Genomic DNA, 227,218 nt, shown 5'->3' on the forward strand with positions numbered 1-227,218 from the left:
GGTCGGCGTCGGCCCGCCGCAGTGCGGTCCCGGCCGCCGACGCGGCCATCTCCGGCCCCGACTCCCCGTCGGAGACCGCGACCGACAGCAGGTCGCTGGAGCGCACGGACTGCGGATCGCACTCCCCGCGCTCCAGCGCCTGCGCGACGGTGACGCGGGGCGGCAGATGAGCCGCCGCCCCCGTGATGTACAGGTCGTCGAACCTCATGGCTCCTTGCCCTCTCGGGTCGGTGGTGGAAGCGGATCGGCGGTGGCAGCGAGCAGCCGCCGGACGCGCTGCGGTGTGCGCGTCCGGCGGCTGCGTGCGGTCCGCCGTGACCTCCGGGTGGATCTCACCCTTCCGGCCGCTGCGGTCATCGTCGGAACCGGCACTGGAAGGGAAATCCAGAGCCGATGGAAGAACGGCCCCGAATCCCGCGTGGACGTGCCCTTGAGTCGGCGGTGCGACAGTTCGGCAACCAACTGCCTGATCAGGAGCCTTCGATGGACAATCGCGCAGATATCCGACCGGCCCGCGATGTGGCGCTGCTCTTCCCCGGACAGGGCGCCCAGCAGCGGCACATGGCCCGAGGCCTCTACCGCCGCCGGGCCGACTTCCGCGACCGGATGGACGAGGTGTTCGACGCCTGGGGTCCCGGGGCCGCGGAACTGCGCGACGACTGGCTCGCCGAGCACCCGGGCGTCGACCTGGACGCGCTGGAGCACGCCCAGCCCCTGCTGTTCGCCGTCGACTGGGCCCTGGGCCGAACCGTCCTGGACTGGGGCGTGCGGCCGGTCGCGCTGCTGGGGCACAGCGTCGGCGAGGTCGCCGCCGCCGCACTGGCCGGGGTCTTCACCCTCCAGGAGGCCGCCGGCCTGATGGCCGACCGGGTGGCCCAGCTGGCCGACACCCCGGCCGGCGGCATGCTGGCGGTGCACGCCTCCGCCGAGCAACTCAGCGGCTACCTCGGCGCGGACGTGGTGGTGGGCGCCGTCAACGGGCCGCGCCAGGTGCTGCTGGCAGGGCCGCAGGAACCGCTGGACGCCGCCGAACGGCGGCTGCGCGCGGACGGGTTCACCTGCCGCCGGGCCCGCGCCGGCAAGCCGTTCCACAGTCCGGCCCTGGCGGCCGCCGCGGAGCTGGCGCTGCCCGGCCTGGTCGGCCTCCCGCTCCGGCCGCCGCAGCTCCCGCTCCACTCCGCCTATCGCCCCGGCCCGATGAGCGCCAGAACGGCCACCGATCCGTGCTTCTGGGCCCGCCAACCGGCAGCACCGGTGCTCTTCGGCCCCGCCCTGGACGGGCTGCTGGCCGCCCGGGACGTCCTGCTGCTGGAGGCCGGCCCCGGGCAGGGGCTCACCGGCCTGGCCCGCCGCCACCCGGCCGTGACCTCCGGCCGGTCGGCCGTGCTCCCGCTGTCGCCGGTCCGCTCGGGGGACGACGCGAGCGACCTCGAAACCCTCCGGGCCGCGGCGGAACTCCTTGCCGATGCAGGGCACTTGACGTAGATGGCGGCTCCATCGGAGTTCCAGATCGCGATGACAGCGTCAGCAGCGGGGCCGGACTGCCGGACCCTGTGGACTGCGAGTGAGGATGTCATGGAACGTCGCGTCGTCATCACGGGAATCGGCGCGGTTGCGCCGGGCGGAACCGGGGTGAAGAAGTACTGGGACCTGATCTCGACCGGCCGCACGGCCACCCGGACCATCTCCCTCTTCGACCCCTCGCCCTACCGGTCGCAAGTCGCGGCGGAGTGCGACTTCGACCCCGTCGAAGCCGGGCTCAGCCCGCAGGAGATCCGCCGGATGGACCGGGCGACCCGGTTCGCCGTCACCGCGGCCCGCGAGGCGCTCGCCGACAGCGGCCTGGACCTCGCCGCCGAGGACGCCCGGGAGATCGGGGTGGCGCTGGGCTGCGCGGTGGGGTGCACCACGTCGATGGAGGCCGAGTACACCGTCCTCAGTGACGGGGGCCGGCACTGGCTGGTCGACCCGGGATACGTCGTGCCGCATCTGTACGACCAGTTCGTCCCCAGCTCCATCGCGGTCGAACTGGCCCGGCTGGTCGGCGCGCAGGGCCCGGTGGCGCTGGTCTCGGACGGCTGCACGTCGGGCCTGGACGCGGTCGGCCACGCCTGCGACCTGATCCGCGAGGGCAGCGCCGACATCGTGGTCAGCGGGGGCACGGACGCGCCGATCTCCCCGATCACGCTGGCCTGCTTCGACGCCATCAAGGCCACCACGCCCCGCAACGACGACCCGGCGCGGGCCTCCCGCCCGTTCGACGCCACCCGCAACGGGCTGGTCCTCGGTGAGGGCGCCGCGGTGCTGGTGCTGGAGGAGTTGGAGCACGCCAGGCGGCGCGGCGCCCAGATCTACGCCGAGGTCGCGGGCTTCGGCACCCGGTGCAACGCCTACCACATGACGGGGCTGCGCTCCGACGGCACCGAGATGGCCGAGGCCGTCCGACTAGCCCTGACCGAGGCCCGGTTGGACCCCGCGGCCATCGACTACGTGAACGCCCACGGGTCCAGCACCAAGCAGAACGACCGGCACGAGACCGCTGCCTTCAAGACGGCACTCGGCGACCACGCCTACCGGGTGCCGGTGAGTTCGGTGAAGTCGATGATCGGCCACTCGCTGGGAGCCATCGGCGCGTTGGAGCTGGTGGCCTGCGTCCTGGCGATGCGCTACAGCCTGATCCCGCCGACGGCCAACCTGCACGAGCCCGATCCGCTGTGCGACCTGGACTACGTGCCGATCACGGCCCGGGAGGCACGCGTGGACAGCGTGCTCAGCGTCGGCAGCGGCTTCGGCGGCTTCCAGAGCGCCGTCGTACTGGCCCGGCCCGAGCGGAGCGGCGTGTGAGCGCGGCACCGGTGGTCACCGGCATCGGGGTCGCGGCGCCCAACGGCCTTGGCACCGAGGAGTACTGGCAGGCCACCCTGGAGGGGCGCGGCGGGATCGCGCCGATCAGCCGGTTCGACCCGTCCGGCTACCCCGTCCGACTGGCGGGCGAGGTCCCCGGGTTCGACGCCGCCGCGTACATCCCGAGCAGACTGCTGCCGCAGACCGACCACATGACCAGGCTGGCGCTCTACGCGGCCGACGCCGCCATGCGCGACAGCGGGGCCGACACCGCGCAGCTGCCCGAGTACGGCGCGGGGGTGTCCAGCGCCTCCTCGATGGGCGGATTCGAGTTCGGCCAGCGCGAGTTGCAGAACCTGTGGAGCAAGGGCGGCCGGTTCGTCAGTGCCTACCAGTCCTTCGCCTGGTTCTACGCCGTCAACACCGGACAGATCTCCATCCGGCACGGTCTGCGCGGGCCCGGCAGCGCCCTGGTGACCGACCAGGCCGGCGGTCTCGACGCGGTCGGCAACGCCCGCCGGCAGATCCGCAAGGGCACCGCGCTGATGCTGGCCGGCGGCGTCGACGGCGCGCTGTGCCCACTGGGCCTGGCCGGGCAGCTCAGCTCCGGCCGGTTGAGCACCGAGGAGCGGCCGGACCACGCCTACCTCCCCTTCGCCACCGAGGCCCGCGGTCACGTCCCCGGCGAGGGCGGGGCCTACCTCGTCCTGGAGGACCGCGACTCGGCGCGCCGGCGCGGCGCCCGGGTCTACGGCGAGATCGCCGGTTACGCCGCCACCTTCGACCCGGCGCAGGAGACACCCGGGGCCGACGGCCTCGCCCACGCGATCCGCCGCGCCCTGCGGGAGGCCGGCACCGACCCGCAGCAGGTGGACGCGGTCTTCGCCGACGCCGCGGGCGTTCCGGAGCTGGACCGAACCGAAGCCCAGGCGGTGACCGCCGTCTTCGGAGCGCGAGCCGTCCCGGTCACCGCCCCCAAGAGCCTGACCGGCCGGCTCTACGCCGGCGGCGCGGCACTCGACCTGGCCGCCGCGCTGCTGAGCATCCGCGACGGCGTGCTCCCGCACACCGCCAACGTGGCGGCGCCCGCACCCGGCCTCGGCATCGACCTGGTGGTGGGCTCGCCCAGGACCGTCACGGTCGACTGCGCCCTGGTCCTGGCCCGCGGCCACGGCGGCTTCAACGCGGCGGCCGTCGTCCGCCGCGCGCACTGACCGGCTCCGGCAACCCTCGGAAGGGGACCTCACTCGTGAACACCAACCACACGACGCAGTTCACCATCGACGACCTCCGGCGCATCATGCGCGAGTCCGCGGGGCAGGACGAGGCGGTGGATCTGGAGGGCGACATCCTGGACACGCACTTCCAGGAACTCGGCTACGACTCCCTGGCGCTGCTGGAGACCACCAGCCGGATCGCCCGCGAGTACGGCATCGCGATCGCCGACGAGGACCTCGACGGCGCGGAGTCGCCGGGGGCTCTGCTCCAGTTGGTCAACCAGGCGCTGACGCGGGTCTGACCTGCCGACGGCAACACGACGGGGTCCCGGGCCGCCCTGGCCCGGGACCCCGTCGGCACCGACCTCAGCCCGTGCTGCGGGCCGCCTCGGTCAGCTTCTTGGCCAGCAGCAGGGTCGCGGTGCTGTTGGCCCCCAGCGAACGGCGCACCAGGTCACGGGCGGTGTCCAGGGTGGCCTGCGGCCCGAGCAGGTCCCGCACCCGCTCCGGCCGCAGGACCACGGTGTGCCGGGAGGTGGCCCGGACCCCGTGCGCGGTCGGCACCAGCGTCCACCGACCGGTGTGCGCAGCCATCAACTCCGGTACCTTGACCTGCTTGTAGACGATCCGGTCGGGCGGGAAGCAGACCCGGACGGACTCGGTCGTGTGAACCGTCCCGTCGGTCGCCCGGGTGTCCATCCGCACGGTCTGCACGTTCGGCTGCTCCTCGGTGAGGTCCAGCCGGGAGACGTGCGGCAGCCGCTGCGGCCAGAGGTCGGCCCGGTGGAGGAAGTCGTAGACCTCCTGGGCCGGCGCCTCGATGTCGACCGAGTCCTCGAAGGACAGCAGCGTGCCGGGGCGCTCCGCGCGCAGCTCGGCCGCCTCCTTCAGCGCGCCGAGTTCGGCCCTGCTGTTGCCGTCGACGGCCCGGTTCACCCAGTCCGCCGCCTCGGGCGCGTCGTCCAGCACGGTGAAGTCGTGCAGCAGCACCACCCTGGTGCGACCGTCCCCGAGCGCCTCGACCAGCCACTCCCCGCGCATCGAGGCGACCGGCGGGGAGGAGACCTCCTGCTGGAAGGCGACCCGCAGGGCCGTGCCGTCCAGCACCCGGCGCGAGGTCCAGCTGCGCACCTCACCGTTGGCGAACGCCCAGAGCCTGAGCCGCTCCTGCTCCGCGTCCCCGCCCACCCGCTCGACGTGCACGTTCGGCGGGAAGGTGTACGACCAGCCGCCGACGTCGGCGATCAGCCCGTAGAGCGTCCGCGGGTCGGCCTCGACCACGATGCTGTGCTCCGTGCGGTGTACCACCGGTTCCGCTGCCATGTCAGTGGGTCCTCTCCTAGACCGAACAAGCCAGGAGCACCATGGACGCGGCGGATCCAGCCGAAATGGAGCCGGGCTCTAGCTAACAGCTTCGTACCATGGAGGCATGAGCACGGGGATCGAACGGAGCTTCACCATCGGGGCGCTCGCCGAGGCCGCCGGGGTGAGCGTGAAGACCGTCCGCCACTACTCCGACGGCGGCCTGCTGCCGGCGCCCGCGCGCAGCAGCGGCGGCCATCGGCGCTACGGTGAGGCCGCGTTGGAGACGCTGCTGACGATCCGCCGGCTGCGGGCGCTGGGGCTGCCGCTGCCGCTGGCCGGTGCGGTGGTCCGGGCGGAGCTGTCGCTGGAGGACGCGCTGGCCTCCCAGCAGGACGAGGTGGAACGGCAGTTGACGGAGCTGCGGTGGCGCTCGGCCGGCCTGCGGGCGCTGCGGTTGGCGGCCGGCGATCCGGCCGGGCTGGAGCTGCTGGGCGAGGCGATGCGGCATGCTCCCGGCCGGGACGCCTTCGCCGACTTCTGGCGCCGGGTGCTGCCGCTGCGGATGCCCGCCAAGCTCCGCTCGGCGATCGTCGACGCCGCGCTGCCCGAGCTCCCGGACGAGCCGACGGCCCGTCAGGCGCTGGCCTACGCACAGCTGCACGCGCTCACGGCCGACCGCGCCGAGGCCGCGGCGGTGCGCGGCCGGAGCCCGATGGACTGCGAGGACGCGCCGGAGTTCTTCCACGGCCTCGGCGAGGCGTACGCGCTGGCCGGCGCGGAGTTGGCGCGCTCCGCCGCTCCGCAGCCGGGCCAGGCGCTGGACTGCTTCGTCGCGGTGCACGCCCGCGCGGAGCGCAGCGTCGACTCCGCCGACTTCCGGATCGCGCTGGGCCAGCAGCTGATCGCCACCGCCGACCCGGCGATGACCCGCTACTGGACCCTGGCCGGCGAACTCACCCCGGAGCCGACGATGGGCGAGGCCCACGTCTGGCTGACCGAGGCGCTGGGCGTGTGGCGGCGCGCGGCTTAGACCCGCTGGCCGGTGGTGACCCAGTGCCCGCGCACCGCGTCGGTGGGCCGCTGCTCGCCGAGCGCGTCCAGGCCCCACGCCCCCAGCGCCGCGACCACCTCGCGCAGCGCGGTGCCGCGCTCGGTCAGTTCGTACACCGTGGCGTTGGCCGGGCGCTCCAGCCTGCGGCGCATCAGCAGGCCCTCGCCCTCCAGCTGCTTGAGCCGGGTGGCCAGGATGTCGGTGCTGACGCCGGGCAGGTCGGCGTGCAGATCCGTGTACCGGCGGGGGCCGCCGAGGAGTTCACGGACGATCAGGAGGCTCCAGCGCTCCCCGACCGCGTCCAGGGCGCGGGCGACAGCGCAGTACTGGTCGTAGCTTCGGCGTGACATGGGGATCAGCATAGCCAAAAGGTTGGACTTTCCAAGTGGTTACTTGGTAGAACAAAGCAACCAGCATGGTGATGGTCGGGAGGCCCCCAGTGGAGTATCGGCAGTCCAGCAAGCTATCGGGCGTGTGCTACGAGATCCGCGGCCCGGTGGTCGACCAGGCGAACGCCCTGGAGGAGGCCGGACACAGCGTGCTGCGCCTCAACACGGGCAACCCGGCGCCCTTCGGCTTCGAGGCGCCCGAGGAGATCCTGCAGGACATCATCCGCAACCTCCCCAACGCGCACGGCTACAGCGACTCGCGCGGCATCCTGCCCGCCCGCCGCGCGGTCGTGCAGTACTACCAGCAGCGCGGTGTCACCGGAGTCGACGTCAACGACGTCTACCTCGGCAACGGCGCCTCCGAGCTGATCCAGATGTCGATCACCGCGCTGGTCGACGACGGCGACGAGGTGCTCGTCCCGGCCCCCGACTTCCCGCTCTGGACGGCCGTCGTGCGCCTCGCCGGCGGCAAGGCCGTGCACTACCTCTGCGACGAGCAGGCCGAGTGGTACCCGGACCTGGACGACATCGCCGCGAAGATCACCCACCGCACCAAGGCCATCGTGGTGATCAACCCCAACAACCCCACCGGCGCGGTCTACCCGAAGGAGCTCCTGGAGGGCATCCTGGACCTCGCCCGCCGGCACGGCCTGATCGTGCTGGCCGACGAGATCTACGACAAGATCCTCTACGACGGGGTCGAGCACCACTGCCTGGCCGCGCTCTCCGAGGACGTCCTCACCCTCACCTTCAACGGCCTCTCCAAGGCCTACCGGGTGGCCGGCTTCCGCAGCGGCTGGCTGGTGGTCTCCGGCCCCAAGGAGCACGCCAGGGACTACCTGGAGGGCCTGACCATGCTGGCCGGCATGCGGCTGTGCCCCAACGTCCCGGCCCAGTACGCGGTGCAGGCCGCGCTGGGCGGCCACCAGTCCATCCACGACCTCACGCTGCCGAACGGCCGGCTCACCGAGCAGCGCGACGTCACCTGGCGCGCGCTCAACGAGCTGCCCGGCGTCAGCTGCGTCAAGCCCAAGGGTGCGCTGTACGCCTTCGCCAAGCTCGACCCGGCCGTCCACAGGATCCACGACGACGAGCGGTTCGTGCTGGACCTGCTGCTCCGCGAGAAGATCCACATCGTCCAGGGCACCGGCTTCAACTGGCCGCGGCCGGACCACTTCCGGTTCGTCACACTGCCGCGGGCCGACGACCTGGAGACCGCGATCAGCCGGATCGGGCGCTTCCTGACCACCTATCGTCAATAATCCGCTGCTGCAACCGGTCTGACGGTTCTTCACTCCAAAGATCACTTGCGCCCCCACCCGCACGCCTCCCGGCGCTACCGTACGCGTCTTACGGGCCGTCGATCGACTACCGAGACTGAGGTCCTAGACGATCGGCGGCCGAGCGCGGCCTGCCCAGGCCCGTCCCGGTGGGGGGAACAGTGACTCAGCCCTTTGAACTGCCAGACTTCTACACTCCGTACCCGGCCCGGCTCAACCCGCATCTCGAGCACGCGCGCGAGCACACCTCGAAGTGGGCCCGCGGCATGGGCATGCTGGAGGGCTCCGGCATCTGGGAGCAGCGCGACCTCGACGACCACGACTACGCCCTGCTCTGCTCGTACGCCCACCCGGACTGCGACAGCGACGCGCTGGACCTGGTCACCGACTGGTACGTCTGGGTGTTCTTCTTCGACGACCACTTCCTGGAGACCTTCAAGCGCACCCGGGACCGGGCCGGCGGCAAGGCCTACCTGGACCGGCTGCCCGCCTTCATGCCGATGGACCTCTCCGACGGCTTCCCCGAGCCCACCAATCCGGTCGAGGCGGGCCTCGCCGACCTCTGGGCGCGCACCGTCCCCAGCATGTCGGTCGACTGGCGGGCCCGGTTCCGCAGGAACACCGAGCACCTGCTGAACGAGTCCGACTGGGAAATCGCCAACATGAACATCCAGCGGATCCCCAATCCGGTGGAGTACATCGAGATGCGCCGCAAGGTCGGCGGCGCGCCCTGGTCGGCCGGCCTGATCGAGTACGCCGCGAACGCGGAGGTGCCGGCCGCGATCGCGGAGAGCCGCCCGCTGCGGGTCCTGCGCGAGACCTTCTCGGACGCCGTCCACCTGCGCAACGACCTGTTCTCCTACGAGCGGGAGACCCAGGACGAGGGCGAACTCTCCAACGGCGTCCTGGTGCTGGAGAAGTTCCTCGACCTCGGCACCCAGGAGGCCGCCGAGGCGGTCAACGACATGCTGACCTCGCGGCTCCACCAGTTCGAGAACACCGCTCTCACCGAGCTCCAGCCGCTCTTCGCCAAGCACGCGGTCGCCCCGGACGAGATCGCCCGGGTGCTGGCCTACGTCAAGGGCCTCCAGGACTGGCAGTCCGGCGGCCACGAGTGGCACATGCGCTCCAGCCGCTACATGAACAAGCGCGCCGTGCTGGGCACCGAGGGCAGCCGCTTCTCGGTGCTGCCGATCGGGCTGGGCACCTCGGCGGCGGACCTGCGCCGCACCCTGGACCTGCCGAACGTACTGCGCAGCTTCACCCACGTCCCGTACCAGCAGGTCGGCCCGCTGCCGCTGCCGGACTTCTACCTGCCCTTCACCCCCCGGCTCAGCCCGCATCTGGGCTCGGCCCGCGCCCACTCCACCCAGTGGGCCCGCTCGATGGGCTACCTGAACGCCGTACCGGGCGTGCCCGACTCCGGCGTCTGGGACGAGCACAAGATCAAGTCCTACGACCTCGCGCTCTGCTCGGCCGGCCTGGGCCCCGACTCCACCCCCGAGGCACTCGACCTCTCCGCCGACTGGCTGATCTGGGGCACCTACGCGGACGACTGGTTCCCGCTGGCCTTCTGCCACCCGGCCAACCCGGTCGGCGCGCGGGCCTGCGTCGAGGATCTCGCCCGCTACATGCCGCTCGACGCGCCCGACGCCGCCCCCGTCCCGACCACCGCCCTGCAACGCGGGCTGGCCGACCTCTGGGCGCGCACCGCCGGTCCGATGCCGCTGCCCGCCCGGCAGGGCTTCCGAGCCTCGGTAATGGCGATGCTGGAGAGCTGGATCTGGGAGGTCGACAACGTCGCCCTGCACCGGATCCCCGACCCGATCGACTACATCGAGATGCGCCGCCTCACCTTCGGATCGGGCCTGACGATGAACCTCATGCGGTTCTCGCACGGCCGCGGCGTGCCGGCCGCGGTCTTCGAGTCCGGCCCGATGAAGGCGCTGGAGAACGCCGTCAGCGACTACGGGTACCTGATCAACGACTTCTTCTCCTACCAGAAGGAGATCCAGTTCGAGGGCGAGATCCACAACGCCATCCTGGTCGTGCAGAACTTCCTCAACTGCGACCTGCCGCACGCGGCGGCCGTGGTCAACGACCTGATGACCTCGCGGATGCAGCAGATCGAGCACCTGATCGCCCATGAACTCCCGGTCATCTTCGACGACTTCGGCCTCGACGCGGTCCAGCGCGCGGAGCTTGCGGAGTACGTCGAGGACCTGCGGAACTGGATCACCGGCATCTACGTCTGGCACCGGGGCATCGGCCGCTACCAGGAGTCCGAGCTGGAGTACCAGCCGGCCTCGCACCACCGCCGCCAGGCCACCACTCCCCCAGGTGTCAGGCTCCCCCTGGTCCCCGGCCCGACCGGCCTTGGCACCTCGGCCGCCCGGCTCCCGACCCTGACCCGCTGACCTGGGCCTTCCCACTCGCAGACGGTCGTGGCGGCCGCGGAACCTGACCTACGCTGGCCGCCATGACCGTTCTGCGTTCCGTCGCCCTCTTCGCCGTCGCCGCCCTCGCCGAGATCGGCGGCTGCTGGCTGATCTGGCAGAGCGTGCGCGAGTCCCGGCCGTGGTGGCTGGCCGGGATCGGCGTGCTGGTGCTGGGCTGCTACGGCTTCGTCGCCGCCTTCCAGCCGGACAGCCACTTCGGCCGGGTGCTGGCCGCCTACGGCGGGATCTTCGTGGCCGGCTCGCTGGCCTGGGGCGTCGTGGTGGACGGCTTCCGGCCGACCCGCTACGACCTGGTGGGCGCGGCGATCTGCCTGGCCGGCGTCGCCGTGATCATGTACGGTCCGCGCCACTGACCAGCTCGCGCACCGCGCGCTCCAGCGAGCGCGCCACCCCCGCCGGGTCACCGAGCGCCGCGCCCACCATCGCGCCGTCCCGCAGCAGCATCAGCAGGTCAGCTCTGGCGGACGGCTCCGGTACACCCGCCTCCTCCAGCAGCCGCACGACCAGCCCGCGGAACCAGCGCCGGTGCTCGGCGATCGCCAGCGCGACCGGGTCCTGCGGATCGGGGTACTCCGCCGCCGCGTTGATGAACGGACAACCGCGGAACCCCGGCCCGCACATCTCCTGCCCCAGCCGCGCGACCAGCACCGGCAGGAACTCCCGCGGCGTCAACTCCGCGAGCCCGGCCGCCGCTTCGGCCCGGATCCGGGCGTCCCACTCCTGGACGTAGGAGCGGACCAGATCCTCCTTGCCGGGGAAGTGCCGGTAGAAGGTCGCCCGGGTGACGCCGGCCTCCGTGACGATCCGGTCGACGCCCACCGTGTGGATGCCCTCGGCGTAGAAGAGCCGAGTGGCGGCGTCGAGGACCCGGGTGCGGGCGGCGGAGGCGGCGGGGGCCGGGGCGTACGTACTCACCCCACCGACGGTACTGCACGCGCGCGCGGCCACGCCGACCTGCGGTGCTGGCGCGGGCATCCCCGCAGGGCTACCATCGCGAGAGACAGAACGAACGTTCTATCTCCCCAGTCCCTGCCTAGCGAGGTCCCTCATGGCCAAGACACCCGAAGTCGGCACCCCCGCACCGGACTTCACCCTCCCCGGCCTCCTGCTGGACGGGACCGCCGACGCCGAGCGCCGCGACTACCGCCTCGCCGAGGCCAAGGGCCACCCCCTCGTCCTGGTCTTCTACCCCGGCGACGACACCGCCGTCTGCACAAAGCAGCTCTGCTCCTACACCTCGGACCTCGACCGCTTCAAGGACCTCGGCGCCACCGTCTGGGGCATCAGCCCCCAGGACCTGGACAGCCACGAGCGCTTCGCCCGCAAGCACAAGCTGGCCTTCCCCCTCCTCGCCGACACCGACCGCACCGTCGCCAAGGCCTTCGGCATCGCCGTCCCCGGCCTCGGCCTGCGCCGCTCGGTCTTCATCCTGGACGCCGAGGGATCCATCCACTGGAAGCACGTCGCCCTCGCCGGCCTGACCTTCCAACACAGCGACACCCTCACCGCCCAACTCGCGGCACTCTGAACAGAAGCAGGCGCCGCTCGCACCCGCGACCATCCTCTGATCAACGCACCGGCATTGACTGGCTCACAACAAGTTGATGAACTGGCGGTCGGCGCTGGCCGATTGGGTGCCGGCGTCGCCAGGTTGTCTACGCGTAGGGAGCGTTCATGGTTCGCCCGTTCCGGTTCGGCGTCAATCTGATCACCCCGGCGGAGCGCGGTCAGTGGCGCGAGAAGTGCCGCAGGGCGGAGGCGCTCGGGTATGACGTGATCGCGGTGCCCGATCATCTGGGGATGCCCGCGCCGTTCCCCGCGCTGGTGGCCGCGGCCGAGGCCACCGAGCGGCCCCGGTTGGGGACGTTCGTGCTCGATGCCGGGTTCTGGAATCCGACGCTGCTCGCCCGTGAGGTCGCCACCACGGACCAGCTCACCGGCGGACGCCTTGAGCTGGGGCTCGGTACCGGCTATGTGAAGGCGGAGCACGATGCGGCGGGCCTGCCGTTCGGCACGCCCGGCGAGCGCGTGACCCATCTCCAGCGCACGATCGAGGAGTTGGACCGGCTGTACGGCTCGGACGACTTCGTGCCGCAGCCGTTGCAACGGCCTCGCCCGCCGCTCATGATCGGCGGCAACGGTGACCGCGTCCTGGGGCTGGCCGCCCGGCACGCCGAGATCGCCGCGTTCAGCGGCGGGCGCGCGGACGGGGACGGCACTCCGACCGTGATCACTGCCGCGCAGCTGGACGAACGCGTCGCCGCGTACCAGCGGTTCGCCGCCGACCGCGCCGAGCCGGCCGAGTTGAACCTGCTGATCTACCTGGTCGCGGTCACCGACGACCGCCGGGCCACCCTGCGGCCGTCCCTCGAAAGGATCCCGCACCTCACCGAGGACGAGGCCCTGGACCTGCCGACCCTCCTGGTCGGCACGGTCAAGCAGATGGCCGAGCAGCTGCGCGCGCAGCGGGAGCGGTACGGATTCACGTACATCACCGTCCTGGAGCCCTCCATGGAGGCCTTCGCCCCGGTCATCGAGGAGCTGCACGGCGAGTGAGCGAGCGCCAGAGCTGAGCATTGAGTAGACGACGGCCCCGGCACAGCGACGCCCTCACCGCCCAACTCACGGCACTCTGAACGAAATCCGCAGTTAGAACCGAACGAGCACCGGGATGCCCAGAGCATTGAGGTCCCGGGCGAAGTCCTCCACGCCGGTGTACAGCGCGGCCTGGAGACCCGCGTGGCGGGCAGCCGTGACGTACTCCGCCTTGTCGTCGGTGAACCAGATCCGGCGGGGAACGAGGTTCATGCGTTCGGCAGCCCGCTGATAGGCCAGCGGGCTGGGCTTCTGCACCTCCAGGTCGGATGAGGACAGGACGAGATCGAAGGCTTCGCTGAGACCGTGGGCTGCGAAGTCGGAGTGCAGCTCGTCAGTGAAGTTGGACAGTACGGCGACCGGCACGTGCCTTCGGGCCTGCGCCACCAGGTCGACCATGACCCAGTCGACGTCTCCGCGATCGGCGCACCAGGGGGCGATGGCAGCTGCGGCCTGCGGCCCGCAGTCGGCGGTGAGGCGGTCCCGGACGCCCTGCACCCACTCACGATTGCTGATCACTCCGACCTTGGCGAGGTCGTAGGAGGGGTGCTGGTAGGCGTAGTTGGCGAGGGTTCCGGCGGGCAGGCCGGCGGCTCGCTCTCCCTCGGCTTCGCCGGTGTTGTGGAAGCGTTGGATGAGGCCGTGGCAGTCGAGCAGCAGGCCGTCGACGAGCGGTTTCATGGTGTCCCCTGGGGCTGGTGGCGTGGTGGTGGGTCAGACGGCGGCGGTGTCGAGCGCCTGCGCGTACTGCTCCTCGTACCGGTCGGCGACACTGGCCCAGCGGTAGGTGGACAGGGTGTGCCTGCGGCCGTTGGCCGCGCGTCGTTCCCGCTCGGCCGGGTCGGCGACCGCACGCACGATCGCCTCGGCGAGGTCGCTGGGGTCGTGGGGGCGCACGAGCCAGCCGGTGGCGTGGTCGCCGTCGGGAATGATCGTGTGGGCTGGGCCGCCGGTGGCAGTGCAGATCGGCGGGGTGGCGCAGGCCATCGCCTCCAGGTAGACCATGCCGAAAGGCTCGTTCACAGCCGGGGCCACCATCAGGTCAGCGACATTGAGGCCGGTCGGCAGCTCGTCGTGACCGCGCCAGCCGACGAAGTAGACATCGTCCTGGATACCGAGGTCGGTGGCGATCTCCATCGGGTGCATTCCCTCGCACTCGCCCGGGTAGCCGCCCCACAGCACGAGTGCGGGTGCCGGGTCCAGCTGAGCGCGCGCGATGGCGAAGGCTTTCAGCAGGTCGGGCACCGCCTTGAACTCCAGGTACCTGCCAACCCAGAGGAGGATCGGGCGTAGCTTGCCGTCGCGGTCCCAGAGGCGGTTAAGGGCTTCGTCGCCGTACCGGATGCTTCCCGAAGGCTGGCCCGGTGCCCATCCCTGCGGGTCCGTGATGAGCCAGTGCCTCAGCTGCGCCATTCGGTCGGAGTCCTGCATTCGCCTCGGAGTGAAGACCTCGGTGTCAACGCCATTGGTGATGACAGGGACCTCGCGCCCGTCGAGGGGCAAAAGGCGGTGGGCGAGGCTGCGATCGTGCTCGGAGACGGTGACAATGCGGCCTGCGTTGGCGACGGCGGTGCGCAGCGCCTGAAGTCCGGTGCGGGCGTACTTCCACTTCTCCCACGGCGTGTTCAGCAACATGGCGGTGTCGGCATCGTTCAAGCCGGCCCGGTGGGCGATGATCAACGCCCTGCCAGTACGTCTCGGATTGGCACTGTGCAGCTGATCGGCCAGATTGAGAAGAGAGACTTCGGCGCGGTCGGCCAGGGCGATATGCCGGGCCATGCCCTCCATCTGCTTCAGTTCGGTGCCGTGCAGAGTGGTGAGGGTGGGGATGCCAGAGTAGGCGGCGCCGGCAGCGGCCTGCAGATAGCTGAGGTGGTGCAGGTGAACGAGCTGGGTGTCGGTGGTGCGGTTCGCGAGGAGGTGGCGCGTCCAGGCGCGCGTCAGATTCTCCACGGCGGCGGGTGATACGGCGCTGAACATCTGGTCGGGCACATCGCCCCGGTCCTCGTAGGACGGGTGGAACGGGAGTTCGGGGTGGTATTGCCCGCTCTCCCCGTTCTGGAACCCGGCGGCGGCCGGGTTGTAGTCGTAGGCGGCAACGTCGAGGCCGCCGTAGAAGGTGGGAGCGTGGCCCGGGTCGCCCGGCCGGCCGAGCGACCCGGCGTGAAGTCGAGTGGTGAAGCCGCGGCGCTCCAACTCGCCCAGGAGGTAGCGGTTCATCGGGGCGGAGCCACCCCGCGGGAAGAAGATGTGCGCGGAGTCGAGCGTGAGGGCCATGTGCGGGCGTCCTTACGTCAGGCCTCGGGTCGGACCACCGTGATCGTGATCCGACCCGAGGGCGGCTCAGATGGTGGCTTCCGGGTCGGCGTGGGCGCCGAGGTCGAAGGCGAACCGGCGGAGCTCGGGGCCGAACTCACGGTGCGCGAACGCGGCGGCGATCTGCGCCTTGAGGTAGTCCAGCCGGGAGCCGGTGTCCCACCAGGTCCCCTCCAGGACCTGCCCGAACACGGGGCTCGTCGCCGCGTAGGCGTTGATGGCGTCCGTCAGGTAGACCTCGCCGTTGCGGTGCTCGTGCCAGCGGTGCGTCTGGCGTTCCAGTTCCGCGATGATCGGCGGGGTGATGACGTAGCCGCCGATCGCGGCGTAGGCCGACGGCGCGTCCTCCACCTTCGGCTTCTCCACCAGGCCGGAGACAAGCAGGCGGCCGCCTCCCTGGTCCTCCTTCACGATCGGGACACCGTAGCGAGGCGCGTCGGCCGGGTTCATGGGCATCAGCGCGAGGACGGGCGCCCCGGTGATCGCGTACGCATCCACGAGCTGCTGCGCCCGGGGGACCTTCGACACGAAGACGTCGTCGGGCCACAGGACCATGACCGGCTCGTCGCCAAAGCGGCTGGCGGCGTTGACGATGGGCGTGCCGTTGCCGTACGGGCCGTCCTGGTACACCCAGCTGATCCGGGCGTTGAGGTCGACCACCGCACGGACGGCGGCAGCCAGCTCGTCCTTGCCGGCCGTGGTGAGCTGGAGGAGCAGGTCCTCGTCCGGCCGGAAGTGCTGCTGGACCAGGTCCTTGCGGCCGGAGACGACGATGATGATGTCGGTGATACCGGAGGCGACGAGCTCTCGCACCGTGTGCTCGATCACCGGCATGTCGCCGATGGGCAGCATCTCCTTCGGAACAGCCTTCGTGAACGGGAGGATGCGGGTGCCGAGGCCGGCGGCCGGGATGACGGCCGTTCGGATCGGGGTGGTGCTCATGCTGGGGTGTCCTTCGATTCGGGTTCCTGCCAAGCGGATTGGGGCAGGCCGAAGACGCTACCAATAGCAGCCGGGTGATCACTCACGGTGCCGACCAGGCGTAGGGGTCGGGAGCCACGCCCCACTTCGTGCCCCGGTACTTGTCCGGGAACTCCTGGCTCACGGGGATGAGGCCGGCGGAGTCGCCCCGTTGGATGACCACCCCGATGTCGGGGGCGTAATCCAGGAGAAGCTCGCGGCAGGCACCGCAGGGAGCGACGATCCGCGCCGGGCCCTCTTCCGAAGGCTTCGGGTATCGGACGGCGGCGATGGCGACGGGCGAGGCGCCGCACAGGATGGCGGACGACAGAGCTGCCGTCTCCGCGCAGACGGAGAAGCGGCCGACCATCGCCTCGGAATGAAGGCCGACGATGATTCGACCGTCCGCCGCCAGGATCGCGGAAGCGATCTGATGACGCTCCACCACATACCGCTGCCGGATGAGGTCGAAGGCGACGCTCACCAGACGCCGAGCCTCGAATTCGGTGCACAGGTGGGCCGGGTTCATCTCGAACTCTGGGGACTTCGTCAGCGGCGAGGTCATGCTGCCACCCCCAGCTGGTCTCGATGGATCAGCGACGGCTGCGGCCCCTGGCTGCCCTGGTACTTGCCGCTGTAGAGCAGCGGCCTTCCGAAGGTCCGCCAGAAGGTGATCTGCGCCAGGCGGTCACCGGCATAGATGCGCAGCGGCTGGACTGCGTGGAACTGAAACGTCGTCTGGCCCAGGCTGCCCTGGTCGATCAGGTCGGCGGTGACGTGGACGAAGGCGCCGAGGCGGGCGGCACCGGAGCGGGAGCGGATGATCGGGACGTAGAAGTCGCTGCCGACCACCTCCACCGAGGCGCCGAGGTAGATCCGGTTCGGCTGCAGAACGTAGCCGTCCGGCGGAATCTCCACCGTGGTGAAGGAGTTGGCGCGCCGTGTGTCCAGCACCTCGTCGGTGTAGTACAGGAGAGTGGGCCCGACCGCCAGGTTGTAGCTGTTCGGATTGAGGTGCTGCTCGTCGAACGGATCGAGGGTGAGACGCCTGTGGACCAGCTGATTCTGGATCTCCGGTCCGGTGAGGATCGACATGGTGTCGCCTCCAATCTGGTGATGGATGCTCAGGCCGCCGTAAGGAGGCCGGGAGGTGGTGTGGTCGCCACGTCGATGGCACCGAAGTAACCGCTGTAGAGGCGCTGCGCACCATGGATCGTCCAGAAGGACACCTGGCCGGCCTTCATCCCCGGGTAGATCCGCGTCGGATGCACGACCTTGATCTCCAGCGTCCAGCAGTGGCAGGCGCCGAGGTTGCCGAGATCGGCGGAGTACTGGAGCCACACACCCAGCCGGCCAAGGGAGGAGCGACCGATGAGGGACGGCACGAACTCCGTACTCCCGAACGCCTCCACCGTGGTGCCGAGATAGATCCGCCCGGGTCGCAGCACGAAGCCGTCGTCCGGGATCGTGATCTCGTCCAGAGCGTGACTCTGCGCGCGCACATCGATCACGCCGCCTCGGTGGGTGCGCAAGGTCGGGCCGAGGCGGTAGTTGTAGCTGTTGGGATTGACTTGGTCGACGGTGAAGGGCTCAATGGTGAGGGCGCCAAGGTCCTTCTGCCGCACGATCTCGTGACCAGTGAGGATCACCGGATCACCGCCTCGGCGAACACGCCCGCACGGTCCCTCAGATCACTCAGGGTGCCGGCGTTCCCGATCCGGTGGTCCGGGACGATGCCCGGCTCCGCCTCCGTCGCGTGGTTCTCGTCGCCGGGGGAAAGGTCGCCGCGGCTCGCCTTTCGTACCCGGCGCAGCGACTCCGGCGCCACCACCTGAACGAACGAGAAGCCGAGGACGTGAAGGGCGTCGACGTCCGGCGCCCGCACGTCGTCGCAGAGGATCACGGCGTTGGGGCTGGCGGCCATCGCCCGCTTCACCTGGAGTGCGAAGTCATCCACGAGAGCGGTGGGGTTGATCCGGCGCACGTGGGCGCCGAGGGTGTTGAGGAGCTGACCGTCCTGCCGGCCCGGCGGCGGCGCGGGCAGTCCGCTCTCGACGTACACACTCTCCTGGAGCCGGTAGAGCAGGGCGCCCACCTTGAGCGTGACCACGACGCGGCCTCGCTCGGTGAGTGCCTCGGCCAGCAGGGAGGTGAACGTGCTCTTCCCCACTCCGGGCCTGCCGTACAGCGCAAGTCTGGTCAACTGCGGTACCTCCTGACGTTTTTGCTTCGGGGGTGGCGAGGCCAACCCCTGATTACTTCTCGCTCGGGCATGCCAGGTCGGATGGAGTCTCCGCAGCAATCAAGGCCCACGTGCGTTTTCCGACCCCGCCCCGGCGGACGACACCCCAGCGCAGGCTCAGCGCCTGGACGATGAGAAGCCCACGTCCGCCTTCTGCTTCACAGTCCGTCTGACGTCGGGTCGGCAACATCGCGCTTGCGTCATGCACCTCAACCGTCAGGCCGTACGGCCCCGGAGCGAGTGCGACCTTGACGCCCGCCTCACAGCACGACTGGCCATGGATGACGGCGTTGCTCGCCAGCTCTGCCGCGACCAGCTCAAGGTCGTCGATCAGACCGGTGTGATATCCCCACTGCCGAGCTGCTCGCCGAACGTGCGCACGGACGATGGGTACGAAACCCAGGTCGCTGGCGAAGGCCATATGCCAACTCGGCCCTGGTGCGGGGTCGGTCAGGCTGCGCATGCCTTCCTCCCCTTCGCCTCAAATCCGGGCGGCAGAGCGACAGCGGGCAGCGGTATCCCGAGTGCTCGATGGAGTCGCCGCAAGCCGGTGAAAGCGCGACGGGCGTGCAGCCATCGATGGTTGTCGATCAGGAACGCCTCACCGGAGGCGAGTCGCAACTCGCCGCGATGCCGCTCAATCGCGGCGCGTAGCGTTGACACATGGGGGGATGCCTCGGGAGAGAACCGAGCAAGGGCGTCCTGCCGGAAGCGCAAGGCCACCCGCCCGTTGCCAACCTCGGAGAAGACGGACCCAAGGTGCCCGTCGCCGCCACCGAAGAACGCCGACCGACGGGCGGACAGGGCATCGAGCGCTTCGCGATTGTGTGCGGCCAGATCAGCGTGAACCGCCTGGCCATCTACCAGAACGCACTCGCCGCCCGTATCCGCCGGACGCGCGCAGGCGAGCAGCATCAGCCGCGGCGGACGCGCGACGCCGGACCGTTCGGTGTGCGGAAGAATCTCGCCGTTGCCGAAGCCGGCGAAGCCCACCTGCCCAGCGTGTCGACCGGTATCCCGGATGACGGTCAACCCGTCGGGGTCGCTGTCGCATTGGGGCAAGATCGTCATCAGCATCCGCACGAGATCCAGTACCTGAGCCCGTGCCTTCAGGCCGTCAAGGGTCACCACCCCACTCCCCCTGAGACGCTCGCCTATCCGTCCCGCAAGGTCCGGAAGGTGGATGTCCTCGAAGTGCTGCTCGAAGATCTCATCGGCGCGTGCGGACATGGCGACGTCCCTTCGTGTCGGGGCAAGTGGGTGCTGCTGGTCTCTCACTGTCGGGCTCTGCCGCGCCACCAGTAAAGTGACTGACTGTCAACTCGCGATCTCACTCTGTGCGACAAGATCCCGTCCGGCTGACTGCTAGGTTCGGCCCGTCACTGACCGCCTGCTCACTGCGAGGAAGCAAATGACTGACACCCCGGACTTCATCCCCCGCGCCTTCCCGATCTCCGTGAAGGGCGTCGTACTCGACCACCAGAGCAGGGTGCTGCTGCGCAGGAATGAACGCGAGGAATGGGAACTGCCGGGCGGGAAACTTGAACTCGGAGAAGAACCCGCCGCCTGCGTCGTACGGAGGACCGAGGCGGAGAGCGGCTGGAAGGTCAACGTCGGCCCACTGCTCGACGTCTGGATGTACGAGCCGATCCCCGGTCGCTACGTCTTCATGGTCACGTACGGCTGTGCTCTCCTGGACGCGGCGGCGCCGGTGGTGAGCGGCGAGCGCAGGGAGATCGGACTGTTCGGCGAAGAAGAGATCGCGGGCCTGGTCATGCCCCAGGGCTACAAGGAGTCCATCACGCGCTGGTACTCCCTCCTGCGGTCGACTGACTCCAAGAAGGGTGAGGTGCCGTAATGATCACTGAGCGAGCGACTACTGTCGGACTCTGGCGCTGGGCCACTCCGCCTGCACAGGCGATCTTGGCGAAGCGGGAGCTGGGGGCGATCCTGCGCTACCACCGTCAGCTCCACGGCCTCTCGCAGACCGTCCTCGGCACCCAGCTCGGCTACGACAAGACCTACATCTCGCTGCTGGAGAACGGCCGCAGAACCATTCCAGACGTAGCTTCCCGCCGGCGGATCGCTGAAATCCTGGGACTTCCGGCCCATGTCCTCGGCGTTACCGACGCGGCCGACACTGACTTCGCTGCCATGCTCCAGTTCGGCGATTCCACGGTCCGCCTGGCTGAAATCGCCTGCCAGAGTGGGCACGCGACCGACGCCGTCAACGAGCTGTGGCCCTTGGCGGCCCGACTGGAAGCCCGAATCGCGGATGGTCACACCGAGCGAGAAGTGCTGGCCCTGCTTGCCCGCGCCTGGGTCGGTCTGGGCGTCGCGCTCGGCCATATCCTGCCTGAGGAACGGCTCGCCACAGCGGCACGGTGGACAGGTAAGGGCCTCGCCATCGCCCGTCGTCTCGACGATGGTGGCTTCCACGTCCATGCTCTGCGGGCGCATGGAAACGAGCTTCGCAAAGCCGGCCTGCACACGGTCGCGATCGATCGCCTGCGCCGAGCCCACTCGCTGGCAAGTGCCCCTGCGGATCGCGCCGCGGCTCTCGCACTGCTGGCACGAGCAGCTGGCGCCGCCGATCGCCAGGAACTGTTCGACCAGGCGGTGGCCCACAACCGCCGACTGCTCGATGAAGCCCCGCAGACACCGCTCTTCAATCCACTCGCGCTCCACGAGATTCACCTCCGTGGTCTCGTCGGCACCGGTCGGCCGGCGGAAGCGGCTCGGCTGCTCGACAACTCGCCAAGCCCCGGAATGCAGACCACTCCGCTGTGGCTCATCATCAAGCGCATCACCGTGGGCCACGTACTGCTGATTCAAGGTGACCGTGCCGCCGCGCAGGAACACCTCCAAGAGGCGGTGTCCGGCGCCGGAGCCCACCGACTCCCGCACCAACTCCAGCGAGTCCTCCGCATTTCCTCGGACTTGCCCGACATCCACGAGCAGGCAGCCGCGTGCCTCCAAAGCCTGCGCGAACAGTTGGCGGCATAGCGCACTGAGACGCCGTTCGGCGATAGCTGACATAGCGTCGTCTTCTCCCTTCACGCTGAGCGGACTGCGAGCTACGCCAGAGTTGCGGGCGCGGAACATCACGACAACCGGGAGAAGTCACGGACCTGGTGGAACACGGCAGGCGTCTCGGTCCCGCTCATCCGGATCCGTGAGAACTCACGGATCCGTGTCACGGAGCGTCCACCAGATGACTACGCTCGGGATCCAACGAGGTGTGAGGAGGTGGGCTCGTGCCGGGCCAGCATCGTCCGTCCTGCGCGAAGCAGTGGCGAGAGCACAGCAAGTCGGAACAGTGGACCCTTGAGCGGACGGCTGAGACGATCTGCCGCTGCTGCGGCGTCGGCCGGCTGCGGGCGCACCGCCTCGCTCGGGGCTGGACCCTCCAGGAGGCAGCCAGCGAGTTCCGCGCGATGTGTTTGGCAGGGGAACTCATTGCCCCGCGGCTGGATGAGGATCAGTTAGGGCTGTGGGAGACCCGTCCAGAACGTCGGCCTCGGGCCGCGACGGTGGATCTCTTGTGCCGGCTCTACCGGACCGATGCCCAGGGGCTCGGCCTGGCCGGGGACTACCGGGAGGTGCCGGCCTCGGCAACGCTGGCGCTGAACCAAGGAGGGCCACCGAGTTCGAGCCCCAGAGAGGTGGCCTCCGCCCACGCCGCCTCGCTGGACCAGTGGGTCGACTCCGCCAGGCAATCCGTGGACCGCACACTCGCTTCCGCAAGCGTGACCGCCAACCAGCTCGATCATCTCGACGAGCGGGCGCTGTGGCTCCGTCAGCAGTACGTCTTCACTGCGCCGACTCTGATGCTGACACTGCTGCTCGCGGACCTGGAGGAGGTCCGGGTGCTCTCCTCCGATCGGCAGCCGGCTGCTGTGCAGGTAAGACTGTCGGAGATGACCGCTCTGCTTGCTACGCTCGTGGCCGACGCGCTCATGAAGTTGGGGAGCCTTCGGCAGTCACGCGCCTGGTTCGCGACGGCACGCACGGCGGCGGACGACAGCGGAAACGTGGATCTACGGGCCCGGGTGCGAGCACAAGCAGCGATGCTGCCGTACTACTACGGGCCGTTGGAGTCCGCAGTCACGCTCGCACGCGAAGCCCGCCTGATGTCGCGCACCCGGCCGTCCGCAACCGGCGCCTTCGCGGCGGCTGCCGAAGCCCGTGCGCTCGCGCGGCAGGGGGATGCGCAGGAAGCGGACAAGGCCGTTCGGTACGCCCGTGCGACATTCGAGCAGTGCGACCACGGACTGGCCGACGACGCGTTCGCCTTTCCGTACCGGCGGTTGTTGCTCTACCTCAGCGGCGCGTACACCTTCCTGGGGCAAGTCCAGCAGGCCAGAAGCGTCCAGCAGGAGGCCCTACAGCTGTACCCGGACCAGGGCGGCATCGACCCGGCGCTGCTGCGACTGGAAGAGGCAATCTGCCTGGCGCGAACTCACAGCCTGACTGAGGCTTGCCAGCTCGCGGGCACCATCTATCTGCAGGTTCCGCCAGACCATCGAACACCGATCCTCGGAGCCCGTGCCCAGCACGTCATCGACGTGCTCCCACCTGCGATGCGAGCCGCTCGGGCGGCGCGGGAACTGGGCGAGGTCCTGGCGCTGCCGGCAGGGGCGACGTGACAGGCGAGCCAACGATCAGTCAGCCTTAGCCACATGACTGCACCGGCGCCGGTTCACGGCGGCTTCGCCGAGTCCGAACTGCACGAGATCCTCGAACGATCCTGCTCCTTGTCCGGCCTGGACGCGACGGACGCGACACTCCTGCGCGGCCACACCAATGCTGTGTTCCGTCTGTCCCAGCAGCCCGTCGTCGTCAAGATCGCCAGGCGCGGGTCACGCCTGGCCGATGTCCAGCGGACCGTGGAGTTCGTCCGCTGGTTGATGGACCGAGGCTTCCCCACCGTCCCGTTGCACAAAGCCGCCGAGCAACCACTCAATGTCGACGGCCACCCGGTGACCTTCTGGGACTACCTTCCCCAGCCCGACAACCCTGTCTCCGCAGCACAGATCGCCGGGCCTCTGCACGCCCTGCACAGCCTGCCCACCCCGCCGTTCGCTCTGCGGCCGATGAATACCGTCGCAGCCATCCGGTCGTCCCTCTCGGTGACCACCTGGCTGCCGACTCAATCGCTGACCTTCCTCTCCCGGCGAGTGGACCAGCTGGAGAACGAACTCGCCGATGTCACTTACGCCTTGCCTCCAGCCGTCCTTCAGGGAGACCCGCAGCACCGCAACGCTCTCCACCATGACCACAGTCGAGCGGTGTTGTGCGACTGGGACACGGTCACTTTCGGTCAGCCCGAGTGGGATCTGACGACCGTAGAGATCCACTGCCGCCGATTCGGCTACGGGCCAGCGCACTACCGGGCCTTCTCGGACGCCTACGGATTCGACGTGACGGCATGGCCCGGCTATCCCACCCTCCGCGACCTCCGTGAGCTCAGGATGATCACGACTAACGCGAAGAAGGCGCCCCTCACGCCGGCGACCATGCCTGAACTGCTGCACCGCATAGACGGCTTTCAGCAGCTGGACCAGAATCTCCTGTGGCACATCCTATGAGCGCGGACCTGGGCGCACAGCAAATCTCTGTGGCCGCCCTAGCCGACTCGGCCCCGCTTGCCAGTGGGGCCCGCCAAGGTTTCACTGGACGATGCCGTTTCGGGATCGAAGCTAGTGAAGTACGCGTTGTTACGAGCATTCAAGTTCAACCTCGGATGCAGGCAGATGCCGATCGTCGACCTAACCAGAATGCCAGGCCGGACACTGCTGTCGTGAATCTTAGCAATCAATCTATATTGGGACGAGCATGAGGTTTCGCGAGATCGATTTCCAGAACTTCCTCCTCTCACTGCTTCAGCGACTTGAGATCGGCGAGGTTGCCTCAGAGGTGAGGATCGCCAAATCGGCAATACTGGACCTCACCCTGCGGACGGAAAATCGTCTATACATCATCGAATGCAAGAGCGACGCTCCACAAACACAAGTACGGCTAGATAGTGTCGCGGCACAGCTTCTTAGATATCGCGACCTGAGCGCTAAGGCATCTCCCGCCCATACACCGGAACTTGTGCTTGCAACGCCAGGTGCTCTATCCAAGAGGAACACGGAGTTCCTTCAGGAGAACGGTATCAGCGTATGGGATGCGGCGTGGATCGCCGACAAGGCCGCCAGTGCAGGAATGTCAGCTGAGGCCCGGGAGTATATCGAACCGCCCGGCCGTGACCCTAGGCCTCTGGAGGTCCGAAGCAAGTCCACGCGGCTCGCGCAGCGCTTGAAGGACATTCAGCCAGGGAAAGCAGAGTGGTCCCATTATCAGAAGCTCTGCCAGGAAATTTTCGAATATCTTTTCTGCCCAGATCTAAATAGGCCGCTCGGCGAAAGCAAAAACGTCACCGGAGTCAATCGACGGGACTTCGTGATGCCAAACTATTCGCAGAGAAATTTTTGGTCTTTTATGCGCTCAGAATACAGTGCAGACTATGTCGTTGTCGATCCGAAGAACTATTCAGGAAAGGTTGGCAAGGAGCGAGTCCTGCAAGTTGCAAACTATCTTCAGCGTCACGGCCTTGGGCTCTTCGGAATAATCGTCTGTCGTTCCGGAATCAATCAAGCAGCCAAGCTCACCATACGAGAGCAGTGGATTCTACACGACAAGATGATCATCTGGCTGACAGATGATGACGTGCTGCAGATGCTGACGGACGCCGAATTTGGCGGCGATGCGACAGTGATGATTCGCCAGAAGATCGAGGACTTTCGACTGGGAATCTAGAGCACCGTCCGCCACGTATCGGGGCCCTGCAGGTTGTCAAGACGCACCGCTGAAGCGACACTCAGCACCCGCTCAGGGCTGAGCAGAGACGACGGCCCCGGCGGGAGGGGAACCCGCCGGGGCCGGAATACCGCGCGGATCAGTGGCCGCGGGCGATCCACTCGTCCAGCTGGGGTGCCTCGTCCGCGATCGTCGTGGTCGGGCCGTGGCCGGTGTAGACCACTGTCTCGGGCGGGAGGACCAGCAGGCGCTCCTCGATGGAGCGGATGATGGTCGGGAAGTCGGAGAACGACCGACCGGTCGCGCCGGGGCCGCCCTGGAAGAGGGTGTCGCCGGTGAAGACCGCGTCCAGCGCCGGCACGTAGAGGCTCACGCTGCCGGGGCTGTGGCCCGGGGTGTGGCGGACGTGCAGGTAGATGCCGCCGACGGTGATCCGCTGGCCGTCGCGCAGCTCCTCGTCGGGGCTGTCGCCGGGGTGCGCCTGCTTCCAGAGCGGCAGGTCGTCGGCGTGCAGCAGGATCGGCGCGCCGGTCAGCGCGGCCAGCGCGGGGGCGCCGTTGACGTGGTCGTTGTGGGCGTGGGTGCAGATGATCGCCATCACCCGGCGGTCGCCGACCTGGGCCGCGATCGCCTCGGCGTCGTGCGCGGGGTCGATGACCACGGCCTCGCGGTCGTTGGCGATGATCCAGACGTTGTTCTCCACCTCCCAACTGCCGCCGTCCAGCTCGAAGGTGCCGGAGGTGGTGAGGTGCTCGATCTCGGGTTCGACAGGCATCTGGTGCATCAGAACACCACCACGGAACGCAGCACGTCGCCGCCGTGCATCCGGGCGAAGGCTTCCTCGACCTGGTCCAGCGCGATGGTCTCGCTGACGAAGGCGTCGAGGTCGAGCCGGTCCTGGAGGTAGAGGTCGATCAGCATCGGGAAGTCGCGCGAGGGCAGGCAGTCGCCGTACCAGGAGGACTTCAGCGCACCGCCCCGCCCGAAGACGTCCAGCAAGGGGAGCTCCAGTTTCATCTCGGGCGTCGGAACGCCCACCAGCACCACGGTGCCGGCCAGGTCGCGGGCGTAGAACGCCTGCTGGTACGTCTCGGGGCGGCCGACCGCCTCGATCACCACGTCGGCGCCGTTGCCACCGGTCAGCGCGCGGATCGCCTCGACGGCGTCCTCGGCCTTCGAGTTGACGGTGTGGGTGGCGCCGAGGCGCAGCGCGGTGGCGAGCTTGCGGTCGTCGATGTCCACCGCGATGATCTTCGCCGCGCCGGCGAGGCGCGCGCCCATCACGGCGGCGTTGCCGACCCCGCCGCAGCCGATCACCGCGACGCTGTCGCCGCGGCCCACGTTGCCGGTGTTGACGGCGGCGCCGAGGCCCGCCATCACTCCGCAGCCCAGCAGGCCCGCGGCGGCCGGCGAGGCGGCCGGGTCGACCTTGGTGCACTGGCCGGCGGCGACCAGGGTCTTCTCGGCGAACGCGCCGATCCCCAGCGCCGGGGAGAGCGGGGTGCCGTCCAGCAGGGTCATCGGCTGCTTGGCGTTGTGCGTGGCGAAGCAGTACTGCGGCCGACCGCGCCGACAGGAGCGGCACTGCCCGCAGACCGCACGCCAGTTGAGGATCACGAAGTCACCGGGGGCGACCTCGGTCACGCCGTCGCCGACGCTCTCCACCACGCCGGCGGCCTCGTGCCCGAGCAGGAACGGGAAGTCGTCGTTGATCCCGCCCTCCCGGTAGTGCAGGTCGGTGTGGCAGACCCCGCACGCCTGGACCTTGACCACCGCCTCCCCCGGTCCGGGATCGGGTACGACGATGGTCTCGACCTGCACCGGTTCGCCCTTGCCCCGGGCGATGACGCCCTTGACCTGCTGTGACATACGGCCCTGACCTTTCCTTGCAGAACGGCGGAGCCGAACGGCCCCTCGGGACGATTGTCTCCCGAGGGGCCGTTCAATAAAGCCAGCTGCGCTGTTACCAGCCCCAGCCGCCGCCCTGGCCGTCGTCGTCGGTGCTGCTGTCCCAGCCCTCGCCGACCTTGCGCACGATGGTGTAGTGGTCGATCTGCTGGCCGGTCTCGGTCAGCGCGGTGACCTTCATCGTGGACTTCTGGCCCAGGTGCGCCGGGGTCACGTCGACCTTGATGAAGGAGTAGCCGAGGTAGCGGACCCGGGACCACTCGACGGTCTCGGTGACCTTCGTCTGGCCCTTGGCGTTGTAGAAGGTGGCGACCTCGTCGACCCGGTTCTCGTGGCCCTCGTAGGTCTGCGGCGCGCCGAAGGAGTACAGGCTGCGGCCGGCGGCGCCCGCGGTCACGTAGACCACGCCGTCCTTCTCGGGGTCCAGGGTGGCGCCGCTGGGGATCGCCTTGGAGACCTTGTTGCCGAGGATCGCGTCGGTGCGCTCGTAGACGTGGTTGTGGCCGTTGACCACCAGGTCGACGCGGTACTTCTCGAACAGCGGCACCCAGGCCTCGCGGACCCCGCCCTCGGAGGCGTGCGAGGTGGTGGTGGAGAAGGCGCAGTGGTGGAAGAACACCACGACGAAGTCGATGGTCTCGTCGTTGCGGAAGTCCTTGAGCGTACGGTCCAGCCACTTGGTCTGGCGGCCCGCGGTGATGCCCAGGTTGGCCGGGATCTCGTAGCTGACGTCGTTGGCGTCCAGCGAGATGACACCGACGTTGCTGTAGCGGAACGAGTAGACGCCGGGGGCGGTGCGCGGGTCCGGGCCGTTGTCCGGCAGGAACCAGCGGGCGTCCTCGCCGCCGTAGCCGTTGTGCGAGTACCAGGCCTCCATGTCGTGGTTGCCGTAGGCGACCATCCACGGGATCTTCGCGGCGACGGCCTCGGTCTGCACCAGGAAGGCGTCCCAGGTGGTGGCCTTGAAGTCGGCCTTGTCGGCGTCCAGGCCCTGGCCGTCCGGGTCGGCGTAGCAGATGTCGCCGGCGTGCAGGTGGAAGGACGGCTTCTGGGCCAGGATCACGTTGTCGTTGTTGACCGCGTGCGCGCTGACACCCTGGTCGCCGAAGGCGGTGAAGGTGAACGGCTCGTACACCTTGCCCCAGCGGTGGTCGCGCGAGGCGGCGGTGCGGAAGGTGCCGAGCGCCGAGATCGCCTGCTGGGTGGCCGGGTCGAAGCCCTGGTGGCCGACGCCGTAGTAGTACGTGGTGTCGGGGGTGAGGTCCTCAAGCGCCACGTGCAGGTAGTACTGGTCGACCGGGGTCTGACCCGGGACCAGGGCCGGCGTGTGCAGCGAGCGCAGCTCCGCCTCGACCTTGTGGCTGAGGTCCCACGGGGTCTTGCCGAAGCGCAGGAACGGCTTCTTCACCGGGACCGGGACCTGCCAGGAGACCCGGAACTGGGTGTCCGGCTCGGCACCGAACTGCAGGTGGCGGCCGACCGGGATGACCTTCGAGCCGTCGACCGCCGAGGCCGCGTCGGAGATCAGGGTCGGCGAGGCGGTGGCGGCGAACGCGCTGCCGCTGCTCAGCACACCGCCGACGGCCAGCGCGCCCACGCTGATCGCGCTGGAGCGCAGGACCCTGCGCCGGGAGAGCCGGTTGCGCAGGTACTCGTGCTGCTCGGCCATGCTCATGCGGTCGGCGAGCCCCTCGAAGGAGGCGTACGGGCGGGGGATATCCATGCGGGGGACTATCGCAGCGACGGATGGCCATCGCCCGCAGATTCGGTGAACGCGCGTAGAAGGGCCGGTTTCCGCTGCCCCGTCAGCTTCCGCTGTCCAGGCTCTCCCTCACACGCCGTGAGACGGCGAACTCCTGCAGGTCCAGCGTGCCAGGCGGCTCGGCGACCCCGGGCCCGCCGGCCCGCACCCAGTCGACTATCTCCTCGACCATGTCCTCCTGGACGACCCAGCCCAGCCAGACCGGACGCCCGCCGGCCCTGCGGCCCTCGCTGGACGGGTTGACCACCACCACGTTGGAGTGCGCGCAGACGTCCAGGCAGGGCACCGCCCGTACCCGGCCGGCATCCCCGACGCCCTCCTTGAGCCGGCTGAACTGGCCGAGGTGGTCCACGCCCGGGTGCTTGGCCTCGGTGCCGCAGCAGCAGCCGCGGCAGACCGTGACGGTGCAGGGCGAGGCGGGAGCCCCGGCGGACGCCTCGCGGCGGGTACGACGACTCATCAGCTTCCTCAGGTGGACGGGCCCGTGGGATCTGGAACTTGACGTGAACCAGTCAGTAGCATTTTACTCTGCCTCTCACCCCCACGCGTCGAGAGGCACCCCATGCCCGACCGCACTGACACCCGGCGCACCGCCATGCGCACCCTACTGGCCGGCAGCGCCGTGGCCGCCATGGCCGGCTCGGCCGCCCTCGGCGTCTCGGCTGCCGCGCAGGCCGACCCCGCCTCGGCCGCCGACTTCGACCCGTTCACCGCCGACGCCCTGCCGGCCGGCGGCCGGGTCCGGGAGTACTGGGTCCAGGCCGAGTCCTTCGAGCACAACGCCGTCCCCAACGGCTACGACGCCATGATGGGCACCCGCTTCACCGCCGCCCAGACCACCTTCTGGGCGATCGGGTACCGCGCCTACACGCCGCACTTCGGCGCCCCGCTCCCCGCCGACACCAGCCCGAACGGCGTCGGCACCAACAGCGGCATACCCGGCCCAGTGCTGCGCGCCGAGGTCGGCGACACCCTCGTGGTGCACTTCCGCAACAACGACACCCACTACCAGTGGCCGCACAGCATGCACCCGCACGGCGTGCGATACGACCGCGACAACGACGGCGGCTGGCTGGCCGAGGACCCCACCCGCCCCGGCACCGCTGTCCCGTACGGCGCCACCCACACCTACACCTGGACGGCGCTGCCCAGTTCGGTCGGCACCTGGCCCTACCACGACCACTCCGTACCGCAGACGATCCCCGGCCCGCAGCCGGCGCCGGCCGCCTCGGGCGCCCCCAAGGCGATGGCCATGGGCGCCGGCGGGGGCGTGATGGAGATCGGCGCCGAGCTCGGCCTGTTCGGCATCATCGCCGTCACCGACCGCCACACCCCGGCCGTGGACCGGGAGTTCGTCCTCTTCTTCCACGACGCCTACGCCGCCGACATCCCCTCGCTGGCCCAGGACACCGACATGTTCAACGGCGGCGCCTTCCTGGACAACACCCCGACCTTCACCGCCAGGAACGGCGACCGGGTGCGCTGGCGGATCGCCGCCCTGGGCAAGGAGTTCCACGTCTTCCACCTGCACGGCCACCGCTGGCGCCGCGGCGGCGGCTGGGTCGACTCCGAACTCCTGGGCCCCTCCACCTCGCTGACCGTGGAGTACACCGAGGACAACCCCGGCGACTGGATCTACCACTGCCACGTCACCGACCACATGATGGGCGGCATGGTCGGCCGCTACCGGGTCAGCGGCTGACCCTGGGGCCCACGCGCCGCACGGCGGGTCAGGCGGTGGCAGCCGCTGCCGCCCGGCCCGCCGTGCGGCCCGAGAAGAGGCAGCCCCCGAGGAAGGTGCCCTCCAGCGACCGGTAGCCGTGCATCCCGCCGCCGCCGAAGCCGGCCGCCTCGCCCGCCGCGTAGACGCCCTCCAGGACGCCGCCGCCCGGGCGCAGCACCCGCGAGGAGAGGTCCGTCTCCAGCCCGCCGAGCGACTTGCGGGTCAGGATGTTCAGCCGCACCGCGATCAGCGGGCCCGCCTTGGGGTCGAGCAGCCGGTGCGGAGCCGCGGTGCGGATCAGCTTGTCGCCCAGGTAGCGCCGGGCCTCGTGGATCGCCGCCAGCTGCGCGTCCTTGCCGTACGGGTTGGCCACCTCGCGGTCGCGCGCCTCGATCTCGCGGCGCAGCTCGGCCTCGTCGATCAGCGGTTCCACAGTCTTCTCGTTCATCCCGCGCACCAGGTCCGCCAGCCGGTCGGCGACCACGAAGTCCACGCCGTTCCGCTTGAACGCCTCCACCGGCCCGGTCGCCCCGGGCAGCGCCCGTCCCAGCACCTGGCGGATGCTGCGGCCGGTCAGGTCCGGGTTCTGCTCGGAGCCGGAGAGCGTGAACTCCTTCTCGATGATCCGCTGGTTGAGGACGAACCAGGTGTACTCGTGACCGGTCCGCATGATGTGCTCCAGGGTCCCGAGCGTGTCGAAGCCGGGGAACAGCGGCGCGGGCAGCCGGCGGCCGCGGGCGTCCAGCCAGAGCGAGGACGGGCCGGGCAGGATGCGGATGCCGTGCCGGGCCCAGATCGGGTTCCAGTTCTCGATGCCCTCGGTGTAGTGCCACATCCGGTCGCCGTTGATCAGGTTGCCGCCGGCCGCGCCGGCGACGTCCAGCATCAGCCCGTCCACGTGCGCGGGGACTCCGGAGAGCAGCTTCTCGGGCGGAGTGCCGAGCCGGGCCGGCCAGGCCTTGCGGACCAGCTCGTGGTTGCCGCCGATGCCGCCGGAGGTGACGATCACCGCCTGCGCCCGCAGCTCGAACCCGAAGACCGCGTCGCGCGAACTGGCCACCCCGCGCTCGACGTCGCTGTCCGCCAGCACCTCGCCGGTGACCGTGTCCACCGCCCCGCCGGTCGCCGACAGGCCGGTCACCCGGTGCCGGAAGAGCACCTCGACCTGGCCCTTGGCGACCGCCGCACGGACCCGTCGGGCGAAGGGCTCGACGATGCCGGGGCCGGTCCCCCAGGTGATGTGGAAGCGCGGCACCGAGTTGCCGGGACCGCTCGCCGACATCCCGCCGCGCTCGGCCCAGCCCACCACCGGGAAGAACCGCACGCCCTGCGCCCGCAGCCAGGCCCGCTTCTCGCCCGCTGCGAAGTCGACGTACGCCTGCGCCCACTGCCGCGGCCAGTGGTCCTCGGTGCGGTCGAAGCCGGCCGTGCCGAGCCAGTCCTGCCAGGCCAGCTCGTGCGAGTCGCGGATCCGCATCCGGCGCTGCTCGGGCGAATCGACCAGAAAGAGGCCGCCGAACGACCAGTGGGCCTGCCCGCCGAACGACGCGGCCGGCTCCTGCTCCAGCAGGATCACCCTCCGCCCCGCGTCGGCCAGTTCCGCGGTGGCGGCCAGCCCGGCGAGGCCGGCCCCGATCACGATGACGTCGGCGTTCAGTGCCATGCGGTGAGTCCTCCGGTCAGAGCGGGTCGCTCGAATCCTGCGGCCTACCACCGCCCTCGTCAACCAGCCGGTAACAAGGACCGGTGGCAAAGAAAGGTACGGTGTTCTGTTGCCCACCACAGAGGAAATCCCGATGAACCACGAACTCCCGATGATCGGCCATCTGCTGGTCGCCTTCGCCCTCACCTACGCCATCGGCTTCGAGCGCAACCTGCGCGGGGCCGCGGCCGGCGACCGGACATTCTCGCTGATCGGGGTGGGCGCGGCGCTGGTGGCGGCGATGGCGCAGCACGGCGCGCCCAACGCGCTGACCGGGGTGATCACCGGGGTCGGCTTCATCGGCGGCGGGCTGACCTTCCGCGAGAGCCGGGACGGCGGGGACGTGGTGCGCGGCATCACCACGGCCGCCACGATCTTCACCGCGGCCGCGATCGGCGCGGCCGCCGGAGAGGGGCTGCTGCTGCTCGCCACCACCGGCACGGTGCTCTCGCTGCTGTCGCTGGAGATCCGGCACATACCGGTGCTGCGCCTGCTGGACGGCCGGCGCTGGGCGCGCCGCTTCGGCGAGGAGGAGAACTGCGAGGTCGTCGACTGTGCACCCTCGCGGCTGGACCCGGCCGACGAGAAGCTCCTGGACGAGACGCCCCCTGCGCTGGCCACACGCTGACACAGCGTCATCATCTGGCGTAAACCGTTGACAGCTGTGGCCTCCTGCGCTCTTATGTGTGCTGCGTCGTTTGATTCTGTCTGAACCTGGTGGTTCATTCCGTCACTCCGCTTCACTCCCCCACCCAGGCGCCCGTGACGCCGGGCGCTTCGCCGCCGACCACCCAAACGGAGCCACGGTGCGCATTCCCCCTGCACTGGCAAGGAAGTTCGTCAGACCGACGCTCGCTCTCGCGCTCATCGCCGCAGCCGCCCCGGCCGCCCTGCTGGCGGCCGCCCCCGCACAGGCACAGGCCAACGGCGCGGCGCTCACCCCGCCGATGGGGTGGAGCAGTTGGAGCTTCCTTCGGCGAGATCCGACAGAAGCGAACATCGAGGCGCAGGCCAAGGCGATGTCCACCACCGGCCTGGTCTCGCACGGCTACCAGTACGTCAACATCGACGACTTCTGGTACCTCAACCCGGCCAACACCGTGGACGCGTACGGCCGCTGGGCCACCGACCCGAGCCGCTTCCCCGACGGCATGGGCTCGGTCGGCTCCTACGTGCACAACCTCGGCGAGAAGTTCGGGATGTACCTGACGCCCGGCATCCCGGTCGCCGCGTACAACCAGAACACCCCGATCCAGGGCACCTCCTTCCACGCCCGGGACATCGTCTCCAGCACCACGAGCTACGAGACCAACTACAACTTCGGCTCCGGCTCGATGTACTACATCGACTACGCCAAGAACCCGGCCGCCGCCCAGGCCTACCTCAACTCCTGGGCCGACCAGCTGGCTTCGTACGGCGTCGACTACCTGAAGATCGACGGCGTGGGCGACTGGGACATCCCCGACATCCAGCACTGGTCGCAGGCGCTCAACCAGAGCGGGCGCACCATCCACCTGGAGCTGTCCAACTCGCTGGACGTCAAGAACGCCCCGACCTGGCAGCAGAGCGCCAACGGCTGGCGGATCGACGGCGACGTGGAGTGCTACTGCAGCGCCTCCTCCTATCCGCTGACCGACTGGACCAACGTCGCCTACCGCTTCGGCGACGTTCCGCAGTGGGCGGACTACGCGGGCGCCGGCGGCTGGAACGACCTGGACTCCGTCGAGGTCGGCAACGGCTCGAACGACGGCCTGACGCCCGACGAGCGGCAGTCCCAGGTGACCCTGTGGGCCATCTCGGGCGCGCCGCTGCTGCTCGGCACCGACCTGACGCACATGGACAGCGCCGACCTCGGCCTGCTCACCAACGACGAGGTGCTCGGCGTCGACCAGGCCGGCCACCCGGCCCGCCCGGTGGACCGGTTGACGCAGCAGCAGGTCTGGTCCGCGCCGAACGCCGACGGCAGCTACACCGTCGCGCTCTTCAACCTCACCGGCTCCACCGCCCCGGTCACCGCCCGCTGGTCGGACATCGGCTTCAGCGGTTCGGCCTCGGTCCGCGACCTCTGGAACCACACCGAACTGGGCACCGCCAACGGCACGTTCAGCGCCACGATCCCGGCGCACGGCACCCGGCTGCTCAGGGTCACCCCGGCCGCCGCCGCATCCTCCACCGCGCTGCACTACAACCTGGTCAACGCCTCCAGCGGCCAGTACCTGGACGTCAACGGCGCCTCCACCGCGGACTACGCCACCGTCGTCCAGCAGCCGGCCAACGGCGCGGACGACCAGCAGTGGCAGCTGGTGGCGACCGGTGACGGCTACTACAAGATCAAGAACGTCCACAGCGGCCTGCTGGTCAACATCCCCGGCGCGAGCTCCACCAGCGGCCTCCCGCTGATCCAGTACCACGACGACAACGCCGCCAACTCGCAGTGGAAGCTCACCGCGAACGGCAGCGGCGGCTACGCCGTGGCCGGCCGCTCGGACGGCCTGGACCTCGACCTCGCCGCCACCGGAAACGGCGCCGTGCAGTCCACCGCCGCCGGGTCCGCGACCCAGCAGTGGAAGCTGGTGCCGGTCCCCACCCCCGGGGCGCAGTACAAGCTGGTCAACGGCGCGAGCGGCGGCCGGATGGACGTCAACCTCGACTCCACCGCCGACAGTGCGTTGATCGTGGAGTGGTTCGACAACCAGGCCGCCGACCAGCTCTGGACCTTCACCCCGCAGGTCGGCGGCGCCTACACGGTGGCCAACGCCAACAGCGGCAAGCTGCTGAACATCCCCGGCCCGACGACCGGCCAGGGAACCCAGCTGATCCAGTACCACGACGACGGCAACAGCAACTCGCGCTGGACACTGGTCGACGCCGGACCCAACAAGGTCCAGCTGAAGAGCGTCTACGACGGCCAGTTGATCGACCTCGACAACAGCTCGCTCTACCCGGGCGGCCGGGTGCTGCAGTGGCCCGCCGACGGCGGCGCCAACCAGACCTGGACGCTGGTCCCGCCCTCCTGACTTGCACCGCTCCCACTCCGGCCCGACGCGCACCACGCGTCGGGCCGGACGCGTTTCACCCCGCACGGAATTCCGCTCCACCTCGTAGTGGAATAGCAATTCGCTCCACCCAGGAGCGAAATAGCAAGAAGGCACAAAAGGGCATTCCTGGAAATAGGAGCGCGCATTCTGTGGACGGCCACGAAACCTGACGGTAACTTACTTGCCAGTAGCAGCCGCGGCTCAGCACACCCCACCCCCACCCGTTCCCTGTTTCTCTCCCCCCAGGAGGAACCGTGCTCAGCCCTGCCCGCAAGCTCGTCCCAGCCCTCTTGGGCACCCTCGCCCTGACCGCCTCACTGGTCGCGCTGTCCGCCCCGAGCGCCGGTGCCGCCACCCCGGCCGCGAACATCAACGGCGCGTACGTGGCACTCGGCGACTCCTACGCCGCCGGCGCCGGCGTCCCCGGCCAGTCGGACGGGCTCTGCCTTCGTTCGGACCACAACTACGGCCACCTGGTGGCCGCCGCGCTGAACAGCAGCTCGTACACGGACGTCACCTGCTCGGCCGCCAAGATCAAGGACATCACCAGCGCGCAGGTCGACGTCCTCATCAAGGTGAACGACCCGCAGATCAACGCGCTCTCCAGCGACACCCAGCTGGTCACCCTCGGCATCGGCGGCAACGACCTGGGCACCTCGACGCTCGGCATCGGCGACGTCATCGCCACCTGCATCGCGGGCGCCGTGGTCAACCCGTTCGGCACCCCCTGCCACGACGTCTACGCCGACGGGCACTGGGTCTGGTCCTGGAGCACCCTGTCCTGGAGCTGGCAGTACGGCGAGGACACCCTCGTCGACAAGATCAACGGCGAGGCGCCCGCACTGGCCGCCACCCTCCAGCAGATCCACGCCAAGGCCCCCAACGCCAAGGTCATGCTGGTCGGCTACCCCTCGGTGCTGCCCGACGACGCCTCCACCTGCGCCGGCCGCCAGCCGATCACCGTCGGGGACGTCTCCTACCTGCACGGCATCCTCGGGCAGATGAACGACATGCTGGCGAACACCGCGGCGGCCAACGGCGCCACCTACGTGGACACCGCGACCCCGACCAAGGGGCACGACGTCTGCTCGGACGACCGCTGGATCGAGGGCGCACTGCCCGGTTCCCCGGCCGTCCCCTTCCACCCCAACGCCACCGGCGAGCAGGCCATGGCGAACGCCGTCCTGGCCACGCTCCACCAGTAGAGGACTCCGGCGGGGCGTGGCCGGCACTGGCCACGCCCCGCCGGTTCGCGTACTGCTACGGCTTGATCCGCACCACCTGCGGCTCGTGGTCGCTCACCTGGGTCGCGAACTCGCTGTTGATGTGCACCACGTCGTACTTGGCCGAGTCGATCCCGGGGCTGACCAGGATGTGGTCCAGCACCTCGGAGTTGCCCTCGTAGTCGTAGGTGTACTGCGAGGTCTCCGGCAGCTCGTTCACCAGGTCGCGCAGCACGCCGCCCTTGGTGAGCGCGGCCATCGCGGGCGAGAACTGGAAGTCGTTGTAGTCGCCGAGCGAGACCACCTCGGCCTGCGGGTCGGCGGCCAGCAGCTGGTCCATGAAGCCGTTCTCGACGGTCGCCTGCTGGAGGCGCTGCACCTCGGAGCTGCGCACCGGCGGCTGGAAGCGGCTGTCGATGCTCTGGTCGCCGAGCTTGGCGACCAGGTGGTTGGCGATGATGAAGAGCTTCTTGCCGCGGAAGCTGAACTGGCCCACCAGCGGCTTGCGGCTGGCGGTCCAGGCCGTGTTGGCCGGGTCGATCCGGCCGGGCGAGGCGGTCAGCGAGGTGTCGTCGCCGGTGCCGGTGACGCCGACCGCGGTGGTGGAGGTGCCGCCGGGGATGTCGGTGAAGCTGATCCGCTGCGGGTTGAAGAGGAACACCTGGCGGATGTTGCCGCCGGGCTGGCCGCCGTCCTGGCCGTCCACCGGGTTGATCGAGCGCCACTGGTAGGCCGGGCCGCCGGCCGCCTGGATGGCGGCGATGAGCTTGCCCACCGTGACACCGGCGTCCACCGTGCCGTCGTTGACCGCGCCGCTGTTGTCCTGGATCTCCTCCAGGGCCACCACGTCGGGCGAGCGGAGGTTGCTGACGATGCCCTGGGCCAGGCCGCTGAACTTGGTCGCCGGGTCGGTGGGCGCCAGGTTCTCGACGTTGTAGGTGGCGATGCTGGCCTGGTCGTCCCGGGCCGGCGGGGCGACCTCGCGCTTCAGGCCGTTGTCCTTGAGGGCGCCGAGCTGGGTGGCGACCAGGGTGTAGCCGCCGTACTGGTTGTAGTCCAGCGGGCCGGTGGTGGTGCCGGTCAGCACGTCGCCCACGTTGGCCTTCGGGAAGGCCTGCTGGGCCAGGGGTATCAGCGACTGGATCTGCAGGCGGCCCGAGTTGGGCTCCTGGTACGACTCGTAGAGCGCTCCGCCGCGCTTGCTCTTCTGGTCGCCCTTGTCGGTCTCCACCCACAGCTCGCTGTAGGCGTCGGTGGGGCCGACCACCCGGGCGTCCTTGACCTCGACCCGCATGCCCTGCAACGAGGCGTAGAAGTCCAGCGCGTACCGGTCCGGGTGCAGGGTCAGGCCCTCGATCGAACCGCCGCTGCTCGGCGGGGCGTAGCGGCCGGGGACGTCGGAGCCGCTGATCACCACGGGGGCGGGCAGCGCGTTGCCGGAGGAGACCACCGTGATGCCGGGCTTGGTCAGCTCGGTGATCGACTGCGAGCCGCCCGCGTAGTCCGGGTAGTACTGCGACACCGTGCCGGTGACCAGCACCGAGTCGCCCACCGCCACGGTCGGGGTGGAGCCGGTGTAGACGAAGATGCCCTCGCTGGTGGCGGGGTTGCGGTCCGGCTTCGGGTCCTGCATCCAGAAGCCCTTGGACGAGCCGTAGGTCCGGGTCCCGATGACGATGCCGGGTACGCCCGCGACGGTCTTGCCGGTGAACGGTGAGAGCCGGGTGGTCCCGCGGATGTCGTGGATCCGAACCGTCCAGGGCTGGGTCGGCGGCGGGGTGGACGCCGCCACGGCCGGCAGCGCGGCCAGCAGGAGCGAGGCCACGACGGCGCTGGGCAGCACGGCGGCGCGCAGCAGCGAGTTGCGGGAACGGCGGGGTGCGGCGGGGGTGTTCACCGGGGCGGGGCTCCTTCGCGGGTAGCGGACGCCGAAGTGCACCCGCGGGAAGGCGGCCCGCGGGTGCTTCGGCGCGCTCAAGATACGCGCGTAGAAAACGACGGGACAAGAGTGCGTCGGTTAACTCTTGACCCGTCGTCAGCCCCAACGCCCCGGCGCCGCGGGGCAGTCGATCACTCGGTGTCGGCCGCCGCCAGCTCCGTTGCCAACTCCGGCTCGGCGACCCGCAGCCCGGCCGACCACTTCTGCTCGACCTTGCCGAACTTCCAGAACGCCAGCGCCCCCAGCCAGGTCAGCACGAAGAGCACCACGATCGCGTAGCCGACCAGGTTGAGGTCCAGCGTGCCGATCCAGCCGATCGGGCCGCTGGTGATGTGGTACCGGTCGGCCAGCAGCCCGACCAGCTCGATCACGCCGATCACCAGCGCGACCAGCACCGAGAGGCCGGTCACCGTGAGGTTGTAGTAGATCTTGCGGACCGGCTTGGAGAAGGCCCACTCGTAGGCGAAGTTCATGAACGAGCCGTCGATGGTGTCCAGCAGGCTCATCCCGGCCGCGAAGAGCACCGGCAGCACCAGCAGCGCGTACCAGGGCAGCGAGAAGGCCGCCGCGCCACCGGCCAGCACCAGCAGCGACACCTCGGTGGCGGTGTCGAAGCCGAGGCCGAAGAGCAGGCCGACCGGGTACATGTGCCAGGACTTGGTGACCGCCCGGGTGACCCGGCCCAGGATCCGGTTGAGGAAGCCGCGCTTGTCGAGCTGGCGCTCCAGCTCCGCCTCGTCGAACTCGCCGGTGCGCATGGTGCGGAAGACCTTCAGGATGCCGTTGAAGGCTCCGAGGTTGACCAGGCCGATCAGCAACAGGAAGACACCGGAGACCGAGGTGCCGATCAGACTGGTGGTGCGGTGCAGCGAGGAGTCGTCCGACTCGACCGCGCCGGCCAGCGAGCGGATCCCGAAGGCCAGCAGCGCGCAGAGCCCGAAGACGATGGACGAGTGGCCGAGCGAGAACCAGAAGCCCACCGAGAGCGGCCGCTTGCCCTGGCCCATCAGCTTGCGGGTGGTGTTGTCGATGGCGGCGATGTGGTCGGCGTCGAAGGCGTGCCGCATGCCCAGGGTGTAGGCGGTCAGGCCCATCCCGGCGCCGAAGACCTGGCCGCCCATCGCGTAGTGCTTGGGGGCGATCACCGCGAGCAGGGTGACCCAGCCCACCACGTGCAGCGCCAGCACGAACGCACCCATGCCGGCCAGCCGGACCCACTCCTCACGGGTGAGCCGGGCGGTCCACCGGGTCGGGACGGCGGTGGATATCGGCGGCGTGCTGCTCATCGGCGGCGACCTCTTCTCGGGACGGACGAACTTGATCATCCTTGCGCCTCACGACAGGCAACTGCAACCAGTATGCAGATACCTACTTGGCGCGGTCAGCCGACCCGGCCTTCGCCTCTCACGGTCCATCATGGAATCGGAGGAAATTTCCACTATTGTCCGGACCGCGGAATCCGCGCGCCCCGTCACCGCCCCGGAGGCCATCGTGCAGCAGCCGACCTCATTCCTTCCCTCGGCCTCCGGCCCGGGAAATCCCCAGCGCACCGCCCGCGAGGAGCTGCGGATCCCGCTGCCGGACGGCACCGAGCTGGCCGCGCGGATCTGGCGGCCCGTCACCGAGGCCCCGGTTCCGGTCCTGCTGGAGTACCTGGCGGACCGGCTGAGCGACGCGACCGCGCAGCGCGATGCCCAGCGCCACCCCTGGTACGCCGCACACGGCTACGCGAGCGTGCGGGTCGACGCCCGCGGCCACGGCAACTCGGGCGGGCTGCCCGGCGAGCAGTCCGGCGAACAGGAGCTCGCCGACGGCGCGGCGGTCGTGCGATGGCTGACCGCGCAGCCCTGGTGCAGCGGCGCGGCCGGCCTCTTCGGCCTCGGCCCCGGCGGCGCAGCCGCCCTGCGGATCGCCGCGCTGGCCCCCGCGCAGGTGCGGGCCGTGGTCGCGGTCTGCGCCGACGACGGCGGCGCTGCGCAGGGCGGCACATCGGCGGCTGCCGAGCTGCCTGCCCGCTCGGCAGCCCTGCTGGCCGCCGCCGCGAGCCCGCCGGACCCGAAGTACGTCGGCGACGACTGGCGGCGCGGCTGGCTGGAACGGCTGGCCGCCGTCGAGCCGGTGCTGCACCGCGCGCTGGCGCGGCAGAGCAGCGGCGAGGCCGCTGCCGTCGAGGACGACCACGCCGCGCTCCAGGCCGCCGTCCTGGCCGTCGGCGGCTGGGCCGACCCCGGCCGGGACACCGTGCTGCGGCTGGTCGAGCGGCTGAAGGCGCCGGTGCGCGGGGTGATCGGCCCCTGGCCGCGGCAGTACCCGGACGCCGGCCTGCCGCCCGGTCCGGCGATCGGCTTCCTCCAGGAGACGCTGCGCTGGTGGGACCAGTGGCTGAAGGGGATCGACACCGGGGTGCTGCGCGAGCCCGCGCTGCGCTCCTGGATGAACTGCTCGGTGCCGCCCGCCACCGGCTACGCCAACCGCCCCGGCCGCTGGATCGGCGAGGACTGCTGGCCCTCGGACGACGTCCGGGAGATCCACTACGACCTGGCGGACAGCCTGCGCACCGCCGGCACGCCGGCCGGCGAGCGCTTCGTGGAGGTCCGCTCGCCGCAGCACACCGGGATCGACGCCGGGCGGGTGCGCCCGCTCGGCCACCCCGCCGACCTGCCGCCCGACCAGCGCGAGGAGGACGGCCGCGCGGTCTGCTTCGACAGCGCGCCGCTGCCCGAGCGGCTGGAGCTGCTGGGCCGGCCCGCCGTCCGGCTGCGGCTGCGCAGCGACGCGGCGCGCGGCCGGCTGGCCGCCCGGCTCTGCGACGTCGCCCCCGACGGATCGTCGACGCTGGTCACCCGCGGGGTCCTGGACCTCGCCTTCCGCGGGGTAGCCGACCTGGAGGTCGAACTGTCCGCCATCGCGCACGCCTTCCCGCCCGGGCACCGGATCCGGCTGGCGCTCTCCTCGGCGTACTGGCCGTGGGTCTGGCCGCAGCCGGAGGCCGCCGGGTTCGGCGTGGACCCGGGGCACAGCGCCCTGACGCTGCCGGTGCGCCACCTGGCAGCCGACGTCGGCCGGGCCGCGATCACCTTCGAGGAGCCCGAGCAGGCCGCCGCACCCGCCGTGCACCGGGCCGCGCCGGACGGCACCCGGCCCGAGTGCCAGGTGGTCCGGGACGTCGCGGCCGGCGTCTGGCACCTGGAGGTCGACCCGGCCCCAGGCGGACCGGAGAGCCACCCCGACGGCCTGGTCCGCACCGAGCAGGCCTCGGAGACGTACCGGATCCAGCAGGACGACCCGCTCAGCGCCACGGCCCGGGCCGAGCGCACGATCCGCTTCCAGCGCCCCGACCAGGGCTGGGACGCCACCGTCCGGACCAGCAGCGAACTCTCCTGCGACGCCCACGAGTTCACCGCCGTCAGCCGGCTGACGGCCTGGGAGGGCGGCGCGGTACTGGTGGAGCGCGCCTGGGAGCACCGGATCCCGCGGTAGCGCCTCTGCTACGGCACCGGGAAGGAGCCCTCGGGGATGTCGGTGGTGCTCGCGTTGCCTCCCGCCACCGGCTGGAGGGTGAGCTTCCAGGTCGAGTAGGTGGAGTCGGTGGTGTTGAAGTTCAGGCCGTCGTCGAACTTGGTGAACGCGCAGCTCTGGGTGAAGCGCTTGCTGGCCGCGTCCCAGTCGAAGCCGCCGGCGAAGTAGACGTCGTACTGGCCGTCCCGGATGCCGGTGACCTTCGCCGTCTGCCCCTTCAGCACGTAGAACGAGTAGACGGCGTCGGTGCCGTGGGTGAGCGTGAGCACGGCGTCGGCGTCGCCGCCGTTCTCCACCGTCAACTCGCCGAGGCCGTCCCGCTCGCCCTCGCGGACGAAGCTGCCGTTGTCCAGCGCCCGGTGCTGCGGTGCACCGGTCGGCGGGACGGTGAGGGTGGCCGGGTAGCCGGCCGTGGAGAGCGTCGCCAGCGCCGCCGGGACGTCCTTGAGCCCCTGCGACTGGCCCGCCTCGGCGAGCGCGGAGGAGGTCGCGCAGACCTTGTTGTCGGTGATGTCGGTCTGCACCTGGCCCAGGTCGGTGGCCAGTTGGTCCAGGCCCACGTAGAGCTGGCGGTGCGCGTCGGCGACGGCGGCCGGCGCGTCGGCGTTCTGCAGTCCGGTGGCCGCGGCGGAGGCGGCGCTCTGCACGTCGGTCATCGCGCCGGCCAGCGCGTCCAGGCTGCCCGCGCCGGCGATCTCGGCCATCGCGGTGTTCACCGGGGCGATCAGCTGGACCAGCGTCGTCCCGTACGGCACGGCGGTCGGGCTCGGCGCCGCACTGCTCGCCGCCGCACCACTGGTACGGGCCGGCGGCGGATGGTAGCCGGGCAGCCCGGAGCTGCAACCGGAGAGCAGCAGCACGGCGCCCGCCAGGGCGGCTGCCGAGTGCCACGAGCTGCGACTGGAGTAGGACGAACCGCCGACATCGTGCAAGACAAGCCCCCCAGGCCGCTTCCGCGCTGAGGGGCCAGGGTCCCGCGGCCCACCGGCCCGGTCAACGGGGCGTGCGGGGAGCCTGTCGGAGCGTGCGGGGGGCGCACGGGGCTCGGGGCCGCCCGAAGTGGAGATGAGAATGTCCCTTAGGATCGGCCAATGCTCGCGCTGACCGGACTTCCGCTCCAGATCGTGGCCAGCCTGCTGGCCGTCGCCGCCTTCGTGGCCACCATGTGGCTCTGGCCCAGGCTCGGCTCCAAGTCCTGGAAGGCGCTGCTGGGCCGGATCGGCGCGTTCTTCGCCACCCAGTTCATGGTGATCGTCGCGATGGCGCTGATCGCCAACTCGTACTTCGGCTTCTACTCCACCTGGACCGACCTGCTCGGCACGGCCGGCGGCAACGGCACCGTGGTGGACCACAACCCGAGCAACGCCATCTCGGTCACCGGGACGCAGAAGGTCTACTCCTCGCAGGGCTCCGCCCAGGACCGCTCCGGCGTGATCCAGAACGTCGTGGTGGCCGGCGCGCACTCCGGACTGCGCAGCGACGCGTTCGTCTACCTCCCCCCGCAGTACTTCCAGCCCGAGTACGCCAAGCACCAGTTCCCGATGGCCCTGGTGCTCTCCGGCTACCCCGGCACCGCCGAGAAGCTGATCACGCTGATGCAGTGGCCGACCACCACGCTGAAGGCGATCGACGCCAAGGAACTCCAGCCCACCGTCCTGGTGATGATGCGTCCCTCGCCGATCGCCAACCGCGACACCGAGTGCATGGACGTCCCCGGCGGCCCGCAGGTGGAGACCTTCTTCACCGACGACCTGCCGAAGGCGATGTCCACCGGCTACCGGGTCGCCCCGCAGGCCTCGGCGCACGCCGCGATGGGTGACTCGACGGGCGGCTACTGCGCGCTGAAGTTCGCACTGCGCAAGCCGAACGCCTACGGCGCGGCGGTCGCGCTCTCCGCCGACTACGCGGTCTCCAACGACCCGACCACCGGAGACCTGTTCGGCGGCAGCGAGCAGCTCAAGCAGGAGAACGACCTGCTCTGGCGACTGCGCACGCAGCCCGCCGCGCCGGTCTCGCTGCTGCTGGCCACCAGCTACAACGAGGACAACTACAAGGCCACCCAGGACATGGTCGGCGCCTTCAAGGCACCGACGAAGCTCTCCACCATCACGCTGGACAGCGGCGGCCACAACTTCCACACCTGGAACCGCGAGATCCCGCCCGCGCTGGCCTGGCTCAACCGTCAACTGGTGGTACCCCAGAGCGCCTGAGATGGTGGAGGGGTCCGGTATCCGTAAGGAGGACCCAACCCATGTCCATGCTCGACAAGCTCAAGGGCCTGCTCAAGGGCCACGAGGACGAGGCCAGCAAGGGAATCGACAAGGCGGGTGACGCCTTCGACGCGAAGACCGGGGACAGGTACCAGGGCCAGACCGACACCATGCAGCAGAAGATGAAGGACCAGATGGGCAACCAGCCGCCCACCGACGGCCAGTAGCCGACGCACAGCCGAGGGGGCGGGCCGCAATCGCTGCGGCCCGCCCCCTCGACTGTGTTCCCTTAGTTACTCGCGCAGTGCGTCCCCGCCGCCGGCAGCGTGCCGTCCAGCAGGAAGGTGTCCACGTCGGCCTTGATGCAGCTGCTCTTGCCGTAGCCGGTGTGCCCGTCGCCGTCCCGGGTCAGCAGCGTCCCGTTCGCCAGGCCTGAGGCGAGCTTCTGCGCCCACGCATACGGCGTGGCGTCGTCCCCGGTGGAGCCGACCACCAGGATCGGCGCGCTGCCGGCCGCCTTGATCACGTGCGGCGGCACGGGCGAGTGGTAGGGCCAGCTGCGGCAGTCCGGGTCGAACAGGTCGTCCGTGGTGAAGTGCTTGGTCAGCAGCCCAGCCTTGTCGTGCTCCTGCTGCTGCGCCTGCTGGAGCTGCGCGTCGGTCGGCGCGACGGGCCCGCTGTCCGCGCACTCGATGGCCGCGTAGGCGTCGCCCTCGTTGCTGTAGTGGCCGTTGGCGTCCCGGCCGTTGTAGGAGTCCGCGAACCCCAGCAGGTAGTCCGCCTTGTGGCCGTTCATCGCCCAGTCGAGCCCGTCCCGCAGGTACTCCCAGGACTTGGCGTCGCCGTAGAGCATGGTCAGCGCGCCGGTCCAGCCCTGCGCGGCGGTCAGCTTGCGGCCGTCGGAGGCCGTCATCGGATTGACGTCCAGGCCGTCCAGGAAGTCCGCGGCCTTCTTCGCGGCGGTATCCGGGTCGGTGCCGAGCGGGCAGCGGGTCTGCTTGACGCAGTCGGCGGCGAAGCGCTCGAAGACGCCCTCGAAGCCGATCATCTGCTGAACGTCCAGGTCCAGCAGGTCCTGCGTCGGGTCCACCGCGCCGTCCAGCACCAGCCGTCCGGTGCGCTGCGGGAACTCCTCGGCGTAGAGGCTGCCGAGGTACGTGCCGTAGGAGAACCCCAGGTAGTTGAGCTTCGGATCGCCGAGCGCCCCGCGCAGCACGTCCATGTCGCGCGCCGCGTTCGCCGTGCCGACGAACGGGAGCAGCTTGCCGGACTTCGCCTGGCAGGCGTCCGCGAGCGTCTTGCCCTTGCTCTGCGCCGGGTGGTCCACGGTCTCCCAGGCGTCCCGGGCCTGATCGTCCAGGCAGTGCACGGCGGTGCTCTTGCCGACCCCGCGCGGGTCGAAGCCCACCAGGTCGTAGCGGTCGGTGAGCCCGCCGGTGAACTGCTTCCCGTTCTGGGTGATCTCCTCGATCCCCGACCCGCCCGGTCCGCCGGGATTGATCAGCAGCGAGCCGAGCCGCTGGTCCGGCTTGGCCGCCGGCTTGCGGGCCAGCGCGATGTCGACGGTGTCGGTGGCCGGGTTGGCGTAGTCGAGGGGCACGTGCAGCGTCCCGCACTGGAAGTCGGCCTCGTTGACGTTCTTCGTCGCGGGATCGTCCGGGCAGGGCGCCCACGCGATCTGCTGCGCGTAGAACGCCTTCAACGCCGGGTCGTCGGCCCCGGTCGGCTTCACCGTGGGACTCACGCTGGGCACCGCCACCGGGGTGGACACCGCCGCCGGCTTCGCCGCCCCACCCTGACACCCGGCGACCGCCGAAACTATGAGTACTACAGGCAGCATGTGACGCGTCAACCGCGCCATCGTGATCTTCACTGCCCTAGAACTATCATCAAATCTCACCCCCCGATGGCGGACATCGGGCGGTCGGGCTGGCGGAAGTCGGCGGAGTTGATGTCGTGGCCCGGGCCCTTGCGGGCGATGGTGTTGCGCCAGGCGCGCTCGATGGCGTCGTCGTCCGCGCCGCCGCGCAGCAGGGCGCGCAGGTCGGACTCCTCGGTGGCGAAGAGGCAGTTGCGCAGCTGGCCGTCGGCGGTCAGCCGGACCCGGTCGCAGCCGCCGCAGAACGGGCGGGTGACCGAGGCGATCACGCCGACCACGGTGTCCGTCCCGGCGATCCGCCACTCCTCCGCAGGTGGCGTGCCACGGCGCGCTGACCCGTCACCATCGGCGCCGTCCCGTTCGACGGGGAGCAGGTCCCAGCGGGTGGCGAGGATGGCGAGCAGCTCGTCCGCGGTGATCATCTTGGTCCGGTCCCAGGCGCCCTGGGCGTCCAGCGGCATGGACTCGATGAACCGCATCCGGTAGCCGTGCTCGGCGGCGAAGTCGACCAGGTCGAGGATCTCGTCGTCGTTGACGCCGCGGACCGGGACGGCGTTGATCTTGACCGGCGCGAGTCCGGCGGCCCGGGCGGCGGCGAGGCCCTCGAAGACGTCCTTGATCCGGTCACGGCGGGTGATCTCGACGTAGCGCTCGGGACGCAGCGTGTCGAGGCTGACGTTGACCCGGTTCAGGCCCGCCTCCTTGAGCGCGACGGCCGTGCGGGCCAGGCCGATGCCGTTGGTGGTCAGCGAGAGCTCGACGCCGAGCGCGGTGAGCCGGGCCACCAGCGCGGGCAGGCCGCGGCGCAGCAGCGGCTCGCCGCCGGTCAGCCGCAGCGAGGCGATGCCCAGCCGCCGGACGCCGATCCGGGCCAGCCGGACGATCTCGTCGTCGGTGAGCACCTCCGCCTTGGGAAGCCAGTTCAAACCCTCGGCGGGCATGCAGTACGTGCACCGCAGGTTGCAGCGGTCGGTCAGGGAGACCCGCAGATCGGTGTGGACCCGGCCGAAGCGGTCGACCAGCGGGGCAGGTGCGCTGTACATAACTGCCAGTAGAAGCCGATGCGCCGCGAAGATCCAGAGGCGGAAGCCCCGGGCTCCGCCCAAGCTCACCAGGGCAGCCTTGTGCATTCGTCCAAGCACATCGCCCGCTCCGGCGGGACAGAATGCTGCCGTGGCAGACCTCTCACCCCAGAGCCCCAGTGTCGCCGGACTGGTGCTGGCCGCCGGAGGCGGGCGCCGGCTGGGCGGCCGACCCAAGGCGCTGCTGACCTTCCGCGGCCGACCGCTGGTCGAACACGCGGTCGGCGTGCTGCGCGACGGAGGGTGCGGCCCGCTGCTCGTGGTGCTCGGCGCCGCCCGCGAACAGGTGCTCGCCTCGGCCGTCCTGGACGGCTGCACCACGGTCGCCAACCCGGACTGGGCCGAGGGGATGGGCGGTTCGCTGCGGGCCGGACTGGCCGCGCTGCCGGCCGACTGCTCGGCGGTGCTCGTCTCGCTGGTGGACACCCCCGGCGTCACCCCGGCCGCCGTCGCCCGGCTGCTGGCCGCCCACCGCGACGGCGCCGCGCTGGCCGCCGCGGCCTACGACGGCAAGCGCGGCCACCCGGTGCTGATCGGCGCCGAGCACTTCGCCGAGGCGGCCGCCGGTGCCCGCGGCGACGCGGGCGCGCGGGCCCTGCTGGCCGCCCACCGGGAGGGGCTGCGGTTGGTCGAGTGCGGCGACGTGGCGGTGCCCGACGATCTCGACACTCCGGCCGATCTGGCCCGCTGGACGGCGGGTTGACGGGCGGCCCGACATCGGCAAGGGAGTGTCCTCCAGGTGTCCAACCCCTGAGAAACCCCTGATCATTAGGCCAATCGGCGGCATCGGAGCCCCCGATCGGGGAGCATGGCACCTGACCCGCCCTCTCCTTCCGAACGGACGGTGCGCGCCTTGTCAGGACACCCGCTGCCCGACGACTTCACCGGCCGTGGGCCGTACGAATCCGAGCCCGGAGCGGACGCCGCCGGTCTGCGCCGGCCGATCCGCTGCCCCGCCTGCCGCCGCGAACACCTGTACGAGCCACCGGCGTTCCCCTGCCCCTGCGGCGCCTCGCTGAAGGTGCCGCTGCTGCGCGGCGGGGTGCCGGTCCAGATCCGGTTCCGGTCCTGGGAGGACTCCTGGCTGAACATGCGCTGCCCGCACTGCGGCCGGTCCGACCAGTGGCCGCAGCCGGAGTTCACCTGCAACTGCGGGGCGACGGTGCGGCTGCCCGTCGACCGCTCCCCGCGCGGCGGCGCTGCGGGACCGCAGGGGGCGCGCCCGCTCGGCGGGCGCCCGTACACCGATCCACTGCGCCCCGACCCGATCCACCCCGGCCCGCCGCAGCACGACCCCTCACACCACAACCAGCCGCACCACAACCAGCCGCACCACAACCAGCCGCACCACGACCCGCTGCACCACGACCCGTCCGCCCCGGGCCCGCTGCACCCGATGCCGCCCCGGCCCGTCCCGCAGGGCGGCCGCTGGCAGAACCGCCCGCCGTTCCGCCCGCAGCCGCTGCACACCTCGCAGGACGCGGTCCTCACCGCCGCCCGCTACCTGGAGTGGCTGGGCTTCGACGAGTTGGAGCTCTCCGAGGCCGAGGAGCGCGAGGCGGTGACCCTGCTCGGGGACCGGCTGGTCGCCCAGGTGGACACCTGGTCCGAGCCGGCCGACGTCCGGGTCGTCGAGTGCCTGTGGTTGCAGACCCTGCACGCCGAGGAGATGGCGGCGGCGATGTTCACCCTGGCCGGCTACTCCCACCAAGCCACCGTGCGCGGCGAGCAGTTGCTGGTGGCCCTCTTCACGCTGGACCAGGCCGGGCTGCCGCAGCCGGCCAACGGCGCCGCGGAGGCCCTGCTGGAAACCGGCTGGACTTCCTGACCCTCCTGACCCTCCTTCACCTCAGTTCACTCCAGCCCCCGGAAGGCGGAAATACGTCGCGCTCGTGATCTGGTGCACAAGCTCGCCCCCGTGTTGAATTGCGGCCACGGCAGCCATGGCCGTGGGACATCGCACACAAGGAGGTGGCGTTGTCGGAGCACGGAACGGCCCCGCTGAGCGGGGGGACACATGGCCGGCGGGGGAACGCCGACCGCGGCAGCGGCGGCCCGCCGGGCGTGCCGCCACACGGCGGGGGGCTGCATCCGGGTACCGACGGCCGGTTCGACGAGATCACCAGCGGGACGGTCTGGCGGCTGCGCTCGCGCGCCTGCTGGCAGGAGGCCGCCGAACTGCTCTTACCCGCCGCCGAACGGGACCCCCGAGCGGCCCTCTGCCGAGCCGAACTACTCATCGAGCAATGCCTGTTCACCGCCGACCACTGGGAGGACGCGGAAACCGCGCTACGGCTCGCCGAAGCCGGCGTGACCAGCACCGAGCAGCGCGCCGGGGCCTCCTGCGCCCGGGGCTTCCTGGCCTACCTGGGCAGCGTACTGGGACCGCGCGACCGGCTGGACGAGGCGCAGGCCGCGCTCGGCCGGACGTCCGCCCTGCTGCCGCCGGACGCGGCGGGCCGACCACTGCTGGACTTCCGACGCGGGCTGGTCGCGGAGAACCTGCTGCGCGACCAGACGGCCGCCTGGATCGCCTACCGCCGGTCCCACGACGGCGCGTTGGCGCGGGGGGACACCCTGCTCTCGTCCTACACCTGGCGCCATCTGGCCGCGCTGGCACTCGCCGGCGGGGACCGACTGCGGGCCCGCGAGGGCTTCGTCCACTCCCTGCGGCTGCGCGAGGAGTTGGGGTTCACGGTGGGCGTGGCACCGGCACTGGCCGCACTGGCCGAGGTGTCCGAGCCGGAGGAGGCCGCCCAGCTGCGGGCCGAGGCCGGCCGCCTGGTGCAGGCCCTGGGGGGCGTGCCGGTCTGGCTGGCCGGGCGGCTCGGTGAACCGGCCTGCCAGACCGCCGGCGCGCCCGGCGGTCCGCCCGGCGCACCGCGCGGCGCACCACCGAGCGCCCGCCCGGGAGTGCCGGTGGCACGCCGGCAGCCTCCCCCGGACGGCCGCGTCGGGCGGGACGATCGAGGTGCCGTCAGATAAGGTGAGGCTAACCTGATGGTGGGAGGACAGGCTCTGCCGCGCCCTCCCGCCGCCGGGATCCGCCGCACCGGACTCGCGCGAGCCCCGGTCGACCCGACGGGGCCTCCCATGACCGCGAGCAGCGTCGCGCCGCACCCGACCGCCGATCCCGCCGCACCCTGCGCCGCCGCCTACGCGCGGTTCGCCGCGGTCTTCCCCGCCCTGCGCGTCCACCTCGCCCCGCCGCGCAGCGGCAGCGGCTGGGTGCCGGTCGACCGGCTGCTCGCCGACCCCGCCGTCCGCACCCGGCTGCTCGCCGCCGAGGCCGACCGCGGCCTCGCCCGCCACGGCCGTCCGCTGCGCCCGGACGTCGCGGCCGGCTTCTGGCTGCACCACTACGCCTGGCCGGTCTGCCTGCTGTTCACGCTGCCCTGGTTCCTGGAGGACCGGGTGCCGCGACTCCCGGTGGAGCGGGTCTCGGTGCGCCGCACCGGACCGGTCGGCCTGGGCGAACTGACCGCCCGGCCCGACGGGTTCGCCTGCCTGCCCGGCGATCCGCTGGCCGGCCGGCCCGGCGCCCGGGTGGTCGCCGACCGCGCGGCGCTCGATCACGAACTGCGAACGGCGGTCGCCGAGCACCTGGGGCCGGTCCTGGACGCGTTCCGCCCCGCGCTGCGCCGCGGCCCGCGCACCCTCTGGGGCCTGGCCACCGACGAGTTGGTCGAGGGACTCTGGTACGCGGGCGGCCTGCTGGGCGAGGAGCGGCGGGCGGTGCGGGCGCTGGCCGGGCTGCTCCCGGGCGGCACCGCGCCGTTCACCGGCGGCGCCGACTTCCACCCGCCGCAGCCGCCGACCGCCCGGACCAGGGTGAGCTGCTGCCTCCACTACACCGTACGGCCCGCCGAGACCTGCTTCGGCTGTCCGCGCTCCCGTACCTGCGGTGCGCGGTGAGACCATAGCATCATCAGCCTGACGTAGCGTCAGAAACCACCCTACTCGCTGTATTTGACGCCAAAGCAGTCATCCCGGCGCCCCGGATCGGCCATGATGAACGCCCATGGTGGCCACCGTCATCACGACTGCAGGAGAGCGAGGCTGGTTCAGGACATGAGACTGTCGGACATACCACTGGGCTGGGCCGTCGCGGGCGTCGTCGCGCTCATTCTGACCGCCATCCTGGTGACCTTCCTGCGCACAAGGGGCGCGGCCGCCGCCCACGGCGCGGACACCTGGGAGCGCACCGAGGAGCGCCGACGCCGCAAGGAGTCGCTGTACGGCGCGGCCTCCTACACGCTGCTGTTCTGCTGCGCGGCCGTCGCGGCCGCCCTCTCCTTCCACGGCCTGGTCGGTTTCGGAGTGCAGAACCTCAGCCTCTCCGGCGGCTGGGAGTACCTGGTCCCGTTCGGGCTCGACGGCGCGGCGATGTTCTGCTCGGTGCTGGCCGTCCGGGAGGCCAGCCACGGGGACGCGGCGCTCGGCTCGCGCCTGCTGGTCTGGGTCTTCGCCGGCGCCTCCGCCTGGTTCAACTGGGTGCACGCGCCCCGGGGGTTCGGGCACGCCGGCTCCCCGCAGTTCTTCGCCGGGATGTCCCTCTCGGCCGCCGTGCTCTTCGACCGGGCGCTCAAGCAGACCCGCCGGGCAGCGCTGCGCGAACAGGGCCTGGTCGCCCGCCCGTTGCCGCAGATCCGGATCGTCCGCTGGCTGCGCGCGCCGTTCGAGACGTACGCGGCCTGGTCGCTGATGCTGCTCGAAGGCGTCCGCAGCCTGGACGAGGCGGTCGAGGAGGTCCGCGACACCAAGCGCGAGGCGCTGGTCACCCGCGAGCGCCAGCGGCTGGCCAGTCGGCGCGAACGGGCCGAGATCCGGGCGATCAACCGCCAGCACAGCGGCTGGGGCCGGGCCCGCGGCGCCACCGCCGCCCGCCAGTTGGAGTCGGGCGGCGCGGAGCCTGCGATAGCCGACGACGAGTCCGCACCGCCGCCCGGCCTGCCGGCCAGACCCGCGACGCGGACGATCGACCTGACCGCCGACGACGACACCATGACCATGACCCTGCCCCGGCTCGACTCGCTGGAGCAGAAGCTCAAGGACCTGGAGAAGCAGTTCGGCTGACCCGGACCTACTGGTCCTCGGCCCCGCCCGCCGTCAGCTCGAACCACATCCGCTTGCCCGAACCGCGCGGCTCGACGCCCCAGGCGTCGGCCAGCGCCTCGACCAGCATCAGCCCGCGCCCCGAGGAGGCCTGCTCACCCGGGGTGCGGCGCTGCGGCCAGAGGTCCGACTCGTCCTCCACCTCGATCCGCAGCCGGGGCTCCCGGCCGTCCTCGCGGTAGAGCCGGGCGGTGAACATCGCGTCCCGGTCGGTGTGCCGGATCGCGTTGGTGACCAGCTCCGAGGCGAGCAGCTCGGCGGTGTCGATCAGCTCCGCGACGCCCCAGCGGCGCAGCGCGTCCCGCAGCTCGCCGCGCAGCTCGGAGACCCGGGCCAGGTCGGCCTGCCCGATCCGGCGCCGCAGCTGCTGGGCGGCCAGGCCGCCCTCCGGGCCGTCCCAGCGGAGCAGCAGCAGCGCGATGTCGTCCTCGCGCTCGGAGGAGTCCGCCGCCTGCGAGGCGATCTTGTCCGCCAGATCCTCCAGCGGGTCCTGGCCGCCGTCGCCGCCCGGCGCGGACTCGCCCGCGACGGCTTCGCAGAGTCTGGCCATGCCGGTGTCCAGGTCCATCGTCCGGGACTCCACCAGGCCGTCCGTGCAGAGCACCACGGTCTCGCCCGGGTCGAGGCTGAAGCGGGTGACCTGGTACTCCTGGTCCGGCGAGACGCCCAGCGGCAGGCCGCCGACCACCGACTGCACGGCGCTGCTGCCGTCGCCCCGGCGCACCACCGGGTCCAGGTGGCCGGCCCGGACGGCGTAGACCACGCCGTAGTCGACGTTCACCTCGGCGTAGGTGCAGGTGGCGAAGTGGTCGGTGTCGAGGTCGGCCAGGAAGCGTGAGGCGCGGGCCATCACGGCGGCCGGCGGGTGTCCCTCGGCGGCGTAGGCGCGCAGCGCGATCCGCAGCTGGCCCATAATCCCGGCCGCGTGGACGTCGTGGCCCTGGACGTCGCCGATCACCAGCCCGACGTGCCCGCCGGGCAGCGGGACGACGTCGTACCAGTCGCCGCCGATCTGCAGCCCGGAGCCGGCCGGCAGGTAGCGAACCGCGGTGGTCACCCCGGGCACCGCCGGGACGGTCCGCGGCAGCATCACGCGCTGCAGGCCGGCCGCCAGCTCGTGCTCGGCGTCGTGCAGCCGGGCCCGGGCCAGCGACTGGGCGACCAGGCCGCCCAGTGTGGTGAGCAGCGTGCGTTCGTCGGCGTCCAGCGTGCGCTCGTCGTCGAAGCTGACCACGCAGACGCCGGAGGCCCGGCCGCTGGCGACCAGCGGCAGGAAGACCCAGGCGCCGCGGCCGGTGCTCTCCGCGCGCGGCCACGCCAGCGGGTAGCGCTCCTCGTACTCGGCCCGGCTGGCCAGGAAGACCGGGACCCGGTTGCGGACCGCCTCGGCGGCCGGGTGGTGCGGGTTCATCGGAGTGCGGTCGTAGCCGACCATGTCCGACTCGCGGTAGCCGCTGGCGCCCAGGAGCTTCAGCCGACCGGTCTCCAGCGAGGCCAGCACCAGGCCGTCCGGCGGCAGGCCCGGCAGCGGCAGCTCGGTGAAGACCCGGGCCACGTCACGCACCGTGACGGCCTCGGAGAGCGCGCGGGCGGCCTCCTTGATGAAGCGCGAGCGCTCCTCGCGCAGGGCGGCCTGCCGGCCGGCGTCCGCGCGTTTGTGCAGCTCGGCGGTGGCGTCCCAGACGAAGCCGACCATCCGGGACGGGCGACCGAAGGCGTCGGCCAGCACCCGGCCGCGGAACCGCACCGCGTGCAGCCCGCCGCCGGGCGTCACCGTGCGGTAGTACGCGCCGCACTGGCCCAGCTCGGCCACCGCGCGCTCGATCCGGCGGCGCACCACCGGGGCGTCCTCGGGGTGCAGCAGGGCCAGGAAGCCGGCCGAGGTGCGGTCGAAGCCGCTGCCGTCGAAGCCGCCGCCGGCCAGGCCGAGGATCGTGCAGGCCCGCTGGTCGCCCTCGACCACGTCGCGGCGGATGTCCCAGTCGAACGAGCCGATGCCGTTGGCGGCCATCGCGGGTTCGAGCCAGTCCGGCGTGGACTCGCCGGTCCGGGTGGGCAGGCCGGGGTTCGGCGGGACGGGCGTCGCGGTGGCGGCGACCCGGCCCATCGGCACGCCGGGCCCGCGCCGCCCGGCCCGGCGGCCGCCCTGTGTGGGCGGCGCGGGTGGGACGGTCGATGTGGCCGTGGTCGACGTGGCCGCGGTCGACGTGGTCGACGCGATGGGCCCCTGCGGCTCGGGCTCAGTCGCCATGGCTCTCCTGCCGGTCCCGTTCATTCGGTGGGTGTGCTACCTCGGACGGCCCTCGATCGGGAGGCGCCAGGTCCGGACACACATTCTCACTATCCTGTCGAATGTTCGGCAAAGCGGCAATGCCGCCGAGTCACCGCGTCAGCGCGTCACCGCCGGACACTCCTGGTCACGGGCCCCCGGGGCTCAGGCCGCGGTGAGCTCGAACCAGGTGATCTTGCCGTCCCCCCGCAGCGAGACGCCCCAGTCGTCCGCGAGTGCCTCGACCAGCACCAGGCCCCGCCCCGAGGTCGCGGTGTCCGCGGCCCGACGCGGACGGGGCAGCTGCACGCTGTCGTCGCGGACCTCCACCCGCAGCCGCCCGCCGACGTCGAGCAGCACCTCGATCCTGGCGCCGTACGGCGTGTACAGCAGCGCGTTGGTGACCAGCTCGGACACCAGCAGCTCGGCGGTGTCGGCGAGTTCGGGAACCCCCCACCGGACGAGCGCGGCTCGCAGCCGGTGGCGCAGCGCCCCGATCGCGCCGAGCTCGCTCGACGCCAGCGCGGCGTGCAGCCGGTGCTCCTCGCGAATCCTGGACGACCCTGACAGGTACCGTGGTTGACTGTCCATCAGATCAGACCCCCGCCCTCGACCGGTCCGCCGCCCGGACTCCCCCCGCAGCGCGCCGACCGCTGCCTCTATGGTCGGTCCCGGTCATCGAACATCGCAACAGTGCCGTGTCCTTCCGCAGAGGTGGTCAGTCGGCGAAGCCGACCGCCCCGGTGTCGAGCGAGTAGTACGCGCCCTGCACCAGCAGCCGCCCCTGCGCGACCAGCGGCGCCAGCAGCCGGTCGGCCCGCAGCCGGGCCGCCACCTGCCGGGTCTGCTCGCGGACCACCGCCTCCACCAGCTCCTGCGGGGCCGCCTCGTACGCGACCGCCTCGTACGGCGCCCGCAGATCCTCGGCCACGTCCGCGAGGTGCCCCGGCAGCGGCTCGCCGGTTCGGAACGCCTGGACGGCGGCGGTGACGGCGCCGCAGCGCTGGTGGCCGAGCACCACCAGCAGCGGGGTGGCCAGCTCGGCGGGGCCGTACTCCAGGCTGCCGGCGACCAGCCGGTCCAGCGTGTGCGCGGCGGTGCGGACCACCAGCAGGTCGCCGAGCCCCTGGTCGAAGACCAGCTCGGGCGGGACCCGCGAGTCGATGCAGGAGAAGACCACGGCGAACGGCGCCTGCCCGCCGGCCAGATCCTGGCGGCGCGGCAGCGAGGCATCCGGATGCCGGACCCGGTTGCCCACCCAGTTCCCGTTGCCGTCGCGCAGCCGGCGCAGCGCCTCCCCCGCGCTGCCGGGCCGTCCCGCCTCGGCGACCCGGGGCGCCGGCACATCGCCGCGGCGGGCTGCGGGCAGCACCCCCAGCGCCCCGGCACCCAGCACCGCACGCCGACTCACCATCGCGCTCTCCTCACCACTCACCTGGGCAAACGAGTGACACTCGCACCGGTCACCCCAACGCGCAGAACTCCGCAACCCGGGCAAGGCTGGACACCGCGAGCCGATCCAGGTTCAATGGCCAGCAGATGTTTGAACGCCGTTCTAACTTCCTTCCGACTTCCCTCCCCCACCCGTGGCGACCGCGAGCGAGGCACCGTGCGACTCACCCCCACCGAACGGGACCGGCTGCTGATCTTCACAGCCGCCGAGCTGGCCCGCGCCCGCCGCGCCCGGGGCGTCCGGCTGAACGTCCCCGAGGCCACCGCGCTGATCGCGGACACCGTCTGCGAGGCCGCCCGTGACGGCCGCCGACTGGCCGAGGCGATCGAGGCCGGCCGCAGCGTGCTGAGCGCCGACGACGTGCTGCCCGGCGTGCCCGACGTGGTCACCGTCATCCAGGTCGAGGCCGTGTTCGACGACGGCACCCGGCTCGCCGTGGTCAACGACCCCTTCCGCGGCGCCGGTTCACTCGGCGACGGCGGTCCGGGTGCGGCCCTGCCCGGCACCGGCGCGGGCTACGACCCGACCGAGGAGACCGTGGTCCTCTCCGTCCACAACACCTCGGCGGTGCCGATCTCGGTCACCTCGCACTTCCACTTCTTCGAGTCCAACCCCCGGCTCGCCTTCGACCGCGCGGCCGCCTACGGCACCCGCCTCGCCGTCCCGGCCGGTTCGTCCGTCCGCTTCGACCCCGGCGCGGTGGTCGAGGTCGGACTCGTCCCGATCGGCGGCGCCCGCGTCGCGATCGGCTTCGCCGGCCTGGTGGACGGCCCGCTGGACGCGCCCGGCGCCCGGGAGGCGGCCCTGGAGAAGGCCCGCGCGACCGGCTACCTGACCAGCTTCGACAACCCGGAGGTCGCGGAATGACCGCCATCGGCCCGCACGACTACATCTCCGTCCACGGCCCGCGGGCCGGCGACCGGGTGCGGCTCGGCGACTCCGGCCTGATCGTCCGCGTCGAGTCCGACTCCCAGGCGCCCGGCGACGAGTTCCTGGCCGGCTTCGGCAAGACCGCCCGCGACGGCATGGCGCTCAAGGCCGCCGCCGTGCGCGACACCTGCGACGTGGTGATCAGCAACGTGCTGGTGATCGACGCGATCCAGGGCATCCGGAAGACCTCGATCGGCCTGATCGACGGCCGGATCGCCTCGATCGGGCGGGCCGGCAACCCGGACACCCTGGACGGCGTGGACGTGGTGGTCGGCACCGGCACCACGATCGTCTCCGGCGAGGGCCTGATCGCCACCGCGGGCTCGATCGACACCCACGTCCACCTGCTCTCGCCGCGGATCATGGAGGCCTCGCTCGCCTCCGGCGTCACCACCATCATCGGCCAGGAGTTCGGCCCGGTCTGGGGTGTCGGCGTCAACTCGCCCTGGGCGCTGCGGCACGCGTTCAACGCCTTCGACGCCTGGCCGGTCAACATCGGCTTCCTGGGCCGCGGTTCGTCCTCCGACCCCGGCCCGCTGGTGGAGGCACTGGCCGAGGGCGGCGCCTCCGGCTTCAAGGTGCACGAGGACATGGGCGCGCACACCCGGGCTCTCGACACCGCACTGCGGGTCGCCGAGGAGTACGACGTCCAAGTCGCCCTGCACACCGACGGGTTGAACGAGTGCCTCTCCGTCGAGGACACCCTCTCCGTCCTGGAGGGCCGCACCATCCACGCCTTCCACATCGAGGGCTGCGGCGGCGGACACGTCCCCAACGTGCTCAAGATGGCCGGCGTCGCCAACGTCATCGGCTCCTCCACCAACCCCACCCTGCCGTTCGGCCGCGACGCGCTCGCCGAGGCCTCCGGCATGATCGTGTCGGCGCACGACCTCAAGCTCGACCTGCCCGGCGACGCGGCGATGGCCCGCGACCGGATCCGGGCCGGCACGATGGGCGCCGAGGGCGTCCTGCACGACCTCGGCATGATCGGCATCACCTCCTCCGACGCCCAGGGCATGGGCCGGGCCGGCGAGACCGTCCGCCGCACCTTCGCGATGGCCGGCAAGATGAAGGCCGAACTCGGCCCGCTGGACGGCACCGGCTCCTACGGCACCACCGAGAGCGGCGACGACAACGAGCGCGTGCTGCGCTACATCGCCAAGCTCACCATCAACCCGGCCATCGCGCACGGGCTTTCGCACGAGGTCGGCTCGATCGAGGTCGGCAAACTCGCCGACATCGTGCTCTGGCGACCCGACCACTTCGGTGCCAAGCCGCAGTTGGTGCTCAAGGCCGGCTTCCCGGCCTACGGAGTCGTCGGCGACCCGAACGCCTCCACCGACCGGTGCGAACCCCTGGTCCTGGGACCGCAGTTCGGCGCCCACGGCGCCACCGCCGCCGACCTGTCGGTGGCGTTCGTCTCGCAGGCCGCCGCCGGCGCCTCGTACCTGGACCAGGCCGGCGACCAACTCCCCACCCGGCGACGGCGGGTGGGCGTACGCGGCACCCGCGGCATCGGCCCGCGCGACATGGTGCGCAACGCCCGCACCGGCGACGTGAAGGTGGAGGCGGCCACCGGACTGGTCTCCCTGGACGGCACGCCGATCCGCTCGGAGCCCGCCGAGAGCGTCTCGCTCAGCCGCCTGTACTTCCTCTGACCCGCCTCTCCCTCCCCCCAGACCTGAGGACTTCCACCCCATGACCACCCCCGCCACCCCCGCCTCGCTCGGCTACTCGATGCCCGCCGAATGGCACCCGCACGAGCGCACCTGGATGGCCTTCCCCACCGACAACCAGACCTTCGACAGCCCCGAGCACCTGCACGCCGCGCGGCTCGCCTGGGCGAAGGTGGCCAACACGATCGTCCGCTACGAGCCGGTCACGATGATCGTCAACATCGGCGAGTCCGACGCGGTGCGCGGTTACGTCTCGGCGGAGATCGAGCTCGTCGAACGCCCGCTGGACGACGCCTGGATGCGCGACATCGGCCCCACCTTCCTCACCGACCCCGACGGACAACTCGCCGCCGCCGACTGGGTGTTCAACGGCTGGGGCGCGCAGTCCTGGGCCAGCTGGGAGAACGACCAGCACATCGCCGAGGCGATCACCGGCCTGACCGGCGTGCAGCGCTTCGCCTCCCGCCTGATCAACGAGGGCGGCGGCATCCACGTCGACGGCGAGGGCACCGTACTGCTCACCGAGACCGTCCAGTTGGGCGAGGGCCGCAACTCCGACTGGACGAAGGAGCAGGTCGAGGCCGAACTCCACGCCCACCTCGGCACCACCAAGGCGATCTGGCTCCCGCGCGGACTGACCCGCGACTACGACGAGTTCGGCACCCGCGGCCACATCGACATCGTCGCCTCCTTCGTCCGCCCCGGCGTCGTCCTGGCCCACGTCCAGCCCGACCCCTCCCACCCCGACCACGCCGTCTGCCAGGAACTGGTCGCCATCCTGCGTGCCTCCACCGACGCTGCCGGCCGCCGCCTCCAGGTCATCGAGGTCCCCGCCCCCACCGTCCTGCACGACGAGGACGGCGAACCGGTCGACTACTCCTACATCAACCACTACGTCGCCAACGGCGCCGTCATCCTCTGCGCCTTCGACGACCCGCGCGACGAGGAAGCCGCCGCCATCCTCGCCGAGGCCTTCCCCGACCGCACCGTCGAACTCGTCGACGCCCGCGAGATCTTCGCCAACGGGGGCGGCATCCACTGCATCACCCAGCAGCAGCCGAAGGCCTGATCCGCTGAAGGTCGAACCGGGCGGCGGGCGCGTACCGGGCACTGCCCGCCGCCCACTCGGCCAGCGCCACCCGGAAGTGCTGCGGTGATGTCCCCAGGTTCCCCGCTGACCTGGTCACTCTCCAGTGCGACCGCCGCCGTGACACTCTGCCGAAACGTCGGACCGGCCGACTTCCCAGATCCGGACAACAAGCTCTGCCGGTTCCGCGTCGTCGCCGCCGTCGCGGCGGGTTGAGCCGCGACGGCGAGGAGGATCAAGACGCGACGGCCTCCAGCGGCACCTGGATCTCGGTCACCCAGGAGTCCTGCGGGCCGCAGGACTCCAGGTAGAGCTCCCGCCCCAAGGCGGCGGCCCGGAGCCCGGAGGACTCGATCCAACGTGCGAGGGTCTGGACGGTGGGCAGCACCGCGCCCATGGAACCCCGGTGGACGATGGTCGCCGCCTGTTCGACGGCGGGCAGGTCGATGATCGCGAAGTTCTGCGCGGAGCTGGTGTCGGCCGCGCTCGGATCGACGGACACCGACGCGCCCGCGTGGAGCGTGATCGTGTTCGAGCCCGAGTCCTCGCCGTCACCGTCCCCGACAGGTTCGTACCAGGCGAGGTCCGGGCCGGTTACGGCGACGCCGGCCGCCTCCAGTTGGGCGTGCAGCTGCTGGTAGAGCGGCTGGATGACCGGCCCGATGTGTCGGGGGTCGAAGCTCTCGGCGGTGGCCGAGAGCACGGCCACCCGGATAGCGGGCAGGGACTTGAGTACGACCTCGTCGGTGGGCATGGCGCCCTCACTTTCGATGATGCGGAGCCTTCGCTCGACCCGTGCCAGCCGATCCGCGGTCTGCGCGGCGACGTCGGCCAACTCGGCCCGCCGCAGCCGCAGCATGCCGCGCAGCTGCTCGGTGTCGATCTTCGCGTCCAGTACCTCGCCCACTTGCTGCAGGCTGAGGCCGAGGTCCTTGAGCGCGATGATCCGGTTGAGCCGCGACAACTGGGCCGCGTCGTAGTAGCGGTAGCCACTGGACGGGTCCACCTGGGCAGGCGGCAGCAGACCGAGTGCGTCGTAGTGACGCAACATTCGGACCGAAACCTGGCCGTAGGCGGCGAAGTCTCCGATGGTGAACATGACTCCTCCAGTACAAGGTCTCCCACAGTGTGAGGGTCAAATGCCCGAGGGGTCAGGTCGGGTTGGGGACCCGGGCCCTGCTTGGCGGGGAAGCGGCCAGGGTGCGGGCGAGGAGGGGGGATGTGCTCGGGAAGTTCGATCACCGGTGCCGGGCGCGGGCCAGGGTGGTGAGTTGGTCGAAGGTGCGGACCAGGATCTCGCGGCGGGCGGTTCGGTGCTCGGGCTTGGGGTCGAGTTCGTCGATGCTGCGTTCCCAGATCGGCAGGTAGCTCGCCTTCCAGCCTTCGATCACGTCCGCTTTCGGGAGCTCGGCGCCGACGTAGCCCTGCTGGTTGAGGAGGTACAGCAGCTCCAGGTTGCACGGCACCGCGACTCCCCAGTACTCGTCGGCCTCGATGCGGACGGGGTCGCCGGCCATCGCCTCCGCGACCTCGGCGATCAGCCGGTCGGTGACGATCGACAGGTGGTCCGCGGCCGTGTCGTCGTCGAAGTTGCCGCTGCCCCAGGTGCCCATGGTGGTGTTCCCTCCGCTGTCCCGTGCTGTGCGCGCCACGGTAGGGGGTGCTGCTGACAGGGCCGCCTGAGTGGCCGAACCCGGCGGGCGGGGGGCGGTCCGCCGGGTTGTGATGGGGGTATGGCACAGCACTGGCTGATCAGGTGGACGGACGAGTTGATGCGCCTCACCCAGGACCTGACGCAGGAGCAGGCGGCCGACTTCGTGCGGCGCGTCTATGCGGCGGGGCACGAGGCCGGGATCGCCGAGGCGGCTGCGGAGGCGCGCCGGGAGCGGGAGTAGGAGCGGGAGTAGGAGGGCAGCGAGCGGGGCTACTCGGCGGGCGGCGGGCGGCGGGCAGCGGGCAGCGTGCCGACCGCGCCGACGGCGGCGCGCAGGGCGGGCGTGGTCTCGGCGACCCACTCGAAGGCTTCCGGGATCCTGAGCTCGCGCTGCCGGGCCCGGACCGCGGCCACGTCGGCGGCGGTCACCAGTCCCGTCCAGCCGGGGGGTGGGACGGGCGTAGAACGGCCGACCCGCGCCCTCCCGGACGAAGAGCGCCGGCGGGCCGAATTCCTCGGCCTGGGCGGCGCGGCGGGGCACCGCGTCGTAGTACTTCTCCAGCCGGTGTCCGCCGGTGTCATCCCATTGGTCGAGCGTGCGGCGGGTAGTGTGCGAGCCGGCGGGTGGAGGTCACCTCGGAGCTGCCCTACCAGACGTGTCCCGGTCCCGCCCCGGTTCTGCTGTAGCCGTGTAACGACTGCCCTGGCAGGGTTGGTTGGGCGAGTAGGGTCCGCAGCAGCGGGGATCACAGAGAGTGGATGGATCCGGTGCTGGGATCGGCTCGACGGAGGAGAAACCGCCATGCGTTCAAGGCTCGCTCGACTGATGATGCCGGCCGTCGTCCTGACCTCGGCGGCGCTGACCATGGCGGCCTGCTCGTCCGGCGGCGGCTCGTCCACCACGGCGGGCGCCACCCCGTCCACGCAGCCGACCCCGGCCTCGACGAGCCCGGCCGCCCCGGGGACCTCGTCAGCGGGAGCCGCGACCGGCAGCGGCAGCGGCAGCAGCTCCTCGAAGCCCGCGCCGACCACGCACCCGGCGCAGCCCGTCACCCAGGGCGGCGGAACGCCGGCCTGCAGTAGCAGCCAGCTCACCGCGGCGCTGACCAACTCCGGTGTCGGTGCAGGCCAGTACTACGCCGACCTGGTGTTCACCAACACCTCCGCCACCACCTGCACGCTCACCGGCTACCCGGGCGTCTCCTATGTGACGGCCAACGGCGTCCAGTCCGGCAACCCGGCCGCGCGCAGCGCCGGCAACCCGCAGACCGTGGTCACCCTCAAGCCGCACGGCACCGCGACCGCCCAACTGCACGACAGCAACGGCATCAGCGGCTACAGCCCCTCGCAGTGCGACCTGTCGCCGGCCGACGGCCTGCGCGTCTACCCGCCCGGCCAGACCGCGGCGCTGTTCGTCCCGTGGAAGACCCAGCACTGCGCCGGCCTGAGCATCACGCCGCTGAACATCGGTCCGGTGCAGTAGAACTGACGTCTCCTCAGATGTGCAGTTCAGGCGGGAATCCGGTCCAGCGCAGGTCGGCCGGCAGGTGCCGGGTGTCGTTGAGGCAGAGTACGGAGGACGGGCGGCCCGGCGCGTAACGGATCACCGTCAGCGCGGCGTTGGCGTGGTTGAGGCCGAGCCAGCGCCAGGCGGGCGCGTCGGTGGCGTGCCGAACCAGCCACGCCACCAGGAAGTTGTGCGTGACGACCAGTTCGCGGCAGGCCGCCGCCGATCCTTCCGCGGCCTGCGCCGGGCCGGCGAAACGTTCGACCGCACGGCGGGCCAGCTCCGGGCCCCACGAGCGCTCCTCGGCAGAGGAGTTCAGGAACGTGAGCAGGAAGTCGGCTGCTTCCGGCGGCAGTTCGTCCCGCTCCGGCCAGTACGGCACGTAGTCTCCGGCGAGTTCCGAGACCCGCAGCGGGACGCCGCCGAGCTGCTCGCCGATCAGTCGCGCGGTCTGCGTCGCGCGCGGCAGCGGTCCGTGGTGGACTGCGGCGAAGGGCACCTCCCGCAGCCGGCGGCCGAGCAGGACGGCCTGGCGGCGGCCGTTCTCGGTCAGCCCTCCGCCGGTCGGCTCGCACTCGTCCGACAGGGCCTCGCCGTGCCGGACCAGGTAGAGGTAGCGCGTAACCGTTCCCGTCACCGTCATCCCCGAGGTTTCCTTTGCGCCCGTCGCGATCTCGACCCTGCGTCGCCCGCTGCTTCGGGGACGCCGCCCCTCACTCCCCCGGTTCCTGACCAGGCCGGGGCGTCGGCAGCACGGGCGGGCCACCGCGACGCCTTAGGGTGAGAACGAACGCCAGGAAACGAACCGCGAGGAGCCGAAGATGCCGGAGGTCCGCCCACGACGCCCGGCGCGGCCCCGCGAGGAGGTGCTGGCGGCGGCGATGGCGGCGATCGCCGAGCACGGCCTGGCCAAGCTGACGATGGCCGGCCTCGGCAAGCAGCTCCAGATGAGCGCGGGCCACCTCCTCTACTACTTCGGCAGCAAGGACCAACTGCTGCTGGAGACCCTGCGCTGGAGCGAGGAGCAACTCGGCGAGCGGCGCCGCACGATGCTCGGCCGGCCGGGGCTCACCGCCTGGGAGCGGTTCACGGCGTACGCGGACCTCTACCTCGCGGACGGCCCGGGCGATCCGCGCTGGATCCTCTGGGTCGAGGTCTGGGGCCGCTCCCCCGCGAGCGAGGAGATCCGGCAGGGACAGCTGGCGATCGAGGCGCCCTGGCAGGCCGACCTGGAAGCCCTGATCCGGGACGGTTCGTCGGCGGGCGAGTTCACCCCCGGCCCGGCCGGTGAACGCGCCGTCCAGCTCCGGGCGGTGCTGGACGGGTTCTCGGTGCCGCTCGCCGTCGGCCTGCCCGGCGTACGGCGCGCCGAGTCCGCCGCCCGGGTGGCGGCGGTGGCGGCGGCACTGCTGGGCGCGAACGTCGACTAGTCTGGATCACCGCTGAGGAGTCCGCCATGAGAGGGAATCAGGGCGCGAATCGGGTAGGGAGTCGGTCGGCTAATCGGTCCAGAGGGCGACGGCCGTGCGGTCGTCGGCGTAGCCCTTGGCGCGGACCTGGACCTGGCGTAGGAAGTCGACGGAGCCCGGCGGGTGCGGGTGGGCCCAGTGGGTGGCCAGGAAGTGGGCGACGGCCGGCTCCTCGGCGATCGGCTCCGCAAGCCCCGGGGTGCTGAGCAGCAGGATGTCGCCGGGCGTCGCGGGGACGAGCCGGAAGCGGAACGGGCGGGGTTCGGGGACGGCTGCCGGACCGTCCGGGTGGTGCAGCAGCCGGGCCGCGTAGGCGTCGATCCAGTGGCCGGCGCGCAGCAGGTAGAGGCCGCCCGGGCCGACTCCGAAGGCCGCGCGGTGGCTGGACTCCGGGTCGAGCGAAACGAGTACGCAGTGCAGCGAACCGGCTTCTGCGGCGACGGCCCGCAGTGCGGCGGACGCCCGTACGGTGAGGCGCTGGAGGCCGTAGCGGAGTCGGTCGCGGGCGCCCTCGCGCAGGTCGGCGGCCAGCTCGGCGCGGCTGCGGCCGATCGCCTCGGCGAGCTGGGCGCAGGCCTGGCGGACGGTGTCGCCGAGCTCCTCCGGGGCCGGCGCTTCGGTGCCGGCGGGGTCGGCGGCGGCCGGGTCGGCGGTGGCGGCGCTTCGCGAGCGGCCGGCCAGGACGGCGAGCAGGAGTCCGTCGGATCCCTCGCCGAAGCGGGTCACCAGCAGGGCGTCGCTGCGGGATTCACCGCGGTAGCGGGCGGAGTCGCCGCGGACCGAGGCGGCGCGCAGCGTGAAGCCCGGGTACTGGGCGCCTTCGAGGACGGTGTCGGGGACGACGGCCGCCAGGCGCTCGGGGTGGGCGGCGGGGACGGCGGTGGGCTCGGGGCCATACGTCGGCGGCCGGCCCCCGACGTACGGCGCCGGGCGGGGCGCGGGCACCGGACGGGTGGCGGCGGCTGGGGGCGGGAGAACCGGCGCCGGCTCGGGCTCAGGTTCCGGCTCGGGTTCTGGCTCAGGCTCGGGTTCTGGCTCAGGCTCGGGTTCTGGCTCAGGCTCAAGCGCGACCGGGCCCACGATCGAGGCCACCGAGTCGAACCAGTCGTCCACCGTCACGTCCCCGGCATCCGCCGCCGGGGTGTCCGGCAGGCTGCCGGCCGGTCCCTCGTACACCTGGCCCCACCAGCCGTCCCCGGACGGGACGGCTTCCGGCGATCCGTCGTCCGGGCGCCGTTGCGCGGGCGCACCCTGGTTGGTCATGCCGGCTCCTCGTCCGTGATTCGTTCGGGTCGCTCTGGTCGGATCGAATGGGGTCGGACCGTGTCGAATGGGGTCGCATCGGGTCGGGAAGATCGGTAGGGACAGCTCCTTCCGTCATTCTGCCCATCGCGGTTCGCCGCTGTCCGGACTTTCGGAACGAAGGTCACCGATCGGGTCAGGTCGGTCGGCACGCACGAATCAGGGGACGAATCGGCATGCCGAGCGGCGGATTAATCCGAAAGTGAGGACCCAGGAGGGGGACCGCTTCCCCCGTTCAGCCCATTAATATGTGCGCATGACCGCGCCAGGACCTCTGCGACCGACCCCGGGGAGCGCCGCATTCGTCGGCCGCCCGGCGGGCGCGCTCTGGGTCCTGCTGCTGATCGGCTTCCTGGTCGGCCTGCCCTGTACGGGCTCCGCGCACGCCGCCACCCCGCCGACCGCGCCGCCGGCCGCCACCAAGGCGGCCCCACCGCACGCCCGGCACGCCGCACCGCACACCGCGCAGGCCGCGTCCCGGTCGGTCGCGACGCCGCCCGCCGAACCGCTGAGCGAGCCGCCGTCCCGCCCGATGACGCTGTGCACGGCCGACGGCCCGGCTCCGCGCCCGAGCGACGGCTGCTCCAGCCACCCGTTCAGCACCCAGGACGCACAACTGCCGAACGCTCCCCCGCACCCCGTGCCGGCCGCGCTCCCGCAGCTCGTCACGCTCCGGGCGACGCCCGCGGCCAGGACGACGGCCGGCACCCCCGGCCCGGCGCCCTCCCCCGATCTCCACCTGCTCCAGGTCAACCGGACCTAGGCGGAACCCGCCGCCGCGCCTCTCCCGCCTGCCCGACTCGGCAGAACGGGAGGACCGGCGGTCTCTCCTCCCCTGCCTCACCTCATTCCGCCGCGCGCCGAGCGCTCGGCGGGGACAAGGAAGATCCCCGTGGGTTCCGCCTCCAAGCAGTCCAACAAGAAGTCACTCGGCGGCAAGGCGGCGACCGCCGACCGCCGCGAGCGGATCGCGCAGCTGCGCGCCGAGGAAGAGCGCCGCGAGCGCCGCAACAAGATCGTCGCGTTCTCGATAGCCGGCGTGGTGCTGCTCGGCGCCGTCGGCACCGGCGTCTTCGTCGTCAAGAACGCCGCCGACAAGAAGGCCGCGCAGACGGCCGCCGCCAAGGCCCCGATCGAGGGCGTGAAGACGTACAGCAACCTGACCCGCAACCACGTGACCACGCCGGTCACCTACCCGCAGACCCCGCCGGTCGGCGGCGACCACAACCCGGTCTGGCTGAACTGCATGGGCACCGTCTACGACAAGCCGGTGCAGAACGAGAACGCGGTGCACTCGCTGGAGCACGGCGCCGTCTGGGTCACCTACAACGGCAAGGCCAGCGCGGCCGACATCAAGACGCTCTCCGACAAGGTCAAGGGCACCCCGTACTCGCTGATGAGCCCGTACCCGACCGAGACGGGCACCATCACGCTGACGGCCTGGGGCACCCAGCTCGTGGTGGACAGCGCGAGCGACCCGCGGGTGGAGAAGTTCTTCACCAAGTACGTCCAGGGTCCGCAGACCCAGGAGCCGGGCGCGTCCTGCAGCACGGCCCAGTGAGCGCCGCCATGACGGACGAAGCGGACGAGACGAACGGAAGGCGCCGCCGGACGGTCTGGTGGCCCGCCGCGCTGGCTGCCGCGATCGCGCTCTGCCTGGGCGTCCCGGCGCTGCTCGCGGGCGGTTCGGCGGCCTCCGGCACGGCCGTGACCGCGCCGGCCACCACGTCGCCCGAGGCCGGGTTCGCCCGCGACATGTCGACGCACCATCAGCAGGCGATCGACATGTCGTTCATCATCCGGGACCGGACCGACAACGCCGAGGTCCGCAACCTGGCCTTCGACATCATCAACACCCAGGCCAACCAGCGCGGCATGATGATGGGCTGGCTCGACCAGTGGGGGCTCACCCAGAGCTCCCCGGCCGCACCGATGGCCTGGATGCAGATGGCCCCCTACCAGGCGCACGACGGCTCGCTGATGCCCGGCATGGCGACCAACGCGCAGCTGGACCAGCTGCGCGGTCTCAGCGGCCAGGCGGCGGAGATCTTCTACCTCCAGCTGATGATGCAGCACCACACGGGCGGCATCGCGATGGCGCAGGGGTACGTCGAGCTCGCGAAGAACCCCGCCGAGAAGAGCCTGGCCGAGTCGATGGTGGCCGGGCAGACCGGGGAGCTCCAGCTGATGACGACGATGCTCGCCGAGCGCGGGGCCAAGCCGCTCTCCTGAGCTGCCCACCCCGAGAAGGGGGCCTGCCCGACAGACCGGGCAGGCCCCCTTCTCGGTGCCCGATCCAATCGTTGCCGGAAGTACTCCCGTACAGATCTGGTCGGCGACAGAGCCTTGTGCTAGGAACCGCTACGCTGTCGCCCATGCCGCCGCAGCCCCACCCCGGTACGACCGGGCCGAGTTCCGCGCACCCCGCCCCACCCGCGACCACGTCCGGGCTGGAGGAGGCGCTGGCCATCGAGCGCGCCCAGCGGCTGACCGACGTGGTCACCAGGCTGCGCCGGGCACTGCGCAGCAGCATCCGCACGGACTACCCGTGGGAGTCGCTGCCGATGGCCCAGGTCGAGCTGCTTCAGACGCTCGCCGCCGCGCCACTGCGGGTCGGCGAGCTGGCGGCGCGCCAGCGGCTGGCCCCCAACACCGTCAGCGGGCTGGTGGGGAAGCTGTTGGACGCCGGCTTCGTGGACCGCCAGGCCGACCCGGGCGACCGCCGTACGGCGCGGATCGCCCTCACCGCGGCGGGCCACCAGCAGTTGCTGGACTGGCAGCAGGCCCACGAACGGCGCATCGCCAACGCCCTGGGCACGCTCTCCGCCGCCGACCACGACGCGGTGATGGCCGCCCTGCCCGGCCTGGACCGGCTCGCCCAGGCACTGGCCGGCGCCGGCGGACCGGCCGCGTCGGCGCCGACGGCCGGGGCTGACGGAATCAAGGGCTGACGGCCGCCAGCACCCACAGGTGGTGCACCGCGTACGACCGCCACGGCGCCCAGGGGGCCGACTGCCGTTCGGCGGACTTCGGGTCCCCCGCCAGGCCCAGCCGCAGCAGCCCGTGCCGCACCCCGGCGTCGCCGGGCAGGAAGACGTCCGGGTCGGCCATCGCCCGCATCCGCAGGTAGCCGACCGTCCAGGGCCCGATCCCGCGCAGCGCCAGCAGCTCGGCCGCCGCCTGCGCGCGGTCCACGCCGCCGTCCAGCCGTACGGTCCCGTAGGCGAGCGCCGCGCAGAGGCCGCGCAGCGCCTGCTGCCGGGCGGCCGGCATCGCCAGGTCGGCCGGGTCGGCCCCGGCCAGCGCCTCGGCCGTGGGGAAGAGCAGGCTGAGCCCGCCGCTGGGCTCGGGCAGCGGGACGCCGTAGCGCACCGCGAGCCTGCCGGCCAGTGTGCGCGCCGCGGCGACCGTGACCTGCTGGCCGAGCACCGCGCGCACCGCCAGCTCGTGCGGGTCCACGTGCCCGGGTGAGCGCAGTCCGGGACGGCGGGCCACGGCCGAGCCGAGCACCGGGTCCGCGCCCAGCTGCTCGGCCACCGTCTCCGGGTCGGCGTCGAGGTCGAAGAGCGCGCGCAGCCGGTGCACGGCGGTGGTCAGGTCCCGCAGGTCGGCCAGTTGCAGCCGGCAGTCCAGCCACCCCCGGTCCGCCGGGACGCCGGGGCCCAGCGAGTCCACCTCGGCGATGCCGTGCCCGTGCGGGAGTGCCAGCGTCCGCCGGTACGTCCGTACAGCTGAGCCCGCCGGGACGACCTCCTCGACGCCCGGCACCGCACGCAGCGCCAGGAAGTCCATCAGGTGCTCGCTGTCGATCGGCCCGCGGTAGGCCAGCCGCAGGCTCAGCGTGCCCACCGGCGCCACCGCCCGCACCCCGCCGCCGCTCTCCTCGCGCAGGCCGCTCGGCGTGCGGTCGTAGACGGCCCGGACGGTGTCGTTGAACTGCCGGACCGAGGCGAAGCCCGCCGCGAACGCCACCTCGGTCACCGGCAGCCCGGTCGTCTGCAGCAACAGCCGTGCGGCCTGCGCGCGTTGGGCGCGGGCGAGGGCAATCGGGCCGGCGCCGAGTTCGGCGGTCAGCTGGCGCTGGAGCTGGCGCGCGCTGTAGCCCAGGCGGTCGGCGAGCCCGGCGACGCCCTCGCGGTCCACCACACCGTCGCCGATCAGCCGCACGGCCCGGCCGACCAGGTCGGCCCGGTGGTTCCATTCGGGCGAGCCGGGCACCGAGTCCGGCCGGCAGCGGCGGCAGGCGCGGAAGCCGGCGCCCTGCGCGGCGGCCGCCGTGGGGTAGAAGGAGCAGTTGACGCGCTTGGGCGTCATGGCCGGGCAGCTGGGGCGGCAGTAGATACCGGTGCTCGTCACCGCGGTGAAGAAGACCCCGTCGAAGCGGGCGTCCCGGCTGTCCACGGCCCGGTAGCGGGTCTCGTCGTCGATCACGCGGTCCAGTGTGCTCCTTCGGCGGCGCCGGAACTAGCGGGATTCGGACACCGCCGTCGCCCCGAGGGCAGGGTCGGACCTGACAGACGATCAGGGGCGGATCGGGGCTCGCTCAGGGTTGATCCCGATACCCGGTGGATCACCGACCGAGCAAGCTGATCACAGCAGCAACCAGCCACCGACCAGCCACTCCACGGAGAATCCGATGAACCCGCTCGTGCGCCGTATCGCGACCCTCGGCCTCGCCGGCACCGCCCTGCTGAGCACCACCGCCGCGACCGGCACCCAGGCGTTCGCCGCGGACGCCGCTGCGAGCCCGGCCGCCGCAGCGCTCTTCCCGCCCCTCGACCCCGCCGCACTCCAGGCCGCCATCCAGACCCGGCCCACCGACGGGGCCTCCGGCGCGATCGCCCGGATCGGCGAGCCCGGCCAGCTCTGGACCGGCTCCACGGTGGACAGCCAGACCGGCCGCCCGATCCCGGACAACGCGCACTTCCACATCGGCAGCATCTCCAAGACCTTCGAGACCGCCGTCGTCCTGCAACTGGCCGCCGAGGGCACGATCGACCTCGATCAGACCGTCCAGAACTACCTACCCGGCCTGCTCCCGGCGAACTTCGAGCCGATCACCGTCCGCGAGCTGATCAACTTCACCAGCGGGCTGCCGAACGTGGACGAGGGCCTGCCCCCGCAGAGCGCCGACGAGGTGATCGCCGACCGCTACAACTACCGCACCTTCGACCAGATCATCCAGCAGACCCTGCGCCCCGCCGACCGCCCGCATCCCGGCCCGCACTTCACCCCCGGCACCGAACAGGAGTACAACTCGCTCGGCTTCCGCATCGCCGGCGAGCTCATCGAGCAGCGGACCGGCCACTCGTTCAAGGACGAGGTCACCGCGCGCATCCTCAACCCCCTGCACCTGAACCAGACTTCGGTGCCCGAGGACGACCCCGTCATGCCGCGGCCCTACCTGCACGGCTACATGACGAACAGTCAGGGCACGGCAGTGGACGTCAGCGAGCAGGGCGGCGACCCGTCCAACATGATCTCCACCCCCGCCGACCTGGACCACTTCATCACCGCCCTGTTCCAGGGCCGCGTCGTGCCCGCCGGGCAGCTGAACGAGATGTTCACGCTGCCGACCGACGGCACCGGCAAGCCCGTCCCGTACATCGGCGGCGACTGCGACCCGGGGAGCGGCAAGCCGGCCACCGCCTGCTTCGGCGCCGGCCTGATGTCCACCCCGCTGCCCGGCGGCAATCTGCTCTGGGGCAAGACCGGCCACGACGACGGCTACGCCAACGGCGTGTTCGCCACCCGCGACCTCTCCCTGCGCGCGGTCTTCTCGGTGTCCAACATGAGCTCCGACTTCGGCCCGCCGACCGCGCTCTCCAGCCGACTGCTGACGGCGGTACTCATGCCGTCAGCAGCCAAGAGCTGAAGCTCCCTCACGGCCGCACGCGGCCCCGGACCGCCTTGGTGCGCGCCTTCCACAGCTTGGTCCGCTCGCCGGCGAGCCTGGCGTCCGAGCGTGAGGCGATCCACTCGTTCTCGCGCTGGAGCTTGAGGTAGCTCTCCATCCGGCGCTCGTGCAGCGAGCCGTCCGCCAGCGCCGCCAGTACGGCGCAGCCGGGCTCGGAGCGGTGCGAGCAGTCGTGGAAACGGCAGTCCTCGGCCAGCCCCTCGATGTCCGAGAAGGCCTGCGCGAGGCCCTCGCCGCCGTACAGGCCGACCTCGCGCAGGCCGGGCGTGTCGATCAGCACGCCGCCGCCCGGCAGCGCGAACAGCTCGCGCGTGGTGGTGGTGTGCCGGCCCTTGCCGTCACTGTCGCGGGTCTGCTGGACGATCATCCGGTCGGCCCCCGTCAGCGCGTTGGTGAGGGTGGACTTGCCCGCGCCGGACTGCCCGATCAGCACCGTGGTGCCGGGCGTGCAGGCCCGCAGGACGTCCAGGCCCTCGCCCGTCTCGGCGCTGACCACCAGCACGGTGACGCCCGGCGCCGCGCGCTCGACGTCCTCGCGGATGAAGTCCGCGTCGTCGACCAGGTCGGCCTTGGTGAGTGCCACCATCGGCTGCGCGCCGCTCTCCCAGGCGAGCGCCAGGAAGCGCTCGACCCGGCCGAGGTCGGGGTCGGACGCCAGCGAGACGGCGATCAGGACGGTGTCGACGTTGGCCGCCAGCACCTGGCCGTCCGAGCGCATGCCGGCGCCCTTGCGGATGATCGCGGTGCTGCGCGGGAGCAGCGCCGAGACCGCGGGCATCGGGGTGGCCGCGAGATCGACGGCCGCCCAGTCACCGGTACAGGGGTTGTCCTTGGTCTCCGCGCTGCCGACCGGCCGGGTGTCGGCGCGGACGGTGCGCAGTTCGCCGCTCTCGGGATCGAGGACGGCGACGTCGGCCTGCCCCCGGTCGACCCGGACGAGCCGGCCGGGAGTGAGCCCCGCCTCGGCGAGGGGGGCGAAGAGCTCGTCGAGCTCGGCGGTCCAGCCGTAACCGGACAGCCCGGACGAGGGTGCAGCAAAGTCAGAAGTCGCGTTGAACAACGCAGTGCCCTTCGGGAGGAATGCGATTCCCGGGGGCTGAGCGAACGTCAGCCGGCAGCCGGGAGGGTGAGGAGGACGAGGTCGCTGCGCTGGGCAGCGGTGACGACGGTGACAGCCACGAGGCCCACCTCCCGCTTCTTCTCCGGTTCCGATGCGCCGGCCACTCGGTCGGCGCGCGGTCGGCAGCCTACGACAGCTGCTGCCGACCGCGCACTCCGATTTCCGGCTACTCGTGCGGAGCGTCCCAGGGCGGGCGCGGCGGGTAGCTCGGCAGCGCGGAGTCCACCGGGCCCAGGCCGCCCGGGAACCGGCCGTCCGAACCCCAGGGCTCGGCGGGGTGCTCCACCGGGCCGGGGACGGGCGACGCGCCGTGTCCGCCGGGGACCGGTCGTGCGGCGTGGTGCGGGGACGGCCGGGGTCCGGGCCGGTCGCTGTCCGGCGGGGGCGGCGGCGTCCGGCGGGAGCGGCGCGAGCCCAGCCGGCCGCGCACGTTGCCGGGCGGCAGGAAGTCCGCCCAGCGCTCCGGGTACTCGGACGGCACGTCGTCGCCCTCGTCCTCGTCCTCGTCCTCGACGCCGTCGCCGAGCCCCAACTCGCGGGCCAGCCGCGCCCGCTCGGCGGCCCGCCGGGTGCCGGCCGCGCGGACCAGCGCCTCGGCGGCCTGCTCGCTGGCGCGCTCGTTCTCGGCCCGCGCGTCGGCGGACTCCACGCTGGGCCAGCGGCGGTCTATGGCGGCGTTCATGGCGGCGCCGATCAGCACCGCGATCGCCACCACGAAGATCCAGAGCAGCACCGCGATGGGCGCCGCCAGCTTGCCGTAGACGGTCGGGCCCTCGACCGAGTGGATCAGGTAGACCCGCAGCACCACGCTGCAGATCACCAGCACCCCGAGCGCCACCAGCGCGCCCGGCAGGTCCTCCCGCCAGGGCGTGCTGACGGGCACTGCCAGGTGGTACAGCGTGGTGAGGAAGACCACCAGCAGCAGTATCGCCACCGGCCAGTAGAGCGCGCTGATCACGCCGGTGCTGTTCGGCAGCGCGTTCATCACGAGCCCGGGCCCGGCCACCAGCAGCGGCAGCACCAGCGAGCCGATCACCAGCGCGCCCAGGTACAGGCCGAGCGACATCGCCCGGGTCTTGACGATGCCCCGCTTGCCGTCCAGCCCGTACATCACGGTGATGGTGTCGATGAAGATGTAGAGCGCGCGCGAGCCGGACCAGAACGAGAACAGGAAGCCGATCGAGATCAGGTCCGGTCGGCCGCCCGCGAACACGCTGTTCAGCAGCGGCTTGACGATCTGGTCGATCGACGAGGTCGAGAGCACGGTGCCGGCCGCCGTGATGATGTCCTGCTGGAGCTTCTGGATGGTGCCGGCGCCGAGCAGGTCGTCCAGGTAGCCGAGCGTCCCGGCCAGGCAGAGCAGCAGCGGCGGAATCGACAGCAGGGTGAAGAACGCCGCCTCCGCCGCGAGCCCGGTGACCCGGTACTCGACACAGGTGTTCGCGGTGTCCTTGAGCAGCGCCCACACGGTGCTCCGCCAGCTGGAGCGCCTGGCCGCCCGCCGCGCGCCCTTGCCGCGCCGTCGCGACGGCCGCTCCGCGTCCGCTCTGCTCATCTCACCTGGTGGCTGCACGTACCTACGGTATCGGGACCGGTATCGCCCGATCACCCACCCGGGCGCCGGCGGACCGGGCGCTCACCGGGACACCGCGAGCCGGTCCCGCGAGCCGACCAGCTCACCGGCGGCGAGAAGCGCCACCAGGTCGGTCTCCAGCGCATCGCGGATGTCGGCGCCCAGCCGCTTCCACCCGAAGACCTCCCGCACCTGGCGGACCAGCTCCTCCTGGCTCATCCCCGGGGATTCCGCCACCAGTTCCCGGATCGCCAGGCGCCGCTCCCTCGGGTCCACCTGGGCCACCCGACGGGTACAGCGTTCCACCGGAGTGCGGGCCCGCAGCTCGCGCCGGTCCGCACCGGACGCGAACTCACCGTCCCAGCGGACCAGCCCGGCGCGGGTCAGTCCGTCCAGCACGGTGCTGATGTTGTCCCGGATGCGGCTCCCCGCCCGGTCGAGGTGCCACGCCTCCCTGGCCCGCTGCACCAGCAGGTCCTGGTGGATCGGTCCCTCGATCTCGACGATCTGCGCCAGCACCGATCGCAGCTGGGTCCGGGCCTCGGGCGTGTGCAGTTCGGCCGAGACGACGACGCGCAGGCTCGCCACGCGATAGGGCTCGGTCCAGGTCCGGGCCGGTTCCTGCGGGACGGGTACGCGTACGGGCTCGGGCTTGGCCTCGGGCTCGGGCTCCGCCGGGGCCTCGGCCGCCTGGACCGGTGCCGCAGGCTCGGTGTGCAGAGGGCGCTCGACGGCCTTCTCGACGGCGTTCTCGACGGCCTCGCGCAGCCTGCGCTCCGCCTCCGGTCGGTTGCGGTACCAGTCGGTGCCCCAGATCCGGTGCAGGGTCCACCCCAGGCCGGTCAGGACCTGCTCACGCAGCCGATCGCGATCCCGGGCCGCCCGGGAGGAGTGGTACATCGCGCCGTCGCACTCGATCCCCAGCGCGAACGAGCCCTCCGCCGCCGGGTGCCGCACGCCCAGGTCGATGCGAAACCCCGCGACGCCCACCTGCGGTTGGACCAGGTACCCCCAGTCGCGCAGCACGCCGAGAACCGCCACCTCGAACGGGCTGTCGGGCTCGCGCTCCTCCTGGACGAGGTCCTGGCTGAGCACCGAGGGACCGTGCTCCGCGTACTCCAGGTAGCGCTTGAGGTGCTGGACGCTCGGGTTGGTGCTGTCCTTGAGCTGACCGCCCGTGAACGAGGAGACCACCTCGACCCGGTAGCGGGCGCGGGTGACCGCGACATTGAGCCGCCGCCAGCCGCCCTCCCGGTTGATCGGCCCGAAGTTCAGACCGAGCTTGCCGTGCTCGTCGGGTCCGTAGCCGATCGACATGATCATCACGTCCCGCTCGTCACCCTGCACCGACTCCAGGTTCTTCACGAAGAAGCCGTCCAGACGGCCCTCGGTGAAGCAGTGCTCCAGATCGGGCCGGGCGATCCGCGCCTGCTGGACGGCGAGTTCGATCGCCGCGGCCTGAGCCTGCGAGAGCGCCACCACGCCGAGGCTCCGTCCCGGCCTGGTGTCGAAGTGGTGCACGACCCGCCGGGCGACCGCCTGGGCCTCGATCCAGTTGTCCCGCCGCCCGCCGCGGTCGTACGAACCGTCGGCCGGCACCAACTCGACGCCGACATCCGGGCCGTGCTCCTGAGCCCCGGGGAAGGTGATCATCGAGTTGTCGTAGAACGACCGGTTGCTGAAGGTGATCAGATCCTCGTGCCGGCTGCGGTAGTGCCACCGCAGCGGCAGGGCCCGCATCGCACCGGCCTTGCAGGCGTCCAGCAGCGACTCGAAGGAGTCGGGTACGTCCTCGTCGTACTCCTCCGATTCGTCCTCGGCGCTGGAGCCGAAGAACGAGGTGGGCGGGAGCTGCTTCTCGTCGCCCGCCACGATCAGGGCGGCCGCCCGGTAGACGCAGTTGATCGCGTCACTGGGCCGGACCTGGGACGCCTCGTCGAAGATCACGACGTCGAAGTCGTAGTCCGGAGGCAGGAACTGACTGACCGTCAAGGGGCTCATCATGAAGCAGGGTTTGACCGATCGCACCACGTCGCGGGTGCGGCCGAGCAACTCGCGCACCGGCAGGTGCCGAGTCTTCTTCTCGGCCTCGCGGACGATCAGCCCGCCGGCCCCGATGCTGGGGTTGCGCGGCCTGCGCGCGTTGCACGCGGCGGCCACGGTGCCGCCCGCCGCGGTGACCAGACGCTGGTCGGCCTGGCGGAACGCCTCCACGCGGGCGTCGAGATCAGCCGCACGCGCCGTCCGCAGACGCGGATCCGACTCCAGGAGCCGATCCACCCAGTAGGCGCAGACCGCGAGTTCGACCGTCTCGGCGAACTGTCCGGCGCCAATGCCGCGTTCGGCCACCCGCACCGGCAGATCGTCCAGCCCCGAGCGCCCCAGGACAGTGCGCCCGTCCCGGAACGCCTGCCACTCCTGCGGCCCGTCGGCATCGTCGCGCAGTGACCGCAGCTCCCCCTCGGCCAGTGCGAGTGAGCCGAGCAGCTGAGGCAGCAGCTCGGCGGAGCGGGCCTCGTCGAAGAGCTGGAGCAGCTCACGCACACCGGTCGACCAGCGGGCCGAACGCTCCTCGGCCACCGCGCACCAGTCACTCAACGCCAGCCGGACGGACCGTACTTGGGCTCGGGTGAGCTGGTCGGGCGGGACCCCGTCGGCCAGCCGCCCGGCGAGCCGGGGCAGGTTCAGCTCGCGGCTGTCACCGGTGGCCGCACCTCGGGCGAGCAGGCTGATCCGTCGGCCGACCTGAAGGGCCTGATCCAGCGGCGCCAGAGCCTGCGCCGCCGAGGCCGCGTCGGTCGGCGCATAGCGCTCCAGCAGAGCTGCGCTGTCGGCGACCAGCCTGCGGAGCGCGCGGTCGGCATGCTGCCAGGCGACCGCATCCCGCAGACGCCCCTGGACGGCCTTCGGCCGGACGCCCGCGCGTGCGAGAGCCGCGACGGCCTTCTTGTCCGTCCGGTGCCGGCGACTCATCCGGGTCGCCAGACTGCCCTGCGCCTCGGCGAACCGCCGTTCGAGGTCGACCAGTTCATCGCACCCGAGGACCTCCTCGGTGAAGACGTCCGCGGCCGCGCCGGCCCTGGCCGCCAGTTCGGCCACCGCCGCTCGCAACTCTTCGGCGAGGGCCGCGACTTGTTCGAACACCTCGGGCACGAACCAACCCGCCGCCGGACGGTGCGGCGCGTCGGCGAGGTCGGCCAGCCCGCAGAGGGCCAGCGCCGCGTCGACGCCGTCCGGCTCGGTCACCCCGAAGCTGTCGGCGATGACGGCGAGCGTCGACGACTGGTCACCGCGGAGCACCGGCTCGCCGACCGGAGCACCGTCCGTGCGGGGCAGCCCGGCCCGCACGACGGCGGCGGCCTGCGCGATCCCGTCCGAGGTCTGCGGCGCGGGACGCGCCGTGCGCAGCGGGAACTGGTCGACGGCGGACCTCAGCTCGGCGAGCGCGTCCTCGGCCTCGGCCAGCGCGGCGAGCGGCGAGCGGCCGTACTCGGTCCGATCCCGCAGCCCGCGCCAGACGAACCGGTCCGTCTCCAGCACCGGACGCCAGGCCCGGGCCACCGCGTCGCACGCGCTCTGCAGCTCCTGAAGCCCCTGAGCACTCAGCTCGCGGACCGCCCTCGAAGCCGCGGGGCGAAGGGTGAGCCGCTGGATGCCGGCGGCCTCCAGCGCCACGACCCGCCCGATCACCGCGTGAAGGCTGCGGCCCAGCGGCTGGCGGGTCTCGTTCATCGCCGCCGCGTGCGCGGACAGCTCCTCGCGCAGCTGCCGCGCGTGGGACAGCTCGTGCTCGGCCGCTCCCACGGCCGGCAGAACCGAGGTGAGCACCCGGTTGAGCTCCTGAGCCACGGCCCGCTTGGTCGTGTCACCGCTGTGCAGGGCGAGCACTAGGTCGGCGAGGCCGACGGAGGCGAGGCGATTGCGCACGACGTCGAGCGCGGCCGCCTTCTCACTGACGAACAGCACCGTACGGCCCGAGTGCATCAGGGCGGCGATCATGTTCGCGATGGTCTGGCTCTTGCCCGTGCCGGGCGGGCCGTTCATCACGAACGAGCGGCCGGCCATCGCGGCGGCGATGCACTGGCGCTGCGAGGCGTCGGCGTCCAGGACCAGCGGGGTCTGCTCGGGGATCTGGAGTTCGTCGATCCGGTCCAGGGCAGGCGGTTCGAAGCCGATCAGGTCGGCGGGGAGCCCGGAGTCCGGGCCGAGGCCGATGGCACGGATCAGCGGATGGCTCAGGATCCGCTGCTCGTTCTGCAGCAGATCCTGGTACATCGACTCGCGGTGCGAGGCGAACAGGCCCAGGACCAGCCGGTCCGCAACCTCCCAGCCGTCCTGCTGTGCGGCGACCTGGCTGGCCGCGGCCACCACCGCGGGCAGGTTCGCGCAGTCGAGCTCGGCCACGGACTGCCAGTCGACGCCGAGGCCGGCGAGTTTGACGGACAGCGCCGGATTGTGGATCGGTTCCTGATCCTCGGCCGCGTACAGGCGCGGGCGCCCGTCGCGGTCGCGCCGCAGGGTGACCGGGATCAGCACCAGCGGCGCCGCGCTGCTCTCGGTCGCGCCGGCCTCGCGCCAGTCGAGCATGCCGAAGCCGAGCCAGAGCACCCAGAGGCCGTAGTCGTTGAACATCTGCGCGGAACGCAGCCGCAGCTGGGTGAGCGAGGCGTCCAGGCCCGCCTGGGTGGTCTTCTGGGTGACGACGCGCACCGAGCGCCCGCCGATCGCCGGCCGGGCGTCGGACGGCTCCTCGGGCTCCTCGGAGGGGCTTTCGAAGTCCCAGCCGCGTGTGAGACCGGCCACCAGCGCGACGGCATCCGGTGCGATGATCTCCAGCGTGCCGGTCCGGGTGTGCCGGAAGTTCAGCAGACGATTGCGCCCGCCCATGTCCAGCAGCGAGGTCCGCCATCCGGTGAGGACGGTCCGGAGCCGGTCGAGCCCCGGGTCGGTGGTGGCAGTCGAGCGCTGGTCGTCCATGCAGATGTAACTATCACTCCAGCCGCCTCTCCGTGACCGAATGCCCAAGTCGGGGTGAGCAGGGCACAAAGCCCCGCATCTCACGATCCGAAACAAAGGCGTCCGCATTCTGGACGTTGGTGGACCGGGCCTCGCTCGGCGTGCGAATCTCTTGCCATGCCGAGCGCCGGAACCACCCTAGTAGGTCGACTTCACGTCGATCTCCTTCGCGTGTCCAGCGCCATCTGTCCGGTGACCTGAGCCCCACCCCGCCGCCGCCACCGCACTGGCGCCACTCGCAGCCCCCGTCGCGCCGCAGCCGATGGGCGGGCGCCCACCGGCCGAGGTCACTGCTTCCCACATCCTGTCGAAGATCCGCAGGTCACAGCAGCGACGAGCCCGGGAACGCCCCGAACCTCGCACCGCCACCTGCCCGAAGGACGACACATGCCCACCACTCCCGACCCGGCCGCGCCCCAGCCCGCCGACGCCCCCAAGCGTCCCGCTGCCGCCGCCCGCAAGGTGTCCCGCCACCGCGGTGAGGGCCAGTGGGGCATGGGCCACTTCACCCCGCTCAACGCCAACGAGCAGTTCAAGAAGGACGACGACGGTCTCAACGTGCGGACACGCATTGAGACGATCTACGCCAAGAACGGCTTCGACTCCATCGATCCGTCCGATCTGCGCGGCCGGATGCGCTGGTGGGGGCTGTACACCCAGCGCAAGGAGGGCATCGACGGCGGCAAGACCGCGATCCTGGACCCGCACGAGCTGGACGCCGAGTTCTTCATGCTCCGGGTCCGGATCGACGGCGGGCGCCTGACCGTCGCGCAGCTGAAGGCGATCGCCGAGGTGTCCGAGCTGTACGGACGCGGCACCGCCGACCTGACCGACCGGCAGAACATCCAGTACCACTGGATCCGGATCGAGGACATGCCCGCGATCTGGCAGAAGCTGGAGGGCGTCGGCCTGTCCACCACCGAGGCCTGCGGTGACACCCCGCGCGTGATCCTCGGCTCGCCGGTGGCCGGCATCGCCGAGGACGAGATCATCGACGGCACCTCCGCCATCGACGAGATCCAGCGGCGCTTCATCGGCAACCCGGACTTCTCCAACCTGCCGCGCAAGTTCAAGTCGGCGGTCTCCGGCTCGCCGCAGCTGGACGTGGCGCACGAGATCAACGACATCGCCTTCGTCGGCGTGAACCACCCCGAGCACGGCCCGGGCTTCGACCTCTGGGTCGGCGGCGGGCTCTCCACCAACCCCAAGCTGGGCGTGCGCCTGGGCGCCTGGGTCCCGCTGGAGGAGGTCGCGGACGTCTACGGCGGCGTGATCGGCATCTTCCGCGACTACGGCTACCGCCGGCTGCGCAACCGCGCCCGCTTGAAGTTCCTGGTCGCCGACTGGGGCGTGGAGAAGTTCCGCCAGGTGCTCCAGGACGAGTACCTCAAGTACGAGCTGATCGACGGCCCCGCGCCCGAGCAGCCCACCGGCGTCTGGCGCGACCACGTCGGCGTGCACCGGCAGAAGGACGGCCGCTTCTACGTCGGCTTCGCGCCGCGGGTCGGCCGGGTGCACGGCAAGCTGCTCGGCCAGATCGCCGAGCTGGCCGCCGCGCACGGCTCCGACCGGCTGCGCACCACCGCCGAGCAGAAGATGCTGGTGCTGGACATCGCCGAGGACCAGGTCGAGTCGCTGGTCGCGGGCCTGGAGGCGCTGGACCTGCGGGTCACCCCGTCCCCGTTCCGGCGCGGCACGATGGCCTGCACCGGCATCGAGTACTGCAAGCTCGCCATCGTCGAGACCAAGGAGCGCGGGCGCACCCTGATCGACGAGCTGGAGCAGCGGCTGCCCGAGTTCGCCGAGCCGCTCACCATCAACATCAACGGCTGCCCGAACGCCTGCGCCCGTATCCAGGTGGCGGACATCGGTCTCAAGGGGCAGCTGGTCTCGGACGAGAACGGCGAGCAGGTGGAGGGCTACCAGGTCCACCTGGGCGGCGCGCTCGGCCTGGAAGCCGGGTTCGGCCGCAAGGTCCGCGGCCTCAAGGTCACCAGCGCCGGCCTGCCGGACTACGTCGAGCGGCTGCTGACCCGCTTCCAGGCCGACCGCAGGGAGGGCGAGCGGTTCGCCCAGTGGACGGCCCGGGCCAGCGAGGAGCAGCTGTCGTGAGCGAGCGAGCGGCACCCTTCTACTGCCCGTACTGCGGCGACGAGGACCTGCGTCCCTCGGAGAGCGGCGGTCACGGCGCCTGGGAGTGCGCGTCCTGCCGGCGCGCGTTCCAGCTGAAGTTCCTCGGACTGCTGTCGGCACCGAACGGAGGTGTGAGCGATGACCAGCACTGACCTCGAAGCACTCGCCATCGCGGCGGGCCGCGACCTGGAGGAGGCCTCCGCGCAGGAGATCATGCGCTGGGCCGCCGAGACCTTCGGCAGCAAGCTCTGCGTGACCTCCTCGATGGAGGACGCGGTCGTCGCCCACCTGGCGTCGACGGCGCTCCCCGGCATCGACGTGGTCTTCCTGGACACCGGCTACCACTTCCCGGAGACCATCGGCACCCGGGACGCGGTCGCCGCGAGCATGCCGCTCAACGTCATCACGCTGACGCCGCGTCAGTCGGTGGCCGAGCAGGACGCCGAGTACGGCGCGAACCTGCACGACCGCGACCCGGACCTGTGCTGCTCGCTGCGCAAGGTCGAGCCGCTCCAGCGCGGCCTCGGAGCCTACGACGCGTGGGCCACCGGGCTGCGCCGCGACGAGTCGCCGAGCCGTGCGAACACCCCAGTGGTGGCCTGGGACAACAGGCGTCGCAAGGTGAAAATCGCCCCGATCGCACGCTGGACGCAGGACGACGTGACCGCGTACGTTCACGCCCACGGGGTTCTGCTCAACCCGCTGCTGTGGGAGGGGTACACCTCGGTCGGCTGCGCGCCGCTCTCCTGCACCCGCAAGCCCGGCGCGGACGAAGAGGGCAGGGCCGGCCGCTGGGCCGGATCCGGCAAGACCGAGTGTGGAATCCACCTCTGAGCAGCAACGCTCTTCAACGCTCAATCAAGAACCTGGAGTTGTGACGTGACGACAGCCGACACCCTGGCCGCCGGGGAAGCAGCCGCAGAGGCGGCCCCCGCGGCCGACCCCTGCGGGCGCGGCGCCACCGTGTGGCTGACCGGGCTGCCCAGCGCGGGCAAGACCACCCTCGCCTTCGCCCTGGCCGACCGGCTGCGCGCCGAGGGCCACCGGGTGGAGGTCCTGGACGGGGACGAGATCCGCGAATTCCTCTCCAAGGGACTGGGGTTCAGCAAGGAGGACCGGCACACCAACGTGACCCGGATCGGCTTCGTCGCCGAGCGGCTGGCCGCGCACGGTGTGAAGGTGCTCGCCCCGGTGATCGCCCCCTACGCCGACTCCCGGGCCGCCGTCCGCGCCCAACACGCCAAGAACGGCACCGAGTTCCTGGAGATCCACGTCGCCACCCCGGTGGACGTCTGCTCCGAGCGGGACGTCAAGGGCCTGTACGCGAAGCAGGCGGCCGGAGAAATCAAGCACCTGACCGGCGTGGACGACCCGTACGAGGCTCCCGAGAGCCCCGACCTGCGGATCCTGACGCACACCCAGTCGGTCGCCGAGTCCGCCGCCGACCTGCACGCCCTTCTGACGAACAGGGGTCTGGCATGACGACCGCAACCACGCAGAGCCTGCGCGAGGAAAGCGGCAACGCCTTCACGCTGTCCCACCTGGACGCGCTGGAGGCCGAGTCGGTGCACATCTTCCGCGAGGTGGCGGGGGAGTTCGAGCGCCCGGTGATCCTCTTCTCCGGCGGCAAGGACTCCATCGTCATGCTGCACCTGGCGCTGAAGGCCTTCTGGCCGGCGCCGGTGCCCTTCTCGCTGCTGCACGTCGACACCGGGCACAACTTCCCCGAGGTCATCGAGTACCGCGACCGCACCGTCGCCCAGCACAACCTGCGCCTGCACGTGGCGCACGTGCAGGACTTCATCGACGACGGCCGGCTGCGCGAGCGCCCGGACGGCACCCGCAACCCGCTGCAGACCGTCCCGCTGCTGGACGCGATCGAGTCGAACAAGTTCGACGCCGTCTTCGGCGGCGGCCGCCGCGACGAGGAGAAGGCCCGCGCCAAGGAGCGCGTCTTCTCCCTGCGCGACGAGTTCGGCGCCTGGGACCCGCGCCGCCAGCGCCCCGAGCTGTGGTCGCTCTACAACGGCAAGCACGCGGTCGGCGAGCACGTCCGGGTCTTCCCGCTCTCCAACTGGACCGAGCTGGACGTCTGGCAGTACATCGAGCGCGAGAACATCGAGCTCCCCGAGATCTACTACGCCCACGAGCGCGACGTCTTCGCCCGCGACGGCATGTGGCTCACCGCCGGCGCCTGGGGCGGCCCCAAGGACAGCGAGACCGTCCAGCGCCGCCTGATCCGCTACCGCACGGTCGGCGACATGTCCTGCACCGGCGCCGTCGACTCCGACGCCGTCAGCATCGCGGACGTGATCACCGAGATCGCCGCCAGCCGCCTCACCGAACGCGGGGCCACCCGGGCCGACGACAAGCTGTCCGAGGCCGCCATGGAAGACCGCAAGCGCGAGGGGTACTTCTAACCATGAGCACCACCACCACAGTTGACGCCACCGCCTCGCTGCTTCGCTTCGCCACCGCCGGCTCCGTCGACGACGGCAAGTCCACCCTGGTCGGCCGCCTGCTGCACGACTCCAAGTCGGTGCTGGCCGACCAGCTGGAGGCCGTCGAGCACGCCTCGCGCAAGCGCGGCCAGGAGGCGCCGGACCTCGCGCTGCTCACCGACGGCCTGCGCGCCGAGCGCGAGCAGGGCATCACCATCGACGTCGCGTACCGCTACTTCGCCACCCCCAAGCGGCGGTTCATCCTCGCCGACACCCCGGGTCACGTGCAGTACACCCGCAACATGGTCACCGGCGCCTCCACCGCCGAACTGGCCGTGGTGCTGGTCGACGCCCGCAACGGCGTGGTCGAGCAGACCCGCCGGCACGCCGCGGTGGCCGCCCTGCTGCGCGTGCCGCACGTCGTCCTGGCCGTGAACAAGATGGACCTGGTCGACTACGCCGAGTCCGTCTTCGCCGCCATCGCCGCCGAGTTCACCGCCTACGCGGGCTCGCTCGGGGTCGGCGACATCACGGCGATCCCGATCTCGGCGCTGGCCGGCGACAACGTCGTCGAGCCGTCCGCGCACATGGACTGGTACGGCGGCCCGACGCTGCTGGAGCACCTGGAGACCGTCCCGGTCACCGGCGCCTCGGGCGACGAGCCGGCCCGCTTCCCGGTCCAGTACGTGATCCGCCCGCAGTCCGGCGACCACCGCGACTACCGGGGCTACGCAGGCCAGTTGGCCTCCGGCGTGCTGCGCACCGGCGACGCCGTCACGGTGCTGCCGTCCGGGAGGACCACCACCGTCGCGGGCATCGACGTGCTCGGCGTCGACACCGGGATCGCCTTCGCCCCGCAGTCGGTGACCGTGCGGCTCGTCGAGGACATCGACATCTCGCGCGGCGACCTGATCGCGGCCGGCCCGGTGGCCGAGCCGACCAAGGACGTCGAGGCCACCGTCTGCCACCTGCACGAGCGCCCGCTGCGGGTCGGCGACAAGGTGCTGCTCAAGCACACCACCCGCACGGTGCGCGCGCTGGTCAAGGAGATCTCCTACCGGATCGACATCGACACCCTCGAACAGCGCAGCGGCGCCGAGGGGTTGAACGTGAACGACATCGGCCACGTGGTGCTGCGCACCGCCGAGCCGCTGGCGCTCGACGACTACACCGACAACCGTCGCACCGGATCGTTCCTGCTGATCGACCCGGCCGACGGCACCACCCTCACCGCCGCGATGGCGGGCGGCACCCTGGGCACCGCCGTACCGGCGAACGCCGAGGCGAACAAGGCGAACGAGGAGGACTGGGTCTGATGTCCAGCGAGGCGTTCTCCGGCATGGACAAGGAAGGCGGCCGCATCGGCAGCGGCGTCCTGGGCAGTGGCCAGGGCGGCATGACCCGATGTGCGTGCGGACAGGGCGTCTGACGACCTGTCACCGGACTCCCCGCCTTCCCAATTCCAGGCGGCATCCGGCTTGTTGGCACCACGACCACCCTCCCCGTCCGTTTCCAGCAGAGGACACCTCCGATGGCTTCCACCCAGGCGTTCCCGCATAGCCCCTCCCGCCCCGGCGCCGGTCGCGCCAGACGGACCGCGATAGCCGCGGTCGCCGGCCTGACCGCCGTCACCCTGCTGAGCGCCTGCAGCGGCTATGGCTCCAAGGCCCCCAAGGCGAGCAGCATCCCGTCGGCGAACGCGTCGGGGGCCAAGCTCTCCGCGGACACCGTCAAGATCGGCTACTTCGCCAACCTGACCCACGGCACCCCGCTGGTCGGCCTCCAGGAGGGCCTGTTCCAGAAGGAGTTGGGCGCCACCCAGGTCAAGACCCAGATCTTCAACGCCGGTCCGGCGGAGATCGAGGCGCTGAACGCCGGGTCCATCGACATCGGCTGGGTCGGCCCCTCCCCCGCGATCAACGGCTATGTGCAGTCCAAGAGCCAGGACCTGAAGATCATCGGCGGTTCGGCCTCCGGCGGCGTCAAGCTGGTGGTCAACCCGGCGAAGATCAGCTCCCTGGACGACCTCAAGGGCAAGAAGATCGCCACCCCGCAGCTGGGCAACACCCAGGACGTGGCACTGCTCAACTACCTTGCGGGGAAGGGATTCACCGAGGACCCGCAGTCCGGCAAGGGCGACGTCTCGGTGATCCGCACCGACAACAAGGTCACCCCGGACGCCTACTCCTCCGGTGCCATCGACGGCGCCTGGGTGCCCGAGCCCACCGCCTCGGCGCTGGTGGCCAAGGGAGCAAAGGTGCTGCTCGACGAGAGCGACATCTGGCCGAACAAGCAGTTCGTGATCACCAACATCGTCGTCTCGCAGAAGTTCCTCACGGCCCACCCGGACGTGGTGGAGGCCGTGCTGCGCGGCTCGGTGAACACCAACGCCTTCATCAAGGCCAACCCGGACAAGGCCAAGCAGGACGCCAACACCGCCATCCAGGCGGCCGGCGGCAGCTCGCTGGCCCCGGCCGTCCTCGACCCGGCCTGGTCCAGCATCCAGTTCCTGGACGACCCGCTGGCCGGCACCCTGCAGACCGAGGCCGACCACGCGGTCACCGCGGGCCTGCTGAAGAAGCCGGACATCTCCGGGATCTACGACCTGACCCTGCTCAACAAGGTGCTCAAGGCAGCCGGTCAGCCGGCCGTCTCGGCCGACGGCCTCGGCACCTCCTGACCGTCTGATCCAGGTCCCACCGACTCCGGTGGTCCACTCCCGCCTGGTCCTCGTCGATGCCCAATCACAGGACCGGGCGGGGGCGGGCCCCCGGCCCCCCTTCGCTTCTCGCCACACCACTCATGCCAGGAGGTGCCCGCAATGAGCACGGCACTGACCACCTCGAAGAACGCCCCTGCAACCGTTGACCCGACCGGCGCACCCGCCGTCCGGATCTCCCACGTGCACAAGTCCTTCGGCCGTCCCGGCACCGCCACCCCGGTGCTCGACGACATCACCCTCGACGTAGCCCCGGGCGAGTTCCTCTGCCTGCTGGGCGCCTCCGGCTGTGGCAAGTCCACCCTGCTCAACCTGATCGCCGGCCTGGACCAGCCCACCGCCGGCGAGATCGAGGTGCCCTCCGGGCGCCCCGCGCTGATGTTCCAGGAGCACGCGCTCTTCCCCTGGCTGACCGCCGGCAAGAACGTCGAGCTGGCCCTGCGCCTCAACGGCGTGGCCCGCCCCGAGCGCCGCGCCGAGGCAGAGCGCCTGCTGGAGCTGGTGCGGCTCGGCGGCGCGTACGGCAAGCGCGTGCACGAGCTGTCCGGCGGCATGCGCCAGCGCGTCGCGATGGCCCGCGCGCTCGCCCAGGGCAGCCGGGTGCTGCTGATGGACGAGCCGTTCGCCGCGCTGGACGCGATCACCCGCGACGTCCTGCACGACGAGATCACCCGGATCTGGGCCGAGCGGCAGCTCACCGTCGTGTTCGTCACGCACAACGTGCGCGAGGCGGTCCGGCTCGCGCAGCGCGTCGTCCTGCTCTCCTCGCGGCCCGGCCGGGTCGCCCGCGAGTGGCAGATCGACCTGCCGCAGCCGCGCCGCATCGAGTCGGCCGGCGTGGCCGACCTGTCCGTCGAGATCACCGAAGAACTGCGTGGGGAGATCCGCCGCCATGGCCAGCACTGAGACCACCCCCGCACCCGCCGACGACCTCACCGGGGTCGAGGCCGGCCTGGACGCCCTGGACTCCGTCCAGATCCAGCGCACCCCGATCGGCCAGCTGCTGCGCCAGAAGGCGCTGCCGCCGCTGATCGGCGTGCTGCTGGTGCTCGGCGTCTGGCAGCTCACGTACAGCCTGCACGTGACCGCCAGCTACAACCTGCCCAGCCCCGCCGACGTCTGGGGCAGCCTGACCGACCTCTGGACCGCCGGCACGCTGTTCTCGATCATCTGGACCAGCCTGTGGCGCGGCATCGTCGGCTTCCTCGCCGCCGTCGTGATCGGCACCCCGATCGGCCTGCTGGTCGCCCGGGTCAAGCCGGTCCGGGCGGCCATCGGCCCGATCCTGCAAGGCCTCCAGTCGCTGCCCTCGGTCGCCTGGGTGCCGGCCGCGGTGATCTGGCTCGGCATCAACGACTCGATGATGTACGCGGTGATCCTGCTCGGCGCCGTCCCCTCGATCGCCAACGGCCTGGTGGCCGGCATCGACCAGGTGCCGCCGCTCTTCCTGCGCGCCGGACGGACGCTGGGCGCCAGCGGCGTCTCCAACGCGCGGCACATCCTGCTGCCGGCCGCGCTGCCCGGCTACCTGGCGGGCCTCAAGCAGGGCTGGGCGTTCTCCTGGCGCTCGCTGATGGCCGCCGAACTCGTCGCCTCCTCCCCCGACCTCGGCCTCGGCCTCGGCCGGTACCTGGAGAACCAACGCGAGGGGATGAGCATGCCCGGCGTCCTGCTCGGCATCATCCTGATCCTGCTCGTCGGCGTCGCGATCGACCTGCTGGTCTTCTCCCCGATCGAGCGCCGCGTGCTGCGCAGCCGCGGCCTGCTGACCACCGGACGCTGACCCATGCCCGCCACCCTGTTGCTCATCGCACACGGCAGCCGCGACCCCCGGCACGCCGCCACCGTCGAGGAACTGGCCGTCCAGGTCCGCAGGTTGCGGCCCGAGCTGGAGGTCGCGACCGGCTACCTGGACCACTGCGCCCCGCGCATCGCCCAGGTCGCCGGACGGCTGGCGGACCGCCCGGCGGTGGCGGTCCCGCTGCTGCTCAACCGCGCCTTCCACGCCAAGCACGACATCCCCGCCGCACTGCGGGCGGCCGGCTCCACCCTGCCCGTCGCCGACGTGCTCGGCCCCTCGCCGCTGCTCCTCGACGCGCTGGACCGCCGCCTCGCCGACGCCGGCCTGGACGTCCACTCCGCCGCCGTCCGCGCCCGCACCGGCGTGGTACTGGCCGCCGCCGGCTCCTCCGACCCGGCCGCCGACGCCGCCACCCGAGCCCTCGCCGCCGACTGGCACCGCACCCGCGGCTGGGCCGCCGTCGAGGTCGCCTACGCCTCCGCCGGCGGCCCCCAGGTCCCCGACGCCCTGGCCGCCCTACGCGCCCAGGGCGCCACCCACACCGCCGTAGCCCGCTACCTGCTGGCCCCCGGCCTCCTCCCCGACCGCATCGCCACCGCCGCCACCGAAGCCGACCTGCTCGCCCCCGTCCTCGGCGCCGCCCCCGAACTGGCCCACCTCCTCCTCCACCGCTACGCCACCGCGGCAGCCGCAACGAGCACCACCACCCGCCTGGCCGCCTAGACCAGCGTGGTGAGGTCAACCGTCGCCGTCCCCGGCGCCACCACGTAGACGCCCGAGCCGGGCTCGGTCTCCTGCGATTCGCTCCTGAGCCGCGCGATGTCCACCGTCGCGGGCCACCGGGTGCCCCACTCCGACCAGCGCACACCCGTCAGATCGACGGCGGAGAGGTCGACGTCGCTCAGGTCGGCGTCGGTGAAGTCGTCCAGCGCGCCTGCCAGCAGCACGGCGCCGAGGCCCTCGGCATGCTTTAGCTCCAGCAGGTCGCCCACTTGGTGGTCCAGCGCGTGGGCAAGCACCGCCGCGAGTTCGATCTCATCACGGCTGTCAGCGGTGTAGGCGAGATCGAGAGCCAACCGCCTGGCAAAAGCTTGGGCCCCGGGCGCAGCGGGCGCACGACGGGTTCGGGGACCGGCAGGGGTGAGGAGTTTGACGATGTCGAGGGCAAGCTCACGGGCAAGGCTACGAGCATTGTCGCGGGCAACAGCGAGGGCGGGATCGCCAGCCAACGAGCGAGACAGCGCGAGGACAGCGGCGAGAGCGTGGGCGAGAGCGGGATGGCGCGAGAGGTCACGGGCGAGAGCGCGAGCTCTGCTACGAGCACGGGCTGCGGCGAGCTGGAGGTGGAGGGCAGGGCTGCCCTCCACCTCGCGGATTGCGGCTAGGTCGCTGGAAAGCTCGTAGGCAAGCTTGACGACGCGCACCACAAGGCGTCCGCGGCTGCTGGCCATGCAGATGGGGTGCCGACGCAGCCCAAGGCGTGTCGCCGGTGGGAGGTTCTCGATGAACTGGCGAGTGATCCCAAGCGCTACGGCCTCCCCGTCACTGCGGAAGTGCGTGACCCGCCCACTCGTCGACGCCACGACTGTTGGAGGCGGTAGGATCGCCGCCAGCCCGCTCTCGACGTCCAGCGCCCGGCCGAGGTCGCCGACCAGATCGTCGCGGCGGGCGTAGATCCGCACTGCGCGCAAACCAGCCTCTACGTCCAGCCGTTCGGCGAGGCCGCCGATCAGAGCCTCCCGCTGCCGGTCGAGCCAGTCGTCTACCGCTCCCTCATCGGGGATCGCCGCCGACACACCGGTCATGACTCCTCCTCACTGGACTTCATCCGCTGGGCCACACTGCGGCGGGCCTTCAGCAGGTTCGACCGCACCGCAGCCGAGTCGATCCCGAGTTCCGCCGCGATCTCCGCCGGGGTGTAGCCGTCCACGCTCCAAGCCAGGACCTGCCGTTGGCGCGGCGGCAGGACGGCGAGCAGTCCCAGGATCTCCTGGCCGCACTCCCACTGCGCCAGCGCGTCCGGCTGCGGGACCAGTGCGTCGGCTTCCGGCGCCCGCGCGGCCGGGTCCTCCTCGACCCGGCTGAGGTGGCGCACCAGCGCCCTGGACGCGACCCGCCGTGCCCAGGCCGCCGGGGACTCGATCCGCGACCAGCCCTGGTATGCCTTGATCATCGTCTCCTGGGCCAGGTCGGCGGCCAGGCAGGCGGACGCGCCCTGCCAGATCAGGAAGCCGACGAGTGTGGGGACGAACTGCCGGTAGAACGAGGCGAATTCGTCCTCGGCCGTTGATCGCGCAACGTGCCGGGCGCCGACATCAACCGACGAGGTTGCCGCCTCCACTGGTTCCTGGTCCCTCACCTGTGCTGTCCCCCACGCCGGTTCGGTAGCGGTGGAATCGTCAGGCGCAGCTCGCTGCCGTCCGGGTGGACCTCCACCAGTCGGCTCCCCCGGGGGAGCGAGCGGGCCAGCGCCTCGACGTACTCCCGGTGCGCGTGCTCCTGACGCACCCTCCACCGTAGCCGCAGGTACTGACACAGCACTGCGGCAACCCGAGCCGCCAGGCCCGTAACGGCCACCACCGCCGGAACGACGAGCGGATCCATCCCGCCCCCTCACACCCTCAGGAGCCCGCCACACGCGGGCTCTTCGAGGGTAAGAGCCCGCGCGACCGCCCACCGTGAACCCGCCCGGCGTCCTAGCGCAGATGGCGCGACGGCACGGAAGGCGGCGCCTCTCACTTCCGGTGCCGTCCGGTCCCCCGTCTGAGAAGAGCAACGGGGGTGTCAGCCTGAGGGAAGACGGGCGGTGGTCCGGCGTTGACGATCAGCCCGTAGGCACCGGCGTAGTTCTCGGCCACGCCAACGGCCTGCCAGGCGATTCCGTCCCACTCCACGACCAGGCGGGCCGTGTCCTCGAAGAGACCGGCGGCACGCCTGGCCTCGGGGTCGAGGGTGATCGCGTCACGGGTGCCGACCGGTCTGGGGAGCCCTGTGCGGTCGGTGTACCACTCGGCCACGGATTCATCGTCAGGTCCGAACACCCGTCGTGTCCTCTCACGAGACGAATGGTCTGGTGCGAGGTTAGGCGATTCCGAGCGCCGCACAGGATCAGGCGAGCAGGAAGTCGAACTCGCCGACCTTGGCGCCGTCGATCATGGCGCGGAGCTTCGTCCTGGTCGCGGTGAGCGGGCCCTGCGCGTCCACGGCGAAGCCGATGCTGTCGTCCAGCTGCTTACAAGGGCGCCGCGAGGTCGAGGGTCCAGACCAGGCCGCCGGAGTCGGGTGCGGTTCCTACGCCGGCGTCGGTGTAGTGGCAGTTGAGCATGTTCTGCTGGTGGATGGCTGCGTCCATCCAGTCGCTCACGACCTTGGCCGGCGAGTTGGTGTCGTGGTCGAGGTTCTCGCCCCACAGGCTCCACTGGTAGCCCGCGGCCGTGATCCGGGTGTCGGGCTGTCCGCCCTGCGGGTCGGTGTGGTCGAAGTAGCCGGCGGTGACCATGTCGGTGGAGTGGCCCTGGGCTGCGGCGTGCAGGCGGGGGTCGACCCGCAGGGGGCTGCAACCGGCCTTGGCCCGCTGGGCGTTGATCAGGTCGATCAACTGGCGTTCGAGGCTCTTGGGGGTGGCGGAGGGACTCGGCGAGGGCGTGGGCGCCGCGCTGGTCGCAGTCGGGCTCGGTGAAGCGGACGGCGTGGGCGTGGGAGAGGGCGTAGGCGTGGGAGTCGGCGAGGGCGTGGGGGTGGGGGCCGCCGACGAGAGGACGGGGGCGGGGGCGGCCTCGGTGGCGTGGTGGGCGCTGGGGAGGACGATCACCGCGCCGAGGACGGCCACCGCCGCCACGACCCCGCCGCCGACCAGCTTGGCCGACCGCCGTCCGATCCGGGGTCGACGGCGGCCCGGCAGCGAGGAGGGCACGGCGAAGGCGGCCGGCTGCACGCCGCTGAACACGTACCCCGCGAGGTGCTGCGGCGGGAGCAGCAGCACGAGCCCCGCGAGCAGCCCCTCCACCGGCAGCAGCTCGCGCCGGTGCCCCGAGCAGGCCGCGCACGTCCGGGCGTGCCGGGCTATCCGCTTGCGCCACAGCGCCGCCGGCCGGCCGTCCCAACCGGGCGTCAGCGCGGACAGGCCGGGGCACGGCGGCGCGGTCTCCAGTGCCCGCACCACCAGCCGGCCGACCTCCAGCTGCTCCTTCATCCGCTGCACCCGCACAGCCGCGTGCTGCGCCGGGATGCCCAGCGCCTCGACCAGCTCGGCGCGGGTCAGCTCGCCCGCCGTCTCCAGCCACCAGAGCGAGAGCAGGTCGCGCTCGCGCTCGTCCAGCCAGCGGGTCGCCTCGGCGACCTCCCTGCGCTGTCCGGACAGGCCGAGCCGCAGGATCGTCAGGTCGACGAAGTCGCCGGCCGGGTCGGAGAGCTGCTCCATCGCGTCCAGCCCGGACAGCGGCGCGCCCTGCCGCGCGGTCCAGCGCCGGCGGACCTCGTTCATGGCTATCGCCACGAGCCAGGAGCGGAAGGAGGAGGGGTCGCGGAGTCCGGGCAGGCTGCCGATGACGCGGACCATGGTCTCCTGCACGACGTCGTCCACGTCGGCGTCGCCGCTCATCGCCCGTCCGACGACGTTGTAGACCAGCGGCAGGTGGTCGGCGATCAGCCGTTCCCGGGCGTCCTCGTCACCGGCCTGCGCGGCGGCCACCAGGGCCGCAGCGCCTCCTTCGTCTACATACATCCGTGTCCCTCACTCGTCCGCCTGTCGCGGCTGCCCCGACAGTACCGGGCTACTGTGCCTGGCCGAAGTCCTCGGTCCACCACGGGCCGTCGGAGCTGAGGTTGACGCCGACGCCGGTCTCCTGGAACGCGCAGTTGAGGATGTTGTCGCGGTGCTCGGGACTGTTCATCCAGCCGGTCATGGCGGTGCTCGGGTCCTGCGGGCTCTTGTAGATGTTCTCGCCCCAACTCGACCACTGGTAGCCGCCGTTGGTCATACGGGTGCCGGGGTCGACGCCTTCCGGGGTGTCGTGCTCGTAGTAGTTGCGGGCGGCCATGTCGTCGGAGTGCTGCTGGGCGACGGCCTGCAGCTTCGCGTTCACGGTGAGCGGGCCGCAGCCCGCCTTGGCCCGTTCGGCGTTGACCATGGTGACGATCTGCTGGGCGAACTGCGCGGCCGTCCCGGTGATGGCAACCCTGGGGGTGGGCGCGGGCGCGGTCGTCGGCGCCACCGCCGGGACGCTCGGCGAGTCGGCCGGGCTCGTCGCGGCCACCGCACTCGGCGAGGCCGACGCGGACGGCGGCGCGGGAGCGACGGCAGCACCCGAGGCGGACACGGACGGGGACGCGCTCGCCGACGCGCTGGCGGAGGGTGCCGCGCTCGGGGAACCCGCACGGGAGGCGGACGGCGCCACGGACACAGCGCCGGGCCCGGAAGTCGGCAGCACCGACTTCACCGACGGCAGGACCACGTCGGCGGCGGACTGCGGACGGTTCGCGCCGCCGCCCCCCGCCAGACCCAGCGCACCGACCGCACCCCCGGTGGCGACGACGACCACGACCGCACCGGCGATGGCCGCCACTCGACCCCGACGCGGCTCAGCCCGGTGCGGACGCCGTCCCCGAACGTGCCTGCGCGCGGGACGGGCCTGCGCGGCCGGTGCGTCGAAGTCACTGCTCACGTGTCCACCTACTGTTCCGAGTCCGTCCCGGCCCGACGTCTGTCCGAGCCGACACTCAGGAGACCGCTGCACCCGGCACCGATAACAGAAACCGGGAAGACGTTCGACCCGGGCGCCTCACGTTCGCACGGTTGCTGACCTCCACTCACCTGCTCGGGCTACTGGATGAGCACACTTCCGACCGGTGCGATTGCCTAGTTGGGCGATGGCCTGATCAACGGCCTCCCCCGAGCGAGAAAGTGGATCTCGATGCACCTGAGACTGAAAGCACCGGTACGTGCCTGTTTCGGCCTGGGCCTGGCCGCCACCGTCCTGCTCTCCACCGGCACACCGGCTGTCAGCGCCACCGGGCAGAGCGCCGCACAGCACAGCTCGACAGCCGCGAGCATTCGGGTTGCCAACGACTGGCGTCAGACCTCTGTCGGGTACGCCGACACACACTGGAACTGGACCGCATGGAACGACAGCACGACCGTCAGCAACGGTTCCTCGCAATCGAACTTCGAGTGCGCGGAGTTCGTGGCACGCTCGCTTGCCGCGGCGGGCCTCATTCCCGGGCTGAAGTCGGGTGACTCCCAGGATTCCTATTTCTACTACAACGCCCCGAACGGAGTGCAGTACGACCTGCTCCTGATCTCGGACCTTGACGGCTACAACAGTCTCTACGACTTCCTGATGGACTTCGGCCTGGGCACCGATCTCGGCAATCAGCCCGCAAAGGCCCAACCGGGCGATGTCGTCGTCACGTTCAACAGCGACAGCAGCAACAAACTGCACACCGGCCTGATCGTCGAGGCCGCCAACGGCTCCTCGGAGCCGACGGTGGACGCCCACAACTACGCCCGTTTCCACTACGGGTACCACCACTACAACGCGGCCGGACCCGCCCACGTCATCCGGATCAACGCGAGCGCCACGGCAGGGATGCAGGCGGCCCCGCAGCAGCACGTCGCCGATCCGAACCGCATCCGCTCGAACTTCGACCCGGCGCCGGCGTTGAACTGATCGCCCCGAACGATCAAAGCCCTGGGTCGGTTCCCCAGGAAACCGCACCCGGCAACGCCTGAGGGCCCGTTCGCCGAAGCGAACGGGCCCTCAGGACTCAATGCTCAGCGCGCGGGACGCCGCTGGCGGCCGGTGCCGTAGTTGCCGCCGGTCTTGGAGCCGGTGCCGGGAGCGGCACCGCTGCTCGCCTTGCCGGAGAAGCCGGCCGCCTGGCGCGGCGCGCCCGAGCCGCTACCGCCGGCACCGGCGCCCATCCGCTGCTTGGGGCGGCGGCGGCGCGGGTTGCCGTTGGCGTCCACGTCCGACGGGCGGGTGGAGCGCGGGCCGGCCGGGCGCCGGTTGGCGGTGCTCGGCGCGGGAGCGTTCGGAATCACGGCGGCCAGCGTCACGGCGACGCCGGACGGCGTGCGCGCACCGGTGATCCGGCTCAGCTCGGCGTCGCCGGGCCGCACCTTGGTGGTGACCGGGCGGATGCCCGCGGTGGACATCAGCTTGGTCATGTCGCGGCGCTGCTCGGGCAGCACCAGGGTGACCACGGTGCCCGACTCGCCGGCCCGGGCGGTACGGCCGCCGCGGTGCAGGTAGTCCTTGTGGTCGATCGGCGGATCCACGTTGACGACCAGGTCCAGGCCGTCGATGTGGATGCCGCGGGCCGCGACGTTGGTGGCGATCAGCGCGGTGACGTTGCCGTCGCGGAACTGGTCCAGCGTCCGGTTGCGCTGCGGCTGGGACTTGCCGCCGTGCAGCGCGGCCGCCTTCACACCACTGGCGAGCAGCTGCTTGGCCAGCCGGTCGGCGCCGTGCTTGGTGTGCACGAACATGATCACGCCGCCCTCGCGGGAGGCGATGTGAGCGATGGCGGAGGCCTTGTCGGCCGCCTCCAGGTGGAGCACGTGGTGCTCCATGGTGGTCACCGCGCCCTGCGACGGGTCCACCGAGTGGGTGACCGGGTCGGTGAGGAAGCGCTTGACGAGCCGGTCGACGTTGCGGTCCAGGGTGGCGGAGAAGAGCATCCGCTGCCCGTTCTCCTCGACCTGCTCCAGCAGCTTGGTGACCTGCGGCAGGAAGCCCATGTCGGCCATCTGGTCGGCCTCGTCCAGGACGGTGATCGCGACCTGGTCGAGCCGGACGTCCTGGCGGTTGATCAGGTCGTCGAGCCGGCCCGGGGTGGCCACCAGGATCTCGGCGCCGCGGCGCAGCGCGTTGGCCTGCCGGGTGATCGACATGCCGCCGACGACGGTCGCGATCCGCAGGTTGACCGAGGTCGCGTACGGGGTCAGCGCGTCGGTGACCTGCTGGGCCAGCTCGCGGGTGGGCACCAGGACCAGGGCCAGCGGCTTGCGGGCGTCGGCCCGGCGGCCGTTGGTGCGGGCCAGGACGGCGAGGCCGAAGGCCAGCGTCTTGCCGGAGCCGGTACGGCCGCGGCCGAGCACGTCGCGCCCGGCGATCGCGTCCGGCAGCGTGGCGGACTGGATCGGGAACGGCTCGGTGACGCCCTCCCGGGTCAGCGCGCTGAGCAGGGCCTTGGGCATCTCCAACTCGGCGAAGGTCGCGGCCGGCGGGCGGGCCGGGGTGCCGCCGGTGACGGCGGCGAAGTCTGCGGGTGCCTCGGCGGCGCGGCTCTGGCCGGAACCGCCGCGACCGCGGCTCTGTCCCTGGCTCTGGCTGCGCAGGCCGCCGGAGCTGCGTCCGGCCCGGGCCTGGGCGTCACTGAAGCCGCCCGAGCTGGTGCGGCCGGCGCCACCGGCGCCGGTGCTGCTGCCGGTACGGGGGCGGCCACGGCCACCTGAGGAACGGCGTGCCTGATCGGTCATACGGATACTCCATCCTGAGCGGTCACCACGAGGAGTGACACAGGGGTTCGGCCGTCAGGAAGGAATGTGCGCCGCCCCGGCCGTTCGGCGGCATGGGCGAAGGCCCGCACCGTGCGGTACGGGCCTTCGCTTGCGTCGTGCGTTTTCCAGCAGTGCCGGAAAATCAGATGGCGCGAATGTTCTCGGCCTGCGGGCCCTTCTGGCCCTGCGTGACGTCGAACTCGACCTTCTGGCCCTCGAGGAGCTCGCGGAAGCCGTTGGCCTGGATGTTCGAGTAGTGGGCGAAGACGTCAGCGCCGCCACCGTCCTGCTCGATGAAGCCGAAGCCCTTTTCGCTGTTGAACCACTTCACGGTGCCGGTAGCCATAACCGTCTCCTAAATTCTGGGGCATCGAGACCCGCACCTCGCGGGCCTCAAGTAGCCGCGATCCCCATCCGGAGATAACACCGGACAAAACAAATGCGCCTGTTGGTTGGTACCAGCAGGCGCACACAAACGTTCATGGGAACCAAAACTGCAACTGACGTCGACTGTAGCACGCCTGCGGCTGGACTGATCGGATAATTTTCGCCACCGACCGGCCGGTGAGACGACCGCCACACCGAACGGCGGCCGCACCCGGGTGCGACCGCCGTTCACTGCTGGCTACAGAGGGTCAGCGCCGCCCGGCGGGCTGCGCCTCGTCCTCGCTGCGGTACTCGCCCGCCACCGAGAGGACCGGGGCACTGCCGTGGCCCGCCATCTCGCCGTGGCCCGGCCACCAGGCCTTGCGGCCCAGCAGGGCGGTGAGCGCCGGGGTGAAGAACATCGCCATCACGAAGGCCGACACCGCGATGCCGAAGGCCACCGAGAAGCCGATCTCGCTGAACAGGCTGTTCCCGGCCAGCAGCATGGTGGCGAAGGTCGCCGAGAGGATGCCACCGGCGGCGGCGACGGTCGGGCCGCCGTGCCGGATCGCGAGGCCGGCGGCCTCACGCGGGCCGTGGCCCTCCTGGGCCTCCTCGCGCAGTCGGGCGATCATCAGGATGTTGTAGTCCGTGCCGATCGCCACCACGAAGAGGTAGATGAACATCGGCAGCATGAACATGATGCCCGGCTGACTGTCCAGCTTGAGGAAGACCAGGCTGGTCGCCCCGACGGTGGCGCCGAAGCCGAGGCCGACGGCCGCCATCAGGTACCAGGGCGCGACGACGCTGCGCAGCAGCAGCCCGAGGATCAGCATGATCAGCGCCGCGGCGATCGGGAAGACCAGCGAGTAGTCGTGGGCCATCGCGGAGTTGATGTCCTTGTAGACGGCCGTGATGCCGCCGACGTACGCCTTGGAGCCCTCGGGCGCCGCGCTGTGCGCCGCGTTGCGCAGACCGCCGATGGAGTCGATGGCCGCGTTGGAGGCCGGGTCGTCCTTCAGCGTGACGGTGAAGTCTGCGGTCAGCTTGTCCTTGCTCAGGGTCGGCGTGGGCACCACCTGGGCGACACCCTTGACCTCGCCGAGCTTCTCGGCGTAGGCGGGGAAGCCGGCCGGGTCGAGCGGCGTGCCGTTGGTCGAGGTCAGGTAGACCTGCGAGGGGGCCGAGGCGCCGGCCGAGAACTCGCTCATGATCGTGTTCTGGACGATCATCGACTCCTTGGTCTTCGGCATCGAGCCGGAGGCCAGGTCGAAGGTGCCCTTGTAGCTGAAGGCGCCGAGCGCGAGGATCACCAGCAGGCCGCCGGAGACCACGGCCATCCAGCCGGGCCGGCGCTGGACGGTCCCGCCGAGCGCGGCGAAGCGGGCGTTCTTCGGCTCCACGCGCCAGCGGCCGGACGGCTGAAGGTCCTTGTTGCGGAAGACGAACTTGCGCACGGCGTAGGTCAGGCTGCGCTCCCAGAAGAGCACCCGCTCGGGGATCAGCGAGAGCACCGCCGGCACCAGGGTGATCGAGGCCAGCGCGGTCACGAAGACGGCGATGGCCAGCTCCGGGCCGAGCGCCTTGAACATGCCGAGGCTGGAGAGGATCAGCACGCTGAAGGCCACGATGACCGCGCCGGCCGCCGAGGCGATCGCCTCGCCGACCCGGCCGACCGCGTTGACCACGGCGGTCTTGCGATCGTCACCGGCCCGCAGGCGTTCGCGGTAGCGGAACATCAGGAAGAGGAAGTAGTCGGTTCCGACGCCGAAGAGCACGACGATCAGGATGGCCGAGGAGGAGCTGTCCGCGTTGAGGCCGAAGGCCTTGCTCGCGTCGGCGATCAGGCCGTTGGCGACCATCGAGTAGACGGCGATCGAGACGATCGGGAGCAGCGCGATGAGCGGGCTGCGGAAGATCAGGAACAGCGTCAGCAGGATGATGACGACCGTGCCCACGCCGATCAGCGCGTTGGCCAGCTTGGAGGAGTCCTGCTGGTCGAGCTGCTGTGCCGCCGCGCCGCCGAGCTGGACCTTGAGGTCGCTGCCGGACGCCAGCGACTTGGCGCCGTCGCGCAGGCTCTTGGCGGTGTCCGCGGTGGGCGGGCCCTGCGGAGCGCCCTTGGTGAAGCCGATCGAGGAGATCGCGTACTTGCCGTCCTTGGAGATCGAGCGCTCGCCGACCGGAAGGATGGTCTGGACGTACTTGATGTTCTCGGCCGTCAGCCCCTGGACCACCTTGTTCATGGTGGCGTGGTCGGCCGCGTCCAGCTGGCCGCCGTCGGTGCGCTCGAAGAGCAGCATCGCGGACGGCGTGAAGTTCTCCGGGAACGCCTTCGACTGGACGTCGGAGGCCTGGATCGACTCGTAGCTGCGCGGCAGGAACGAGCTCTCGTCCGTGTTGGCGGTCAGCGTCGGCGCGGTGGCGACGATGGCGATGGCCGCGACGATCCAGGCGGCTATGACCCACCAGGCCCGCCTGACGACGAATTGTCCGATGCGGTGGAACATGCTTGTGATGCCTCCTGGGCATGGCTCATCGCAGCCCTGGGGGACGGGACGCCGGGCGACGACACTGGGCGACGACTGCGATCCGGGGCAGGCGCAGCGCCTTAGCCGGTCGGCAGGTAAGTGGACGATGGGAGCATCCTACGGGTTCTTACTTGCCGCCCGGCAAGTGACCCCCGCCTCCGCTTCCCCTAGGGGGACGGCCGAGCCGTTCCCTGGACCATCCTGACCTGCCGACCCCCCTGCTGACCTCGTGCTCCGGGTGGAGATCCCTCCCCCTCAGGGTGGAGTTCGCGCCGTACCCAGGGCGGAGAACACCGGGGGAAAACCCTGGGGTAAACCCCACCCCCGTCCTGGGGGCAGGCCCAGGGCGGTCTCACCCGCTGGCCGGATTACCCCTCAAGTGGCCTTTCCCTAGTGTCGGTTGTGGCCCGGAGCACTGCCCGGCGCACCCATTCCGCTGTACCTCCTGGGGGAGACGAAACCACCGTGTCATCGAAACTGGGCCTGGCGGCCACCATGGGTGCCTGGAGCGCCCGCCATCGCAAGACAGCAGTCTTCGGGTGGATCCTCTTCGTCGTGCTCGCCGCCTTCCTCGGCGGAGTACACGGCAGCACCACCGTCACCGACTCCGAGTCCATGCCCGGCCAGGTGGCCCGCGCCGCGCAGATCCTGGACTCCGCCGGGATCAAGACCCCGGCCGGCGAGACCGTCCTGATCCAGAGCGGCACGCAGACCGCCGACGCCCCGGCCTTCCACGCCGCCGTCGACCAGGTCGTGGCCGCGGTGAACGGCAGCGGCAAGGCCACCGACGTCCGCTCCCCCTACGACAGCCGGGCGATCTCCGCCGACCGGCACTCGGCGCTGGTCCAGTTCGGCATGGCCGGCACCCAGGACGACGCCCTGAAGAACGTGCCGGCCGTGCTCGACGCGGTGGCCGGGGTACAGAAGGCCAATCCCTCGCTCACCGTGGTGGAGTTCGGCCAGGCGAGTTCGAACAAGTGGTTCCAGGACCAGTTCACGAACGACTTCGCCAGCGCCGAGTGGACCGCCGTGCCGCTGGCCCTGGGCATCCTGCTGATCGCCTTCGGCGCGCTGGTCGCCGCCATCCTGCCGGTCGGCCTGGCGCTGACCGCCTTCATCGCGGCCGGCGGGCTGGTCGCGCTGAGCAGCGGCTTCCTGCACACCAGCAACGACGCCAGTTCGGTGATGCTGCTGGTCGGCCTGGCCGTCGGGGTCGACTACTGCCTCTTCTACCTGCGCCGCGAACGCGAGGAGCGGGCCGCCGGACGCGACGCGGCGACCGCGCTGCAGATCGCCGCCGCCACCTCGGGCCGGGCCGTGCTGGTCTCCGGAGTGACCGTGGTGGTCGCCATGGCGGGCATGTTCCTCACCGGGATCGCCGACTTCCAGGCGATGTCCTACGCCACCATCGTCGTGGTGATCACCGCCGTGATCGGCTCGCTCACCGTGCTGCCCGCGCTGCTGTCGATGCTCGGCGACCGGGTCGACAAGGGCCGGGTGCCCTTCCTGCACAAGCTCAAGGCCCGCCCCGCCGCCCACGCCGCCACCGGCGGACGGGTCTGGAACACCGTGCTGACGCCCGTGCTGCGCCACCCGCTGGCAGCCGCTCTGCTGGCCGGCGGACTGCTGCTGGGTCTGGCCACCCCGCTGCTGACCATGCACACCGCCAACCTGACCTTCGAGCAGCAGCTGCCCAAGGGCAACGCCCTGGTGCTGACCTCCCAGCGGATCGAGGCCGCCTTCCCCGGCAGCCCCTCCCCCGCCACCGTGGTCGTCAAGGCCACCGACATCACCTCCCCCGCGATGCAGCGGGCCATCGCCGACTTCCAGAGCCGGGCGCTGGCCAGCGGCAGGATGCACGGCCCGATCGACGTCACCGTGCACGCCGCGCAGAACGTCGCCGTGATCGACGTCCCGCTCGACGGCAGCGGCAACGACGCCACCAGCACCGCCGCACTCCAGACGCTGCGCACCGACGTGGTGGCGAACACCCTGCTCAAGGTGCCCGGCACCGAGGCCCCGGTGACCGGCGACACGGCCGGCTCGCACGACTTCAACCAGCAGATGACCGGCAGCATGCTCCCGGTCTTCGGCTTCGTGGTCGCCTTCGCCTTCCTGCTGATGCTCGCCTCGTTCCGCTCGCTGGGGATCGCGGTCACCGCGGTCGTCCTCAACCTGCTCTCGGTGGGCGCCGCGTACGGGGTGCTCGCGCTGGTCTTCCAGCACGGCGTGGGCGCCTCGCTGATCGGCACGGACGGGGTCGGCGCGGTGGAGTCGTGGGTGCCGCTCTTCCTCTTCGTGATCCTCTTCGGACTGAGCATGGACTACCACGTCTTCGTGGTCTCCCGGATCAAGGAGGCGCACGACCGCGGCCTGACCACGCAGGCCGCCATCGGCTACGGCATCCGCTCCACCGCCGGGGTGGTCACCAGCGCGGCGGTCATCATGGTCGCGGTCTTCGCGGTCTTCGGCACGCTGTCCATGCAGTCGATGAAGCAGATGGGCGTGGGCCTGGCGGTCGCCGTGCTGGTGGACGCCACGGTGATCCGCGGCGTGCTGCTGCCCTCGGTGATGAGCCTGCTGGGCGAGCGCAACTGGTACCTGCCGAGCTGGCTGGGCTGGCTCCCGGACCTCTCGCACACCGAGGCCCCGGCACCCGCTCCCGCTCCCGCTCCCGTCTCTGACGACACCTCCTGGGTCCGTCACGTGAACGCCTGATCCCTGCCCACCTCGCGCCACCGGCCGGACTCCGCACCGCGGGGTCCGGCCGGTACGTTGGGGCGCGTGATCCTTTTCGACGAGGCCCGCGCCCGCGCCCTGCTTGCCCTCGCCTGCACCGCCGCGGGGCTGCCCGATCCGGCCGGCGCCCGGCTGATCGCGCTCGGCGAGAACGCCGTCTTCGACCTGGGCGACCCGGCGGTGGTGGCCAAGGTCGGCCGCGGCCCGGAACTGGCCGAGCGGGCGAGGCGCGAACTGGCCGTCGCGCACTGGCTCGCCGCCGAGGGCATCCCGGTGGTGCGGCCCGCCGGGGGCCTGCCCGAGCTGCCGGTGGACGCCGCCGGACACCCCGTAACCTTCTGGCAGCGGCTCAGCCCGTCCGTCCGTCCGGCGCTGCCCGCCGACCTCGGCCCGCTGCTGCGCGCGCTGCACCGGCTGCCCGCGCCGCCCGTCCCGTTGCCGCGCCGCGACCTGCTCAGCGGGGTGGAGCGCTGGCTGCGGGCCGCCGAGGGGCACATCGACCCGGCGGACGCCGACTTCCTGCGACGGCGCCGCGACGGCTTCGGCGCCGCCCTCGCCGAACTGACTCCCCACCTGACGCCCGGCGTGATCCACGGCGACGCGCTGCCGCGCAACGTCCACCTGGGCCCGGACGGCCCGATCCTGCTCGACCTGGAGACCGTCTCGGACGACCTGCGCGAACACGACCTGGTGGTGCTCGCGCTCAGCCACGACCGGTACGGCGTCCCGACCGCCGACTACCGCGCCTTCACCGACGCCTACGGCTGGGACGTACGGGACTGGCCCGGCTGCGCCGTCCTGCGCGGGGCCCGGGAGACGGCCAGCGCCTCCTGGGTGGCGCAGCAGGTGCCGGGCAACGCGGCGGCGCTGGCGGAGTTCCGACGCCGGGTCGCCTCGCTGCGCGAGGGGGACACGACCGTGCGGTGGCACGCTTTCTGACCTTCTCGACGTACCCTCACGTTGTCTGAGAATTGTCTGAAGAACCTATGGACGTATCGGAACTGTCGGCCTGAGGGTGGCGTCGTAGAGGTAAGTCGCACCCACCCCGGGCGGCTCGAACCACCCTCAGGAGCCGCCGCCATGCCGACCCAGGGCACCCACCGCCGACTGCTCCGCCGCGCTGCCGCAGGCTGCGCCGCGGTACTCTCCCTCGCCCTCGTCTGCGCCTGCGGGACAACCCACGCGGGCAGCAGCGCGGCGAGTGCGGTCCGCCCCTCGGCCTCGGCCTCGGCCTCTTCTTCGCCCTCTGCTTCCGACTCCCCCAGCGCACACCCCACGGCCCACCCTGCCCCTGCACCGGCCACCACCGCCGCCGCCCCGCCGCTGGCCGCGGGCGCCCCCGAGAGCAGCATCGTCTACAGCACCGCCACCGGCGGGCGCACGGTCGCCCTCAGCTTCGACGACGGCCCGGGGCCGGCCACCCCGAAGATCCTCGACCTGCTCGCGCAGTACCACGCCAAGGCGACCTTCTGCGAGATCGGCCCGCAGGCCGCCGCCGACCCGGCGATCGTCCAGCGCATCCGCGCGGCCGGCCACCGCCTCTGCGACCACACCGTGCACCACCCGCAGCCGATGCACACCCTGTCGCACGACAAGCAGACGTACGAGATCGACGCGGCCAAGGACATGATCGTCAAGGCCGGCGGCCCCGGCACCGAGGTCAGCTGGTTCCGCGCCCCCGGCGGCGACTTCAGCGCCGACAACCGCCAGATCGCCGTACAGGACGACCTGCGCCCGCTCGGCTGGACCGTCGACACCCGCGACTGGGCCCGCCCCGGCGTCGACAAGATCCTCGCCACCGCCCAGCGCCAGCTCCACCCCGGCGGCGTCATCCTGATGCACGACGGCGGCGGCGACCGCAGCCAGACCGTCGCCGCGCTCGCGGAGCTGCTCCCCTGGCTCGTCCAGCAGGGCTACACCTTCGACTTCCCCGCGAGCTAGCTCTCCGGGACGTACTCGCACCAGGTCACCTTGCCGACGCCACCGGCTCTGGGACAGCACCCCCAGCGCTGCGACAGCGCCTGCACCAGCAGCAACCCCCGCCCTGACTCCGCCAGTTCGCCCACCTGCCGCGGCACCGGCCGCTCACCGCTCGCGTCGTGCACCTCGATGCGCAGCACCGCCGCGTCCACCGCGAACCGCACCCAGAGCCTGCGCCCGGCCGGGACCCTCGCGTGCACGACCGCGTTGGTCACCAGCTCGGAGACCAGCAGCTGACCGCCGTCACGGAACCGCTCACCATCCGCGCGCTGCGCCAGCAGCTTGCGCAGCAGCCGCCGCGCCACCAACGGCGACTTCGGGCCGCGCTTCAGCCAGGCATGCACCTCGGAGCGCAACTCGCCTGACAGCGGCGGTGGTTCTGACGCCAGAAGGTCAAGCAGCCAGGTGGGACCGGTCGTCTGTTCGCTCATCGTGCCGCCGTTCTCTCCGCCCCGCCCCTCACTGAGAGCGAGGGAATCCCTACGTTTTGTACTCCTAGCGTCGGCATCCCGGGCTACGCTCACCAGGGGGAACCCGGCGACAACGGCTCTGTCAGGCGGAGGAGTTCACAGGTGACTAAAAAAGGCGGTTCCAAGGGCTTCAGTCAGCCCAGGTTCGGGTGGGACTTCTTCGGATCCGAGCTGAAGCGGTGCCGCGAGGCCGCCGGTCTGTCGCAGCAGGAGCTCGGTGACCTGGTCTACTGCTCGGGCTCGTACATCGGCCTCTTCGAGGCGGCCATCCGAAAGCCCCAACTCGACCTGGCTCGGCGGTTCGACGTGGCGCTTCAGACGGACGGCATCTTCGGCCGGATGTGCAAGGAACTGATCGACGGCTCACTCGATGCCGACTACTTCGCAGCTGTCGCGGAGCTTCAGAAGGTCGCCTTGACGATCAGCGAGTTCGGGGCACTCCTGATCCCTGGGCTGCTGCAGACCGAGGCCTACACCCATGCCATCTTCCGAGCGGCTCAGCCGTTCATGCCGCAGGACGAGATCGACGGCTACGTGCGGAACCGGATGCAGCGCGCACGTCTCCTGGACAGTCCAACAGCCCCGGAGTTGTGGACGATCCTGGACGAGAACGTCCTCCGCCGCCCGGTCGGCACCGACGCCGAGATGGCCGAACAGCTACGGCACCTCGTTGAGAGGGTGGAGCGCGGACGGGCCGTGATCCAGGTGCTTCCCTTCTCGTCCCGCGCACACTCGATGATGGAGGGCAGCCTCACCCTGATGACCTTCGCGGACGCCCCGCCGGTGGCCTACTCGGAAGGTGTGTTCAGCGGGCAACTGCTGGACGATCCAGCGACGGTGATGCGCTGCCAGGCCTTGTACGATCGGGCGCGGGCCGCCGCGCTGCCGCCGGAGGCGTCCCTGACCCTGATCCGCTCGGTGGCAGAGGAGTTCGGCGATGAGTGACAGGCACAGTCTGGCCGCCACCCACTGGCGCAAGTCCAGCTACAGCGGACAGAGCAGCGGCAACTGCATCGAGGTCGCCGACGGACACCCCGGCGTCATGCCCGTGCGCGACTCCAAGGACCCGCACGGCCCGGCCCTCCTCATCCCCGCCCCCGCCTGGCAGGCCTTCATCACCGCCATCCGCAACGGAGACCTCCCCACCGACTGCTGAACGCCTGACGCAAGGCGCAACCCCGGCCACGGCGACCGGGGTTGCGCCTCGCGCTGTCAGGCCTTCGGCAGCGCCGGGACGCACGCCGTGACGGCGGCGGCGGTGGCCGCGGCGGCGGTGCCTTCGGCCGCGACAGCGGCGGCGGTGGCCGTGCTGGAAGCCGCGAGGGCCGCGACGGCGTTGGCTACGTCGGTGGCGATGACGGTCGGAGCGGCCGGCGGAGTCGCGGCGAGGTCCCCGGCGAGCGTCTTGGCAGCGGCGGCGGCGGTGGCCGCGGCGGCCTGGGCGGCGGCAGCAGCCGTAGCCGCCTGGGCGACAGCAGCAGAAGCCGCCGCCTCCGCGGCCGTGCAGGCGGCCGCGTCGCGGTGCGTGGACGTCGAACTCGCAGTGGGTGCACCGGCGCTGGCCGGTACGGCGGACAGCACGGCGCCGCCGACCATGAGGGCGCTGGTGGCCAGGGACATGGCGGCGATGTAGCGGAGCTTCACGAGGGTTTTCCTGTCACGAGAAGGGCGGAACCGGGCGAAAGCGAACCGGCTCACACCAGAAGGCAAACACCGAATGTCCGGTATGTCCCTCCGAGTACGCCCGCCGGTCAGCAGATGGCCGAGCCAGCTCGCCCCGGGCAGTTGGCCCAAGCGACGTCAAGTCGCCCTCCCCAGAGGACCGGTAGGAGGCGCGCAGCCAAATCGCCAGCTCGAACCGACTTTTGAGGGCCTTCACCAAGGATGAAATCGGCGCCAGAAGTCGGTTGCCCATGGATGTGACCACGTTACGGCGAACACCTCCGCACTCCCCCGTCGTCCGGACGATGGCGCTGGCCATCCTGGTCAACACCCTCGGCAGCGGGCTGTTCCTGCCGCTCAGCGCGCTCTACTTCACCCAGGTGGTCGGGCTGAGAGCGGGGCAGGTCGCACTGGGGCTGGGCATCGCCTCTGTCGCGGGCGTCGTCTCCGGGATCCCGCTCGGCCGGCTCGCGGATCGCCAGGGCGCCCGTCAGGTGCAAGTGGCCCTGCTGGCGGCGATGGGCGTGCTGACCTTCGGCTACGTCTTCGTCGCCACGGCCTGGCAGTTCACCGCGCTGGCCACCCTGATCACCGCCCTCGACCGAGGTGTGTCGGGGGTCGCGGCCGCGCTGGTGGCGGACAGCGTGCCCCCGTCCGAGCGGGTGGCCGCCCGCGCCTACACCCGGTCCGTGGTCTTCTTCGGACTCGCGCTCGGCTCCTCCCTCTCGGCCGTGGCGCTGCGCCTGGGAACCCCACTCGCCTACCGGTGGGCCATAGCGCTGGACGCCGCGACGTTCCTGGCGGCCGCCGCCCTTTACCTACGGCTGCCGCGCGCACTCCCGCGGCCGGCCGCGCTGCGGCCGTCGCCCTGGCAGGCGCTTCGGGACCGCCCGTACGTCACGGTCACCGGCCTGTTCAGCGTCCTGGGGATGTACAACACGACGGTCACCTTCGCCCTGCCGCTCTGGGTGCTCCACCGCACGTCGATTCCCGGGGAGTTCATCTCACTGGCCTTCGCGGTCAACACGATCGGGCACGTCCTGCTCCAGGTCCCCGTCTCACGTCGGGTGCGCAGCTGGCGCTCCGCCCGCCGCACGGCCGGGATCGGCGGCATCAGCCTCCTGCTGGCCTGCTGCTGCTTCGCCGCGACGGCCCGCACCGCGCCCTGGCCGGGCGCGGCCCTGCTGACGGCAGGGGTGCTGCTCAACCTGACCGGCGGACTGTGCGCAGCCTCCGCCCAGTTCTACATCGCCTTCGGGCTTGCCCCGGAGGGGGCTCAGGGGCAGTACCAGGGACTCGTCAGCAGCGGTGCCTCGGTCTCCGCCATGCTGGCCCCCACCCTGAGTACCCTGCTGCCGCTGGGCCTGGGGGAACCGGGCTGGGCGCTGCTCGGCGCGCTGTTCGTCGGCGCGTCACTCGGCGTCGGCCCGGTCGTGAACGCCGGCATCCGTCGGCTGCGGACGGCGCAGCTCCAGCCGTGACCCTGTCAGCGCATCGGCCAGCGGGAGTCGACCACGGCCAGGGGGTCGCGGCCCTTGCGGAGCCACGCCTGGAGGCCCTCGGCCCACTCGCGGTACCAGTGGACCTGCTGCTCGTGCAAAGCGGCCAGCGTCAACTCGCCCAGTTCGCGGGGGTAGCGCTCGCCCAGGGCCACGGCGACGCGGACGGCGGCCAGGGCGTCGGCGGCCGCTTCGTGCGCGTCGGCCAGCTCCACGCCGTATATCTCGCAGACGCGTTGCAGCGTGCGCGAGCCCTTGCGGTAGCGGTCCACCGCGCGGTCGATCACCAGTGCGTCCAGTACCGGGACCACCTGGCGACCGACCAGCCGCTCGGCCAGGCCAGGGCGCCCGTACCGGCGCAGCTCGGCGTCCAGCAGCGAGAGGTCGAACGGCGCGTTGAACGCCACTACCGGGCTGCCGTCGGCCAGCCGGGCGCAGAGCGCCGCGGCTATCTCCTCGACCGCCTCGGCCGCCGGTCTGCCCCTGGTGCGCGCCTGGTCGTCGCTGATCCCGTGGATCGCCTGCGCCTCGGCCGGGATCGGTATCCCGGGGTCGAGCAGCCAGCACGTGGTCCGCACCGGCTCCCCGCCGACGGCCTCGACCAGCGCCGCCGTGACGATCCGCGACTCGGCCGGATCGGTCCCCGTGGTCTCCAGGTCGAAGCCGACCAGCGGCTCGTGCCACCAGTTCGTCCGCCCGCTCAGCTCACCCATCACCCGGGTCCTTCCGTCCAACAAGTTCGACGGGACCCATCATCGCCCCCACCTGTGACACTCCCGGACGCGGTGCGGCCCTGGCCCCTCAGGCGGCGGCGAAGAGGCCGCTGCCGAGCCAGTCGGAGCCGTTCTTCACGCCCGGCAGGACGAAGAAGTAGCCGCCGCCGGTCGGCGAGATGTAGTCGACCAGCGGCTCGTCGATCAGGCGGGTCTGGGTCGCCTCGAACTGGCGGGTGACGTCCTGCTGGTAGCAGCAGAAGGCCAGGCCCATGTCGAGGTTGCCGACCGAGTCCAGGCCGCGGTCGTAGTTGAAGCCGCGGCGCAGGATGCGCGAGTCGTCGGTCTTGTCGGTGCGCGGGTTGGCGAGGCGGATGTGGGCGTCCAGCGGGATCGCGTTGCCCTGCGGGTCCTTGGCGTAGTCGGGCGCGTCGGTCTCCTTGGCGCCGTCCAGCGGGGCGCCGGTGTCCTTGCGGCGGCCGAACATCTTCTCCTGCTCGGCGAGCGAGACCCGGTCCCAGAACTCGACCAGCATCCGGATGATCCGGATGACCTGGTAGCTGCCGCCGGTGGCCCAGGAGGGCTCGCCCATACCGTCCTTGACCCAGACCAGCTTGTCCATCTCGCGGCCCGAGGTGACGTCCGGGTTGACGATGCCGTCCTTGAAGCCCAGCAGGTTGCGCTGCGCGCCGGTGGGGCGCGGGGCGTTCTGGAACCCGTCGATGCGCCACTTCAGCTGCATGGCACCGCGGGTGTGCTTGGCGATGTCGCGCAGTGCGTGCAGCACGGTGTCCTGGCTGTTGGCGCAGATCTGCAGCGAGAGGTCGCCGTGCAGCTCGGCGGGCTGCAGGTTGTCGTTGGGGAAGGTCTTCATCGGGCCGAGCTTGACCGGCTTGGCCTTGGCCAGACCGTAGCGGGCGTCGAAGAGCGAGGCGCCGACGCCGACCGTGACGGTCAGGTTGTCGCTGGGCACGGTCGGGCCCAGGATGCCGTTGTCGGACGGCGGCGCGCCGACGCCGAGGTCCGGCGGGGTGCCGCCGGAGGTGAGGAAGCGGATCCGGTCGGTCAGCGTGTGGAAGAGGTCCTCCAGTGCCTTGCGGTCGGTCGCGATGACGTTGAAGGAGAGGAAGGCGGCGGCGGCCGGCGCAGGGGTGAGGACACCCGCCTGGTGCTGGCCCTCGAAGGCGACGGACTGGGCCGCGAGATCGACGCCCGCCGCGGCGGCCTTCTCGGAGCCGCCGAGCACCAGCGCGCCGGCGCCACCGGCCAGCGCCGCACCCGCCGCGCCGACGCCGAGCGCCGCGCCCAGGAAGCTGCGGCGGGCGGGGACGGCCGGGCAGCCGGCGGTATCAGCGGCCGGCGCAGTGTGCGGGAAGGGGCAGGACCCGGTGGTCCCGTTCTGAGTGGTGGGCATCAGGCGGACTTCCGGATCTCAAGAAGGTCGGGGACGGGAGCAAGGTCTTCGAGCAACTGCCCGGTGGCACCGTTCAGCTGGGCCCGGGTAGCGGCGTCCAGCTGCTGCACCGGGGTCCAGCTGCCGTCGGCGTGGTGGGCGGCGGCCAGCAGGGCGGTGACCCGCGCGATGTCGGCGTTGACGGTGGTGAGCCCGTCGGCGTCGCGCGGCTGGATCAGCGGCTGGAGGACGGTCAGCAGCTCCTGGGTGCCGGCCAGGTTGGCCTGGACGGTGGCCAGGTTGGTGCCGCTGCCCTCGTCGGTGTCGGCGGTCAGCTCGAACTGGAGGGAGTTCTCCAGGATCTCGTGGGTGCGCAGCGGCAGGTCGGTCGGGTCGAAGTCCTGGGTCGGGAAGGCCTTGCCGAGGCCGTCCACGTCGTTGGAGAGCTGGTCGGCGACGGGGGCCAGCTCAGCGGGCCCCTGGTTGTGCCACAGGCCGTACTCCAGGCGGTGGAAGCCGCTGAAGTCCTTGTCGTTGACGCCGTCGGGCAGGCCGTCGGCCCGGCCGTTGATCTTCTTGTCGAAGTCGGCGAAGGTGCCGTAGGCGGCGCCCAGCGAGGAGTACTGGAGGTGGGCGGTGAGCCAGTCGGTGCGGGCGGTGGCCAGGTCGCCGGCGGCCAGGTCGGCCTGGAGCTTCTGGGTCTGCGTCAGCAGGGTGGCCAGGCCGCTCTGGACGTAGGCCTTGTAGGCGGCGAGCGGCGCCTTGAGGTCGTCCTCGGAGACCGGGGCGACGGCCTTGACGGCCGCTCCGCCGCTGACGTGCACGGCGGCCGAGGTGACCGCGTCGCCGCCGGTGGGCACGCAGCGCCAGGCGTAGTCGCCGCTGCCGATGGTGGCGGTCAGCGGGCGGGTGGTGCCGGGGGCCAGGCCCTCGATCTCGCCGTACACCGCGTTGGTGGACGGGTTGACCAGGTAGACCTCGGAGGTCTTGCCGCCGGTGTTGTGCATCTGGAAGGTCTGCTGGCCGGGCTGCGGGGTGCTGAAGCCCTTTCCGCACTCGTTCTTGTCGTCCGAGACGGCGACGGTGGCGGCGGTGGCCGGCTTGCCGCCGCTGGCGGCGATCACCGCGACGGCGACCACAGCCGGGACGGTCACCAGCGCGGCGGGCAGCAGCCAGCGGTTGCGGGTGCTCGGCGAAGCTTCAGCCTTGGCCTCGACCGGAGCCGGCTTGGGCGCGGTCGCCCGCAGCCCCTGGACGAAGAGCGTCATCACGACCGCCAGGTACCCCAGGTAGGCGACGACCTGAAGCCAGGTCATGGTGACGGTGATGTTGAGGACGCCCTGCACCAGCGTGGCGTACCAGGAGCCGGCGTCCAGCGAGCCGCTCAGGTCGAAGGCGTAGGAGTGGCCGCCGCCGAGCACGCCGCCCTCCTGGAGGTCGCGCAGACCGTAGCTGAGCACGCCCGCCGCGATCACGATCAGCACCATGCCGGTGTAGGTGAAGAACCGGGTCAGGTTGATCTTCAGGACCCGGCGGTACAGGCCCCAGCAGAGCACCGCGGCCAGCACCAGGCCGACCGAGGCGCCGATCGCCGGACCGGTGGACTCACCGGCGGAGCGCGCGGTGGTCCACAGGAAGAGGGAGGTCTCCAGGCCCTCCCGGCCCACGGCCAGGAAGCTGGTGAGGACCAGCACGCCGCCGCCCATGGTGAGCGCGGCGGCGACCTTCTCGCGGATCTCCGAGGAGAGGTTGCGGGCCGAGCGGCGCATCCAGAACACCATCGCCGTGACGAAGGCCACCGCGATCAGGCTCAGCGTGCCGCCGAAGGCCTCCTGCGCGGTGCCGGAGAGGTTGGCGGCGGTGAAGGTGAGTACGGCGCCGAAGCTCAGGGCCAGCGCGATGGCGGCCAGCACCCCGGTCCACACCTGGGGCAGCCGCGACTTCTGGTCGGAGCGGACCAGGGTGGCCACCAGGATCGAGACGATCAGACCGGCTTCAAGTCCTTCTCGGAGGCCGATCAGGAAGCTTGGAAAAGCGTCGTCCCACATGAAGCGCGGACTCCTCCCCGGGTCCGACCCCGGTGCGTGCCTGAGAACAGCCGTCAGAACAGCCGTTCCCGCCAAGCGCCACTCACTTAGCTTAGGCACACCTTACCTAGACGCTCCGCAGTCGTCCACGCCGGGGGCGGCAAGGCTCAGGAGGTGTCAGCTGACGGACCGGGAGTCCGCCCAGACCCCCTCGAACTCCTCGCGGTACACCTCCAGCAACCCGGGCTCGGCGCCCTCCGCCCCACCGGCCGCCGCCCGCAGCACCAGCGCCGGCGACTCGATCCCGCGCGAGCGCCGCAGGTACGGCTGCACCACGCCGAGGTCACCGCTGCGCCGGCGCGAGCCCGGCACCCGCGGGCCCTCCACCAGATAGGCGGTGAAGCGCGGCGTCTCGTCGAAGACCCGGATCTCGAACGCCCCCTGATCGCGCAGCCGGGCCCGCACCCGGCGCACGTGCATGATGTTCATCTCGATCGAGCGGGAGAGCTCGCCGCGCCCCAGGCCCAGTTCGCGCTCGCGCCGGCGCACCGCGCTGCTGGCCGGGTTGAGGAAGAGCAGCCGCACCCGGCAGCCCTCGCCGGCCAGCTGCACCAGCCGCTTGCCGGTGAAGTTCTGACAGAGCATCCCCAGGCCGATGCCGAGCGCGTCCAGCCGCCGGGCGCCGTCCAGCAGGTCCTCCACCGGCAGGTCGCGCTGCAGTCTGACCCGGTCCGCGTGCACGGCGGCCACGTCCGCGTACCGTCCGGCCACCAGCTCCTCGATGATGTCGGCGGGCAGGCCCGCGGTGCCGGCCGGACGGCCGTCCAGCAGGCCGAGCACCCGGGCGGCGGCCCGCTCGGCCTGGGCCAGCACGGTGGGCGAGAGGCTGCGGTTGCGGGAGACCACGTGCCGGGCGACCTCCAGCTCGTCCAGTGCCAGCTCGATCTCCCGGCGGTCGTCCAGGTAGGGCTCGAAGCACGGCCAGTGCTGGACCATCAGCTCGCGCAGCTGCGGCAGGGTCAGGAAGACCAGCGGATCGTCGTCGGCCGGGTCCAGCAGGTAGCCCTTGCGCCGGCTGACCTCGCGGACGGCCGCGGCGCGCTGCACCCACTCCTCGCCGACCGGGCCCGCCGCCGCCGTCACCCAGTCCGCGCCGTGGGCCGGGGCGTAGACCGGGCGCAGCAGGTCGTCCAGCAGGGAGCGCAGCCGCTGCTCGACCAGGTTGAGCCAGACGTACGCCCGCCCGGTGAGCCGGACCCGCTGGTAGGCGCGCTGCCACTGCTCGGCGCTCCAGCCGGGCGCGCTGCCGTCGGGGGTGAGCTGGGCGGGGATGAGCCTGCCTCCACCCGGGGAGCCCAGCACGACCGTCGGCGCCTCGGTGCGGGCTCCTGGTGCCTTACCGCCGAGCCCGTCGGGCCAGTCGTCGGCGGGGAACACCATGCTTTACCTCACCTCTCGGCCGCCGCCTCCCGCGCGGAGGGGCCTGACGATCAAGGGTACTGCGCGGCCCGGCGCACCCGCAGCCCGTTGGCGCAGCGCAGCCGGGACCGGGAGCGCCCCGGCAATCGATGGACACCCGTTCGGGCGAACTACGGCCGAAAGAGCGTCACAAACCGTGCCGAAGCGGCAACGATGCCCATGACAGTACGTCAGCCTGCCGTGTGCCGTGCGTCACGGCGGGCGTCGGCGCACATGCCGAGCAGGCCGCCCGGGCATACGGAACGCAGTGGCGCGACTGTCCCGAGGGAGCGTCAGTTCCCTTGGACGACAAGGAGGTTGAGGCTCATGCAGGTCTGGCCGGGGCAGTCCTACCCGCTCGGTGCCACCTATGACGGGGCGGGCACCAACTTCGCGGTGTTCTCCGAGAGCGCCGACCGGATCGAGCTCTGCCTGCTGGCGGCGGACGGCTCCGAGACGGCCGTCGAGCTGCGCGAGACCGACGCCTTCGTCCGGCACGCCTACCTCCCCGGCGTGCAGCCCGGCCAGCGCTACGGGTTCCGGGTGCACGGCCCGTACGATCCGGCCCGCGGCCGCCGCCACAACAGCGCCAAGCTCCTGCTGGACCCGTACGCCAAAGCGATGAGCGGCACCATCGACTGGGACGAGTCGGTCTACGGCTACCACTTCGGCGCGCCCGAGCGCCGCAACGACCTGGACTCCGCCACCCACACCATGCACTCGGTGGTCATCAATCCGTACTTCGACTGGGGCAACGACCGCCCCCCGCGCACCGAGTACCACCGCTCGGTGCTCTACGAGGCCCACGTCAAGGGCCTGACCATGCTGCACCCCGGCATCCCCGAGGAGATCCGCGGCACCTACGCGGCGCTCGCCCACCCCGCGCTGATCGAGCACCTGGCCAAGCTGGGCGTCACCGCCATCGAGCTGATGCCGGTGCACCAGTTCGTCCGCGACCACCGGCTGCGGGACCTGGGCCTGACCAACTACTGGGGCTACAACACCATCGGCTTCTTCGCCCCGCACGGCTCCTACTCCTCGGTCGGCGACCGCGGGCAGCAGGTCCAGGAGTTCAAGTCGATGGTCAAGGCGCTGCACGCGGCCGGCATCGAGGTGATCCTCGACGTGGTCTACAACCACACCGCCGAGGGCAACCACCTGGGCCCCACGCTCTCCATGCGCGGCCTGGACAACGCCTCGTACTACCGGCTGGCCGCCGACCGGCGCTACTACATGGACACCACCGGCACCGGCAACAGCCTGCTGATGCGCAGCCCGCACGTGCTCCAGCTGATCATGGACTCGCTGCGCTACTGGGTCACCGAGATGCACGTGGACGGCTTCCGCTTCGACCTCGCGGCCACCCTGGCCAGACAGTTCCACGAGGTCGACCGGCTCTCCTCGTTCTTCGACCTGGTCCAGCAGGACCCGGTGGTCTCGCAGGCCAAGCTGATCGCCGAGCCGTGGGACGTCGGCGAGGGCGGCTACCAGGTCGGCAACTTCCCGCCGCTGTGGACGGAGTGGAACGGCATGTACCGGGACACCGTGCGCGACCTGTGGCGCGGCGAGAACGCCACGCTGGCCGAGTTCGGCTCCCGGCTGACCGGCTCCTCCGACCTCTACCAGGACGACGGTCGGCGCCCGATCGCCTCGATCAACTTCGTCACCTGCCACGACGGCTTCACCCTGCGCGACCTGGTCTCCTACAACGACAAGCACAACGAGGCCAACGGCGAGCAGAGCCGGGACGGCGAGAGCTTCAACCGCTCCTGGAACTGCGGCACCGAGGGTGAGACGGACGACCCGGCGGTGCTGGAGCTGCGGGCCCGCCAGCAGCGCAACTTCATCGCCACCCTGCTGCTCTCCCAGGGCGTGCCGATGCTCTCGCACGGCGACGAGGTGGGGCGCACCCAGCACGGCAACAACAACGCCTACTGCCAGGACAACGAGCTCTCCTGGGTGCCCTGGCCCAAGGAGTCGCAGCTGCTGGAGTTCACCCAGGGGATGGTCTGGCTGCGCCGCAACCACCCGGTCTTCCGGCGCCGCCGGTTCTTCCACGGCCGCCCGGTGGCCGGCACCCACGAGGGCCTGACCGACATCGCCTGGTTCACCCCCGGCGGCGAGGAGATGACCGAGCGGGACTGGGGCGCCAGCTACGCCAAGTCGCTGACGGTCTTCCTGAACGGCAGCGCGATCTCCGAGCCGGACCGGCGCGGCGGCACCATCACCGACGACTCGTTCCTGCTGATGTTCAACGCGCACTACGAGTCGCTGCAGTTCACCGTGCCGGCCGGGCACGGCGAGCAGTGGCAGGTGGTGGTGGACACCACCCTGGCGACGCTGCCGACCCCGGGCAGCGGCCTGCGGGTGAAGGCCGGCGACGGCCTGTGGCTGGCGGACCGCTCGCTGCTGGTGCTGCGGAGGCCGGCCTGACGCCCGTTCACCCGGCCGACGCCGCCGGGTCGTACGGCACCCACACAGCGGGTAGTCATAAGAGCGTGACCAACGTGCTGTCAGCACCCACGGCGAGTTACCGGTTGCAGCTGCAACCGTCCTTCACGCTGGCCGACGCCGCTGCCGCGGTGCCCTACCTGGCCGCGCTCGGCGTCTCCCACCTGCACCTCTCCCCGCTGCTGGAGGCGGTCCCCGGCTCCACCCACGGCTACGACACGGTCGACCACACCCGGGTCAGCGAGCAGCTCGGCGGCGAGCGCGCGCTGCGCGAGCTGGCCGGCACCGCCCGGGCGCACGGGCTGCGGCTGATCGCCGACATCGTCCCCAACCACATGGCGCTGCCCGTCCCCGAACGGCTGAACGCCCCGCTCTGGCAGGTGCTGCGGGACGGCCCCGATTCGCCGTACGCGCGCTGGTTCGACATCGACTGGGAGGCGCAGGACGGCCGGGTGCTGCTGCCGGTGCTCGGCGACCGGCTGGGCGCGGTGCTCGACCAGCTGATCGTGGATCAGGACACCCTGCGCTACCACGACCACGCCTTCCCGCTGCGGCCCGGCACCCAGTGGCTGCCGCTGCCGGAGCTGCTGGAGCGCCAGTGGTACCGGCTGGCCTGGTGGCGACTGGCCCGCACCGAGCTGAACTACCGCCGCTTCTTCACCGTCAACGACCTGATCGCGGTCCGCGCCGAGGATCCGGAGGTCTTCCAGGCCACCCACGGCGTGCTGCTGCGGCTGCGCGAGGAGGGGGTGCTCGACGGGTTCCGGGTCGACCACCCGGACGGCCTGGCCGATCCGCGCGGCTATCTGCGCCGACTCGCCGGGGCCGGGCGCGGCGCGTACGTGGTGGTGGAGAAGATCCTCACCGGCGACGAGCAGCTGCCCACCGACTGGCCGTGCGCGGGGACCACCGGGTACGACGCGCTGCGCCGGATCGACGGCGTGCTGACCGACGGCCCGGGCGCGCGGCGGCTGGCTGAGCTGTACGCCGCGCACATCGGGGAGCACGCCGGCGAGGCCGTCCCGGAGGCGGTCACCGAGGAGGCGCTGCAAGGCCGCGCGGAGATGATCGCACCGGACGGCGAGCTGGCCGCCGAGGTGGAACGGCTGGTCCGGCTGGCCGGGCGGATCGGCGCCGCCGAGCCCGCGCTCGCCGACCACGCGCCGCTCGCCGTCCGCGCCGCGCTCCAGGAGCTGCTCACCCGCTACCCCGTCTACCGGCCCTACCCCGCGGCCGCCGCCCGCGACGTCACCACGCCCGAGAGCACCGAGCAGTTCGTCACGCTGCTGGCCCACGGGCGCCTGGGCGGCGGCGCGGCCAAGGACGAGTTCCGCACCCGCTTCGCGCAGACCGCCTCCGCGGTGGCCGCCAAGGGCGTCGAGGACACCGCCTTCTACCGCTGGCACCCGCTGCTGAGCCTCAACGAGGTCGGCGGCGACCCCGCGCACCCGGGCGTCGACCCGGCCGACTTCCACCGCTGGTGCGCGCACATCCAGCAGGACTGGCCGCTCACCATGACCGCGCTCTCCACCCACGACACCAAGCGCAGCGCCGACGCCCGCGCCCGGCTGGCCGTGCTGGCCGAGCTGCCCGAGCGCTGGCTCGCCGAATGCTCCGTCTGGTCGCGGCTGGCCGGCGGGCTGCCCGACCGCAACGCGGAGTGGCTGCTCTGGCAGACCCTGGTCGCCGCCTGGCCGATCGACGCCGAGCGGCTGGTCTCCGTGCTGCTCAAGTCGGTGCGCGAAGCCAAGCTCGCCACCAGCTGGACCTCCCCCGACCCCGGCTACGAAGCGGCGCTCGCCGACTACGCCCGCGCCGTCCTGGCGCACCCCGAACTGACCGCCCGGATCACCGACTTCGTCGACTTCCTGGCGCCCTACGCCCGCAGCAACAGCCTGTCCGCCGCGCTGCTGCACCTGACCGTGCCCGGCGTTCCGGACCTCTACCAGGGCAGCGAGCGGATGCTGTACACCCTGGTCGACCCCGACAACCGCGCCCCGGTCGCCTTCGCCACCGCCGAGGGTTCGCTCTCCGAGCTGGACCACGAGAAGCGCCACCTGACCACCACCGCCCTGCACCTGCCCCGCCCGCTCGGCCCCTACCGGCCGCTGGAGACCGGCCCGCACCTGGTCGCCTTCCAGCGCGGCGAGGACGTCACCGTCGCCGTCACCCGGCTGCCCTACGCCCTCGCCCGCAGCGAGCAGCCGGCCGTCCTGGAGCTGGCGGGCGACTGGGTCGACCTGCTGACCGGGCGCGAGCACGAGGGCATCGTCGACACCGTCACCCTGCTGATCCGGGAGCCGTCGTGAAGTACCGAGTCTGGGCGCCGAGTTCGCGGCAGGTCGAGGTCGAGGTGGACGGCGGCCGCCATCCGCTGGAGCAGCAGGCCGGCGGGTGGTGGCGGGGCGAGGCGCCGGCCGGGGAGGCGTACGGGTTCCGGCTGGACGGCGGGCCGCCGCTACCCGACCCGCGCTCGGCCCGCCAGCCGGACGGCCCCGACGGGCTGAGCGCCCACGTCGACCACGGCGCCTTCCCGTGGTCCGACACGCCCTGGCACGGCCGTCCGCTGGCCGGCGCGGTGGTCTACGAGCTGCACATCGGCACCTTCACCCCGGCCGGCACCTTCGCCGGCGCCGAGGAGCGCCTGGACCACCTGGTGGAGCTGGGCGTCGACTTCGTGGAGCTGATGCCGATCTGCCCCTTCCCCGGGCGGCACGGCTGGGGGTACGACGGGGTCTCGCTCTGGGCGGTGCACGAGCCGTACGGCGGCCCCGAGGGGTTGAAGCGGTTCGTCGACGCCGCCCACCGCCGGGGCCTGGGCGTGATCCTGGACGTGGTGCACAACCACCTCGGCCCGTCCGGCAACTACCTGCCCGCCTTCGGCCCGTACTTCACCGAGCGCCACCACACCCCGTGGGGCGCGGCGGTCAACCTGGACTCGCCCGGCTCCGACGAGGTCCGCGACTACCTGATCGGCAGCGCGCTGGCCTGGCTGGGCGACTACCGGATCGACGGCCTGCGGCTGGACGCCGTGCACGCCCTCGCCGACGACCGGGCCGTCCACTTCCTGGAGGAACTCTCCACCGCCGTCGACACCTTGGCCGCCGCCGTGGGCCGGCCGCTGTTCCTGATCGGTGAGTCCGACCTCAACGACCCCCGGCTGACGGCCCCGCGCCAGGCCGGCGGCCTCGGCCTGAGCGCCCAGTGGAGCGACGACCTGCACCACGCCCTGCACGCCGCGCTGACCAGCGAATCCCAGGGCTACTACGCCGACTTCGCGCGCGCGCCGCTGGCCGCCGTCGCCAAGTGCCTGACCCGCGGCTGGTTCCACGACGGCAGCTGGTCCTCGTTCCGGGGCCGCCACCACGGGCGCCCGTACCCCGCGCCCTACGGCGCCCGGCTGCTCGGCTACGCCCAGACCCACGACCAGATCGGCAACCGGGCCGTCGGCGACCGGCTCTCCCCCGAGCAACTCGCCCTCGGTGCGGCGCTGGTGCTCACCTCGCCGTTCACCCCGATGCTCTTCATGGGCGAGGAGTGGGGCGCCTCCACGCCCTGGCAGTACTTCACCGACCACACCGACCCCGACCTCGCCGAGGCCGTCCGGCGGGGCAGGCGGCGCGAGTTCACCGAACACGGCTGGTCGGAGCAGCAGATCCCCGACCCGCAGGCCCCGGGCACGGTGCTCGCCTCCACCCTGGACTGGAGCGAGCCACGGCAGCCGGGTCACACCCAACTACTGTCCTGGTACCGCGAGTTGATCCGCCTGCGGCGGGCCGAGCCGGCCCTCACCGACCCCGACCTGGGCGCCGTGCGGGTGGAGTACGACGAGGAGCAGCGCTGGCTGAGCGTGTGGCGGGGCACGGTGCGGATCACCGTCAACCTGGGCGACAAGCCGTACGAGCTCTCTCCTGGAACCCCGTTGGCCTCGTACGGCGACGTGAGCGCCACCCGACTGGGCCCGGGAGCCTGCGTGATCAGCCGGGTCACCCCAGGAACCCGGTGATCCGCGCCCGCAGGCCGGTGGCATCCAGGCCGTAGGCGGCCAGGTGCTCGTCCATCGAGCCGTAGTGCCGGTGCTCCTCGCGCGGCACGCCCAGGCCCAGCACCCGGTGCGGGAGGTCGGCCAGCGCCTCGTGCGCCTCGTTGTTGGAGGTCCCGGCGAGGTAGGGCTCCACCAGCACCACGTCCGCCCGCGCCCCGAGCGCCGAGCGCAGTGCGGCGCGGTCGAACGGCCGCACCGAGGCGGCGTAGAGCACCGTGACGTCCAGGCCCTCGGTGGCCGCCAGCACCGCGTCCAGCATCGGGCCGACGGCCAGCACCACGGCGCCTGCGCCATGACGTACCGTCAGGAAGCGGCCCGGCTCGACCGGCTGGGCGGCGGCGTTCTGGTGCGCGGACAGCCGGACGTAGACGTTGCTGTCGCCGTCCGCGACGGCGTGGCGCAGCAGTGCGTCGGCCTCATCGGCGTGGCCGGGGACGTGCACCGTCCAGCCGGGCAGCGTGTCCAGCAGCGCGACGTCGCCCGGGGACATGTGGGTGCGCCCGCCGGCCGGCCAGTCGTACGAGCCCATCGCGCTCACCAGCACCGCGCCCACGCCCTGGTGGCCGAGGTCCAGCTTGACCTGCTCGAAGGGCCGCTCGACCAGGAAGCTGGCGAAGGTGTGGGCGATCGGCCGCATCCCGGTCAGCGCCAGCCCGGCGGCCGTCCCGATCAGCAGCTGCTCGCGGATGCCGACGTTGACCACCCGGTCCGGGTGGCGGCGCGCCACCTCGGTGAACCCGGCCGCGCCGATGTCGGCGAGCACCACGGCGGTCCTCGGGTCCTGCTCCAGCAGCTCGGCGGTGACGGTGACGAAACGCTCGCGCATGGTTTCCATGTCTCTCTCCTTCAGTTCTTGGTCTCGACCTGGGCGACCACCGCGTGCGGCCGGCCGGGATGCGGTGCGGTGAACGCCTCGAACAGCGCCTGGTGGTCGCGGCCGTCCACCGTGCGCGCCGACCAGCCGGCCGCCTCGAAGCGGGCCGCGATGCCGCCCGACCAGCCGTGCGTGGCCGAGGAGTTGTCGATCGCCACCACGTGCAGCCGGTCCAGGCCGACCGCGCCGGCGAAGGCCAGCGCCTCGTGGTTGCTGCCCTCGTCGAACTCGGCGTCGCCGATCAGGGTCCAGACGGCCGGGTCGGTCAGGCCCTGGGCGCGCAGGCCGAGCGCGCTGCCGACCGCCAGCGGCAGGCCGTGGCCCAGCGAGCCGGAGCCGATCTCGACACCCGGGACGAGCAGCCGGTCCGGGTGGTGGCCCAGCGGCGAGTCGTACCCGCCGAAGCCGGGCAACAGCTCGACCGGCAGGAAGCCCTTGGCGGCCAGCACCGCGTAGTAGGCCATCGGGCCGTGGCCCTTGGAGAGCAGGAAGCGGTCCCGGTCGGGTGCGTCCACGGTGTCCGGCGTGACGCGCAGCACCCGGTCGTAGAGCACCCAGAGCGCGTCCAGCGTGGAGGTGGCGGCGGGACCGTGCTTCTCGTCCCCGGTCATCAGGCCCATCAGGCCCGGCAGGTCCTGGAAGGCGTAGGAGTGGATCTCGGTGGAGGTCTCGGTGGTCATGAGGGAATCCTGCAACTTCAAGCCGACTTGAGGTCAAGCCCTAGACTGGCTGCCCATGGGACCCTCGCGCCACGACCAGCTGACCATCGGTGAACTCTCCGCCCGCAGCGGCCTGGCCACCTCCGCGCTGCGCTACTACGAGGAGCTCGGACTGATCCACTCCGAGCGCACGGCCGGCGGCCAGCGCCGCTTCGCGCGCCAGGCGCTGCGCCGGGTCGCCTTCGTCCGGGCCGCCCAGCGGGTCGGCCTCTCGCTGGAGGAGGCGGGCGCCGCGCTGGCCGGACTGCCGGTGGACCGCTCCCCCACGGCGACCGAGTGGAGCAGGGTGGCGCGGACCTGGCAGTCGCGGATCGACGAGCAGATCGCCGACCTGGAACGGCTGCGCGACCACCTGACCGGCTGCATCGGCTGCGGCTGCCTCTCGCTGGGCACCTGCGCGCTCTACAACCCGCACGACATCCAGGGCACCGACGGCCCGGGCGCCCGCAAGCTGCTCCCCCGCCACTCCCGTACCGCTTAGGCTCTCTCCCGACACGTCAACCATCGCGGGGGTCAAGCGGCATGAGTACCGATCAGAGCTGGATGTCCTGGTCCGACGACACACCCCCGCCGGCCGAACTGCACCCCGAGATACCGCATCCCGCGCGGATGTACGACTACTACCTCGGCGGCAAGGACAACTTCCCGGCGGACCGGGCCGCGGCGGAGCAGGTGCTCTCCTTCGGTCCGCTGGTGCGGATCAGCGCGCTGGCCAACCGGGCCTTCCTGCAGAGAGCCGTCAGACATCTGGCGGAGCTCGGGATCGACCAGTTCCTGGACATCGGCACCGGCATACCGACCGCCGGGAACACCCACGAGATCGCCCAGCAGGTGAACCCGTCGGCCCGGGTCGCCTACCTGGACAACGACCCGATCGTGCTGGTGCACAGCCGCGCGCTGCTGGCCGCCGCCAGCCAGGGCACCGCCACCGTGCTGCAGGCCGACCTGCGCGACCCCGCCGCCATCCTGGCCGACCCGCAGGTCCGTCAACTCCTGGACCTGGGCAAGCCGGTGGCGCTGCTGCTGTTCGCGGTGCTGCACTTCGTGGACGACGCCGACGACCCGCACGCCATCGTCCGCACCCTGGTCGACGCACTGCCCTCCGGCAGCCACCTCGCCCTCTCGCACGCCACCGGCGACTTCGCCAGCCCGACCGACGCCGCCAAGGGCCCCTCCGTCTACCGCAGTGCGTCTGCCCAACTGACCATGCGCCGCAAGGACGAGGTGGCCCGCTTCTTCGACGGCCTGGAACTCCTGGACCCCGGCCTGGTCACCGCCTCCCAGTGGCGCCCCGACCGTCCCGCCCAGGAGACCGACGACCGCGTCGCCATCTGGGCCGCGGTGGGCCGCAAACCCTAGCTCAGCCCGTCAGACGCTCCCACACCGCCTTGACCCGGGCCTCCAGTTCGGCCGGGGTGCCGTTGTTGTCGATCACCAGGTCGGCCACCGCCAGGCGCTGTTCGCGGGTGGCCTGGGCGGCCATCCGGGCGCGGGCCTCGGGCTCGGACATGCCGCGCAGGCGGACCAGGCGGTCGACGCGGACCTCGTCGGACGCGTCGACCACGATCACCTGGTCGTAGAGCGGGGCGAGGCCGTTCTCGGCGAGCAGCGGCACGTCGTGCACCACCACGTCGTCCGGTCCGGCGGCGGCCTCCAGTTCGGCGGAGCGGGCCCGCACCAGCGGGTGGACGATGGCGTTCAGCTCCTGCAACCGCTGGGGGTCGGCGAAGACCACGGCGCCGAGCGCGGGCCGGTCCAGCGATCCGTCCGCGGCCAGCATGCCCGGGCCGAACGCGGCTGCCACCGCCGCCAGCCCCGGCGTCCCCGGGGCCACCACCTCGCGGGCGATCCGGTCCGAGTCCACCAGCACCGCTCCGTAGGAGACGAGCAGGCTGGACACCGCGCTCTTGCCCGCGCCGATACCGCCGGTCAGTCCGATCCTCTGCATGCCGCCAGGCTATCGAGCGCCGAGATCGACCTGTCCACCGGAGGGCAGCTGCTGGAACTCCGCGCCGGTGCCGGGCCCGCCCTCGCCGAGCAGGCGGGTGTTCACCATCAGGCCGATCTCGCTGAGCACGGCGTCGTGGATGCCGAGCGCGCGCCGCGGCTTCACCTCGCGGACGTAGTCGACCAGCTCGCCGACCTTGCTCCACGGGCCGGCCACCGGCAGCAGCAGGGTGTCGACCGGCTGCGCCGGCAGGGTGAGCGCGTCACCCGGGTGGAAGAGCCGGCCGTCCAGCAGGAAGCCGATGTTGCCGACCCGCGGGATGTCCGGGTGGATCACCGCGTGCCACTCGCCGTGCACCGAGACGTCGATCCCGCCGACTTCGAAGGCGTCACCCTCGCCGACCACCGTGACGTGCGCGCCGATGCCGTCCAGCTGGGCGGCGACCGCGCGGTTGGTCCAGATCCGCAGGCCCGGGTCGGCGGCGACGGCGGCGCGCAGCCGGTCCTCGGCGAAGTGGTCGACGTGCTCGTGGGTGATCAGCACGCCGTCGGCGCCCTGGAAGGCCTCCGGCTCGGTGAACAGGCCCGGGTCGATCACCACGGTGGTGTCGCCCTGCTCGATCCGCACGCAGGCGTGGCCCAGCTTGGTCAGTCGCATCGGAACACTCCAGCTCTCGGGGGAATCTCTACAGCAAGACTGTACACCTTTGCTGAGTAGTTTCCGGCTACGATGAGCCCATGACGAACGAACCGGACGAGGACGCCCTGCAACTCGCCGCCGAGCTGCGCAGCACCATCGGAGAGCTGGTGCGCCACCTGCGCACCGAGGACGAGCTGCCGCAGAACCAGGCGGGCGTGCTGGGCCTGCTGGTCCGCGAGGGCGTGCACACCACCAGCGAGCTGGCCGAGCGCCAGCGGGTGCGCCACCAGTCGATGGCCCGCACCGTCGCGCTGCTCACCGAGGCCGGCCTGGTCGTCCAGGAGCGGCACCCCACCGACGGCCGCAAGCTGGTGCTGAGCGCCACCGAGGCCGGCGTGCGGGAGCTGCACGCCCAGCGCAGCCGGCGCGAGGGCCTGATCGCGGGCGCGATCGCGCGCGAGCTGAGCGCCGAGGAGCGCGAGGTGCTGCGCCGCGGCGTGGCGCTGCTGCGACGGCTCAGCTGACCGGCCCGTAGGAAGTCGGAGTCACCTTCGTGCGGCTCGCGCGTTGTTCAGGGCAGCAACCCCAGCCCGCTCAGCAAAGGACCTCCGCGTGACCTCCGTGCGCAACACCCTGCTCGTCGCCGCCGCGCTCTGCAGCCTGATCCTGGCCGGTGCGGGCGCCGCCTCGGCCTGCGACTCCGCCAACCTCGGCGGCGCCCTGAACTCCGGCTTCGGCAACGCCTGCGTCATCGGCGAGTGAGCGTCCGTTCGGGGCTGCGCGGGACGGGGATGGCCGTCGGGACGTCCAACGGCGGCAGGGCCACGTGCTCGCGCAACCCGAACCTGGCGTACAGCTTGCGCAGCGGCGCCGGCGCCCACCAGTTGAACTCGCCGAAGAGCGACATCGCGGCCGGTACCAGCAGACAGCGCACCAGGGTGGCGTCCACCGCGACGGCCACCGCCAGCGCGATGCCCATCTGCTTGACCATCAGCATCTGCCCGGCCGCGAACCCGGCGAAGACGATCACCATCAGCAGCGCCGCCGAGGTGATGATCCGACCACTGCGCTGCAAGCCGAGCTGCACCGCCTCCTTGCAGCCGTAGCCCTGGTCGCGCAGCTCCTTGATCCGGGCCAGCAGGAAGACCTCGTAGTCCATCGAGAGCCCGAAAGCGAAGGCGAAGACCAGCACCGGGATGAAGGTCTCCAAACCACCCGTCGGGGTGAAGCCGAGGAGCCCGCTGAACCAGCCGTGCTGGAAGACCATGGTCAGCGCGCCCAGCGAACAGCCCAGCGACAGCACGTTCATCAGCAGCGCCTTGATCGGCATCACCACCGACCCGGTCATCAGGAAGAGCAGGATCAGCGTGCCGACCGCCACCAGCCCCAGCGCCCACGGCCCGCGACTGGCCAGCTCGTGCTGGAAGTCGACCACGCTCGCCGCGCCGCCCGTGACATAGCTGGTCAGGCCCCCGCGGTCGGCGCGCAGCTCGTCCACCACGTGCTTGGCCTGCGAGCCCTGCGGATCGCCCTGCACCAGGACGTCGATGGTGCTGACGTCCGCACTCACCGGCTGCACCGCGCGTACCCCGGCGACGCCCGGCAGCTTGGCCACCACCTGGTCCGCGTAGGTCGTCGCCGCCTGCGCCGAGCCCTGCACCACCACGGTCACCGGCGCCGGCGCGAGCTGGGGGAAGCGGTGGTCGATCGTGTCGGAAACCTGCCGCCCGGCCGAGGAGACCGGCAGCACCGAGGCGCCGGAGCTGCGCATGTTCGCGCCGAGGAAGGGCGCGCCGGCCGCCATCAGCAGCGCGATGCAGACCAGCGCCACCGGTACCGCCCGGCGCTGCACCCGGCGCACCGTCCGGGCGAAGAAGCCCTCGTCCGGCTCGGCCTTCTTCGGTGGTTTGATTCGCTTCCCGGCGAAGCCCAGCAGCGCGGGGACCAGGGTGAGGGCAGCGGCGACCGCGATCACCACCACGCTCACGCCGGCGGCCGCGACCGCGCGCAGCACGGGATCGGTGAAGACGAAGAGCCCGGAGAGCGCGACCGCCACCGTCAGGCCCGAGAACGCGACGGTGCGCCCGGCCGTCGCGGTGGTCCGTTCGACGGCTGCGGCGATCCCGGCGCCGTGGCCGCGTTCCTCGCGGAAGCGGTTGACCATCAGCAGCGCGTAGTCGATCGAGAGTCCGAGGCCCAGCACGGTGGCGATCGGCAGCACGCTGGTGTCGATGTCCATGATGTGGCTGAAGCCGAACATCGCCAGCAGGGCGCCGCCGACCGAGGCGATCGCCCCGATCACCGGCAGGCTCGCCGCCGCCAGCCCGCCGAAGACCAGCACCATCACGACCAGGGTGAGCGGCAGGGTGACGATCTCGCCGAACTTGGTGTCCGACTGCGTCTGGTTCTTGACCTCCTGCTGGAGCACCAGGTCGCCGCCGATGGTGACGTGGGCGCCGGGCGCGGCGATCGCGGCCAGCCGCTGGGTGACCGCGTTCTGCTGTGCGCTGGTGGTGGTCTCGGCCAGCTTGACGCTGACCAGGCTCGCCGTCCCGTCCGAAGACCGCATCGCGTGGGCGGCGGGGCCGCCCTGGTAGGCGTCGGAGACCGACAGCACGCCGGGAAGCTTCGCCAGGTCACCGGCGGCCGCGGTCACCGCGGTCCGTACGGCGGGCGTGTCGACCGCTTTGCCGTCCACCACCGCGGTGACCGTGCCGAGCGAGGGGTCGGCGGCCGCGACCACCGAGGTGCCGCGCGCCGACTCGTACCCGCCGGAGGAGGTGCCCGCGACGGTGGAGTCGAACACCCGGCCGCCGATCAGCACGCCGACCGCCAGGACCGCCACCCACAGCGCCAGCACCCAGCGCCGATGGCGGAAGCAGGCGCGCCCGAGGGCGGCGAGGCGGCCGGGAACGACGGCGTCAAGCGGAGCGGGCACAGCGGCGGTGTGGCGCATGAAGCGGGACTCTGCCTAGCTTTCGGGGCCGGGGCCTCGGGCAACTCATCCCAAGCTAGGCGTTCTGTCCGAAAAGACCCATAGGTAGGGGATGAGCGCCTTATCACACGAAACCGGGAACCAATGACCAGGTACGACAGAGGGCCCCCACCCGGTCACCCGGGGTGGGGGCCCACTGAGAGATCAGCTCAGTACGAGCTCAGCTCTGCTGCGATCAGCTCTGGCCGCCGGCCAGCTTCTCGCGCAGCGCGGCAAGCGCCTCGTCCGAAGCGAGAGCGCCGGAGCCCTCGTCGCTGCTGGAGGAGTACGAGCCACCTGCGGCGGCGGCAACAGCGTCGCCACCCTCGGCAGCGGCCTCGGCGTCGGCCTCGCGGCTCTTGATGACCTGGGCCTGGTGCGCCTCGAAGCGGCTCTGCGCCTCGGCGTACTGGGCCTCCCAGGCCTCACGCTGCTTCTCGAAGCCCTCGAGCCAGTCGTTGGCCTCGGGGTCGAAGCCCTCCGGGTAGATGTAGTTGCCCGCGTCGTCGTACGAGGCAGCCATACCGTAGAGGGTCGGGTCGAACTCGACCGTGGCCGGGTCGGCACCGAGGGACTCGTTGGCCTGCTTCAGCGAGAGGCTGATGCGGCGGCGCTCGAGGTCGATGTCGATGACCTTGACGAAGATCTCGTCGCCGACCTGGACGACCTGCTCCGGGATCTCCACGTGGCGCTCGGCCAGCTCGGAGATGTGGACCAGGCCCTCGATGCCCTCGTCGACGCGCACGAACGCACCGAACGGAACGAGCTTGGTGACCTTACCGGGAACGACCTGGCCGATCTGGTGCGTCCGGGCGAACTGCTGCCACGGGTCCTCCTGGGTCGCCTTCAGCGACAGGGAGACGCGCTCGCGGTCCATGTCAACGTCGAGAACCTCGACGGTGACCTCCTGGCCGACCTCGACAACCTCGGACGGGTGGTCGATGTGCTTCCAGGACAGCTCGGAGACGTGCACGAGGCCGTCCACGCCACCCAGGTCCACGAAGGCACCGAAGTTGACGATGGAGGAGACGACGCCGGAGCGCACCTGACCCTTCTGCAGGGTGGTGAGGAAGGTCTGGCGGACCTCGCTCTGGGTCTGCTCCAGCCAGGCACGGCGGGACAGGACCACGTTGTTGCGGTTCTTGTCCAGCTCGATGATCTTGGCCTCGAGCTCCTTGCCCACGTAGGGCTGGAGGTCGCGGACGCGGCGCATCTCGACCAGCGAAGCCGGCAGGAAGCCACGGAGGCCGATGTCGAGGATGAGACCACCCTTGACGACCTCGATGACGGTACCGGTGACGATCCCGTCCTCTTCCTTGATCTTCTCGATCGTGCCCCAGGCGCGCTCGTACTGCGCGCGCTTCTTGGACAGGATCAGACGACCCTCCTTGTCCTCCTTCTGGAGAACCAGGGCCTCGATCTCGTCGCCGACCTTGACGACCTCGTGCGGGTCAACGTCGTGCTTGATCGAGAGCTCGCGGGAGGGGATGACACCCTCGGTCTTGTAACCGATGTCGAGGAGCACCTCGTCACGGTCGACCTTCACGATGATGCCCTCAACGATGTCGCCATCGTTGAAGTACTTGATGGTCTCGTCGATCGCCGCGAGGAATGCTTCCGCGTCGCCGATGTCGTTGACCGCAACCTGCGGGGTGGTGCTGACAGAGGTGTCGGTGGGGCTCGTCATTAGGAAAAGGGCTCCGGTACGGACATGAAGTCGTAGGTAATGCCACGCGGGGGCCCGTATCGCTCCCACCGAAAGCCGGACAGCCAAGAGCACGGCGCACCGGGGCTCCCGTGAAATACGAGATCCGGTGTCCGTCTTGCGACCGAAGGGTCTTCGACAGATGCGAGCGCGACCTGCTCCGTCCGAGGCGCGCAGGCCCGCAGCGCAACTTGTAGCATACGGGGACAGGCAGGCACGGTCAACGTCGAAGCCGACGGGACCGTCCAGGCCGGTGTGGATCAGGCCATATCCTCCATCTGCGCACCTCACACGATCGAGTGGTCGTGATGAGAAGTGGCAGCCGCAGGGGGCCGGACTCCCCGGATGCCACCGCCTGATCCCGCCCCGGGGAGGGGCTGATTCAAGCAGCGGCGCTTTCCGCACCCCCTACCTTACGCGAGGCGCATTATGACCGCGGACACCCCCCCTGGCCAGTTCGACGAGGAGGACGACGACCTGGCGCTGCGCCGGGCCGCGGCACCCGAGGAGAGCAGCCGGGCCAGCCGCCACTGGTGGGACCGCAACGCCGACGAATACCAGGACGAGCACGGCGAGTTCCTCGGCGACGACCGGTTCACCTGGTGCCCCGAGGGCCTGGACGAGGCCGACGCCCAGCTGCTCGGCGACCCGGCCCAGCTCAGCGGCCGCGACGTGCTGGAGATCGGGGCCGGCGCCGCGCAGTGCTCGCGCTGGCTGGCCGCCCGCGGCGCCCGACCGGTCGCCCTGGACATCTCCTTCCGCCAGCTCCAGCACTCCCGGCGGATCGACCTCGGTCGCGGCGGCCCGCTGGTGCCCGTCGTGCAGGCGGACGCCGCGATACTGCCGTTCGCGGACGCCTCCTTCGACCTGGCCTGCTCGGCGTACGGGGCCGTGCCGTTCAGCGCGGACACCGCCGAACTGATGCGCGAGGTGCACCGGGTGCTGCGGCCGGGCGGGCGCTGGGTCTTCTCGGTCACCCACCCGATCCGCTGGGCCTTCCCCGACGAACCCGGCGTCGAGGGCCTGACCGCCACCGCCTCCTACTTCGACCGCACGCCCTACGTCGAGCAGGACGAGCAGGGGCAGGCGACCTACGTCGAGCACCACCGCACGGTCGGCGACCGGGTGCGCGAGCTGGCCGGCGCCGGCTTCCAGCTGCTGGACCTGGTCGAGCCGGAGTGGCCCGAGGGGCTGGAGCAGGAGTGGGGCGGCTGGAGCCCGCTGCGCGGGCGGCACCTGCCGGGGACGGCGATCTTCGTCGCGGTGAAGGCCTGACTGCGGGGTTGATAATTCGGGGGTGAATCCTGCCTGGCTCGACCTCCCGGTCCGCACCGCGCTGCCCGCGCTGCGGCGCGCCCTCGACGCGCGCGGTGTGGCCGTGCTCGCGGCGCCGCCCGGCACCGGCAAGACCACGCTGGTGCCGCTCGCGCTGGCGGGGCTGGTGGAGGGCGGTCCCGCGCGGCGGGTGCTGGTGGCCGAGCCGCGCCGACTGGCCGTCCGGGCCGCGTCGCGGCGGATGGCCTGGCTGCTCGGCGAGAAGCCGGGCGGGAGGGTCGGGCACACCGTGCGCGGCGAGCGGGTGGTCGGTCCTGACACCGTGGTCGAGGTGGTCACCACCGGCGTGCTGCTGCAACGGCTGCAGCGCGACCAGGAGCTGCCGGGCGTGGACGCGGTGCTGCTGGACGAGTGCCACGAGCGCCACCTGGACGCCGACACCGCGCTCGCCTTCCTGCTGGACGTGCGGGCCGCGCTGCGTCCCGAGCTCCAGCTGCTCTGCGCCTCCGCGACCTCGGACACGGCCGCCTGGGCGTCGCTGCTGGGCTCGACCGAGGAGGGACCGGCCGAGGTCGTCGAAGCGCACGGCACCGCGCACCCCGTCGAGATCGTCTGGGCGCCCCCGGCGCGCGCCGTGCGCCCCCCGCAGGGGACGCGCACCGACCCGCTGCTGCTCGAACACGTGGCGGGTGTCGTGCGGCGGGCACTGTCCGAGCGAGCGGGCGACCTGCTCTGCTTCCTGCCGGGCGTCGGGGAGATCGCGCGGGTGAGCGGGCTGCTCGGTGGGCTCGACGGCGTGGACGTGCTCCAGCTGCACGGGCAGGCGCCGCAGGCCGTGCAGGACGCCGCGCTGACGCCCGGTCAGCGCCGCCGGGTGATCCTGGCGACCTCGGTGGCCGAGTCCTCGCTGACCGTGCCGGGTGTGCGGATCGTGGTGGACTGCGGGCTCGCGCGCGAACCGCGCACCGACCACGCGCGCGGGCTGGCCGGGCTGGTGACGGTGCGCTCCTCGCTGGCCGCCGGGCGCCAGCGCGCCGGCCGGGCCGGGCGCGAGGCCCCCGGCGCGGCCTACCGCTGCTGGTCCGAGGTCGAGGACACCCTGGCACCGCGCTTCCCCGCCCCCGAGATCGCGCTGGCGGACCTGACGCCGTTCGCGCTCCAGGTCGCCTGCTGGGGCGACCCGGGCGCCGGCTCCCTCGCGCTGCCGGACGCGCCGCCCGCGGGCGCGATGGGCGCGGCCCGCCAGACGCTGACGGCGCTGGGCGCGGTGGACGCGCAGGGCCGGGCCACCGAGCGCGGGCGGCGGTTCGCGCGGACGGGGCTGCACCCGCGGCTCGCCCGCGCGCTGCTGGACGGCGCGCCGGTGGTGGGGGCGCGGCGGGCGGCGGAGATCGTCGCACTGCTCTCCGAGGAGCCCCCGCGGGCGCTCGGCGACGATCTGGCGGCGGTGTGGCGGGCGGTGCGCGGCGGGGTCTCGGGCGTCTCGGGCGCCGAGTCGTACGGCGGGCGGTGGCGGGACGAGACGCGGCGGCTGCGCTCGCACGTGGACGCGCCGGCCACCGCGCTGCCGGACGCGGGTGCGGTCGGGCTGCTGGCCGCGCTGGCGCAGCCGGAGCGGATCGCCCGGGCGCGCGGCGCCGCCGGGACGTACCTGATGGCCTCCGGCACGGCCGGCGAGCTCCCGGCCGGCTCCGCGCTGAGCGGCTCCGAGTGGCTCGCGATCGCCGTGGCCGACCGACCGGCGGGAGCGCCGTCCGCGCGCATCCGCAGAGCAGTGCTCATCGACGAGAGCACTGCTCTCGCCGCTGCCGCTCACCTGCTGACCACCCGCGACGAGGTGCACTGGGCCGTGCCGCCCGGCAGCCGGCGCGGAGATCTGGCCGCGCGCCGCGTCCAGGCCCTGGGCGCCCTGGAACTCGAGGCCGCCGCACTCCGCTCCCCCGACCGCGCGCTGGTCCGGGCCGCCCTGCTGGAAGGGCTGGCCCGCGAGGGCGCCGGCGAACTGCTGCGCTGGTCCGAGACCGCGAGCTCGCTGCGCTCCCGGCTGGCCTTCCTGCATCACGCGCTCGGCGACCCCTGGCCCGACGTCAGCGACCAGGCCCTGCTGGCCGCCGCCGACCAGTGGCTGGAACCCGAACTCTCCCGAGCCCGCCGCCGCGCCGACCTGGAGCGACTGGACACCACCTCCGCCCTGCAACGCCTGCTCCCCTGGGCCGGCGGCCAGGCCGGCCGACTGGACGAGCTGGCACCCGAACGGATCACCGTCCCCAGCGGCTCCCGGATCCGCGTCGACTACTCCACCGAACGGCCCGTCCTCGCCGTCAAGTTGCAGGAGCTCTTCGGCTGGGCCGACACCCCCGCCCTGGCCGGCGGCCGCGTCCCCCTCACCATCCACCTGCTCTCCCCCGCCGGCCGCCCCGCCGCCGTCACCGGCGACCTCGCCTCCTTCTGGCGCACCGGCTACCGCGCCGTCCGCGCCGACCTCCGCGGCCGCTACCCACGCCACCCCTGGCCCGAGGACCCCACCACCGCCGAACCCACCAAACGCACCAACCCGCGGCGGTAACGTCTGCGCATGATCGCCGACGCCGTTCCCGTCAGATCCCGCCACGATCCGGTCACCGGTCTCTGGACGCTGACCGCGCCCGGCGGCACCCTGCGCCAACCCGTGGTCACGGAGGACGCCGTGCTGCTGCTGGTCGGCGGGAAACCGACCGCGCTCGACCTGGCCACCGGTCAGGTCCGCTGGCGGGCCGCGGACGGCCTGCCCGAGTGCGAGGACGCCTCCCCGGTGCTGCGCCACACCGGGAACCGGCTGGTGGTCGCCAGTGATGAGCCCGGCCGGTACTGGCACAAGCCCCAGCCGGTCACCCTCACCGGACTGGACACGGCCGACGGTACCCGTGCCTGGGTCCGGGACGCCGAACTCCTCTCCGACTTCCTGGTGGACGAGTCGACGAACACCCTGCTGCTCTGGCAGAGCCGCGACGCCGCGCCCCAGCACCTGACCGCGGTCGATCTCACCGACGGCACCGTGCGATGGCGCCACGAACTCCCGGGCGTCGGTGGGCCGCTGCTGGTCGGTGACCGGGTGATCGCCTCGGTGGCGACCGGACTGCGCGCCTTCCACGTGCGCACCGGCACCGAACTCTGGCGCAACGAGGCGAACGCCTTCCACCACGAGCTGCTCCTGCGCCGGAGCGAGGCGGGCGAGCCGGTGGTGGCGGCCGTGATCCTCTCCGGCGGCCTGGCCGTCATCGCCCCGGACACCGGCGAGCGGCTGCGCACGATCAGGTACCCGCGCAAGCGTGAGTCGATCGCCGTGCGCGGCGCCGGCAGGGCGTTCTGGTCCAAGTGGCCGGACCGGCTGCTGGTGCGCGAGCCCCTGCTCGGCCCTGGGCGCCCGGAACGGTTCCTGATCCGGACTCCGCTCGCCGGTTTCGGCTCGGTCGACCCCGACGGCATCGAGCCCATCGAGCTGGACGGACGCATCTACGCCGTGCTCCAACCTCGGTACACCTACTCGCGCTGGCGCCGGATCCTGCCGGGCTTCGCCGGGCAGCGCGTGCACACCGCCCGCACCGGCCGTGCCCTCGCGCTGCTGCGTCCGCTTCCCGGCCGGGTGGTGAAACGCGGGGCCTTCGTGAACGTGTATGCCGGCCCGGACCGGCTCTACCTGACAGTCGCCTACCTCAAGCGCCCCAACGCGCTGCTCGCCTACCGCAACGGCACACTGCTCTGGTCGACGCCTCTGAGCTTCCCCGTCGTCGTCCCGTTCGGCGACCGCCTGCTCGCCCTCACCGACGACGGCACTCAGGACCACCTGCGACTGATCGACGGCCAGACCGGAGAGCAGTGCCAGCCGTGACAGCGATCGTGTGGCAGGTCGGTGGGATTCCTACTAGCCTCTCCCGCGCCCTGGGTCGCGGTGATCGCACCCACCGTTCAGACCTACCGGCAGCGCCTGCTGCCGCAGTTGGGAGAACCGATCATGAGTGATCCCGTGCTTGTCGTCGGCGCCGGTCCGGTCGGTCTCACGCTGGCGGGTGAGTTGGCGCGTCGGGGCGTCCCGGTCCGGATCGTCGACGCGCTCGCGGCGCCCACCACCGAGTCGCGCGCGATCGTCGTCCATGCCCGCAGTCTCGAAATGCTCGAACAGGTGGGCGTGCTCGACGACCTCATCGCGTCCGGCATCAAGACCACCGGTCTCGAGATGCACGCGTCGGGGCGCACCATCGCCCGCGTCGACCTGGACATCGTCGACAGCGCCCACCCCTACGCGGTCGTCACCGCGCAGACCGAGACGGAACGCGTCCTGACCGAGAACCTGGCCAAGCACGGGGTCGAGGTGGAGCGGGGCCTCTCGCTGCTCGGGCTCGAGCAGGATGCCGAAGGCGTACGCGCGACCCTGCGCACCGCCGACGGCGGCGAGGAGAGCATCGCGGCGTCCTGGCTGGTCGGCGCCGACGGCGCGCGCAGCGAGGTGCGGCGGCAGGTCGGAACCGCGCTGGAGGGCTCGTTCCACGGGGAGCGCTTCCTGATGGGCGACGTGCACGCCGCGCACGACTTCGATCCCCGCTCGATGTACACCTTCTTCTCCGCGCACGACGGCCCGTTGATGGTCTTTCCGATGAAGGGCGACCGGATGCGGCTGATCGCCCAGGTCACCACCGGGTCCACGGACGAGGCGAGCCAGGAGTGGCTGCAGCGGGTCGCCGACGAGCGGGCCTCGGGGCGGATCCGGATCCACGACTCGCTCTGGCTGACCTGCTTCGAGATCCACCACGCCCAGGTGCCGCAGTACCGGTACGGGCGGGTCTTCCTGGCCGGCGACGCGGCGCACGTCCACAGCCCGGCCGGCGGGCAGGGCATGAACACCGGGATGCAGGACGCCTTCAACCTGGGCTGGAAGCTCGCCGCCGCCTACCGGGGGACCGCCTCCGAGACGCTGATCGACAGCTACCACGCGGAGCGCCACCCGGTCGCGGCGCGCGTCATCGAGTTCAGCACCAGGCTCACCCACCTGAGCACGCTGGCGAACCCGGTCGCGCAGAAGCTGCGCAATGCCCTGCTGCACACGGCAACCGGGATCGGCCCGGCCCGCCAGGCCCTGGCCGACGAGACCGAGGAGACGACGCTGTCGTACCACGGCAGCCCGGCGGTCGTGGGTTCCGTGGCGCACGCGAAGATCCGCAGCGGGGACCACCTGCCCGATGTGGCGGGCACGCAACTGCGCCGGGTGCTGGCCGCGGAGACCGGACATGTGCTGCTGACCCTCGGCCCACTCCCGGCCGCAGCCGAACTCCCCGGCGTCCGCCAGATCCTGCTGGCCGACACCGACGCCGCGGTCGCCGGGTACGACACCGTCGTCGCGGACCCGCAGCGGCGGGCGGCAACCCGCTTCGGCCTGACCTCGGGCCGCATCATGGTCCGCCCCGACGGCTACGTCGGCGCCATCGCCGCCGGTGACGACGACGCGCCGATCACGGCCTACCGCGAGCTGACGACCCGGTAGGAGCGCACCCGTCAGTGCACCCCGTCAGTGGGCGGCGGCCTCCCAGTCGGGGCCGACGCCCACCGAGACGTCCAGCGGCGCGCGCAGGTCGTAGGCGCCGGCCATCTGCTCGCGAACGATGGACTCGACCTGCTCGCGCTCGCCGGGGGCCAGTTCCAGGACGATTTCGTCGTGCACCTGGAGCAGCATCCGGGAGTTGAGCTTGGCCTCGGTGAGGGCGGCGTCCACGCGCAGCATCGCGATCTTGACGATGTCGGCGGCGGAGCCCTGGACGGGGGCGTTCAGGGCCATCCGCTCGGCCATCTCGCGGCGCTGGCGGTTGTCGCTGGTGAGGTCGGGCAGGTAGCGGCGGCGGCCCAGCAGGGTCTCGGTGTAGCCGGTGGCGCGGGCCTCCTCCACCACGCGGTGCAGGTACTCGCGGATGCCGCCGAAGCGCTCGAAGTAGGTGTCCATCAGGCCCTGCGCCTCGGCGGGCTTGATGCCCAGCTGCTGGGAGAGCCCGAAGGCGGAGAGCCCGTACGCCAGGCCGTAGGACATCGCCTTGATCTTGCGGCGCATCTCGGCGTCCACCGCGTCGCGGGCGACGCCGAAGACCGAGGAGGCGACCGTGGTGTGCAGGTCCTCGCCGCTGGCGAAGGCCTCGATCAGCGCGGCGTCCTCGGAGAGGTGGGCCATGATCCGCAGCTCGATCTGCGAGTAGTCGGCCGTCAGCAGCGACTCGTACCCCTCGCCGACCACGAAGGCGCGGCGGATCAGCCGGCCCTCCTCGGTGCGCACGGGGATGTTCTGCAGGTTGGGGTCCTGCGAGGAGAGCCGGCCGGTGGCGGCGACCATCTGGTTGAAGGTGGTGTGGATGCGGCCCTGCGGCGAGACGGTCTTGAGCAGGCCCTCGACGGTGGTGCGCAGCTTGGCCTGGTCGCGGTGGCGCAGCAGGATGACCGGCAGTTCGTTGTCGGTCTGGGTGGCCAGCCAGGTCAGCGCGTCGGCGTCGGTGGTGTAGCCGGTCTTGATCTTCTTGGTCTTCGGCAGGGCCAGCTCGCCGAAGAGGATCTCCTGGAGCTGCTTGGGCGAGCCGAGGTTGAAGGCGTGCCCGGCGGCGGCGTGTGCCTCCTCCACCACGCGCTGGATCTCGACCGCGAACTGGTTCTCCAGGGCGGTGAGATGGGCACGGTCGGCGGCGATGCCGGTGCGCTCGATGCGGGCCAGCAGCGCCGCGATGGGCAGCTCCATGTCGTGCAGCAGCTCGGCTGCGCCGACCTCGGCCAGCCGCACCGCGAAGAGCTCGGCGAGGTCGAGGACCGTGCGGGCCTGGACCATCAGGGCCCGGGCGCCCGCGTCGTCGCCGTCCTCCTCGGCGCCGAAGGCCAGTTGGCCGCTCTCGGCGGCCGGAGCGGGGGCCAGCGAGCGGCCGAGGTACTCCTCGGCGAGCACCTCCAGGGTGAAGGTGCGCCGGCCGGGCTTCTCCAGGTAGGCGGCGAGCGCGGTGTCGGCGACGACGCCGGCGATCTGCCAGCCCTGCTCGGCGAAGGCCCGCATCACCTGCTTGGCGATGTGCAGCGCCTTGGGGCGATCGGGGTCGGCCAGGAAGGCGGCGAACGCCCGGTCGTCCTCCTCGGCGAGCTGGGAGGGGTCGAACCAGACGGCGTCCTCGGCGACGGCCAGCGCGACCTCCTGGACGCTGCCGCTGCCCAGGGCCCAGCTGTAGACGGAGGCGACCGCGACGGTGCCGGTGGCCGCGGCCAGCCAGGCGGCGAGTGCGCCGGGCTCGGTGAGGACCTCGCCCGCGACCTCGATGCCCGGCGCGGCCGCCACCTCGGCGGCCTCGGCCACGCCGCCCACGTCGATGCCGAAGACGCGCTCGCGGAAGTTGGAGTTGCGGAACTCCAGCGACTCCATCAGCTGCCCGACGGCCTCGCGGTCGAAGGCGGTGCGCACCAGGTCGTCGACGCCCAGCGGGAGTTCGACGTCGCGCACCAGCTCGGTCAGCACCCGGTTGCGCTTGACGGAGTCGAGGTGCTCGCGCAGCTTCTCGCCGATCTTGCCCTTGACCTCGTCGGCCCGGGAGACCAGCTCGTCGAAGGACCCGAACTGGTTGACCCACTTCGCGGCGGTCTTCTCGCCGACGCCGGGGATGCCGGGCAGATTGTCGGACGGGTCGCCGCGCAGGGCCGCCAGATCCGGGTACTGGCGGGGCGTCACGCCGTACTTCTCGGCGACCTTCTCGGGGGTGTAGCGGGTCAGCTCGGAGACGCCCTTGGTGGGGTAGAGGACGGTGACCTGCTCGGTGACCAGCTGCAGCGCGTCGCGGTCGCCGGTGACGATCAGCACGTCGAAGCCGGCCGCCTCGGCGGCGGTGGCCAGGGTCGCGATGATGTCGTCGGCCTCGAAGCCCTCCAGTGCCATCCGCGGTACCTTCATCGCGTCCAGCAGCTCGCCGATCAGGCCGATCTGGCTCTTGAACTCGTCGGGCGTCTTGGCTCGGTTGGCCTTGTAGTCGGGGAACTCCGCCGAGCGGAAGGTCTTGCGGGAGAGGTCGAAGGCCACCGCGAGGTGGGTGGGCGCCTCGTCCCGCACGGTGTTGGAAACCATCGAGGCGAAGCCGTAGACGGCGTTGGTGGGCTGGCCGGTGGAGGTGTTGAAGTTCTCCACGGGCAGGGCGTAGAACGCCCGGTACGCCAGTGAATGGCCGTCGAGCAGCATCAGCCGGGGCCGTGCCCCCGCGCCGCCGCCACTCGCCGCACCCTGCACCGTACTCTGCGTAGCCACGTCAACGTCCGTTCCTGCCGACTCCACTGCCCGTCACTGAATCCTAGAGCCCGGCACCGACAACGGACGCCGCGACGCAGCTCCCCCGCCCCCGCCCGGCCCGGCGCCGGTCGTACGATCGCGAAAGGCCGCACCCACGGCCGGATCTCAATCGGCAGGAGACAGGCATGACCGAGGCGACCCCCACCGAGACCCCCGCGGCGACCGTCCTGGACGTCCCGCAGGACGTCCTGGAGCACTTCGCCAAGCTGGGCGTCGAGCCGTCCACCTTCTCCGGCGGAACGCTCGGCGAGAAGCTGGGCATCCGGATCGTGGAGGCCTCCGGGGACCGGGTGGTCGGCACCATGCCGGTGGAGGGCAACCAGCAGCCGTACGGTCTGCTGCACGGCGGCGCCTCGGCCGCGCTGGCCGAGACGCTGGGCTCGATCGGCGCGATGCTGCACGCGGGCCCGGGCCGCTACGCGGTCGGCGTGGACCTGAACGTCACCCACCACCGCTCGGCCACCTCCGGCCTGGTGACCGGCGTCGCGACAGCGGTCTTCAAGGGCCGTACCGCCGCGACGTACGAGATCGCCGTCACCGACGACACCGGCCGGCGGATCACCAGTTGCCGCCTGACCTGCGCGCTGCGCGACCTCTAGGCTCCCGGCGCAATGATCTGACTCATCGTCAAAAGATGTACCCCGCCCCCTTGTTTGACCGCCGCCCCAACTGGGCAGGTGCTGGCCGACAAGGGGGCGCTTCCATGCCCGGAGCAGGTCCGCGGCGGTCGGCCGCTCGCCTCCCCGTAACGCTGCGTCACACGCGCGAAATGAGCCGCCATGATCGCCGCGGCGCTCCGAGTCGACCGCCGAAAGCCGTCGAGACCCCCTCGGGGCGAGCCCGGAATCCGCAATCCGGACACTGGTGACCGGCGAACCCCTCACGGACACTCACATCCGACTATCGGACAGATCGGCCACCACCCCGGCACTCACGCACATTTGTAGCCCGAAAGGGCAACACCCCCTGTGCCACCCGGGTCGCGACACCCCCCAGAGTCCACCATGCGAGACGATCGGGTGCGGGGCTCATAACAAGAGAATCACAGCACTCCCACACCCCTGCCAGAGGTGCCTCCGGCGCTCTAGAGTCACGCCCAGTCACCGCGCCACCGGATCGGGCTCATCCAGTTCGGGCATACCCCAGCGCGCGACCCGGCACCGAGTCGGCCCCGACCCGGCGCCTCCCGACCAGAAGGGGACCCTCGTGCGTCATCGTTCACTGCTCGTCCTGAGCATCGCCCTCACCGGAGCCCTCACCGTGACCGCCTGCGGCTCCCGCGGGGGCAGCAAGTCCGGTGGCGACAGCGCGTCCGGCACCACCGTCACCATCGGCGTCGACGCACCGCTGTCCGGCCAGAACTCGGCCACCGGCCTCGGCATCCAGTACGGCGTCCAGATCGCCGTCGACGACGCCAACAAGAACAAGACCGTCCCCGGCGTCACCTTCAAGGTCAAGGCGCTGGACGACCAGGCCCAGCCCGCCACCGGCCAGCAGAACGCCACCTCGCTGGTCGCCGACAGCAGCGTGCTCGGCGTCGTCGGCCCGCTCAACTCCGGTGTCGCACAGTCGATGCAGCAGGTCTTCGAGACCGCCAACCTGGTCGAGATCTCGCCCTCCAACACCAACCCCGCGCTCACTCAGGGCCCCAACTGGGCCTCGGGCACCAAGGTCCGCGGCTACAAGACCTACTTCCGCACCGCCACCACCGACGCCCTCCAGGGCGCCTACGCCGCCCAGTACGCGTCGGGCAGCGGCAAGAAGAACGCCTTCGTCGTCGACGACAAGCAGACCTACGGCGCGGGCCTGGCCGGCATCTTCAAGGACGCCTTCGCCAAGGACGGCGGCGCCATCGCCGGCACCGACCACGTCTCCACCGGTGACAAGGACTTCTCCACCCTGGTCACCAAGATCAAGTCCTCCGGCGCCGACATGCTCTACTACGGCGGCCAGTACGACGAGGCCTCGCTGCTCTCCAAGCAGCTCAAGGCGGCCGGCGACAACATCCCGCTGATGGGCGGCGACGGCATCTTCTCCGCCACCTACATCTCGGTCGGCGGCACCGGCACCGAGGGCGACCTCGCCACCTCGGTCGGCTCCCCGGTCGACGGCCTGGCCACCGCCCAGGACTTCATCTCCAAGTACAAGGCCGCCAAGTACCCCGGCGACTACGGCACCTACGGCGGCTACTCCTACGACGCCGCCACCGCCATCATCAAGGCCATCGGCAACGTCGTGGCCGCCAACGGCGGCAAGGTCCCGTCCGACGCCCGCGCCAAGGTCGTCGACGGCGTCCAGAAGGCCGACTTCGACGGCATCGCCGGCCACGTCTCCTTCGACCAGTTCGGCGACACCAACAACAAGCAGCTGACCGTCTACCAGGTCACCGGCGGCAAGTGGGTCTCCGTCAAGACCGGCGCCTACACCGGCTGACCTGGGGCCTGGCCCGACCGCACCACCGGCCGCGCGCGCACACCAATGGCGCGCGCGGCCGCTCCGTCCCCCCACCCCGCGAGACGCCACGCTCTCCCACAGCGACCTCTCCACAGCGACATGGAGGCTGCGGTGTTGCACACCCTGCCGCAACAACTCGCCAACGGGCTGTTCCTAGGCTCGACCTACGGTCTCATCGCCATCGGCTACACGATGGTCTACGGGATCGTGCAGCTCATCAACTTCGCCCACGGCGAGATCTTCATGACCGGAGGCTTCGGCGCTCTCACCGTCTACCTCGTCCTGCCGCACGGCACCTCGCTCTGGCTGGCCCTGCCGCTGATGCTGATCGGCGGCGCCGCCACCTCCGTCCTGATAGCCCTGGGCGCCGAACGCTTCGCCTACCGGCCACTGCGCACCGCGCCCCGGCTCGCCCCGCTGATCGCCGCCATCGGCCTCTCGCTCGCGCTCCAGCAGGCCGTGCACAACCTCTACCCCAAGGCCACCAGCCCCCGGGTCTTCCCGCAGATCCCCAGCGGCCCCTGGCACCTGGGCGGCGTCGACATCCAGTCCGGCGACCTCTTCACGCTGATCGCCGCGCCGATCTGCATGGTCGTACTGGCCCTGTTCGTCCGCAAGTCCCGCACCGGCCGCGCCATGCAGGCCACCGCCCAGGACCCGGACACCGCACAGCTGATGGGCATCGACACCAACCGGATCATCGCCACCGCCTTCGCCATCGGCGCCGTCTTCGCCGCCGTCGCCGCGATCTGCTACGGCCTGCGCTACGGCCAGGTCAGCTACGACATGGGCTTCGAGGCCGGCCTCAAGGCCTTCACCGCGGCCGTCCTCGGCGGCATCGGCAACATCTACGGCGCGATGCTCGGCGGACTGGTCCTGGGCCTCGCCGAAGCACTCGCCACCGCCTACATGGCCGACATCCCCGGCATGCAGCAGCTCGGCGGCCAGGCCTGGTCCCCGGTCTGGGCGTTCGTGCTGCTCATCCTGGTCCTGCTGCTGCGACCACAAGGACTACTCGGCGAACGCGTAGCGGACCGGGCCTGAGGACGGAGGAGAAGACACCCATGAACAGCACACCGCTCATCCCCCTCGTCAAGGTCGCCGCGGGCCGCCAACTCGCCCGCCTGGAAGGCTCGGTGCCGGCAGGAACGGCCCGCGCGCTGACCGCCGGCGGCGCCGTCCTGACCATCGCCTCGGCCTTCCTGTCCTGGACCTGGACCGCCGACTTCCCCGGTGACCTCACCGTCAGCGGCTACCCCGGCGGCCTGCAGTGGCTCACCGTCACCGCCGGCCTGCTGCTGCTCCTCCAGGCCCTGTCCGCGTACGGCGTCCGCGGCCTGCGCTGGCTCGCCCCCACCGGACAGACCCGGGCGCTGCGCCTGCTGGCCCTCGGCGCCCTCGCCGTCACCTGGTTCACCCTCGGCGCCATCGCCGAGGAGCTCGGCGGACTCGCCAACCTCACCGCCGGCGGCTGGGTCGCCGCCGTCGCCGTCCTGCCCGCGCTGTACGGCACCCGCGCCCTGCCCGCCGACGAGAAGCCGGCCGCCCGACCCGCGACCGCGCCCGCCTGGCAGGAGCGGCTGATCGTCACCGCGATCGCCGCGATCGGCCTGGGCATCTTCACCTACGGCATCGACACCTCCTACGGCGAGCTGTTCGAGGGCTTCCTGATCAGCGTCGTCTTCAGCGCCACCGCCTTCTTCCGGTCCGGCCTCTTCGAGCGGATCTCGGCGCTGCTCACCCGGCAGAAGCCGTTCGCGATGACCGCCGCCTTCGTCGCCGCCGCACTGTTCCCGCTGACCCAGAGCGACGACCACAACGCCAACGTCGGCGTGAACATCCTGATCTTCGCCACCGTCGCGCTCGGCCTGAACATCGTGGTCGGCCTCACCGGCCTGCTCGACCTCGGCTACGTCGCCTTCCTCGGCGTCGGCGCCTACACGGCCGCGCTGGTCTCCGGCTCGCCGTACTCGCCCTTCCACACCCAGGTGCCGTTCTGGATCGCGGCACTGCTCGGCGGCGGCGTCTCGCTGGTGTTCGGCGTGCTGATCGGCGCCCCCACCCTGCGGCTGCGCGGCGACTACCTCGCCATCGTCACCATCGGCTTCGGCGAGATCTTCCACATCGCCGTACGCAACCTGGACGGCACCTCGGGCCCGAAGATCACCAACGGTCCGAACGGCATCCCCGCCATCCCCGACATCAGCATCTTCGGCCTCAACCTCGGCCAGGCCCACCAGCTCGGCTCGTTCACCATCGGGCGGTTCGCCAACTACTTCTTCCTGATGCTGATCGTCACGCTGATCGTGATCGCGGTCTTCAGCCGGGCCGGCAACTCCCGGATCGGCCGCGCCTGGATCGCCATCCGCGAGGACGAGACCGCCGCCGAGGCGATGGGCATCAACGGCTTCCGCACCAAGCTCACCGCCTTCGCTCTCGGCGCCTCGCTGGCCGGCCTGGCCGGCACCGTCAGCGCCCACGTCACCTACAACGTGGTGCCCGACCCGTACGTCTTCGCCGGCTCCGCCCCGCCCAACTCGGCCTTCCTGCTGGCCGCCGTCGTCCTCGGCGGCATGGGGACGGTCAGCGGCCCGCTGCTCGGCGCCTCGCTGCTCTACCTGATCCCCGAGAAGCTGGTCTTCCTGCGCGACTACCAGCTGCTCGCCTTCGGCGTCGCGCTGATCCTGCTGATGCGCTTCCGCCCCGAGGGCATCGTCGCCAACCGGCGCCGGCAGCTGGAGTTCCACGAGGCCGACATCCCCGCCCAGGGCGGCAGCACCGACACCACCACCCTCAGCACGGCAGGAGCGTGACCATGAGCAACCTGACCAAGACGGCCACCGCCGCGCCGCTGCTGGACGCCCGCGGGGTCACCATGCGGTTCGGCGGCCTCACCGCCGTCAACAACGTGGACCTGACGGTCAGCGAGGGCGAGATCATCGGCCTGATCGGCCCCAACGGCGCCGGCAAGACCACCTTCTTCAACTGCCTGACCGGCCTGTACGTCCCCACCGAGGGCACCGTCAGCTACCGCGACAAGGTCCTGCCGCCCAAGCCCCACCTGGTCACCCAGGCCGGCATCGCGCGCACCTTCCAGAACATCCGGCTCTTCGCCAACATGACCGTCCTGGAGAACGTCCTGGTCGGCCGGCACAGCCGGACCAAGGAAGGCCTGATCTCCGCCCTCATCCGCGGCCCCGGCTACCGGCGCGCCGAGGCCGAGAGCCGCGAGAAGGCCATGGAGCTGCTCGCCTTCACCGGCCTGGACAACAAGGCCGACCACCTGGCCCGCAACCTCCCCTACGGCGAGCAGCGCAAGCTGGAGATCGCCCGCGCGATGGCCAGCGAACCCGGCCTGCTGCTGCTGGACGAGCCGACCGCCGGCATGAACCCGCAGGAGACCCGGGCCGCCGAGGAACTCGTCTTCGCCATCCGGGACAAGGGCATCGCGATCCTGGTCATCGAGCACGACATGCGGTTCATCTTCAACCTCTGCGACCGCACAGCCGTGCTGGTCCAGGGACAGAAGATCGTCGAGGGCGACAAGGAGACCGTCCAGGGCGACGAGCGGGTGATCACCGCGTACCTCGGCGCGCCGCTGGAGACCGAGACCGCTACTGAGCCCGGCGAGACGAGCACGGAGACCTCCGAATGACCACCGCACTCCTGGAGGTCACCGACCTCCGCGTCGCCTACGGCAAGATCGAAGCCGTCAAGGGCATCAGCTTCACCGTCAACCAGGGCGAGGTCACCACCCTGATCGGCACCAACGGCGCCGGCAAGACCACCACCCTGCGCACCCTGTCCGGCCTGCTCAAGCCCACCGCCGGGACGATCCTCTTCGACGGCCAGGCGCTGAACACCGTCCCCGCGCACAAGATCGTCGCGCTGGGACTGGCCCACTCCCCCGAGGGCCGGCACATCTTCCCGCGGATGAGCATCGAGGAGAACCTCCTCCTCGGCGCCTTCCTGCGCAAGGACCCCGCCGGCATCACCGAGGACGTCGAGCGCGCCTACACGCTCTTCCCGATCCTCGGCGAGCGCAGGAAGCAGGCCGCAGGCACCCTGTCCGGCGGCGAGCAGCAGATGCTCGCGATGGGACGGGCGCTGATGTCGCGTCCGAAGCTGCTGATGCTCGACGAGCCGTCCATGGGCCTGTCGCCGATCATGATGCAGAAGATCATGGCGACCATCGTGGAACTCAAGGCCAACGGCACCACCATCCTGCTCGTCGAGCAGAACGCCCAGGCGGCGCTCTCGCTCTCCGACCAGGGGTACGTCATGCAGACCGGGCAGATCGTGCTGACCGGGACGGGGGCGGAGCTGCTCACCGACGAGTCGGTGCGCAAGTCCTACCTCGGCGAGGACTGACCTTTACGCAGGAGGGGGCCGGCCACGCGTCCGTGGCCGGCCCCCTCTTGCTTCTTAACCCTCGGCGGCGTCGGCGGCCTTCTTGTTGTCCTGCGCGACGCCCTCCTCGATCACGGCCTCCGCGACGGCGGCCATGGTCATCCGGCGGTCCATCGAGGTCTTCTGGATCCAGCGGAAGGCAGCCGGCTCGTTCAGCCCGAACTTCGTCTGCAGCACGCTCTTCGCCCGGTCCACCAGCTTGCGCGTCTCCAGCCGCTGGGTGAGGTCGGCGATCTCCTCCTCCAGCGTCCGCATCTCGGTGTAGCGGGAGACCGCCATCTCGATCGCGGGCACCAGGTCGCTCTTGGAGAACGGCTTGACGATGTACGCCATCGCCCCGGCATCCCGCGCCCGGTCCACCAACTCGCGCTGCGAGAACGCGGTCAGCATCAGGACGGGCGCCAGGTGCGCGTCGTGGATCTGCTCGGCGGCGGACAGGCCGTCCAGGATCGGCATCTTCACGTCGAGGATCGCCAGGTCAGGGCGCAGCTCCTGGACCAACCTCACCGCCGTCTCCCCGTCCCCGGCCTCACCGACGACGGTGTAGCCCTCCTCTTCGAGCATCTCCTTCAGGTCGAGGCGGATCAGCGCCTCGTCCTCGGCGATGACAATTCGGGTGATCTGGGTCAAGTCGGTCTCAAGCGCCTGGGGCTGCTCGTCGGCGGTGCTCACGGGGCTCCTCGTTCCGGCGGGTACTGCAAGCATTGAGGGTACCTAGCCACATGCGAGCAAACACACCCGGTATGCTCTCCTCAGACCTCCCAGCCGGGTTGGTGGAACGGCATACACAGAAGCCTCAAAAGCTTCCGCCCGAAAGGGCTTGCGGGTTCGAATCCCGCACCCGGCACCGCCTTTAGCCTTTGAATCCAAAATCGCAAGCGATCTTGCGACATTCATCACCTTGAGTGATCTGCGTCGCGAGTATCCAGCATTCGGACCAGCCAGATGCATGCTGGCGCCATGGCGATGCGATCTGTACGCGAAGAAGCCGTTCTCCTCCTGCGAGACGGCATGCCCAACGCCGAGGTATCGCGCCTGCTCAGCGTTCCGACAGGGACGGTCGGCTACTGGAAGCACATGGATCGCGCCAAGCACGGTGACCTTCCCGGGCGTAAGCGGTCCACCTGCCCAACCTGCTACGGCGACAAGCTGGATGAGCCCGCCTACTCCTACCTCCTGGGCCTCTACCTCGGCGACGGTCACATCATCCGACCCAAGCAGCACCGGACGTACAACCTCGCCATCTCGTGCGGCGACGCCTGGCCCGGACTCATGGATGCCGCGGAGGAGGCCATGCGCCGGGTCCTGCCGAACAACACGCCCTGCCGAGTGCGGCGGATCGGCTGTCACGACGTCAAGGTCTACTCGCAGCACCTGCCATGCCTCTTCCCCCAGCACGGCCCCGGCAAGAAGCACGAGCGCCTCATAGCCCTGGCGCCCTGGCAGCAGACGATCGTCGACGCGCACCCCTGGGGGCTGCTGCGCGGCCTGATCCACTCGGACGGATGTCGGATCGTCAACTGGGCGACCCGGACGACCAACGGCGTGACCAAGCGGCACGAGTACCCGCGGTACTTCTTCACCAACACGTCCGTCGACATCCTGCGCATCTTCACGGACACCCTGGACGCCGTCGGTGTCGAGTGGAAGGCCACAAAGCGCACGGTGAGCGGCGTCAACGTCTCCGTCGCCCGCAAGGCCTCCGTCGCGCTCATGGACCTGCACATCGGCCCCAAACACTGACTGCCCCAGCGCCGTTGGCACCAGGGCAGTCACGGTCCAACACTCAGCTGTCGAATCCCAGCCCCAGCCGGTCCAGCGTCTTCAGCCACACGTTCCTGCGTCCCGCGTTCCGGTCCGCGCGGTCCAGCGACCACTTCGTCAGCTCGATCCCCGCCCACCGCACCGGCTCCGGGGGGAACGGGAGCGGCTTGCGGCGGACCATCTCCAGGGCCGTGCGCTCGGTCTGCTTGCCCCCCAGCAGGTCGAGCATCACCTCCGCGCCGAAGCGGGTGGCGCCGACGCCGAGGCCGGTGTAGCCGGCGGCGTAGGCGACCTTGCCCTTGTACGCGGTGTCGAAGAAGGCGGAGAACCGGGTGCAGGTGTCGATCGCGCCGCCCCAGGCGTGGGTGAAGCGCAGGCCCTCCAGCTGGGGGAAGGTCTGGAAGAAGTGCGTGGCCAGCGTGTGGTTGGTCTGCGGGCGCTGGTCGTACTCCGCACGCACCTTGCCGCCGAAGTTGTAGATGGCGTCGTAGCCGCCCCACAGGATCCGGTTGTCGGCCGACAGCCGGTAGTAGTGGAACTGGTTGGCGCTGTCGCCCAGGCCCTGGCGGTTCTGCCAGCCGATCGAGGCGAGCTGCTCGGCGTTCAGCGGCTCGGTCATCAGCGCGTAGTCGTAGACCGGCACGACGTACGGGCGCACCCGGCGCACCAGCGAGGGGAAGACGTTGGTGCCCAGCGCGACCCGACCCGCGAAGACCCGCCCGTACGCCGTCCGCACGGCCATCCCCGCGCCGGACTCGGCGATGTCGGTGGCGAGGGTGTGCTCGAAGATCCGTACGCCCTGGTCGAGGCAGGCCTGCTTGAGGCCCCAGGCGAGCTTGGCCGGGTTGACCATGGCCACGCCGTCCTTGTCCCAGAAGCCGCCCAGGTAGCTGGGCGAGTTGACCTGGGCGCGCATCGCGTCGGCGTCGAGCAGCTCGCAGTCGGCGCCGAACGAGCGTGCCAGCTCCGCGAGTTCGTGCAGGCCGTCGAGCTGGTAGGGCTCGGTCGCGACGTCGATCTCGCCGGTGCGCTCCCAGTCGCAGTCGATGCCGTGGCGCCGGACGCTGTCCTCGATGGCCTGGAGGTTCTGGGCGCCCAGGTGTTCCAACCGCTCCAGCTCGTCGGGCCAGCGCTCCAGGCCGTTGCCGAGTCCGTGGGTGAGGCTGGCGGCGCAGAAGCCGCCGTTGCGTCCGGAGGCCGCCCAGCCGACCTCCTTGCCCTCGATCAGGACCACGTCGAGCGAGGGGTCGCGCTCCTTGGCGATCAGCGCGGTCCACAGGCCGCTGTAGCCGCCGCCGACCACCAGCAGGTCGCAGCGGGCGTCCCCCACCAGGGCGGAGTGGGCCTGCGGTCGCGCGGGGTCGTCCAGCCAGAACGGGGTGGGCTGGACGTCCTTGAGGGAGAGGGCGGGATCCACGGGTCGTACCTTCTTTGCGTGGGCGTGGGGGTTCGGAGCGGGGGACGGCGACAGGCGGTCCGGTCAGCCGTCCTCGCCCGGCGACGTGATCACGTACGCCTTGCGGAGCGTCTCGTGCACGGTCCAGATCGTCCGGTCGCCCTCGTGCAGGACGGCGAGGTCGCCGGGGCCGACCTCCAGGGTGGGGCCGTCCGCGATCTCGACGGTGGCGCGGCCGCTGATCACCACGAACAGCTCGTCGGCCTCGGTGTCCGAGACCACGCCCGGGGTGATCTGCCAGATTCCGCGCGCCTGCCGGCCGTCCTCGGACTCCCAGAGCACCTTTCCGGTGACCTCGGGGTCGCCGGAGATGATCTGCGAGGGGTCCAGCGGCTCGGGTTCCAGTTCGACGTCGGGAATGTGCAGAGCGAAACTGTTGGTCATAACTGGACGCTATCCGCTCATACCGGCCCGGAGCAGGATGCAGCATGTGTCGTTCCGGCCGAACGGGATGACAGCTCGTAAGCCTCGAAAGCCCCCGACCGCGCGAGCGGCCAGGGGCTTTCACAAGGGACGGTCAGCTGCGGCCGACCAGCGCGTGGGCGCTGGCCTCGGTGAGCCACTGCGCGTACGCGGGGCTGCCGGGGCTGAGGTCGAGCGAGGGGTCGCGCCGGGCCTTGCGGGCCCGCCAGCGCTCCAGCGGGATGTAGAGCAGGCAGGAGCCGGTGACGATGACCAGGCAGTAGGTGACCGCCTGGGTGCCGTTCTGCGAGTACTGCTCCCAGGCCGCCCATCCGCAGATGCTGACCAGGCAGAGCACGATTCCGGCGATGCTGAGCCAGCCGCCGGGGATCCTGTACGGCCGCTCCAGCTCGGGCTCCTTGATCCGCAGCGCGATCAGCGCGGCGACCTCCAGCAGGATGCCGATGTTGGTGAGGAAGACGTCGAAGATGACCAGGTTGGTGAAGCTGCTGAGGCAGAACAGCGCGTAGATCACCGAGGAGCCGATGATCGAGACGATCGGCATCCGGTAGCGCCGGGACTCCTTGGCCACCCATCGCGGGAAGTAGCCGTCCTGGGCGAGGACCAGCGGCAGGCGGGAGTTGGAGGCGAGCAGCGCGGAGAACATCGCGACGGCCGCGAACATCCCGCCGATGGTGACGGTCACCTGGAGCCAGGGGCCGGCGAGTTGCTTGGCGACGTCGGAGAACGAGCCGGCGTGCCAGTTCTTCCAGCCGGCGTCGCCGCCGGAGCCGCTGGCGAGGGAGGCGATGGAGGGCAGCAGGTAGCCGACCATGATCAGCACCATCGCGATGGAGAGCGCCCGGGGCAGGTGCTTGCGCGGGTTCTCCATCTCTCCGGCGACGTTCGAGACGCTGTCCCAGCCGGAGTAGTTCCACATCACGATGAACAGGCCGGAGCCGAAGGCGTTGAAGGTGGACTGGTCGGAGGAACTGGTCAGCGAGCTCACCGGGTTGATGCCGTGACTGGCCAGGTGGGCGATGCCGATGGCGGTGAGGATCAGCATCGGGGTCAGGCAGATCAGCGCGAAGACCACCGAGGACTCGCCCACCCAGCCGGCGCCGAGCAGGTTCACTCCGGTGAAGACGGCGATGACCGCGAGGCAGATGAACCAGTTCAGGTCGAACTGGAGGTGTCCGATGCTGAAGAGCACGTGCTTGCCGGGCGCGACGGCGGAGACCAGGCTCTGCAGGTAGCTGGTGAAGAGCACCGGGTAGAGCGCCATGTCCACGAAGCTGCAGATCCACTGCAGGACGCCCTGCTGGAATCCCCAGAACTTCCCGAGGCCCTTCTTCACCCAGTGGTAGTAGCCGCCTTCGACCGGGATGGCGGTGCCGAGTTCGGCGCAGATCAGCGCGTTGGGCACGCTGTAGACGAGCGGGGTGACGACGATCAGCAGGATGGCCATGCCGGGCCCGGAGGTGGAGAAGAGCGTCTCGATACCGTAAGCGCCTCCGGAGACGCTGAAGAAGATCAACGCGACCAGTGGCATGAGACGTACCCGCCGGGGGGACGGCAGGCGCTTCACGGACTGATCCACGGTTATGGCGGTCAATGGTCACCTCTGAAAGATCGGCCTGCGGGTCCCTGGGTGGGGTCGCGGGCGGAGACTCCGGCCAGTGGGGGCAGGCCGGCGTGGTGAGTGGTGGCAGCGGTGGAAGCCCGACCGGCGCTCGACCCGCCGGTGTCCCTAGAGTTTCGGGCCTGCCTCCATTGCGGGCAATCAAGCAAAGTGTCAAGGGTCGTGTTGCAGCTTTGACACGATGCCTACGCGAGGAAGTGATCATCTCGCAAACCAAACGGGCGGCGTCCTCCGTGGGGAGGACGCCGCCCGTGCAGGGCCGTGCAGCGGGGTCGGTCAGTTGTCCAGTTCGCCGACGTGGTGCACGCGCACCAGATTGGTGGAGCCGGCCAGCCCGGGCGGCGAGCCGGCCGTGATGATGACGATGTCGCCGCGCTGGCAGCGGCCCAGGCTGAGCAGCTGGGCGTCCACCTGGGCGACCATCTCGTCGGTGGTGGGCACGAACGGGCCGAGGAAGGTCTCCACTCCCCAGGTGAGCGCCAACTGGCTGCGCACCGAGGGCTCGTAGGTGAAGGCGAGGACCGGGATCGGCGAGCGGTAGCGGGTCAGCCGGCGTGCGGTGTCGCCGCTCTGGGTGAAGGCGATCAGGTACTTGGCGTTGAGGAAGTCGCCGATCTCGGCCGCCGCGCGGGCCACCGCGCCGCCCTGGGTGCGGGGCTTGCTGCGGACGGTCAGCGGGGGCAGGCCCGCCGCGAGGACCTCCTCCTCGGCGGCCTCGATGATCCGGCCCATGGTCTTGACCGTCTCGACCGGGTACTTGCCGACCGAGGTCTCCCCGGAGAGCATCACCGCGTCGGTGCCGTCCAGCACCGCGTTGGCGACGTCCGAGGCCTCGGCGCGGGTGGGCCGCGAGGCGTTGATCATCGAGTCGAGCATCTGGGTGGCGACGATGACCGGCTTGGCGTTGCGCTTGGCCAGCTTGACGGCCCGCTTCTGGACCAGCGGGACCTGTTCCAGCGGCATTTCGACGCCCAGGTCGCCGCGGGCGACCATGATGCCGTCGAAGGCGTCGACGATCGATTCGAGGTTGTCGACCGCCTGCGGCTTCTCCACCTTGGCGATGACGGGGAGGAAACGTCCCTCCTCGCGCATCACGGTGTGGACGTCCTCGATGTCCTTGCCGCTGCGGACGAAGGAGAGGGCGATCAGGTCGGCGCCGATCCGCAGGGCCCAGCGCAGGTCGGCGACGTCCTTGTCGCTGAGCGCGGGCACCGAGACGGCGACTCCGGGAAGGTTGAGGCCCTTGTGGTCGGAGACCAGGCCGCCTTCGATGACGATGCAGTGCACGCGGGGTCCGTCGACGTGGGTGACCTCCAGGCAGACCCGGCCGTCGTCGACGAGGATGCGCTCGCCGCGCGAGACGTCCCCGGCGAGTCCCTTGTAGGTGGTGCCGCAGATCTCCTTGTCGCCGGGGACGTCCTCCACCGTGATGGTGAACTCGTCGCCGCGTTCAAGGAGTACGGGCCCCTCGGCGAACTTGTCCAGGCGGATCTTCGGACCTTGGAGGTCGACGAGGATTCCGACGCTGCGGCCGGTCTCGTCCGCGGCCTTGCGGACGCGGCGGTAGCGCTCCTCGTGCTCGATGTGGGAGCCGTGGCTCAGGTTGAAGCGGGCGATGTCCATGCCGGCGTCGACCAGGGCCTTGATCTGGTCGTACGAGTCGGTGGCGGGCCCGAGAGTACAGACGATTTTTGCTCGGCGCATGGGACTGAGCGTACGCATTACCGGTGCGTAACAACGACCTGCGCGCGGACGCCCGGATGACCGTTGCCGGAAGCTTGGCCCAACTTCCTGACGACAGGTGACATCTGTTGGCCGCCAGCCGAGTTGGCCTTCGATTCCGTCCGTCGACGGTGGAGCGATGCGATTTCGTGAAGGCTTGTTCACCCCCGGTTCATGCCGGCGTCGGCCACCGCTCGGGCCGCGGCGGGAGGCTCTGGTTCCGGCCGGCGCGGGGGGCGGCAGTGCGGGGCACCGGGAGGAACTCGACCAGGGGGAAGCGTGTGCCGATGAGGCGTCTGCTGGGGGTGCTCGTCGCGTTGGCGCTGGTCGCCGGCGTGGCGGTGGTGGTCTGGCGCACGTGCTGCGCCGGTTCGGGGGTGGCACCGCCGGTGTCGATGGTCACCCTGCACGGGGTGATCGGCTCGGAGAAGTCCGACTTCTTCCGCGATGCGGACGTGCAGAAGGCCCTGCGCGCCAAGGGGTTGGTGGTGGACACCGCCTCGGCGGGGTCGCTGGAGATGAGCGACCAGAGCCTGAGCGGCGACGACTTCGCGTTCCCGGCCAGTTCGGTGGTGGCCAACGACATCAGGGGCCTGAACCCGGTGCCGGTACGGCCGTTCTACTCACCGCTGGTGATCGTGGCGCGTCAGTCGACCGCGAAGTTGCTGCTCGACAACCAGCTGGCCTCCGAATCGTCCTCGGGCGTCTGGACGTTCAGGATGGGCGCGTACCTGGCGGACCTTCAGCACTCGGTGACCTGGGAGAGCCTGTCGGGCGCGGCGAACGACCCGGCGCTGAGGGGGCTGATCTTCGTCACCACCACCGATCCGGCGTCCTCGTCCTCGGGCGCGCTGCACCTGGCGGTGATGTCCTACCTGGCGAACGGCGGCAAGGTGGTGTCGGACCAGGCCGGGGTGAACCTGACCGCGCCGCTGCTGCGCCATCTCACCGAGATCCAGGGTGCCCAACTCCCGAGCACGGACGGTCCGTTCCGCAACTTCGTGTCGGGGGTCGGCAATCCGCTGGTCTGGGTCTACGAGTCGCAGGTGGCGGCCGAGGCGTCGAAGGGGACGCTGCCGCCGGACACCGTGCTGCTCTACCCGGACACCACCTTCCTGAGCGACCACACGCTGGTCGAGTTGACGCCTGCGGCGAGCGCGCTGGCCGTCGCGCTGCGCGACGATCCGAAGCTCCAGAACCTGGAGGCCCGGCTGGGCTTCCGTCCGTCGGGCGATCCCACGGCGTTCGGGCGGGCGATGGCGACGGTGAAGACCAAGGGGTTCGCGCCCGACCTCTCGCAGGCCGGGGTGGCGCAGGTGGCGATCCCCGCGACATCGGTGATGCGGCAGCTGGTGGTCGCCGCCGAGGGGACGGGCTGATGACGGCGACGGCGGGACCGATACGGGGAGCGGCGATGCAGAGGACTCGGCGCGGGCTGGTCGGCGTGCTGGCGCTGGTGCTGGCGGCGGTGGCCGGGTGCGACTCGCCCTCACCGAAGCCCGCGCCGGGCCCGACGGGCGCCGGCGCAGCGAGCGCGACGGCCACGGCCACGAGCAGCGGCAGCGGCGCCGGCAGCGGCGCAGCGATGACCCTGCGGGTGCTGGCCGGCAGCGAACTGCAGGACATGCAGCCGATCCTGGACGATGCGCGGAAGGCGACGGGGGTGAGCGTCAAGTTCACCTACACCGGCACGCTGGACGGCGCCGACACCGTCACCTCGGGCAAGGCGGACGGCAGCTACGACGCGCTCTGGTTCGCCTCCAACCGCTACCTGCGGCTGGACCCGGCGGGTGGCGCCAAGCTGCTGTCGGAGACCCCGGTGATGGTCTCGCCGGTGGCGGTGGGGGTGCGCAGTTCGGAGCTGGCCGCGCTGGGCTGGGACCCGGCCCAGGTGACCTGGTCGCAGATCGGCCAGGCGGTGGCGGCGCAGAAGCTGACCTTCGGCATGACGGACCCCTCGCGCTCCAACTCGGGCCTGTCCGCGCTGGTGGGGCTGGCGTCGGCGTTCTCGGGGGCGCAGTCCGCGCTGACGCAAGGAGACATCGCCAAGGCCTCGCCGGCCCTTCAGCAGTTCTTCTCGGGCCAGAAGTTGACCTCGGGCTCCTCGGGCTGGCTGGCGCAGGCCTACCAGCGGGCGGCGCAGGGCGGTTCGGGGGTGCAGGTGGGGGCGCTGGTGAACTACGAGTCGGTGCTGCTGGAGTTGAACCGCACGCTGCCCGCCGCCTCCCAACTCACCGTGATCCGCCCGACGGACGGCGTTGTCTCGGCGAACTACCCGTTGACGCTGCTGAGTTCGGCGACGCAGCCGGCCAAGGACGCGTTCCAGCGGCTGACCGCCTACCTGCTGCGGGACGACGTGCAGCGCAGGATCTCGGACGTGACCGAGCGCCGGCCGGTGGCCGCCGGGGTCGCGCCGGGCGCGGGGTTGGGGACGGACGTGCGTCCGGAGCTGGCGTTCCCGGGCAGTCGGGCGGTGGCGGACGCGCTGCTGTCGGCGTACCAGAACCAGCTGCGGCGCCCGTCGCGGACGGTGTACGTGCTGGACACCTCGGGCTCGATGGCGGGGGCGCGGCTGACCGCGTTGCAGGCGGCGCTGACCCAGTTGACGGGCACCGGCGGCTCGGGGGCGGTGGTGCCGTTCCGGGACCGGGAGCAGGTCACGCTGATCTCCTTCGCCGACGGCGTGAAGTGGGAGCACACCCACGACGTGCCGGACCAAGCGCCGGACGCGGCGCTGGCGGCGATCCGCTCCGACGTGCAGAGCCTGTCGGCGGACGGCGGCACGGCGATCTACAGCACGTTGGAGGAGGCGTACAGGGTGGTGGCGCAGCAGCAGGCCGCCGCCCAGGACGACCGCTTCACCTCGATCGTCCTGATGACGGACGGGGAGAGCAACGAGGGCGATTCGGCGGCGCAGTTCGCCGCGTTCTACAAGGCGCTGCCGCCTTCGGGGCAGGCGGTGCCGGTCTTCCCGATCCTGTTCGGTGAGGGCGCGAAGCCGCAGTTGCAGGGCATCGCGGACACCACCGGGGGCCAGCTGTTCGACGGGGTCTCGGGGGATCTGGGCAGCGTCTTCGAGGAGATCCGTGGCTACCAGTAGGCGCGGCTGGCCGGCCTGGTTCGACTCGCGACCGCACTACCTGGGCAGCGGGGGCGGCGCGCTGGGGCTGGTGGTGGCGCTGGTGGCGCACACGGGCGCCTGGGCGCCGGCGGTGGTGGTGGGGCTGTACGCGGCCGGTGCGGTGCTGGGGCTGGCCTTCCAGCCGACCGGAACCGGGACCGGGGGACCGGCCGGCGTCGATCTGGCCGCGAAGCTGCGTCGGGAGCTGGCGGAGCAGCACACCCGGGTGCTGGCGTCCGGCTGGCCGGAGGCGGACGAGCGGACCGCCCGCCTGCTGGTGGAGGGGGTGGGGGTGCGGGTCGGTCCGGACAGCGCTCAGCGGCTGCGCACGGTGGTGGACGCGGTGGTCCCCGCCGAGCTGGACCGCTACGAGCGCAGCAGCTCGTGGTGGCGCCTGGAGCCAGTCGGTGCGCCGCCGGGGGCGGAGTTCGCCGAGCGGGTCCGGCTGGTGCTGGACAAGCTGCCGTAGCGCGGCCTGCCCGGCACCGGCCGGAGCCGGCTCAGTGCGCGGAGTGGTGCTCGGCGCCGCGGTGCCGGTGCCCCTTGAGCTCGGCGTGGGCGGGCAGCGCGCCCGCCATGGCCGGGCCGGCGGGCAGCCCGTGGCCGCCGTGGCTGAAGGCTGCGCCGGCGGTCAGTGCGGCGTAGCCGCCGGTGGTCGCGGGAGCTGCGGCGCCGTGCGGTCCGCCGTGCAGGACGGGACCGAAGTCCCCTGGTTTGCCACCGCTGACCGCGGCCATCATGCCGCGGCCCTCCAGAAGCTCCTGGGTTCCGCGGCGGAGCTTGGTCATCTTCAGCGTCGGTCGCTTGGTCATTCCTGGCCTCCCATCGACGTCCTTAAGCGATGGTATGTCCAGATTCCCGCCAGTTCACATCCTCAGAACGGGAAGCGGCTGCGCCCGTGCTGGATCGAGATCCACTTCAGCGTGGTGAAGACGTCCACGGTGGACTCGCCGTTGAGCCGGCCGAGCCCCGAGTTCTTCTCGCCGCCGAACGGCACGATCGGCTCGTCGTGGATGGTCCCGTCGTTGACGTGGATCATGCCGGTCTCGATCCGCTGCGCCACCCGCACGCCGCGCTCGACGTCGGCGGTGTGCACGGCGCCGCTGAGGCCGAACGGCGTGTCGTTGGCGAGCGCCACCGCCTCCTCCTCGCCGTCGAAGGGGACCAGCAGGACGACCGGGCCGAAGAGTTCGCGCTGGAGGATCGGCGCGTCGCTGCCGAGCCCGGTCAGCACCACCGGGTCCATCAGTGTGCCCACCGTGCTGCCGCGCAGCAGCACGGTGGCGCCGTCGGCGACGGCCTGGTCGACCTGGGCGGTGATCGCGTCGGCCTGGGTGGTGTTGATCAGCGGGCCGATCTGGGTGTGCGGGTCGCTCGGGTCGCCGACCTTGAGCGAGCCGACCTTGCGCACGAAGCGCTCGGTGAACTCCGCCAGCACGCTGCGGTCGACCAGGATCCGGTTGGCGGCCATGCAGACCTGGCCCTGGTGGGCGAAGCGGCTGAAGACGGCGGCGTCCACCGCGTAGTCGAGGTCGGCGTCGTCCAGCACGATCAGGGCGCTGTTGCCGCCGAGTTCGAGCACAGAGCGCTTGAAGTGCGAGGCGGCCACGGTCGCCACGTGCCGGCCGACCTTGTCCGAGCCGGTGAAGGCGATCACCTTGGGGACCGGGTGCTCGATCAGCGCGTCACCGATCTCGGCGATGTCGGTGACCAGCACGTTGAGCAGGCCCGGCGGCAGGCCGGCCTCCTCGAAGATCTTCGCGATCAGCGTGCCGCCGGCGATCGGGGCGTCCTGGTGCGGCTTGAGGACCACCGCGTTGCCGAGCGCGAGCGCGGGCGCGACGGACTTCAGCGACAGGAAGAGCGGGAAGTTGAAGGGGCTGATCACCCCGACCACGCCGACCGGCAGCCGGTAGAGCCGGTTCTCCTTGCCGTCCACCGGCGAGGGAAGGATCCGGCCCTCGGCGCGCAGCGAGAGCTGAAGGCACTCGCGCAGCATGTCCTTGGAGAGCGAGAGTTCGAAGGCGGCCTTGAGGTGGGTGCCACCGAGCTCGGCGATGATGATCTCGGTGATCTCCTGCTCGCGCTCCTCGATCACCCGCAGCGCGCGCTCGAAGACCATCCGGCGGGCGTACGGGTTCAGCCGGGCCCAGGACTTCTGCGCGCGCTCGGCGGCCCGGTAGGCCTGGTCGACCTGGTCGACGGTGGCCACGGTGATCGCCGCGAGTTTCTCGCCGTTGAAGGGGTTGATGTCGACGACGTCCCAGGAACCGCTGCCCGTACGCCACTCACCGTCGATGTACTGCTGCGCGAGTTCCGAGAAATAGGACACGTGACTCCCCTTCGCAAGACCTGACTAGGAATCATCGTACTAAGTACTCAAGGTTCTTGGAGCAAACGCTCAATAAGCTCCCAGCTTCGCTGCGGGCTCAGACTGTCGACCCGCAGCCGTTCCAGAGTGGCTGCGTACTCGGCGACCTCGCGCGGCCGGTCCAGGTAGAGCGCGGTGGTGAACTGCTCCAGGTAGACGATGTCCCCGAGGTCCGGCTCGGGGAAGCTCAGCACCGAGAACGTGCCGCTCTCGGCCGACAGCCCGTCGAAGCCCAGCGGCATCACCTGCAGCTCCACCCGCGGCAGTTCGGCCAGTTCCAGCAGCCGGGTCAGCTGGCCGCGCATCACCTCGGGCCCGCCGCAGGGGCGGCGCAGCGCGGCCTCGTCGATCACGGTCAGCAGCCGCGGCCCGCTCTCGCCCGCGAGCAGGCGCTGGCGGCGCATCCGCACCCGCACCCGGCGCTCGATCTCCGCCTCGGGCGCGGACTGCGAGCCGAGCCGGATCACCGCGCGGGCGTACTCCTCGGTCTGCAACAGGCCGGGCACGAGCTGCACCTCGTAGGAGGAGATCGCGCCGGCCGCCTCCTCGAAGCCCAGGTAGGTCTGGAACCAGGAGGGCACCACGTCGGCGTACTCGTGCCACCACGGGACGGCGTTGGCCGAGCGGACCATGCCGAGCACCTCGTCGCGCCGGGCGGGCTCCGCGACGCCGTAGAGGGTCAGCAGGTCGGCGACGTCGCGCTCCTTGAAGCTGACCCGGCCCAGCTCCATCCGCCCGATCTTGGACTCCGAGGCCCGGATCTCGTAGCCCGCGTCCTCACGGCTGACACCCTTGGCCTCCCGCAATCGGCGCAGCTGGGAACCCAGCAGCAGCCGTCGTACCGTCACCCCGCTCCCGGTCTGCGCCGTGCCGCTCATCGCCGTTTCCTCCCCCACGGAACCGCTCAAGTCGGCAGTCTGCCATGCCCGCCCGCTACAGGGCATCGGAAGGTTCCTGTGAGTTCGCCCGGCCGCCCAGCGGCGGTCCGACGCACCGTCAGCGGTCGACCGTTCGCTCCAGCACCAGCAGCGCGGGCACCGCGGCCAGCGCCAGCACGGTGGCCGGCCACCGGTCCGGCCGGTCCGTGCTCTACCTGCGCACCGTGCTCGCCGAGGCCCTGGTGGCTGCGGCGCGGTGAGCACTCCTGTCATGTCCTGCGGCGGGAAAGGGAAACGGCACCTGCCCCCAGCTTGGTCGGGGAGGGAGCAGGCGCCGTATGACCGCGCCCGGCGGCTCTGACGGGTGGCGGGTGAAGCAACCCGGCGAACCGGGGGTGTGCGGGAGGGTTGTTGTTCAGACCACCAGGGGGCGGTCGGTCGGGCGGATCGGGGCGGGCAGCGCGGTCTTGCCGCCCAGGTAGGTGTCAACGGCCGCGGCGGCCGAGCGGCCCTCCGCGATCGCCCAGACGATCAGCGACTGGCCACGGCCCGCGTCACCACAAACGTACACGCCAGGCACGTTGGTTGCGAAAACGCCGTCGCGGTTGATGTTGCCGCGGGCGTCGAGTTCGACGCCGAGCTGCTCCACCAGGCCGTTGGCGGTGTCGGTGCCGGTGAAGCCCATCGCCAGGGTGACCAGCTGGGCCGGGATGGCCCGCTCGGTGCCCTCGATCGGCTGGAACCGGCCGTCCTTGAACTCGACCTCGACCAGGTGGAGTTCGGCCACGTTGCCGTCCTCGTCGCCGGTGAAGTGGGTGGTGTTCACGGAGTACACGCGGTCGCCGCCCTCCTCGTGGGCGGAGGTGACCTTGTAGACCATCGGCATGGTCGGCCAGGGCTGGCCGGTGGGGCGGTCGTCGCTGGGGCGGGGCATGATCTCCAGCTGGGTGACCGAGGCCGCGCCCTGCCGCAGGGCGGTGCCCAGGCAGTCCGCGCCGGTGTCGCCGCCGCCGATGACGATGACGTGCTTGCCCTTGGCGCTGATCGGCGGCTCGACGAAGTCGCCCTCCTGCACCTTGTTGGCCAGCGGGAGGTACTCCATCGCCTGGTGGATGCCCTTCAACTCCCGTCCGGGGACGGGCAGGTCGCGGGCGGTGGTGGCGCCGGCGGCGACCACCACGGCGTCGAAGCGCTCACGCAGCTGCTGGCCGGTGATGTCCTCGCCGACACTGACGCCGGTGCGGAAGCGGGTGCCCTCCGCACGCATCTGCTCGATGCGGCGGTTGATGTGGCGCTTCTCCATCTTGAACTCGGGGATGCCGTAGCGCAGCAGCCCGCCGATCCGGTCGGCGCGCTCGTACACCACCACGGTGTGCCCGGCCCGGGTGAGCTGCTGGGCGACGGCCAGGCCGGCCGGTCCCGAGCCGACCACGGCGACGGTCTTGCCGGACAGCCGCTCCGGGACCTGCGGGGTGACCCCGCCGTTGTCCCAGGCCTTGTCGATGATGGTGACCTCGACGTTCTTGATGGTCACCGCGTCCTGGTTGATCCCCAGCACGCAGGCCGACTCGCACGGCGCCGGGCACAGCCGCCCGGTGAACTCCGGGAAGTTGTTGGTCGCGTGCAGCCGCTCGATCGCCCCGGTCCAGTCCTCCCGGTAGGAGAGGTCGTTCCACTCGGGGATCAGGTTGCCCAGCGGGCAGCCGTTGTGGCAGAACGGGATGCCGCAGTCCATGCAGCGGCCGGCCTGCTTGGTGATGATCGGCAGCAGGCTGCGCTCGACGTAGACCTCGTTCCAGTCCCGCAGTCGCACATCGACCGGGCGGCGCTCGGCCAGCTGCTTCGGGGTCGTCAGGAAGCCCTTGGGGTCAGCCATGTGCCGCCTCCATCATCTTGCGGGTGGTCTCGGACTCGGAGAGTCCGTCTCGCTCAGCGGCGTCCTTGGCGGCGAGCACGGCCTTGTAGTCGGTCGGCATGATCTTGGAGAAGCGGGAGACCCCGCTGCCCCAGTCGGCCAGGAGCTCGGCGGCGACGGTGGAGCCGGTCTCCTCGTAGTGCTGCTGGACGGTCTCGCGCAGCCACTCGCGGTCGGCGGCGGTGGGGGCCTCGATGCCCACCATGCCGTCGTTGACGTTGGCCGGACGCAGGTCCAGCACGTACGCGATACCGCCGGACATGCCCGCGGCCAGGTTGCGCCCGGTCTCGCCGAGGACGACGACCCGTCCGCCGGTCATGTACTCCAGGCCGTGGTCGCCCACGCCCTCGACGACCAGGGTGGCACCGGAGTTGCGGACGGCGAAGCGCTCACCGGCCTTGCCGCGCAGGTGGATCCGGCCGCTGGTGGCGCCGTACCCGATGGTGTTGCCGGCGATCACGTGGGCTTGCGCGTCGGCGCCGAGCGCGGCCGCGTTGCGGGCCGGGCGGACCACGATCACGCCGCCGGACAGGCCCTTGCCGACGTAGTCGTTCGCGTCGCCCTCCAGGCGCAGCGTGATGCCGCGCGGCACGAAGGCGCCGAAGGACTGGCCGGCGCTGCCGGTGAAGGTGACGTCGATGGTCCCCTCGGGCAGGCCGTCGCCGCGGTACCGCTTGGTCACCTCGTGGCCGAGCATGGTGCCGACCGTGCGGTTGACGTTGCGGATCGGCAGCTGGATGCGGACGGCGTCGCCGCGCACCAGGGCGTCCTCGGCCAGCTCGATCAGCTGGTTGTCGAGCGCCTTGTCCAGCGAGTGGTCCTGGGTGGTGGTGTTGTGCAGGGCCGTGCCCTCGGGCAGCTCGGGGACGTGCAGCAGCGGGGCCAGGTCCAGGCCCGCGGCCTTCCAGTGCGTGATGGCGGCGGCCGCGTCGATGTGCTCGGCGTGGCCGACGGCCTCCTCGATGCTGCGGAAGCCCAGCTCCGCGAGGATCTCGCGGACCTCCTCGGCGATGAACTCGAAGAAGTTCACCACGAACTCGGGCTTGCCGGAGAAGCGTTCGCGCAGCACCGGGTTCTGGGTGGCGACGCCGACCGGGCAGGTGTCCAGGTGGCAGACCCGCATCATGATGCAGCCGGAGACCACCAGCGGCGCGGTGGCGAAGCCGAACTCCTCGGCGCCGAGCAGCGCGGCGATGACCACGTCGCGGCCGGTCTTGAGCTGGCCGTCGGTCTGCACCACGATCCGGTCGCGCAGGCCGTTGAGCAGCAGGGTCTGCTGGGTCTCGGCGAGGCCGAGCTCCCAGGGGCCGCCCGCGTGCTTGAGGCTCGTCAGCGGAGAGGCGCCGGTGCCGCCGTCGTGGCCGGAGACCAGCACGACGTCCGCGTGCGCCTTGGAGACGCCGGCCGCGACCGTGCCCACGCCGACCTCGGAGACCAGCTTCACGTGGATGCGGGCCGCCGGGTTGGCGTTCTTGAGGTCGTGGATCAGCTGAGCCAGGTCCTCGATGGAGTAGATGTCGTGGTGCGGCGGCGGGGAGATCAGGCCGACGCCCGGGGTGGAGTGCCGGGTCCTGGCGACCCACGGGTAGACCTTGTGGCCGGGCAGCTGGCCGCCCTCGCCGGGCTTGGCGCCCTGGGCCATCTTGATCTGGATGTCGTCCGCGTTGACCAGGTACTCGGAGGTGACGCCGAACCGGCCGGAGGCGACCTGCTTGATCGCCGAGCGGCGCTCGGGGTCGTACAGGCGCTCCGGGTCCTCGCCGCCCTCACCGGTGTTGGACTTGCCGCCCAGGCGGTTCATCGCGATGGCCAGCGTCTCGTGCGCCTCCATCGAGATGGAGCCGTAGGACATCGCGCCGGTGGAGAAGCGCTTGACGATCTCGGAGACCGGCTCGACCTCGTCGACGGAGATCGGGGTGCGGGCGCCGGCGTCCAGCTTGAACAGGCCGCGCAGCGTCATCAGTCGCTCGGACTGCTCGTTCACCCGCTCGGTGTACTGCTTGAAGATGTCGTAGCGCCGGGTGCGGGTGGAGTGCTGGAGGCGGAAGACCGTGTCCGGGTCGAACAGGTGCGGCTCGCCCTCGCGGCGCCACTGGTACTCGCCGCCGATCTCCAGCGCGCGGTGCGCGGCGGAGATGCCGGAGGCCGGGTAGGCCTTGGCGTGCCGGGCGGCCACCTCCTTGGCGATCTCCTCCAGGCCGATGCCGCCGAGCTTGGTGGTGGTGCCGGAGAAGTAGCTGTCCACCGTGTCCTGGGAGAGGCCGATGACCTCGAAGACCTGTGCGCCGCGGTAGGAGGCGACGGTGGAGATGCCCATCTTGGACATCACCTTCAGGACGCCCTTGCCGAGCGCCTTGATCAGGTTGCGGATCGCCTTCTGCGGGTCGACGCCGGTCAGGAAGGTGCCCTGGGCGACCAGGTCCTCGACCGTCTCCATCGCCAGGTACGGGTTGATCGCGCCCGCGCCGTAACCGACCAGCAGGGCCACGTGGTGGACCTCGCGGACGTCGCCGGCCTCGACCAGCAGCGAGACCCTGGTGCGCTGCTTGGTGCGGATCAGGTGGTGGTGCACGGCGGAGGTGAGCAGCAGCGAGGGGATCGGTGCGTGCTCGGCGTCCGAGTGGCGGTCGGAGAGCACGATGATGCGGGTGCCGTCCGCGATCGCGGCGTCCGCCTCGTCCGCTATGGCCTTCAGGCGGGCGGCGAGCGCCTCGCCGCCGCCGGAGACCCGGTAGAGGCCGGAGAGCGTGACGGCCTTGAGGCCCGGCTGGTCGCCGTCGGCGTTGATGTGGATGAGCTTGGCCAGCTCGTCGTTGTCGATCACCGGGAACGGCATGCCGACCGAGCGGCAGGCGGCCGACTCGGCGGCCAGCAGGTTGCCCTCGGGACCGAGGTTGCTCAGCAGCGAGGTGACGAGCTCCTCGCGGATGGCGTCCAGCGGCGGGTTGGTGACCTGCGCGAACAGCTGGATGAAGTAGTCGAAGAGCAGGCGCGGCTTCTCGGAGAGCGCGGCGATCGGCGAGTCGGTGCCCATCGAACCGAGCGGCTCGCCGCCGGTCTTGGCCATCGGCGCCAGGATGACGCGCAGCTCCTCCTCGGTGTAGCCGAAGGTCTGCTGACGGCGCGTCACCGACGCGTGGGTGTGCGCGATGTGCTCGCGCTCGGGCAGCTTGGACAGCTGGATCTGCCCGGCGGCCACCCACTCCTCGTACGGGTACTCGGCGGCGAGGGCGGACTTGACCTCCTCGTCCTCGACGATCCGCTTCTGCTCGGTGTCGATGAGGAACATCTTGCCGGGCTGCAGACGGCCCTTCTTGACCACCTTCTCCTGGTCGATGTCGAGCACGCCGACCTCGGAGGAGAGCACGACCAGGCCGTCCTCGGTGACCCAGTAGCGCGCCGGGCGCAGGCCGTTGCGGTCCAGGACCGCGCCGATCTGGGTGCCGTCGGTGAAGGTGACGCAGGCCGGGCCGTCCCAGGGCTCCATCAGGTTGGAGTGGTACTGGTAGAAGGCGCGCCGGGCCGGGCTCATGGTGGCGTGGTTCTCCCAGGCCTCCGGGATCATCATCAGCACCGAGTGCGGCAGCGAGCGGCCGCCCAGGTGGAGCAGCTCCAGGACCTCGTCGAAGGAGGCCGAGTCGGAGTGGTCCGGGGTGCAGACCGGGAAGATCCGGGAGAGGTCGCCGGGGATCAGGTCGGTTTCGAGCTGGGACTCCCGGGCGGTCATCCAGTTCCGGTTGCCCTTGACCGTGTTGATCTCGCCGTTGTGCGCGACGAAGCGGTACGGGTGGGCGAGCGGCCAGCTCGGGAAGGTGTTGGTGGAGAAGCGGGAGTGGATCAGGCCGATCGCGGAGGCGTAGAGCCGGTCCGACAGGTCGGGGAAGAAGGGCTCCAGCTGCCCGGTGGTGAGCATGCCCTTGTAGACGATGGTCCGAGCGGAGAGCGAGGGGAAGTACACCCCGGCCTCGCGCTCGGCGCGCTTGCGCACGACGAAGCCGATCCGGTCCAGCTCGATGCCGGTGCGCGTCGCGTGGCCCAGGAAGATCTGACGGAAGCGCGGCATCACCGAGCGGGCGGTGGCGCCGAGCAGGTCGGGGGCGACCGGGACGTCGCGCCAGCCCAGGACGGTGACGTCCTCCTCGGCGGCGATGGCCTCGATCTGCGCGACGGCGGCGGCGTCGGCCGCGTCCTCGTCCGGCAGGAAGGCGATACCGACGGCGTAGGCGCCGGCGGCGGGGAGCTCGAAGTCGACCTGGGAGCGCAGGAATGCGTCCGGGACCTGCGTCAGGATGCCCGCACCGTCACCGGAGTCCGGCTCGGCGCCGGTGGCGCCGCGGTGCTCCAGGTTGCGCAGGACGGTGAGCGCCTGCTCGACGATCTTGTGGTCGGCGATGCCGGTCAGCGTGGCGACGAAGCCGACGCCGCAGGCGTCATGCTCGTTTCGCGGGTCGTACAGGCCCTGAGCAGCAGGTCGGGCATCCGGAACGAGCGAGTACGGGCGGCGCGCGGCGCCGTCCTGCTCGGGCTCGTTGGCGGAGTGCATGGATGCGGACAGCATCGGCTCTCCCGTCGTCGTCTTTGGCAAAAGGTGCATGTGCAACAGGGACGACGTTGGCCCTCTGCGATTTCGTGCAGGTTACATGATGCCGCACATCCCGGAAAGTGGAATCTGTAGTCCACATGGCGGACACAACCCCAGGTCAGAGGCTGTTACCGACCGGTAATGGCAACGGGGAGAGACAACTTCTCATCCTCACGCTCCCCCAAGTGTGCCCGGTGTCCCGCGGGCCGAAACAGGGCCGAAACGAACACCGCTGCAGCGTCATCGGAGGGCGCCTGTGATTCCACCGTCCGGGGGTGGGCTCAGGCGCTGGACCTGCGGGTCCGGCGCACCTCTCGGCGATGGTAGAGCGGCCGGACCACCTCGACCCATGTGCGGAACGTCACGCACGGGGAGGTATAAACATGCAGAGCTCTGTGGCTTCGGACAGATGCGCTCAGGGGGCACGTCAGCCGATGTGGCCACCGATCAGCGATCCCAGCAGGTACGTGACACCGGCCGCCGCGCTGCCCAGCACCAGCTGGCGCAGGCCGCTGAACCACCAGCTGCGCGCGGTCACCCGGGCCACCACCGCGCCGCAGAGGAAGAGCCCCAGCACCGCCAGCACCAGCGCGGGCAGCAGCGAGGTCGCGCCCAGCAGGTAGGGCAGCAGCGGGAGCAGCGCGCCGAGCGCGAAGCAGCCGAACGAGGAGACCGCGGCGACCAGCGGGGAGGGCAGGTCGTACGGGTCGATCCCGAGTTCTTCCCGCGCATGGATCTCCAGTGCCTGCTCGGGATCGGCGGAGAGCTGGATCGCCACCTCGCGGGCGAGCTCGGGCTGCACACCGCGCGCGATGTAGAGGTTGGTCAGCTCGGCGAGCTCGTCCTGCGGGTTGCGGGCCAGCTCCAGGCGCTCGATCTCCAGCTCGGCCTGGACCAGTTCACGCTGGGAGGCGACCGAGGTGTACTCCCCCGCGGCCATCGAGCAGGCGCCGGCGGCGAGCCCGGCCAGGCCGGTGATGATCACGACGCTGTTGCTCGCCGCGCCGCCGACCACGCCGGTCATCAGCGCGAAGTTGGAGACCAGGCCGTCCATCGCACCGAAGACGGCCGGGCGCAGCCAGCCGCCGTTGACGTCGCGGTGGCTGTGCTGGTGCGCCTCCACGACGGGCGGCTCTGCGGCGAGCGGCTCAGCGGCGAGCGGCTCAGCGGCCTCCGCAACGACGGTCGGTTCTGCGATGGTCATGGTCACGGCGCTGCGTCCTTCGGTCGGGCATCCCCCCTTTCAGCGCAGCCGGGCACGGCGAACGGCCGTGAGAAAGGGGGCTGCCCGAAGGGCTCTCATGCGACGAAGCTAGTCCGATCTTCTGACACTTTCCAGCAAGCAAGCCCTGGCTAACCTCGCTGACCTGCGGTTATTCATGCAACGGACCCCGGAGCTGGTGGCTCCGGGGTCCGAGGTCGCAGGTGTACAGGTCAGGAAGCGGCGGGGTCCTTCACCGGGACGGCCTTCTCCTTTGGCGCGGACTTCTCTTCCACCGCCGACTTCTCCTCCGGCGCCGACTTCTTCTCCGGCGCTGACTTCTCGTCCGGCGCGCCCAGGGTCTCCAGCGCCTCCACCGCCTTCAGAGCATCCGCCGCGTCCAGTTCGGCAGGGGCCTGCGGGGCGTCCGATCCGGCCTTGGCCTCCGGGTCGATCGAGTCCGGCGCCTCGCGGCCGGGCCGCTTGCGGCCGACGATCACCAGGTAGGTGACCGCACCGAGGAAGACGACGATGCAGGTCCAGTCGTTGAGCCGCAGGCCCAGGATGTGGTGGGCCTCGTCGATCCGCAGGTACTCGATCCAGGCGCGACCCACCGTGTACGCGGCGACGTACAGCGCGAACACCCGGCCGTGGCCCAGCGTCCAGCGGCGGTCGGCCCAGAGCACCAGCAGCGCGACACCGACGCACCAGATCGACTCGTACAGGAAGGTCGGCTGGAAGACGCCGTTGGTGACGCTGCCGTCGGGGTTGACCTTGTGGATCTCCAGGCCCCACGGCATCGTGGTCGCCTTGCCGTACAGCTCCTGGTTGAACCAGTTGCCCCAGCGGCCGCACGCCTGCGCGAGCGCGATGCCCGGGGCGATGGCGTCCGCGTAGGCGGGCAGCGGGACGCCCCGGCGGCGGCAGCCGATCCAGGCGCCCACCGCGCCGAGCGCGATCGCGCCCCAGATGCCCAGGCCGCCCTCCCAGATCCGCAGGGCGTTCCAGGGGTCCATCCCCGGGGCGAAGTAGAGCTGGTTGTCGGTGACCACGTGGTAGAGGCGGCCGCCGACCAGGCCGAACGGCACCGCCCAGACGGCGATGTCACCGACCGTGTGCTTGGCGCCGCCGCGGGCGACCCAGCGCTTGCTGCCGAGCCAGACGGCGACGGCGACACCGATGATGATGCAGAAGGCGTACGCGCGTAGCGGGACCGGTCCGAGGTAGAGGACGCCCCGCGACGGGCTCGGAATGTAAGCGATATCCATGGCAGGGTCGACGCTACCTTGTCGTGACCTTGCTTCCGGTGCCGCCCGGGGTACCGGTTCGGATACGGCGCCACTGCGTCATACACGGCGGCGCCGCACCGCGCCGGCTCAGCCGGTGGCGCCGGGGGCGGGCTGGGCCGGCTGGTTCGGGTCGGTCTCGGCGGCGGTGCTGGTCGGCGCCGGGCTGGCCGAGGCCGACCCGGTGGTGCCCAGCGTCTTGCCGGCGTTTGCCTCGTTCACCCACTTCACCAGGTTGTCGGGGGTGATCTCGTCGTTGCCGTTCTTGGGGTAGATCGGCTTGCCGTTGAGCAGGATGGTCGGCGTCGAGGTGTAGCCGGACTTGTCGAAGTCCTGCTCCACCGCGGAGACCCAGCTGCCGAACTTGTTGCTGTTGACGCAGCTCTCGAACGTCGGCGAGTCCAGGCCCGGCACCTGCTTGGCGAGCGTGATCAGCTGGGACTTGTCCTTCCAGCTGTCGACCGTCTCGTCCGGCTGGTTGCGGTAGAGGACGTCGTGGTAGGCGCGGAAGTACCCGGCGTCCTGGGCGCAGGCCAGCGCGTTGGCGCCGTTCTTGGAGCCCTTGCCGCCGTCGTGCCGGTCGATGAACGACACGATGTGGTAGTTGCCGTAGATCTTGCCCTGGTCCTGCAACTGGTCGACGGTGGGCGCGAATTGGCGCTCGAACTGACCGCAGGCCGGGCAGCGCGGGTCCTCGTAGACGGTGAGGGTGGACGGCGCGTTGGCCGGGCCGTCCGGGATCACCAGGTTCTTGTTGCCGATCGCGCCGGCCGGGGAGGCCGTCGGGGTGTCCGGCTTGGAGCGCTGGTTCTGCACGAAGACGCCGACGCCGGCCGCGACCGCCAGCACCGCGACGACCGAGCCCAGGACGATCATCTTCTTCTTGCGGCTTTCCCTGGCCTCCTGGGCGGCCCGGTCCTCCCGCATCCGCTCACGGGCCGTGCGCTTGCCTTCTCGGTTCTTCTCACTCATTGACTTAGCTCTCAGCAGACTCGGCGGGTTCGGTGGGAGGTCGGAGGTCAGCGGTCAGGGCGGGCCTACGCGGCCAGCCAGGCGTCCGCGGACAGCTTGGTGCGGGGCCGGAAGACCAGCCAGAGCGCCAGCAGCAGGAAGCCGATGTCGCGCAGGATCTCCTGCAGGTACTCGGTCTGCGAGGCGTCCACCGCGCCGCCGCCGCCGAAGCAGCCGCAGTCGATCGAGATGCCGCGCGCCCAGGCCGAGCTGATCCCGGCGATGAAGGTCAGCAGGAGCAGCACGGAGACCACCGCGGCGATCCGCACCCCCAGGCCGACCACCAGCAGCACGGCCAGCGCGATCTCCAGGAACGGCAGCCCGTACCCGACCGGTTTGACCAGCCCCTCCGGCAGCAGCCGGTAGGCCCGGACGGCCTGGGCCGCCACCGCCGGGTCGGAGACCTTGGCCAGTCCGGCCCAGGCCCAGACGACCGCCAGGCCGAGCCGGGCGGCGGTGCTGATCCACTCGGCGGCCGGCCCGTCGGTCACCCGCCGCAGCGCCGACCGCGCGCCGGCCGCGGAGCCGGGCGGCTCACCCGCTCGGCTCGGCGGGCTGTCCTGCTGACTGGCCATCGGAAGACCCCCTCGGGAACGCCATCTGCCCGGGCAGGCCTACCGCCGGAGCTACTTGACGAACCGTAGGGGATATCACCCGGTTCCCGCACATTGCCCCATTCACCCGAATGAGTGCAGATGCCCTACTTGCCGGTGTTGACGACCGGTTCCGCGGTCACGCCGCCCGACCCGGGCAGCGGGGCGCGGTGCCCTCGGCCACCGGAGCGGGCCGCCCGGGCCGCCGCCTGCAACTGGTCCTCGCCGGACCGCGGGTAGGCCTGCCGGGCCGCCTGCTCCGCACCGCGCCTGGCCAGCGCCGCTCCGACCACGTGCTCACCCCCGAAAGCCGCCCCCAGTACCAGGACCGCGGCGGCAGCCCGCAGGAGTACAGCACGCTGGAGACAGGCCACGGCGATCCCTTCGGAGCGGCTGGATTGTTGAGGAGTGTACGAACAGTGACGGCACAGAAGAGTCCCCAAGCCGCTCCCCGTCCAACGCCCGGCTGGTGCCGATGACACGTCAGGGCCCGATAGTTCACTCGTACGGGGAACACGCCGACGGCCCGCCACCCCCGGGCAGGGGTGGCGGGCCGTCGGTGGTAAAGGCCTGGCTCAGCGGCGGCGGACGCCCTGCGCGAGGTCGGCCGCCAGCGCGCGGACGGCCGCCAGCGCGGCCTCCTCGTCCTGGCCGGCGTCCAGGATCCGCTGGACGAAGGCCGATCCGACGATCACACCGTCGGCGAAGCCGGCCACCTCGGTGGCCTGCGCGGCGGTGGAGACGCCGAGTCCGACGCAGACCGGCAGGTCGGTGGTGGCCCGGGTGCGGGCGACCAGGTCCTGCGCCATGCTGCCGACCTGGGCCCGGCTCCCGGTCACGCCCATCACGGCGGCCGCGTAGACGAACCCGCTGCCGGCCGCGGTGACCTCGGCCAGCCGCTTGTCCTTGCTGCTGGGCGCGACCACGAAGACGGTGTCGAGACCGTGCTCGCCGGCCGCCTTGCGCCACTCCTCGGACTCCTCGACCGGGAGGTCCGGAAGGATCACGCCCGCTCCCCCGGCCGCGGCCAGGTCGGCGGCGAACCGGGCGACGCCGTAGCGGTCCACCGGGTTCCAGTACGTCATGACCAGCACGGCCGCCTCGGGGGCCGAGTCGGCCACCTCCTGGACGGTGCGCAGCACATCCTTGATCCGGACGCCGCCGCGCAGCGCGATGTCGTCCGCGGTCTGGATGGTCGGGCCGTCCAGCACCGGGTCGGAGTGCGGCAGGCCGACCTCGACGATGTCGCAGCCGCCCTCGATCAGCGCGCGGACCGCCCGGATCCCGCCCTCGATGCTCGGGAAGCCGGCCGGGAGGTAGCCGATCAGGGCGGCACGGTTCTCGGCCTTGGCGGCGGCGAGGACGGCACTCAGCTTCGAACTCATGCTCACTTGCCCTCGCTGTCGTAAAGGTCGAAGTACTGCGCGGCGGTGTGCATGTCCTTGTCGCCACGGCCGGAGAGGCTGACCAGGATGACGGCCTCCGGGCCGAGTTCGCGGCCCAGCACCAGGGCGCCTGCCAGCGCGTGGGCGCTCTCGATGGCGGGGATGATGCCCTCGGTGCGCGACAGCAGGCGCAGCGCCTGCATGGCCTCGTCGTCGGTCACCGGGCGGTACTCGGCCCGTCCGGTGTCCTTCAGCCAGGCATGCTCGGGGCCGACGCCCGGGTAGTCCAGACCGGCCGAGATGGAGTGGCTCTCGATGGTCTGGCCGTCCTCGTCCTGCAGGACGTAGGTGCGCGCGCCGTGCAGCACGCCCGGGTCGCCCTTGGTCAGGGTGGCCGCGTGGCGCGGCGTCTCGGCGCCCTCGCCGGCCGCCTCGCAGCCGATCAGGCGCACCCCGGCATCCGGGATGAACTCGTGGAAGATGCCCATCGCGTTGGAACCGCCGCCGACGCAGGCGACCACGGCGTCCGGCAGCCGGCCGGTGCGCTCCAGCACCTGCGCGCGGGCCTCGATGCCGATCACCCGGTGGAAGTCGCGGACCATCGCCGGGAACGGGTGCGGGCCGGCCACCGTGCCGAACAGGTAGTGGGTGGTGTCGACGTTGGCGACCCAGTCGCGGAACGCCTCGTTGATGGCGTCCTTGAGCGTGCGGCTGCCGGACTTCACCGCGACGACCTCGGCGCCCAGCATCCGCATCCGGGCCACGTTGAGCGCCTGGCGCTCGGTGTCGACCTCGCCCATGTAGATGGTGCACTCGAAGCCGAAGAGCGCGCAGGCGGTGGCGGTGGCCACGCCGTGCTGGCCGGCGCCGGTCTCGGCGATGATCCGGGTCTTGCCCATCCGGCGGGTGAGCAGCGCCTGGCCGAGCACGTTGTTGATCTTGTGCGAGCCGGTGTGGTTGAGGTCCTCGCGCTTGAGCAGCACGCGCGCGCCGCCGGCTTCGGCGGAGAACCGGTGGACGTCGGTGAGCGGGCTCGGGCGGCCGGTGTAGTCCTTGAGCAGCAGGTCGAGTTCGGCGAGGAAGGCCGGGTCGTTCTTGGCCTTCTCGTACTCGTCGGCGACCTGCTCCACGGCGGCGATCAGCGCCTCCGGAATGAAGCGGCCGCCGTACGCGCCGAAGTAGCCCCGGGCGTCGGGGACCTGGGCACCGGGCAGGTAGTCGTTCTCGGACATGACAGAGTCCTTGGCTGAGATGTCGGGCATGCGATGACGTGGAGAGGGAACGGCATCAGCCGTGCGTCCCGCGCTATCGGCTGCCCGGCACCTGACCCGGCTCACAGCCGATCACGTACCGGACCCGCCGCCCCAGCACCCGGCGTGCGGGCGCACGGCAGCCGCGCGGGCGGCAGCCGGGGGCGAGGCGGGCACTCATCGTCGGGTCAGCCCCGTCCGTTGTTGCGCAGCGCCGGGTGGGCGCCGGCCGCCACCAGGTCCGCGACCGCGGCCTTCGGGTCCTTGCCGGTCACCAGCGACTCGCCGACCAGGACGGCGTCCGCGCCCAGGTTGGCGTAGGCGATCAGGTCGTGCGGGCCGCGCACGCCCGACTCGGCGATCTTCACGATGTGCGCCGGGATGGCGTCCACCACGTTGCCGAAGGTGTTGCGGTCCACCTCGAGGGTCCTGAGGTTGCGCGCGTTGACGCCGATGATCCGCGCCCCGGCGTCGACCGCGCGGGCGATCTCCTCCTCGTCGTGCACCTCGACCAGCGGGGTCAGCCCGATCGACTCGGCCCGCTCGATCAGCGAGACCAGGGCGGGCTGCTCCAGCGCCGCGACGATCAGCAGGGCGAGGTCGGCGCCGTGGGCGCGGGCCTCCCAGAGCTGGTAGGCCGTGACGATGAAGTCCTTGCGCAGCAGCGGGGTGTCCACCGCCGCCCGGACCGCGTCCAGGTCGGCGAGCGACCCGCCGAAGCGGCGCTGCTCGGTGAGGACGCTGATCGCGGCCGCGCCGCCGGCCGCGTAGTCGACCGCCAGGGCGGCCGGGTCGGCGATCGCGGCCAGTGCGCCCTTGGACGGGCTGGAGCGCTTGACCTCGCAGATCACCCGGACGCCCTCGCCGCGCAGGGCGGCCACGCCGTCCTTCGCGTCGGGGGCCTTGGCGGCCAGCTCCTTGAGTTCGTCCAGGGAGACCCGGGCCTGCCGCTCGGCGAGGTCCTCGCGGACCCCGTCAATGATCTCGTCGAGCACACTCACGCTGGCGCCCCCATCAATCTGCTAGCCGGAAGATGCTACCGCAGGCGTCGCGCCCGGGTCGACTGCGCCGACTCCGACCGCGTACGTCCGGACACATCACGTCAGGACACGCACGTCACCATGCACGTCGAGGCCAGGGATGCGAGTCGCCCGGACCGGTGAGATCCGATGCCGGCGCGCCCCCGTTGGCACCTCGATGGTATCGGCACCGGGGCGCACGGGGCGCATCCGCCCGGCGCGCGTCTCGCGGAGCGGACCGGACGGCGGCAGGCGCGGCGGGCGGTCGTCTCGCAGGTCAGACCGGCGAACGCGGAGCGTCAGACCAGCGGGGGCGCCAGGCCGGCCCCGCCCGGGAGGTTGCGGAAGACCGTGAACGCCACCAGCAGCGCGAGCAGCGCCACCGTGCCGCGCAGCCCGAAGGCGATCCGCGGCGGCGCGCCGTCGGTCAGCGCCGCCCAGGCCCAGCGCACCCACAGCACGCCGAGCACGCCGAACAGCGCGACCGCGAGCAGGTTGTCGTGGCAGGCGGCCGTCAGGTCGCCGCGGCTGAGCGCGTGGACGCAGCGCAGGCCCCCGCAGCCCGGGCACCACCAGCCGGTGGCCTGCAGGAAGGGGCAGGTCGGGTAGTGGCCCGGGGTGTTCGGGTCGACGGCCGAGACGTAGAGGGTGGGCAGGGCGACGGCGGCGAGCGCGCCGAACGGGCGGGCGAGGCGGCGCAGTGCGGAGAGCTCACCGGCCGAGCTGCGGGAGGCGGTCACGGTGTTGATTCTGCCCCTCCCGGGCCCCCGGTCTCACCCACCGCGCAGAGCCGGGGGCGCAAACGCGCGGACCGGGGCGCGAGTCGAGTCGACTCGCGCCCCGGTCCGGGGAGAACTCACGTGCTGCTCAGCAGCTGCCTCAGGCGGTCGCGGCCTGGGCCTCAGCCCGGCGGGCCTCGCGCGCCTCGGCCTTGAGGGCCTCGACGGCCGGGTTGGGCTGCTTGCCCATGCCCGCCATCGCCATCGCCTTGCCGACCACGCCGGCCGCCACGATGACGACCACGCCGGCCCAGAAGATCGGCACCGAGGCCATGATCATGGCGGCGCCGCTGATGCAGAAGCCGACGAAGGCGATGGCCGAACCGGTCCAGGCGGCGACGGTGTGTCCGTGCGATGCTGCCGACATGTGAGGGTGCTCCTTGGCTCTACGGTCCTACCGGGGTTCCGGCCAGGTGGGTCCGGGATCTCGCCCCGACCGGGCCCGGCGGATTGTCACCCTCCATTGTGGCGGACGCCTACCGCCACCCCAAAGCGGGGTCGGGGTGACAGCGGTCACGGCTCTCGGAGACGGGCTCTCAGCCGGAGGTGGGGTCCTCGCCGCGGTCCAGCGCCTTCCAGAAGTCGGCGGGGGAGTCCGCGGGCCCGGCGGCCGGACGGGCCTTCGCGGTGGCGGGGGCGTCGTAGCGGGTGCCCATGGTGGGCCAGCAGCGCCCGCGCAGGGCGGTGAGCACGCCCGCGCCCGCCAGCAGCAGCGCACCGGCCAGCGCGACCCAGGGCCAGACGCTGTGGGTCACCTGCTCGGCCGTGGTCCCCACCAGTCCGAGCTTGGTGGCCGCCGTGGCGTCCACCGTGGAGGTGTCGCCGGCGCCCAGCGCCGCGGACACCGCCGCGCCCAGGCCCGCCAGCGCCACCAGCGCGCCGACCGCGATCCGTCCCGCCCCGCGGACCGCGAACACCGCGACCGCCGAGGCCAGCCCGACCAGCGCCAGCGCCCCCGGCAGCCCGGAGATCTCGCTCCCGGTCGCACTCACCGCCAGCTGCCCGCTGACCCGCCCCTGCGCCCACACCCTGCCCACCGACGTGAGCACCAGCACGGCCCCCAGCACGGTCAGCAGCAGCATCAACGCCAGACTCCGCCGCGAGGAGGCGGCAGCAGCGGCGGGGGCGGACGAGGCACGGGGCGGCGGAATCACGGTCACCCGTCCACTATCCCCCGCCCCGGCTCACAACCCCGCACCGGGCCTAGCGCAGGGTGTTGGCGGTGGCAACCGCGCGCAGGACGGCGGCGGCCTTGTTGCGGCACTCGGTGTCCTCGCTGACCGGGTCGGAGTCGGCGACGACGCCCGCGCCGGCCTGGACGTAGGCGGTGTTGTCGCGCAGGACGGCGGTGCGGATGGCGATCGCGGTGTCGGAGTCGCCGGCGAAGTCCAGGTAGCCCACGCAGCCGCCGTACAGGCCGCGGCGGGTGGGCTCGATCTCCTCGATGATCTGCATCGCGCGCGGCTTGGGGGCGCCGGAGAGGGTGCCGGCCGGGAAGCAGGCGGTCAGCACGTCGAAGGCGGTGCGGCCGGCCGCGACCTCGCCGGTGACCGTCGAGACGATGTGCATCACGTGGCTGTAGCGCTCGACGGACATGAAGTCGACCACCTCGACGCTGCCCGGCGTGCAGACCCGGCCCAGGTCGTTGCGGCCGAGGTCGACCAGCATCAGGTGCTCGGCCCGCTCCTTGGGGTCGGCGAGCAGCTCGGCGGCGAGGTCGGCGTCCTCCTGCGGGGTGGCGCCGCGGTGCCGGGTGCCGGCGATCGGGTGCACCATCGCCTGCCGTCCGGTCACCTTGACCAGCGCCTCGGGGCTGGAGCCGACCACGTCGAAGCCGCCCTCGGCGGTGCCGTCCGGGCCGGGGAAGCGGAAGAGGTACATGTACGGGCTGGGGTTGGTGGTGCGCAGCACGCGGTAGACGTCCAGCGCGGAGGCCGGGCAGGGCGCCTCGAAGCGCTGGGAGGGGACCACCTGGAACGCCTCGCCGGCCCGGATCCGCTCCTTCACCAGCTCGACGGCGGCCTGGTAGGGCGCTCCGCCGAAGGATGAGTGGGCGTCAGCGGCGGTGGGGGTGAAGGTGGCCAGGCCCGGGTCGACGGGCTTGCGCAGCTCGCTCTCCATCGCGTCCAGCCGGGCGACGGCGTCCGCGTACGCCTCGTCCACGCCGCTGGCGAGGTCGTTGTGGTTGACCGCGTTGGCGATCAGCAGCACGGTGCCGTCGACGTGGTCGAGCACGGCGAGGTCGGTGGCGAGCAGCATGGTCAGCTCGGGCAGCTTCAGGTCGTCCGGGGTGAGCTCGGGCAGCTTCTCCAGGCGGCGGACGATGTCGTAGCCGAGGTAGCCGACCAGGCCGCCGGTGAGCGGCGGCAGGCCGTCGTCGTCGTGCCGGGGCGTGTGCAGCGCCTCGACGGTGGCGCGCAGCACCTGGAGCGGGTCGCCGGTGGTCGGGATGCCCACCGGCGGGGTGCCGTGCCAGCGGGCGCTGCCGTCCGGGTCGGCCGTCAGGGTGGCCGCGCAGCGCACGCCGACGAACGAGTAGCGCGACCAACTGCGGCCCTGCTCGGCCGATTCGAGCAGGAAGGTGCCGGGGCGCTCGGCCGCCAGGCTGCGGTAGAGCCCGATCGGTGTGAGGCCGTCCGCCAGGAGCCGGCGGGTGACCGGGATGACCCGCGTGTCGACGGCGAGCTTGCGGAAGGCCTCAAGGTCCATGGGAGGGGCACCGATCTCTGGATTGGATTGGCAGGGGTGTCAGCGGGGCAGCAGAACGTCTTCGTCGAAGCAGGTCCGGGCGCCGGTGTGGCAGGCCGCGCCGACCTGGTCCACCTGCACCAGCAGGGTGTCCCCGTCGCAGTCCAGCGCCACCGACTTCACGTGCTGGAGGTGGCCCGAGGTGTCGCCCTTGACCCAGTACTCGCTGCGGCTGCGGCTCCAGTAGGTGCAGCGTCCGGTGGTCAGCGTGCGATGCAGCGCCTCGTCGTCCATCCAGCCGAGCATCAGCACCTCGCCGGTGTCGTACTGCTGCGCGACGGCGGGCAGCAGCCCGTCCTCGGTGCGCTTGAGGCGGGCGGCGATGGCGGGGTCGAGGGCGGTGCTGCCGGGGGCGGCGGGCACGGAGGACGGTACGGATGACATGCGGACATTGTGGCAGCAGCGGGTGATCCCGCGGAAACTCCCCCGGAGCAGGTACTGCTGCGGGATTCTGGTCGGCATGACCTCCGAGCTGCCCCAGCCGCCCGACCGGACCGGCCCCCGAGCGCGGCGCGGCCGGCTGATCGCGCTGGTCGTCGCCGTGCTGCTGGCCGCGGGTGCCGTGGCGGCCGTGCTGCTGCGCCCGGCCGCGCACCACGCCGTCGCCGCGCCCCCGCCGCCGTCCCCGCACGCCTCGCCGACGCCCTCTCCCAGCCCGGCCAAGCAGCTCCCGTACCCCTACTTCCCGGCCGGGACATGCCTGGACCACCCGCAGCTCAGCAAGGGGATCACCAAGGCCGAGGCACGTGGGTGCGACCAGCCGCACGACGGGGAGGCGATCGCGAACCCCGTGCTGCCGGACGGGCTGACCAAGGACAGCCAGATCGGCCAGGCCCTGCTGAAGGCCTGCGGCCCGTTCGTCGGCGACTGGACGGCGCGGCAGGGCGGCGGGCACTGGTACAGCTTCCCGATCGGTCCCGATCTGGCCTACTACCAGCAGGGGTTGCGGGACGCGACCTGCGTGCTGACCGGCTCCACCGTGCAGGGCGGCAGCAAACTCACCGGACATCTCCACGGCTACCAGGCGCCCTGACGCGCCCGCGCGACTACCCTGACGCCATGTCGAACCACGCCCGCACCGAACGGCACCGACTGGCCGACCTGCTGGCCGCGGCCGGTCCGCAGGCACCGACGCTCTGCGCCGGCTGGCGCACCCGCGACCTGGCCGCCCACCTGCTGCTGCGCGAGCGCCGTCCGGACGCCGGACCGGGCATCCAGGTACGGCAGTTCGCCGGGTGGACCAAGCGGGTCCAGGACGGCTACGCGCGCCGGCCGTACGAGCAGTTGGTGAGCGCGTTCCGGGCCGGGCCGCCGCGGCTGTCGTTCTTCGCGCTGCCGGGCGCGGACGAGGCGGCGAACACCGTCGAGTACTTCGTGCACGCCGAGGACGTCCGGCGCGCGGTCGCCTGGGAACCGCGGGCGCTGGAGCCGGAGTTCGAGGAGGCGCTGTGGAAGCGGCTGCCGCTGCTCGCCCGGTTCGAGGCCGGGCGCCGCACGCCGGTGCGGCTGCTGCTGCTGCGCCGAGGGGACGGACGGTTCCTGACGGTCGGCGCGCGCAGGTCGCTGACGGTGCAGGTGAGCGGTGAGCCGGGCGAGTTGCTGCTCTTCGCGTTCGGGCGCGGAGCGCAGACCCGGCTCACCGTCAACGGGTCGGCGCACGCGGTGTCCGCCCTGGGCGCCCGCCTGCCGCTGCCGGCGGCGGACTGACCCCCCCGGAGGTCAGCAGCCGGGCAACCCCGGCTGCGCCTGGTCGTTGCCGCCGCCCGAGAGGTAGACCACGTTCACCCAGACGTTCTTGTGCCCGTTGTCGTCGTCGGTGTTGCCCCACCAGTTGTTCTGGTAGCCGCCCAGGTGGACCTCCGAGCCGACGGCCTGGCAGTAGAAGTAGTTCCACCCCTTGTGCAGCACGCCGCCGGTGGCGACGTTGCCGGTGTAGTAGGACGGCGCGTCCTGCCAGACGTAGCAGTTGTACCTGCCGCCTCCCAGTGCCGAGCAGCCGCTGATCTCCGCCGGGGCGGCGTGCGCGGTGGCGGCCGGCAGCAGCAGGGTCGCCGCCCCCAGCACCGCGCTGATCCCCAGGCCCGCCAGTCGTCGGTTCAACTTGCCCATTGCTCACTCCTGTTCCGTGCGTGGCTGATGCCGTTCCCGCCGGCCGGTCGGGACCGGCGGGAACGGTCTCCACTCTGGCGCGGGGCGGTCGGCGGCGTAACCTGACGGGCGTCAGGGTGGCGTGGGCCTGGTCCGCAGGGCCGGGAGCAGCGCGAGATGCTCCTCGCGCACCAGGTCGATCCGCAGCGCCAGGGCGGCCAGCGCCTCGCGCTTCCACTCCATCCGCCGCGTCGGCTCGCCGCGCCCCGGGCGCAGCCGGAGCTTGGGGCCGGCCAGGTAGTCCAGATGGAAGTTGACCGCCGACCGGTTGAGGTCGGCGCACTGCGGCAACGGGCGCAGCCGTTCGGCGATCTGGCTCGCCGTCGGCACGCCGGACGGGCCCGGCAGGTCCCGCAGCCGCGGCTCGCAGAGCGCGACCAGCACCAGGAAGTACTTCGCGCTCTCGTCCAGCGCGAACAGCCGGCAGGTCGGCTCGCCGCCGTCCGGGCCCTGCTCGTCGGCGTAACGGTGCTGCGGTGCATAGACGTTGAGGGCGACGAAGCCGTCCGAGGAGGGCACCAGCAGGCGGGCGAACTCGAACGGCACCGGCGCACCGAGCCGGCGCGGGGCCACCTTGAGGTACTCGCCGCCGCCCTCGGGGTTCTCCACCACGTAGGTGGTGTCCCGGCTGAGGTTGGAGAGCAGCCAGTGGTCGGCGGTCGCCCGGATCTCGCCGGCCAGCCTGGAGACGGCCGGGTCGGCGATCTCCACGCCGGTCGGGCCGTCGGCCACCGTCCGTCCGAAGGAGGCAAGTTGGCCCGGGGCGAGCTCGATCAGCGCCGCCCGGGGGCGACCGGGCAGCTCGGGCGGCTGGACGAGCACGGTGTGCGCCGCGTGGTCCGTCATGGTGGGGCTCCCGGTGGTCGTCCGTTGCGCGGATCGGTGAACTGCTGGAGGTAGCCGCGGACTCGGGCGACGTACCCGGCGTTGTTCGGTCCGCAGCAGCCGGTGCTGCGGACGTACCAGAGGCTGGTGTGGAAGCCGGCCGCGAGCAGCAGCGCGCGGTCGCCCGGGCGTACGCTCAACTGCTCGTCTTCCCAAGTCAGTTGGTTGGCCAGGGCGTAGATGGCATCGACCGGGTCGAGGTAGCTGGGGTGGCCGTCGCCGCGGGCGTCCAGGGCGTAGCCCGCGTACACCCGGGGCGTCCAGCCCGCGATGCCGTACTCGGGTGTGCCGTCCACGCCGGTGCCGCGGGCGTTCGGGTCGAAGCCGCTCGCGGTCGCCAGGATCGCGGCGATCAGGGCCGGACTGACGGCGGGGCGGTCGAAGGAGTGCGCGGCGTTCTCGATGACCGGGCGGTACTCGGCGGGGACGGCGGCGTCCGCGCGCAGGTCGCCACCGCTGGTCCAACTGCCGTACGGCGGACCGGAGGCGGCGGCCAGCACGGCAACCAGGGCAACAGCGCCGACGCGGGCTGCCAGCACGGCCCGCAAGCGCTTCGGTGCCCGGGGCGGCGACGGCTCCGGGAGCGCGGCGACCCGGGCGAGCAGCGTCCGCGCCGAGTGCCGGGCCCGCCCGGCATGGTCGGGCGCCAGGCAGTCGGTGACGATCTGCCGCCAGCCGTCCGGGAGTTGCTCCGCGAGCCGGAGTGGCTCAGCGCCTCGCGCGTACGCCAGCACGGCGGCCTGCCGGGGCTGCTGGCCGGCGCCGGGGAACGGGTGGCGGCCGCCGGTGAGGACCAGGTGCGCGGTGATGCCGAAGGCCCACAGGTCGGCGGTCGGGCGCACCGGGCTGCCGGCCGCGGTGCTGTGCTCGGTCCAGCGCTCGGGCGGGAGGTAGTCGGTGCTGCCGAACTGCGGGAGGTAGGCGTGCGTGCCGTCCAGTTCGGCGGCCAGTCCGAAGTCGGCCAGGCGGGCCGTCCCGTCGGCGCAGAGCAGCACGTTGGCGGGCTTCAGGTCGCCGTGCAGCCAGCCGGCGCCGTGCAGGTGGGCCAGTCCGGCGAGCACTCCGGCCAGGATCCGCTCGGCGCCGTCCAGCGGCCGTCCGGGATCGGCGGCCCGCAGCCGGTCGGCGAGGCTGCCCACCGCCAGGTCCATCACCACGGCCAGGCTGCCGTCCACCGCGGGCTCGGCCGGGTCCCGCACGGTCAGCGCCTCGTGCGTGCGGATCAGGTTCGGGTGCTCCCAGCGCCCGGCCGCGGCCAGTTCGCGCCCGACCACGTCCGCCAGCGCGCCCCACTGGGCGGGCGTACCGCGCTGGGCGGGCAGGAACTTCAGCGCGACGTCCCCGGGCGGGTCCGCGCCGAGCCGCCGCCCCGCGTACACGCTCCCCCAACTCCCGTGCGCGATCGGCGCCACCACCTCGTACCGCCCGACCCGGTAGCCGACCGGGACCCGGACCGGCCATCCGCCGTCGCCGCCCATCTCCCCGCTCCCACCACACTGCTCACTGTCCGTGACATCATGGTAGCTCGCAGCGGGGTTCCTCTGCCGTCAGCTGCACTGGAGGGCCGAGTTCCGCCAGTCGCTCGCGTCGACCATGGTGGTCGGGGCGAACGCCTGGGCCGGGAACGGCCTGCCGCCGCGGAGCCGGTCGACCATGGTCTGCACGGCCAGCGCGCCGACGTCCCCGCCGTTGATGAACAGCGCGGCCCGCATCCCGGACGGACGGCCCGAGGCCCAGTCCTTGCACGCGAGGTACCCGCCCAGGCCGATGCCGATCACGTCACCGGCGCCGAACCCGGCGTTCTGCAGCGCGGTGACGGCACCCTGGACGTTCTCGTCGTTGCAGCCCCAGACGATCCAGTGCCTGACGGCGGGGTTGGCGCTGATCGTCGCAGCCATCTTGGCCTGGGCTCCGGCGACGGAGTTGTCGGTCGGCAGGTCGATCTTCTGGATGCTGGCACCGGCGGCGGTGAGGAAGGCGTCCTTGGCCGCGCTGATCCGATCCGAGCAGACCGTGACGTCCGGCTCCCAGGCGGAGACGATCCGGGTGGTGCCCTCGTCCCAGTCGGCCTTGCCGTACTCCGCGGCGGCCCGCTTGCCGACCGCGGCCCCCAACTGGGGTCCGCTGAAGCCGATCCGCGGCACCAGCTCGCTCGCATCGCAGTTGGACGGGTAGGGGCTGGTGGCGCAGAACTGGTCGTCCGTGCTGAGCAGCGGGACCTTGGCGTCCCCGGCGACCTGGGCGAGCTGCGGGCCGACCGCCGGGTCGGGGACGACGACGATCAGTCCGTTGGTCTTTCGCGCCAGCGCGGCCTTCGCCTCGACCACGGTCTTGTCCGCGTCGCTGCCGAGGTTCACCACCGTGAGGTCGACGCCGAGTTGGGCCGCCCTGGCCTTCGCGCCGGCCGCCTCACCGACGAAGTACCCCTGGTCGCCCTGCTTCTGCAGGTAGGTCAGCGAGATCTTCCCGCTGACGGTGGCGAGGCCACCACCGCTCCCGCCGGACGAGCGGCCGGTGGAGCAGGCCGACAGCGCGAGGACGAGCGCCAGGCCGACGGAGGCGGCCGTGCGGCGGCTCCCGCGGGAGAGGGTGGACATGAAACATCACAACCGATCAGAATCTGCCAGTTTCAAACATGGTGGTGAACAGGAGACTCTGGTTGCGGCCGCGCGTCAAGGGTTTGATCACGACTACTCGCGGGTAGTCGACCCGGCATCCCGGACCGCGACCCCGGATATCCCGCCATCCGGCCCTCGCGGCGGACATACTGCGCAGCGTGCGCATCCTGATCGCGACCGCCGGATCCCGCGGTGACGTGGCCCCCTTCGTCGGCCTCGGCCGCCGACTGGCCGGCGCCGGCTTCACCGTGGCACTGGCCACCCACACGGCCTTCGAACCCGCCGTCCGCAGCGCCGGTCTGGAGTTCCGGGCGCTGCCGGTGGACCCCCGTACCGAACTCGCCTCCCCCGGCGGTCAGCGGCTGCTGAGCTCCGGCGGGCCGCTGGCGGTCGCCCAACTCCTGCGCCTGGGACGGCGATCCATGCCGCAGCTGGCCCTCGGCGTGCTGGACGCCGTGCGGCAGGGCGCCGACCTGGTCCTGCTCTCCACCACCACCGCCCCGCTCGGACAGGTCGCCGCCGAGGCGCTGGGGCTGCCGAGCGCCGGGGTGTACCTCCAACCCCTCGCCCCGACCGGCGAGTTCCCGCCGGTGATCGCCGGCAGCTCCCGCTCGCTCGGACGGCACGGCAACCGGGCGGCGGCCGGAGCAGCGCATCTGGCGCTGGACCGGCTCTTCGCCCCGGCGGTCCACCAGCTGCGCGACCACCTCGGACTCCCGTCGGCCTCAGCCGGCCGCCTGCGCCGCCGCCACGCGCGCCAGGGCTGGCCGGTGTTCCACGGGTTCTCCCCCTCGGTGGTGCCCCGGCCCGCCGACTGGGCCGCGGCGGCCCGGGTCAGCGGCTACTGGTGGCCGCACGAGTCCGCCGACTGGCAGCCGCCGGCCCGGCTCGCCGCGTTCCTCGCGGCGGGCCCGCCACCCGTCTACGTCGGCTTCGGCAGCCTCGTCGTGGCGGACACCCAGGCCCTGAGCCGGACCGTGGCGGCCGGGCTGCGGGCCGCCCGGCTGCGCGCGGTCGTCCAGAGCGGCTGGACCGGACTGCGACTGGACGGCCCGGGCATCCTGGCGGTGGACGAGGTGCCGCACTCCTGGCTGTTCCCGCGGATGGCCGCCGTGGTGCACCACGCGGGCGCCGGCACCACGGGCGCCGGCCTGCGCGCCGGGGTGCCCGCGGTGCCCGTACCCGCACAGCTCGACGCGACGTTCTGGGCCGCACGGCTGACCGCCCTCCAGGTCAGCCCCGGCCCGCTCCCGCTGCGCGAGCTCTCCGCACCCCGGCTGGCGGCGGCGCTGCGCCGGGCCGTCGACAACCCGCTGCACCGGCGACAGGCGCAACACCTCGCCGCCCGGATCGCCGCCGAGGACGGCGCGGCGGACGTCCTCCGCTTCGCGGAGCGGATCGCCGCCACCCGACGCTGAGCCCTGAACCCGCAGCTCAGACACGGCGGCTACCATCCACGGGTGAAGAGCACCGGCGAGCCAGCGCCCCCACCTGCGCAGACGTCGGGGTACGGGCGCGGCGCGGCGCTCGCCCTGGTCGGGTTCGCCGCCCTCGTCGCCGTCGCCGTCCGGCTCCCGCTGCTGCACCTGCCGCTGGACCCGGACGAGGGCGGCTACGCCTACCTGGCGGCGAAGTGGGCCGGCGGCGCGCAGCTCTACTCTCCCGCCGCCTGGGTCGACCGGCCGCAGGGGCTGCTACTGGTCTTCCGCCTGGTCACCGACCTGTCGTACACCGCCACCGCGCTGCGGATCGGCGCGGTGGCCGCCGCCGTCGTCCTGACACTCGGCACGGCGTCCGCGGCCTGGGCGCTGGCGGGCCGGCGCGCGGCCGCCGTCGCGGGGCTGCTGGTCGCGGTGGTCAGCGCGGGACCGTACGTCGAGGGGTACGAGTTCAATGGCGAGCTGATCGCGGCCGCGGTGGGCACGGCGGGCGTCGCGGGGGCGCTCTGGTGGCAGCGCAGGGCTGCTGCGACCGGCTGGCTCGTGCCGGTCGGGGCGCTGTGCGGCAGCGCGCCGCTGATGAAGCAGTCCGCGGTGGACGCCCTGGTCGTGCTCGCAGCGGTCGCGTTGACCAGCGCCGGGCGCAGAGGCCGGGCCGTGCTCGCGGCGGTCGGCGGCGCGGCGATTCCGCTCGCGGCGGCGGTCGTCCACGGCGCCGTCACCGGCTGGTCCCGCTGGTACTTCGCGGTCATCGGCTTCCAGTCGGCGGTCGCCTCGACCAGCGGCGGGCCCGGCTCGCGGCTGGACGCGGACTACCAGACCCTCCTGCACACCGCTCCGGACCTGCTGGGCCTGCTCCTCCTCGGCCTGCTCGGCTGCGTGACGGTGCTGCGCGGCTCGGTCCGCAGTCTGCCGCCGCTGCTCTGGCTCGCCGCCGCCCTGGTGGCGGTGCTCGGCGGGCCGTTCGCGCATCCGCACTACTGGGTCCAGGCGATCGCACCGCTCGCCGTCCTCGCCGCCGTCGCAGCGACCCGACTCCCCGGGCGCGCGCTGACCTGCGCCACACTGGTGGCGGCCACCCTCGCGGGTCCGCTCGCGGTCCAGCTCTCGCTGGCGTCCAAGACGCCGCAGCAGCGGGTCGCCGCGCTCACCGACGACCAACGCCTGCTGGTGAACGGGCAGATGTCGACCTGGCTGCGGGCCCACACCGCGCCCACCGACACCGTCTTCGCCTTCACCGCCTCCGCCGACCTCTACCTGCTCGCCGACCGCTCGACCGGCTACCCGTACCTGTGGAACTCGGCGTTCCAGGCCATCCCGTCCGCCGAACCCCGGTTGGCGGACTGGCTCGACGGCGCCTCGGGCCCGCGCTGGGTGGTCCTCTACAACCCGCCCGACTCGCTGGACCCCTCGGGCCGCCTCCAGACGATCATCAGCAGCCACTACGGCACGGCCGCGGTGGTGGACGGCGTCACGGTCCTTCGGCGGGCCTGAGCTGAACGGACCTGACCTCACCGGCGGGCGAGGACTGCCACTCCAGATCACGGCACTGCGGCAGCCCCCGCGCCCACGCGGTGACCTCGGCGAACAGCGCCCGCGCGATGCCGCGCCGGCGCCAGGACGGCTCCACGAACAGGTCGTGCAGCCGCGCCGAACCCGAGGCCCGACGCATCGCCACGCCGTAGAACTGCGCCTCCGCGACCCCCACCAACTCCCCTGCCGTCTCCGACTCCGACTCCGACTCCGACTCCGCGACGACGATGCAGCGCCGCGGATCCGCGAGCAGCCCCGCCACCCGCGCCGCGACCGAGGCCGCCGACTCGTTCACCGGGTCGATCCTGGACAGCCGCACCAGCCCGGGCAGGTCCCGGGTACCGGCCCGCCGCACGATCCAACCCGAACTGCCCGCCTCTGCCATGCGCTTGACCGTACCCAACACACCCCCCACCCCGCTGCCATTAACCTGCGGCGGACCCGAGCACGGTGGCCAGCTCGGACCAGAACTCCGTCACCAGCGGCTCCGGCGGGGGCAGGCACTGGGTGAACAGGACGGCGGCCACGTCGAGTTCGGGGAACGAGTACCACGTCGTCCCCAGGCCCCCGCCCCAACCGTACCGCCGGGAGGCGGAGTTACCGACGACCTCGACGCCGTGGCCCCACCCCGCGCCCGCGCTCAGAAAAACCTCCGCCGACCGGGAGCGGGCCCCTACGGCACCGAGCCGGTCGGAGGTCATCGCCGCAACCGAGAACTCGGACAGCAGCCGCCGGCCCTCGTGGACACCCCCGGCGAGCAGCATCCGCGCGAAGCGCAGGTAGTCCGCGGCGGTGGAGACGAGTCCCCCGCGCGCGTCGGGGAACGTCGGCCGCCGGTTCCAGCGGCTGTCCGCCGCGCCGTCGAAGACCGACAGCCCGTCCTCACCCGGGGTGTAGCACGGAACAAGCCGCCCTCGCGCCGCGAACGGCACCTCGAACCCGGTGTCGGCCATGTCCAGCGGGTCCAGCAGCCGCTCGCGCAGCAGCACGTCCAGCGGCTGCTCGCCGGCCCGGGCCAGCAGCACGCCGAGTACGGCGAAGCTCAGCTCGTACATCCACTCCGCCCCGGGCTGGTGCATGAGCGGCAGTTCGGCGAAGCGGCCCACCCACGCGTCGGGGGTGAGCAGGACGGACGGGTCCGGCGGCCCGAAGCCGAGGCCCGCCTCGGCAGCCCGCTCCAGGACGGGACACGGCGTGTCGAAGACGAACCCGAACCCCATCCGCATCGTCAGCAGGTCCTCCACCGTGATCGAACGGTCCGCCACCACCGTGTCGTCCAGCGGCCCGTCCAGGCGCCGCAGGACGCGCCGGGCGGCAAGCTCCGGCACCCACCGCTCGATCGGAGCGTCCAGGGCCAGCACACCCTCGTCCACCAGCATCAGCGTCAGGGCCGCCACCAGCGGCTTGGTGAGCGAGGAGATCCGGACCACCGCATCACCACGCAGCGCGCCCACACCCTCGACCCGCACCCCGCTCCCGCAGGCCACCCCGACCACCGCCCCGGGCACCGCCCCGGCCTCGACATGCGAGGAGACCACCCCCCTCAGCCGCTCCCAGTCGATCGACGTCATCCCACCGACCCACCTCTCGCCGCAGACCTCCCTCCTTCATGCTCCCGCCCACCCGCTCACCCCGCCAACCGCCTCATCCCGGGCAGGCTCTGCAACTCACCCACCCGGAACACCCGGGCGAGGACGACGAAGAACAGGCCCATCACCACACCCCCGGCCGCCAGGACGCCGACGGGCCCCCAGATCGGCGTCGAGGCGGCGGCGCCGAGCACCCGCGTGGCAGCCCAACCGGCCAGGCCGGCCGTCGCCGCGGCGGCGGTCAGCTTCCCGTACGTACGGCTCAGGCGCTTCCCGTCGAGCCGGCCCGCCAGCCGGCTGCGCAGGCGCTGCGCGGTGATCAGCAGGCCGAGGCCGTACGACAGCCCGTAGGCGGCCGCCATCCCGGTCACCGCCCAGCGGATCGGAAGCAGCAGGTGGCAGCCGGTGGCCAGGGCGATGTTGAAGACGGCGATCCACACCGCCATCCAGAACGGGGTCCGCGCGTCCTCGAAGGCGTAGAAGCCGCGCAGCAGCAGGAACTGCGCGGAGAACGGGATCAGGCCGAGGGCGAGCGCCTGGAGCATGTAGCCCATCGGCCGGGTGGAGTCGACGCCCCCGGGGCCGTGGGCGAAGAGCAGGGTGGTGATCTGCGGGCCGAACAGGAGGAGGAAGAAGGCACAGGGGACGATCACCACACCAGTGACGCGCAGGGCGCGCGAGAGATCCTCGCGGACGTCGTCCACGCGCCGCTCGGCCCCCGCCCGGCTCAGCCGTGGCAGCAGCGCGGTGACCAGCGAGACGGTGACGATCGACTGCGGCAGGCTCCAGATGGTCTGCACGTACGAGTAGGCGGTGCTGCCCACGCCGGCCTGGGGCAGCACGAGATCGGCGGCGTTGGCGTAGTGGGTCACCACCATGAGCGCGGCCTGGTTGGCCAGCACGAACAGCAGCGTCCAGCGCGCGGCGCTCACGCTGCTGCGCAGGCCGACTCCCCGCCAGTCGAAGCGCAGCCGCCAGCGGAAGCCCGCCTCCCGGAGGTACGGGATCAGCGCGACGGCCTGCAGGGCGATCCCGATCGTCGTCCCGACGCCCAGCAGCCGCACCTGGGCGGGCGTCACGTCCTGGACGGTCCTGGGTACCGTCAACAGCCCGACGAAGAGGCCGAAGAGAGCGATCAGGACGACGTTGTTCAGCACCGGAGTCCAGGTGACGGCGCCGAACTTCTCCCTGACGTTGAGGAGTTGTCCCAGGACCGTGGACAGCCCGTAGAAGAATATCTGCGGCAGCAGGAAGCGGGCGAAGACCACGGTCAGCTCGAACGCCGCATGATCGGCGGGCGAGTCGGGCAGATACAGGCTGACGATCTGCGGCGCGGACAGCACCGCCGCCACCGTGCCCACCCCCAGGACGCAGAGCACCAGCGTCAGCAACCGCTGTTCGTGCGCCCGCCCACCGTCCGCGTGCTCCAACCGCGCCCGCACCAACTGCGGCACGAACGCCGCATTGAGCGCGCCGCCGATCAGCAGCGCGTAGAGGCTCATCGGCACCGTGTTCGCCGTGTTGTACGTGGTCGCCACCAACGCGGGTCCCAAAGCGGCCGCCTGCAACACCAGCCGGATCAGCCCCGTCGCCCGCGAAACCACCGTCCCCAGCGCCATCAACGCCGACGACCGCGCCAACCCGCCCGAGCCCTGGCCGCGCGCCCGCCGAGCCGCATGCCGCCCCCGCCGCCGTGTCTCGACACTCCCCGCCTTCGCGGACTCCCCCACCCGATTCACCATCAGCCCACTGTAGTGATCCCACTGCTGACCGACTCCCAGCCCCGGACATCACCCCGACAGAACGGACCAAGGACTCGCCATGAAGCGCTACATCCTCACCGGCACCCCCGGCGCCGGAAAGACAACGGTCCTGCGAAGGCTCGAGGAGCAAGGGCTCGAAGTCGTCGACGAGGCAGCGACCGCGGTCATCGCGCGCGAGCAGGCCCAGGGCGACCCCGAGCCCTGGACGCAGGCGGCCTTCATCGACAAGGTCGTCGCCCTGCAACGAGAGCGGCAAGTTCAACAACCCACGGCCGACAGCGTGCGCGTCCAGATCTACGACAGGTCCCCGATCTGCACCCACGCCCTGGGCACCTATCTCGGACGCCCGATCCCGGACACGCTCGCTGCCGAGATCGACAGAATCACCCGCGAACACGTCTACCAGCAGCGGGTGTTCTTCATCCGCACCATCGGGTTCTGCGAGCCCACCGCCGCCCGTCGCATCAGCTTCCAGGAGTCGCTGGTGTTCGAGCGGATTCACGAACAGAGCTACCGGCAGTTCGGCTACGAGCTCGTCGACGTCCCTGCCGGCACCGTGGCCGCCCGAGCAGCCTTGATCGCGGACACCATCGCGCAGGGCCACTAGGGTGTTCGAATGCAGCGACTGGCGCTCTTCGACCTTGACGGCACACTCCTCGATCGCGACGCCGCATTCGCCCTCTGGGTCCGCGAGTTCGTCAGCGACCGGACGCTTGACGAGAGCGCGCACGGCTGGCTGACGCTTGCGGATGCCCGCCACACCGGGCCGATGGGCGACTTCTTCGACAGGGCGCGTGAGCAGTTCGGCCTTGCCGAGTCGGCGGAACAGCTCTGGGCCCAGTACCGAAGGCGGATGCCGGAGTTGGTGGTGTGCCCGCCCGCCGTCCTGGCGGCGCTCGGCGAACTCCGCGACGCCGGGTGGAGGGTCGCGATTGTCACCAACGGCATGCAGGACAACCAGCTGGCCAAGATCCAGCGCACCGGCCTGGCCGACCTGGTCGACGCCTGGTGCATCTCGGAGGAGGCCGGTGTCCGCAAGCCCGACCCCGAGATCTTCCGCCTGGCCGCCCAACGCTGCGGCACCCTGATCGAGCACGGGGGTTGGATGGTCGGCGACAGCCTGCCCGCTGACATCGGAGGAGGGCAGGCCGCAGGACTGCGCACCGTCTGGCTCCGCAACCGCCGAGCATCAGAACCCCAACCTCACACCGCTACCCCGCACTTCACGGTTGACTCCCTACCCGAGGCGGTCCAGGTGATCCGCCAGGCGCGGTAGCGCCGGGCGACCTCCGCCGACGAGCACCTACTCAAGGTCATCTGCAGGGCGAACGTCGCCTGATGACCCGAACCCTCCCCTCCCCTCACCGCGCTCCGAACAGCTCGTCCAGGTGGTGCGCGAGGATCACCAGCGCAGCCTCGCCGGTGCGCTGGCCGCCCAGGACGCTTGAGCCGAGGCCGTTGACCATGGCCAGCAGGCCGGCGGCGGTCATCTCGGGGTCCTTGCGGGGGTCGATCGCCCCGCTCTGCTGAGCCGCGCGGATCTGCTTGGCGAGGAAGCCTTCCAGAAGGTCGGGCTGGGCCGTGCCGTGCTTCGCCAGCACTTCGGGATCGCTGAGCACCAGCGTGTAGTACGCGGCATAGGTTCTGGTGATCCGGCGGCTTTCCGGATCGGTCGGCAGGATGCACGACAGGACCGCGGTCACGATGCCGCGCGGGGTGGACGGGGAGCCTGGCGAGCCCGCCGCGCCGATCCACTGCTCCATGCGCGCCTGGAGTTGGGCGCCGAGCCTGGCCAGCGCGTCCAGCAGCAGGCCTTCCTTGGTCGTGAAGTAGTACTGCACCAGTCGCAGGGAGACACCGGCTTCGGCGGCGACCGCCCGCATGCTGGCCGACTGCAGGCCCTGGGTGTCGGCGATGCGCAGCAGCGCCTCGGCGATCTGTCGTCTGCGGTCCTCGTGGTCCACCTGTGCCGCCATGCCGCGACCTCCCTCTGGTACACCCGTATCATGCCGTGATACACATGTATCATGCGAATCAGCCAGTTCAAGAACGCCCAGGCCGACGACCGGTTCCGGGCCTCCTACGAGCGGACTCTGGCAGAACTGTGGCCTGGGCCGCGGACGGTACTCGACCTTCCGACCAGCTTCGGGACCACCCGCGTCTACCGGACCGGCCCGCAGAGCGGCGAGCCGATCGTGCTGCTGCCCGGCTCGGGCGGCAACGCGCTGATGTGGCACCGGTACGTCGACGTGCTGGCTCAGCACCATCCGGTCATCGCCGTCGATCCGATCGGTGAGCCCGGTGCGAGCGTGCAGACGGCCCCGATCAGCGACGGCCGGGACGGCGCCGCCTGGCTCGACGACGTCCTGGAAGCAGTGGACGCGACGACCGCCCATGTCGTCGGCTGCTCCTACGGCGGCTGGCTGGCGCTCAACCACCAGATCCACCACCCCGGGCGGACAGCCTCCCTCACCCTGGTGGATCCCGCGGGCTTCGCCGACATCGGCCCGCGCTTCTACGCCTGGCTGATCGCCGGCGGGCTTGCCGCAGCCGCGCCGCGCCCGCTCCGCCCCCGGCTGGCCCGCCTGGTTGGCAACAGCGCGATCCTGGAGAGCGAACTGATGCGCCTGATGCGCGCGTCGATGGGGTTCCGCCGCGCGCTTCCGGTGCCCCCGGTCCTCTCCGACGAGGAACTGCGCCGCGTGCGCGTCCCCGCACTGTTCCTACTCGGGGAGCGCAGCGCCCTGCACGACGCGCGCGAGGTCGCCGAACGCATCGGCAGGCTCGTGCCCTCGGCCCGGGTGGAGATCGTGCCCGGTGCCGGCCACGCGCTGCCGACCGACCGGCCGGACCTGGTGGCCGACCGCATCCTCCACGCCGTCAGGCAGTGCACCCGGAACTAGGCGCGCCCGCCCGGCAGGGGTGATGCCGCACGCCGAAGGTGGGTCTCCGCGAGGTGGCGGCTGACCTCGGGCGTTCGCGCCGCGAGGACGACGGCCACATGGAGTGCCCCGGTCACGACGACGACGCCGCCGATGACCCACGGCAGGGGTGCCACGTACCCGATCCCGGCCGAGGCGGCCGGGATTCCCATGATCGCCGTCGCCATCGCGAGGCTGCGGATCATCGACTGCGCCTCCGGATGGCCGCGGTGGAAGCGCAGAGCAGCCTGGGTCCAGAGGACCGTCGGGACCAGGCCGACGACCGTGAGGACCAGGGCGATCACGATCCCCACCTGAGCGAATCCCTTGCCGAGCCCGTGGGCGGTGGCGATCTGGTCGATGCAGTACCCGATCAGCACCAGCAGCCCCAGCACCACCAGGTACCAGAACGCAACGAAGAACGTCACCAGCCACCGCGTGACCCGAACAGACACCAGCGCGCTACCGAACCGGGTGGCCGGCCTCGCGCAGCGCGGCCTTGACCTCGCCGATGCGCAGGTCGCCGAAGTGGAAGACGGACGCCGCCAGCACCGCGTCCGCGCCGGCCTCCACGGCCGGGGCGAAGTCGGCGAGTTTGCCGGCGCCGCCGGAGGCGATGACCGGGATGGAGACCGACTTCCGCACCGCGCGGATCATCTCCAGGTCGTAGCCGTCCTTGGTGCCGTCCGCGTCCATCGAGTTGAGCAGGATCTCCCCGGCCCCCAACTCGGCTGCGCGGCCCGCCCATTCGACGGCGTCCAGGCCGGTGCCCTGCCGCCCGCCGTGGGTGGTGACCTCGTAGCCGGAGGCGGTCTCGGTGCCGGGCGGGCAGCGGCGGGCGTCCACCGAGAGCACCAGCACCTGGCGGCCGAAGCGCTGGGCGATCTCGCGGATCAGCTCAGGCCGGGCGATCGCCGCGGTGTTGACGCCGACCTTGTCGGCGCCGGCCCGCAGCAGCTTGTTGACGTCCTCGACGGCCCGGATGCCGCCGCCCACCGTCAGCGGGATGAAGACCTGCTCGGCGGTGCGGCGCACCACGTCGTAGGTGGTCTCCCGGGAGCCGGACGAGGCGGTGATGTCGAGGAAGGTCAACTCGTCGGCGCCCTCGGCGTCGTAGAGCTTGGCCATCTCGACCGGGTCGCCGGCGTCGCGCAGGTTCTGGAAGTTGACGCCCTTGACCACCCGGCCGGCGTCGACGTCCAGGCAGGGGATGACTCGGACCGCGAGGGTCATGTACCAGTACCTTCCAGGGAGTTCGCGAGCCCGACACGGTGGGCGTCGAGTTCGATCTCGACCATCATCCGGGAGTCGATCAGGCCCTCCACCACGACCATGGTCGCGGCCGGACGGCTGGCGTCGAAGAGCACCTTGTGGGCGCGGCCCACCTCGTCGGCGTCCCGGACGTGGGTGATGTACATCCGCGTGCGGATCACGTCCGCCGCGGTCAGACCGTACGTGGCCAGGGCGGTGAGGCCGACGCCGAAGGCGGCCAGCGTCTGCCGGTACGGGTCGCCCTCGTGCTCGATCTTCCCGTCCACCCAGGCCGTGGAGCCGGCCACATGGACGTAGTCGCCGGCTGCGACCGCCCGCGAGTACCCGAACTGCTCCTCCCAGGGGGAGAATCCGGCGACCCGGCCACGTACGATCCGAGGATCTGTCACGACATGGCCTCCAGGGCCTCTTCGAGGGTGAACTTCTGCTCGTAGAGGGCCTTGCCCACAATCGAACCCTCGACACCTTCCGGCACCAGGGTGGCGATGGCCCGCAGGTCGTCGAGCGAGGAGACCCCGCCCGAGGCGACCACGGGACGGTCGGTGGCGGCGCAGACGTCGCGCAGCAGCTGGAGGTTGGGGCCGGTCAGGGTGCCGTCCCGGTTGACGTCGGTGACGACGTAGCGGGCGCAGCCCTCGGAGTCGAGCCGGGCCAGCACCTCGAAGAGGTCGCCGCCGTCGCGGGTCCAGCCGCGGCCGCGCAGGGTGGTGCCGACCACGTCCAGGCCGACCGCGATCTGCTCGCCGTGCTCGGCGATCACCTTGGCGACCCACTCGGGGCTCTCCAGCGCGGCGGTGCCGAGGTTGACCCGGGTGCAGCCGGTGGCCAGCGCGGCGGCGAGCGACTCGTCGTCGCGGATGCCGCCGGAGAGCTCGACCTTGATGTCGAGTCGGCCGGTGACCTCGCGCAGCAGGTCGCGGTTGCTGCCGGTGCCGAAGGCGGCGTCCAGGTCGACCAAGTGCAGCCACTCGGCGCCGGCGTTCTGCCAGGCGAGGGCGGCGGCGAGCGGCTCGCCGAAGGAGGTCTCGGTGCCGGAGGCGCCCTTGACCAGGCGCACGGCCTGGCCGTCCCGGACGTCGACGGCGGGCAGCAGTTCAAGGCGGCTCGGGCGGCTCATGGCAGGCAACTTTCCAGACATCAGAGGGTGTTGACCCAGTTGGTCAGCAGGGTGGCGCCGGCGTCGCCGGACTTCTCGGGGTGGAACTGGGTGGCCCACAGCGGGCCGTTCTCGACGGCCGCGACGAACGGCTGCCCATGCGTGGCCCAGGTGACGAGCGGGGCGTGCAGCCGCTCGTTGTTGGACTCCAGCTCCCAGTGGCGCACGCCGTAGGAGTGCACGAAGTAGAACCGGGTCTCCGGGTCCATGCCGGCGAAGAGCCGGCTGCCCTCGGGCGCGGAGACGGTGTTCCAGCCCATGTGCGGGACGATCGGCGCGTCCAGCGGCTCGACGGTGCCGGGCCACTCGTCGCAGCCCGCCGTCTCGACGCCGTGCTCGACGCCGCGCTCGAACAGGATCTGCATCCCGACGCAGATGCCGAGCACCGGACGGCCGCCGGCCAGCCGCCGTCCGATGATCTGCTCGCCGCGCACGGCCCGCAGGCCGCGCATGCACGCCTCGAAGGCGCCGACGCCGGGGACCAGCAGGCCGTCCGCGTCCAGCGCCTGCTGGAAGTCGGAGGTCACCGTCACCGTCGCGCCGGTGCGCTCGACCGCGCGCTGGGCCGAGCGCAGGTTTCCGGACCCGTAGTCGAAGACGACCACATTCTTGCCCATAGCAGTCAACTCCCTTGAGCTAGAGGCGCATCAGGCCGGCGGCCAGGCAGAGCACCGAACCGATCGCGAGTACCGCGGTGACGCCCTTGGGCAGCTTCTGCTTCCAGAAGGAGTACACGCCGGCGCCCAGGAAGAGCCCGCCGGCGATCAGGATCGTGGAGCTGGTCACAGTGCGCCCTTGGTCGAGGGGAGGATGCCGGCCGCGCGCGGGTCGAACTCCGCGGCGTAGCGCAGCGCCCGGGCGAGCGCCTTGAACTGGCACTCCACGATGTGGTGCGCGTTGCGCCCGTACGGGACGTGCACGTGCAGTGCTATCTGCGCCTGCGCCACGAAGGACTCCAGGATGTGCCGGGTCATCGTGGTGTCGTAGCTGCCGATCATCGGCGCCATCGACTCCGGCTCGGTGTGCACCAGGTACGGGCGGCCGGAGAGGTCCACGGTGACCTGGGCGAGCGACTCGTCCAGCGGCACGGTGCAGTTGCCGAAGCGGTAGATCCCGACCTTGTCGCCGAGCGCCTGCTTGAACGCGGCCCCCAGCGCGAGGGCGGTGTCCTCGATGGTGTGGTGGGTGTCGATGTGCAGGTCGCCCTCGGTCTTGACGGTGAGGTCGAAGAGCCCGTGGCGGCCCAGCTGGTCGAGCATGTGGTCGTAGAACCCCACGCCCGTGGAGATGTCGGTCCGGCCGGTGCCGTCGAGATCGATCTCGACCAGGACCGACGTCTCCTTGGTGGTGCGCTCGATGCGCCCGATGCGGGACATAGGGGGTTACAGCTCCTTGATCACAGTGGTGACGGCGTCCAGGAAGGCGTCGTTCTCGGCGGGCGTACCGGCGGTGACCCGCAGCCGCCCGGGGACGCCGTTGTCGCGGATCAGGACGCCGCGGTCGAGGATCGCCTGCCAGACGGCGTGGGTGTCCTCGAAGGTCCCGAACTGGATGAAGTTCGAGTCGGAGTCGGTGACCTCCAGGCCGAGCGCGCGCAGCGCCCCGACCACCCGGTCGCGCTCGCCCTTGAGCAGTTCGACGTACCCGAGCAGGGTGTCGGTGTGCTCCAGACACGCCAGCGCGGTGGCCTGGGTGACGGCCGACAGGTGGTACGGCAGCCGGACCAGCTGCACCGCGTCCACCACCGCCCGGTCGGCGGACAGGTAGCCCAGCCGCAGGCCGGCCGCGCCGAAGGCCTTGGACATCGTCCGGGTGACCACCATGAACGGGCGCTCGGCCAGCAGCGGCAGCAGCGAGTCGCGGTGCGAGAACTCGACGTACGCCTCGTCCACGATGACCATCGTCGGCTTGACGGCCTGCGCGGCGTCGTAGAGCGCGCGCACGGTGTCGGCCTCGACGGCGGTACCGGTCGGGTTGTTCGGCGAGCAGACGAAGAGCACGTCCGGGCGGTGCTCGGCCAGCGCGGCGATCGCCGCGTCCAGGTCGATGGTGAAGTCCGCCCGGCGCGGCCCGGCGATCCAGCGGGTGCCGGTGCCGCGCGAGATCAGCTCGTGCATCTGGTACGAGGGCTCGAAGCCGAGCGCGGTGCGGCCGGGGCCGCCGAAGGTCTGCAGCAGCTGCTGGATGACCTCGTTGGAGCCGTTCGCCGCCCAGACCTGCTCGCGCGAGCGGGCGAAGCCGGTGGTGCGGGTGAGGTACGCGGCCAGTCCCTCGCGCAGCTCGACGGCGTCCCGGTCGGGGTAGCGGTTGAGGTTGCGGGCGGCCTCGGCGACCCGCTCCACGATCCGGGCGACCAGCGGCTCGGGCAGCTGAAACGGGTTCTCGTTGGTGTTCAGCTGGACGGGGACGTCCAGCTGCGGGGCGCCGTAGGGCGACTGTCCGCGCAGTTCGTCGCGGACCGGGAGATCGTCGATGTTCAAGAGCCGGGAACCGTCCAGTCGAAGCGGGCGCGGATGGCGTCGCCGTGACCGGGCAGGTCTTCGGCGTTCGCGAGGTTCACCACGTGCGCGGCGACGTCCGCCAGCGCCTCGCGGCTGTAGTCGATCACGTGGATGCCGCGCAGGAAAGACTGCACCGACAGGCCGGACGAGTGACAGGCGCAGCCGCCGGTGGGCAGCACGTGGTTGGAGCCGGCCACGTAGTCGCCCAGCGAGACCGGCGCGTACGGGCCGATGAAGACGGCGCCCGCGTTGCGCACCCTGGCGGCCACGGCGTGCGCGTCCCGGGTCTGGATCTCCAGGTGCTCGGCGGCGTAGGCGTTGACCACGGCCAGGCCCTGCTCGACGTCGTCCACCAGCACGATGCCGGACTGCCGGCCGGTGAGTGCCTCGGTGACCCGCTCGCGGTGCTTGGTGTCCGCCACCTGCACGGCCAGCTCGGCCTCCACCGCGTCGGCCAGCGCCAGCGAGTCGGTGACCAGCACGGAGGCGGCCATCGGGTCGTGCTCGGCCTGGCTGATCAGGTCGGCGGCGACCTCGCGCGGCGAGGCGCTGTCGTCCGCCAGGACGGCGATCTCGGTCGGACCGGCCTCGGCGTCGATCCCGATCCGGCCCTTGAGCAGGCGCTTGGCAGCGGCCACGTAGATGTTGCCCGGGCCGGTCACCAGGTTGACGGGGGCGCACTCGGCGGTGCCGTAGGCGAACATCGCGATCGCCTGCGCGCCGCCGACCGAGTACACCTCGGTGACGCCCAGCAGCGCGCAGGCCGCCAGGATCGCCGGGTGGACCCGGCCACCGAAGTCCTTCTGCGGAGGCGAGGTGACCGCGATGCCCTGGACGCCGGCCTCCTGGGCGGGCACCACGTTCATCACCACGGAGGACGGGTAGACGGCCAGCCCGCCCGGCACGTACAGGCCGACCCGGTCCACCGGCACCCAGCGCTCGGTCACCGTGCCGCCCGGCACCACCTGGGTGGTGTGGTCGGTACGGCGCTGCGCGCGGTGCACCAGGCGGGCCCGGCGGATCGACTCCTCCAGAGCAGCCCGCACCTTCGGGTCCAGCGTCTCCAGGGCGGCGGTGATCTCCGCCTCGGGCACCCGGGTGGTGGTGAGCGTCACACCGTCGAAGCGCTCGGTGATCTCGATCAGCGCCGTGACCCCGCGATGGCGTACGTCCTCGCAGATCGGCCGCACCTTCTCCAGGGCGGCTTCCACGTCGAACTCGGCACGGGGCAGCAGGTCGCGCGGGTCACCGATGGAGCCGCGCAGGTCGATTCGAGAGATCACGGGTCAAGTGTAAGGAGTGGCCGGAACCGTCGGCCCCGCATTTCACTCCGTGATACGACTGCCGAGACGGGAAGGCCTACAGGGGGGCCGGCGCCGAGACCGGAACCGTCGTCACCAGCAGGGGGAGACAGTGCAGCACGCGCCGCGCGACTGGAGTCCGATCGAGAAGGGCCTCTGGGCGGCCTTCCGGGAGGGCCGGGTCTACGACCTGCAGTCCGCCGACCCGGCCGAGAACGACCCGGCCGACGCCACCCCCTGGGGGGCCGAGCGGATCATCCGGGCCTCCGTGCTGGCCCGGCTGCTGCTCGCGGGGCCCGCCGCGATACCGGGCTCGGTGCGCGCCCTCAAGCTCACCGGCGCGCTGATCACCGGGCGGCTCGACCTGGCGGGCGGCCGGATCGAGGACTTCATCGACGTCCGCGGCTGCCGCTTCGACACCAACGTGCTGCTCTCCGAGGCCCGCGCCGGGACGATCCGCTTCGACGGCTGCTGGTTCCCCCGGGTGGACGCCTCGCGCCTGGCCACCTCCGGCGACCTGGTCTTCGCCCGCTGCGTGGTGGCCGCCGGGCTGCGGCTCACCGACGCCCAGATCGGCACCGACCTGATCGTCAACCACCTGCTGGTCGGCAGCGACATGTACGGCCTCTCGTTCTCGGCCGACGGCCTCACGGTGAGCCAGGACTTCGAGGCCGACCGCGTGGTCAGCTACGGCGAGTTCAGCCTGCGCAGCGCCCGGGTCGGCGGCCGGCTCTCGCTGCGCGGCGCCGAGCTGCGCGCCCTGCGCGGGCAGCGCGACTGCCTCAACGCCCCCCGGCTCTCGGTGGGCAACACCTTCTACCTGAGCGGCTGGCTGCCCGGCAGCCAGCTCGGCCAGATGTACGGCACCGGCTACGGCGAGGCGGTGCCGACCGGTGGCGACAGCATCCCGTTCCACGCCTGGGGCGGGGTGCGGCTGAACGACAGCCGGTTCGAGAGCGCCTGCCTGATCGTCGGCGCCGAGTTCCACCTCGGGCCCGGCCGCGAGCTCTCGCTGCGCCGGATCCAGACCCCCGAGCTGCGGGTCACCTGCCCGGTCGCGCCGAGCGGGCACGTCTCGCTCTCCCGCGCCCGGGTCGGCAACCTGGTCGACATCCCGGGGGCCTGGCCGACCGGCGACCTGGGGCTGACCGGCTTCGTCTACGAGTCGCTGCGCCCGGCCGGCCCGTTCACCGTGCACCAGCGGATCGCCTGGCTGGACGGCGCGCTGAGCGAGTTCCAGCCAGAGCCGTACGAACAGCTGGCCGCCGCCCTGCGCCGGGACGGCTCCGACGAGGACGCCCGCGAGGTGCTCTACGCCAAGCAGCGCCGCCGCCGGCAGACCCAGTCGCTGCCGGGTCGGATCTGGGGCCGGCTGCAGGACGTCACGGTCGGCTACGGCTACCGGCCCGGCCGCGCCGCGCTCTGGCTGGTCGCCGCCTGGGCGCTCGGCACGCTCTACTTCCAGCTGCACAAGCCGTCGCCGCTCAAGGCCGACGAGATCCCGCACTGGAACGCCGCGCTGTACACGCTGAGCAAGGTGCTGCCGATCGTCGACCTCGGCCAGGACGGCTGGAACCCGGGCGGCGCCGGGCAGTTGGTGAGCGCGACCCTGGTGCTCACCGGCTGGGTGCTGGCCACCACGGCCGCTGCGGGCGCCAGTCGGCTGCTCCAGCGCGGCTGACCGGCCGGCTACCCGCCGCAAAAGCGCGGCGCGCGGGAGGCCCCGGGCCAACTACGCTGTGCGCCGTGACAGAACGGCTCCCGATCTTCCCGCTCAACACGGTGCTCTACCCCGGTCTCGTGCTGCCCCTGCACGTCTTCGAGGAACGCTACCGACGGCTGGTCGCCGATCTGGTCGCCCAACCCGAGGACCGGCCACGGCGGTTCGGGGTGCTGGCCATCAAGGACGGCCGCGAGGTCGCCCCGGTCGGCGAGAGCGAGGAGCCGGCCGGACCGCTGAGCGGCCTGGGCACCGCCACCGGCAACCCGCTGGAGGCGCTGCACCACATCGGCTGCGTGGCGGAGATCGCCTCGGTGGAGCCGCAGCCGGACGGCGGCTACGAGCTGCTGATCACCGGGACCACCCGGTTCCGGCTGCGCTCGATGGAGACCGGCGGCGCCTACCTGGTCGGCGAGGCCGAGCTGGTCGAGGAGGAACCCGGCGACGGCGCGGGCACCCTGGCCGGCGGCGTCGAACGGGCCTTCCGGGCCTACCAGAAGCGGCTGGCGGGCGCCCGCAAGGCCAGCCTGAGCGGGGAGCAGGAGCTGCCGGACGACCCGCAGGTGCTCTCCTACCTGGTGGCGGCCGCCTCGGTGCTGGACGTCCCGACCCGCCAGCAGCTGCTGGCCTGCCCGGACACCGCGAGCCGGCTGACCGCCGAGCTTGAGCTGCTGCGCCGCGAGACCGCGCTGCTCGCCTGGCTCCCGTCCCTTCCGGCCGCCGACCTGACCCGCCAGGCGTTCAGCCCCAACTAGGAGCCCTCGATGGCCAAGAAGCAACCCGGTCAGGGCACCCCCGCCACCGTCGCACTGGCCGCCGCCGGCGTCCCGTTCACGGTCCACGCGTACGACCACGACCCGGCCGCCGCCTCCTACGGCGGCGAGGCGGCGCAGGCGCTCGGTGTCGCGCCGGAGCGGGTCTTCAAGACCCTGGTGGCCGAGGTGGACGGCACGCTGACGGTCGGCGTGGTGCCGGTGGCCGGGCAGCTGGACCTCAAGGCGCTGGCCGCCGCGGTCGGCGCCAAGCGCGCGGCGATGGCGGACCCGGCCGCCGCCGAGCGCAGCAGCGGGTACGTGCTGGGAGGGATCTCGCCGCTCGGCCAGCGCCGGGCGCTGCGCACGGTGCTGGACGCCGGCGCGCTGGAGCACCCGACGATCTACGTCTCGGCAGGCCGGCGCGGCCTGGAGGTCGAGCTGGCGCCGGCCGACCTGGTGGCCCTCACCGGCGCCGTCACGGCCGCCATCGGCCGCCCCTGAATCACCGCTACTTCGGCTGCTTGCTGCCGTCCGCGTCGATCTCCTGCGGGGCCTCCGCTGCTTCCACCGGCTCCGGGTCCCCGGGAAGCGACCACTGCGGCTCGGCGTAGTACGGCGGCGGGTCCTCCTCGCGCCGGCCGAACGCGGCCGACAGCCCGAGCAGCACCACCATCGCGCTCATCGACCAGACCAGCAGCGCACCCTTGGCCCCCAGCACGAGCGCCTCGTTGAAGCCGTGCCCGTCGCCGACCTGCCGGGCGTGGCCCACCACGTCGGTGGTCGGGCCGAGCGTCACGCCGAGCTTCCAGGCCACCACCGAACCGGCGAGACCGCCGACGGCCAGGCCCACCGCGACCGCGATTCCGCCGCCGCGCCTGCGGGTGAGCAGGAAGGCCGCCACCGCGGTGACGATGCCGATCCCGGCGCCCAGCAGCGCGAAGACGCTGTCCGCGCCCGCCCGCTGCTCGCCCTCCGGATCCACGTAGAGCACCTGCTGCCCGTGCACGACGAGCGGCACCTCGGGCGCGATCCAGACCCAGAGCAGGCCCATGACCAGTCCCAGCAGCGCACAGGCCACCGCGACCGGCGCGCCGATCTTCAGCTCACCGCCGGCCCTGCGGACAAGGGAGGCCTGCGGCCGGGTAACGAGCGGCCCGGCGTCCGGAGGAGTGTTCGGTACGGTCACCAGGACATCGTTTCACGTCAAGGCGGCGGTTCGGGTCAACGGGTGGTGGCGCGGCGATAGGCCCAGGTCGCCAGGGTCAGCGAGAGCACCCCGACACCGGCGCAGACGGCCAGGTCAGCGCAGACCGCCGCCCAGTCGGGACGGGCCGCGAAGGTCCGCGCGAAAGCCTCCACCCCGTACGTCGAGGGCAGCGCGTCGCGCAGCCACTGGACGGCCGTCGGCAGGTGGCCGGGCGGCAGCACGCCGAGCAGCAGCGCGGCCGACATGCCCAGCTGGCCGAGCATGGTGGCGATCTCCTGCTTGGGCGCGAGCAGCCCGCAGGCCGCGCCGAGGCCGGAGAGCGCAGCGCCGGCCAGCGGCACCACCGCCAGCAGCACCCACAGGTGCGCCCAGGAGAGCCCGAAGAGCCAGGCCCCGATGCCCGCCGTCACCAGCGAGCCGGGCAGCGTGAAGGAGGCGAACGCGCCGGCTGCTCCGAGCACCACCGAGGCGGCCGGGACCGGCAGCGTCGCGTAGTGGTCGAGCCCGCCGGTGGCGCGCAGCCGTCCGAAGTACTGCGCGAGCAGGTTGAGCGCCACGAAGGCCACCACCAGCACGCTGGAGCCGGCCACCACCGCCCGCGCGGACGGGTTGTCGCCCGGGTCGACCACCCCGCGCATCATCACCAGGATGCCGATCGACTGGAACGAGGCGACGAACATCAGCGGGATCCGGGCCACCCTGGCGCGCGCCAGCTGCGCCCGGTAGACGGCGGCCAGCGCGGGCAGCAGCCGGGCCACGGGGGCCAGCGGCGCCGCCTGGACGTGCGGGCGGGCGACCACGGAAGGGGGGGAGAGCAGGGTCACTTCGCCAGTCCTCCATGACGCCCGCCGAGTCGGAGGTAGGCGTCCTCCAGGCTCGGGGTGGCCAGGGTGAAGTCGTCCAGGGCGGCGAAGGCCGGCCCGGTGGTCACCGCGGCGACCAGTTCCCTGGCCTCCTCGGGGGTGGTGCGCAGCGTCCAGCGGCGGCCGGTGCGCTCGACCCGGTCGGCCAGCAGGGCGACCGCGGGGACGTCCAGCGGGGCATCGCGGCGCCAGACCAGGTCCAGCCGGACGTTCCCGTCGACGAGCGCCTTGAGGCCGCCCGGCGTGTCGCAGGCGATCACCCGGCCCTCGTCCATGACGGCGACCCGGTCGAGCACGGTCTCGGCCTCGATGACGTTGTGGGTGACCAGCAGCACGGTCGTGCCGCGCTCGGCCCGGCGGCGCTCCACCGCGGACCAGACCGCCCGGCGGGCCACCGGGTCCATACCGGTGGTGGGCTCGTCCAGGACCAGCAGCGGGCGCTCGCCCACCAGGGTGGCCGCGAAGCAGGCCAGTCGGCGCTGACCGCCGGAGAGCTTGGCGAGCGGGCGGGCGGCGAGCGGCTCCAGGCCCAGTTCGGCGAGCACCTCGGCGCTCTGCGCGCGGGCCTGCGCCCGGGTGAGGCCGCGCAGCCGTCCGGTGGTCTCGGCGGCCAGCGCGACGGTCAGCTCGTCCAGCGCGGTGGACTCCTGGCCGAGGTAGCCGAGCAGCCGGGCCGCGCGGTCGGGGTGGCGGACCACGTCGTGGCCGAGGATCTCGATGCTGCCCGCGTCCGGGCGCAGCAGCCCGGTCAGCTGGCGCACCAGGGTGGACTTGCCGGCGCCGTTGGGTCCGAGCAGGCCGAAGACCTCACCCTGGTGGATCTCCAGGTCGACCCCGTCGGTGGCCCGGATCTCACCGTGGTTCTTGGTGAGGCCCCGGACGGAGCAGCAGGGCAGCAGGGGGGTCTCGCTCACGAGCGAAGACTCTACGCGCTGACCATGAGGATCCCGACCACAGGGCACCCTCCGTAATTCAGTCGTCCACGACCACCAGTTCACCACCCGGCACGCGAAGCGCGAGCTCCTTCCAGAAGCCGGCCCGGATCGCGTAGCGGTCGTGCTCGTCGATCTGGTCGTCCTTGTGGGCGAGCAGCCCGAACCGGGCGGCGTAGCGCAGCAGCTCGCCGTCGACCCGGTGCGGGATCCGCGGGTAGTCGCCCCACAGCGCGGTGAGCCGCTCGCGGTCGCCGAGCCGGTCGGTCCAGCGGCGCGCGAAGACCTGGCCGACCTCGTGCGGGTCGCCGCCGATCGCGGTGATGTCCTCCTCGCGGTCGGCCCAGCGCTGCTCAGCGGTGGTGAGCTGGGCGAGGGTCGGCAGCGTGTCGCCGGGGGTGCTGATCTCGGCGGCCGGACGGTCCACCCAGCCGCGGTCGGAGGACCAGCGCAGCACCGGCCCGTTGGTGGCGGTCGCGGTGGCGCCGGCGGCGGCCGGCGGATGGGCCGGCCCGGCGACGCGGCCGGCCAGATCCTTGGGGGTGGGGACGACCTTGAGCGCGGCGGGCGCCTGGCCGGGCTCGGCGGCCGGCTCGGGCAGCTCGGCGGCGACCGCACCGGCACTGGAACCGGTCGGGCGCAGGCTGTGCGAGGGCGGGGCGGAGAGGATCTTGGCGATCTCCGGCGGCGGTCCGGCGGGCGGGAACGCCACGGCGGGCTCGCGCAGCCGCACCGACCGGGTGATCCACTCGCGGTCCAGCACCCGGCGTTCGTCGGCCTCGCCGACCAGGTCCTCGGACTGGTTGAAGTCGCCGTCGGCGGCCTGCAGCGCCCACAGGTGGACGGCCACGCCGTGCTCCTTGGCGGACATCATGCCGGGCAGCAGGTCGCCGTCGCCGGTGACCAGCACCACGTCGGCGCAGGCCCGGTTGCGGGCCAGCTCGGAGAGCTCGGCGTGCATCGCGGCGTCCACGCCCTTCTGCACCCAGCGGCCCTCGGCCCTCGTCAGCGCGCCGAGCCGGACGGTGACCCGCGGCAGCACCCGCAGCCGTCGGTGCTCGGGCATCGGGCGGCGCTCGGGGGCCGCGTCGAACCAGTAGATCCGCAGCAGCGGCAGCCCGGTCTCCTCCTCGGCCCGCTCGCGCAGCGAGGCGATCAGGGCGGTGTGGTCCACCGTCACCCTGGACCGGGAGGACTCTCCGGCGAGCAGGCTGGCGGCGGCACCCAACAGGTATCCCGCGTCCACGAGGACGACGCAGCGGTCCACTTCCCGCACCTCTCTCCCGGTCGGCCCGGTGGCGGCCGGACACCCCACCCTTGACCCTTGTCCGATCACCTCTGTGGCGTGCGGTACGGAGCAGTCTGCCCGAGCGGTGCTCCCAGGAGCGGCCCGCCCGACCGTTGCGGTCTTCTTTACCCCCCGACGGAGCTGTGAATCACCCGGAACGACCACTGCCCGCCGGGCGCGGGCAGTGGTCGTCAGCGGTCGTCAGCGGTCGTCAGCGGGTTCAGCCCAGCCGGGCGGCGACCAGCTCGGCGATCTGGACGGCGTTCAGGGCCGCGCCCTTGCGCAGGTTGTCGCTGGAGAGGAAGAACGACAGACCGTGCTCGACGGTCTCGTCCGCCCGGATCCGGCCCACGAAGGTCGGGTCCTGGCCGGCCGCCTGAAGCGGGGTCGGGATGTCGCTCAGCACCACGCCGGGCGCGCCGGCCAGCAGCTCGCGGGCCCGCTCGGGGCTGATCGGCCGCGCGAAACGGGCGTTGACCTGGAGCGAGTGGCCGGTGAAGACCGGAACCCGGACGCAGGTGCCGGAGACCTTGAGGTCCGGGATCCCGAGGATCTTGCGGCTCTCGTGGCGAAGCTTCTGCTCCTCGTCGGTCTCGTTCAGGCCGTCGTCCACGATCGAGCCGGCCAGCGGCAGGACGTTGAAGGCGATCGGGCGGGCGTAGATCGTCGGCTCGGGGAAGTCGACCGCCGAACCGTCGTGGGTCAGCGCGGCGGCACCCTCGACGACCTTGGCCGCCTGCCCCTGCAACTCGGCCACGCCGGCCAGGCCGCTGCCGGAGACCGCCTGGTAGGTGGCGACGACGAGCGCGGTGAGCCCGGCCTCCTCGTGCAGCGGGCGCAGCACCGGCATGGCCGCCATCGTGGTGCAGTTCGGGTTGGCGATGATGCCCTTGGGCAGGTCGGCGATCGCCTCCGGGTTGACCTCGCTGACCACCAGCGGGACCTCGGGGTCGCGCCGCCAGGCCGAGGAGTTGTCGATCACCACGGCGCCGGCCGCCGCCACCTTGGGCGCCAGCTCCTTGGAGGTCGAGCCGCCGGCCGAGAAGATCACCACGTCCAGGCCGCGGTAGTCGGCGGTCGCCGCGTCCTCCACGGTGACCGTGCCGTCCTGCCAGGGCAGCTGCTTGCCGGCCGAGCGGGCCGAGGCGAAGAGCCTCAGCTGCTCCACCGGGAAGTTCCGCTCAGCCAGGATCGCGCGCACCACCGCACCGACCTGTCCGGTGGCCCCTACGATGCCGATCTTCATTCGAATCCTCCTCCGCTGTTCCCTGTCTCCTTTCATCCTGCCTTGTCACACCGTCCAGCCCGCGATGCTTTTCACCAGGTGGACGCCCTGGTCCACGGCCGCCGGCCCGGCCGCCAGCAGCGGCAGCCTGACGGCGGCGCTGGGGATCCGGCCCTGCGCGTGCAGCACGCCCTTGATCACGGTCGGGTTGGGCTCGGCGAAGGCGGCGGCCGACAGTGCGGCCAGCCGGTGCCCCAGCGCCCGGGCGTGCGCCAGGTCGCCGGCCCGCCAGGCCTCGTACAGCTCCACGAACCGCCCGGTGCACAGGTGCGCCGAGGCGAGCACGGCGCCGGCGGCGCCCAGTGCCAGTAGCGGCGAGAGCAGCGCGTCCTCGCCTGCGAGCACCGCGAAGTCCTCGGGCAGGTCGCCCAGGAAAGCCATGGCGTCCTGGTCGAGCACCCCGGGCGCGTACTTGACGCCGGCGATCCCGGGCAGCTCGGCGATCCGGCGCAGGGTGTCCGCGTCGAGCGCCTGACCGGTGCGGTAGGGGATGTGGTAGACGATCAGCGGCAGCGGGCTGCGCGCCGCCAGCTCGGTGAAGTGCGCCAGCACGCCCGCGGCCGAGGGCCGGGTGAAGTACGGGACGAGTGCCATCGCGGCCGTCACCTCCGGCCACCGCTCCAGCTCGCGCAGGGCCCGGACGCTTCCCCGGGTGTCGTTGCCGCCGGCGCCGACGGTCAGCGCCGCACCGCGCTCGCGGCAGACCCGGGCGCAGATCTCGGTCACCGCCAGCTTCTCCGCCTCGTCGAGGGTGGCCGGCTCGCCGGTGGTGCCGAGCGCGACCAGGCCCGCGGCGCCCTCGTCGAGGACGGAGTGCGCCAGCGCTTCGAGCGCGTCCGCGGCGAGCTCGCCGGTCGCGGTGAACGGGGTGATCAGCGGGATGTGGATGCCGCTCAGGAGGGGGCTCAGGAGGGGGCTCATGCTGCGAGCCTGCCGCAGCTGACCCTGCGGATCCAGTTCGCATTTCCGGCGCAACACGTAAGCTGAGCCGATGCTCGATGTCCGCCGCCTGCGCCTCCTGCGCGAACTCGCCCACCGCGGCACCATCGCCGCCGTCGCCGAGGCGCTCTCCTTCAGCCCCTCCGCGGTCTCCCAGCAGCTCACCGTCCTGGAACGGGAGAGCGGGGTGCCCCTGCTGGAGCGCACCGGCCGACGGGTGGCGCTGACGCCCGCCGCGCACCGGCTGGTCGCGCACGCGGAGGCCGTGCTGGCCCGCCTGGAGCTGGCCGCCGCCGAACTCGCCGACGCCCGCCAGGGCCCGGCCGGACCGCTGCGGATCGGCACCTTCCCCTCGGCCGCCCGGGTGGTGATCCCGGCGGCGCTGAGCGCCCTGGCCGCGCGCTACCCGGGCCTGGAGCCGCTGGTCGCCGAGGTGGACCCGGCCGGCGTCGCGGACCTGCTGCGGGCCGGTGAGCTGGACGTCGCCCTGGTCCACGACTACGACTTCGTCCCCTCACCGCCCGAGCCGGGGGTGCAGAGCGAGCCGCTCTTCGCCGAGGCGATGTACCTCGCCACCCCGCCGCCGGGCTCCACCGATCTGGCCGAGCGCCGGGACGACCCGTGGATCATGGCCACGCACGGCACTCTCTGCCACGCGATGGCCGTCCGGGCCTGCCAGGCGGTCGGATTCACGCCGCGGATCCGGCACCGGGTGGACGACTTCGCCACCGTGCTCGCGCTCGTCGCGGTCGGCCAGGGCGTGGCACTGGTACCGGAGTTGGGCGTGGTGGACCCTCCCGCCGCAGTGGCCCTGCACCGCCTGGCGATGTCCCGCCGCACCGCCGTCGCGTTCCGTGAGGGCGCGGCCGGCCACCCGGCCGTGGCGGCCTTCGCCGCAGCCGTCCGAGAAGCGCTCCCACCAGGCCTTCAGCCGAGCTGACCCTCCGGATTTCGGTGCTGTTCGCGTAACGGTTCACACAATCCCCTTCCCGCCCTGGCACATCCGCGTATACAACAACTGAGGGCAGGTCACCTTGAGATGAGCGGGGATTATGAGCGACAACCAACCTCCGGGGTACGGCTACCCGTCAGACCCGCAGAACCCGTACGGCCAGCAGCCCCCGCAGGGCGTGCCGCCGCAGAACCCGTACGACCAACCGCCGCAGCAGCCCTACGGCTACCCGCAGCAGCCGCCGGCCGAGCCCGGCTACGGCACCCCGCCGCCCGGCTACGGCCAGCAGCCTCCGCCGCAGCAGCCCTACGCCTACCCGCAGCCGGGCCCGGGCCAGGCTCCCTACGGCCAGCCGCTGTTCGGCGCCGGCGGCCCGCCCTGGCTGGCGACCCCCGGCCAGTACGGCGGCCCGCCCCGGACGATGGCCACCGCCGGTGACCGCTTCCTGGCCCGGCTGATCGACGTGGGCGTCCTGATCATCCCGCTGTACGTGATCGACTTCGTGATCGCCAGCAGCCTGGGCGTCATCTTCTCGAGCGTCATCGGCGCACTGATCGTGTTCGGCTACGAGGCCGCGATGATGCTCACCCAGAACCAGCAGACGGTTGGCAAGAAGGTGATGAAGATCCGGGTGGTGTCGCTGGCGCACGGCGCCCGCCCGGTGGACAACGACCTGTGGATCCGCGCAGCCGTCTACGGCCTGCCGCAGGCGATCTACTGCCTGGGCAGCCTCTTCTCGATGCTCGACTGCCTGTGGCTGCTCTGGGACAAGCCGTTCCAGCAGTGCCTGCACGACAAGGCCGCCAAGACCGTGGTGGTCAAGGAAGCCTGAGCACAGAGGTTCTGAACATGCCGGCCGGACCCACAGGGTCCGGCCGGCATGCTGTCACGGTGCCCTCAGCCGCGCCGCAGCCGCCGCGTGAGGACAAAGCCCAGCGCCAGGACAGGGATGGCGATGAGCGCGACCCACGCATAGAGGCCGGCTGAACTGCCGTCATTGAGTGAGGCCCCGGAAGCGTGCTCGACGAGGTACGGAAGGGCGAAGAGCAGAACGGCGACTCCGCCGGCCGCAGCCCGGTACGGGGTCGGGCGACGCTTGCCGCCGGCGCTCACAGCGGCGGCCAGGACAGCAGCAGCGTTGAGTACTCCGGCTGCGATCATCATGATCGTCATCGATACCTCACTCTCGAATACGACTACTTGCAGTAGCCGTCGCCGGCCTTACCGCTGTACATGCCGACAGTGCTGGCAGTGCTGACCTTGACGCACTGACCGTGGTTGATGGCGATGTTCGCAGCGGCCGTCAGCGCGATCCCGGAGACGGTGAGAGGCGTCACCTTGGTGACGGCGCCGAGGATCGCCACAGCCGCCCCGGCTCCGAGGGCGAGGTCCTTCGTCTCGCTCTTGTTGAAGTAGATGGTCCCGGTGATGATGCCCCAGGTGTAGTGGGGGTCGGCCACGACGGGGAAGCTGGTGTCACTGTTGAACGCGACCGTCTGGACGAGGGTGTCACCGTCGATCCGGTAGCTGGTCTGCACCGGCTTTCCGACAGCGTCCTTGGCCCACGGGGCGGAGAACGCACCCAGGCGGCCACCGTCCTTGACCACGGCCACGCTGCCATCGGCCTGGGCTTCGGCAGTGGCGCCCTGCGGCAGAGTGAGCGGGAACCGGTACTCCCGGGGCGCGTCCGCATCCTTGATCGTGACCAGTGCGCGAATACCGTCATCGGTGGGCTGAACAGCCAGATCCGCGCCGTCGGCCGCCGCGTTCGGATAGGTGACGGTGCCCTGGCCGCTCTTCACTCCGTTGACGGACCCCGTCGCCGGCAGCGTGAAACTGACCTGGTCGCTGGTCCCTGCCGCGGCAGTGACCAGGCCGGTGGCAGTGGTCGGCGCCGTGGCTCGCGCCGAGTCCGGGGCGAGGTCACCAGTGCCGGTCGCCTGCTCGACCACGCGAACTGCCTGCCCAGCCGACGTCTGGGGAGCATCGGCATATGCGGGGACGGAACTCAGGAGCAGTGCGCTTCCCAGCGTAGCCGCAAAAGCGGAAATGGCAGCCTTCTGGCGACGAATTATCACGAATCTTACCTTCACTAAGCGAATTGAAAAATTGCCTCGAGTACATTCGGTGGCAACAGGAGAAAGCTATCGCACCCCACCCTCAGAGCAATTGTTTATGCAGAAGTCTTGAGCAAGATCTGAGGTCCGAAGGAATTCGCAGAATTATTGCCCCCCAATGGCGGATAGACCGCCGGGCAAGTACCCGCTGATCGGCGGTTGAGTCCCCGCCGATCAGCGGGTACTCACGCTGCGGTCGGGTGCAGCCTCTATTTTGAGGTGACGACGTCGTGACCGTAGGCGGTGACCCTGAGGATCACCGACTTGAGGCCGTACTGCCCCCTTGCCCTGCCAGGCGATGTCGAGCACGGTCCTGGCCAGGCCGGCGTGCGGCTCCGGGGAGCTGACGCAGGCGTGCGGATTGTGCGGGACCCCGACAGGGCGACGGCGCCCGCGGCGGCCGGAAGGCTGGTGGCGATCATGGTGGCGACGGGGGCCAGGGGCGCTCTGGTGCATGTCACGCCGCTCTATGTGCGGACGTACCCACCCAAACGGGCAGGCCACTCGACGCGGTCCTCCGGACGACGGACAACCACCGCAGGCACAGAAGCCCCGTTTGCTTGTCATCGTATGCCCAGGGAGGCACCCAGATCAGCCCTCGCAGGCCACAAAACGGCCTGGAATCATACAAGATGATAGACCATCAGAACAGCACAACTGCTGTACCGTTCCCAGTAGATGAGTAGGAACGGAGAGAGCAGATGTCCAAGCCGAACAGTGACCACACGGGGAAGCGGATCGCGAATCTTCGCAAGCTGCGTCGCCTCACCCAGATCCAGCTAGCCGACCAGGCGCTGATCTCGCACAGCCTCCTGTCGAAGGTGGAACAGGGGGTAGTGCCGGCCAGCCCCTCCCTCCTGGGCGCCCTCTCCCGGGCTCTTCGCGTGCCCGCCACCGACCTCGTCGGCCAGCCCTACCTGACCGAACTTCGTCAGGATGAGCTGGATGTCCTGATCCAGCCGATTCGTGACGCGCTCGACCTCTACGATCTGGGCCCTGTTCCCGGTGTTCAGCCAGGCACACTGGCCGAGCTGCACCAGAAGTCCGAGGAACTGTGCGCAAGGATGCGCCAGACGGATCTCAAGCGCGTCGCGAGCGAGCTGCCCGCGATGATCGCGAAGGTCACGACCTTCTGCTATCTACACCCGAGCGACGCCGCGTGGCGCACCCTGACATCGCTCTATCGGACCGCGTACGACGTCGCCACCAAGCTCGGATACCCCGACCTGAGTGTGATCGCGCTGGACCGGCTGGAATGGACGGCTCAGCGCGCGAGCGACCCGGTGTGGGCCGGCATTCGCCAGTACCTGCGGACCCTCGCCTACATGCGCTCCAGCCTGCCCGCCGTCGGTCAACGTCTCATCGAGACCGGCTTCGCCCACCTGGCACAGGCCCCGACCGGGCGTGAACGCGATGTCGCGACCGGACAGCTGCACCTCGGCGCCGCAGTCGTAGCAGCGCGCGGCAAGGACGAGGCGGCGGCACTGCTGCATATCGATGAAGCGCGGCGGATCGCAGCCCTCACGGGACCAGCAGACGAGGTGCACTGGCTCAGCTTCAGCCCGACGAACGTGGAGGTGCACCACGTCGGCGTCCTGGTCGACCTCGACCAACCCGGCGAGGCCGTGGAGAGGGCACACGGCGTTCGCATCCCTGACGACTGGCCGCGCTCCCGAGTCGCCCACCACTACTCGGAGGTGGCTCGGGCCGAGCTTCTGACGGGCAAGACCGATGACGCGCTGGCGAGCATGCTCAAGGCGCGAAAGGTGGCCCCCCAGCAGACCCGCTATCACCCAACCTCGCGCGACACCATCTCCGGCCTGCTGTCAGCCCGCCGTTCCGTCCCGGACTCCTTGACCAACCTGGCTCACTGGGCTGGAGTCTGACGGCACGTCAACTGGTCTGGACTATCAAAAATCCTTGATAGTTCAGACCTTTTTTCACTGCCACACTCGTAACCGTCAGCAGCGAAGCGGCTACGGAGAGATCATCATGCGGAGAAGTGTCGCAGTGAGACGGGACCGATTCGCAGTCCTTCTACCGCGTGACCCGTCTTCGGCCAGGGTCGGGCGCCTGCGCGTAGCCGGCGCGCTGGACCGCTGGGAACTCGGGATGACCGACGACGAGCAGGACAGTGTGATCGTCGTCGCCTCCGAGCTGCTGACCAACTCGATCCACTACAGCGACAGGCCGACGGTCGCTGTCGTCATGTTCACCGAATACCGGCGAAGCGGGCTCGTGCTGACCTTCGAGGTCTACGACGGGAGCACTGTCTTACCGCTGCCACGTGCCGCGAACGCGACCGACGAGGGGGGACGCGGCCTGAGCATCGTGGACCGGTTGGCAAGCCGCCACGGAAGCGAGCAGACCCCCTCGGGCAAACGGGTGTGGGCGCAGTTCGATCTGCCATCAGCGGGCGCCCGCTATCGAGCGGGCCTGGCCCGACGCATCCGCGCCATAGCTCCGCGCCCAACTCTCCACCGTCAGACCCACGAAGACCACGATCCACTCGGATACGCGTGGACCGCCCGGCGACGGGATCCTGCAGTGGCGCCGCCGGGTCCGTTCCCCGAATGACTTCCCCGCCTCCCCCGGCGGGAAGCTCGGCTGCATCTCGCCGGTGTCTGGCGAAGCCGAGAAGAGAAGTGCGTCGACGAGAGGAAAACATGAGCGAGAACCTGTACGACCGCCCGGTGGCCGGTCCGTTCGCGGCGCTGTGCGGCGGCGGTACCAACGACGGCTCGATGGAGGACTGCATCAGCCTCGCCGAGCTGACCGGAGGTGGCTACGCCCTCGGCGACACCAAGCCCGAGGGATCCGGCCGCGAGCTGCGCATGAGCCGCGAGGAGATCACCAGCTTCGCCGAGGCGTGGCTCGCGCAGGAGCGGCAGGCCTGACGAAGCGCAGCACCGCAAGCGTGGGGCGCACCGGCTTTCCCGGGGCGCCCCACCCCATCCCCTCAGCCCTCTAGGAGAGCGCTCGATGTCGTTGAGGTCTCTGATCGACAACCCTGATGAAGTGCTGGCCAGTTGGCCGCGCGAGCCGAGACGCTACCGTCGCGACCCCGCCTCTTTCGAGCATCTTCTGACGCTCGCCGATGTGGACCAGCTGATTGACTCCGGCTGCGTGGCCACCCGCAACGTTTCGTTGCTCAAGGACAGCAAGATCCTGGAGCGGTACACATACGCCGACGGGGACATGCCGCGCCGGGGAGCACTCCGCGAACATCTCGACAGCGGCGGAACGATCTCGTTGCGTGCGCTGGAGACACTCGTCCCCTCGATCGCCCAGCTCTACCGCGACCTTCAGAACGAGACCGGGTACGGCGTCCACGTCAATGCCTACCTGACGCCGGCCGGCGCGCAGGGCCTCAAGTATCACTACGACCCGTACGTCACGCTGATCCTGCAGTTGGCCGGCAGCAAGGCCTGGCCGGTGCACGACCCGTTCGTGACGAATCCGGTCAGGGAGTACGGGTCGTACCACACCAACGGCTTCACCGATGAGCAGCTGCAGTTCCTGGCGAACACCCCGCCGAAGGCGACGTACACCCTGAAGCCCGGCGATGTGTTCTGGCTGCCGCGCGGGTACGTCCACTCCCCCTACACCGTCGGTGACGAGCCATCCCTTCACCTGACGGTGGCGTTCAAGGAGCGCACGTATCACTGGCTGGCCCAGCAGCTCGCCGAGGAGGTACTGGCGCAGGCGCTGGTGGACCCCTCGATGCGTGAGGAGGTGCAACCCGTCGCCGTCACCGCGGACCCGAGTGACGCGATTCAGCAGATGCGCGTGTACCTGATCGGAGCACTGATCAAACTGGATGCCGAGGAGGCCGCCACGCGGGTCATGGAGGCGGCACGCCGACCCGTCTGACAGCTCCCGCCGGGCTCGGAAGCGTGGCCGGGCTCCGTCCGCCGGGCCCGTTATGGTTGATACTCCGGCGGTGAATGAGGAGACGGAGACCCCCTGTGCCAGACGGCTTTGTGCACCTGCACGTTCACACTGAGTACTCGATGCTCGACGGAGCAGCGAAGAACGGTAAGTTGTTCGCCGAGGCTGAGCGGCAGGGCATGCAAGCCATCGCGATGAGCGACCACGGCAACATGTTCGGAGCCTACGAGTTCTTCCAGAAGGCCAAGGGCAGCCCGGTCAAGCCCATCATCGGCATCGAGGCGTACCTCGCTCCAGGGTCGCGCTTCCACAAGAAGCAGGTGTTCTGGTCCCCTGGCGGCAAGCGGCCCAACACGGACGGTGAGGGCGGCAAGGACGTCTCCGGTGGCGGCCGCTTCACCCACATGACGATGTGGGCGGAGGACGCGTCCGGTCTGCGCAACCTCTTCAAGCTCTCCTCCCTCGCGTCGATGGAGGGCTACTACGGCAAGCCCCGAATGGACCGCGAACTCCTGGCCCAGCACGCCGGTGGGATCATCGCCACCACTGGCTGCCCCTCGGGCGAGGTGCAGACCCGGCTGCGGCTGGGCCAGTACGCGGAGGCGATCGAGGCTGCCTCTACGTACCGGGACATCTTCGGGAAGGAGAACTTCTTCCTGGAGCTGATGGACCACGGCCTCGGAATCGAGCGGGATATCCGGGCCGACCTGATGCGCCTGGGCAAGGAACTCGGGCTCCCGCTGCTGGCCACCAACGACTCGCACTACGTCACCGAGGACCAGGCCGACGCCCACGACAGCCTGCTCTGCGTCGGCACGGGCAAGAACAAGGACGACCCGGCCCGACTCCGCTTCGCCGGGTCCGGCTACTACATCAAGACCGCCGAGGAGATGCGCGAGCTGTTCCGCGAGCTCCCGGAGGCCTGCGACAACACCCTCGCGATCGCCGAGCGCATCCAGCCCTACGACGAGGTCTTCAACTACGTCGACCGGATGCCGCAGTTCGACGTCCCGGAGGGCGAGACCCAGGCCTCGTTCCTGCGGCAGAAGATCGCCGCCGGCCTCCAGCACCGCTACGGGGACAACCCGAGCCAGGAGGTGCTGGACCGGGTCGAGCTGGAGATGGGCGTCATCTCCCCGATGGGCTTCGACGCCTACTTCCTCGTGGTCGCCGACATCTGCCAGTACGCCCGCGACAACGGCATCCCGGTCGGCCCGGGCCGTGGTTCGGCGGCCGGCTCGATGGTCTCCTACCTGACCCGGATCACCGAACTGGACCCGCTGGAGCACGATCTCCTGTTCGAGCGGTTCCTGAACCCCGAGCGCATCAACCCCCCCGACGTCGACATCGACTTCGACGACCGCCAGCGCGACCAGATGGTGCGTTACGTCACCGACAAGTACGGCGAGGCGTACACCGCCCAGGTGAACACCTTCGGCACCATCAAGGCCAAGGCCGCCGTCAAGGACGCCAACCGGATCCTCGGCTACCCCTTCGCGATGGGCGACCGGATCACCAAGGCGATGCCGCCGGACGTGATGGGCAAGGGCGTCCCGCTGGCCGACCTGTTCAACGAGAAGCACCCGCGCTACAACGAGGGCACCGAGATCCGGGCGCTCTACGCGAACGAGCCCGACGTCAAGAAGATCATCGACACCGGTCTCGGCATCGAGGGCCTGATCCGCGGCACCGGCGTGCACGCCGCCGCCGTCATCCTCTCCTCCACCCCGCTGCTCGAACTCGTCCCGCTGCACAAGCGGGACAAGGACGGCGTGATCATCACCGGCTTCGACTACCCGTCGTGCGAAGCCATGGGCCTGATCAAGATGGACTTCCTGGGTCTGCGGAACCTGGGCATCATCGACCACTGCATCAAGATCGTGAAGTCCAACCGCGGCATCGACGTCGACATCGAGAAGATCGCGCTGGACGACCCCACCACCTACGAACTGCTGTCCCGGGGCGACACCCTGGGCGTCTTCCAGCTCGATGGCGGCCCGATGCGCGCGCTGCTCAAGCTGATGAAGCCCACCGAGTTCGCCGACATCTCCGCCGTCTCGGCGCTGTACCGGCCCGGCCCGATGGGCATGAACTCGCACACCAACTACGCGCTGCGCAAGAACGCCCAGCAGGAGATCATCCCGATCCACCCGGAGCTGGAGGAGCCCCTCAAGGAGGTCCTCGGCCCGACGTACGGCCTGATCGTCTACCAGGAGCAGGTGCAGCGAGCCGCCCAGGTGCTGGCCGGGTACAGCCTGGGACAGGCAGACCTGCTGCGCCGCGCGATGGGCAAGAAGAAGAAGGAGGTCCTGGAGCAGGAGTTCGTCCCCTTCCACGCGGGCTGCAAGGAACGCGGCTACTCCGACGAGGCGATCAAGGCCGTCTGGGACGTCCTGGTCCCGTTCGCCGGCTACGCGTTCAACAAATCGCACTCCGCCGCGTACGGCCTGGTCTCGTACCAGACCGCCTACCTGAAGGCCAACTACCCGGCCGAGTACATGGCCGCCCTGCTGACCTCGGTGGCGGACGACAAGGACAAGATGGCGATCTATCTGGCGGAGTGCCGCCAGATGGGCATCAAGATCCTCTCGCCGGACGTCAACGAGTCCGTGGTCGACTTCACCGCCGTCGGCAGCGACGTCCGCTTCGGCCTGAAGGCCGTGCGCAACGTCGGCGTCAACGTCATCGACTCGCTGGTGGCCACCCGCAAGGCGAAGGGCAAGTACACCTCCTTCGCCGACTTCCTGGACAAGGTCGAGCTGGTGGTCTGCAACAAGCGCACCATCGACTCGCTGATCAAGGCGGGGGCCTTCGACTCCCTCGGCCACACCCGCCTCTCGCTGACCACCGTCCACGAGAACGCGATCGACGCCGTGACCGGCGTCAAGAAGCAGCAGGCGATCGGCCAGGACGACCTGTTCGGCGCGCTGGACACCGGCGAGGACGTGCCGGCCATCGGGCTGGACTTCGAACTGACCGAGCGTGAGTGGCCGCGCCGCCAACTGCTCAGCCTGGAACGGGAGATGCTCGGCCTGTACGTCTCCAGCCACCCGCTGGACGGCGCCGAGCACATCCTCTCGCGCAACCGGGACACCTCGATCGCCGAGCTGATGGGCTCGGGCCGTACCGAGGGCGAGGTCAAACTCGCCGGGCTGATCACCTCGGTGGACCGCCGGATCAACAAGGCCGGCAACCCGTGGGCGATCATCACGCTGGCCGACCGGGACGGCTCGGTCGAGGTGCTGTTCTTCCCCGCCACCTACAACCTGATGTCCGAGCAGATGGTCGAGGACAACGTGGTCTCGGCCCGCGGTCGGCTCAACGAGCGCGACGGCGCCCTGAGCATCTTCGGCCAGGAGCTCAGCACCCTGGACATCTCCTCGGCCGAGCACGGTGGCAAGCCCCCGATCAAGCTGACCATCCAGGAGAAGCGGATCACCCCGCAGCTGACCGCCGAGCTCAAGCGCTCGCTGCGCGCCCACCCGGGCGACGTCCCGGTGCGGCTGCTGATGAAGGGCTCGCAGAAGAGCGTGCTGTTCGAACTCGGCTTCATGGTCAACCCCGACAACGGCGCCTTCGCCAGCGAGATCAAGACCCTGCTGGGCCCGGGCGCCTGGGCCGTCGAGTAACACAGCCGCCCACCCCGTTCTGGTGACGGCTCGTCGCACGCTAGTCTCAGCGCGCGACGAGCCGCGGAGACGCCGCGGCGTGCACCGTCCAGAGGGGGAAACACCATGAGCTACCCGCCACCCACTCCGCCACGCCCCGGCGGCCTGCCCGGCCTCGCGGTGCTGCTGATCGTGGATCTGGTCCTCGAACTGGCCATCCTGGGCTACGACCTGAACCAGAAGGGGATCGGCTACCTGGGCACAGCGAGCGGCTTCACCTACTCGGAGTTCGCGAACGCTCCGGTGGGCTTCTTCGGCTCCGACTTCGCGACCTGCGTGGCGCTGGTCGTCATGATCGTCGCGGGGTTCGGCGGGCGCGGCTGGATCCGGCCCGCCGGGGCGCTGCTGCTCTCGGTGAACGCCTACGGGACGCTCCAGGTGATCACCTCGCAGTTCACCACCCCCGGCAGCAACGCCGACAGCTTCAGCAAGCCGTTCAGCAACCTGCTGCTCAACCTCGACGTGCTCACGCAGATGGTGGTCGCGCTGATCTTCGTGATCGTCGTCGCCGCGACCCGCCGACCGTCGCCGGCCGCGCCCCGGCCCGCGTTCGTACCGGGACAGCCGGGCCCGTACCAGGGCTGGCAGCAGCCGCAGCCGCCCGTCGGCTACGCCCCGCCGCAGCAGGCCGCGTACCCCGCACCGCAGCCCCAGCCGCAGCCTGGTTACGCCCCGCCGCCGCCCCCGCAGCAGCCACCCACCTACGGCTACCCGCCCGCCCCCACCGACGCGCCGCCGGTCCCGTAGGACCGGAGCCTCAGCCCAGTTCGGCCAGGAAGTCCAGCGCCGCGGCCCAGGTCAGCTCCGCCGCCTCGGCGTCGTAGTCGGGCAGCTCGGGGTCGGTGAAGATGTGGCCCGCGCCGCGGTAGCGGTGCACCTCCACGTCGGCACCGGCCTTGCGCAGCCGCAGGTACCAGGCGTTCAGCCAGTCCTCGCTCTCGTACACGTCGGGCTCGGCCACGTGCAGCTGGACCGGCACCGAGGTGGTCGCGTCGTCGCGTACGTCCGAGGTGCCGTGCAGGAGCAGCAGCCCCAGCGCGTTCTCGTCCGCGAGCGCCAGGTTCTGCGCCAGTGCGCCGCCCAGGGAGAAGCCCGCGTAGACCAGCCGCTCGCCGCCGGCCAGCAGCGGGCCCACCGCGCCGACCGCGCGGCGCAGCAGCTCCTCGGTGCCGACCTCCTCGTGGTACGCCATGCCCTCCTCGACCGTCTCGAAGAGCCTGCCGTCGAAGACGTCCGGCACGTGCACCTGGTGGCCGGCCGCCCGCAGCCGGTCGGCCGCGGCGTGCACCGCCGGGCGCAGGCCGTAGGCGGAGTGGAAGAGGACGATCTGGGCCACCGGGTACTCCTGGGGTCAAAGGGGTGAACCCACATGATCTCAGGAGACGACGTCCTTGCGGGCGAAGCCCCGGACCGCCAGCGCCAGCAGGATCACCGAGTACGACAGCGACAGCGTCACCCCCTGCACCATCCCGCCCCACTCCAGGTGCGGCTGCAACGCGTCCGCCCAGGCGTACTGCCAGTGCGCCGGCAGCCACTCGCGCAGGCCGCCCAGCGCCGTGATGGCGTCCAGCACCCCGGTGATGATCGAGATGAACACCGCCCCGCCCACCGCGCCGAGCGGCGCGTCGGTGGCCGTCGAGAGGTAGAACGCCAGCGCGCCCACCACCAGCTCGCCGAGGAAGACGAAGGCGACGGCGATCGCCAGGCGCGGCAGCGCGGTGGAGGCGGGCAGGCTGTCGCCGGTGGGCAGCCGCAGGTCGCCCCAGCCGTACGCCGCCGTGCCCACCGCCAGCCCGACCAGCGGCAGCAGCACGATCGCGGCGGCCGAGAAGAGCAGGCCCACGGTGAACTTGCGGATCAGCAGCCTGGTCCGCGGTACCGGCGCGGCCAGCAGGTAGCGCAGCGAGGACCAGCTGGCCTCCGCCGCGACGGTGTCCCCGCAGAACAGCGCTACCGGGATGACCAGCAGGAAGCCGGTGCCCATGAAGAGCATGGTGGCCGCGAAGTTGGGCCCGGAGGCGGTCGCCAGGTCGATGAAGGTGGTCTGGCCGGGCCGGCTGGGGGTGCCGCCGATCTGGAACGCCACCAGCACCACGAACGGCAGCGCGAGCAGCACCGCCATGATGATCAGCGTGCGGCGCCGGCGCAGCTGGCGCAGCGCCTCGGTGCGCAGCGGCAGCGTGCGGTGCGGGCTGTAGCCGGCCGCACGGTCGCTCTCGAGCACGGGAACACTCACGCTGAGCCTCCGATCAGGGAGAGGAAGGCGTCCTCCAGGCGGCGGTGCGGACCGGCCCGCTCCACGGGGATGCCCAGCCGGACGAGTTCGGCGACCAGCTCACTGGCCGTCATGCCGTCCAGCCGGATCAGCAGCCCGTGCCCGGCCACCTCGGCGGCGCCGACCCCGTCCAGCGTCGCGGCCTTGCCAGCCGCCGCGGTCAGTTCGTCCAGGCCGTACGCGGGGGGTGTGCCGACCAGCAGCAGTTCGCCCGCGCCGACGATCTCCTCGACGGCGCCCGCGCTGACCAGTCGGCCGCGGTCCATCACCACCAGGTGGGTGCAGCTCTGCTCGACCTCGGAGAGCAGGTGGCTGGAGACGATGACGGTCCGTCCGGCGGCGGCGTAGCGGATCAGCACCTCGCGCATCTCGCGGATCTGCGGCGGGTCGAGCCCGTTGGTCGGCTCGTCCAGGATCAGCAGGTCGGGCAGGCCGAGCATCGCCTGCGCGATGGCCAGGCGCTGGCGCATGCCCTGCGAGTAGGTGCGCACGGCCCGGTCCAGCGCCTCGCCGAGGTCGGCGATCACCAGCGCCTCGTCCAGGTGCGCGTCCGCCGCCGGGCGCCCGGTGGCCTGCCAGTAGAGCTTGAGGTTGGCCCGCCCGGTCAGGTGCGGCAGGAAGCCGGCGCCCTCCACGAACGCGCCGACCCGGGAGAGCACCGGCGAACCGGCGCGCACCGGGTGGCCGAAGATCCGGACCTCCCCGGCGTCCGGGCGGATCAGGCCCATCAGCATCCGCAGCGTGGTGGTCTTGCCGGCGCCGTTGGGCCCGAGCAGCCCGAGTACCTGGCCCGCCTCCACCCGGAAGCCCAGCTCCTGGACGGCGTAGCGGTCGGTGGCGCCCTTGTAGCGCTTGCTCAGGCCGGTGATCTGCAACGGCACACCGGCCAGCTCCGGATCCGGCGCATGGTCGCGACGGCGACGGACCAGCGGGAGCAGCAGCAGTGCGGCGATCACCAGGGCGACCACCGGCAGCACCCAGGTCCGGGCGGGCAGCGGGGTGGCCTCGGCGTGCAGTGAGGTCACCGTCGGCACGGTGAGCGGGCCGGCCACCGAGACCTGGTAGGTCGCGGGCTGTACGGGCGAGGCGTAGGCGAGGTCGGTGCTGGAGAGCACCAGGCCCAGCCGGTGTCCGGCGGCGAAGGCGTGGTCGACGGCGGGCAGCGCGATCCGCACCGTCCTGCCGCCGGGCGTGTCAGCGCCGGTGACCCGCAGCGGCGCGGCGAGCTGCTGCGGCAGGGTGCGCTTGCCGTCCGGTCCCAGGTCGTAGACCTTGCCGAAGAGCACGGCGTCCGGCTGGTCGGCGTGCACCTGGACGGAGATCTGCGGACTGCCGGTCAGCTGCACCGGACTGGCCAGCGGCGCGGAGTCGAACTCGGCGTACTGGCCGGGGAAGTCGAGCGAGAGTCCGACGCCCAGGGTGGCGGCCTGCGAGAGGGCGCCGAGGCCGGGAACCGTGGAGATGGCCGGCGGAGCGCCGCCGGGCGGGTTGGCGAAGGTCTGCTGGCCGCCCGTCAGGTCGACCTGGCGGGAGCCGGTGCCGTTCAGTCCCGGGTAGCTGTCGGCGTCGGCGCCGCTCAGCACGGCCTGGAAGCCGGTGGAGTCCACTCCCCCGGTCCGGGTGACCCGGAAGGCCGGTCCGGTGCTGTTGTCCTGCTTCTTCACGTAGTGGTCGAACCAGGCGGAGACCCGGGCGTCCACCCGGTCGCTGGTCTCGGTGCCGCCGTCGTGCCCGCCGGCGAACCAGTCGACGGCCACCGGCGCGCCGTTCGCGGCGACCGCCTTGGCGATGTCGTCGCCCTGGTCGAGCGGGAAAAGCGAGTCCTGCTCGCCCTGGACCACCAGCGTCGGCACCTTCAGCTTCGCCGCCACCGAGGACGGGCTGGACCGGTCCAGCAGCGCGATCGCCGCCGGGTCGGCGTGTCCGGCGGTGGCCACCCGGTTGTACATGTCGCAGAGCTCGGCCGTGAAGCGCCCGCAGCCGACCGGGCCGCCCGCGGGGGTGGTGGCGGGCGCCGGCTTGCCGGTGGTGGAGGCGGTCAGGTCCCCGGCCGAACCGGTGGTGAAGAAGATCCCGGCCCAGAGCTTCTTGAACACCCCGTCCTCGGCCGTGCCGCCCTGGACGCCCTGCGGGAAGAGCGCGTCCGCCAGGTTCCACCAGGTGATCCGGGTGGCGACGGCGTCGATCCGCGGGTCCGCGGCGGCGGCCAGCAGCGAGAGCGCCCCACCGTACGAGGCACCGGTGATCCCCACCCTCGGATCCCCGGGCCCGTCCAGCTGGACCTCGGGGCGCTGCGCCAGCCAGTCGACCAGGTGCCTGACGTCCTGCACCTCGCGGTCCGGCGCGTTGAGCCCGATCTGGCCGGTGGAGTGCCCGAAGCCGCGCGCCGACCAGGTCAGCACCGCGTACCCGGACCGCGCGAGCGTGCGCGCCTCCCCGGCCTCGTCGGCCTTGCTGCCGCCGAAGCCGTGCGCCAGCAGGATCGCCGGGCGCGGGGTGCTGCCGGTGGTGAAGAACGAGGTGTCGATGGACACCTGCTGCGTGCTGCCGGGGGTCTCGGGCATCGACAGGAACTGGTCCTGCTCGCGCACCGGCGCCGCCTCGCCCGCCACGGCCACCGCCGTCCCGAGCCCGACCACCGCGAGCAGCGCGAGCACCGCCGCCACCACCCGCCGGCGCGTCAGCCTGCCGCGCTCACGCCAACGACGCCAAGGGCCACCCAGGTTCATGGATACCGACCCTACCTGTCGAACCTGAGTGCGTGTCACGCCGCAGCCGAGGCGTCACCAATCATCCGAAACCGCCTCCAATCCCCCTATCGTGGTCCCGTGCTCTGGCCACTGCTCACCGTGCTCGCCGTCGTCGCCGTCACCCTGGCAGTCGGCTGGCTGGTCGACCGGGCGCTGCAACGGGCCGGCGCGCGGCGACCCGACGCGCGGGTCTGGGTACTGCTGCGGCGCTGCCGGGTCCCGCTGCAACTGGTGGTGGCGGTCGGCCTGCTGATGGCCGGACGGCCGCTGTCCCGGCTGTTCGACCTGCCGAACCGGGACGTCCAGCACGCTCTGCTACTCGTTCTGATCGCGGCCCTGGGCTGGCTGGCCGTCAGGATCACGGCGGCGCTGCTGGAAGCCGTGCTCAGCCGCTACGAGACGGCGGCCGGCGACCTGTCCCGACTTCAGCGCGTGCACACCCGGATCAGCCTGCTGCGCCGGATGGTCAGCGCGCTGATCGCGGTGGTCACGGTGGCGGTCATGCTGCTGACCTTCGCCGCGATGCGCACGGTGGGCGCCAGCCTGCTGGCCTCGGCCGGACTGATCGGCGTGGTCGCGGGCATCGCCGCCCAGAGCACGCTGGGCAACTTCTTCGCCGGCCTGCAGATCGCCTTCGGCGACACGGTACGGATCGGCGACACGGTGGTGGTCGAGGGGCAGCAGGGCACGGTGGAGGAGATCACCCTCACCTACCTGGTGGTACGGCTCTGGGACTACCGGCGGCTGATCGTGCCGGTCTCCTACTTCGTCAGCAAGCCGTTCGAGAACTGGACCCGCAAGGACCCCGGGCTGCTGGCGGTCGTGCTGCTGCACCTGGACCACACCACGCCGATGCCCGAGCTGCGCGAGCGGCTCAGCGGGATCCTGCTGGACAGCGCGCACTGGGACGGCGACGAGTGGGCACTGCGGGTGGTCGACAGCACCCCGAGCACCGTCGTGGTGCGGGCGACGATGACCGCCCGCAGCCCCGAGGAGACCTTCCTGCTGCGCTGCCAGGTCCGCGAGGAGCTGCTGGCCTTCCTGCGGGACGAGCACCCGGGCGCGCTCCCCCGGATCCGCATCGGCGACGGGCGCTGAGCGCTCAGAAGTTGGTGAGCCGCTCGCCCTTCGCGTCCTGGAGCACGTGATCGACACACACCGCGAGGATCACCAGCAACAGCGCGTCCTGCTGGCTCATCACGTCGACCGCATAGGCGTCCCGGAGGGTGAACCAGCGCCGGGATATGTGCGCGAGCGTGGTGCCCTCGTGCTGGATGTCGAACTCCCGGTCCCAGAAGTTCCCGGCTATCCGCAGCCGGCGCCCGTCGCTGAACTTGACCTTGAAGCGGTCGCCGAACAGCTTGAAGTTCTTCTTGCTGAACCTGGCCAGCACCTGACCGTCGTGCTTGATCAGGATGGTGTGGTGGAAGGTGAACGCCTTCTTGACGATGCTCGCCACCACCGTGCCCCGGGAGTCCACGAAGGCGAAGGTGGTGCGCAGGCGGAACAGCTTCTTGTTGACCCGGTAGAGCTTCTCGCGGTGCTCGCTCTCGATCCAGGCTTCCTCGTGAAACGCGAACATCCGATCGCGCACCAGATAGCGCATGAGGGTCCCCCGTCCAGGTCAGTGGCCTTGTGCCGCCCCAGAGCGTAGTGGGGCGACCTGCCGGACCGGACGGGGGGACTGCTCAGAAGGCCTTCACCATGGTGCGGTGCGCGATGCCCGCGTCGTCGTAGACGGGACCCTCGGCCGCGTAGCCGAGCCGCTCGTAGAAGCCCAGCGCCTGCACCTGGGCGTGCAGCTCGCACTCCCGGGCGCCGCGCTCGCGGCCGGCCTGCTCGATCGCCCGGACCAGCTCCGCGCCCAGCCCGGTACCCCGGGCCGCCCTGACCACCGCGAGGCGGCCGAGCAGCACCCGGCCCTCGACGCCGGTGAGCTCCAGTGCCTCGGCACCGCTGATCAGCCGGGCGGTGCCGAGCGGCGCGCCGTCCTCGCCGACCGCCAGCAGGTGCACCGAGGTGGCGTCGAGCTCGTCGTACTCCAGCTCCGCCGGGACGCCCTGCTCCTGGACGAAGACCTCGAGCCGGACCCGGCGGGCCAGCTCCAGCTCCGCCTCGGTGGCGGCAACCGTGATCGCCATCAGCTCTCCGCGGAGATGACGTCCAGCGCCTTCTGCAGGTCGGCGGCGTAGTCGCTGGTGAACTGCACCCACTCGCCGTCCGCCGGGTGCTCGAAGGCCAGCGAGACCGCGTGCAGCCACTGCCGGGTCAGGCCCAGGCGCTTGGCGAGCGTCGGGTCGGCGCCGTAGGTGAGGTCGCCGACGCAGGGGTGGCGCAGCGCCGACATGTGCACCCGGATCTGGTGGGTGCGGCCGGTCTCCAGCTTGACGTCCAGCAGCGAGGCGGCCCGGTAGGCCTCGATCAGGTCGTAGTGGGTGACCGACGGCTTTCCGGCCTGGGTGACCGCCCACTTCCAGTCGGAGCTGGGGTGGCGGCCGATCGGGGCGTCCACGGTGCCGCTCATCGGGTCCGGGTGGCCCTGGACCAGGGTGTGGTACTTCTTCTCCGTCACCCGGTCGTGGAACTGGCGCTTGAGGTCGGTGTACGCGCGCTCGGACTTCGCGACCACCATCAGGCCCGAGGTGCCGACGTCCAGGCGGTGCACGATGCCCTGGCGCTCGGCCGCACCGGAGGTGGAGATCCGGTAGCCCGCGGCGGCGAGGTGGCCGATCACGGTGGGGCCGGTCCAGCCGGGGCTGGGGTGCGCGGCGACACCGACCGGCTTGTCGACCAGCACGATGTCCTGGTCGTCGTGGACGATGCGCATCCCGTCGACGAACTCGGGGACGATCTGCACCGGCGCGGCGGGCGGCGGCAGCTCGACCTCCATCCAGGAGCCGGCCATCACGCGGTCGGACTTGCCGGCCAGGGAGCCGTCGATCCGGACCTTGCCCTCGGCGGCCAGCTCCGCGGCCTTGGTGCGGGAGAAGCCGAACATGCGGGCGAGGGCGGCGTCGAGACGCTCGCCCTCAAGGCCGTCCGGAACGGGAAGGGTGCGGATCTGCGCAGCGGTACTCACCCGTACGAGTATGCCGCAACGAACTAGTCGGTCTTGGCCGACGACGGCTTGTGGACCGACCCGTCCGGGTTGCTGCCGCGGAACGAGAGCAGCACCACCAGGATGCCGCCGCAGACGATGGCCGAGTCGGCGAGGTTGAAGACCGCGAAGTGCTGGACCGAGATGAAGTCCACCACATGGCCGCGGAAGACCCCCGGCGCGCGGAACAGCCGGTCGGTGAGGTTGCCCAGCGCCCCACCCAGCAGCAGGCCCAGCGCGATCGCCCAGGGCAGGCTGTAGAGCCGGCGGGAGATCCGCCAGATGACCACGATCACGGCGGCGGCGATCAGCGTGAAGACCACCGTCATGGTCTGGCCCATGCCGAAGGCCGCGCCCGGATTGCGGATCACCTGGAGGGTGACCACGTCGCTGATGATCCTGATCGGCGAGCGGCCCTCCAGCTTGGCCACCACGACCAGCTTGCTGATCAGGTCGATGACGTAGGCGAAGAGCGCGACCGAGAAGAGCACGCCGACCCGGCGCCGGCGCAGCGCCGCGCGGGCACCGTCCGCGGCGGTCGCACCGGCCGCGTCATCAGCCTGGGCGGGCTGCACATCGGCCTGCGCGTCGGGCTCGGTCTGAGGGGAACCTGGGGTACTGATGATCCGCTCCGCTGCCATCTGGGGCCGACGTTACGGGGTCGAGCGTACGGCACGCGGTGCACCGGGCCGCCCGGCCCCGTCCGTGCGCCTGCCGTCAGCGGCGTTCCTGCTTGGCCTTGCAGGAGATGCACAGGGTCGCCCGCGGGAAGGCCTGCAGCCGGGCCTTGCCGACCGCCTGGCCGCAGGACTCGCAGACGCCGAAGCCGATGCCCTCCAGCCGGGCCAGCGCGCGCTCGGTCTGGCTCAGCATGTCGCGGGCGTTGTTGGCCAGCGACAGCTCGCTCTCCCGGTTGATGTTCTTCGTCCCGGCGTCCACCTGGTCGTCGCCGGCGCCGTCGTTGGAGTCGCGCATCAGCCCGGTCAGCGCGGCCTCGGCGGCGTCGATCTCGTCCCGCAGGCGCAACAGCTCGCTGTTGAGCTCGGCGTGCAGCTCGGCGACCTCGGGGGCCGTCCAGGAGTCCTCACCCTGGCGAACCGGCAGCTCGGCCGGGTCCACCGACTCCGCGCCGCCCGTCGCCGCCCGCGCCCCGCTGCCCGCAGGGGTGTGATGCCGGCTGGTGCCCGCGCCGCGTCCGGTGGTGGTGCTGGTCTTCCGCCGTGTCGTGGTCACGGAACCCTCCCCTGAGTCGCCTGCCACGGCCTTCCGGGGCCGCCTGGTGGCGGTACCCGCGCCCGTTGCTTTCTCAGCCATGGCTTCGACCCCATCTACGAATGACTCCGGCCGACGGTTCCCGTCGGCCTCTGGTGCCGGAACGATAATCCTGATCGAATCCGGTCACAACGGGACATACCGACGCCTCGCAGCGATGACACCCGGG

The 227,218-nt window shown here is 71.5% G+C and carries 209 protein-coding genes, 1 tRNA gene and 1 pseudogene (1 of these 211 only partly in view); 99 read left to right on the plus strand and 112 right to left on the minus strand.

Features of this window, described 5'->3' with window-relative positions; all coding sequences use genetic code 11:
• On the minus strand, window positions 1-208 hold the 5' portion of the coding sequence (locus P3T37_RS08905) for a ketoacyl-ACP synthase III family protein (RefSeq protein ID WP_280722933.1). Its footprint begins 824 nt before the window's first position; only the first 208 of its 1,032 coding nucleotides appear in the window; its start codon is at window positions 206-208; the stop codon falls past the left edge of the window.
• Between the two features lie 275 nt (window positions 209-483).
• Here P3T37_RS08905 and P3T37_RS08910 point away from each other — a divergent pair, with 275 nt between their 5' ends.
• The 4 genes from P3T37_RS08910 to P3T37_RS08925 all read left to right on the plus strand — a co-directional run bounded on the left by P3T37_RS08910 (window position 484) and on the right by P3T37_RS08925 (window position 4,363).
• Complete coding sequence (locus P3T37_RS08910) at window positions 484-1,485, plus strand: acyltransferase domain-containing protein (protein ID WP_280722934.1); 1,002 nt, start codon at window positions 484-486, stop codon at window positions 1,483-1,485.
• Window positions 1,486-1,575: 90 nt separating this feature from the next.
• Window positions 1,576-2,844 (plus strand): beta-ketoacyl-[acyl-carrier-protein] synthase family protein, encoded by a 1,269-nt coding sequence (locus P3T37_RS08915; protein ID WP_280722935.1) that lies wholly within the window; start codon window positions 1,576-1,578, stop codon window positions 2,842-2,844.
• Window positions 2,841-4,058 (plus strand): ketosynthase chain-length factor, encoded by a 1,218-nt coding sequence (locus tag P3T37_RS08920; RefSeq protein WP_280722936.1) that lies wholly within the window; start codon window positions 2,841-2,843, stop codon window positions 4,056-4,058. Before P3T37_RS08915 ends, P3T37_RS08920 begins: the two co-directional genes overlap by 4 nt.
• 86 nt (window positions 4,059-4,144) lie before the next feature.
• On the plus strand, window positions 4,145-4,363 hold the full coding sequence (locus P3T37_RS08925; protein WP_280723143.1) for an acyl carrier protein: 219 nt from the start codon (window positions 4,145-4,147) through the stop codon (window positions 4,361-4,363).
• A gap of 64 nt (window positions 4,364-4,427) precedes the next feature.
• Here the strand turns inward: P3T37_RS08925 and P3T37_RS08930 are convergent, their stop codons facing one another.
• The gene (locus tag P3T37_RS08930; RefSeq protein ID WP_280722937.1) at window positions 4,428-5,384 is read right to left on the minus strand and encodes an aromatase/cyclase; all 957 of its coding nucleotides are present in this window, start codon (window positions 5,382-5,384) and stop codon (window positions 4,428-4,430) included.
• A gap of 106 nt (window positions 5,385-5,490) precedes the next feature.
• Between P3T37_RS08930 and P3T37_RS08935 the strand changes: the two genes are divergently transcribed.
• A complete protein-coding gene (locus tag P3T37_RS08935; RefSeq protein ID WP_280722938.1) occupies window positions 5,491-6,396 on the plus strand; it encodes a MerR family transcriptional regulator in 906 nt (301 codons plus the stop codon).
• Window positions 6,397-6,416: 20 nt separating this feature from the next.
• Here P3T37_RS08935 and P3T37_RS08940 read toward each other — a convergent pair.
• Window positions 6,417-6,767, minus strand: a pseudogene (locus P3T37_RS08940) (helix-turn-helix domain-containing protein); the annotation flags it as partial.
• Between the two features lie 89 nt (window positions 6,768-6,856).
• On the opposite strand from P3T37_RS08940, the gene P3T37_RS08945 reads away from it, so the two are divergent.
• The 3 genes from P3T37_RS08945 to P3T37_RS08955 all read left to right on the plus strand — a co-directional run bounded on the left by P3T37_RS08945 (window position 6,857) and on the right by P3T37_RS08955 (window position 10,898).
• The gene (locus P3T37_RS08945; RefSeq protein ID WP_280722939.1) at window positions 6,857-8,068 is read left to right on the plus strand and encodes a pyridoxal phosphate-dependent aminotransferase; all 1,212 of its coding nucleotides are present in this window, start codon (window positions 6,857-6,859) and stop codon (window positions 8,066-8,068) included.
• A 179-nt stretch (window positions 8,069-8,247) separates the two neighbouring features.
• Window positions 8,248-10,503 (plus strand): terpene synthase family protein, encoded by a 2,256-nt coding sequence (locus P3T37_RS08950; RefSeq protein ID WP_280722940.1) that lies wholly within the window; start codon window positions 8,248-8,250, stop codon window positions 10,501-10,503.
• Window positions 10,504-10,565: 62 nt separating this feature from the next.
• Complete coding sequence (locus tag P3T37_RS08955; protein ID WP_280722941.1) at window positions 10,566-10,898, plus strand: YnfA family protein; 333 nt, start codon at window positions 10,566-10,568, stop codon at window positions 10,896-10,898.
• On the opposite strand, the gene P3T37_RS08960 is transcribed toward P3T37_RS08955, so the two are convergent.
• Complete coding sequence (locus tag P3T37_RS08960; protein WP_280722942.1) at window positions 10,876-11,460, minus strand: TetR/AcrR family transcriptional regulator; 585 nt, start codon at window positions 11,458-11,460, stop codon at window positions 10,876-10,878. The genes P3T37_RS08955 and P3T37_RS08960 overlap by 23 nt on opposite strands.
• A 133-nt stretch (window positions 11,461-11,593) precedes the next feature.
• On the opposite strand from P3T37_RS08960, the gene P3T37_RS08965 reads away from it, so the two are divergent.
• Together P3T37_RS08965 and P3T37_RS08970 are read left to right on the plus strand one after the other, a co-directional pair.
• On the plus strand, window positions 11,594-12,073 hold the full coding sequence (locus tag P3T37_RS08965) for a peroxiredoxin (RefSeq protein ID WP_280722943.1): 480 nt from the start codon (window positions 11,594-11,596) through the stop codon (window positions 12,071-12,073).
• Window positions 12,074-12,219: 146 nt separating this feature from the next.
• The gene (locus P3T37_RS08970) at window positions 12,220-13,101 is read left to right on the plus strand and encodes an LLM class F420-dependent oxidoreductase (protein ID WP_280722944.1); all 882 of its coding nucleotides are present in this window, start codon (window positions 12,220-12,222) and stop codon (window positions 13,099-13,101) included.
• 93 nt (window positions 13,102-13,194) lie between these two features.
• On the opposite strand, the gene P3T37_RS08975 is transcribed toward P3T37_RS08970, so the two are convergent.
• The 9 genes from P3T37_RS08975 to P3T37_RS09015 all read right to left on the minus strand — a co-directional run bounded on the left by P3T37_RS08975 (window position 13,195) and on the right by P3T37_RS09015 (window position 19,888).
• Complete coding sequence (locus tag P3T37_RS08975; protein WP_280722945.1) at window positions 13,195-13,821, minus strand: HAD-IA family hydrolase; 627 nt, start codon at window positions 13,819-13,821, stop codon at window positions 13,195-13,197.
• Between the two features lie 33 nt (window positions 13,822-13,854).
• Complete coding sequence (locus P3T37_RS08980; protein WP_280722946.1) at window positions 13,855-15,417, minus strand: glycosyltransferase; 1,563 nt, start codon at window positions 15,415-15,417, stop codon at window positions 13,855-13,857.
• A gap of 66 nt (window positions 15,418-15,483) precedes the next feature.
• Complete coding sequence (locus tag P3T37_RS08985; RefSeq protein WP_280722947.1) at window positions 15,484-16,398, minus strand: sugar phosphate nucleotidyltransferase; 915 nt, start codon at window positions 16,396-16,398, stop codon at window positions 15,484-15,486.
• A gap of 82 nt (window positions 16,399-16,480) precedes the next feature.
• Window positions 16,481-16,981: a hypothetical protein gene (locus P3T37_RS08990; protein WP_280722948.1), complete on the minus strand. Its 501-nt coding sequence runs from the start codon at window positions 16,979-16,981 to the stop codon at window positions 16,481-16,483.
• Window positions 16,978-17,511 carry a dCTP deaminase gene (locus P3T37_RS08995; RefSeq protein ID WP_280722949.1) on the minus strand — a complete coding sequence of 178 codons (534 nt, stop codon included), beginning with the start codon at window positions 17,509-17,511 and terminating at the stop codon, window positions 16,978-16,980. Before P3T37_RS08995 ends, P3T37_RS08990 begins: the two co-directional genes overlap by 4 nt.
• A gap of 29 nt (window positions 17,512-17,540) precedes the next feature.
• Complete coding sequence (locus P3T37_RS09000; RefSeq protein ID WP_280722950.1) at window positions 17,541-18,065, minus strand: deoxycytidine deaminase; 525 nt, start codon at window positions 18,063-18,065, stop codon at window positions 17,541-17,543.
• Window positions 18,062-18,619 (minus strand): hypothetical protein, encoded by a 558-nt coding sequence (locus P3T37_RS09005; RefSeq protein ID WP_280722951.1) that lies wholly within the window; start codon window positions 18,617-18,619, stop codon window positions 18,062-18,064. The genes P3T37_RS09000 and P3T37_RS09005 overlap by 4 nt, the downstream gene beginning before the upstream one ends.
• 52 nt (window positions 18,620-18,671) lie before the next feature.
• On the minus strand, window positions 18,672-19,121 hold the full coding sequence (locus P3T37_RS09010) for an ATP-binding protein (protein ID WP_280722952.1): 450 nt from the start codon (window positions 19,119-19,121) through the stop codon (window positions 18,672-18,674).
• On the minus strand, window positions 19,109-19,888 hold the full coding sequence (locus P3T37_RS09015; protein ID WP_280722953.1) for a TauD/TfdA family dioxygenase: 780 nt from the start codon (window positions 19,886-19,888) through the stop codon (window positions 19,109-19,111). Before P3T37_RS09015 ends, P3T37_RS09010 begins: the two co-directional genes overlap by 13 nt.
• Window positions 19,889-20,069: 181 nt before the next feature.
• Between P3T37_RS09015 and P3T37_RS09020 the strand changes: the two genes are divergently transcribed.
• The 5 genes from P3T37_RS09020 (at window position 20,070) to P3T37_RS09040 (ending at window position 25,462) form a co-directional block, all read left to right on the plus strand.
• Entirely contained in the window at window positions 20,070-20,516 is a 447-nt protein-coding gene (locus P3T37_RS09020) for an NUDIX domain-containing protein (protein ID WP_280722954.1), read from the plus strand.
• Between the two features lie 65 nt (window positions 20,517-20,581).
• On the plus strand, window positions 20,582-21,664 hold the full coding sequence (locus tag P3T37_RS09025; RefSeq protein ID WP_280722955.1) for a helix-turn-helix transcriptional regulator: 1,083 nt from the start codon (window positions 20,582-20,584) through the stop codon (window positions 21,662-21,664).
• 251 nt (window positions 21,665-21,915) lie between these two features.
• Window positions 21,916-23,307 (plus strand): hypothetical protein, encoded by a 1,392-nt coding sequence (locus P3T37_RS09030; protein ID WP_280722956.1) that lies wholly within the window; start codon window positions 21,916-21,918, stop codon window positions 23,305-23,307.
• Between the two features lie 33 nt (window positions 23,308-23,340).
• Window positions 23,341-24,249, plus strand: coding sequence for an aminoglycoside phosphotransferase family protein (locus tag P3T37_RS09035; protein WP_280722957.1), 909 nt, complete (start codon window positions 23,341-23,343; stop codon window positions 24,247-24,249).
• A gap of 247 nt (window positions 24,250-24,496) precedes the next feature.
• Window positions 24,497-25,462 carry a hypothetical protein gene (locus tag P3T37_RS09040; RefSeq protein WP_280722958.1) on the plus strand — a complete coding sequence of 322 codons (966 nt, stop codon included), beginning with the start codon at window positions 24,497-24,499 and terminating at the stop codon, window positions 25,460-25,462.
• A gap of 139 nt (window positions 25,463-25,601) precedes the next feature.
• On the opposite strand, the gene P3T37_RS09045 is transcribed toward P3T37_RS09040, so the two are convergent.
• The 4 genes from P3T37_RS09045 to P3T37_RS09060 all read right to left on the minus strand — a co-directional run bounded on the left by P3T37_RS09045 (window position 25,602) and on the right by P3T37_RS09060 (window position 29,592).
• On the minus strand, window positions 25,602-26,237 hold the full coding sequence (locus tag P3T37_RS09045; protein WP_280722959.1) for an MBL fold metallo-hydrolase: 636 nt from the start codon (window positions 26,235-26,237) through the stop codon (window positions 25,602-25,604).
• Window positions 26,238-26,245: 8 nt separating this feature from the next.
• Window positions 26,246-27,331 carry an S-(hydroxymethyl)mycothiol dehydrogenase gene (locus P3T37_RS09050; RefSeq protein WP_280722960.1) on the minus strand — a complete coding sequence of 362 codons (1,086 nt, stop codon included), beginning with the start codon at window positions 27,329-27,331 and terminating at the stop codon, window positions 26,246-26,248.
• A gap of 94 nt (window positions 27,332-27,425) precedes the next feature.
• Window positions 27,426-29,093: a metallophosphoesterase family protein gene (locus tag P3T37_RS09055; RefSeq protein WP_280722961.1), complete on the minus strand. Its 1,668-nt coding sequence runs from the start codon at window positions 29,091-29,093 to the stop codon at window positions 27,426-27,428.
• Between the two features lie 82 nt (window positions 29,094-29,175).
• A complete protein-coding gene (locus tag P3T37_RS09060) occupies window positions 29,176-29,592 on the minus strand; it encodes a (2Fe-2S) ferredoxin domain-containing protein (RefSeq protein WP_280722962.1) in 417 nt (138 codons plus the stop codon).
• Window positions 29,593-29,694: 102 nt separating this feature from the next.
• Here P3T37_RS09060 and P3T37_RS09065 point away from each other — a divergent pair, with 102 nt between their 5' ends.
• Window positions 29,695-30,834, plus strand: a complete 1,140-nt coding sequence (locus tag P3T37_RS09065; RefSeq protein ID WP_280722963.1) for a multicopper oxidase domain-containing protein — start codon at window positions 29,695-29,697, stop codon at window positions 30,832-30,834.
• 28 nt (window positions 30,835-30,862) lie between these two features.
• Here the strand turns inward: P3T37_RS09065 and P3T37_RS09070 are convergent, their stop codons facing one another.
• On the minus strand, window positions 30,863-32,518 hold the full coding sequence (locus P3T37_RS09070; protein ID WP_280722964.1) for an FAD-binding dehydrogenase: 1,656 nt from the start codon (window positions 32,516-32,518) through the stop codon (window positions 30,863-30,865).
• A 133-nt stretch (window positions 32,519-32,651) separates the two neighbouring features.
• Between P3T37_RS09070 and P3T37_RS09075 the strand changes: the two genes are divergently transcribed.
• The 3 genes from P3T37_RS09075 (at window position 32,652) to P3T37_RS09085 (ending at window position 36,800) form a co-directional block, all read left to right on the plus strand.
• Window positions 32,652-33,185 carry an MgtC/SapB family protein gene (locus P3T37_RS09075; protein ID WP_280722965.1) on the plus strand — a complete coding sequence of 178 codons (534 nt, stop codon included), beginning with the start codon at window positions 32,652-32,654 and terminating at the stop codon, window positions 33,183-33,185.
• Between the two features lie 178 nt (window positions 33,186-33,363).
• The gene (locus P3T37_RS09080) at window positions 33,364-35,574 is read left to right on the plus strand and encodes an alpha-galactosidase (protein WP_280722966.1); all 2,211 of its coding nucleotides are present in this window, start codon (window positions 33,364-33,366) and stop codon (window positions 35,572-35,574) included.
• A gap of 275 nt (window positions 35,575-35,849) precedes the next feature.
• Complete coding sequence (locus P3T37_RS09085) at window positions 35,850-36,800, plus strand: SGNH/GDSL hydrolase family protein (RefSeq protein WP_280722967.1); 951 nt, start codon at window positions 35,850-35,852, stop codon at window positions 36,798-36,800.
• A gap of 55 nt (window positions 36,801-36,855) precedes the next feature.
• Here the strand turns inward: P3T37_RS09085 and P3T37_RS09090 are convergent, their stop codons facing one another.
• Both P3T37_RS09090 and P3T37_RS09095 read right to left on the minus strand, forming a co-directional pair.
• Window positions 36,856-38,631 (minus strand): endonuclease/exonuclease/phosphatase family protein, encoded by a 1,776-nt coding sequence (locus tag P3T37_RS09090; RefSeq protein ID WP_280723144.1) that lies wholly within the window; start codon window positions 38,629-38,631, stop codon window positions 36,856-36,858.
• A 257-nt stretch (window positions 38,632-38,888) separates the two neighbouring features.
• Complete coding sequence (locus P3T37_RS09095) at window positions 38,889-40,043, minus strand: HoxN/HupN/NixA family nickel/cobalt transporter (protein WP_280723145.1); 1,155 nt, start codon at window positions 40,041-40,043, stop codon at window positions 38,889-38,891.
• A gap of 205 nt (window positions 40,044-40,248) precedes the next feature.
• On the opposite strand from P3T37_RS09095, the gene P3T37_RS09100 reads away from it, so the two are divergent.
• Window positions 40,249-42,237 carry a CocE/NonD family hydrolase gene (locus P3T37_RS09100; protein ID WP_280722968.1) on the plus strand — a complete coding sequence of 663 codons (1,989 nt, stop codon included), beginning with the start codon at window positions 40,249-40,251 and terminating at the stop codon, window positions 42,235-42,237.
• Window positions 42,238-42,245: 8 nt separating this feature from the next.
• Here P3T37_RS09100 and P3T37_RS09105 read toward each other — a convergent pair whose 3' ends face one another.
• Window positions 42,246-43,208, minus strand: a complete 963-nt coding sequence (locus P3T37_RS09105) for a hypothetical protein (protein ID WP_280722969.1) — start codon at window positions 43,206-43,208, stop codon at window positions 42,246-42,248.
• Window positions 43,209-43,367: 159 nt separating this feature from the next.
• Here P3T37_RS09105 and P3T37_RS09110 point away from each other — a divergent pair, with 159 nt between their 5' ends.
• Window positions 43,368-44,486 carry an alpha/beta hydrolase-fold protein gene (locus P3T37_RS09110; protein WP_280722970.1) on the plus strand — a complete coding sequence of 373 codons (1,119 nt, stop codon included), beginning with the start codon at window positions 43,368-43,370 and terminating at the stop codon, window positions 44,484-44,486.
• A 41-nt stretch (window positions 44,487-44,527) separates the two neighbouring features.
• Window positions 44,528-44,713, plus strand: a complete 186-nt coding sequence (locus P3T37_RS09115; protein ID WP_280722971.1) for an antitoxin — start codon at window positions 44,528-44,530, stop codon at window positions 44,711-44,713.
• A 62-nt stretch (window positions 44,714-44,775) separates the two neighbouring features.
• Here P3T37_RS09115 and P3T37_RS09120 read toward each other — a convergent pair whose 3' ends face one another.
• Both P3T37_RS09120 and moaA read right to left on the minus strand, forming a co-directional pair.
• Window positions 44,776-46,230 carry an alpha/beta hydrolase gene (locus tag P3T37_RS09120; RefSeq protein ID WP_280722972.1) on the minus strand — a complete coding sequence of 485 codons (1,455 nt, stop codon included), beginning with the start codon at window positions 46,228-46,230 and terminating at the stop codon, window positions 44,776-44,778.
• 152 nt (window positions 46,231-46,382) lie between these two features.
• Window positions 46,383-47,408, minus strand: a complete 1,026-nt coding sequence (gene moaA, locus P3T37_RS09125) for a GTP 3',8-cyclase MoaA (protein WP_280722973.1) — start codon at window positions 47,406-47,408, stop codon at window positions 46,383-46,385.
• Window positions 47,409-47,538: 130 nt separating this feature from the next.
• Here moaA and P3T37_RS09130 point away from each other — a divergent pair, with 130 nt between their 5' ends.
• The 5 genes from P3T37_RS09130 (at window position 47,539) to P3T37_RS09150 (ending at window position 52,523) form a co-directional block, all read left to right on the plus strand.
• On the plus strand, window positions 47,539-48,150 hold the full coding sequence (locus P3T37_RS09130; RefSeq protein ID WP_280722974.1) for a nucleotidyltransferase family protein: 612 nt from the start codon (window positions 47,539-47,541) through the stop codon (window positions 48,148-48,150).
• Window positions 48,151-48,300: 150 nt separating this feature from the next.
• Window positions 48,301-49,275, plus strand: coding sequence for a hypothetical protein (locus tag P3T37_RS09135; protein ID WP_280722975.1), 975 nt, complete (start codon window positions 48,301-48,303; stop codon window positions 49,273-49,275).
• A 257-nt stretch (window positions 49,276-49,532) separates the two neighbouring features.
• A complete protein-coding gene (locus P3T37_RS09140) occupies window positions 49,533-50,432 on the plus strand; it encodes a hypothetical protein (protein WP_280723146.1) in 900 nt (299 codons plus the stop codon).
• Between the two features lie 108 nt (window positions 50,433-50,540).
• Entirely contained in the window at window positions 50,541-51,362 is an 822-nt protein-coding gene (locus P3T37_RS09145) for a (2Fe-2S)-binding protein (RefSeq protein WP_280722976.1), read from the plus strand.
• A gap of 156 nt (window positions 51,363-51,518) precedes the next feature.
• A complete protein-coding gene (locus P3T37_RS09150) occupies window positions 51,519-52,523 on the plus strand; it encodes a DUF2637 domain-containing protein (protein WP_280722977.1) in 1,005 nt (334 codons plus the stop codon).
• A gap of 7 nt (window positions 52,524-52,530) precedes the next feature.
• Here P3T37_RS09150 and P3T37_RS09155 read toward each other — a convergent pair whose 3' ends face one another.
• The 3 genes from P3T37_RS09155 to P3T37_RS09165 all read right to left on the minus strand — a co-directional run bounded on the left by P3T37_RS09155 (window position 52,531) and on the right by P3T37_RS09165 (window position 56,245).
• Window positions 52,531-54,813 (minus strand): SpoIIE family protein phosphatase, encoded by a 2,283-nt coding sequence (locus P3T37_RS09155; protein WP_280722978.1) that lies wholly within the window; start codon window positions 54,811-54,813, stop codon window positions 52,531-52,533.
• Window positions 54,814-54,996: 183 nt separating this feature from the next.
• Window positions 54,997-55,422, minus strand: coding sequence for an ATP-binding protein (locus tag P3T37_RS09160; protein ID WP_280722979.1), 426 nt, complete (start codon window positions 55,420-55,422; stop codon window positions 54,997-54,999).
• Between the two features lie 127 nt (window positions 55,423-55,549).
• Window positions 55,550-56,245 (minus strand): carbonic anhydrase, encoded by a 696-nt coding sequence (locus P3T37_RS09165; RefSeq protein WP_280722980.1) that lies wholly within the window; start codon window positions 56,243-56,245, stop codon window positions 55,550-55,552.
• A gap of 195 nt (window positions 56,246-56,440) precedes the next feature.
• Between P3T37_RS09165 and P3T37_RS09170 the strand changes: the two genes are divergently transcribed.
• From P3T37_RS09170 to P3T37_RS09180, 3 genes are read left to right on the plus strand one after another with little or no spacing between them, the layout of a single operon-like run.
• Window positions 56,441-57,151: an urease subunit gamma gene (locus P3T37_RS09170; protein ID WP_280722981.1), complete on the plus strand. Its 711-nt coding sequence runs from the start codon at window positions 56,441-56,443 to the stop codon at window positions 57,149-57,151.
• A complete protein-coding gene (locus tag P3T37_RS09175) occupies window positions 57,148-58,872 on the plus strand; it encodes an urease subunit alpha (RefSeq protein WP_280722982.1) in 1,725 nt (574 codons plus the stop codon). The genes P3T37_RS09170 and P3T37_RS09175 overlap by 4 nt, the downstream gene beginning before the upstream one ends.
• 40 nt (window positions 58,873-58,912) lie before the next feature.
• Entirely contained in the window at window positions 58,913-59,959 is a 1,047-nt protein-coding gene (locus P3T37_RS09180; protein WP_280722983.1) for an agmatine deiminase family protein, read from the plus strand.
• Between the two features lie 253 nt (window positions 59,960-60,212).
• Here P3T37_RS09180 and P3T37_RS09185 read toward each other — a convergent pair whose 3' ends face one another.
• Window positions 60,213-61,076, minus strand: coding sequence for a MerR family transcriptional regulator (locus P3T37_RS09185; RefSeq protein ID WP_280722984.1), 864 nt, complete (start codon window positions 61,074-61,076; stop codon window positions 60,213-60,215).
• Between the two features lie 139 nt (window positions 61,077-61,215).
• The gene (locus P3T37_RS09190) at window positions 61,216-61,590 is read right to left on the minus strand and encodes a DUF4259 domain-containing protein (protein WP_280722985.1); all 375 of its coding nucleotides are present in this window, start codon (window positions 61,588-61,590) and stop codon (window positions 61,216-61,218) included.
• A gap of 120 nt (window positions 61,591-61,710) precedes the next feature.
• Here P3T37_RS09190 and P3T37_RS09195 point away from each other — a divergent pair, with 120 nt between their 5' ends.
• Complete coding sequence (locus P3T37_RS09195) at window positions 61,711-61,872, plus strand: hypothetical protein (protein ID WP_280722986.1); 162 nt, start codon at window positions 61,711-61,713, stop codon at window positions 61,870-61,872.
• Between the two features lie 29 nt (window positions 61,873-61,901).
• Here the strand turns inward: P3T37_RS09195 and P3T37_RS09200 are convergent, their stop codons facing one another.
• Complete coding sequence (locus P3T37_RS09200; RefSeq protein ID WP_280722987.1) at window positions 61,902-62,060, minus strand: hypothetical protein; 159 nt, start codon at window positions 62,058-62,060, stop codon at window positions 61,902-61,904.
• 373 nt (window positions 62,061-62,433) lie between these two features.
• Here P3T37_RS09200 and P3T37_RS09205 point away from each other — a divergent pair, with 373 nt between their 5' ends.
• Window positions 62,434-63,114: a DUF4232 domain-containing protein gene (locus tag P3T37_RS09205; protein WP_280722988.1), complete on the plus strand. Its 681-nt coding sequence runs from the start codon at window positions 62,434-62,436 to the stop codon at window positions 63,112-63,114.
• Between the two features lie 13 nt (window positions 63,115-63,127).
• On the opposite strand, the gene P3T37_RS09210 is transcribed toward P3T37_RS09205, so the two are convergent.
• Window positions 63,128-63,775 carry a histidine phosphatase family protein gene (locus P3T37_RS09210; RefSeq protein WP_280723147.1) on the minus strand — a complete coding sequence of 216 codons (648 nt, stop codon included), beginning with the start codon at window positions 63,773-63,775 and terminating at the stop codon, window positions 63,128-63,130.
• 184 nt (window positions 63,776-63,959) lie between these two features.
• Here P3T37_RS09210 and P3T37_RS09215 point away from each other — a divergent pair, with 184 nt between their 5' ends.
• A complete protein-coding gene (locus P3T37_RS09215) occupies window positions 63,960-64,568 on the plus strand; it encodes a TetR/AcrR family transcriptional regulator (protein ID WP_280722989.1) in 609 nt (202 codons plus the stop codon).
• A gap of 69 nt (window positions 64,569-64,637) precedes the next feature.
• On the opposite strand, the gene P3T37_RS09220 is transcribed toward P3T37_RS09215, so the two are convergent.
• A complete protein-coding gene (locus P3T37_RS09220) occupies window positions 64,638-65,870 on the minus strand; it encodes a protein phosphatase 2C domain-containing protein (protein ID WP_280722990.1) in 1,233 nt (410 codons plus the stop codon).
• A gap of 295 nt (window positions 65,871-66,165) precedes the next feature.
• Here P3T37_RS09220 and P3T37_RS09225 point away from each other — a divergent pair, with 295 nt between their 5' ends.
• The 4 genes from P3T37_RS09225 to P3T37_RS09240 all read left to right on the plus strand — a co-directional run bounded on the left by P3T37_RS09225 (window position 66,166) and on the right by P3T37_RS09240 (window position 68,860).
• Entirely contained in the window at window positions 66,166-66,672 is a 507-nt protein-coding gene (locus tag P3T37_RS09225; protein ID WP_280722991.1) for a hypothetical protein, read from the plus strand.
• A gap of 129 nt (window positions 66,673-66,801) precedes the next feature.
• Complete coding sequence (locus P3T37_RS09230) at window positions 66,802-67,470, plus strand: DUF3105 domain-containing protein (RefSeq protein WP_280722992.1); 669 nt, start codon at window positions 66,802-66,804, stop codon at window positions 67,468-67,470.
• A gap of 8 nt (window positions 67,471-67,478) precedes the next feature.
• Window positions 67,479-68,141, plus strand: coding sequence for a DUF305 domain-containing protein (locus P3T37_RS09235; protein WP_280722993.1), 663 nt, complete (start codon window positions 67,479-67,481; stop codon window positions 68,139-68,141).
• A 143-nt stretch (window positions 68,142-68,284) separates the two neighbouring features.
• Window positions 68,285-68,860: a MarR family transcriptional regulator gene (locus tag P3T37_RS09240; RefSeq protein ID WP_280722994.1), complete on the plus strand. Its 576-nt coding sequence runs from the start codon at window positions 68,285-68,287 to the stop codon at window positions 68,858-68,860.
• Here the strand turns inward: P3T37_RS09240 and P3T37_RS09245 are convergent.
• Window positions 68,850-70,340 carry an AlkA N-terminal domain-containing protein gene (locus P3T37_RS09245; protein ID WP_280722995.1) on the minus strand — a complete coding sequence of 497 codons (1,491 nt, stop codon included), beginning with the start codon at window positions 70,338-70,340 and terminating at the stop codon, window positions 68,850-68,852. The two genes, P3T37_RS09240 and P3T37_RS09245, sit on opposite strands and share 11 nt — an antisense overlap.
• Before the next feature lie 205 nt (window positions 70,341-70,545).
• Between P3T37_RS09245 and P3T37_RS09250 the strand changes: the two genes are divergently transcribed.
• Window positions 70,546-71,784 carry a serine hydrolase domain-containing protein gene (locus tag P3T37_RS09250; RefSeq protein ID WP_280722996.1) on the plus strand — a complete coding sequence of 413 codons (1,239 nt, stop codon included), beginning with the start codon at window positions 70,546-70,548 and terminating at the stop codon, window positions 71,782-71,784.
• A 7-nt stretch (window positions 71,785-71,791) separates the two neighbouring features.
• On the opposite strand, the gene rsgA is transcribed toward P3T37_RS09250, so the two are convergent.
• The 3 genes from rsgA to P3T37_RS09265 all read right to left on the minus strand — a co-directional run bounded on the left by rsgA (window position 71,792) and on the right by P3T37_RS09265 (window position 79,496).
• On the minus strand, window positions 71,792-72,886 hold the full coding sequence (rsgA, locus tag P3T37_RS09255; RefSeq protein WP_280722997.1) for a ribosome small subunit-dependent GTPase A: 1,095 nt from the start codon (window positions 72,884-72,886) through the stop codon (window positions 71,792-71,794).
• A 226-nt stretch (window positions 72,887-73,112) separates the two neighbouring features.
• Window positions 73,113-74,501, minus strand: coding sequence for a YihY/virulence factor BrkB family protein (locus tag P3T37_RS09260; RefSeq protein WP_280722998.1), 1,389 nt, complete (start codon window positions 74,499-74,501; stop codon window positions 73,113-73,115).
• 81 nt (window positions 74,502-74,582) lie between these two features.
• On the minus strand, window positions 74,583-79,496 hold the full coding sequence (locus P3T37_RS09265) for a DUF3320 domain-containing protein (RefSeq protein ID WP_280722999.1): 4,914 nt from the start codon (window positions 79,494-79,496) through the stop codon (window positions 74,583-74,585).
• A gap of 156 nt (window positions 79,497-79,652) precedes the next feature.
• On the opposite strand from P3T37_RS09265, the gene P3T37_RS37035 reads away from it, so the two are divergent.
• The 11 genes from P3T37_RS37035 (at window position 79,653) to P3T37_RS09315 (ending at window position 89,352) form a co-directional block, all read left to right on the plus strand.
• Complete coding sequence (locus tag P3T37_RS37035) at window positions 79,653-79,736, plus strand: putative leader peptide (protein WP_310593185.1); 84 nt, start codon at window positions 79,653-79,655, stop codon at window positions 79,734-79,736.
• Window positions 79,737-79,922: 186 nt separating this feature from the next.
• Entirely contained in the window at window positions 79,923-81,647 is a 1,725-nt protein-coding gene (locus P3T37_RS09270) for a nitrite/sulfite reductase (RefSeq protein WP_280723000.1), read from the plus strand.
• Window positions 81,644-81,820, plus strand: coding sequence for a hypothetical protein (locus P3T37_RS09275; RefSeq protein ID WP_280723001.1), 177 nt, complete (start codon window positions 81,644-81,646; stop codon window positions 81,818-81,820). The genes P3T37_RS09270 and P3T37_RS09275 overlap by 4 nt, the downstream gene beginning before the upstream one ends.
• Window positions 81,807-82,502: a phosphoadenylyl-sulfate reductase gene (locus P3T37_RS09280; protein WP_280723002.1), complete on the plus strand. Its 696-nt coding sequence runs from the start codon at window positions 81,807-81,809 to the stop codon at window positions 82,500-82,502. Before P3T37_RS09275 ends, P3T37_RS09280 begins: the two co-directional genes overlap by 14 nt.
• A 63-nt stretch (window positions 82,503-82,565) precedes the next feature.
• Entirely contained in the window at window positions 82,566-83,150 is a 585-nt protein-coding gene (cysC, locus tag P3T37_RS09285) for an adenylyl-sulfate kinase (RefSeq protein ID WP_280723148.1), read from the plus strand.
• Window positions 83,147-84,088, plus strand: a complete 942-nt coding sequence (gene cysD / locus P3T37_RS09290; RefSeq protein WP_280723003.1) for a sulfate adenylyltransferase subunit CysD — start codon at window positions 83,147-83,149, stop codon at window positions 84,086-84,088. The genes cysC and cysD overlap by 4 nt, the downstream gene beginning before the upstream one ends.
• A 2-nt stretch (window positions 84,089-84,090) precedes the next feature.
• Entirely contained in the window at window positions 84,091-85,425 is a 1,335-nt protein-coding gene (locus P3T37_RS09295; RefSeq protein ID WP_280723004.1) for a GTP-binding protein, read from the plus strand.
• A 215-nt stretch (window positions 85,426-85,640) separates the two neighbouring features.
• Window positions 85,641-86,789, plus strand: a complete 1,149-nt coding sequence (locus P3T37_RS09300; protein ID WP_280723005.1) for an aliphatic sulfonate ABC transporter substrate-binding protein — start codon at window positions 85,641-85,643, stop codon at window positions 86,787-86,789.
• 141 nt (window positions 86,790-86,930) lie between these two features.
• Window positions 86,931-87,734 (plus strand): ABC transporter ATP-binding protein, encoded by an 804-nt coding sequence (locus P3T37_RS09305; protein WP_280723006.1) that lies wholly within the window; start codon window positions 86,931-86,933, stop codon window positions 87,732-87,734.
• Window positions 87,721-88,611 carry an ABC transporter permease gene (locus P3T37_RS09310; RefSeq protein WP_280723007.1) on the plus strand — a complete coding sequence of 297 codons (891 nt, stop codon included), beginning with the start codon at window positions 87,721-87,723 and terminating at the stop codon, window positions 88,609-88,611. The genes P3T37_RS09305 and P3T37_RS09310 overlap by 14 nt, the downstream gene beginning before the upstream one ends.
• Window positions 88,612-88,614: 3 nt before the next feature.
• Complete coding sequence (locus P3T37_RS09315) at window positions 88,615-89,352, plus strand: sirohydrochlorin chelatase (RefSeq protein WP_280723008.1); 738 nt, start codon at window positions 88,615-88,617, stop codon at window positions 89,350-89,352.
• Here P3T37_RS09315 and P3T37_RS09320 read toward each other — a convergent pair.
• The 5 genes from P3T37_RS09320 to P3T37_RS09340 form a co-directional block, all read right to left on the minus strand.
• The gene (locus P3T37_RS09320) at window positions 89,349-90,434 is read right to left on the minus strand and encodes a hypothetical protein (RefSeq protein WP_280723009.1); all 1,086 of its coding nucleotides are present in this window, start codon (window positions 90,432-90,434) and stop codon (window positions 89,349-89,351) included. The two genes, P3T37_RS09315 and P3T37_RS09320, sit on opposite strands and share 4 nt — an antisense overlap.
• Entirely contained in the window at window positions 90,431-90,988 is a 558-nt protein-coding gene (locus P3T37_RS09325) for a sigma-70 family RNA polymerase sigma factor (RefSeq protein WP_280723010.1), read from the minus strand. The genes P3T37_RS09320 and P3T37_RS09325 overlap by 4 nt, the downstream gene beginning before the upstream one ends.
• Window positions 90,989-91,364: 376 nt before the next feature.
• Window positions 91,365-91,646 (minus strand): DUF6087 family protein, encoded by a 282-nt coding sequence (locus tag P3T37_RS09330; protein WP_280723011.1) that lies wholly within the window; start codon window positions 91,644-91,646, stop codon window positions 91,365-91,367.
• A 215-nt stretch (window positions 91,647-91,861) separates the two neighbouring features.
• Window positions 91,862-93,352: a sigma-70 family RNA polymerase sigma factor gene (locus P3T37_RS09335; protein WP_280723012.1), complete on the minus strand. Its 1,491-nt coding sequence runs from the start codon at window positions 93,350-93,352 to the stop codon at window positions 91,862-91,864.
• Window positions 93,353-93,401: 49 nt separating this feature from the next.
• Entirely contained in the window at window positions 93,402-94,292 is an 891-nt protein-coding gene (locus P3T37_RS09340) for a CAP domain-containing protein (RefSeq protein ID WP_280723013.1), read from the minus strand.
• A gap of 249 nt (window positions 94,293-94,541) precedes the next feature.
• Between P3T37_RS09340 and P3T37_RS09345 the strand changes: the two genes are divergently transcribed.
• On the plus strand, window positions 94,542-95,297 hold the full coding sequence (locus P3T37_RS09345) for an amidase domain-containing protein (protein WP_280723014.1): 756 nt from the start codon (window positions 94,542-94,544) through the stop codon (window positions 95,295-95,297).
• A gap of 104 nt (window positions 95,298-95,401) precedes the next feature.
• Here the strand turns inward: P3T37_RS09345 and P3T37_RS09350 are convergent, their stop codons facing one another.
• The 3 genes from P3T37_RS09350 to P3T37_RS09360 form a co-directional block, all read right to left on the minus strand.
• Window positions 95,402-97,111 (minus strand): DEAD/DEAH box helicase, encoded by a 1,710-nt coding sequence (locus P3T37_RS09350; protein WP_280723015.1) that lies wholly within the window; start codon window positions 97,109-97,111, stop codon window positions 95,402-95,404.
• A 163-nt stretch (window positions 97,112-97,274) separates the two neighbouring features.
• Entirely contained in the window at window positions 97,275-97,478 is a 204-nt protein-coding gene (locus P3T37_RS09355) for a cold-shock protein (RefSeq protein ID WP_035805324.1), read from the minus strand.
• A 289-nt stretch (window positions 97,479-97,767) separates the two neighbouring features.
• A complete protein-coding gene (locus P3T37_RS09360; RefSeq protein ID WP_280723016.1) occupies window positions 97,768-100,008 on the minus strand; it encodes an MMPL family transporter in 2,241 nt (746 codons plus the stop codon).
• 516 nt (window positions 100,009-100,524) lie between these two features.
• Here P3T37_RS09360 and P3T37_RS09365 point away from each other — a divergent pair.
• The 3 genes from P3T37_RS09365 (at window position 100,525) to P3T37_RS09375 (ending at window position 104,709) form a co-directional block, all read left to right on the plus strand.
• Window positions 100,525-102,747: an MMPL family transporter gene (locus P3T37_RS09365; protein ID WP_280723149.1), complete on the plus strand. Its 2,223-nt coding sequence runs from the start codon at window positions 100,525-100,527 to the stop codon at window positions 102,745-102,747.
• A 69-nt stretch (window positions 102,748-102,816) separates the two neighbouring features.
• A complete protein-coding gene (locus tag P3T37_RS09370; protein ID WP_280723150.1) occupies window positions 102,817-103,707 on the plus strand; it encodes an aminoglycoside phosphotransferase family protein in 891 nt (296 codons plus the stop codon).
• A 141-nt stretch (window positions 103,708-103,848) separates the two neighbouring features.
• A complete protein-coding gene (locus tag P3T37_RS09375) occupies window positions 103,849-104,709 on the plus strand; it encodes a polysaccharide deacetylase family protein (protein ID WP_280723017.1) in 861 nt (286 codons plus the stop codon).
• On the opposite strand, the gene P3T37_RS09380 is transcribed toward P3T37_RS09375, so the two are convergent.
• Complete coding sequence (locus tag P3T37_RS09380; RefSeq protein ID WP_280723018.1) at window positions 104,706-105,179, minus strand: ATP-binding protein; 474 nt, start codon at window positions 105,177-105,179, stop codon at window positions 104,706-104,708. The two genes, P3T37_RS09375 and P3T37_RS09380, sit on opposite strands and share 4 nt — an antisense overlap.
• 141 nt (window positions 105,180-105,320) lie before the next feature.
• Between P3T37_RS09380 and P3T37_RS09385 the strand changes: the two genes are divergently transcribed.
• Together P3T37_RS09385 and P3T37_RS09390 are read left to right on the plus strand one after the other, a co-directional pair.
• Complete coding sequence (locus P3T37_RS09385; RefSeq protein WP_280723019.1) at window positions 105,321-106,163, plus strand: helix-turn-helix transcriptional regulator; 843 nt, start codon at window positions 105,321-105,323, stop codon at window positions 106,161-106,163.
• Window positions 106,156-106,374 carry a DUF397 domain-containing protein gene (locus P3T37_RS09390; RefSeq protein ID WP_035805332.1) on the plus strand — a complete coding sequence of 73 codons (219 nt, stop codon included), beginning with the start codon at window positions 106,156-106,158 and terminating at the stop codon, window positions 106,372-106,374. Before P3T37_RS09385 ends, P3T37_RS09390 begins: the two co-directional genes overlap by 8 nt.
• Before the next feature lie 56 nt (window positions 106,375-106,430).
• Here P3T37_RS09390 and P3T37_RS09395 read toward each other — a convergent pair whose 3' ends face one another.
• Window positions 106,431-106,862, minus strand: coding sequence for a hypothetical protein (locus P3T37_RS09395; RefSeq protein WP_280723020.1), 432 nt, complete (start codon window positions 106,860-106,862; stop codon window positions 106,431-106,433).
• Window positions 106,863-107,185: 323 nt separating this feature from the next.
• On the opposite strand from P3T37_RS09395, the gene P3T37_RS09400 reads away from it, so the two are divergent.
• Window positions 107,186-108,361 (plus strand): MFS transporter, encoded by a 1,176-nt coding sequence (locus P3T37_RS09400; protein WP_280723021.1) that lies wholly within the window; start codon window positions 107,186-107,188, stop codon window positions 108,359-108,361.
• 5 nt (window positions 108,362-108,366) lie between these two features.
• Here the strand turns inward: P3T37_RS09400 and P3T37_RS09405 are convergent, their stop codons facing one another.
• The 4 genes from P3T37_RS09405 to P3T37_RS09420 form a co-directional block, all read right to left on the minus strand.
• Complete coding sequence (locus tag P3T37_RS09405) at window positions 108,367-109,092, minus strand: exonuclease domain-containing protein (RefSeq protein WP_280723022.1); 726 nt, start codon at window positions 109,090-109,092, stop codon at window positions 108,367-108,369.
• A gap of 88 nt (window positions 109,093-109,180) precedes the next feature.
• On the minus strand, window positions 109,181-110,506 hold the full coding sequence (gene efeB / locus P3T37_RS09410; RefSeq protein ID WP_280723023.1) for an iron uptake transporter deferrochelatase/peroxidase subunit: 1,326 nt from the start codon (window positions 110,504-110,506) through the stop codon (window positions 109,181-109,183).
• Window positions 110,506-112,533 carry an iron uptake transporter permease EfeU gene (gene efeU, locus P3T37_RS09415; protein WP_280723024.1) on the minus strand — a complete coding sequence of 676 codons (2,028 nt, stop codon included), beginning with the start codon at window positions 112,531-112,533 and terminating at the stop codon, window positions 110,506-110,508. The genes efeB and efeU overlap by 1 nt, the downstream gene beginning before the upstream one ends.
• Window positions 112,534-112,689: 156 nt before the next feature.
• On the minus strand, window positions 112,690-113,952 hold the full coding sequence (locus P3T37_RS09420) for an SAV2148 family HEPN domain-containing protein (RefSeq protein WP_280723025.1): 1,263 nt from the start codon (window positions 113,950-113,952) through the stop codon (window positions 112,690-112,692).
• A gap of 345 nt (window positions 113,953-114,297) precedes the next feature.
• On the opposite strand from P3T37_RS09420, the gene glgX reads away from it, so the two are divergent.
• The 3 genes from glgX (at window position 114,298) to treZ (ending at window position 120,427) form a co-directional block, all read left to right on the plus strand.
• Entirely contained in the window at window positions 114,298-116,403 is a 2,106-nt protein-coding gene (gene glgX / locus P3T37_RS09425) for a glycogen debranching protein GlgX (RefSeq protein ID WP_280723026.1), read from the plus strand.
• Between the two features lie 74 nt (window positions 116,404-116,477).
• Window positions 116,478-118,730 (plus strand): malto-oligosyltrehalose synthase, encoded by a 2,253-nt coding sequence (gene treY / locus P3T37_RS09430; protein ID WP_280723027.1) that lies wholly within the window; start codon window positions 116,478-116,480, stop codon window positions 118,728-118,730.
• Window positions 118,727-120,427, plus strand: a complete 1,701-nt coding sequence (gene treZ / locus P3T37_RS09435; protein WP_280723028.1) for a malto-oligosyltrehalose trehalohydrolase — start codon at window positions 118,727-118,729, stop codon at window positions 120,425-120,427. Before treY ends, treZ begins: the two co-directional genes overlap by 4 nt.
• Here the strand turns inward: treZ and P3T37_RS09440 are convergent.
• Together P3T37_RS09440 and P3T37_RS09445 are read right to left on the minus strand one after the other, a co-directional pair.
• Complete coding sequence (locus P3T37_RS09440; RefSeq protein ID WP_280723029.1) at window positions 120,408-121,301, minus strand: transketolase C-terminal domain-containing protein; 894 nt, start codon at window positions 121,299-121,301, stop codon at window positions 120,408-120,410. The two genes, treZ and P3T37_RS09440, sit on opposite strands and share 20 nt — an antisense overlap.
• Before the next feature lie 11 nt (window positions 121,302-121,312).
• Complete coding sequence (locus P3T37_RS09445; RefSeq protein WP_280723030.1) at window positions 121,313-122,020, minus strand: transketolase; 708 nt, start codon at window positions 122,018-122,020, stop codon at window positions 121,313-121,315.
• 55 nt (window positions 122,021-122,075) lie between these two features.
• Between P3T37_RS09445 and soxR the strand changes: the two genes are divergently transcribed.
• Both soxR and P3T37_RS09455 read left to right on the plus strand, forming a co-directional pair.
• On the plus strand, window positions 122,076-122,540 hold the full coding sequence (gene soxR, locus P3T37_RS09450) for a redox-sensitive transcriptional activator SoxR (RefSeq protein WP_280723031.1): 465 nt from the start codon (window positions 122,076-122,078) through the stop codon (window positions 122,538-122,540).
• A 41-nt stretch (window positions 122,541-122,581) separates the two neighbouring features.
• Window positions 122,582-123,418 carry an SAM-dependent methyltransferase gene (locus P3T37_RS09455; RefSeq protein ID WP_280723032.1) on the plus strand — a complete coding sequence of 279 codons (837 nt, stop codon included), beginning with the start codon at window positions 122,582-122,584 and terminating at the stop codon, window positions 123,416-123,418.
• Window position 123,419: 1 nt separating this feature from the next.
• Here P3T37_RS09455 and coaE read toward each other — a convergent pair whose 3' ends face one another.
• Together coaE and P3T37_RS09465 are read right to left on the minus strand one after the other, a co-directional pair.
• Window positions 123,420-124,007 carry a dephospho-CoA kinase gene (coaE, locus tag P3T37_RS09460; RefSeq protein ID WP_280723033.1) on the minus strand — a complete coding sequence of 196 codons (588 nt, stop codon included), beginning with the start codon at window positions 124,005-124,007 and terminating at the stop codon, window positions 123,420-123,422.
• Between the two features lie 9 nt (window positions 124,008-124,016).
• Window positions 124,017-124,664 (minus strand): MBL fold metallo-hydrolase, encoded by a 648-nt coding sequence (locus P3T37_RS09465; protein WP_280723034.1) that lies wholly within the window; start codon window positions 124,662-124,664, stop codon window positions 124,017-124,019.
• 80 nt (window positions 124,665-124,744) lie between these two features.
• Here P3T37_RS09465 and P3T37_RS09470 point away from each other — a divergent pair, with 80 nt between their 5' ends.
• Both P3T37_RS09470 and P3T37_RS09475 read left to right on the plus strand, forming a co-directional pair.
• The gene (locus P3T37_RS09470) at window positions 124,745-125,170 is read left to right on the plus strand and encodes a MarR family transcriptional regulator (protein WP_280723035.1); all 426 of its coding nucleotides are present in this window, start codon (window positions 124,745-124,747) and stop codon (window positions 125,168-125,170) included.
• An 88-nt stretch (window positions 125,171-125,258) separates the two neighbouring features.
• Window positions 125,259-125,408: a hypothetical protein gene (locus P3T37_RS09475; RefSeq protein WP_280723036.1), complete on the plus strand. Its 150-nt coding sequence runs from the start codon at window positions 125,259-125,261 to the stop codon at window positions 125,406-125,408.
• Here P3T37_RS09475 and P3T37_RS09480 read toward each other — a convergent pair.
• Window positions 125,395-127,584, minus strand: coding sequence for an MMPL family transporter (locus tag P3T37_RS09480; RefSeq protein WP_280723037.1), 2,190 nt, complete (start codon window positions 127,582-127,584; stop codon window positions 125,395-125,397). The genes P3T37_RS09475 and P3T37_RS09480 overlap by 14 nt on opposite strands.
• Window positions 127,585-127,816: 232 nt before the next feature.
• On the minus strand, window positions 127,817-129,307 hold the full coding sequence (rpsA, locus tag P3T37_RS09485) for a 30S ribosomal protein S1 (protein ID WP_280723038.1): 1,491 nt from the start codon (window positions 129,305-129,307) through the stop codon (window positions 127,817-127,819).
• Between the two features lie 447 nt (window positions 129,308-129,754).
• On the opposite strand from rpsA, the gene P3T37_RS09490 reads away from it, so the two are divergent.
• The 4 genes from P3T37_RS09490 to P3T37_RS09505 all read left to right on the plus strand — a co-directional run bounded on the left by P3T37_RS09490 (window position 129,755) and on the right by P3T37_RS09505 (window position 136,115).
• Window positions 129,755-130,600: a class I SAM-dependent methyltransferase gene (locus tag P3T37_RS09490; protein WP_280723039.1), complete on the plus strand. Its 846-nt coding sequence runs from the start codon at window positions 129,755-129,757 to the stop codon at window positions 130,598-130,600.
• Window positions 130,601-130,622: 22 nt separating this feature from the next.
• Window positions 130,623-133,166: an ATP-dependent helicase HrpB gene (gene hrpB, locus P3T37_RS09495; protein ID WP_280723040.1), complete on the plus strand. Its 2,544-nt coding sequence runs from the start codon at window positions 130,623-130,625 to the stop codon at window positions 133,164-133,166.
• Window positions 133,167-133,175: 9 nt separating this feature from the next.
• The gene (locus P3T37_RS09500; protein WP_280723041.1) at window positions 133,176-134,468 is read left to right on the plus strand and encodes a PQQ-binding-like beta-propeller repeat protein; all 1,293 of its coding nucleotides are present in this window, start codon (window positions 133,176-133,178) and stop codon (window positions 134,466-134,468) included.
• A gap of 123 nt (window positions 134,469-134,591) precedes the next feature.
• On the plus strand, window positions 134,592-136,115 hold the full coding sequence (locus P3T37_RS09505; protein ID WP_280723042.1) for an FAD-dependent monooxygenase: 1,524 nt from the start codon (window positions 134,592-134,594) through the stop codon (window positions 136,113-136,115).
• Between the two features lie 24 nt (window positions 136,116-136,139).
• On the opposite strand, the gene polA is transcribed toward P3T37_RS09505, so the two are convergent.
• Window positions 136,140-138,815 carry a DNA polymerase I gene (gene polA, locus P3T37_RS09510; RefSeq protein ID WP_280723151.1) on the minus strand — a complete coding sequence of 892 codons (2,676 nt, stop codon included), beginning with the start codon at window positions 138,813-138,815 and terminating at the stop codon, window positions 136,140-136,142.
• A 233-nt stretch (window positions 138,816-139,048) separates the two neighbouring features.
• On the opposite strand from polA, the gene P3T37_RS09515 reads away from it, so the two are divergent.
• From P3T37_RS09515 to P3T37_RS09540, 6 genes are all read left to right on the plus strand, one after another.
• Window positions 139,049-139,522: a hotdog fold thioesterase gene (locus P3T37_RS09515; RefSeq protein ID WP_280723043.1), complete on the plus strand. Its 474-nt coding sequence runs from the start codon at window positions 139,049-139,051 to the stop codon at window positions 139,520-139,522.
• 607 nt (window positions 139,523-140,129) lie between these two features.
• The gene (locus P3T37_RS09520; RefSeq protein WP_280723044.1) at window positions 140,130-141,356 is read left to right on the plus strand and encodes a branched-chain amino acid ABC transporter substrate-binding protein; all 1,227 of its coding nucleotides are present in this window, start codon (window positions 140,130-140,132) and stop codon (window positions 141,354-141,356) included.
• Window positions 141,357-141,491: 135 nt separating this feature from the next.
• The gene (locus tag P3T37_RS09525; RefSeq protein WP_280723152.1) at window positions 141,492-142,421 is read left to right on the plus strand and encodes a branched-chain amino acid ABC transporter permease; all 930 of its coding nucleotides are present in this window, start codon (window positions 141,492-141,494) and stop codon (window positions 142,419-142,421) included.
• A 20-nt stretch (window positions 142,422-142,441) separates the two neighbouring features.
• Entirely contained in the window at window positions 142,442-144,190 is a 1,749-nt protein-coding gene (locus P3T37_RS09530; protein ID WP_280723045.1) for a branched-chain amino acid ABC transporter permease, read from the plus strand.
• A gap of 2 nt (window positions 144,191-144,192) precedes the next feature.
• Window positions 144,193-145,032 (plus strand): ABC transporter ATP-binding protein, encoded by an 840-nt coding sequence (locus tag P3T37_RS09535; protein WP_280723046.1) that lies wholly within the window; start codon window positions 144,193-144,195, stop codon window positions 145,030-145,032.
• On the plus strand, window positions 145,029-145,748 hold the full coding sequence (locus P3T37_RS09540) for an ABC transporter ATP-binding protein (RefSeq protein ID WP_280723047.1): 720 nt from the start codon (window positions 145,029-145,031) through the stop codon (window positions 145,746-145,748). Before P3T37_RS09535 ends, P3T37_RS09540 begins: the two co-directional genes overlap by 4 nt.
• A gap of 54 nt (window positions 145,749-145,802) precedes the next feature.
• Here P3T37_RS09540 and P3T37_RS09545 read toward each other — a convergent pair whose 3' ends face one another.
• Window positions 145,803-146,459 carry a response regulator gene (locus P3T37_RS09545; protein WP_280723048.1) on the minus strand — a complete coding sequence of 219 codons (657 nt, stop codon included), beginning with the start codon at window positions 146,457-146,459 and terminating at the stop codon, window positions 145,803-145,805.
• Window positions 146,460-146,551: 92 nt separating this feature from the next.
• Here P3T37_RS09545 and P3T37_RS09550 point away from each other — a divergent pair.
• A tRNA-Leu gene (locus tag P3T37_RS09550) sits at window positions 146,552-146,634 on the plus strand.
• A gap of 119 nt (window positions 146,635-146,753) precedes the next feature.
• Window positions 146,754-147,530: a helix-turn-helix domain-containing protein gene (locus P3T37_RS09555; RefSeq protein WP_280723153.1), complete on the plus strand. Its 777-nt coding sequence runs from the start codon at window positions 146,754-146,756 to the stop codon at window positions 147,528-147,530.
• Window positions 147,531-147,573: 43 nt separating this feature from the next.
• Here P3T37_RS09555 and P3T37_RS09560 read toward each other — a convergent pair whose 3' ends face one another.
• From P3T37_RS09560 to pyk, 4 genes are all read right to left on the minus strand, one after another.
• A complete protein-coding gene (locus P3T37_RS09560; RefSeq protein WP_280723049.1) occupies window positions 147,574-148,968 on the minus strand; it encodes an FAD-dependent oxidoreductase in 1,395 nt (464 codons plus the stop codon).
• Window positions 148,969-149,031: 63 nt separating this feature from the next.
• On the minus strand, window positions 149,032-149,391 hold the full coding sequence (locus P3T37_RS09565; protein WP_280723050.1) for a cupin domain-containing protein: 360 nt from the start codon (window positions 149,389-149,391) through the stop codon (window positions 149,032-149,034).
• Between the two features lie 133 nt (window positions 149,392-149,524).
• Window positions 149,525-150,961, minus strand: coding sequence for an APC family permease (locus P3T37_RS09570; protein WP_280723051.1), 1,437 nt, complete (start codon window positions 150,959-150,961; stop codon window positions 149,525-149,527).
• Window positions 150,962-151,327: 366 nt separating this feature from the next.
• Window positions 151,328-152,755 carry a pyruvate kinase gene (pyk, locus tag P3T37_RS09575; RefSeq protein ID WP_280723052.1) on the minus strand — a complete coding sequence of 476 codons (1,428 nt, stop codon included), beginning with the start codon at window positions 152,753-152,755 and terminating at the stop codon, window positions 151,328-151,330.
• Between the two features lie 305 nt (window positions 152,756-153,060).
• Here pyk and P3T37_RS09580 point away from each other — a divergent pair, with 305 nt between their 5' ends.
• From P3T37_RS09580 to P3T37_RS09590, 3 genes are read left to right on the plus strand one after another with little or no spacing between them, the layout of a single operon-like run.
• Complete coding sequence (locus P3T37_RS09580) at window positions 153,061-154,152, plus strand: hypothetical protein (RefSeq protein WP_280723053.1); 1,092 nt, start codon at window positions 153,061-153,063, stop codon at window positions 154,150-154,152.
• Between the two features lie 35 nt (window positions 154,153-154,187).
• Window positions 154,188-155,873 carry a VWA domain-containing protein gene (locus P3T37_RS09585; RefSeq protein WP_280723054.1) on the plus strand — a complete coding sequence of 562 codons (1,686 nt, stop codon included), beginning with the start codon at window positions 154,188-154,190 and terminating at the stop codon, window positions 155,871-155,873.
• Entirely contained in the window at window positions 155,860-156,363 is a 504-nt protein-coding gene (locus P3T37_RS09590) for a hypothetical protein (RefSeq protein WP_280723055.1), read from the plus strand. The genes P3T37_RS09585 and P3T37_RS09590 overlap by 14 nt, the downstream gene beginning before the upstream one ends.
• 31 nt (window positions 156,364-156,394) lie before the next feature.
• Here P3T37_RS09590 and P3T37_RS09595 read toward each other — a convergent pair whose 3' ends face one another.
• From P3T37_RS09595 to P3T37_RS09605, 3 genes are all read right to left on the minus strand, one after another.
• Window positions 156,395-156,706: a hypothetical protein gene (locus P3T37_RS09595; RefSeq protein WP_280723056.1), complete on the minus strand. Its 312-nt coding sequence runs from the start codon at window positions 156,704-156,706 to the stop codon at window positions 156,395-156,397.
• Between the two features lie 62 nt (window positions 156,707-156,768).
• Complete coding sequence (locus P3T37_RS09600; protein ID WP_280723057.1) at window positions 156,769-158,226, minus strand: aldehyde dehydrogenase family protein; 1,458 nt, start codon at window positions 158,224-158,226, stop codon at window positions 156,769-156,771.
• Window positions 158,227-158,273: 47 nt separating this feature from the next.
• Window positions 158,274-159,143 carry a helix-turn-helix transcriptional regulator gene (locus tag P3T37_RS09605; protein ID WP_280723058.1) on the minus strand — a complete coding sequence of 290 codons (870 nt, stop codon included), beginning with the start codon at window positions 159,141-159,143 and terminating at the stop codon, window positions 158,274-158,276.
• A gap of 44 nt (window positions 159,144-159,187) precedes the next feature.
• Here P3T37_RS09605 and P3T37_RS09610 point away from each other — a divergent pair, with 44 nt between their 5' ends.
• A complete protein-coding gene (locus tag P3T37_RS09610) occupies window positions 159,188-159,403 on the plus strand; it encodes a hypothetical protein (protein WP_280723059.1) in 216 nt (71 codons plus the stop codon).
• 155 nt (window positions 159,404-159,558) lie between these two features.
• On the opposite strand, the gene P3T37_RS09615 is transcribed toward P3T37_RS09610, so the two are convergent.
• From P3T37_RS09615 to hisI, 15 genes are all read right to left on the minus strand, one after another.
• Window positions 159,559-161,019, minus strand: a complete 1,461-nt coding sequence (locus P3T37_RS09615; protein ID WP_280723060.1) for a glutamate synthase subunit beta — start codon at window positions 161,017-161,019, stop codon at window positions 159,559-159,561.
• On the minus strand, window positions 161,012-165,601 hold the full coding sequence (gene gltB, locus P3T37_RS09620) for a glutamate synthase large subunit (protein ID WP_280723154.1): 4,590 nt from the start codon (window positions 165,599-165,601) through the stop codon (window positions 161,012-161,014). Before gltB ends, P3T37_RS09615 begins: the two co-directional genes overlap by 8 nt.
• Before the next feature lie 466 nt (window positions 165,602-166,067).
• On the minus strand, window positions 166,068-166,844 hold the full coding sequence (locus tag P3T37_RS09625; RefSeq protein WP_280723061.1) for a VIT1/CCC1 transporter family protein: 777 nt from the start codon (window positions 166,842-166,844) through the stop codon (window positions 166,068-166,070).
• A gap of 230 nt (window positions 166,845-167,074) precedes the next feature.
• Window positions 167,075-168,109, minus strand: a complete 1,035-nt coding sequence (lgt, locus tag P3T37_RS09630) for a prolipoprotein diacylglyceryl transferase (RefSeq protein WP_280723062.1) — start codon at window positions 168,107-168,109, stop codon at window positions 167,075-167,077.
• A gap of 108 nt (window positions 168,110-168,217) precedes the next feature.
• Window positions 168,218-169,099, minus strand: a complete 882-nt coding sequence (locus P3T37_RS09635) for a thioredoxin domain-containing protein (protein ID WP_280723063.1) — start codon at window positions 169,097-169,099, stop codon at window positions 168,218-168,220.
• A 65-nt stretch (window positions 169,100-169,164) separates the two neighbouring features.
• Entirely contained in the window at window positions 169,165-169,713 is a 549-nt protein-coding gene (locus P3T37_RS09640; protein WP_280723064.1) for a MauE/DoxX family redox-associated membrane protein, read from the minus strand.
• A gap of 125 nt (window positions 169,714-169,838) precedes the next feature.
• The gene (locus P3T37_RS09645) at window positions 169,839-170,105 is read right to left on the minus strand and encodes a hypothetical protein (protein ID WP_280723065.1); all 267 of its coding nucleotides are present in this window, start codon (window positions 170,103-170,105) and stop codon (window positions 169,839-169,841) included.
• 201 nt (window positions 170,106-170,306) lie between these two features.
• Window positions 170,307-171,116, minus strand: coding sequence for a tryptophan synthase subunit alpha (gene trpA / locus P3T37_RS09650; protein WP_280723066.1), 810 nt, complete (start codon window positions 171,114-171,116; stop codon window positions 170,307-170,309).
• 2 nt (window positions 171,117-171,118) lie between these two features.
• On the minus strand, window positions 171,119-172,348 hold the full coding sequence (gene trpB / locus P3T37_RS09655) for a tryptophan synthase subunit beta (RefSeq protein ID WP_280723067.1): 1,230 nt from the start codon (window positions 172,346-172,348) through the stop codon (window positions 171,119-171,121).
• Between the two features lie 206 nt (window positions 172,349-172,554).
• Window positions 172,555-173,367, minus strand: coding sequence for an indole-3-glycerol phosphate synthase TrpC (trpC, locus tag P3T37_RS09660; protein ID WP_280723068.1), 813 nt, complete (start codon window positions 173,365-173,367; stop codon window positions 172,555-172,557).
• A gap of 317 nt (window positions 173,368-173,684) precedes the next feature.
• Complete coding sequence (locus P3T37_RS09665; RefSeq protein WP_280723069.1) at window positions 173,685-174,125, minus strand: DUF2752 domain-containing protein; 441 nt, start codon at window positions 174,123-174,125, stop codon at window positions 173,685-173,687.
• A 139-nt stretch (window positions 174,126-174,264) separates the two neighbouring features.
• The gene (locus tag P3T37_RS09670) at window positions 174,265-174,531 is read right to left on the minus strand and encodes an HGxxPAAW family protein (RefSeq protein WP_280723070.1); all 267 of its coding nucleotides are present in this window, start codon (window positions 174,529-174,531) and stop codon (window positions 174,265-174,267) included.
• Between the two features lie 169 nt (window positions 174,532-174,700).
• Window positions 174,701-175,324: a TIGR02234 family membrane protein gene (locus P3T37_RS09675; protein WP_280723071.1), complete on the minus strand. Its 624-nt coding sequence runs from the start codon at window positions 175,322-175,324 to the stop codon at window positions 174,701-174,703.
• Between the two features lie 43 nt (window positions 175,325-175,367).
• On the minus strand, window positions 175,368-176,873 hold the full coding sequence (locus P3T37_RS09680; protein WP_280723072.1) for an anthranilate synthase component I: 1,506 nt from the start codon (window positions 176,871-176,873) through the stop codon (window positions 175,368-175,370).
• Between the two features lie 39 nt (window positions 176,874-176,912).
• Entirely contained in the window at window positions 176,913-177,296 is a 384-nt protein-coding gene (gene hisI, locus P3T37_RS09685) for a phosphoribosyl-AMP cyclohydrolase (RefSeq protein WP_280723073.1), read from the minus strand.
• A 76-nt stretch (window positions 177,297-177,372) separates the two neighbouring features.
• Here hisI and P3T37_RS09690 point away from each other — a divergent pair, with 76 nt between their 5' ends.
• Window positions 177,373-177,945 (plus strand): hypothetical protein, encoded by a 573-nt coding sequence (locus tag P3T37_RS09690; RefSeq protein WP_280723074.1) that lies wholly within the window; start codon window positions 177,373-177,375, stop codon window positions 177,943-177,945.
• 26 nt (window positions 177,946-177,971) lie between these two features.
• A complete protein-coding gene (locus P3T37_RS09695; protein ID WP_280723075.1) occupies window positions 177,972-178,619 on the plus strand; it encodes a TIGR03085 family metal-binding protein in 648 nt (215 codons plus the stop codon).
• Between the two features lie 12 nt (window positions 178,620-178,631).
• On the opposite strand, the gene P3T37_RS09700 is transcribed toward P3T37_RS09695, so the two are convergent.
• From P3T37_RS09700 to P3T37_RS09715, 4 genes are all read right to left on the minus strand, one after another.
• Complete coding sequence (locus tag P3T37_RS09700) at window positions 178,632-179,021, minus strand: hypothetical protein (protein ID WP_280723076.1); 390 nt, start codon at window positions 179,019-179,021, stop codon at window positions 178,632-178,634.
• A 111-nt stretch (window positions 179,022-179,132) separates the two neighbouring features.
• On the minus strand, window positions 179,133-179,906 hold the full coding sequence (locus P3T37_RS09705; protein WP_280723077.1) for a serine/threonine protein kinase: 774 nt from the start codon (window positions 179,904-179,906) through the stop codon (window positions 179,133-179,135).
• Window positions 179,903-181,423, minus strand: a complete 1,521-nt coding sequence (locus tag P3T37_RS09710; RefSeq protein WP_280723078.1) for a serine/threonine-protein kinase — start codon at window positions 181,421-181,423, stop codon at window positions 179,903-179,905. Before P3T37_RS09710 ends, P3T37_RS09705 begins: the two co-directional genes overlap by 4 nt.
• Before the next feature lie 69 nt (window positions 181,424-181,492).
• Window positions 181,493-182,542, minus strand: coding sequence for a substrate-binding domain-containing protein (locus P3T37_RS09715; RefSeq protein WP_280723079.1), 1,050 nt, complete (start codon window positions 182,540-182,542; stop codon window positions 181,493-181,495).
• Between the two features lie 179 nt (window positions 182,543-182,721).
• Here P3T37_RS09715 and P3T37_RS09720 point away from each other — a divergent pair, with 179 nt between their 5' ends.
• Both P3T37_RS09720 and P3T37_RS09725 read left to right on the plus strand, forming a co-directional pair.
• Window positions 182,722-183,981, plus strand: a complete 1,260-nt coding sequence (locus P3T37_RS09720; protein ID WP_280723080.1) for a glycosyltransferase — start codon at window positions 182,722-182,724, stop codon at window positions 183,979-183,981.
• A gap of 42 nt (window positions 183,982-184,023) precedes the next feature.
• Entirely contained in the window at window positions 184,024-185,496 is a 1,473-nt protein-coding gene (locus tag P3T37_RS09725; RefSeq protein ID WP_280723081.1) for a hypothetical protein, read from the plus strand.
• On the opposite strand, the gene P3T37_RS09730 is transcribed toward P3T37_RS09725, so the two are convergent.
• From P3T37_RS09730 to murJ, 3 genes are read right to left on the minus strand one after another with little or no spacing between them, the layout of a single operon-like run.
• A complete protein-coding gene (locus tag P3T37_RS09730) occupies window positions 185,474-185,920 on the minus strand; it encodes a GNAT family N-acetyltransferase (protein WP_280723082.1) in 447 nt (148 codons plus the stop codon). The two genes, P3T37_RS09725 and P3T37_RS09730, sit on opposite strands and share 23 nt — an antisense overlap.
• A gap of 40 nt (window positions 185,921-185,960) precedes the next feature.
• Window positions 185,961-187,106: a serine hydrolase domain-containing protein gene (locus P3T37_RS09735; RefSeq protein WP_280723083.1), complete on the minus strand. Its 1,146-nt coding sequence runs from the start codon at window positions 187,104-187,106 to the stop codon at window positions 185,961-185,963.
• Between the two features lie 56 nt (window positions 187,107-187,162).
• Window positions 187,163-188,743, minus strand: coding sequence for a murein biosynthesis integral membrane protein MurJ (gene murJ / locus P3T37_RS09740; RefSeq protein WP_280723155.1), 1,581 nt, complete (start codon window positions 188,741-188,743; stop codon window positions 187,163-187,165).
• Here murJ and P3T37_RS09745 point away from each other — a divergent pair.
• The 3 genes from P3T37_RS09745 to P3T37_RS09755 all read left to right on the plus strand — a co-directional run bounded on the left by P3T37_RS09745 (window position 188,643) and on the right by P3T37_RS09755 (window position 190,163).
• Window positions 188,643-188,879 carry a hypothetical protein gene (locus P3T37_RS09745; RefSeq protein ID WP_280723161.1) on the plus strand — a complete coding sequence of 79 codons (237 nt, stop codon included), beginning with the start codon at window positions 188,643-188,645 and terminating at the stop codon, window positions 188,877-188,879. The genes murJ and P3T37_RS09745 overlap by 101 nt on opposite strands.
• A 66-nt stretch (window positions 188,880-188,945) precedes the next feature.
• Window positions 188,946-189,494: an AAA family ATPase gene (locus tag P3T37_RS09750; protein WP_280723084.1), complete on the plus strand. Its 549-nt coding sequence runs from the start codon at window positions 188,946-188,948 to the stop codon at window positions 189,492-189,494.
• A 9-nt stretch (window positions 189,495-189,503) separates the two neighbouring features.
• The gene (locus P3T37_RS09755; RefSeq protein WP_280723085.1) at window positions 189,504-190,163 is read left to right on the plus strand and encodes an HAD family hydrolase; all 660 of its coding nucleotides are present in this window, start codon (window positions 189,504-189,506) and stop codon (window positions 190,161-190,163) included.
• Between the two features lie 85 nt (window positions 190,164-190,248).
• On the opposite strand, the gene P3T37_RS09760 is transcribed toward P3T37_RS09755, so the two are convergent.
• Complete coding sequence (locus P3T37_RS09760; protein WP_280723086.1) at window positions 190,249-190,863, minus strand: TetR/AcrR family transcriptional regulator; 615 nt, start codon at window positions 190,861-190,863, stop codon at window positions 190,249-190,251.
• A gap of 51 nt (window positions 190,864-190,914) precedes the next feature.
• Between P3T37_RS09760 and P3T37_RS09765 the strand changes: the two genes are divergently transcribed.
• The gene (locus tag P3T37_RS09765; protein WP_280723087.1) at window positions 190,915-191,790 is read left to right on the plus strand and encodes an alpha/beta hydrolase; all 876 of its coding nucleotides are present in this window, start codon (window positions 190,915-190,917) and stop codon (window positions 191,788-191,790) included.
• Here the strand turns inward: P3T37_RS09765 and P3T37_RS09770 are convergent.
• From P3T37_RS09770 to hisD, 9 genes are read right to left on the minus strand one after another with little or no spacing between them, the layout of a single operon-like run.
• Entirely contained in the window at window positions 191,787-192,236 is a 450-nt protein-coding gene (locus P3T37_RS09770; protein ID WP_280723088.1) for a hypothetical protein, read from the minus strand. The genes P3T37_RS09765 and P3T37_RS09770 overlap by 4 nt on opposite strands.
• Before the next feature lie 34 nt (window positions 192,237-192,270).
• Window positions 192,271-193,041: an imidazole glycerol phosphate synthase subunit HisF gene (gene hisF, locus P3T37_RS09775; RefSeq protein WP_280723089.1), complete on the minus strand. Its 771-nt coding sequence runs from the start codon at window positions 193,039-193,041 to the stop codon at window positions 192,271-192,273.
• Window positions 193,038-193,469: a RidA family protein gene (locus P3T37_RS09780; RefSeq protein ID WP_280723090.1), complete on the minus strand. Its 432-nt coding sequence runs from the start codon at window positions 193,467-193,469 to the stop codon at window positions 193,038-193,040. The genes hisF and P3T37_RS09780 overlap by 4 nt, the downstream gene beginning before the upstream one ends.
• Window positions 193,466-194,197: a bifunctional 1-(5-phosphoribosyl)-5-((5-phosphoribosylamino)methylideneamino)imidazole-4-carboxamide isomerase/phosphoribosylanthranilate isomerase PriA gene (gene priA / locus P3T37_RS09785; RefSeq protein WP_280723091.1), complete on the minus strand. Its 732-nt coding sequence runs from the start codon at window positions 194,195-194,197 to the stop codon at window positions 193,466-193,468. Before priA ends, P3T37_RS09780 begins: the two co-directional genes overlap by 4 nt.
• 20 nt (window positions 194,198-194,217) lie before the next feature.
• Window positions 194,218-194,853 (minus strand): imidazole glycerol phosphate synthase subunit HisH, encoded by a 636-nt coding sequence (gene hisH / locus P3T37_RS09790; protein WP_280723092.1) that lies wholly within the window; start codon window positions 194,851-194,853, stop codon window positions 194,218-194,220.
• A 19-nt stretch (window positions 194,854-194,872) separates the two neighbouring features.
• Entirely contained in the window at window positions 194,873-195,022 is a 150-nt protein-coding gene (locus tag P3T37_RS09795) for a hypothetical protein (protein ID WP_280723093.1), read from the minus strand.
• The gene (gene hisB / locus P3T37_RS09800; RefSeq protein ID WP_280723094.1) at window positions 195,019-195,612 is read right to left on the minus strand and encodes an imidazoleglycerol-phosphate dehydratase HisB; all 594 of its coding nucleotides are present in this window, start codon (window positions 195,610-195,612) and stop codon (window positions 195,019-195,021) included. Before hisB ends, P3T37_RS09795 begins: the two co-directional genes overlap by 4 nt.
• A 6-nt stretch (window positions 195,613-195,618) precedes the next feature.
• Window positions 195,619-196,716 carry a histidinol-phosphate transaminase gene (locus P3T37_RS09805; RefSeq protein ID WP_280723095.1) on the minus strand — a complete coding sequence of 366 codons (1,098 nt, stop codon included), beginning with the start codon at window positions 196,714-196,716 and terminating at the stop codon, window positions 195,619-195,621.
• A complete protein-coding gene (gene hisD, locus P3T37_RS09810; RefSeq protein ID WP_280723096.1) occupies window positions 196,713-198,020 on the minus strand; it encodes a histidinol dehydrogenase in 1,308 nt (435 codons plus the stop codon). Before hisD ends, P3T37_RS09805 begins: the two co-directional genes overlap by 4 nt.
• A gap of 130 nt (window positions 198,021-198,150) precedes the next feature.
• Between hisD and P3T37_RS09815 the strand changes: the two genes are divergently transcribed.
• The 3 genes from P3T37_RS09815 to ybaK all read left to right on the plus strand — a co-directional run bounded on the left by P3T37_RS09815 (window position 198,151) and on the right by ybaK (window position 201,014).
• Window positions 198,151-199,719, plus strand: a complete 1,569-nt coding sequence (locus P3T37_RS09815) for an oxidoreductase (protein ID WP_280723097.1) — start codon at window positions 198,151-198,153, stop codon at window positions 199,717-199,719.
• Window positions 199,720-199,784: 65 nt separating this feature from the next.
• Window positions 199,785-200,513, plus strand: a complete 729-nt coding sequence (locus P3T37_RS09820; RefSeq protein ID WP_280723098.1) for an LON peptidase substrate-binding domain-containing protein — start codon at window positions 199,785-199,787, stop codon at window positions 200,511-200,513.
• Between the two features lie 9 nt (window positions 200,514-200,522).
• Window positions 200,523-201,014: a Cys-tRNA(Pro) deacylase gene (ybaK, locus tag P3T37_RS09825; RefSeq protein WP_280723099.1), complete on the plus strand. Its 492-nt coding sequence runs from the start codon at window positions 200,523-200,525 to the stop codon at window positions 201,012-201,014.
• A 7-nt stretch (window positions 201,015-201,021) separates the two neighbouring features.
• Here the strand turns inward: ybaK and P3T37_RS09830 are convergent, their stop codons facing one another.
• From P3T37_RS09830 to P3T37_RS09855, 6 genes are all read right to left on the minus strand, one after another.
• The gene (locus P3T37_RS09830; RefSeq protein WP_280723100.1) at window positions 201,022-201,699 is read right to left on the minus strand and encodes a hypothetical protein; all 678 of its coding nucleotides are present in this window, start codon (window positions 201,697-201,699) and stop codon (window positions 201,022-201,024) included.
• A gap of 35 nt (window positions 201,700-201,734) precedes the next feature.
• Window positions 201,735-202,544 carry an ABC transporter permease gene (locus P3T37_RS09835; protein WP_280723101.1) on the minus strand — a complete coding sequence of 270 codons (810 nt, stop codon included), beginning with the start codon at window positions 202,542-202,544 and terminating at the stop codon, window positions 201,735-201,737.
• On the minus strand, window positions 202,541-203,497 hold the full coding sequence (locus P3T37_RS09840; protein WP_280723102.1) for an ABC transporter ATP-binding protein: 957 nt from the start codon (window positions 203,495-203,497) through the stop codon (window positions 202,541-202,543). Before P3T37_RS09840 ends, P3T37_RS09835 begins: the two co-directional genes overlap by 4 nt.
• Window positions 203,498-203,555: 58 nt before the next feature.
• Window positions 203,556-204,782 (minus strand): NYN domain-containing protein, encoded by a 1,227-nt coding sequence (locus P3T37_RS09845; RefSeq protein ID WP_280723103.1) that lies wholly within the window; start codon window positions 204,780-204,782, stop codon window positions 203,556-203,558.
• Window positions 204,783-205,023: 241 nt separating this feature from the next.
• Window positions 205,024-206,049 (minus strand): aspartate-semialdehyde dehydrogenase, encoded by a 1,026-nt coding sequence (locus P3T37_RS09850; protein WP_280723104.1) that lies wholly within the window; start codon window positions 206,047-206,049, stop codon window positions 205,024-205,026.
• 45 nt (window positions 206,050-206,094) lie between these two features.
• Entirely contained in the window at window positions 206,095-207,009 is a 915-nt protein-coding gene (locus P3T37_RS09855; protein WP_280723105.1) for a dihydrodipicolinate synthase family protein, read from the minus strand.
• Between the two features lie 70 nt (window positions 207,010-207,079).
• Here P3T37_RS09855 and P3T37_RS09860 point away from each other — a divergent pair, with 70 nt between their 5' ends.
• Both P3T37_RS09860 and P3T37_RS09865 read left to right on the plus strand, forming a co-directional pair.
• Window positions 207,080-207,967: a LysR family transcriptional regulator gene (locus P3T37_RS09860; RefSeq protein WP_280723106.1), complete on the plus strand. Its 888-nt coding sequence runs from the start codon at window positions 207,080-207,082 to the stop codon at window positions 207,965-207,967.
• 112 nt (window positions 207,968-208,079) lie between these two features.
• Window positions 208,080-208,811 (plus strand): RDD family protein, encoded by a 732-nt coding sequence (locus tag P3T37_RS09865; RefSeq protein WP_280723107.1) that lies wholly within the window; start codon window positions 208,080-208,082, stop codon window positions 208,809-208,811.
• A gap of 65 nt (window positions 208,812-208,876) precedes the next feature.
• On the opposite strand, the gene P3T37_RS09870 is transcribed toward P3T37_RS09865, so the two are convergent.
• Entirely contained in the window at window positions 208,877-209,152 is a 276-nt protein-coding gene (locus P3T37_RS09870) for a hypothetical protein (RefSeq protein ID WP_280723108.1), read from the minus strand.
• 23 nt (window positions 209,153-209,175) lie between these two features.
• Window positions 209,176-210,072, minus strand: a complete 897-nt coding sequence (locus tag P3T37_RS09875; RefSeq protein WP_280723109.1) for a hypothetical protein — start codon at window positions 210,070-210,072, stop codon at window positions 209,176-209,178.
• A 725-nt stretch (window positions 210,073-210,797) separates the two neighbouring features.
• On the opposite strand from P3T37_RS09875, the gene P3T37_RS09880 reads away from it, so the two are divergent.
• The 6 genes from P3T37_RS09880 to P3T37_RS09905 all read left to right on the plus strand — a co-directional run bounded on the left by P3T37_RS09880 (window position 210,798) and on the right by P3T37_RS09905 (window position 218,402).
• The gene (locus P3T37_RS09880; protein ID WP_280723110.1) at window positions 210,798-211,982 is read left to right on the plus strand and encodes a helix-turn-helix transcriptional regulator; all 1,185 of its coding nucleotides are present in this window, start codon (window positions 210,798-210,800) and stop codon (window positions 211,980-211,982) included.
• A gap of 106 nt (window positions 211,983-212,088) precedes the next feature.
• Window positions 212,089-212,673 carry an ATP-binding protein gene (locus tag P3T37_RS09885; protein WP_348533227.1) on the plus strand — a complete coding sequence of 195 codons (585 nt, stop codon included), beginning with the start codon at window positions 212,089-212,091 and terminating at the stop codon, window positions 212,671-212,673.
• A gap of 89 nt (window positions 212,674-212,762) precedes the next feature.
• Window positions 212,763-212,993 carry a DUF397 domain-containing protein gene (locus tag P3T37_RS09890; protein WP_280723112.1) on the plus strand — a complete coding sequence of 77 codons (231 nt, stop codon included), beginning with the start codon at window positions 212,763-212,765 and terminating at the stop codon, window positions 212,991-212,993.
• 202 nt (window positions 212,994-213,195) lie between these two features.
• Complete coding sequence (locus tag P3T37_RS09895; RefSeq protein ID WP_348533225.1) at window positions 213,196-213,969, plus strand: cupin domain-containing protein; 774 nt, start codon at window positions 213,196-213,198, stop codon at window positions 213,967-213,969.
• A 95-nt stretch (window positions 213,970-214,064) separates the two neighbouring features.
• Window positions 214,065-217,616: a DNA polymerase III subunit alpha gene (gene dnaE / locus P3T37_RS09900; RefSeq protein ID WP_280723114.1), complete on the plus strand. Its 3,552-nt coding sequence runs from the start codon at window positions 214,065-214,067 to the stop codon at window positions 217,614-217,616.
• 105 nt (window positions 217,617-217,721) lie between these two features.
• Window positions 217,722-218,402 carry a hypothetical protein gene (locus P3T37_RS09905; protein WP_280723115.1) on the plus strand — a complete coding sequence of 227 codons (681 nt, stop codon included), beginning with the start codon at window positions 217,722-217,724 and terminating at the stop codon, window positions 218,400-218,402.
• Window positions 218,403-218,412: 10 nt separating this feature from the next.
• Here P3T37_RS09905 and P3T37_RS09910 read toward each other — a convergent pair whose 3' ends face one another.
• From P3T37_RS09910 to P3T37_RS09920, 3 genes are read right to left on the minus strand one after another with little or no spacing between them, the layout of a single operon-like run.
• Window positions 218,413-218,991: a dienelactone hydrolase family protein gene (locus P3T37_RS09910; RefSeq protein WP_280723116.1), complete on the minus strand. Its 579-nt coding sequence runs from the start codon at window positions 218,989-218,991 to the stop codon at window positions 218,413-218,415.
• Between the two features lie 39 nt (window positions 218,992-219,030).
• On the minus strand, window positions 219,031-219,891 hold the full coding sequence (locus P3T37_RS09915; protein ID WP_280723117.1) for an ABC transporter permease: 861 nt from the start codon (window positions 219,889-219,891) through the stop codon (window positions 219,031-219,033).
• Complete coding sequence (locus tag P3T37_RS09920; RefSeq protein WP_280723118.1) at window positions 219,888-222,659, minus strand: alpha/beta fold hydrolase; 2,772 nt, start codon at window positions 222,657-222,659, stop codon at window positions 219,888-219,890. The genes P3T37_RS09915 and P3T37_RS09920 overlap by 4 nt, the downstream gene beginning before the upstream one ends.
• Window positions 222,660-222,758: 99 nt before the next feature.
• Between P3T37_RS09920 and P3T37_RS09925 the strand changes: the two genes are divergently transcribed.
• The gene (locus P3T37_RS09925) at window positions 222,759-223,778 is read left to right on the plus strand and encodes a mechanosensitive ion channel domain-containing protein (protein WP_280723119.1); all 1,020 of its coding nucleotides are present in this window, start codon (window positions 222,759-222,761) and stop codon (window positions 223,776-223,778) included.
• Window positions 223,779-223,782: 4 nt separating this feature from the next.
• On the opposite strand, the gene P3T37_RS09930 is transcribed toward P3T37_RS09925, so the two are convergent.
• The 5 genes from P3T37_RS09930 to P3T37_RS09950 form a co-directional block, all read right to left on the minus strand.
• The gene (locus tag P3T37_RS09930; protein ID WP_280723120.1) at window positions 223,783-224,286 is read right to left on the minus strand and encodes an LURP-one-related family protein; all 504 of its coding nucleotides are present in this window, start codon (window positions 224,284-224,286) and stop codon (window positions 223,783-223,785) included.
• 82 nt (window positions 224,287-224,368) lie between these two features.
• Window positions 224,369-224,821: a GNAT family N-acetyltransferase gene (locus P3T37_RS09935; RefSeq protein ID WP_280723121.1), complete on the minus strand. Its 453-nt coding sequence runs from the start codon at window positions 224,819-224,821 to the stop codon at window positions 224,369-224,371.
• A complete protein-coding gene (locus tag P3T37_RS09940) occupies window positions 224,821-225,759 on the minus strand; it encodes an RluA family pseudouridine synthase (protein ID WP_280723122.1) in 939 nt (312 codons plus the stop codon). Before P3T37_RS09940 ends, P3T37_RS09935 begins: the two co-directional genes overlap by 1 nt.
• A 23-nt stretch (window positions 225,760-225,782) precedes the next feature.
• The gene (gene lspA / locus P3T37_RS09945) at window positions 225,783-226,418 is read right to left on the minus strand and encodes a signal peptidase II (RefSeq protein WP_280723123.1); all 636 of its coding nucleotides are present in this window, start codon (window positions 226,416-226,418) and stop codon (window positions 225,783-225,785) included.
• A gap of 76 nt (window positions 226,419-226,494) precedes the next feature.
• The gene (locus P3T37_RS09950) at window positions 226,495-227,010 is read right to left on the minus strand and encodes a TraR/DksA family transcriptional regulator (RefSeq protein ID WP_348533226.1); all 516 of its coding nucleotides are present in this window, start codon (window positions 227,008-227,010) and stop codon (window positions 226,495-226,497) included.
• Window positions 227,011-227,218 lie beyond the last annotated feature (208 nt).

Source organism: Kitasatospora sp. MAA4, assembly GCF_029893355.1.
Classification (GTDB): Bacteria; Actinomycetota; Actinomycetes; order Streptomycetales; family Streptomycetaceae; genus Kitasatospora.

Coding starts and splice junctions, on each gene's coding strand:
- P3T37_RS08910 (WP_280722934.1), top strand. CDS start 484: ATGGACAATCGCGCAGATATCCGACCGGCCCGCGATGTGGCGCTGCTC.
- P3T37_RS08915 (WP_280722935.1), top strand. CDS start 1,576: ATGGAACGTCGCGTCGTCATCACGGGAATCGGCGCGGTTGCGCCGGGC.
- P3T37_RS08925 (WP_280723143.1), top strand. CDS start 4,145: ATGCGCGAGTCCGCGGGGCAGGACGAGGCGGTGGATCTGGAGGGCGAC.
- P3T37_RS08930 (WP_280722937.1), bottom strand. CDS start 5,384: ATGGCAGCGGAACCGGTGGTACACCGCACGGAGCACAGCATCGTGGTC.
- P3T37_RS08935 (WP_280722938.1), top strand. CDS start 5,491: ATGAGCACGGGGATCGAACGGAGCTTCACCATCGGGGCGCTCGCCGAG.
- P3T37_RS08955 (WP_280722941.1), top strand. CDS start 10,566: ATGACCGTTCTGCGTTCCGTCGCCCTCTTCGCCGTCGCCGCCCTCGCC.
- P3T37_RS08965 (WP_280722943.1), top strand. CDS start 11,594: ATGGCCAAGACACCCGAAGTCGGCACCCCCGCACCGGACTTCACCCTC.
- P3T37_RS08970 (WP_280722944.1), top strand. CDS start 12,220: ATGGTTCGCCCGTTCCGGTTCGGCGTCAATCTGATCACCCCGGCGGAG.
- P3T37_RS08975 (WP_280722945.1), bottom strand. CDS start 13,821: ATGAAACCGCTCGTCGACGGCCTGCTGCTCGACTGCCACGGCCTCATC.
- P3T37_RS08980 (WP_280722946.1), bottom strand. CDS start 15,417: ATGGCCCTCACGCTCGACTCCGCGCACATCTTCTTCCCGCGGGGTGGC.
- P3T37_RS08985 (WP_280722947.1), bottom strand. CDS start 16,398: ATGAGCACCACCCCGATCCGAACGGCCGTCATCCCGGCCGCCGGCCTC.
- P3T37_RS08990 (WP_280722948.1), bottom strand. CDS start 16,981: ATGACCTCGCCGCTGACGAAGTCCCCAGAGTTCGAGATGAACCCGGCC.
- P3T37_RS08995 (WP_280722949.1), bottom strand. CDS start 17,511: ATGTCGATCCTCACCGGACCGGAGATCCAGAATCAGCTGGTCCACAGG.
- P3T37_RS09010 (WP_280722952.1), bottom strand. CDS start 19,121: ATGCGCAGCCTGACCGACCCCGCACCAGGGCCGAGTTGGCATATGGCC.
- P3T37_RS09015 (WP_280722953.1), bottom strand. CDS start 19,888: ATGTCCGCACGCGCCGATGAGATCTTCGAGCAGCACTTCGAGGACATC.
- P3T37_RS09020 (WP_280722954.1), top strand. CDS start 20,070: ATGACTGACACCCCGGACTTCATCCCCCGCGCCTTCCCGATCTCCGTG.
- P3T37_RS09035 (WP_280722957.1), top strand. CDS start 23,341: ATGACTGCACCGGCGCCGGTTCACGGCGGCTTCGCCGAGTCCGAACTG.
- P3T37_RS09040 (WP_280722958.1), top strand. CDS start 24,497: ATGAGGTTTCGCGAGATCGATTTCCAGAACTTCCTCCTCTCACTGCTT.
- P3T37_RS09045 (WP_280722959.1), bottom strand. CDS start 26,237: ATGCCTGTCGAACCCGAGATCGAGCACCTCACCACCTCCGGCACCTTC.
- P3T37_RS09050 (WP_280722960.1), bottom strand. CDS start 27,331: ATGTCACAGCAGGTCAAGGGCGTCATCGCCCGGGGCAAGGGCGAACCG.
- P3T37_RS09055 (WP_280722961.1), bottom strand. CDS start 29,093: ATGGATATCCCCCGCCCGTACGCCTCCTTCGAGGGGCTCGCCGACCGC.
- P3T37_RS09060 (WP_280722962.1), bottom strand. CDS start 29,592: ATGAGTCGTCGTACCCGCCGCGAGGCGTCCGCCGGGGCTCCCGCCTCG.
- P3T37_RS09065 (WP_280722963.1), top strand. CDS start 29,695: ATGCCCGACCGCACTGACACCCGGCGCACCGCCATGCGCACCCTACTG.
- P3T37_RS09070 (WP_280722964.1), bottom strand. CDS start 32,518: ATGGCACTGAACGCCGACGTCATCGTGATCGGGGCCGGCCTCGCCGGG.
- P3T37_RS09075 (WP_280722965.1), top strand. CDS start 32,652: ATGAACCACGAACTCCCGATGATCGGCCATCTGCTGGTCGCCTTCGCC.
- P3T37_RS09095 (WP_280723145.1), bottom strand. CDS start 40,043: ATGAGCAGCACGCCGCCGATATCCACCGCCGTCCCGACCCGGTGGACC.
- P3T37_RS09110 (WP_280722970.1), top strand. CDS start 43,368: ATGCTCGCGCTGACCGGACTTCCGCTCCAGATCGTGGCCAGCCTGCTG.
- P3T37_RS09115 (WP_280722971.1), top strand. CDS start 44,528: ATGTCCATGCTCGACAAGCTCAAGGGCCTGCTCAAGGGCCACGAGGAC.
- moaA (WP_280722973.1), bottom strand. CDS start 47,408: ATGTACAGCGCACCTGCCCCGCTGGTCGACCGCTTCGGCCGGGTCCAC.
- P3T37_RS09145 (WP_280722976.1), top strand. CDS start 50,541: ATGACCGCGAGCAGCGTCGCGCCGCACCCGACCGCCGATCCCGCCGCA.
- P3T37_RS09150 (WP_280722977.1), top strand. CDS start 51,519: ATGAGACTGTCGGACATACCACTGGGCTGGGCCGTCGCGGGCGTCGTC.
- P3T37_RS09155 (WP_280722978.1), bottom strand. CDS start 54,813: ATGGCGACTGAGCCCGAGCCGCAGGGGCCCATCGCGTCGACCACGTCG.
- P3T37_RS09160 (WP_280722979.1), bottom strand. CDS start 55,422: ATGGACAGTCAACCACGGTACCTGTCAGGGTCGTCCAGGATTCGCGAG.
- P3T37_RS09165 (WP_280722980.1), bottom strand. CDS start 56,245: ATGGTGAGTCGGCGTGCGGTGCTGGGTGCCGGGGCGCTGGGGGTGCTG.
- P3T37_RS09175 (WP_280722982.1), top strand. CDS start 57,148: ATGACCGCCATCGGCCCGCACGACTACATCTCCGTCCACGGCCCGCGG.
- P3T37_RS09180 (WP_280722983.1), top strand. CDS start 58,913: ATGACCACCCCCGCCACCCCCGCCTCGCTCGGCTACTCGATGCCCGCC.
- P3T37_RS09185 (WP_280722984.1), bottom strand. CDS start 61,076: ATGTTCACCATCGGAGACTTCGCCGCCTACGGCCAGGTTTCGGTCCGA.
- P3T37_RS09190 (WP_280722985.1), bottom strand. CDS start 61,590: ATGGGCACCTGGGGCAGCGGCAACTTCGACGACGACACGGCCGCGGAC.
- P3T37_RS09195 (WP_280722986.1), top strand. CDS start 61,711: ATGGCACAGCACTGGCTGATCAGGTGGACGGACGAGTTGATGCGCCTC.
- P3T37_RS09205 (WP_280722988.1), top strand. CDS start 62,434: ATGCGTTCAAGGCTCGCTCGACTGATGATGCCGGCCGTCGTCCTGACC.
- P3T37_RS09215 (WP_280722989.1), top strand. CDS start 63,960: ATGCCGGAGGTCCGCCCACGACGCCCGGCGCGGCCCCGCGAGGAGGTG.
- P3T37_RS09220 (WP_280722990.1), bottom strand. CDS start 65,870: ATGACCAACCAGGGTGCGCCCGCGCAACGGCGCCCGGACGACGGATCG.
- P3T37_RS09225 (WP_280722991.1), top strand. CDS start 66,166: ATGACCGCGCCAGGACCTCTGCGACCGACCCCGGGGAGCGCCGCATTC.
- P3T37_RS09235 (WP_280722993.1), top strand. CDS start 67,479: ATGACGGACGAAGCGGACGAGACGAACGGAAGGCGCCGCCGGACGGTC.
- P3T37_RS09240 (WP_280722994.1), top strand. CDS start 68,285: ATGCCGCCGCAGCCCCACCCCGGTACGACCGGGCCGAGTTCCGCGCAC.
- P3T37_RS09250 (WP_280722996.1), top strand. CDS start 70,546: ATGAACCCGCTCGTGCGCCGTATCGCGACCCTCGGCCTCGCCGGCACC.
- P3T37_RS09260 (WP_280722998.1), bottom strand. CDS start 74,501: ATGAGCAGAGCGGACGCGGAGCGGCCGTCGCGACGGCGCGGCAAGGGC.
- P3T37_RS09265 (WP_280722999.1), bottom strand. CDS start 79,496: ATGGACGACCAGCGCTCGACTGCCACCACCGACCCGGGGCTCGACCGG.
- P3T37_RS37035 (WP_310593185.1), top strand. CDS start 79,653: ATGCCGAGCGCCGGAACCACCCTAGTAGGTCGACTTCACGTCGATCTC.
- P3T37_RS09270 (WP_280723000.1), top strand. CDS start 79,923: ATGCCCACCACTCCCGACCCGGCCGCGCCCCAGCCCGCCGACGCCCCC.
- P3T37_RS09280 (WP_280723002.1), top strand. CDS start 81,807: ATGACCAGCACTGACCTCGAAGCACTCGCCATCGCGGCGGGCCGCGAC.
- cysD (WP_280723003.1), top strand. CDS start 83,147: ATGACGACCGCAACCACGCAGAGCCTGCGCGAGGAAAGCGGCAACGCC.
- P3T37_RS09295 (WP_280723004.1), top strand. CDS start 84,091: ATGAGCACCACCACCACAGTTGACGCCACCGCCTCGCTGCTTCGCTTC.
- P3T37_RS09300 (WP_280723005.1), top strand. CDS start 85,641: ATGGCTTCCACCCAGGCGTTCCCGCATAGCCCCTCCCGCCCCGGCGCC.
- P3T37_RS09305 (WP_280723006.1), top strand. CDS start 86,931: ATGAGCACGGCACTGACCACCTCGAAGAACGCCCCTGCAACCGTTGAC.
- P3T37_RS09310 (WP_280723007.1), top strand. CDS start 87,721: ATGGCCAGCACTGAGACCACCCCCGCACCCGCCGACGACCTCACCGGG.
- P3T37_RS09315 (WP_280723008.1), top strand. CDS start 88,615: ATGCCCGCCACCCTGTTGCTCATCGCACACGGCAGCCGCGACCCCCGG.
- P3T37_RS09320 (WP_280723009.1), bottom strand. CDS start 90,434: ATGACCGGTGTGTCGGCGGCGATCCCCGATGAGGGAGCGGTAGACGAC.
- P3T37_RS09335 (WP_280723012.1), bottom strand. CDS start 93,352: ATGTATGTAGACGAAGGAGGCGCTGCGGCCCTGGTGGCCGCCGCGCAG.
- P3T37_RS09345 (WP_280723014.1), top strand. CDS start 94,542: ATGCACCTGAGACTGAAAGCACCGGTACGTGCCTGTTTCGGCCTGGGC.
- P3T37_RS09350 (WP_280723015.1), bottom strand. CDS start 97,111: ATGACCGATCAGGCACGCCGTTCCTCAGGTGGCCGTGGCCGCCCCCGT.
- P3T37_RS09355 (WP_035805324.1), bottom strand. CDS start 97,478: ATGGCTACCGGCACCGTGAAGTGGTTCAACAGCGAAAAGGGCTTCGGC.
- P3T37_RS09360 (WP_280723016.1), bottom strand. CDS start 100,008: ATGTTCCACCGCATCGGACAATTCGTCGTCAGGCGGGCCTGGTGGGTC.
- P3T37_RS09365 (WP_280723149.1), top strand. CDS start 100,525: ATGGGTGCCTGGAGCGCCCGCCATCGCAAGACAGCAGTCTTCGGGTGG.
- P3T37_RS09375 (WP_280723017.1), top strand. CDS start 103,849: ATGCCGACCCAGGGCACCCACCGCCGACTGCTCCGCCGCGCTGCCGCA.
- P3T37_RS09380 (WP_280723018.1), bottom strand. CDS start 105,179: ATGAGCGAACAGACGACCGGTCCCACCTGGCTGCTTGACCTTCTGGCG.
- P3T37_RS09390 (WP_035805332.1), top strand. CDS start 106,156: ATGAGTGACAGGCACAGTCTGGCCGCCACCCACTGGCGCAAGTCCAGC.
- P3T37_RS09400 (WP_280723021.1), top strand. CDS start 107,186: ATGGCGCTGGCCATCCTGGTCAACACCCTCGGCAGCGGGCTGTTCCTG.
- P3T37_RS09405 (WP_280723022.1), bottom strand. CDS start 109,092: ATGGGTGAGCTGAGCGGGCGGACGAACTGGTGGCACGAGCCGCTGGTC.
- efeB (WP_280723023.1), bottom strand. CDS start 110,506: ATGCCCACCACTCAGAACGGGACCACCGGGTCCTGCCCCTTCCCGCAC.
- efeU (WP_280723024.1), bottom strand. CDS start 112,533: ATGTGGGACGACGCTTTTCCAAGCTTCCTGATCGGCCTCCGAGAAGGA.
- P3T37_RS09420 (WP_280723025.1), bottom strand. CDS start 113,952: ATGGTGTTCCCCGCCGACGACTGGCCCGACGGGCTCGGCGGTAAGGCA.
- glgX (WP_280723026.1), top strand. CDS start 114,298: ATGCAGGTCTGGCCGGGGCAGTCCTACCCGCTCGGTGCCACCTATGAC.
- P3T37_RS09440 (WP_280723029.1), bottom strand. CDS start 121,301: ATGGAAACCATGCGCGAGCGTTTCGTCACCGTCACCGCCGAGCTGCTG.
- P3T37_RS09445 (WP_280723030.1), bottom strand. CDS start 122,020: ATGACCACCGAGACCTCCACCGAGATCCACTCCTACGCCTTCCAGGAC.
- soxR (WP_280723031.1), top strand. CDS start 122,076: ATGGGACCCTCGCGCCACGACCAGCTGACCATCGGTGAACTCTCCGCC.
- P3T37_RS09455 (WP_280723032.1), top strand. CDS start 122,582: ATGAGTACCGATCAGAGCTGGATGTCCTGGTCCGACGACACACCCCCG.
- coaE (WP_280723033.1), bottom strand. CDS start 124,007: ATGCAGAGGATCGGACTGACCGGCGGTATCGGCGCGGGCAAGAGCGCG.
- P3T37_RS09465 (WP_280723034.1), bottom strand. CDS start 124,664: ATGCGACTGACCAAGCTGGGCCACGCCTGCGTGCGGATCGAGCAGGGC.
- P3T37_RS09470 (WP_280723035.1), top strand. CDS start 124,745: ATGACGAACGAACCGGACGAGGACGCCCTGCAACTCGCCGCCGAGCTG.
- rpsA (WP_280723038.1), bottom strand. CDS start 129,307: ATGACGAGCCCCACCGACACCTCTGTCAGCACCACCCCGCAGGTTGCG.
- P3T37_RS09490 (WP_280723039.1), top strand. CDS start 129,755: ATGACCGCGGACACCCCCCCTGGCCAGTTCGACGAGGAGGACGACGAC.
- P3T37_RS09500 (WP_280723041.1), top strand. CDS start 133,176: ATGATCGCCGACGCCGTTCCCGTCAGATCCCGCCACGATCCGGTCACC.
- P3T37_RS09505 (WP_280723042.1), top strand. CDS start 134,592: ATGAGTGATCCCGTGCTTGTCGTCGGCGCCGGTCCGGTCGGTCTCACG.
- polA (WP_280723151.1), bottom strand. CDS start 138,815: ATGCTGCTCGACGGCCATTCACTGGCGTACCGGGCGTTCTACGCCCTG.
- P3T37_RS09515 (WP_280723043.1), top strand. CDS start 139,049: ATGACCGAGGCGACCCCCACCGAGACCCCCGCGGCGACCGTCCTGGAC.
- P3T37_RS09530 (WP_280723045.1), top strand. CDS start 142,442: ATGAACAGCACACCGCTCATCCCCCTCGTCAAGGTCGCCGCGGGCCGC.
- P3T37_RS09535 (WP_280723046.1), top strand. CDS start 144,193: ATGAGCAACCTGACCAAGACGGCCACCGCCGCGCCGCTGCTGGACGCC.
- P3T37_RS09540 (WP_280723047.1), top strand. CDS start 145,029: ATGACCACCGCACTCCTGGAGGTCACCGACCTCCGCGTCGCCTACGGC.
- P3T37_RS09555 (WP_280723153.1), top strand. CDS start 146,754: ATGCGATCTGTACGCGAAGAAGCCGTTCTCCTCCTGCGAGACGGCATG.
- P3T37_RS09565 (WP_280723050.1), bottom strand. CDS start 149,391: ATGACCAACAGTTTCGCTCTGCACATTCCCGACGTCGAACTGGAACCC.
- P3T37_RS09570 (WP_280723051.1), bottom strand. CDS start 150,961: ATGCCACTGGTCGCGTTGATCTTCTTCAGCGTCTCCGGAGGCGCTTAC.
- pyk (WP_280723052.1), bottom strand. CDS start 152,755: ATGCGCCGAGCAAAAATCGTCTGTACTCTCGGGCCCGCCACCGACTCG.
- P3T37_RS09580 (WP_280723053.1), top strand. CDS start 153,061: ATGAGGCGTCTGCTGGGGGTGCTCGTCGCGTTGGCGCTGGTCGCCGGC.
- P3T37_RS09585 (WP_280723054.1), top strand. CDS start 154,188: ATGCAGAGGACTCGGCGCGGGCTGGTCGGCGTGCTGGCGCTGGTGCTG.
- P3T37_RS09595 (WP_280723056.1), bottom strand. CDS start 156,706: ATGACCAAGCGACCGACGCTGAAGATGACCAAGCTCCGCCGCGGAACC.
- P3T37_RS09605 (WP_280723058.1), bottom strand. CDS start 159,143: ATGAGCGGCACGGCGCAGACCGGGAGCGGGGTGACGGTACGACGGCTG.
- P3T37_RS09610 (WP_280723059.1), top strand. CDS start 159,188: ATGCCCGCCCGCTACAGGGCATCGGAAGGTTCCTGTGAGTTCGCCCGG.
- P3T37_RS09615 (WP_280723060.1), bottom strand. CDS start 161,019: ATGGCTGACCCCAAGGGCTTCCTGACGACCCCGAAGCAGCTGGCCGAG.
- gltB (WP_280723154.1), bottom strand. CDS start 165,601: ATGCACTCCGCCAACGAGCCCGAGCAGGACGGCGCCGCGCGCCGCCCG.
- P3T37_RS09625 (WP_280723061.1), bottom strand. CDS start 166,844: ATGACCATCGCAGAACCGACCGTCGTTGCGGAGGCCGCTGAGCCGCTC.
- lgt (WP_280723062.1), bottom strand. CDS start 168,109: ATGGATATCGCTTACATTCCGAGCCCGTCGCGGGGCGTCCTCTACCTC.
- P3T37_RS09635 (WP_280723063.1), bottom strand. CDS start 169,099: ATGAGTGAGAAGAACCGAGAAGGCAAGCGCACGGCCCGTGAGCGGATG.
- P3T37_RS09640 (WP_280723064.1), bottom strand. CDS start 169,713: ATGGCCAGTCAGCAGGACAGCCCGCCGAGCCGAGCGGGTGAGCCGCCC.
- trpA (WP_280723066.1), bottom strand. CDS start 171,116: ATGAGTTCGAAGCTGAGTGCCGTCCTCGCCGCCGCCAAGGCCGAGAAC.
- trpB (WP_280723067.1), bottom strand. CDS start 172,348: ATGTCCGAGAACGACTACCTGCCCGGTGCCCAGGTCCCCGACGCCCGG.
- P3T37_RS09670 (WP_280723070.1), bottom strand. CDS start 174,531: ATGTCGGCAGCATCGCACGGACACACCGTCGCCGCCTGGACCGGTTCG.
- P3T37_RS09680 (WP_280723072.1), bottom strand. CDS start 176,873: ATGGACCTTGAGGCCTTCCGCAAGCTCGCCGTCGACACGCGGGTCATC.
- hisI (WP_280723073.1), bottom strand. CDS start 177,296: ATGTCATCCGTACCGTCCTCCGTGCCCGCCGCCCCCGGCAGCACCGCC.
- P3T37_RS09690 (WP_280723074.1), top strand. CDS start 177,373: ATGACCTCCGAGCTGCCCCAGCCGCCCGACCGGACCGGCCCCCGAGCG.
- P3T37_RS09695 (WP_280723075.1), top strand. CDS start 177,972: ATGTCGAACCACGCCCGCACCGAACGGCACCGACTGGCCGACCTGCTG.
- P3T37_RS09700 (WP_280723076.1), bottom strand. CDS start 179,021: ATGGGCAAGTTGAACCGACGACTGGCGGGCCTGGGGATCAGCGCGGTG.
- P3T37_RS09705 (WP_280723077.1), bottom strand. CDS start 179,906: ATGACGGACCACGCGGCGCACACCGTGCTCGTCCAGCCGCCCGAGCTG.
- P3T37_RS09710 (WP_280723078.1), bottom strand. CDS start 181,423: ATGGGCGGCGACGGCGGATGGCCGGTCCGGGTCCCGGTCGGCTACCGG.
- P3T37_RS09715 (WP_280723079.1), bottom strand. CDS start 182,542: ATGTCCACCCTCTCCCGCGGGAGCCGCCGCACGGCCGCCTCCGTCGGC.
- P3T37_RS09730 (WP_280723082.1), bottom strand. CDS start 185,920: ATGGCAGAGGCGGGCAGTTCGGGTTGGATCGTGCGGCGGGCCGGTACC.
- P3T37_RS09735 (WP_280723083.1), bottom strand. CDS start 187,106: ATGACGTCGATCGACTGGGAGCGGCTGAGGGGGGTGGTCTCCTCGCAT.
- murJ (WP_280723155.1), bottom strand. CDS start 188,743: ATGGCGCTGGGGACGGTGGTTTCGCGGGCGACGGGGCTGATCCGGCTG.
- P3T37_RS09750 (WP_280723084.1), top strand. CDS start 188,946: ATGAAGCGCTACATCCTCACCGGCACCCCCGGCGCCGGAAAGACAACG.
- P3T37_RS09755 (WP_280723085.1), top strand. CDS start 189,504: ATGCAGCGACTGGCGCTCTTCGACCTTGACGGCACACTCCTCGATCGC.
- P3T37_RS09760 (WP_280723086.1), bottom strand. CDS start 190,863: ATGGCGGCACAGGTGGACCACGAGGACCGCAGACGACAGATCGCCGAG.
- P3T37_RS09765 (WP_280723087.1), top strand. CDS start 190,915: ATGCGAATCAGCCAGTTCAAGAACGCCCAGGCCGACGACCGGTTCCGG.
- hisF (WP_280723089.1), bottom strand. CDS start 193,041: ATGACCCTCGCGGTCCGAGTCATCCCCTGCCTGGACGTCGACGCCGGC.
- priA (WP_280723091.1), bottom strand. CDS start 194,197: ATGAGCCGCCCGAGCCGCCTTGAACTGCTGCCCGCCGTCGACGTCCGG.
- hisH (WP_280723092.1), bottom strand. CDS start 194,853: ATGGGCAAGAATGTGGTCGTCTTCGACTACGGGTCCGGAAACCTGCGC.
- hisB (WP_280723094.1), bottom strand. CDS start 195,612: ATGTCCCGCATCGGGCGCATCGAGCGCACCACCAAGGAGACGTCGGTC.
- ybaK (WP_280723099.1), top strand. CDS start 200,523: ATGGCCAAGAAGCAACCCGGTCAGGGCACCCCCGCCACCGTCGCACTG.
- P3T37_RS09850 (WP_280723104.1), bottom strand. CDS start 206,049: ATGAAGATCGGCATCGTAGGGGCCACCGGACAGGTCGGTGCGGTGGTG.
- P3T37_RS09855 (WP_280723105.1), bottom strand. CDS start 207,009: ATGAGCCCCCTCCTGAGCCCCCTCCTGAGCGGCATCCACATCCCGCTG.
- P3T37_RS09860 (WP_280723106.1), top strand. CDS start 207,080: ATGCTCGATGTCCGCCGCCTGCGCCTCCTGCGCGAACTCGCCCACCGC.
- P3T37_RS09865 (WP_280723107.1), top strand. CDS start 208,080: ATGAGCGACAACCAACCTCCGGGGTACGGCTACCCGTCAGACCCGCAG.
- P3T37_RS09870 (WP_280723108.1), bottom strand. CDS start 209,152: ATGACGATCATGATGATCGCAGCCGGAGTACTCAACGCTGCTGCTGTC.
- P3T37_RS09880 (WP_280723110.1), top strand. CDS start 210,798: ATGTCCAAGCCGAACAGTGACCACACGGGGAAGCGGATCGCGAATCTT.
- P3T37_RS09885 (WP_348533227.1), top strand. CDS start 212,089: ATGCGGAGAAGTGTCGCAGTGAGACGGGACCGATTCGCAGTCCTTCTA.
- P3T37_RS09890 (WP_280723112.1), top strand. CDS start 212,763: ATGAGCGAGAACCTGTACGACCGCCCGGTGGCCGGTCCGTTCGCGGCG.
- P3T37_RS09905 (WP_280723115.1), top strand. CDS start 217,722: ATGAGCTACCCGCCACCCACTCCGCCACGCCCCGGCGGCCTGCCCGGC.
- P3T37_RS09920 (WP_280723118.1), bottom strand. CDS start 222,659: ATGAACCTGGGTGGCCCTTGGCGTCGTTGGCGTGAGCGCGGCAGGCTG.
- P3T37_RS09930 (WP_280723120.1), bottom strand. CDS start 224,286: ATGCGCTATCTGGTGCGCGATCGGATGTTCGCGTTTCACGAGGAAGCC.
- P3T37_RS09935 (WP_280723121.1), bottom strand. CDS start 224,821: ATGGCGATCACGGTTGCCGCCACCGAGGCGGAGCTGGAGCTGGCCCGC.
- lspA (WP_280723123.1), bottom strand. CDS start 226,418: ATGGCAGCGGAGCGGATCATCAGTACCCCAGGTTCCCCTCAGACCGAG.